190 protein-coding genes and 3 pseudogenes are annotated in these 229,705 nt (G+C 62.1%); 109 read left to right on the top strand and 84 right to left on the bottom strand.

All coding sequences use genetic code 11. The features are described 5' to 3' along the window. Positions 1-198: 198 nt before the first annotated feature. The 6 genes from tal to GCM43_RS16955 all read right to left on the bottom strand — a co-directional run bounded on the left by tal (position 199) and on the right by GCM43_RS16955 (position 5,961). Positions 199-1,134, bottom strand: coding sequence for a transaldolase (gene tal / locus GCM43_RS16980; protein ID WP_152246375.1), 936 nt, complete (start codon positions 1,132-1,134; stop codon positions 199-201). An 85-nt stretch (positions 1,135-1,219) separates the two neighbouring features. Beyond that, positions 1,220-1,618, bottom strand: coding sequence for a response regulator (locus GCM43_RS16975; protein ID WP_152246373.1), 399 nt, complete (start codon positions 1,616-1,618; stop codon positions 1,220-1,222). Positions 1,619-1,627: 9 nt separating this feature from the next. Next, positions 1,628-3,064 (bottom strand): ATPase domain-containing protein, encoded by a 1,437-nt coding sequence (locus GCM43_RS16970; RefSeq protein ID WP_152246371.1) that lies wholly within the window; start codon positions 3,062-3,064, stop codon positions 1,628-1,630. Positions 3,065-3,126: 62 nt separating this feature from the next. Next, a complete protein-coding gene (locus GCM43_RS16965) occupies positions 3,127-3,981 on the bottom strand; it encodes an SIS domain-containing protein (RefSeq protein ID WP_152246369.1) in 855 nt (284 codons plus the stop codon). Positions 3,982-3,984: 3 nt separating this feature from the next. Then, the gene (zwf, locus tag GCM43_RS16960) at positions 3,985-5,454 is read right to left on the bottom strand and encodes a glucose-6-phosphate dehydrogenase (protein ID WP_152246367.1); all 1,470 of its coding nucleotides are present in this window, start codon (positions 5,452-5,454) and stop codon (positions 3,985-3,987) included. Between the two features lie 255 nt (positions 5,455-5,709). Beyond that, entirely contained in the window at positions 5,710-5,961 is a 252-nt protein-coding gene (locus tag GCM43_RS16955) for a hypothetical protein (protein ID WP_152246365.1), read from the bottom strand. A gap of 70 nt (positions 5,962-6,031) precedes the next feature. Between GCM43_RS16955 and GCM43_RS16950 the strand changes: the two genes are divergently transcribed. Continuing rightward, positions 6,032-6,985 (top strand): chemotaxis protein, encoded by a 954-nt coding sequence (locus GCM43_RS16950; protein ID WP_152246363.1) that lies wholly within the window; start codon positions 6,032-6,034, stop codon positions 6,983-6,985. 167 nt (positions 6,986-7,152) lie between these two features. On the opposite strand, the gene GCM43_RS16945 is transcribed toward GCM43_RS16950, so the two are convergent. Then, on the bottom strand, positions 7,153-8,043 hold the full coding sequence (locus GCM43_RS16945; protein ID WP_226929526.1) for an SMP-30/gluconolactonase/LRE family protein: 891 nt from the start codon (positions 8,041-8,043) through the stop codon (positions 7,153-7,155). Between the two features lie 8 nt (positions 8,044-8,051). After that, positions 8,052-9,728, bottom strand: coding sequence for a glucose-6-phosphate isomerase (pgi, locus tag GCM43_RS16940; RefSeq protein WP_152246361.1), 1,677 nt, complete (start codon positions 9,726-9,728; stop codon positions 8,052-8,054). Between the two features lie 335 nt (positions 9,729-10,063). Between pgi and edd the strand changes: the two genes are divergently transcribed. Both edd and GCM43_RS16930 read left to right on the top strand, forming a co-directional pair. Then, the gene (edd, locus tag GCM43_RS16935; RefSeq protein ID WP_152246359.1) at positions 10,064-11,977 is read left to right on the top strand and encodes a phosphogluconate dehydratase; all 1,914 of its coding nucleotides are present in this window, start codon (positions 10,064-10,066) and stop codon (positions 11,975-11,977) included. Positions 11,978-11,980: 3 nt separating this feature from the next. Continuing rightward, positions 11,981-12,607: a bifunctional 4-hydroxy-2-oxoglutarate aldolase/2-dehydro-3-deoxy-phosphogluconate aldolase gene (locus tag GCM43_RS16930; protein ID WP_152246357.1), complete on the top strand. Its 627-nt coding sequence runs from the start codon at positions 11,981-11,983 to the stop codon at positions 12,605-12,607. 62 nt (positions 12,608-12,669) lie between these two features. Here the strand turns inward: GCM43_RS16930 and GCM43_RS16925 are convergent, their stop codons facing one another. Next, the gene (locus GCM43_RS16925; protein WP_152246355.1) at positions 12,670-13,575 is read right to left on the bottom strand and encodes a LysR family transcriptional regulator; all 906 of its coding nucleotides are present in this window, start codon (positions 13,573-13,575) and stop codon (positions 12,670-12,672) included. 86 nt (positions 13,576-13,661) lie between these two features. Here GCM43_RS16925 and GCM43_RS16920 point away from each other — a divergent pair. Then, positions 13,662-14,441: pseudogene (locus GCM43_RS16920) on the top strand (NAD(P)H-dependent oxidoreductase). 133 nt (positions 14,442-14,574) lie between these two features. After that, positions 14,575-15,111: a type IV secretion protein Rhs gene (locus GCM43_RS16915; RefSeq protein WP_152246353.1), complete on the top strand. Its 537-nt coding sequence runs from the start codon at positions 14,575-14,577 to the stop codon at positions 15,109-15,111. Here the strand turns inward: GCM43_RS16915 and GCM43_RS16910 are convergent. The 4 genes from GCM43_RS16910 to GCM43_RS16895 form a co-directional block, all read right to left on the bottom strand. Next, a complete protein-coding gene (locus GCM43_RS16910; RefSeq protein WP_152246351.1) occupies positions 15,101-15,535 on the bottom strand; it encodes a pyridoxamine 5'-phosphate oxidase family protein in 435 nt (144 codons plus the stop codon). The genes GCM43_RS16915 and GCM43_RS16910 overlap by 11 nt on opposite strands. Before the next feature lie 129 nt (positions 15,536-15,664). Continuing rightward, positions 15,665-16,624 (bottom strand): diguanylate cyclase, encoded by a 960-nt coding sequence (locus GCM43_RS16905; RefSeq protein WP_152246349.1) that lies wholly within the window; start codon positions 16,622-16,624, stop codon positions 15,665-15,667. Between the two features lie 2 nt (positions 16,625-16,626). Then, positions 16,627-17,250: a chemotaxis protein CheC gene (locus GCM43_RS16900; RefSeq protein ID WP_152246347.1), complete on the bottom strand. Its 624-nt coding sequence runs from the start codon at positions 17,248-17,250 to the stop codon at positions 16,627-16,629. 2 nt (positions 17,251-17,252) lie between these two features. Next, complete coding sequence (locus GCM43_RS16895; protein ID WP_152246345.1) at positions 17,253-17,621, bottom strand: response regulator; 369 nt, start codon at positions 17,619-17,621, stop codon at positions 17,253-17,255. Between the two features lie 192 nt (positions 17,622-17,813). Between GCM43_RS16895 and rpiA the strand changes: the two genes are divergently transcribed. After that, positions 17,814-18,491 carry a ribose-5-phosphate isomerase RpiA gene (rpiA, locus tag GCM43_RS16890; RefSeq protein WP_152246343.1) on the top strand — a complete coding sequence of 226 codons (678 nt, stop codon included), beginning with the start codon at positions 17,814-17,816 and terminating at the stop codon, positions 18,489-18,491. A 1-nt stretch (position 18,492) separates the two neighbouring features. On the opposite strand, the gene GCM43_RS16885 is transcribed toward rpiA, so the two are convergent. Together GCM43_RS16885 and GCM43_RS16880 are read right to left on the bottom strand one after the other, a co-directional pair. Then, a complete protein-coding gene (locus tag GCM43_RS16885; RefSeq protein WP_226929525.1) occupies positions 18,493-19,014 on the bottom strand; it encodes a DUF6622 family protein in 522 nt (173 codons plus the stop codon). A gap of 199 nt (positions 19,015-19,213) precedes the next feature. Continuing rightward, entirely contained in the window at positions 19,214-19,486 is a 273-nt protein-coding gene (locus tag GCM43_RS16880) for an oxidative damage protection protein (RefSeq protein ID WP_152246341.1), read from the bottom strand. 216 nt (positions 19,487-19,702) lie between these two features. On the opposite strand from GCM43_RS16880, the gene kdsA reads away from it, so the two are divergent. Next, positions 19,703-20,548, top strand: a complete 846-nt coding sequence (gene kdsA, locus GCM43_RS16875) for a 3-deoxy-8-phosphooctulonate synthase (RefSeq protein ID WP_152246340.1) — start codon at positions 19,703-19,705, stop codon at positions 20,546-20,548. A 48-nt stretch (positions 20,549-20,596) separates the two neighbouring features. Here the strand turns inward: kdsA and argA are convergent, their stop codons facing one another. After that, positions 20,597-21,907 (bottom strand): amino-acid N-acetyltransferase, encoded by a 1,311-nt coding sequence (argA, locus tag GCM43_RS16870; RefSeq protein ID WP_152246338.1) that lies wholly within the window; start codon positions 21,905-21,907, stop codon positions 20,597-20,599. Between the two features lie 56 nt (positions 21,908-21,963). On the opposite strand from argA, the gene hrpA reads away from it, so the two are divergent. After that, positions 21,964-26,094: an ATP-dependent RNA helicase HrpA gene (gene hrpA / locus GCM43_RS16865; RefSeq protein WP_152246336.1), complete on the top strand. Its 4,131-nt coding sequence runs from the start codon at positions 21,964-21,966 to the stop codon at positions 26,092-26,094. Positions 26,095-26,188: 94 nt separating this feature from the next. Here the strand turns inward: hrpA and GCM43_RS16860 are convergent, their stop codons facing one another. Continuing rightward, positions 26,189-26,641: a PRC-barrel domain-containing protein gene (locus tag GCM43_RS16860; RefSeq protein WP_152246334.1), complete on the bottom strand. Its 453-nt coding sequence runs from the start codon at positions 26,639-26,641 to the stop codon at positions 26,189-26,191. A 211-nt stretch (positions 26,642-26,852) separates the two neighbouring features. On the opposite strand from GCM43_RS16860, the gene GCM43_RS16855 reads away from it, so the two are divergent. Beyond that, the gene (locus tag GCM43_RS16855) at positions 26,853-27,971 is read left to right on the top strand and encodes an extracellular catalytic domain type 1 short-chain-length polyhydroxyalkanoate depolymerase (protein ID WP_152246332.1); all 1,119 of its coding nucleotides are present in this window, start codon (positions 26,853-26,855) and stop codon (positions 27,969-27,971) included. A 3-nt stretch (positions 27,972-27,974) separates the two neighbouring features. On the opposite strand, the gene GCM43_RS16850 is transcribed toward GCM43_RS16855, so the two are convergent. After that, the gene (locus GCM43_RS16850) at positions 27,975-29,240 is read right to left on the bottom strand and encodes a putative Na+/H+ antiporter (protein ID WP_152246330.1); all 1,266 of its coding nucleotides are present in this window, start codon (positions 29,238-29,240) and stop codon (positions 27,975-27,977) included. A 211-nt stretch (positions 29,241-29,451) separates the two neighbouring features. Between GCM43_RS16850 and imuA the strand changes: the two genes are divergently transcribed. From imuA to GCM43_RS16835, 3 genes are all read left to right on the top strand, one after another. After that, a complete protein-coding gene (imuA, locus tag GCM43_RS16845) occupies positions 29,452-30,177 on the top strand; it encodes a translesion DNA synthesis-associated protein ImuA (protein ID WP_152246328.1) in 726 nt (241 codons plus the stop codon). Next, the gene (locus tag GCM43_RS16840) at positions 30,107-31,591 is read left to right on the top strand and encodes a Y-family DNA polymerase (protein ID WP_152246326.1); all 1,485 of its coding nucleotides are present in this window, start codon (positions 30,107-30,109) and stop codon (positions 31,589-31,591) included. Before imuA ends, GCM43_RS16840 begins: the two co-directional genes overlap by 71 nt. Before the next feature lie 443 nt (positions 31,592-32,034). Beyond that, a complete protein-coding gene (locus tag GCM43_RS16835) occupies positions 32,035-32,802 on the top strand; it encodes an alpha/beta hydrolase family protein (RefSeq protein ID WP_152246323.1) in 768 nt (255 codons plus the stop codon). A 51-nt stretch (positions 32,803-32,853) separates the two neighbouring features. On the opposite strand, the gene GCM43_RS16830 is transcribed toward GCM43_RS16835, so the two are convergent. The 7 genes from GCM43_RS16830 to GCM43_RS16805 all read right to left on the bottom strand — a co-directional run bounded on the left by GCM43_RS16830 (position 32,854) and on the right by GCM43_RS16805 (position 41,924). After that, complete coding sequence (locus GCM43_RS16830) at positions 32,854-33,204, bottom strand: hypothetical protein (protein WP_152246321.1); 351 nt, start codon at positions 33,202-33,204, stop codon at positions 32,854-32,856. 31 nt (positions 33,205-33,235) lie between these two features. Then, the gene (locus tag GCM43_RS16825; RefSeq protein WP_152246319.1) at positions 33,236-33,871 is read right to left on the bottom strand and encodes a glutathione S-transferase family protein; all 636 of its coding nucleotides are present in this window, start codon (positions 33,869-33,871) and stop codon (positions 33,236-33,238) included. A gap of 18 nt (positions 33,872-33,889) precedes the next feature. Next, positions 33,890-35,794 (bottom strand): M61 family metallopeptidase, encoded by a 1,905-nt coding sequence (locus tag GCM43_RS16820; RefSeq protein WP_193315652.1) that lies wholly within the window; start codon positions 35,792-35,794, stop codon positions 33,890-33,892. A 71-nt stretch (positions 35,795-35,865) separates the two neighbouring features. After that, positions 35,866-39,075 (bottom strand): CHAT domain-containing tetratricopeptide repeat protein, encoded by a 3,210-nt coding sequence (locus GCM43_RS16815; RefSeq protein ID WP_193315651.1) that lies wholly within the window; start codon positions 39,073-39,075, stop codon positions 35,866-35,868. Between the two features lie 20 nt (positions 39,076-39,095). After that, positions 39,096-40,757, bottom strand: a complete 1,662-nt coding sequence (locus tag GCM43_RS16810) for a caspase family protein (protein WP_193315650.1) — start codon at positions 40,755-40,757, stop codon at positions 39,096-39,098. Beyond that, entirely contained in the window at positions 40,754-41,305 is a 552-nt protein-coding gene (locus tag GCM43_RS25850; protein WP_193315649.1) for a hypothetical protein, read from the bottom strand. The genes GCM43_RS16810 and GCM43_RS25850 overlap by 4 nt, the downstream gene beginning before the upstream one ends. After that, positions 41,298-41,924: an RNA polymerase sigma factor gene (locus GCM43_RS16805; RefSeq protein WP_152246313.1), complete on the bottom strand. Its 627-nt coding sequence runs from the start codon at positions 41,922-41,924 to the stop codon at positions 41,298-41,300. The genes GCM43_RS25850 and GCM43_RS16805 overlap by 8 nt, the downstream gene beginning before the upstream one ends. Before the next feature lie 189 nt (positions 41,925-42,113). On the opposite strand from GCM43_RS16805, the gene GCM43_RS16800 reads away from it, so the two are divergent. From GCM43_RS16800 to coaD, 7 genes are all read left to right on the top strand, one after another. After that, positions 42,114-42,419 (top strand): hypothetical protein, encoded by a 306-nt coding sequence (locus GCM43_RS16800; protein ID WP_152246311.1) that lies wholly within the window; start codon positions 42,114-42,116, stop codon positions 42,417-42,419. Positions 42,420-42,484: 65 nt separating this feature from the next. Then, positions 42,485-42,700 carry a helix-turn-helix domain-containing protein gene (locus tag GCM43_RS16795; RefSeq protein ID WP_152246309.1) on the top strand — a complete coding sequence of 72 codons (216 nt, stop codon included), beginning with the start codon at positions 42,485-42,487 and terminating at the stop codon, positions 42,698-42,700. 156 nt (positions 42,701-42,856) lie between these two features. Further along, positions 42,857-43,333 (top strand): Hsp20 family protein, encoded by a 477-nt coding sequence (locus tag GCM43_RS16790; RefSeq protein ID WP_152246307.1) that lies wholly within the window; start codon positions 42,857-42,859, stop codon positions 43,331-43,333. 247 nt (positions 43,334-43,580) lie between these two features. Further along, entirely contained in the window at positions 43,581-45,101 is a 1,521-nt protein-coding gene (locus GCM43_RS16785; RefSeq protein ID WP_152246305.1) for a Do family serine endopeptidase, read from the top strand. 159 nt (positions 45,102-45,260) lie between these two features. Next, the gene (locus GCM43_RS16780; RefSeq protein ID WP_152246303.1) at positions 45,261-45,920 is read left to right on the top strand and encodes a response regulator; all 660 of its coding nucleotides are present in this window, start codon (positions 45,261-45,263) and stop codon (positions 45,918-45,920) included. 2 nt (positions 45,921-45,922) lie between these two features. Next, entirely contained in the window at positions 45,923-47,263 is a 1,341-nt protein-coding gene (locus GCM43_RS16775; protein ID WP_152246301.1) for an ATP-binding protein, read from the top strand. Between the two features lie 111 nt (positions 47,264-47,374). Beyond that, a complete protein-coding gene (coaD, locus tag GCM43_RS16770; RefSeq protein WP_152246299.1) occupies positions 47,375-48,523 on the top strand; it encodes a pantetheine-phosphate adenylyltransferase in 1,149 nt (382 codons plus the stop codon). A gap of 13 nt (positions 48,524-48,536) precedes the next feature. On the opposite strand, the gene GCM43_RS16765 is transcribed toward coaD, so the two are convergent. Further along, entirely contained in the window at positions 48,537-50,285 is a 1,749-nt protein-coding gene (locus GCM43_RS16765) for a methyl-accepting chemotaxis protein (RefSeq protein ID WP_152246297.1), read from the bottom strand. A 79-nt stretch (positions 50,286-50,364) separates the two neighbouring features. Between GCM43_RS16765 and GCM43_RS25845 the strand changes: the two genes are divergently transcribed. After that, entirely contained in the window at positions 50,365-50,517 is a 153-nt protein-coding gene (locus GCM43_RS25845; RefSeq protein ID WP_193315648.1) for a hypothetical protein, read from the top strand. A gap of 388 nt (positions 50,518-50,905) precedes the next feature. Here GCM43_RS25845 and GCM43_RS16760 read toward each other — a convergent pair whose 3' ends face one another. Together GCM43_RS16760 and GCM43_RS16755 are read right to left on the bottom strand one after the other, a co-directional pair. Next, complete coding sequence (locus GCM43_RS16760; protein WP_152246295.1) at positions 50,906-53,311, bottom strand: TonB-dependent receptor plug domain-containing protein; 2,406 nt, start codon at positions 53,309-53,311, stop codon at positions 50,906-50,908. A 161-nt stretch (positions 53,312-53,472) separates the two neighbouring features. After that, on the bottom strand, positions 53,473-54,270 hold the full coding sequence (locus tag GCM43_RS16755) for a PhzF family phenazine biosynthesis protein (RefSeq protein WP_152246293.1): 798 nt from the start codon (positions 54,268-54,270) through the stop codon (positions 53,473-53,475). 107 nt (positions 54,271-54,377) lie between these two features. Between GCM43_RS16755 and GCM43_RS16750 the strand changes: the two genes are divergently transcribed. Together GCM43_RS16750 and GCM43_RS16745 are read left to right on the top strand one after the other, a co-directional pair. Further along, positions 54,378-57,515, top strand: a complete 3,138-nt coding sequence (locus tag GCM43_RS16750; protein ID WP_152246291.1) for an error-prone DNA polymerase — start codon at positions 54,378-54,380, stop codon at positions 57,513-57,515. A 51-nt stretch (positions 57,516-57,566) separates the two neighbouring features. Further along, positions 57,567-58,070, top strand: a complete 504-nt coding sequence (locus GCM43_RS16745; protein WP_226929523.1) for a GNAT family N-acetyltransferase — start codon at positions 57,567-57,569, stop codon at positions 58,068-58,070. Between the two features lie 77 nt (positions 58,071-58,147). Here GCM43_RS16745 and GCM43_RS16740 read toward each other — a convergent pair whose 3' ends face one another. After that, positions 58,148-59,551, bottom strand: a complete 1,404-nt coding sequence (locus GCM43_RS16740; RefSeq protein ID WP_152246289.1) for an FAD-binding oxidoreductase — start codon at positions 59,549-59,551, stop codon at positions 58,148-58,150. Between the two features lie 95 nt (positions 59,552-59,646). Continuing rightward, positions 59,647-60,054, bottom strand: a complete 408-nt coding sequence (locus GCM43_RS16735; RefSeq protein ID WP_152246287.1) for a PRC-barrel domain-containing protein — start codon at positions 60,052-60,054, stop codon at positions 59,647-59,649. Positions 60,055-60,300: 246 nt separating this feature from the next. Here GCM43_RS16735 and GCM43_RS16730 point away from each other — a divergent pair, with 246 nt between their 5' ends. The 3 genes from GCM43_RS16730 (at position 60,301) to ftsB (ending at position 63,768) form a co-directional block, all read left to right on the top strand. Beyond that, complete coding sequence (locus tag GCM43_RS16730; protein WP_152246285.1) at positions 60,301-61,959, top strand: CTP synthase; 1,659 nt, start codon at positions 60,301-60,303, stop codon at positions 61,957-61,959. A 143-nt stretch (positions 61,960-62,102) separates the two neighbouring features. Continuing rightward, positions 62,103-63,386, top strand: coding sequence for a phosphopyruvate hydratase (gene eno, locus GCM43_RS16725; protein ID WP_152246283.1), 1,284 nt, complete (start codon positions 62,103-62,105; stop codon positions 63,384-63,386). Positions 63,387-63,444: 58 nt separating this feature from the next. Then, positions 63,445-63,768, top strand: a complete 324-nt coding sequence (ftsB, locus tag GCM43_RS16720) for a cell division protein FtsB (RefSeq protein WP_152246281.1) — start codon at positions 63,445-63,447, stop codon at positions 63,766-63,768. Positions 63,769-63,981: 213 nt separating this feature from the next. Here the strand turns inward: ftsB and GCM43_RS16715 are convergent, their stop codons facing one another. From GCM43_RS16715 to GCM43_RS16705, 3 genes are all read right to left on the bottom strand, one after another. Continuing rightward, positions 63,982-64,254 (bottom strand): hypothetical protein, encoded by a 273-nt coding sequence (locus tag GCM43_RS16715; RefSeq protein ID WP_193315647.1) that lies wholly within the window; start codon positions 64,252-64,254, stop codon positions 63,982-63,984. Between the two features lie 358 nt (positions 64,255-64,612). Continuing rightward, complete coding sequence (gene hslO / locus GCM43_RS16710) at positions 64,613-65,593, bottom strand: Hsp33 family molecular chaperone HslO (RefSeq protein WP_152246277.1); 981 nt, start codon at positions 65,591-65,593, stop codon at positions 64,613-64,615. A 3-nt stretch (positions 65,594-65,596) separates the two neighbouring features. Further along, complete coding sequence (locus GCM43_RS16705) at positions 65,597-66,121, bottom strand: gamma carbonic anhydrase family protein (protein WP_152246275.1); 525 nt, start codon at positions 66,119-66,121, stop codon at positions 65,597-65,599. Positions 66,122-66,328: 207 nt separating this feature from the next. On the opposite strand from GCM43_RS16705, the gene GCM43_RS16700 reads away from it, so the two are divergent. The 8 genes from GCM43_RS16700 (at position 66,329) to bamC (ending at position 73,346) form a co-directional block, all read left to right on the top strand. After that, positions 66,329-67,204 carry an alpha/beta fold hydrolase gene (locus GCM43_RS16700; protein WP_152246273.1) on the top strand — a complete coding sequence of 292 codons (876 nt, stop codon included), beginning with the start codon at positions 66,329-66,331 and terminating at the stop codon, positions 67,202-67,204. Between the two features lie 87 nt (positions 67,205-67,291). Further along, positions 67,292-68,125 carry a 3',5'-nucleoside bisphosphate phosphatase gene (locus GCM43_RS16695; RefSeq protein WP_152246271.1) on the top strand — a complete coding sequence of 278 codons (834 nt, stop codon included), beginning with the start codon at positions 67,292-67,294 and terminating at the stop codon, positions 68,123-68,125. Positions 68,126-68,218: 93 nt separating this feature from the next. Then, positions 68,219-69,106: a protease HtpX gene (htpX, locus tag GCM43_RS16690; RefSeq protein WP_152246269.1), complete on the top strand. Its 888-nt coding sequence runs from the start codon at positions 68,219-68,221 to the stop codon at positions 69,104-69,106. Positions 69,107-69,143: 37 nt separating this feature from the next. Continuing rightward, entirely contained in the window at positions 69,144-69,767 is a 624-nt protein-coding gene (locus tag GCM43_RS16685; protein WP_152246267.1) for an L-threonylcarbamoyladenylate synthase, read from the top strand. A 75-nt stretch (positions 69,768-69,842) separates the two neighbouring features. After that, positions 69,843-70,520, top strand: a complete 678-nt coding sequence (locus GCM43_RS16680; protein WP_152246265.1) for a site-2 protease family protein — start codon at positions 69,843-69,845, stop codon at positions 70,518-70,520. 13 nt (positions 70,521-70,533) lie between these two features. After that, positions 70,534-71,121 carry a class I SAM-dependent methyltransferase gene (locus GCM43_RS16675; protein ID WP_152246263.1) on the top strand — a complete coding sequence of 196 codons (588 nt, stop codon included), beginning with the start codon at positions 70,534-70,536 and terminating at the stop codon, positions 71,119-71,121. Between the two features lie 84 nt (positions 71,122-71,205). Beyond that, positions 71,206-72,084, top strand: a complete 879-nt coding sequence (gene dapA, locus GCM43_RS16670; RefSeq protein ID WP_152246261.1) for a 4-hydroxy-tetrahydrodipicolinate synthase — start codon at positions 71,206-71,208, stop codon at positions 72,082-72,084. Positions 72,085-72,152: 68 nt separating this feature from the next. Beyond that, complete coding sequence (gene bamC, locus GCM43_RS16665) at positions 72,153-73,346, top strand: outer membrane protein assembly factor BamC (protein WP_152246259.1); 1,194 nt, start codon at positions 72,153-72,155, stop codon at positions 73,344-73,346. A gap of 182 nt (positions 73,347-73,528) precedes the next feature. On the opposite strand, the gene GCM43_RS16660 is transcribed toward bamC, so the two are convergent. Together GCM43_RS16660 and GCM43_RS16655 are read right to left on the bottom strand one after the other, a co-directional pair. Then, the gene (locus tag GCM43_RS16660) at positions 73,529-73,783 is read right to left on the bottom strand and encodes a hypothetical protein (protein ID WP_152246257.1); all 255 of its coding nucleotides are present in this window, start codon (positions 73,781-73,783) and stop codon (positions 73,529-73,531) included. Between the two features lie 349 nt (positions 73,784-74,132). Next, on the bottom strand, positions 74,133-75,257 hold the full coding sequence (locus GCM43_RS16655) for a cupin domain-containing protein (RefSeq protein ID WP_152246255.1): 1,125 nt from the start codon (positions 75,255-75,257) through the stop codon (positions 74,133-74,135). 93 nt (positions 75,258-75,350) lie between these two features. Between GCM43_RS16655 and GCM43_RS16650 the strand changes: the two genes are divergently transcribed. Further along, on the top strand, positions 75,351-75,899 hold the full coding sequence (locus GCM43_RS16650) for an FKBP-type peptidyl-prolyl cis-trans isomerase (protein WP_152246253.1): 549 nt from the start codon (positions 75,351-75,353) through the stop codon (positions 75,897-75,899). A 429-nt stretch (positions 75,900-76,328) separates the two neighbouring features. Here GCM43_RS16650 and GCM43_RS16645 read toward each other — a convergent pair whose 3' ends face one another. Continuing rightward, positions 76,329-77,309, bottom strand: a complete 981-nt coding sequence (locus GCM43_RS16645) for a hypothetical protein (RefSeq protein WP_152246251.1) — start codon at positions 77,307-77,309, stop codon at positions 76,329-76,331. Continuing rightward, a complete protein-coding gene (gene mutS / locus GCM43_RS16640) occupies positions 77,306-79,969 on the bottom strand; it encodes a DNA mismatch repair protein MutS (protein ID WP_152246403.1) in 2,664 nt (887 codons plus the stop codon). Before mutS ends, GCM43_RS16645 begins: the two co-directional genes overlap by 4 nt. 234 nt (positions 79,970-80,203) lie before the next feature. On the opposite strand from mutS, the pseudogene GCM43_RS16635 reads away from it, so the two are divergent. Beyond that, positions 80,204-80,658, top strand: a pseudogene (locus GCM43_RS16635) (aldo/keto reductase). Between the two features lie 13 nt (positions 80,659-80,671). On the opposite strand, the gene GCM43_RS16630 reads toward GCM43_RS16635, so the two are convergent. Beyond that, on the bottom strand, positions 80,672-81,829 hold the full coding sequence (locus GCM43_RS16630; RefSeq protein WP_226929522.1) for a YbfB/YjiJ family MFS transporter: 1,158 nt from the start codon (positions 81,827-81,829) through the stop codon (positions 80,672-80,674). A 324-nt stretch (positions 81,830-82,153) separates the two neighbouring features. On the opposite strand from GCM43_RS16630, the gene GCM43_RS16625 reads away from it, so the two are divergent. After that, the gene (locus GCM43_RS16625; RefSeq protein ID WP_152246249.1) at positions 82,154-83,986 is read left to right on the top strand and encodes a sensor domain-containing phosphodiesterase; all 1,833 of its coding nucleotides are present in this window, start codon (positions 82,154-82,156) and stop codon (positions 83,984-83,986) included. 67 nt (positions 83,987-84,053) lie between these two features. Here the strand turns inward: GCM43_RS16625 and GCM43_RS16620 are convergent, their stop codons facing one another. Together GCM43_RS16620 and GCM43_RS16615 are read right to left on the bottom strand one after the other, a co-directional pair. Next, the gene (locus tag GCM43_RS16620; protein WP_152246247.1) at positions 84,054-84,611 is read right to left on the bottom strand and encodes a hypothetical protein; all 558 of its coding nucleotides are present in this window, start codon (positions 84,609-84,611) and stop codon (positions 84,054-84,056) included. A gap of 5 nt (positions 84,612-84,616) precedes the next feature. Then, the gene (locus tag GCM43_RS16615) at positions 84,617-86,851 is read right to left on the bottom strand and encodes a serine/threonine-protein kinase (protein WP_152246245.1); all 2,235 of its coding nucleotides are present in this window, start codon (positions 86,849-86,851) and stop codon (positions 84,617-84,619) included. A 231-nt stretch (positions 86,852-87,082) separates the two neighbouring features. Between GCM43_RS16615 and tssF the strand changes: the two genes are divergently transcribed. The 7 genes from tssF to GCM43_RS16580 all read left to right on the top strand — a co-directional run bounded on the left by tssF (position 87,083) and on the right by GCM43_RS16580 (position 97,929). Continuing rightward, the gene (tssF, locus tag GCM43_RS16610; protein ID WP_152246243.1) at positions 87,083-88,915 is read left to right on the top strand and encodes a type VI secretion system baseplate subunit TssF; all 1,833 of its coding nucleotides are present in this window, start codon (positions 87,083-87,085) and stop codon (positions 88,913-88,915) included. Beyond that, positions 88,876-89,931 carry a type VI secretion system baseplate subunit TssG gene (tssG, locus tag GCM43_RS16605; protein ID WP_193315646.1) on the top strand — a complete coding sequence of 352 codons (1,056 nt, stop codon included), beginning with the start codon at positions 88,876-88,878 and terminating at the stop codon, positions 89,929-89,931. The genes tssF and tssG overlap by 40 nt, the downstream gene beginning before the upstream one ends. A gap of 37 nt (positions 89,932-89,968) precedes the next feature. Further along, positions 89,969-92,710 carry a type VI secretion system Vgr family protein gene (locus GCM43_RS16600; RefSeq protein ID WP_152246239.1) on the top strand — a complete coding sequence of 914 codons (2,742 nt, stop codon included), beginning with the start codon at positions 89,969-89,971 and terminating at the stop codon, positions 92,708-92,710. A gap of 21 nt (positions 92,711-92,731) precedes the next feature. Continuing rightward, a complete protein-coding gene (locus tag GCM43_RS16595; RefSeq protein ID WP_152246237.1) occupies positions 92,732-94,948 on the top strand; it encodes a T6SS effector phospholipase Tle3 domain-containing protein in 2,217 nt (738 codons plus the stop codon). 65 nt (positions 94,949-95,013) lie between these two features. Next, positions 95,014-96,357, top strand: coding sequence for a hypothetical protein (locus tag GCM43_RS16590; protein WP_226929521.1), 1,344 nt, complete (start codon positions 95,014-95,016; stop codon positions 96,355-96,357). Then, positions 96,354-97,652, top strand: a complete 1,299-nt coding sequence (locus GCM43_RS16585; protein WP_226929520.1) for a hypothetical protein — start codon at positions 96,354-96,356, stop codon at positions 97,650-97,652. Before GCM43_RS16590 ends, GCM43_RS16585 begins: the two co-directional genes overlap by 4 nt. A 13-nt stretch (positions 97,653-97,665) precedes the next feature. Further along, positions 97,666-97,929 (top strand): PAAR domain-containing protein, encoded by a 264-nt coding sequence (locus GCM43_RS16580; RefSeq protein ID WP_152246235.1) that lies wholly within the window; start codon positions 97,666-97,668, stop codon positions 97,927-97,929. 6 nt (positions 97,930-97,935) lie between these two features. Here the strand turns inward: GCM43_RS16580 and GCM43_RS16575 are convergent, their stop codons facing one another. Further along, complete coding sequence (locus GCM43_RS16575) at positions 97,936-99,258, bottom strand: aspartate aminotransferase family protein (RefSeq protein ID WP_152246233.1); 1,323 nt, start codon at positions 99,256-99,258, stop codon at positions 97,936-97,938. Positions 99,259-99,442: 184 nt separating this feature from the next. On the opposite strand from GCM43_RS16575, the gene GCM43_RS16570 reads away from it, so the two are divergent. The 3 genes from GCM43_RS16570 (at position 99,443) to GCM43_RS16560 (ending at position 101,937) form a co-directional block, all read left to right on the top strand. After that, positions 99,443-100,117 carry a response regulator gene (locus GCM43_RS16570; RefSeq protein ID WP_152246231.1) on the top strand — a complete coding sequence of 225 codons (675 nt, stop codon included), beginning with the start codon at positions 99,443-99,445 and terminating at the stop codon, positions 100,115-100,117. Beyond that, positions 100,101-101,459, top strand: coding sequence for an ATP-binding protein (locus GCM43_RS16565; protein ID WP_152246229.1), 1,359 nt, complete (start codon positions 100,101-100,103; stop codon positions 101,457-101,459). Before GCM43_RS16570 ends, GCM43_RS16565 begins: the two co-directional genes overlap by 17 nt. Positions 101,460-101,529: 70 nt before the next feature. Next, positions 101,530-101,937: a YgiW/YdeI family stress tolerance OB fold protein gene (locus GCM43_RS16560; protein WP_152246227.1), complete on the top strand. Its 408-nt coding sequence runs from the start codon at positions 101,530-101,532 to the stop codon at positions 101,935-101,937. Between the two features lie 151 nt (positions 101,938-102,088). On the opposite strand, the gene GCM43_RS16555 is transcribed toward GCM43_RS16560, so the two are convergent. From GCM43_RS16555 to GCM43_RS16535, 5 genes are all read right to left on the bottom strand, one after another. Continuing rightward, positions 102,089-102,955: a MurR/RpiR family transcriptional regulator gene (locus GCM43_RS16555; protein WP_152246225.1), complete on the bottom strand. Its 867-nt coding sequence runs from the start codon at positions 102,953-102,955 to the stop codon at positions 102,089-102,091. A gap of 46 nt (positions 102,956-103,001) precedes the next feature. Beyond that, positions 103,002-103,304: a hypothetical protein gene (locus tag GCM43_RS16550; protein ID WP_152246223.1), complete on the bottom strand. Its 303-nt coding sequence runs from the start codon at positions 103,302-103,304 to the stop codon at positions 103,002-103,004. Positions 103,305-103,386: 82 nt separating this feature from the next. After that, complete coding sequence (locus tag GCM43_RS16545; protein ID WP_152246221.1) at positions 103,387-106,560, bottom strand: bifunctional diguanylate cyclase/phosphodiesterase; 3,174 nt, start codon at positions 106,558-106,560, stop codon at positions 103,387-103,389. A gap of 212 nt (positions 106,561-106,772) precedes the next feature. After that, positions 106,773-109,343: a cyanophycin synthetase gene (gene cphA, locus GCM43_RS16540; protein ID WP_152246219.1), complete on the bottom strand. Its 2,571-nt coding sequence runs from the start codon at positions 109,341-109,343 to the stop codon at positions 106,773-106,775. Between the two features lie 65 nt (positions 109,344-109,408). Then, positions 109,409-111,586, bottom strand: a complete 2,178-nt coding sequence (locus GCM43_RS16535) for a cyanophycin synthetase (protein ID WP_152246217.1) — start codon at positions 111,584-111,586, stop codon at positions 109,409-109,411. A 473-nt stretch (positions 111,587-112,059) separates the two neighbouring features. Here GCM43_RS16535 and GCM43_RS16530 point away from each other — a divergent pair, with 473 nt between their 5' ends. Genes GCM43_RS16530 through GCM43_RS16520 form a run of 3 tightly spaced genes read left to right on the top strand, consistent with a single transcriptional unit; the run spans position 112,060 to position 115,496 of the window. Continuing rightward, positions 112,060-114,327, top strand: a complete 2,268-nt coding sequence (locus tag GCM43_RS16530; RefSeq protein WP_152246215.1) for a cyanophycin metabolism-associated ABC transporter — start codon at positions 112,060-112,062, stop codon at positions 114,325-114,327. Between the two features lie 3 nt (positions 114,328-114,330). Further along, on the top strand, positions 114,331-114,801 hold the full coding sequence (locus GCM43_RS16525; protein ID WP_152246213.1) for a cyanophycin metabolism-associated DUF1854 family protein: 471 nt from the start codon (positions 114,331-114,333) through the stop codon (positions 114,799-114,801). After that, positions 114,801-115,496, top strand: coding sequence for a 4'-phosphopantetheinyl transferase family protein (locus GCM43_RS16520; protein ID WP_152246211.1), 696 nt, complete (start codon positions 114,801-114,803; stop codon positions 115,494-115,496). Before GCM43_RS16525 ends, GCM43_RS16520 begins: the two co-directional genes overlap by 1 nt. Here the strand turns inward: GCM43_RS16520 and GCM43_RS16515 are convergent. The 5 genes from GCM43_RS16515 to GCM43_RS16495 all read right to left on the bottom strand — a co-directional run bounded on the left by GCM43_RS16515 (position 115,465) and on the right by GCM43_RS16495 (position 121,326). Further along, entirely contained in the window at positions 115,465-116,979 is a 1,515-nt protein-coding gene (locus tag GCM43_RS16515) for an AMP nucleosidase (protein WP_461653581.1), read from the bottom strand. The two genes, GCM43_RS16520 and GCM43_RS16515, sit on opposite strands and share 32 nt — an antisense overlap. 484 nt (positions 116,980-117,463) lie before the next feature. After that, positions 117,464-117,853: a bleomycin resistance protein gene (locus tag GCM43_RS16510; protein ID WP_152246207.1), complete on the bottom strand. Its 390-nt coding sequence runs from the start codon at positions 117,851-117,853 to the stop codon at positions 117,464-117,466. A gap of 538 nt (positions 117,854-118,391) precedes the next feature. After that, positions 118,392-119,033 (bottom strand): class I SAM-dependent methyltransferase, encoded by a 642-nt coding sequence (locus tag GCM43_RS16505; protein ID WP_193315645.1) that lies wholly within the window; start codon positions 119,031-119,033, stop codon positions 118,392-118,394. A 107-nt stretch (positions 119,034-119,140) separates the two neighbouring features. Next, on the bottom strand, positions 119,141-120,901 hold the full coding sequence (locus GCM43_RS16500) for a chloride channel protein (RefSeq protein WP_152246203.1): 1,761 nt from the start codon (positions 120,899-120,901) through the stop codon (positions 119,141-119,143). After that, positions 120,898-121,326 carry a MarR family winged helix-turn-helix transcriptional regulator gene (locus tag GCM43_RS16495; protein WP_152246201.1) on the bottom strand — a complete coding sequence of 143 codons (429 nt, stop codon included), beginning with the start codon at positions 121,324-121,326 and terminating at the stop codon, positions 120,898-120,900. The genes GCM43_RS16500 and GCM43_RS16495 overlap by 4 nt, the downstream gene beginning before the upstream one ends. A 133-nt stretch (positions 121,327-121,459) precedes the next feature. Between GCM43_RS16495 and GCM43_RS16490 the strand changes: the two genes are divergently transcribed. From GCM43_RS16490 to GCM43_RS16480, 3 genes are read left to right on the top strand one after another with little or no spacing between them, the layout of a single operon-like run. Then, positions 121,460-122,059, top strand: coding sequence for a TetR/AcrR family transcriptional regulator (locus GCM43_RS16490; protein ID WP_152246199.1), 600 nt, complete (start codon positions 121,460-121,462; stop codon positions 122,057-122,059). Between the two features lie 13 nt (positions 122,060-122,072). Continuing rightward, positions 122,073-122,876: a type I methionyl aminopeptidase gene (gene map / locus GCM43_RS16485; RefSeq protein ID WP_152246197.1), complete on the top strand. Its 804-nt coding sequence runs from the start codon at positions 122,073-122,075 to the stop codon at positions 122,874-122,876. Between the two features lie 8 nt (positions 122,877-122,884). Then, the gene (locus GCM43_RS16480) at positions 122,885-123,283 is read left to right on the top strand and encodes a hypothetical protein (RefSeq protein WP_152246195.1); all 399 of its coding nucleotides are present in this window, start codon (positions 122,885-122,887) and stop codon (positions 123,281-123,283) included. Between the two features lie 151 nt (positions 123,284-123,434). On the opposite strand, the gene GCM43_RS16475 is transcribed toward GCM43_RS16480, so the two are convergent. Beyond that, positions 123,435-125,897 (bottom strand): tetratricopeptide repeat protein, encoded by a 2,463-nt coding sequence (locus tag GCM43_RS16475; protein ID WP_152246193.1) that lies wholly within the window; start codon positions 125,895-125,897, stop codon positions 123,435-123,437. Positions 125,898-126,051: 154 nt separating this feature from the next. Here GCM43_RS16475 and GCM43_RS16470 point away from each other — a divergent pair, with 154 nt between their 5' ends. Further along, positions 126,052-126,942 carry a DMT family transporter gene (locus tag GCM43_RS16470; RefSeq protein ID WP_152246191.1) on the top strand — a complete coding sequence of 297 codons (891 nt, stop codon included), beginning with the start codon at positions 126,052-126,054 and terminating at the stop codon, positions 126,940-126,942. A gap of 9 nt (positions 126,943-126,951) precedes the next feature. On the opposite strand, the gene GCM43_RS16465 is transcribed toward GCM43_RS16470, so the two are convergent. After that, positions 126,952-127,461: a GAF domain-containing protein gene (locus GCM43_RS16465; protein ID WP_152246189.1), complete on the bottom strand. Its 510-nt coding sequence runs from the start codon at positions 127,459-127,461 to the stop codon at positions 126,952-126,954. 30 nt (positions 127,462-127,491) lie between these two features. After that, on the bottom strand, positions 127,492-128,412 hold the full coding sequence (locus GCM43_RS16460; protein ID WP_152246187.1) for a LysR family transcriptional regulator: 921 nt from the start codon (positions 128,410-128,412) through the stop codon (positions 127,492-127,494). 88 nt (positions 128,413-128,500) lie between these two features. On the opposite strand from GCM43_RS16460, the gene GCM43_RS16455 reads away from it, so the two are divergent. From GCM43_RS16455 to GCM43_RS16395, 13 genes are all read left to right on the top strand, one after another. Continuing rightward, on the top strand, positions 128,501-129,487 hold the full coding sequence (locus tag GCM43_RS16455) for an aldo/keto reductase (RefSeq protein ID WP_152246185.1): 987 nt from the start codon (positions 128,501-128,503) through the stop codon (positions 129,485-129,487). Between the two features lie 132 nt (positions 129,488-129,619). Then, entirely contained in the window at positions 129,620-130,453 is an 834-nt protein-coding gene (locus GCM43_RS16450; protein ID WP_226929519.1) for a CheR family methyltransferase, read from the top strand. A gap of 4 nt (positions 130,454-130,457) precedes the next feature. Next, the gene (locus GCM43_RS16445; protein WP_152246183.1) at positions 130,458-131,087 is read left to right on the top strand and encodes a chemotaxis protein CheB; all 630 of its coding nucleotides are present in this window, start codon (positions 130,458-130,460) and stop codon (positions 131,085-131,087) included. Positions 131,088-131,235: 148 nt separating this feature from the next. After that, positions 131,236-132,372, top strand: a complete 1,137-nt coding sequence (locus GCM43_RS16440) for a hybrid sensor histidine kinase/response regulator (protein WP_152246181.1) — start codon at positions 131,236-131,238, stop codon at positions 132,370-132,372. Beyond that, a complete protein-coding gene (locus GCM43_RS16435) occupies positions 132,369-135,734 on the top strand; it encodes a hybrid sensor histidine kinase/response regulator (protein WP_152246179.1) in 3,366 nt (1,121 codons plus the stop codon). The genes GCM43_RS16440 and GCM43_RS16435 overlap by 4 nt, the downstream gene beginning before the upstream one ends. 94 nt (positions 135,735-135,828) lie before the next feature. Further along, positions 135,829-136,227 carry an MAPEG family protein gene (locus GCM43_RS16430; protein ID WP_152246177.1) on the top strand — a complete coding sequence of 133 codons (399 nt, stop codon included), beginning with the start codon at positions 135,829-135,831 and terminating at the stop codon, positions 136,225-136,227. Between the two features lie 133 nt (positions 136,228-136,360). Continuing rightward, complete coding sequence (locus GCM43_RS16425; RefSeq protein WP_152246175.1) at positions 136,361-138,088, top strand: RecQ family ATP-dependent DNA helicase; 1,728 nt, start codon at positions 136,361-136,363, stop codon at positions 138,086-138,088. A 75-nt stretch (positions 138,089-138,163) separates the two neighbouring features. Beyond that, entirely contained in the window at positions 138,164-139,225 is a 1,062-nt protein-coding gene (locus GCM43_RS16420) for a ligase-associated DNA damage response exonuclease (protein ID WP_152246173.1), read from the top strand. Continuing rightward, positions 139,218-140,852 (top strand): ATP-dependent DNA ligase, encoded by a 1,635-nt coding sequence (locus tag GCM43_RS16415; RefSeq protein WP_152246171.1) that lies wholly within the window; start codon positions 139,218-139,220, stop codon positions 140,850-140,852. Before GCM43_RS16420 ends, GCM43_RS16415 begins: the two co-directional genes overlap by 8 nt. Then, positions 140,849-143,314, top strand: coding sequence for a ligase-associated DNA damage response DEXH box helicase (locus GCM43_RS16410; protein ID WP_152246169.1), 2,466 nt, complete (start codon positions 140,849-140,851; stop codon positions 143,312-143,314). The genes GCM43_RS16415 and GCM43_RS16410 overlap by 4 nt, the downstream gene beginning before the upstream one ends. Further along, complete coding sequence (gene pdeM / locus GCM43_RS16405; RefSeq protein WP_152246167.1) at positions 143,311-143,985, top strand: ligase-associated DNA damage response endonuclease PdeM; 675 nt, start codon at positions 143,311-143,313, stop codon at positions 143,983-143,985. The genes GCM43_RS16410 and pdeM overlap by 4 nt, the downstream gene beginning before the upstream one ends. A gap of 162 nt (positions 143,986-144,147) precedes the next feature. Continuing rightward, positions 144,148-144,435 carry a KGG domain-containing protein gene (locus tag GCM43_RS16400; protein WP_152246165.1) on the top strand — a complete coding sequence of 96 codons (288 nt, stop codon included), beginning with the start codon at positions 144,148-144,150 and terminating at the stop codon, positions 144,433-144,435. A gap of 128 nt (positions 144,436-144,563) precedes the next feature. Then, on the top strand, positions 144,564-144,836 hold the full coding sequence (locus GCM43_RS16395; protein ID WP_152246163.1) for a hypothetical protein: 273 nt from the start codon (positions 144,564-144,566) through the stop codon (positions 144,834-144,836). 12 nt (positions 144,837-144,848) lie between these two features. Here the strand turns inward: GCM43_RS16395 and GCM43_RS16390 are convergent, their stop codons facing one another. Both GCM43_RS16390 and GCM43_RS16385 read right to left on the bottom strand, forming a co-directional pair. Further along, on the bottom strand, positions 144,849-145,445 hold the full coding sequence (locus GCM43_RS16390; RefSeq protein ID WP_152246161.1) for a DUF2239 family protein: 597 nt from the start codon (positions 145,443-145,445) through the stop codon (positions 144,849-144,851). Between the two features lie 77 nt (positions 145,446-145,522). Continuing rightward, on the bottom strand, positions 145,523-146,020 hold the full coding sequence (locus GCM43_RS16385; protein WP_152246159.1) for a pyridoxamine 5'-phosphate oxidase family protein: 498 nt from the start codon (positions 146,018-146,020) through the stop codon (positions 145,523-145,525). A 262-nt stretch (positions 146,021-146,282) separates the two neighbouring features. Here GCM43_RS16385 and GCM43_RS16380 point away from each other — a divergent pair, with 262 nt between their 5' ends. The 6 genes from GCM43_RS16380 (at position 146,283) to GCM43_RS16355 (ending at position 151,390) form a co-directional block, all read left to right on the top strand. Further along, the gene (locus GCM43_RS16380) at positions 146,283-146,933 is read left to right on the top strand and encodes a PepSY-associated TM helix domain-containing protein (protein WP_152246157.1); all 651 of its coding nucleotides are present in this window, start codon (positions 146,283-146,285) and stop codon (positions 146,931-146,933) included. A 38-nt stretch (positions 146,934-146,971) separates the two neighbouring features. Beyond that, on the top strand, positions 146,972-147,487 hold the full coding sequence (locus GCM43_RS16375) for a DUF2271 domain-containing protein (RefSeq protein WP_152246155.1): 516 nt from the start codon (positions 146,972-146,974) through the stop codon (positions 147,485-147,487). Positions 147,488-147,499: 12 nt separating this feature from the next. Further along, a complete protein-coding gene (locus GCM43_RS16370) occupies positions 147,500-148,324 on the top strand; it encodes a DUF4198 domain-containing protein (RefSeq protein WP_152246153.1) in 825 nt (274 codons plus the stop codon). Next, positions 148,324-149,376 carry an FAD:protein FMN transferase gene (locus tag GCM43_RS16365; RefSeq protein WP_226929518.1) on the top strand — a complete coding sequence of 351 codons (1,053 nt, stop codon included), beginning with the start codon at positions 148,324-148,326 and terminating at the stop codon, positions 149,374-149,376. Before GCM43_RS16370 ends, GCM43_RS16365 begins: the two co-directional genes overlap by 1 nt. An 8-nt stretch (positions 149,377-149,384) precedes the next feature. Beyond that, on the top strand, positions 149,385-150,758 hold the full coding sequence (locus GCM43_RS16360) for a sulfite reductase subunit alpha (protein WP_152246151.1): 1,374 nt from the start codon (positions 149,385-149,387) through the stop codon (positions 150,756-150,758). Between the two features lie 80 nt (positions 150,759-150,838). Beyond that, positions 150,839-151,390 (top strand): glutathione peroxidase, encoded by a 552-nt coding sequence (locus tag GCM43_RS16355; RefSeq protein WP_152246149.1) that lies wholly within the window; start codon positions 150,839-150,841, stop codon positions 151,388-151,390. Between the two features lie 101 nt (positions 151,391-151,491). Here GCM43_RS16355 and GCM43_RS16350 read toward each other — a convergent pair whose 3' ends face one another. The 6 genes from GCM43_RS16350 to GCM43_RS16325 all read right to left on the bottom strand — a co-directional run bounded on the left by GCM43_RS16350 (position 151,492) and on the right by GCM43_RS16325 (position 155,946). After that, a complete protein-coding gene (locus tag GCM43_RS16350) occupies positions 151,492-152,721 on the bottom strand; it encodes a DUF2325 domain-containing protein (RefSeq protein WP_152246147.1) in 1,230 nt (409 codons plus the stop codon). Between the two features lie 34 nt (positions 152,722-152,755). Next, on the bottom strand, positions 152,756-153,091 hold the full coding sequence (locus GCM43_RS16345; protein WP_226929517.1) for a hypothetical protein: 336 nt from the start codon (positions 153,089-153,091) through the stop codon (positions 152,756-152,758). A gap of 77 nt (positions 153,092-153,168) precedes the next feature. Continuing rightward, entirely contained in the window at positions 153,169-153,342 is a 174-nt protein-coding gene (gene hemP / locus GCM43_RS16340; RefSeq protein WP_152246391.1) for a hemin uptake protein HemP, read from the bottom strand. A gap of 206 nt (positions 153,343-153,548) precedes the next feature. After that, entirely contained in the window at positions 153,549-154,358 is an 810-nt protein-coding gene (locus GCM43_RS16335; RefSeq protein WP_152246389.1) for a Crp/Fnr family transcriptional regulator, read from the bottom strand. A gap of 340 nt (positions 154,359-154,698) precedes the next feature. Beyond that, positions 154,699-155,343 (bottom strand): response regulator, encoded by a 645-nt coding sequence (locus GCM43_RS16330; RefSeq protein WP_152246145.1) that lies wholly within the window; start codon positions 155,341-155,343, stop codon positions 154,699-154,701. Between the two features lie 135 nt (positions 155,344-155,478). Continuing rightward, positions 155,479-155,946, bottom strand: coding sequence for a universal stress protein (locus GCM43_RS16325; protein WP_152246143.1), 468 nt, complete (start codon positions 155,944-155,946; stop codon positions 155,479-155,481). Between the two features lie 455 nt (positions 155,947-156,401). Here GCM43_RS16325 and GCM43_RS16320 point away from each other — a divergent pair, with 455 nt between their 5' ends. From GCM43_RS16320 to GCM43_RS16235, 18 genes are all read left to right on the top strand, one after another. After that, entirely contained in the window at positions 156,402-157,247 is an 846-nt protein-coding gene (locus GCM43_RS16320; protein WP_152246141.1) for a protein phosphatase CheZ, read from the top strand. Next, positions 157,247-159,136 (top strand): chemotaxis protein CheA, encoded by a 1,890-nt coding sequence (locus tag GCM43_RS16315; RefSeq protein ID WP_152246139.1) that lies wholly within the window; start codon positions 157,247-157,249, stop codon positions 159,134-159,136. Before GCM43_RS16320 ends, GCM43_RS16315 begins: the two co-directional genes overlap by 1 nt. Positions 159,137-159,412: 276 nt before the next feature. Further along, positions 159,413-160,816 carry a 3-isopropylmalate dehydratase large subunit gene (gene leuC, locus GCM43_RS16310; protein ID WP_152246137.1) on the top strand — a complete coding sequence of 468 codons (1,404 nt, stop codon included), beginning with the start codon at positions 159,413-159,415 and terminating at the stop codon, positions 160,814-160,816. A gap of 83 nt (positions 160,817-160,899) precedes the next feature. Beyond that, the gene (locus tag GCM43_RS16305; RefSeq protein ID WP_152246135.1) at positions 160,900-161,022 is read left to right on the top strand and encodes a lipoprotein; all 123 of its coding nucleotides are present in this window, start codon (positions 160,900-160,902) and stop codon (positions 161,020-161,022) included. A 40-nt stretch (positions 161,023-161,062) separates the two neighbouring features. Next, positions 161,063-161,710, top strand: a complete 648-nt coding sequence (gene leuD, locus GCM43_RS16300; RefSeq protein ID WP_152246133.1) for a 3-isopropylmalate dehydratase small subunit — start codon at positions 161,063-161,065, stop codon at positions 161,708-161,710. A 75-nt stretch (positions 161,711-161,785) separates the two neighbouring features. After that, positions 161,786-162,856, top strand: a complete 1,071-nt coding sequence (gene leuB, locus GCM43_RS16295) for a 3-isopropylmalate dehydrogenase (RefSeq protein ID WP_152246131.1) — start codon at positions 161,786-161,788, stop codon at positions 162,854-162,856. 45 nt (positions 162,857-162,901) lie between these two features. Then, positions 162,902-164,029, top strand: a complete 1,128-nt coding sequence (gene asd / locus GCM43_RS16290) for an aspartate-semialdehyde dehydrogenase (protein ID WP_152246129.1) — start codon at positions 162,902-162,904, stop codon at positions 164,027-164,029. A 172-nt stretch (positions 164,030-164,201) separates the two neighbouring features. Continuing rightward, on the top strand, positions 164,202-166,739 hold the full coding sequence (locus tag GCM43_RS16285) for a FimV/HubP family polar landmark protein (protein WP_152246127.1): 2,538 nt from the start codon (positions 164,202-164,204) through the stop codon (positions 166,737-166,739). A 214-nt stretch (positions 166,740-166,953) separates the two neighbouring features. Continuing rightward, a complete protein-coding gene (gene truA, locus GCM43_RS16280) occupies positions 166,954-167,784 on the top strand; it encodes a tRNA pseudouridine(38-40) synthase TruA (RefSeq protein ID WP_193315643.1) in 831 nt (276 codons plus the stop codon). 26 nt (positions 167,785-167,810) lie between these two features. Next, positions 167,811-168,494, top strand: coding sequence for a phosphoribosylanthranilate isomerase (locus GCM43_RS16275; RefSeq protein ID WP_152246125.1), 684 nt, complete (start codon positions 167,811-167,813; stop codon positions 168,492-168,494). After that, the gene (trpB, locus tag GCM43_RS16270) at positions 168,487-169,734 is read left to right on the top strand and encodes a tryptophan synthase subunit beta (RefSeq protein WP_152246123.1); all 1,248 of its coding nucleotides are present in this window, start codon (positions 168,487-168,489) and stop codon (positions 169,732-169,734) included. The genes GCM43_RS16275 and trpB overlap by 8 nt, the downstream gene beginning before the upstream one ends. Before the next feature lie 55 nt (positions 169,735-169,789). Next, positions 169,790-170,587, top strand: coding sequence for a tryptophan synthase subunit alpha (gene trpA, locus GCM43_RS16265; RefSeq protein ID WP_152246121.1), 798 nt, complete (start codon positions 169,790-169,792; stop codon positions 170,585-170,587). A gap of 185 nt (positions 170,588-170,772) precedes the next feature. Then, the gene (accD, locus tag GCM43_RS16260; RefSeq protein ID WP_152246119.1) at positions 170,773-171,645 is read left to right on the top strand and encodes an acetyl-CoA carboxylase, carboxyltransferase subunit beta; all 873 of its coding nucleotides are present in this window, start codon (positions 170,773-170,775) and stop codon (positions 171,643-171,645) included. A gap of 179 nt (positions 171,646-171,824) precedes the next feature. After that, positions 171,825-173,123 (top strand): bifunctional tetrahydrofolate synthase/dihydrofolate synthase, encoded by a 1,299-nt coding sequence (folC, locus tag GCM43_RS16255; protein ID WP_152246117.1) that lies wholly within the window; start codon positions 171,825-171,827, stop codon positions 173,121-173,123. A gap of 23 nt (positions 173,124-173,146) precedes the next feature. Beyond that, on the top strand, positions 173,147-174,142 hold the full coding sequence (locus GCM43_RS16250; protein WP_152246115.1) for an SPOR domain-containing protein: 996 nt from the start codon (positions 173,147-173,149) through the stop codon (positions 174,140-174,142). Between the two features lie 20 nt (positions 174,143-174,162). Continuing rightward, positions 174,163-174,651, top strand: coding sequence for a CvpA family protein (locus tag GCM43_RS16245; RefSeq protein WP_152246113.1), 489 nt, complete (start codon positions 174,163-174,165; stop codon positions 174,649-174,651). 40 nt (positions 174,652-174,691) lie between these two features. Further along, positions 174,692-176,215, top strand: coding sequence for an amidophosphoribosyltransferase (gene purF / locus GCM43_RS16240; RefSeq protein ID WP_152246111.1), 1,524 nt, complete (start codon positions 174,692-174,694; stop codon positions 176,213-176,215). A gap of 79 nt (positions 176,216-176,294) precedes the next feature. Continuing rightward, complete coding sequence (locus GCM43_RS16235; RefSeq protein WP_152246109.1) at positions 176,295-177,536, top strand: cystathionine gamma-synthase family protein; 1,242 nt, start codon at positions 176,295-176,297, stop codon at positions 177,534-177,536. A 211-nt stretch (positions 177,537-177,747) separates the two neighbouring features. Here the strand turns inward: GCM43_RS16235 and lexA are convergent, their stop codons facing one another. After that, on the bottom strand, positions 177,748-178,380 hold the full coding sequence (gene lexA / locus GCM43_RS16230; protein ID WP_152246107.1) for a transcriptional repressor LexA: 633 nt from the start codon (positions 178,378-178,380) through the stop codon (positions 177,748-177,750). A gap of 275 nt (positions 178,381-178,655) precedes the next feature. Between lexA and rpsF the strand changes: the two genes are divergently transcribed. The 7 genes from rpsF (at position 178,656) to GCM43_RS16195 (ending at position 183,464) form a co-directional block, all read left to right on the top strand. Further along, on the top strand, positions 178,656-179,042 hold the full coding sequence (gene rpsF, locus GCM43_RS16225; protein ID WP_010400028.1) for a 30S ribosomal protein S6: 387 nt from the start codon (positions 178,656-178,658) through the stop codon (positions 179,040-179,042). Positions 179,043-179,060: 18 nt separating this feature from the next. After that, positions 179,061-179,354 (top strand): primosomal replication protein N, encoded by a 294-nt coding sequence (priB, locus tag GCM43_RS16220; protein ID WP_152246385.1) that lies wholly within the window; start codon positions 179,061-179,063, stop codon positions 179,352-179,354. A gap of 30 nt (positions 179,355-179,384) precedes the next feature. After that, positions 179,385-179,675, top strand: a complete 291-nt coding sequence (rpsR, locus tag GCM43_RS16215; RefSeq protein ID WP_010400024.1) for a 30S ribosomal protein S18 — start codon at positions 179,385-179,387, stop codon at positions 179,673-179,675. Between the two features lie 27 nt (positions 179,676-179,702). Then, positions 179,703-180,158: a 50S ribosomal protein L9 gene (gene rplI / locus GCM43_RS16210; protein ID WP_152246105.1), complete on the top strand. Its 456-nt coding sequence runs from the start codon at positions 179,703-179,705 to the stop codon at positions 180,156-180,158. 137 nt (positions 180,159-180,295) lie between these two features. Then, on the top strand, positions 180,296-181,681 hold the full coding sequence (locus tag GCM43_RS16205; protein WP_152246103.1) for a replicative DNA helicase: 1,386 nt from the start codon (positions 180,296-180,298) through the stop codon (positions 181,679-181,681). Positions 181,682-181,784: 103 nt separating this feature from the next. Then, entirely contained in the window at positions 181,785-182,411 is a 627-nt protein-coding gene (locus GCM43_RS16200; protein WP_152246101.1) for a DUF47 domain-containing protein, read from the top strand. A 42-nt stretch (positions 182,412-182,453) separates the two neighbouring features. Next, on the top strand, positions 182,454-183,464 hold the full coding sequence (locus GCM43_RS16195; RefSeq protein WP_152246099.1) for an inorganic phosphate transporter: 1,011 nt from the start codon (positions 182,454-182,456) through the stop codon (positions 183,462-183,464). Between the two features lie 65 nt (positions 183,465-183,529). Here the strand turns inward: GCM43_RS16195 and GCM43_RS25840 are convergent, their stop codons facing one another. Both GCM43_RS25840 and GCM43_RS16190 read right to left on the bottom strand, forming a co-directional pair. Beyond that, positions 183,530-183,706 carry a hypothetical protein gene (locus tag GCM43_RS25840; RefSeq protein ID WP_193315642.1) on the bottom strand — a complete coding sequence of 59 codons (177 nt, stop codon included), beginning with the start codon at positions 183,704-183,706 and terminating at the stop codon, positions 183,530-183,532. A 90-nt stretch (positions 183,707-183,796) separates the two neighbouring features. After that, positions 183,797-184,681, bottom strand: coding sequence for an MBL fold metallo-hydrolase (locus tag GCM43_RS16190; RefSeq protein WP_152246097.1), 885 nt, complete (start codon positions 184,679-184,681; stop codon positions 183,797-183,799). Positions 184,682-184,857: 176 nt separating this feature from the next. On the opposite strand from GCM43_RS16190, the gene GCM43_RS16185 reads away from it, so the two are divergent. The 7 genes from GCM43_RS16185 to cueR all read left to right on the top strand — a co-directional run bounded on the left by GCM43_RS16185 (position 184,858) and on the right by cueR (position 205,240). Beyond that, positions 184,858-186,498, top strand: coding sequence for an HD domain-containing phosphohydrolase (locus GCM43_RS16185; RefSeq protein ID WP_152246095.1), 1,641 nt, complete (start codon positions 184,858-184,860; stop codon positions 186,496-186,498). Next, on the top strand, positions 186,498-188,747 hold the full coding sequence (locus GCM43_RS16180) for a CHASE2 domain-containing protein (protein WP_152246093.1): 2,250 nt from the start codon (positions 186,498-186,500) through the stop codon (positions 188,745-188,747). Before GCM43_RS16185 ends, GCM43_RS16180 begins: the two co-directional genes overlap by 1 nt. Before the next feature lie 114 nt (positions 188,748-188,861). Then, positions 188,862-190,478, top strand: coding sequence for a ShlB/FhaC/HecB family hemolysin secretion/activation protein (locus tag GCM43_RS16175; protein WP_193315641.1), 1,617 nt, complete (start codon positions 188,862-188,864; stop codon positions 190,476-190,478). 20 nt (positions 190,479-190,498) lie between these two features. Next, positions 190,499-201,607: a YDG domain-containing protein gene (locus tag GCM43_RS16170; RefSeq protein ID WP_152246089.1), complete on the top strand. Its 11,109-nt coding sequence runs from the start codon at positions 190,499-190,501 to the stop codon at positions 201,605-201,607. Further along, positions 201,579-202,334: a FecR family protein gene (locus GCM43_RS16165; RefSeq protein ID WP_226929516.1), complete on the top strand. Its 756-nt coding sequence runs from the start codon at positions 201,579-201,581 to the stop codon at positions 202,332-202,334. Before GCM43_RS16170 ends, GCM43_RS16165 begins: the two co-directional genes overlap by 29 nt. Positions 202,335-202,406: 72 nt before the next feature. Next, complete coding sequence (locus GCM43_RS16160; RefSeq protein ID WP_152246087.1) at positions 202,407-204,818, top strand: heavy metal translocating P-type ATPase; 2,412 nt, start codon at positions 202,407-202,409, stop codon at positions 204,816-204,818. Then, positions 204,815-205,240 (top strand): Cu(I)-responsive transcriptional regulator, encoded by a 426-nt coding sequence (gene cueR, locus GCM43_RS16155; protein WP_152246085.1) that lies wholly within the window; start codon positions 204,815-204,817, stop codon positions 205,238-205,240. The genes GCM43_RS16160 and cueR overlap by 4 nt, the downstream gene beginning before the upstream one ends. Positions 205,241-205,246: 6 nt before the next feature. Here cueR and GCM43_RS16150 read toward each other — a convergent pair whose 3' ends face one another. The 4 genes from GCM43_RS16150 to GCM43_RS16135 are packed head-to-tail and all read right to left on the bottom strand — an operon-like array spanning position 205,247 to position 209,426. After that, a complete protein-coding gene (locus GCM43_RS16150) occupies positions 205,247-205,561 on the bottom strand; it encodes a hypothetical protein (protein ID WP_152246083.1) in 315 nt (104 codons plus the stop codon). A gap of 9 nt (positions 205,562-205,570) precedes the next feature. After that, a complete protein-coding gene (locus GCM43_RS16145; RefSeq protein ID WP_152246081.1) occupies positions 205,571-208,084 on the bottom strand; it encodes a cbb3-type cytochrome c oxidase subunit I in 2,514 nt (837 codons plus the stop codon). Further along, positions 208,081-209,013, bottom strand: a complete 933-nt coding sequence (gene coxB, locus GCM43_RS16140; RefSeq protein WP_226929515.1) for a cytochrome c oxidase subunit II — start codon at positions 209,011-209,013, stop codon at positions 208,081-208,083. The genes GCM43_RS16145 and coxB overlap by 4 nt, the downstream gene beginning before the upstream one ends. 14 nt (positions 209,014-209,027) lie before the next feature. Further along, positions 209,028-209,426: a c-type cytochrome gene (locus tag GCM43_RS16135; protein WP_152246079.1), complete on the bottom strand. Its 399-nt coding sequence runs from the start codon at positions 209,424-209,426 to the stop codon at positions 209,028-209,030. Between the two features lie 121 nt (positions 209,427-209,547). On the opposite strand from GCM43_RS16135, the gene GCM43_RS16130 reads away from it, so the two are divergent. Together GCM43_RS16130 and GCM43_RS16125 are read left to right on the top strand one after the other, a co-directional pair. After that, entirely contained in the window at positions 209,548-210,420 is an 873-nt protein-coding gene (locus tag GCM43_RS16130; protein ID WP_152246077.1) for a c-type cytochrome, read from the top strand. A gap of 20 nt (positions 210,421-210,440) precedes the next feature. Then, a complete protein-coding gene (locus GCM43_RS16125; RefSeq protein ID WP_152246075.1) occupies positions 210,441-211,166 on the top strand; it encodes a glutathione S-transferase in 726 nt (241 codons plus the stop codon). A 14-nt stretch (positions 211,167-211,180) separates the two neighbouring features. On the opposite strand, the gene GCM43_RS16120 is transcribed toward GCM43_RS16125, so the two are convergent. The 3 genes from GCM43_RS16120 to yidD all read right to left on the bottom strand — a co-directional run bounded on the left by GCM43_RS16120 (position 211,181) and on the right by yidD (position 213,024). Further along, positions 211,181-211,387, bottom strand: coding sequence for a heavy-metal-associated domain-containing protein (locus tag GCM43_RS16120; protein WP_152246073.1), 207 nt, complete (start codon positions 211,385-211,387; stop codon positions 211,181-211,183). Positions 211,388-211,479: 92 nt separating this feature from the next. Continuing rightward, positions 211,480-212,421, bottom strand: coding sequence for a bestrophin family protein (locus tag GCM43_RS16115; protein ID WP_152246071.1), 942 nt, complete (start codon positions 212,419-212,421; stop codon positions 211,480-211,482). A gap of 213 nt (positions 212,422-212,634) precedes the next feature. Then, positions 212,635-213,024 carry a membrane protein insertion efficiency factor YidD gene (gene yidD / locus GCM43_RS16110; RefSeq protein WP_152246069.1) on the bottom strand — a complete coding sequence of 130 codons (390 nt, stop codon included), beginning with the start codon at positions 213,022-213,024 and terminating at the stop codon, positions 212,635-212,637. 242 nt (positions 213,025-213,266) lie between these two features. Between yidD and GCM43_RS16105 the strand changes: the two genes are divergently transcribed. Continuing rightward, a complete protein-coding gene (locus GCM43_RS16105; RefSeq protein ID WP_152246067.1) occupies positions 213,267-214,634 on the top strand; it encodes an NAD-dependent succinate-semialdehyde dehydrogenase in 1,368 nt (455 codons plus the stop codon). A 64-nt stretch (positions 214,635-214,698) separates the two neighbouring features. Here GCM43_RS16105 and GCM43_RS16100 read toward each other — a convergent pair whose 3' ends face one another. The 11 genes from GCM43_RS16100 to GCM43_RS16050 form a co-directional block, all read right to left on the bottom strand. Continuing rightward, on the bottom strand, positions 214,699-215,595 hold the full coding sequence (locus GCM43_RS16100; protein WP_193315640.1) for a TPM domain-containing protein: 897 nt from the start codon (positions 215,593-215,595) through the stop codon (positions 214,699-214,701). Positions 215,596-215,714: 119 nt separating this feature from the next. Next, the gene (locus GCM43_RS16095) at positions 215,715-216,404 is read right to left on the bottom strand and encodes a site-2 protease family protein (RefSeq protein ID WP_152246063.1); all 690 of its coding nucleotides are present in this window, start codon (positions 216,402-216,404) and stop codon (positions 215,715-215,717) included. Between the two features lie 146 nt (positions 216,405-216,550). Beyond that, positions 216,551-218,350, bottom strand: coding sequence for a PhoH family protein (locus GCM43_RS16090; RefSeq protein WP_152246061.1), 1,800 nt, complete (start codon positions 218,348-218,350; stop codon positions 216,551-216,553). A 269-nt stretch (positions 218,351-218,619) separates the two neighbouring features. Continuing rightward, on the bottom strand, positions 218,620-219,090 hold the full coding sequence (locus GCM43_RS16085; RefSeq protein WP_152246059.1) for a peroxiredoxin: 471 nt from the start codon (positions 219,088-219,090) through the stop codon (positions 218,620-218,622). Positions 219,091-219,163: 73 nt separating this feature from the next. After that, complete coding sequence (locus GCM43_RS16080; protein ID WP_152246379.1) at positions 219,164-220,057, bottom strand: polysaccharide deacetylase family protein; 894 nt, start codon at positions 220,055-220,057, stop codon at positions 219,164-219,166. Positions 220,058-220,121: 64 nt separating this feature from the next. Then, a complete protein-coding gene (locus GCM43_RS16075) occupies positions 220,122-221,174 on the bottom strand; it encodes a bifunctional UDP-4-keto-pentose/UDP-xylose synthase (RefSeq protein ID WP_152246057.1) in 1,053 nt (350 codons plus the stop codon). 22 nt (positions 221,175-221,196) lie between these two features. Further along, positions 221,197-222,105, bottom strand: coding sequence for a formyltransferase (locus GCM43_RS16070; RefSeq protein WP_152246055.1), 909 nt, complete (start codon positions 222,103-222,105; stop codon positions 221,197-221,199). After that, positions 222,105-223,100 (bottom strand): glycosyltransferase, encoded by a 996-nt coding sequence (locus tag GCM43_RS16065; protein WP_152246053.1) that lies wholly within the window; start codon positions 223,098-223,100, stop codon positions 222,105-222,107. The genes GCM43_RS16070 and GCM43_RS16065 overlap by 1 nt, the downstream gene beginning before the upstream one ends. A gap of 10 nt (positions 223,101-223,110) precedes the next feature. Then, complete coding sequence (locus GCM43_RS16060) at positions 223,111-224,247, bottom strand: DegT/DnrJ/EryC1/StrS family aminotransferase (protein ID WP_152246051.1); 1,137 nt, start codon at positions 224,245-224,247, stop codon at positions 223,111-223,113. A gap of 230 nt (positions 224,248-224,477) precedes the next feature. After that, complete coding sequence (locus tag GCM43_RS16055) at positions 224,478-226,151, bottom strand: glycosyltransferase family 39 protein (RefSeq protein ID WP_226929514.1); 1,674 nt, start codon at positions 226,149-226,151, stop codon at positions 224,478-224,480. Next, the gene (locus GCM43_RS16050) at positions 226,148-226,540 is read right to left on the bottom strand and encodes an Mth938-like domain-containing protein (RefSeq protein ID WP_152246049.1); all 393 of its coding nucleotides are present in this window, start codon (positions 226,538-226,540) and stop codon (positions 226,148-226,150) included. The genes GCM43_RS16055 and GCM43_RS16050 overlap by 4 nt, the downstream gene beginning before the upstream one ends. A 394-nt stretch (positions 226,541-226,934) precedes the next feature. On the opposite strand from GCM43_RS16050, the gene GCM43_RS16045 reads away from it, so the two are divergent. Both GCM43_RS16045 and GCM43_RS16040 read left to right on the top strand, forming a co-directional pair. Continuing rightward, positions 226,935-228,170, top strand: a complete 1,236-nt coding sequence (locus tag GCM43_RS16045; RefSeq protein ID WP_152246047.1) for a pyridoxal phosphate-dependent aminotransferase — start codon at positions 226,935-226,937, stop codon at positions 228,168-228,170. 76 nt (positions 228,171-228,246) lie between these two features. Next, on the top strand, positions 228,247-229,569 hold the full coding sequence (locus tag GCM43_RS16040; RefSeq protein WP_152246045.1) for a homoserine dehydrogenase: 1,323 nt from the start codon (positions 228,247-228,249) through the stop codon (positions 229,567-229,569). A gap of 30 nt (positions 229,570-229,599) precedes the next feature. Here GCM43_RS16040 and GCM43_RS26185 read toward each other — a convergent pair. Then, positions 229,600-229,705: pseudogene (locus GCM43_RS26185) on the bottom strand (IS110 family transposase); the annotation flags it as partial.

Here is a 229,705-nt window from a genome sequence, read left to right as displayed (position 1 = left end):
AGCCTAAGGGCGGATACAGCATCCAGTTACCCGGTCTTGATATGCCTACCAAGAATTTTGACAGCGGTTAATGTTGTTCGCAACACCATCAACCGCATGAGAGGAATAATACAAGGTCGGATTAGCCCGCAGGGCGTAATCCGACACCACCCACGGCGTCAAACCAGCGCCAAAGCCGCGTAATCGCACGCGAACCTATCAGCGCAGCGCAGAAATCATCTGCTTGAGCTTGCCCGAATCGACGCAGAAGGCGCGGATGCCTTCGGCCAGCTTTTCGGTGGCCATCGCGTCTTCGTTCATCATGAAGCGGAAGGCTTTTTCATCGAGCGTCATCTGCACGATATTGCTGCCGGGGGCGGCGTCGGCGCTCAGCTTGCGTTCCAGCGGTGCATCGGTGTCGGCCAGCTTTTGCAACAGGTCCGGGCTGATGGTGAGCAGGTCGCAGCCGGCCAGTTCGATGATCTGCGAGGTATTGCGGAAGCTTGCGCCCATCACCTCGGTCTTGTAGCCGAACTTGCGGTAGTAGTTGTAGATGCGCTTGACCGACTGCACGCCCGGGTCTTCCGCGCCGACGTAGTCGATGCCGGTCGATTTTTTGTACCAGTCATAGATGCGGCCGACAAACGGCGAAATGAGCTGCGCACCGGCTTCGGCGCAGGCAATCGCCTGGGCCAACGAAAACAGCAGCGTCATGTTGCAGCGGATGCCTTCTTTTTCCAGGATCTGCGCGGCGCGGATGCCTTCCCAGGTCGAGGCGATCTTGATCAGCACGCGTTCGCGGCTAATGCCGGCGTTCGAGTACAGCGCGATCAGGTCGCGGCCCTTGGCTACCGTGCCTTCGGTATCGAACGACAGGCGTGCATCGACTTCGGTCGACACGCGCCCGGGGATGGTTTCCAGGATTTTCTCGCCAAAGGCGATCAGGAGGCGGTCGATGATTTCGCCATTGTTGGCGTTCGGATGGTCGCGCACGGCCTTTTCCAGCAGCGGCTTGTATTCGGCCTTCTGCACCGCTTTCAAGATCAGCGAAGGATTGGTGGTGGCGTCGCGCGGGGTGTACTGTTCGATGGCCTGGAAGTCGCCGGTATCGGCTACGACGGTGGTGTATTGCTTGAGTTGTTCGAGCTGGTTCATGTGCGCTGCCAATCTGATAAGGGTTTGTTTGCGGGTTTATTTTACCCTCAACCCGCCGTGGTCAGCATGACAATTATGGCCAGCTCTATGGCTGGCGTGCCAGCAGCTTGTCGATTTCAGCCAGCAGCACATCGAACGACACCGGCTTGCGAAAGAAGCTGTCGTATACCGGCTGCACTTCGCCCGGGATAATGCCTGCGCTCGACAGGATGAACGGAATTGCCTGCAGCGCCGGATCGGCACGCCATGCCAGGCACAGCTCGCCGCCGTTCATCACCGGCATCATGAAGTCGGACACCACCAGGTCAGGCGGCTCGCGCCGTGCCGCCGCCAGCGCCTCGGCGCCGTTGCCGGCGGTACGCACACGAAAGCCTTTGAGCTCGAACAGCATGGTATAGGCCGACAGCAGGTCGAACTCATCGTCAACTACCAAGATGAGCTTGCCATCGGGATTGCCGTCGACAGGGACTGAGTGGTCGATCATGCCCGCCCACTATCCGTTAAAGGCCGGCAGCACGGTCGGCGGCGCCGGGCCGTCGATGCTCATGCCCTGACTGGAGATCAGCAGCACATGATTGGCTGCGTTATAGCCGTTTTCACGCAGTTTGAGCACGCCGATCTGGCGCAGGTTGATGCCATCGACGTTGACGTAGCGCAGCAGAATGATATTTTCAAACAGCACCGACGCCGCCGTTTCGTTCTGCACGTGAGCGTTGCCGAAGTAAGGCAGCTCCTGCGTCAGGAAGGTGGTCACGTTGAGCACGCGCAATCGGTTGACAAAGGCCGACAGGAAGGCGCGCGAACGCCCTTCGTGCAGCACGATGTCGCTCAGCCCGTCGAGACCATCGAGCAGCATGCGCGTGACCTTGCGTGCCGCAATGTTTTCCAGCACGTCGCGCGCCAGGCTGTCGACCAGCACTTCGAGCGGCGGATGCCAGATAATTTGCAGCGCGCCGCTGTCAAAGTACGATTGCAGTTCCAGGCCGACATTGCGCGCCTTTTCCAGCATCTGCTGCGGCGACTCGTGAAAGCCGACGATCAGCGCCGTTTCACCGCGCTGCAAACCCTCGTGGATAAAATGCAGCCCCATCAGGGTCTTGCCCACGCCCGGGTTGCCCAGCAGCGCGGTGGTCGAGCCCTTGGCTACGCCGCCATTGGTCAGGTGGTCCCAGCCGGCAATGCCAAAACCGAGGCGCTCGCGCGATACCGGCGGCATGGCGGCCGAGGTGCTGCTGACCGCTTCCAGGCGCGGATAGACGGCAATGCCGTCTTCGCCCACTTCAAACACGTGGCGGCCCAGCAGATGCTTGCTGCCGCGCAGCTTGAAAACCTTGATTTCACGGATCAGCTGCAGACCGCGTTCATACTGGCCCAGCTCGATCAGACCGTCGACCAGCGTGTTTTCCGAATCGGCCACATTGCCCTCGGTAGGCGAGAGCAGGAAGGTGGTACAGGCCATGGTCGAGACCAGCGAATTCAAGGACAGCATGAATTCGGACAAGGCCAGGTCCGACGGCTTGGCTTCGCGCACGGTGCGAAAGCCGTCGATGATCATGATGTCCGGTCGTTGCTCGGCCAGCGTGGCGGCAATCGATTTGAGCAGTTCGCGCAACCCGCCCTTGAGCAGGTCGCTGTAGGCGCCGATAAAGCTGATGCGCTCGCCCACCAGGCTTTCGTCGAAAAACGAGAAGTTGCTCAGATGATTGAGCATCTTGCCGTGGGTTTCGGCGATCAGCGTCAGGATCAGCACCTTTTTGCCCTGGTGCGCATGCTCGAAAGCAATCTGGCAGGCCAGCGTGGTCTTGCCGCTGCCGGCCAGGCCCTGGATCAGATAGAGACTATGCGCAGGAAAGCCGCCACCGAGTATTTCATCGAGGCCGGGTACATGGGTGTTGAGCAGTTGAATGCGCTGGGCAGAACGGTTGGGCATGGCGCAAAGTTGTGAATGCGGCAAATAATGCCCGCACTGTAGCACATGCGCCGTTTGCCTGCTTAGCCGATGAATGAATCGAATTGCATGTCGAATTCCTGTAGCGCCTTCTGCGCGTTCTGCATTTTCTTGCGAAATTCGGGGCCGCGCTGCAGCGCCAGGCCGACCGCCAGCACATCGATCACCACCAGATAGGCCAGGCGCGCCGAGATCGGCGTGTACGGGTCGGTGTTGAAGATCAGGTCGATCGGGATCAGCACCGTGGCCAGTTCGGCCAGCGGCGTGCCCGATGGCGCCAGCACGATCACATCGGCGCCGCCACGGCGCGCCAGTTTGACCGAGCGCACCAGCGCCGGGCTGTTGCCGCGCTGCGAGATGGCCACCAGCGCGTCGCCGCCGCGCAGCAGGGCGGCGGCAATGCTGTGGATATTCGGGTCGCTGTAGGCGACCGTGGGCACACCCGAGCGGAAGAATTTATGCTGCGCATCGGCCGCCACGATGCCCGAGGTGCCCTGGCCGTAGAACTCGATCTTGCTGGCGCGCGACAGGATATCGAGCGCGCGCTGGATCGCTTCCGGGTTCAGGTTGTTGCGCAGGTCGAGCAGGGTATTGATCGAGCGGCTGCAGATCTTGTTGACCAGGTCGGCCGCCAGGTCGTCCTGCGCCGGCTGCTCGTTGGCGCCCGGCATGGCCAGCGCCAGACCTTGCGCCAGGCGCAGCTTGAACTCGTGCCAGCCGTCGTAGCCCAGCGTGCGGCAAAACCGCACCACGGTCGGCTCGGACACCTGCGCCGCCTTGGCCAGCGCCGTGATGTTACCGCTGACCGTCTGGTTCGGCTGGTCAAGCACCGCCAGCGCGACTTTTTTCTCGGACTTCGAGAGCGAGTCGAGCTGGGTGCGGATCGAGTCTAGCAGCATTGCTTAGTCTTCAGGCAAAGCTTCTTCGCGCCACTGCAAGCCGTCGCGGCCGATCAGTGCGCTCGCTGCCGCAGGGCCCCAGGTGCCGGCCGTGTACGGAATCGGCGCGTTGTCGTTCTGTTCCCAGTTTTCCAGGATCGGCTCGACCCATTCCCACGCCGCTTCCAATTCGTCGCCGCGCATGAACAGCGTCAGCTGGCCGCGCAGTACGTCGAGCAGCAAGCGCTCGTAGGCGTCCATGCGCGGCGTCTTGAACGATTCGCGGAAGTCCAGTTCCAGTTCGGCCGGTTTCAAACGCATGCCTTCGCCCGGCGTCTTGGCCATCAGGTTCAGGCTCAGGCCTTCGTCCGGCTGCAAACGGATCACCAGGCAGTTCGGCTGGAAGCTCGAGGTCGGCTGGTTGAAGATCGAATGCGGAATCTGCTTGAAGCGCACCACGATCTCGGCCAGGCTGTCGGCCATGCGCTTGCCGGTACGCAGGTAGAACGGCACGCCGGCCCAGCGCCAGGTATCGATCTCGGCTTTCATGGCAACAAACGTTTCGGTGCGCGAATGCTGCGGCGCATCGGGTTCGTCGCGGTAGCTCGGCACGGTGGCGCCGTCGACATGGCCGGCGCGGTACTGGCCGCGCACGATGTTTTGCGCCAGCGTGGTCGGCGTGAATTTTTTCAGCGAGCGCAGCACCTGCAGCTTTTCATCGCGCACGGCGTCCGGTGCGATCGACGTTGGCGGCTCCATGGCCACGATACACAGCAGTTGCAGCAGATGGTTCTGCAGCATGTCGCGCAGCGCGCCCGAGGTGTCGTAGTAACCCATGCGGTTGCCCACGCCCAGCTTTTCGGCAATCGTGATCTGCACATCGGAAATCCATTCACGGCGCCACAGCGGCTCGAACAGGATATTGCCGAAGCGCAAGGCCATCAGGTTCTGCACGGTTTCCTTGCCCAGGTAATGGTCGATGCGGTAGATCTGCGATTCCTGGAAGACCTTGCCCACTTCGGCATTGATCTGCTTGGCGCTGGCCAGGTCGCGGCCCAGCGGCTTTTCCAGCACCACGCGCGAATTGGGCGTGACCAGGCCGTTTTCTTCGAGGTTGTCGCAGATCAGCGCAAACAGGTGCGGCGGCGTGGCCAGGTAGTACACGCGCGTCAGTTCAGGGTCGCGCAGTGCCTCGACCAGCGGCGCATAGGTGTTGGCATCGCTGGCGTTGAGCGACACATAGACGATGCGCGCGCAAAACTTGCTCCAGGTGGCCGCGTTCATGGTGCTGGCCTTGATATGCGGGCGGGAATTGGTTTCCACCATTTTCAGGAAGGCGTCCTGGCCGCTGTCCTGGCGGCCTACGCAGATGATGCGCGCCGTCGGCGGCAAGTCGTTTGCCACATCGCGCGCATACATCGCAGGCAGCAATTTACGCATTGCCAAATCGCCGCTGCCGCCAAACAGGACCAGATCAAAATCGGTAAGAGCCATAATATGAGTGTCGTCGCAAAAGTAAAGGAGCCGGAGCCGGGAAGGTGCTGAACGGCGCTCGCGCGGTGGCGCGCCGCCTGTCGTTTATCGCCGCGTGGTGCCGCAGTGTGACGCTACCGTAAATTCGTGGTGTAAATTTACTACGTAGAACAGCCAATTGCAAGAAATTTTACTACATGATGTCTGGCCGTGCCACTGTCTTCATTATATGCGCGCCAGAGCGTTTGGCGCAGTCCGGATACGTTTGATTATTTTTCAATAAGGTTGACCGCCAGCCATGATTTTCATTGCCAAAAAAATCATTGAAACCCGTCTGATTTGCGCTGTAGCAACAAGGTTGGCAAGAAAACTGCACGCCGGTCGCTTCGGCGATTGAAAGTAACTTTCAGGAAATAAATTGACCGTATAATCCGCCGTATGCGCCAGCCATAAACTGGCCAGCATTTTTCTGCGCAGCTGCGTCGGCCCAGCCCCGAATCCGCCTCCCGACGTCACCGCGCCTGGCATCAGCCATCAGTCATCAATTGGTGGCGCGCGGTATGGCGGACTCACATATAAGATGGTTCAAGGGGAAATAATGAATTCAATGCAGCAAGACGTCGATGAACGCACGAGCCTGACGGGCAATAATAAATTCGAACTGTTTCTGTTCAAGCTCGGCACCAGCGACCATTCGACCAGCCGCGAGCTGTTCGGCATCAATGTGTTCAAGGTGCGTGAAATCATGGAAATGCCGGCCATCACGGCAGTGGCCGGCTCGCATCCGCATATGCTGGGCGTGGTCAATATCCGTGGCCAGATCGTGCCGGTGATCGACCTGCCGATGGCGGTCGGCTGCAAGAGCAATGGCTTGAAAATTCTGATGGTGACCGAATTTGCCCGTTCGACGCAGGCGTTTGCGGTGGAAGAGGTCGATGAGATCGTGCGCCTGGAATGGAATCAGGTCTTGTCGGCCGAATCGAGCGTCGGCGGCGGCCTGGTCACCAGTATTGCCCGCCTCGACGGCGACACCGACAAGACGCGTCTGGCACAGGTGCTCGACGTCGAGCAGATCCTGCGCAATGTGCTGCCCTCGGGCGACGCAGACGTGGACAAGACCACCATCGGCGACCAGGTACGCCTGCCTGCCGGTTCGGTCATCCTGGCCGCCGACGATTCGTCGCTGGCCCGTTCGCTGATCGAAAAAGGCCTGGAAGCGATGGGCGTGCCGTTCATTATGACCAAGACCGGCAAGGAAGCCTGGGATCGCCTGCAGGCCATCTCCAGCCAGGCCGCCAGCGAAGGCAAGACCGCCAAAGACAAGGTTGCACTGGTGCTGACCGACCTGGAAATGCCGGAAATGGACGGTTTTACGCTGACGCGCAATATCAAGAACGACGGCCGCTTCGCGACCATTCCGGTAGTGATCCACTCCTCGCTGACCGGCTCGACCAACGAAGACCACGTCAAGGGCGTGGGCGCCGATGGCTATGTGGCCAAATTCGTGGCCGCCGAGCTGGCTGATACCATTCGCAAGGTGCTGGCGAGGTAATGGCGGCGGCGCCGGTCGACGCTGATCGTCGTGGGTCGGCGTAGGTCGGATTAGGCCCTTCGGGCCGTAATCCGACAACACCGATGACGCCAGCAATGTTGGGCCGCGGGCCGTAATCATTGCCAACACAGTTGTCGGATTACGGCCCCTTTGGGGCCTAATCCGACCTACGCCTGATAAACGTTTTCTTTTTGTCCCGCCACATCCACCTGCACCGCCAGCACATGGCCGGTCAGCGGGTAGGCGGCGATTTCTTCTGGCGAGCGGTTATGGCTGGCGGTGGTGATATAGAGCGTGCGCAGGTCCGGGCCGCCGAAGGTCACCATGGTCGGGCAGCGCGCTGGCACCGCAATTTCTCCCAATAAAGTCCCATCGGGCGCAAAGCGCAGGATTTTGCCGCCTTCGAACATTGCCGACCAGTAGTTGCCTTCGCTGTCGACGGCGGCGCCGTCGGGACGGCCACCGTAATCGGCGGCTTTCTTGTCGGTGGAAAAGCGCTGGAATGCATGCGGCTCGGAAATGGCGCCGCTGGCCACATCGAAATCAAAGCGGTCGATGCGGTGGCTGGTGGTGTCCGAGTGGTACATGCTGCGCCCGTCAGGCGAAAAGCCCAGGCCGTTCGAGACTGTCATGCCGCCCGACCAGGCTTTGCGCACCTGGCCTTTTTCCAGCACGAACATTTCCGCCGACGGCGTGGTGCGCGGCTCGTAGATGGTGCCGACCCAGAAGCGCCCGGCAGGGTCAACCTTGCCGTCGTTAAAGCGGGTGGTGGCCATGTCGAATGGCGCCGGCGCCACTTCGGCCAGGCTGCCGGTGTTGGTGTCGAGGTGCGCAAAGCCGCTGCGCAGCGCCACGATCAGGCCGCCGCCGGCATTGATCGCCAGCGCCGACGGTTCGGTCGGCATGCTCCATTGCTGGCGTGCGCCACTCTCCGGATGGTAGCGGTGCACGGCGCGTCCGTCGATATCGACCCAGTACAGGGCCGCTTCCTCGCTGTGCCACAGCGGGCATTCGCCCACCTGCATGGCTTGCTGGCTGATATCCTTGATTTCGCTCATGACGTTCCTTACTGATAGGCCGACTTGGCGGCGCGCGCCAGCGCGATCAGGCCGTTGGTCGAGCTGTCGTGTTTTTCCGGTTCCGGCTGGCCGCTCAGTTCGCCCTGGATTTTCTTGGCCAGCACCTTGCCCAGTTCCACCCCCCACTGATCGAAACTGTTGACGTTCCACAGCACGCCTTGCACAAAGGTCTTGTGCTCGTACAGCGCGATCAGCGCGCCCAGCGTGGCTGGCGTCAGCTGATCCATCACGATGGTGTTGCTCGGACGGTTGCCGGGGAAGGTCTTGTGCGGCACCAAAGCTTCGATTTCGTCGCTTGGCAAGCCTTGCGCCTGCAGATCAAGACGCACTTCGTCACCGGTCTTGCCGGTCATAAATGCTTCCGACTGCGCAAAGCAGTTGGCCAGCAGGGCGTCATGGTGGCCCGGCAGGTCGTGCGTGGCGCGCAGCGCGGCGATAAAATCGATCGGCGTCACGTCCGTGCCTTGATGCAGCAGCTGGAAGTAGGCGTGCTGGGCATTGGTGCCGCATTCGCCCCAGATGACCGGGCCGGTAGGTACATCGACGGCCTTGCCGTCCTTGGTCACGCGCTTGCCGTTACTTTCCATATCGAGCTGCTGCAGGTAGGCCGGGAAGCGGCTCAGGTCCTGGTGATACGGTGCAATCGACACCGAGCTGCAGTCGAGGAACTGGCGGTTCCAGAAGCCGAGCATGGCCAGCACCACCGGCATGTTCTGCTCCAGCGGTGCGCTGCGGAAATGCTGGTCCATCGCGTGCGCGCCGGCCAGGAAGTCGCTGAAGTATTCAAAGCCGACCGCCAGCGCGACCGACAGGCCGATCGACGACCAGACCGAATAGCGCCCACCGACCCAGTCCCAGAATGGGAACATGTTTTCCGGATCGATACCGAAGTCGACGATGGCGGCGGCATTGGTCGAGACGGCCACAAAATGCTTGGCCAGGTCTTTTTCTTCGCCTTCAAGCAGGAACCAGGCGCGCGCCGTATTGGCGTTAAGCATGGTTTCGGCGGTGACGAAAGTTTTCGAGGCCACGATAAACAGCGTGGTTTCCGGATCGACCTTCGACAGCGTCGCTTCCATGTCGTGACCGTCCACGTTAGAGACGAAATGCATTTCCAGGTTCGGGTTGGCGTAGGAGCGCAGCGCCAGGCAGGCCATTTTCGGGCCCAGGTCCGAGCCGCCGATACCGATATTGACCACGTCGCTGATCGGCTTGCCGGTGTAGCCTACCCAGCTGCCATTGCGTACCTTGTCGGTAAATGCCTTCACGCGCTGCAGGACATCCTGCACGTCGGCATCGATATCCTGGCCGTCGACCACCAGCTTGCTGCCGCGCGGTGCGCGTAAGGCAGTATGCAGAACGGCGCGATGTTCGGTAAGATTGATTTTCTCGCCAGTGAACATCGCTTCGCGCTGGGCTTCCACGCCGCGTTCGCGCGCAAGATCCATCAGCAGCGACATGGTGGTGGCGTCGAGCCGGTTTTTCGAATAGTCGAGCAGCAGGCCGGCCGCGTCGACCGTCATCTGTGCAAAGCGTTGCGGGTTGGCGGCAAACAGCTGGCGCAGCTGCGCCTCGCGCATGGCGGTACTATGCGCTTGCAGTTGCTGGAAGCTGGCGGTGGCAGTAATGGCAGGGACTGGTGTGAGTTCGGCGGGCTGGCGCATGGCGTTCGGCTGGAATGAAGGTCTCGGTTATGTGGGAGCGCGGTTCGCCGCGGGGCTGCAGCGATGGCCGTGCGTTGTGCGAATATCATACATCAGAAAAAAGTAAATTCACTACAGGTATTGAGGAAGGCCTGGGTAAAAGTGAGGATTTCATGACGCTTTTAGCGTATTAAAAGGCACTTGAGGCAGAACAGCTGAGGTGGCGACAAACAGATTTTTTCCTTGAAATACGCAAAAAACAAGGCGATATTTCAGCCACTGGCGCTGGCAAGAGTGCTTCCGCTCCACCATTTTGTAGTAAAATTTCACGAAATACTTTTTTAAGGAATCTCATTATGGCGCTGCACCCAGTAGTCGAATCCGTAACAGCGCGCATTATCGCGCGCAGCCGGCCCTCGCGCGGCGCCTATCTGACGCACCTTGATGCAGCGCGCATCAAGGGCGTGCAGCGCGGCGCGCTGTCGTGTACCAACCTGGCGCACGGTTTTGCCGCCTTTCCTGCCAATGACAAGCTGGTATTGAAGGAATACAAGAAACCATCGGTGGCCATTGTCTCGTCGTATAACGACATGCTGTCGGCGCACCAGCCGTTCGAAGGCTATCCGGCCATTATCAAGGATGCCGTGCGCGAAGTTGACGCGGTGGCCCAGTTTGCCGGCGGCGTGCCGGCCATGTGTGATGGCGTGACGCAAGGCCAGCCGGGCATGGAGCTGTCGCTGTTTTCGCGCGACGCGATTGCCATGGCCACTGCCGTCGGCCTGTCGCACAATATGTTCGACTCGGCGCTGTACCTGGGCGTGTGCGACAAGATCGTGCCGGGCCTGCTGATCGGCGCGCTGCATTTCGGCCATCTGCCAGCCGTGTTCGTGCCGGCCGGTCCGATGACGTCGGGCCTGTCGAACAAGGACAAAGCCAAGGTGCGCCAGCTGTATGCGCAAGGCAAGGCTACCCGCGAAGACCTGCTCGAAGGCGAATCGAAGGCCTATCACGGCGCCGGTACCTGTACCTTCTACGGCACGGCCAACAGCAACCAGATGCTGATGGAAGTGATGGGCCTGCATCTGCCGGGCGCTGCCTTCATTACGCCCAACACGCCGCTGCGCGATGCATTGACGCGCGCCGCCGCCCAGCGCGCTGCCGTGATCACCGCGCAAAGCGACAGCTATCTGCCGGTCGGCCATATCGTCGATGAGAAAAGCATCGTCAACGCCGTGGTAGGTCTGCTCGCTACCGGTGGCTCGACCAACCATACACTGCACCTGGTGGCCATTGCCAAGGCGGCCGGTATCGTGATCGACTGGAACGATTTCAATGAGCTGTCGGCCATCGTGCCGTTGCTCACGCGCATCTATCCGAACGGCGACGCCGACGTCAACCATTTCCACGCTGCAGGCGGTACTGGTTACCTGATCCGCGAACTGCTCGACGCCGGCCTGCTGCACGAAGACGTCAACACCATTCTCGGCCACGGCCTGCGCGCGCACTGCAAGGAGCCGTTCCTGGGCGAAGACGGCAAGGTCTTCTGGAAAGACGCACCGAGCGCCAGCGCCGATGAAAGCGTGCTGCGCCCGGCCAGCAATCCATTCGCGCCGGATGGCGGCATGGTGCTGGTGGCCGGCAATCTGGGTCGCGCCGTGATGAAGGTGTCGGCCGTCAAGCCTGAGCACCGCACGGTGGAAGCGCCGGCGATTGTCTTCAATTCGCAGGAAGACTTCATGGCCGCCTACAAGGCCGGCCAGCTGGACCGCGATTTCGTGGCCGTGCTGCGCTTCCAGGGCCCGCGCGCCAACGGCATGCCGGAACTGCATGCGCTGACGCCGGCGCTGGCCAACCTGCAGGACGCCGGGCGCCATGTGGCGCTGGTGACCGATGGCCGCATGTCGGGCGCGTCGGGCAAGGTGCCGTCGGCGATCCACGTGTCGCCTGAAATCCTGGCCGGCGGTCCGCTGGGCCTGGTGCGCGATGGCGATATCATCCGTCTCGACGCCTTTACCGGCGTGCTCGAAGCGCTGGTGCCGCTTGACGTCTGGCAGGCGCGGTCGCTGGTCACGGCCGACCTGTCGCCGAACCATATCGGCATGGGCCGCGAGCTGTTTTCCATGTTCCGTTCCACCGTCAGCGCAGCAGAAGAGGGCGCGACCACTTTCGGCCTGCCGTCGCCGATTCCCACCACCGTTGCCTTGCACGAAGGTGAGAATGTCGGCGATACTGTGCCCGGTTCCGATGAAGACTTTTTGGCAAGGAAATAAGAGATGACCATGACACTACTGGAAATTATGCGCACATCGAGCGTGATCCCCGTGATTGCAATCGACGAGCCTGAACATGCAGTCCCGCTGGCGCGCGCGCTGGTGGCCGGCGGTATCCGCGTGCTGGAAGTAACGCTGCGCACCAAACACGGCCTGGAAGCGATCCGCGCCATGTCCGAAGTGCCGGGTGCCATCGTTGGCGTGGGCACCCTGACGCGTCCTGAAGAATTCGTTGCCGCGCGCGACGCCGGCGCCGTGTTCGGCGTCTCGCCTGGCCTGACGTCGGCACTGGTGGCGGCCGCCAAGAGCAGCGGCCTGCCGTTGCTGCCAGGCGTGATGACGCCCGGTGAAGTGATGGCAGCGCGTGAAAACGGCTTCCAGCAACTGAAACTGTTCCCGGCCGTGCCGGCTGGCGGCGTCGGTATGCTGAGCGCCATCTACGGCCCGCTGCCGGACGTGACGTTCTGCCCGACCGGCGGCATTTCGCAGGAAACCGCGTCGCAATTCCTGGCGCTGAAAAACGTGGCCTGCGTGGGCGGCTCGTGGCTGACGCCGAAAGACGCGATTGCGGCCGGCAACTGGGACCGCATTACCGAGCTCGCCAAGGCGGCCAGCGGCTTGCGAAGCTGATAAGTGGAAAAAACGACGCTGCGGCGTCGTTTTTTTTTGTTACGCGTCAAGGCTATGCAAAGTCAGCCAGCTGGCGCCACGGCGTTCTGGATATGCGTGCGCAGCCATTGGTGGGCGCCATCGCGGTGCACGCGTTCGTGCCACAGCATCGCCATGTCATAGCCCTGGACCTCGATCGGCGGTGCAACGGCAGTCAAGGCGCGATTACCGCGTACCAGGCGTTCGGGCACCATGGCAACCAGGTCTGTGGAGGCCAGCGCCGCCAGCATGAACAGAAAGTGTGGCACAGACAGCGCCACGCGGCGCGCCAGGCCGGCCTGCGCCAGCGCCTCGTCGGTCACGCCATAAAAGCCGCCGCCATTGTTGGACACGAGCACATGCTCCAGTGCGCAAAATTGCCTGATCGTCGGTTTGCGCTGCAGGTGTGGATGATCCACCCGGCCCGCCAGCACATAGCGCTCGGCAAACAGCACGCGCCGGCGCATGCCCGGTGGTGCGCCAGCGCTGGTGTGGAAGGCAAGGTCGATATCGCCCTGTTCGGCCTGTTGAGTGATGCGCGCTGGCGCCAGCTCCAACACTGCCAGCCGTGTGCCGGGAGCGAGCTGGCGCAGTCCTGCCAGTGCGGGCAGTACAATGGTCGATTCGCCATAATCGGTCGCGGCCACGCGCCAGGTAGTCGTGGCGCTGGAGGGATCGAAAGCACTGGCCGGCGCTACGGCATGACCTAGCGCTTCAAGCGCCAGGCGCAGCGGCTCGCGTAGCGCTTCGCCGCGCGCAGTCGGTTTCATGCCGCGCGGCCCGGGCAGCAGCAGCGGGTCGTCAAAGATGTCGCGCAGCCTGGCCAGATGCACGCTGACCGATGGCTGGGACAGGTTCAGCCGCAGTGCTGCACGCGTCACGTTGTGCTCGGCCAGCAGCACATCAAGCGTGACGAGCAGGTTCAGGTCGAGTCGCCGAAGATTAATCATATTAATACCTGCTATGTTGGGAATTCATTTCCAATATACCTGAGCGCGGCTTACGCTGTGTGCTTCTCACCTGACGGAGCATCAACATGAACATACTGATCGTCCACGCCCATCCCGAACCACTGTCGCTCAACGGCGCACTGAAGGATTTCGCGGTACGTCATTTAAAGGCAGCTGGCCATGCAGTGCAGGTTTCCGACCTCTACGCCATGCAATGGAAAGCCGCGCTCGATGCAGGTGATAGTCTCGATGGCGCGGCGGACGAGCGTTACGACGCAGCGCGCGATTCGCGCCGGGCCTACGACGGCGGCCGGCAAAGTGCCGATATCGTGCTCGAACAGGAAAAGCTGCGCTGGGCCGATACCGTGATCCTGCAGTTCCCGCTATGGTGGTTTTCAATGCCGGCCATTCTCAAGGGCTGGGTGGACCGCGTGTATGCCAACGGCTTTGCCTATGGCGTGGGCTAGCATTCCGACCGCCACTGGGGCGACCGCTACGGCGAAGGCAGCCTGGCCGGCAAGCGCGCCATGCTGATGGTAAGCACCGGCGGCTGGGAGTCGCACTACAGCGCGCGCGGCATCAATGGCCCCATCGACGATCTGCTGTTCCCGATACAGCATGGCATCCTGTTTTATCCGGGGTTTGATGTATTGCCACCGTTTGTGGTGTACCGTAGCGGCAAGGTGGACGAAGCTATATTTGCGTCGCTGTGCGCGCAACTGGGGCAGCGTCTCGATACGCTGTCGAGTACTGCGCCGATTGCGTTCCGTGCCCAGAACGCGGGCGACTACGATATTCCTGCGCTCACCTTGCGTGAGGATCTGGCACCGGGCCTTGCCGGTTTTGCGGCGCACCGAGTGTCCTGATGCCAGGCTGTCCGGCTGGCCATGCGCTCTTGCATGAACGCTGCCATGTCGGCGATACTGCTCCGTTTTACGGTCGGCAGGCATGACCCGACTTCACCGCGCGCCTTGCGCTGGCCATACAAAAGGATGACTGATGCAAAAGCTGCGCCGCCCGCTCACCGCCGGTGAAATCGCCATGGCGCGCAGCGTCTTCCAGGACGCCGTCGACTACGCACGCGTGCGCGTGGTGCGCGGCTCCTTTCTCCCCTTCAATCTGCAGGACCGCAACACGGCCATGACGCCGCGCGGCAGCATGTACTTCATGCAGGCCCAGTACCGCGACGACTTTTCACGCGAGGGCGCTGGCGGCAAGCTGTTCTTCATCCACGAGATGGTGCATGTGTGGCAGTGGCAGCTCGGTTACAGCTGCATGCTGCATGGCCTGCTGCTGGCGCTGACTGGCGGCTACTTGCGCCAGCGCGCCTATCGCTATGACAGCAGTGCGCCTGGCCGCCCCTTGAGCAGCTACAACATGGAGCAGCAGGGCGAGCTGATTGCGCATTACTTTGGCGCCACGCAGCTGGGCTTGCCGGCCATGATGGCCAGCCTGCCGTTTTTGCGCGATGCGCTGGCCGGCTTCCTGCGTCGGCCGGGCGACCCTGCACTGCTGCCGCGCTGGCTTACAGCGTAAGCTCGCCTTCGTCTTCGCCATCCCAGTAGTGGATGCGGCTGGCCTGTACCTTGATCAGGATAATGCCCGGCGTGGCAGGGCCTTGCTTGAACCAGCGGTTCATGCTGTCGTCCCAATGCTGCTCAAACTGCGACTGGTCGGTGATCAGTTCGGCATTGCCTTCAACGGCGATAAACAGCGGCGGCGCGCCAAACAGGCCGCCCTTGCCCTGGTAAGCCAGGCCGACTGCCGCGTCGCGCCGGATTTCCTCGACCATATGCGCATCGGCCCAGGTAAAGAACCACGAGCTGCCGTCGTAGTCGACATCTTCATTGTTGCTCATCGGGCGTGCGGCCACCTGGCCGTTGGCGGCGCGCGTGGTAAACATCAGAAAGTCGATATCGGCCATTTTTTTGGCCAGCTCCTGCAGTGTCCATGTGCTCATGCTGAAACTCCTTGAGGTGGGATGGCGCAAGCGGCCACATAGCTGCCAGTTGATCATGACGGCGTGCGCGCACGCGTGCGCCATCTCACGCTGGGCTGCATCTGGTGTGGAAAAACTGCTGAAGAAGCCTCAGACTGGCTGCGCCGTCACGCGGTTGCGGCCGGTGCGTTTGGACAGGTACAGGGCGCGGTCGGCCGCGCCGATCAGGGCGGCAATTTCCAGTGGCTGGCCCGGATTCTGGGTCGCTGCACCGATGCTCACGGTAATGTGCTTGAGCAGGTCGCCGGTTTTTTCATGCGGGATGCGCAAGCCCGCTGCATGCCGGCGTATGGCTTCGCCCATCTGCAGCGCCTGCGCTTGACTGGTGTCGGGCAGGATGGCGGCAAACTCTTCGCCGCCATAGCGCGCCAGCAGGTCGGTGGGGCGCTTGAGCATGGCCGCCAGTTCCGCGGTGACCTGTATCAGGCAGGCGTCTCCCTGCTGGTGGCCGTAGTGATCGTTGTAGTCCTTGAAATGATCGATATCGATCATCAGCAGCGACAGCGGGTTGCCGGTGCGCATGGCGCGCCGCATTTCCTTTTCGATCGTGACATCGAACTGGCGGCGGTTGGCCACGCCAGTGAGACCGTCGGAGAAGGTTTGCGAACGCAACACCAGGGTCTGCTCGCGCAGCAGCTTTTCACGCCCGACGGCGATGGTCACGTCATTGATCTGGATCAGGCAATGGCGCGGCACGCCCGGCAGGTTGATCGGCGTCACGGCAACGGCCTGCTGCATGCGCTCTTCGCTCTCGGTTGCACCGGGTGAATAGAGCGGGAACGGCGACTTGTGCAGCGTTTGCGACAGCAGCGACTGGAAATTGTCGCGCAGCGCCTGGGTGATGGCCGATTCGATGCGTTTGTGCTGCAGTTCCGGAAAGACTTCAAAGAAGTCGCGCCCCAGTACGGTGGCGGCCGGCCAGTCCGAGTGGCGCGCCATCCAGCCGTTCCACAGCACGATGCTGCGGTTTTCATCAAGCACGATGGCGCCCAGGTTGATGGCGCCGATGATGCTTTCAAGCAGACTGAGACGGTGCAGGACTTCTGGCATGGTCAAGCCTGTCCCAGGACCCTGGCCAGATAGCGGTCGACCTGTTCCTTCAGGTCGTGCAGGGCGGACAGATCGAGTACAAACGCCACATAGCCGTGGATCTGGTGCCTGGCCAGCACGAAGTCAATATGCAGCATCAGCACCACATCCTCGCCCTGCTCGCCGAAGACCGACAGGATTTCGGTGCTGGTGCCCACGTGGTAGACGGGCAGCGAGCCGTGCAGTTCGCTGCCGAACAGATTGGCCAGCGTGCCGACGCAGGCGTTGAGGATGATATTGCCGATCTCGCTCATCGCCTCCTGTTCCATTTCCGTCAGTTCCTGCAGCGGCATGCTGTCGCCAACCATCAGGCGCACGATCTCCAGGCTTTTATCTTCGGGAAACATCAGGATGGCTTCGGTGGCAAACGCGCCATCGTAGTGCTGGCTGACACCGCAGATGCGTTCGCCATCTTTCTTGCTGCCCAGTAGTTCTGCAGCGTCGGTGCGGTTCAGGAAGCTGATCGATGGCACCGACATGACGACTTCTTCATTGACGATCTCGCTCATGGCCGCGGCCGCATGGCCGACGCCGATATTGAAGATCTCGACCAGCGCGTCGTTTTCCAGTTCGGTGAGATTGACCATGTCTAGGCTGCCAGCGAGTCGATCAACTGATGAATACGGGTTTCCGTAATCGGCTTTTCCATGAAACCCACACCGAGCTCGACGGCGCGGTTGCGGATGGCGTTCTGCACATTGGCCGTCACCAGGAAGATATGGGTTTGTGGGCACTGGGCGCGCAGCTGCTCGGCGGCGGCCAGGCCGCCCATGCCGGGCATATTGACATCAAGCAGTATCAGGTAAGGCTGGAAGGTCGCCACTTTTTGCAGTGCCTCTTCGCCCGTTGCCGCTTCAGTCACCTGCCAGTCGGCGTGTTTGCTGAGGATAAATTGATGCGCCATCAAACGCGAGACCCGGCTGTCATCGACAACCAGTACCTGTTTACTGTGAGTCATGGTGTTCCTGAAGCGTAATAACTGTCAATTGTGTATTCTCGCATAAATTAAGTCTACATCTTGAAAATTGACCTGTGAAAAATTGCTTTAAGACAAATTGTTTTGGCAGCAAGCGAATTGCTGCACAGGCCATAGGCCGCGGCGATCCGTTAAAATAGCGCCATTTCCACTCCCACCATACTGTCTTTCACCATGACCCAAGACGAACTGAAGCAAGCAGTAGCGCGCGCCGCCATCGATTATGTTGTAGCCGGCGAGATCATCGGCGTCGGTACCGGCTCGACCGCCAATTTTTTTATCGATGAGCTGGCCAAGATCAAGCACACCATCAAGGGCACTGTGGCCTCGTCCGAAGCGACGGCGGCGCGCCTGGCCGGCCACGGCATTGCCGTATTCGATCTGAACGATGTGGAGTCGATTGCTGTCTATATCGATGGCGCCGATGAGATCAACGCCGGCGGCGCCATGATCAAGGGTGGCGGCGCGGCGTTGACGCGCGAGAAGATCGTGGCGTCGGTGTCGAAGCAGTTTGTCTGCATCGCCGACGGCTCCAAGCTGGTTGACACGCTGGGCGCCTTCCCGCTGCCGGTGGAAGTGGTGCCGATGGCCCGCGCTGCCGTATCGCGCCAGCTCGCTGCGCTGGGCGGCACGCCGCGCCTGCGCCTGAAGGCCGGCACCGACCAGCCTTTTATGACCGACAACGGCGGCGAGATTATCGACGTGCTGGGCCTGCAGATTGCCGACCCGGTAGCGCTCGAGCAGCAGATCAACCAGATCGTCGGCGTGATTGCGGTGGGCCTGTTTGCCGCACGCGGCGCCAATGTCTGCCTGCTGGGTACGGCTGACGGCGTTAAGAAACTGGCGTACTGAATCAGTGGCTGGCCGCTGCCTGCAGCGGCTGGCCCATCGCCTGGCGGTACACCTGCACGGTGCGCAGCAGGCCACCGAAAAAGATACCGCTAAATACGCCATACAGGCTGCAGACCGTCAGCACGAAGCCGGCCGCATGGACTTGCGCTGGCGCCACCGCCAGCGTGACGGCCACCGCATATTTCATGCAAAAAATAGCCAGCATCAGGATCAAAGGCAGCCAGCTGCCGGCGCGCTGCACCGTGCCGCGCCCGGGAAACGCGGTGATGCTGCGCGGGTTGCCCAGCTTCCAGGCCAGTGCCGTGCCAGCCAGCATGCCCACCGCCCATGCGTAGGGCGCCACGCCATGCAGGCCGAAACTGCCGACCACGCCTGTCAGCGACAACACCAGCATCACCAGCGGAATCACGCACAGCTTGCGCAAGCTCAATTCACGCGTGCGGCTGGCCAGTACGCCGCGATAAACCAGAAAACCCAGAATCGCCCAGACGTAGAGGGGAGTGTGGCTGAAGAGCTGTGTCATGATGTTCGCCTTGAAATGTGTTGTCGATGGACACACTATGCGCGCCGGCCTGGCAAAGGGCGACTGGTCTGCGACGAAACAAGGTGAACGTGCCGTGAAACGGCTGAAGGGAGCGCGAAAGTTGGTGCTGAAGTTGGCGCGAAAGCTGGAGGGTGCGCCCGCGGCGCTGTGGCCACGGGCACTGGGGCAGGCTGAAACCTTAGTCGGCCGGCGGGACGTAGCCCATGGCCGCATCGGCGCCGTCGCCGAAGAAATGTTTTTCCATCTGCGTGGCCAGGTATTTGCGCGCGCGCACATCGGCCAGGTTCAAACGGTTTTCATTGACCAGCATGGTCTGATGCTTGAGCCAGGCAGCCCATGCTTCTTTCGAGACCGATTCATAGATTTTCTTGCCCAGTTCGCCCGGGTACGGCGGGAAGTCCAGTCCTTCGGCTTCCTTGTTGAGTTTGACGCAATGGATAGTGCGGGCCATCTGTGCTCCTGAATCGAGATGAAGATAAAGCGTGATTATAAGGCAGTTTGCGCACGGCCTTTGGCCGGCGGTCGCGGCAGCGCGTGCGCCGTCTGCGCGGCGCTTGCGCCAGATCAAATTTGATTCGCGCTGCCCCAGCTAGTAAGATGGCTTGTCGCGCAAGTGTTCACTTGCCCTTTTCTGCAACAGTAGTCATTAACCCATATGGAAGCTCCCATGGTCTCAGTCAAAGTCAACGACATCAATGTCAGTAATGAAGGCAGCTTTACCCTGTTTGGCGGCATCAACGTGCTTGAATCGCGCGATCTGGCCCTGCGTAGCTGCGAAGAATATGTGCGCGTGACGCAAAAGCTGGGCATCCCGTATGTCTTCAAGGCCAGCTTTGACAAGGCCAACCGCTCGTCCATCCATTCCTATCGCGGCCCTGGCCTGGAAGAGGGCATGCGCATTTTCCAGGACGTGAAAGCGGCGTTTGGCGTGCCGGTGATTACCGACGTGCATGAGCCGTGGCAGGCGCAGCAGGTGGCCGAGGTGGTGGACGTATTGCAATTGCCGGCCTTCCTGGCGCGCCAGACCGACCTGGTGGTAGCGCTGGCCAAGACCGGCAAGGTCATCAACATCAAGAAGCCGCAGTTCCTGAGTCCGGGCCAGATGGCCAATATCGTGGAAAAATTCAATGAGGCCGGCAACGACCAGCTGATCCTGTGCGATCGCGGCACCTGCCTCGGCTACGACAACCTGGTGGTCGACATGCTGGGCTTTGGCGTGATGAAAAAAACCTGCAACGATTTGCCGATCATCTTTGACGTCACGCACGCCCTGCAGCAGCGCGACCCCGGTGGCGCCGCTTCCGGCGGCCGCCGCCAGCAGGTAGCCGATCTGGCCCGCGCCGGCCTGGCCGTCGGCATTGCCGGCCTGTTCCTGGAATCGCACCCGGACCCCGACAACGCCCGTTGCGACGGCCCAAGCGCCTTGCCGCTGGACCAGCTTGAGCCGTTCCTGGCGCAGTTGAAAGCGCTGGACGACCTGGTGAAGTCGTTTGCGCCGCTGGATATTCGCTGATTGATCCGATAACACCGCTTACAATATTGTTGGCGTTGCAGATGGTGTTTACAGGGTCTTGATCAGCACCTGCGACTTGCGCTGCCAGTTGTACATATGCTGGCGGTCTTTCGGCAGGTCGTCGACGGTGGCCGGCATGAAGCCACGCTTCTGGAACCAGTGCGAGGTGCGCGTGGTCAGCACGAACAGCTTGTTCAGGCCGGCGGCGCGCGCGCGGTTTTCCATGTGTTTCAGGATGCGCTCGCCATCGCCTTGCGCCTGCACGTCCGGGTTGACGGTCAGGCAGGCCATTTCGGCCATTTTCTGCGCCGGGAACGGGTACAGCGCGGCGCAGCCGAAGATCACGCCGTCATGCTCGATCACCGAGAAGTAATCGATCTCGCGCTCGATCAGTTCGCGCCCGCGCTTGACCAGCGTGCCGTCCGCTTCCAGCGGTTCGATCAGCTTGATGATGCCGCCGACGTCTTCGATGGTGGCCTGGCGCAGGCTTTCCAGGTTTTCATGGCTGATCATGGTACCCACGCCATCGTGGGTAAACAGTTCCAGCAGGGCCGAGCCGTCCATCGTGAAGGGCACGATATGCGAACGCTCCACGCCGTTATGGCAGGCCTTGACGCAGTGTTTCAGGTAGAACGCGGTGGCGTCGGGCAGGAAGCCGGCCATCAGCACGGCTTCGGCCTGGTGCGACGACAGCTCGCGAATTTCCACCCCGGCAGCATCGCTCATCATCGGCGTTTCGGTAATGAAGATCAGCTTGTCGGCGTGCAAGGCAATGGCGGCGCTGCAGGCCACGTCTTCCATGGTCAGGTTGAACGCTTCGCCGGTCGGCGAAAAACCGAGCGGCGAGAGCAGCACCAGGCCATCCGAACCGAGGATCGAATGGATGGTTTCCGCGTCGACCTTGCGCGTAATGCCGGTTAGTTCCAGGTCCACGCCATCGATCACGCCCAGCGGGCGCGCGGTAATGAAGTTGCCTGAAATAATGCGGATGGCCGCATGCGACATCGGCGTATTGGGCAGGCCCTGGCTGAAGGCCGCTTCGATATCGAGCCGCAATTCGCCAGCCGCTTCTTTCGCGCATTCCAACGCAGCAATGTCGGTAATGCGCACGCCGTTGTGAAAACGGCCTTCGACGTTACGCAAGGCCAATTGCTCGGCCACTTGCGGGCGCGAACCATAGACTACGGTGACGTTGATATCGAGCGCATGCAGCAGCGACAGATCATGGGCCAGCACCTGCAGCGCCCCGGCACTGACGAGTTCACCGGGGAAAGCGACCACGAAGGTCTTGCCGCGAAAGGCGTGGATGTAGGGCGCGACGGAGCGCAGCCATTGGACGAATTGGGTAGGGTTTTCCATCAGGCGCATTATAATTGCCTGCGCGATGTGCGCGCTCAAAATACCTGTAAAAAACAATGTCTTCAGCCAGCAATAAGTCTTCTTCTCCTTCTAATGTTGCGAATTTGCATGATTCGCCCCGTGATACACGGCGCGATGCAGCGTCCAGCCCGGGCAAGCCGCCTGGCGGCCAGCGCGGCGGCCAGCGTGGCCGTCAGCCGGAAAGCGCGGAAAGCCGCGCCCAGCGCGAGGCGGCGCGCGCCGTGCGCGAGACCGAGCGCGCCTTCCGCAACCCGTTGCCGCCGATTACGTATCCGGAAGATTTGCCGGTCTCGGGCCGGCGCGAGGAAATCGCCAGGGCATTGACGGAAAATCAGGTCATTATCGTTTCCGGCGAGACCGGCTCGGGCAAGACCACCCAATTGCCGAAAATCTGCCTGGAACTGGGCCGTGGCCAGAAAGGCTTGATCGGCCACACCCAGCCGCGCCGTATCGCAGCGTCCTCAACGGCCAAGCGCATTGCGCAGGAACTGGGCACGCCGCTGGGCGTGACGGTCGGCTTCAAGGTGCGCTTTGCCGACACCCTGACGCGCGGCGCCTCGGTCAAGCTGATGACGGACGGCATCTTGTTGACCGAAACGCAGAGCGATCCGCTGCTCAAAAACTACGACACCATCATTATCGACGAGGCGCACGAACGCAGCCTCAATATCGATTTCCTGCTCGGCTACCTGAAGCAGTTGCTGCCGCGCCGGCCCGATCTGAAGGTGATTATTACCTCGGCCACCATCGATGCCGAGCGCTTTGCGCGCCATTTTGGCACGCCTGAAAAACCGGCGCCGGTGATCGAAGTGTCGGGCCGCCTGTACCAGGTGGAGGTGCGCTATCGCCCGGTCGAGCGCGAGCAGGTGGCCATGCCCGGTGCGGCTTCAGCCGACAAGCCCGGCCAGCGCACGGCAGCGGCGCGTGAAAAGCGCGACCTGATGGATGCGGTGGTCGACGGCGTGGAAGAGCTGTGCCGACTCGGGTCGGGCGATGTGCTGGTGTTCCTGCCGGGCGAGCGCGAGATTCGCGACTGCGCCGAGGCGCTGCGCAAGCACCATCCGCCGCATGTGGAAATTTTGCCGCTGTTTGCGCGCCTGTCGGCCGAAGAGCAGGAGCGCGTATTTAAAGTCAGCAATGCACGCCGCATCGTGCTGGCCACCAACGTGGCCGAAACCTCGCTGACCGTGCCCGGTATCCGTTACGTGGTCGATGCTGGCCTGGCGCGCGTCAAGCGCTACAGCTACCGCAACAAGGTGGAGCAATTGCAGGTCGAGCCGATTGCGCAGTCGGCCGCCAACCAGCGCGCCGGGCGTTGCGGTCGCGTGGCCGACGGCGTCTGCATCCGCCTGTATGAAGAGCAGGACTTCCTGCAGCGGCCGAAATTTACCGAGCCGGAAATCCTGCGCTCGTCGCTGGCAGCCGTTATTTTGCGCATGAAGTCGCTGCACCTGACGGATGTGGAAACGTTCCCGTTTATCGAGCCGCCGCTGGCGCGCGCGATTGCCGACGGTTACCAGCTGCTGCAGGAACTGGGTGCGGTAGACGATTTCAACAAGCTCACACCCTTGGGCAACAAGCTGGCCAAGCTGCCGCTCGACCCGCGCGTGGGCCGCATGATCCTCGCGGCGCTCGACAACGCCAGCCTGACCGAAGTGCTGATCGTGGCCTCGGCCTTGTCGGTGCAGGACCCGCGCGACCGGCCGATGGAGCACCAGCAGGCCGCCGACGAGGCGCACAAGAAGTTTGCCGATGAAAAGTCGGAGTTCCTCAGCTACCTGAAAATCTGGCGCTGGTTTGAAAACGCCATCGAGCACAAGAAAACCAACCGCCAGCTGCAGGACAACTGCCGCAGCAATTTCCTGTCGCAACTGCGCCTGCGCGAATGGCGCGATGTGCATTCGCAACTGCTGACCATCGTCAAGGAGCAGGGCTGGCGCCTGAACGACGCGCCGGCCACCTACGACAATCTGCATATGGCCTTGCTGACCGGCTTGCTGGGCAATATCGGCTTCAAGGGCGAGGACGAACCGGGCGCCGGCTACCTGGGCGCACGCGGCATCAAATTCCATATCTGGCCCGGTTCTTCGCTGCTGAAAAAGCCTGGCAAGTGGATTATGGCGGCCGAGCTGGTCGACACCACGCGTCTGTATGCGCGCTGCGTGGCCCGGATCGAGCCGGAGTGGCTGGAAAAAATCGGCGGCCATCTGCTGAAAAAATCGTGGGGCGAGCCGCGCTGGGAAAAGCGCTCGGCGCAGGTCACCGCCTCCGAGCGCGCCACGCTGTACGGGCTGGTGGTGTACAGCCAGCGCCGCATCAATTACGGCAATTTCAACCTGCCCGAAGCGCGTGAAATTTTTATCCGCGATGCGCTGGTGGGCGGCGACTTCGATACGCGCGCGCCGTTCTTTGCGCACAACCACAAGCTGATCAAGGAGATTGAAAACCTCGAACACAAGTCGCGCCGGCTGGACGTGCTGGTCGACGATGAACTGATTGCCGCCTTTTACGACCAACTGCTGCCGGCCGATGTGTGCAATGGCGCCGGGTTTGAAAAGTGGCACAAGGATGCGGTACGCGACAATCCCAAGCTGCTGTACCTGAACCGCGACGAGTTGATGCGCCATGAAGCGGCTGGGGTGACGACCGAGCTGTTCCCTAAAACCATGTCGGTGACCGGCCTGGAAATGGGCCTGACCTATCATTTCGAGCCTGGCAGCGTGCGCGACGGTGTCACGTTGGCCGTGCCGCTGTATGCCCTCAACCAGCTGCCGCGCGAACGCTGCGAATGGCTGGTGCCGGGCATGCTCAAGGAAAAAGTGCATCTACTGCTCAAATCCTTGCCGCAAAAGCTGCGCCGCCACTGCGTGCCGCTGCCCGACTATGCGGCCAGATTCTGCGAGCGCGTGCATGAGGCGGGCGTGTTTGGCCGGGGTGACCTGATCGACGCCATCATTCTCGATATCCGCACGCAGATCACCATCAACGTGCTGACCACCGACTTCAAGCCGGAAACCCTGCCTGCCCATCACTTCATGAATTTCAAGGTGATCGACGAGCATGGCCGTCAGCTCGATATGGGCCGCAACCTGGCCACCCTGCAGGCCGAATTCGGCGGCCAGGCGCGCCAGAGCTTCCAGAAGCTGGCCGAAGTATCAGGCGCCTCGGGCGGCACGCCGGGCGCCAGGGTGGCCGGCAGCCAGGTGGCGGCACGCTTGCAAACACCGGGGGGGCAAGCCGCGCCAGCCGCTGGCGCGCACGCCAAGGGAGCTGCTGCACCGGCAGCCAAGACTGCCAACAACAATACCGTGGCCCAGCATATGGGCCTGACCGGCTGGACCTTTGGCGAATTGCCCGAACTGCTGGAAATTGTGCAGGGCAAGCTGACCTTGATTGGTTTCCCGGCGCTGGTCGACAAGGGCACGCATTGCGACCTGGAGGTATTTGACGATCCGACCGTGGCGGCGCGTACCCACAAAGTGGGCCTGCGCCGCCTGTTTGCGCTGCAAATGAAAGAGCAGATCAAGTTTGTCGAGAAAAGCATCCCCGGCCTGCAGCAGATGGGCATGCAGTTCATGGCGCTGGGCTCGCAGGAAGAGCTGCGCGAGCAGATCATCAACAAGGCCATCGATATCGCCTGCCTGCAAGACCCGCTGCCGCACGACGCTGCCTCGTTTGCCAAGCGCCAGGCCGAAGGCAAGTCGCGCCTGGTACTGTTGGTCAACGAAATTGCCCGTCTGCTGTCGCAGGTGCTGACCGAATTTCACGGCCTGCCCAAGCGCTTGCAGAATATTCCAGGCCCCGCTGCCGCCGATATCCAGGCCCAGCTGCAAGGACTGGTGCACAAGCGTTTCCTGACCGAAAACGAGTATACCCAGCTGTCGCATTTCCCGCGCTACCTCAAAGCCATCAATGTACGGCTGGAAAAAATGCGCGCCGACCCTGCACGCGACGTCAAGCTGATGGCCGAATGGCAAAGCGCCGCTGCACCGTACTTGCGCCAGGCCAGGGACCGCCAGGCCGGCAAGAATACCGACCCGAAACTGGTCGATTTCCGCTGGATGCTTGAAGAGCTGCGCGTGTCGCTGTTTGCCCAGGAGCTGCGTACGCCGATGCCGGTGTCGGCCAAGCGCTTGCAGAAAGTATGGGAGTCCATGTTGCGGTGATAGTGTGGGTAGGTCGGATTAGCGGGGCGAGGCCCCGCGTAATCCGACAACACCGCCGACGCCAACAATATTGTCGGATTACGGCCCGAAGGGCCTAATCCGACCTACGCCGATCCATATCATCATCTGTCAGCGATGAACGCTCCATGCCATAGCGCGAAGTGGTGCCGTAGAACTGGTTGATCTGGTCGTTCCAGGCGTCGCTGGCCATGTCGGGCCAACTGTCCTGGTCGAAGCCGGGGGCGGTTTTCAGCTGGTCCTTGTCGGCGTCGAGCAGGAAGCGCTTGTTGATGACGTCGAGTGTCAGCTTTTCCCACGGTACGGCAAACAGCTTTTCACCCATGCCCAGCATGCCGCCAAAGGACAGCACGGCGTAGGCGATCTTGCCACTGCGCATGTCGAGCATGATTTCCTTGATATCGCCCAGCGACTCATCGTTATGGTTGTAGACATCGTCGCCGATCAAGGTGTCGGCGCCCATCAGCGCCGGCCCAGGCCCGCTATCGTTGCGGTACATGCCCAGAATGTCGCGGTCCAGATAGCTCATGGTGTGGTCTCCTTTGATGGGGATGCGCAGATGAAGTCTTCAGATTAGACATCTCGCCGATCACACGTTTGATCTGCCTCAATTGTGCCCGGGGCACTTTTTTAAATTGTGGGATGTGCGATTCGATGCTGCAATGCGGTAATCTATAGGCACGACCGAGGAGGCTGCCCATGCTGATCTTGCAACCCCAGTATCTGATGCAACACTTGCCATGGTAAAGCCGGCCAGCAAATGGCTGCGTGGCCTGTTGCGTGCTGGCAAGGCGCAGCAGCGCACTGCCAGCAAGCTGGCCAGGGTGCTGTTCGAGCCGATGACGACCAAGCCTTTGGAAAAGCCACGCGTGCGCATGCCGGCTGCTCCTGCCACATCCGCGTCACCGCCGGCGCCGGGCAAATGGCTCACTGCCCACTATGCGCCGTTGCCCGAGCTGGGCCAGGTGCCCAGGCGCCTGCCGTATTTCCTGTATTTACCAGATAAAGCGCCCAGCCAGGCCATGCGCAGCCGCGGCCGGCCTCTGCTGGTGATGCTGCATGGCTGCGAACAGAGCGCCACCCAGTTTGCCGATGGCACGCGCATGAACCGGCTGGCCGAGCGCAAGGGCTATGCGGTGCTCTATCCGCAGCAGTCGTTGCGCGCGCATGCGCGGCGCTGCTGGAAATGGTATGACCGCCAGACCCAGGACGGTGGCGGTGATGTCGGCCTGATCGTCGGCGCCATCGGCCAGGTGGCGGCGCGCTATGCGATTGATCCGGCGCGCATCTATATCTGCGGTCTGTCGGCCGGCGCCGGCATGGCGCATCTGGTGGCGCTCAATCATCCGCAGCTGTTTGCCGCCGTGGGCCTGCATTCGGGCCCGGTGTTTGGCGCCGGCCACAGCGTGCTGGGGGCCATGAACGTGATGCAGCATGGCGCGCCGGCGCGAGTGGACAGCGCCATCGAGGAAGTGCTGGCGCGCCAGCTGCTGTTTCCACGTCTGCCGATGATTTTGCTGCAAGGCCAGGCCGACAGCGTGGTGCGTCCCGTCAACCAGCAGCAGCTGGTGCGCCAGGCAATTCATGTCAACCGCATGCCCCCAGAGACCGTGATCACGGTGGAAAACGTGCCGGCCAGCGCGGCGGCCAGCGCGGCAGGCAGCCGCAAGCGCAGTCACGCCTATGCGGTGCATGATTATCAGGCAGGTGGCGAGGTGTTGCTGCGGGTGATACAGATCGAGCAGCTGGAACATGCCTGGAGCGGCGGCGACGCCAGCTTGCCGTTCAACGACCGGGCTGGCCCCGACGCCAGCCGGTTGCTGCTCGATTTCTTTGCGCGCCACCAGCGGCGGCGCTGAACGTTACAGCAGCAGGAAAGCGGCTGCCGCAACGGCCGTGGGCAGGGCAGCGCCAGCCAGCAGGCCCAGCGCGCCGATCGACTCATCTTTGAAGCCGCGGCGCAGCAGCGCCACGCCGGCCGGGTTGGGCGCGTTGGCAATTACCGTCAGGCCGCCGCCGGCCACAGCGCCGGCCATCAGCATGTATTTGGCCTCGTCCGTCATGCCGGCAATCAGCGAACCCAGATAGGTGAGGGCGGCATTGTCGGTAATGGCCGTCAGGCCCAGCGCGCCAAAGAACAGCGCCAGCGGCTTCAAACTGGAAACGATCGGTTGCAGCCACCATTGCTGCATGCCGCCCAGTACCACCAGTCCGGCCAGGAAAAAGCCCACCAGCAAGCCTTCCTTGAGGATCAGCGGATTTTGATGGCGCTCATACGCTTGCACAAAGCCGAGGAAAAACAGGCACAGGCCGAGGAACAGCACCGGATGATGGGCCAGCAGCACCACGCTGGCCAGCACCGCCAGGTGCACCAGGCTGATGGCCAGCGGTACCGGCGCCGGTTCGGCCACGCCGGGCTTGGGTTTGATATCGGCCGTATTGCTGTGCAGATACGGGCGCAGCAACAGGCTGGCGCCGGTGGCGTTGACCAGCACGGCAATGGCAGCTTTCCAGCCGAAGTGGCTGGCCATAAAGGCGCTGTCCCATTGCCAGGCGGACGCCACCATCAATACCGGCGGCGCAGCGTAGGAAGTAAGCGTGCCGCCAATCGAGATATTGACGAACAGCACGCCTGCAGCACCATATTTTAGCCATTCCGGTATACCGCTGCGAAAGATTTGCGGCGCCAGCATCAGCGCAGCGAGCGTCATGGCGGCCGGCTCGGTAATGAGCGAGCCGGTCAGCGGCACCAGCGCCAGTCCCAACCATACCAGCGCCAGCTCGGTACGCAGCGGCATCAGCCGCGCCACCGCTTTCAACAGGCGCTGCACGGCGTCAAGCACAGGCCGCGAAGCGGCCACCACCATCACCACGAACACGAACAGCGGTTCGGTGTAGTGGCGCGATTCAGCGTAGGCAATCGCGCTGTCGCCACCCGCCACCAGCGCCATGCAGATAATCAGTATAAAGGCCCAGAAGCCAAATACCACCTCCACTTCACCGAGCAGATGCAGCAGGCCGGCATGACGCGGATGGCGGTGCGCCAGCTTTTCAAACAGCTTGGCAGTAAAAGTATGGATCAGGGCCAGCGCGAAAATAATGGCGCTGATGAGTTGCAAAGTAGTCAAATGTATCTTCCTTGTTCGAGAGCGCCGGTCAGCCTGGCGACATACCGATGGTACCGCAATCCGTGTGCCTGACGGTGTTTTCCGGCGTTCCTGACGGCTCTTGCCCGGTATCAATGCCATGGAATAGATGGCGAGTTTGATAAATAAACCTTGCAAAAGCGGAGAGTAAATAGTACTGTATATTTATACAGTATATTGAACTTATTCTTTTATGCAACACTCCGAAATGATGGCCTCGCCGGCCGCCTTGAATCCTGCTGCCTTGCACCCCTCTTTATGGCGTGCATCGCAGCTGGCCCATGGCACCATGCCCTGCCTTGAAACCGGCTTTGCTGCCTTGTCGCAGCAACTGCCTGGCGGCGGCTGGCCGACCGGCAGCCTGGTCGAGCTGCTGGTGCAGCAGCCGGGCAGCGGCGAACTGCGGCTGCTGGCACCGGCCCTGGCGCAACTACAGGGCTTGCCGGTGGTGCTGCTGCAGCCGCCGCATCCGCCGCAGGCACTGGCACTGGCGGCGCAGGGGCTGTCGCCGTCGCAACTGTTGTGGCTCAAGACCGATAGCAGCAAGGATGCGCTGTGGGCCGCTGAAAATATCCTGCGCAGCGGCAGTTGCGGCGCGCTGCTGTTCTGGCAGGGCCAGGTGCGCGCCGACAGCCTGCGCCGGCTGCATCTGGCTGCGCAAGGCGGCAACACCCTGTTCTGCCTGCTGCGGCCCTTGCGTGGCGCACACGATGCGTCGCCGGCGCCGCTGCGCCTGTCGCTGCGCCCGGCTGCCGGCGGGATTCACATCGGCTTTGTCAAACGCCGGGGACCGCAGCGCGATGCGCCGCTGTTCCTGCCCCTGCAACCTCCTTCTTTACTGCTGCGCCATGCGACTCTGGATCGGCCTGTGCCTGCCCCGGCTCCCGCTCGAAGTGTACTGCCCGAACTGGTCGGCTGACACGCCAACGGTGGTGCTTGAGCATGAACGCGTGCTGGCTGCCTCGCAGCTGGCGCAGTTGGCTGGCGTGCGGCCGGGCATGCGACGCGCCGGCGCCCTGATGCTGGCGCCGCAGTTGCGCTTTCAGCTGCGCTCGCCCGAACTGGAAGCGCAGGCCTTGCAGGAGGTGGCGCTGGCGCTGCTGCAATATTCGCCGCAGGTGGCCAGCGCGCAAGAGGCCACGCTGCTGGTCGATGTGGGCGCCAGCCTGCGCCTGTTTGGTGGCGTACGTGCGCTGTGCCGGCGCATGCAGGCCAGCTTGCGCGCCCTGGGCTATACGGCCATGCTGTCGTGCGCGCCGACGGCGCGCGGTGCGTGGCTGCTGGCGCGCGCCGGTATGCGGCGTCGCAGGGTGCTGCGCATCGATAGCCTGGCGCCTTGCCTCGATCGCCTGCCGTGCGCCTTGCTGCCGCCGGCCCAGCCTTACCTGGACTGGTTCGAGGGCATCGGCTGCCGCACACTGGGCCAGCTACGCCAGTTGCCGCGCCCGGGTCTGCAGCGCCGCTGCGGGCGCGCCTTGCTCGACCTGCTTGACCAGGCGCATGGCCATGTCACTGAACTGTTTGCCTGGATCGAAGCACCGCCGGCTTTTCGCGCCAGCCTGGAACTGTTCGACCGCGTGGAACACGCCGAGGCGCTGCTGTTCGGCGCCCAGCGCTTGCTGCAGCAGATGGTGGGCTGGCTGTGCGCGCGTCAGTTGGCGGTCGAGCGCATCGCCTTGCAACTGATCCATGAACGCGGCCGTCTAGCGCGCGCGCCGACCGTCATCACACTGGCCTTGGGCGAGGCGGTGTGGCGCGATGAACACCTGCTGCGCCTGCTCAAGGAAAAACTGGCGCAACTGGTGCTCGACGCCCCCGTGATCGGCTTGCACCTCGAAGCGCTGCAAGTGCTGCCAATGGCGCCGCCCAGCGACAGCCTGTTTCCCGAGCCGGGCGGCACGGCGCAGGACCGCCGGCGGCTGCTCGAATTGCTGGTGGCGCGCCTGGGGCCTGATAATGTGTTGCAGGCTGCGCCGCAAGCGGACTATCGGCCGGAAGCGGCCAACCGCTGGCTGCCGGTGCCATCGAAGCCGGTCAGCCAGCCAGCTTGTACGGCGCTGCCGCCAGGCTTGATCGCACTGCCGCGCCCCGGCTGGCTGCTGGCCGAACCGATTGCCCTGCTGATGCGCGGGCACCGGCCGTTTTATGGCTCTCCCCTGAGTATGGTATCGGTGGCCGAACGCATCGAAGCGGGCTGGTGGGGCCAGTCGCAGGCGCGCGATTATTTTATTGCCGAGGGCACTGACCACGCCCATTACTGGGTCTATCGCGAACGTGTGGCCGGCAGCGCAGACGCGGCGCCGCGGTGGTATTTGCATGGCTTGTTCAGCTGAGCGAGTTTTTAACCCGAACGACGAAGTGCGGGGGTCGACGTTAATGCCGCTAAGTTAGCGGCCCGGCGCCACAAGCACATCAATAAAGTCAACAACACTCCAGACGCCGGCACAGGAGCACCGGGCCAAGCGGGGCTGAAAAATGTCGAGGGTAAGGCGTAGGTCGGGTTAGCCCGCAGGGCGTAACCCGACAACACCACCGCCATCGGCATCGGCATCGGCATCGGCATCGGCATCGGCATTTTCTCAGTCTCGCGTCTTTGGCCCGCCATTTTTCGCCTTGCGACATCAATACCGAAAAAAGCTTAACTTAGCGGCATTAGGGTCAGACGGGGTGCTTTGGGGTGAAAATAACCAAGCGCCACGTCAAAACGCACTTCCTTCCCCCGGCGTTACAATACCCGATTCGCCGCCATGACGCGGCAGCTTCGATTGCCGAACCCATGAAATCCACCCGCCAAGACTTCCCCGGCGCCCATGGCCATACGCTGGCGGCGCGGCTCGATGCGCCCGATGGGCCGATCCGCGCGTATGCGCTGTTTGCGCACTGTTTTACCTGCGGCAAGGACGTGCTGGCGGCGCGGCGCATTGCACAGGGGCTGACCGAGCATGACATCGCGGTGCTGCGCTTTGACTTTACCGGCATTGGCGCCAGCGAAGGCGAATTTGCCGACACCAATTTTTCCTCGAATGTCGATGACCTGGTGGCGGCCGCTGCCTTTATGCGCGCGCGCCATGCGGCGCCGCAATTGCTGATCGGCCATAGCCTGGGCGGCTCGGCCGTGCTGGCGGCGGCCGGGCAGATACCGGAAGCGACTGCTGTGGTCACGCTGGCCGCGCCGAGCACGCCCGTGTATGTGACGCGCATGTTCGGCCGGCACCTCGAGCAGATCGCCGCCGAAGGCGAAGCCATCGTGCAACTGGTGGGGCGGCCGTTTCGCATACGCCAGCAGTTTGTCGACGATGCCGGCACGCACAGCCTGAAGGAGCAGATTGCCGGCCTGCGTCGCGCGCTGCTGGTCATGCATGCGCCGCATGACGATACGGTCAGCCTGTCCAATGCAATGGAAATCTTTACGGCGGCCAAGCATCCGAAAAGCTTTGTGTCGCTCGATGACGCCAATCATCTGCTGACCGGGCGCGACGATGCGGCCTATGTCGCCAATCTGATTGCAGCCTGGAGCGCGCGTTATCTAAGCGTGCCGGAATGAAAAACGCCGCACCGGCCTGTAGCGGGTGCGGCGCAGTGAGGCTGCCGGAAATTATTCGTCGTCGAATTCGGCCGACAGATCCTTCCAGCCCTTGCTGGCGGCAAAGGTGGAAAATTCTTCCGTGGCTTCCAGTACGATCAGTTTCTTGTCCTGCAGGCCCAGGTCGCCATGGCCGAAGTCGGGGCCGACGTAGCCGAGACTGCGCAGGCGCGCCAGGATCTGACCGACCAGGGTCTTGTCCTTGTAGGCACCCGCTTCGAGCGGGGCGGAAAAATCGATATACACATCGATAATACCGTAGCCTTCGTCGAAAATGCGGATGGCTTTGATGTCGTGGGCGCGGCCGGAGCCGTCGGTGGCCTTGAAGGGGCCGCTGAGCTGGATGTCGGTGTCATTGTTCATGGCGCCAGCATACACCAAAGCAGCCTGCGCGTCAGACTTTCGGCAGCGCCATGCCACGCTGCACGGCCGGGCGTTCGCCCACGCGCGTGAGCCAGGCTTGCAGCGCAGGGCTGGCCGCCAGCTTGTCGCCCAGCACCGCTTTCAGGCGGTCGCCGGCCGCCACCACCCAAGGGTAGGCGGCGATATCGGCAATCGAGTACGCGTCGCCGGCCAGGTAGGGCGAGCTGCTCAGCTGTTTTTCCATGACGTTCAGCAGGCGCTCGCTTTCTTCGCGGTAGCGCTTGCTGGCCAGCGCCGATTTTTCCTTCGAGCTCACTTCAAAAAAGCCCAGCTGGCCCAGCATCGGGCCGAGCCCGCCAATCTGCCAGCTCAGCCATTCAAGCGCCTTGTAGCGCTGCGGGCCCGATGGTGCCAGGAAGCGCTGGTGTTTTTCTGCCAGGTAGATCAGGATGGCGGCGCTTTCAAACAGCGACATCGGGCCGCCCTCGGCTTCATCGTCGACGATGGCCGGAATCTTGTTGTTGGGCGAGATGGCCAGGAACTCCGGCGCAAACTGCTCGTCTTTCTGAATATTGACAGTCTTGATGGTATACGCGATGCCCAGCTCTTCGAGCATGATGGTGGGCTTGCGGCCGTTCGGCGTGGTCCAGGTGTAGAGGGTGATCATGGTATTGCTCCTTGTCAGTTATTTCAGGGGCTGGAAAATGGTGCTCAGCCGGTCGCGCGTGCCTTCGATGCGTTCGAGTCGTGGATATTTCAGGCCATCGTGGTAGTCGAGCGTCACAGTCTGGAATTGCTTGTTCTTGCGTACCAGTAAATTGATCGGCTGCTGGCTGTCTTTGGCGGCCTGGATGGCGGCCTTGAGCAGCTTGGGCGTATAGGCCGTGCCATTGACCGCCAGCAAGGTGGTATTGCCCGACAGGCCGGCCTTGAAGGCCGGGCCATCCCACAGCAGACGGCCCAGCTTGCCGTCCTTGTCGACCACCATGCCCAGCGAATAGCTCAGGTCGGTGCTTTTGCTGCGCTCTTCATCGGCTTTCAGGAACGGCGTGGGTTTGTCGCGGTACACCAGTTTCCAGCCGGCGCGCGCCAAGCCGTCGAGCGGGGCGCCGGGGCCGTGGCCTTCCAGGCGGCTCGTCAGGAAGCTGCGCCAGTCATGCGGCTGCACCGCATTCAACGCCGCCACCACGTCGTCGAAGCTATAGGGCAGGGCGGTGGTGCTGCCGTCGTTGACGCCAAAGAAGGCGCGCGCGAAGTCGTCGAGCGAACGGCGTTCGCCCGACAGTTCGCGGATGGTGGTGTCGACATCGAGCCAGACCAGCGCGCCTTCCATGTAGTAGTCTTCGTCGCGCTGCCAGCTGCTCCAGCCTTGCGGCCGGCGGGCATTGATAATCGGATCGTTGGTGGTGTCCTGCATGGCGCGCCAGCTGCGTCCCGGCGCCACATCGTAGCGCGCGGCGGTGGACGCAAACAGGTCGCGCATATGCACCGGATCGACCAGGCCCGAACGCGCCGCCAGCACATTGCCCCAGTATTGCGTCTGGCCTTCATAGACCCACAGCAGGCTGTTTTGCAGCGGCGTGTTGAAGTCCGGTGTAGCCTGGCCGGCCGGGCGGCGGAACTTGCCGTTCCAGGAATGCGTGAGTTCATGCGGCAGCAGCACCCGCACCGCGCCGTTCTTGTCCCACTCGCTGAAGTAGCCGGGTTTGACGCCGTTCTCGCTCGACTGCTGGTGTTCGCGGCCGATGCCGCCAAATTCGCTGCTCAAGGCCAGCAGGAAATCGTAGTGCTTGTAGTGGCGCGAGGCAAACAGTTTGTAGGCCTGCTGCATCAGCGCGCGGTGCGGCGCGATCTGTTGCGGCGTTGCATCGAGTTCGTCGGCGCTGTCGGCCACCAGGTTCAGGTGCACGGGCACGCTGGCGCCAGGGTCGAGGTCGATGCGCTTGAAATAACGGCCCGCAAACAGGGGCGAGTCGACCAGCGTTTCCAGGTCCAGTTGCTTGAACTGAACTTGCTTGCCGCTGTTGCTGTCGGTTTGCGACTGCACTTCCAGCGCGCTGCCGAACTGCCAGCCGGCCGGCAGCGTCAGGCTGGGCAGCATGGCGATATCGCGCGTGGCGCGCCCGGCCGGATACAGCGTCATCGCATGCCACTGCACGCCCAGCATCTCGCTGGTCATGGTGATGCGGCCCTGGTTCGCTTCCACCGGCGAGAGAAACTGGTAGCTCGCTTCCAGCGTGGATGCGCCTGCCGGCACTTCGACATGAAAGGCAAACATATTGACCGGATCGCGCTGCCATTCGAGCGGCTGGCCGTTGGCCGACAGGCGCAGGCCGGCCAGCTGGTTCAGCGGGCCGCTGGGGCCATGGTTGCCCGGCACCCACTGCGGATAGAGCAGCGTCAGCTTGCCGGGCGAGACCGGAATGGTTTCATGGATGCGGAAAATCTGCTGCGCCACATTGCTGGCGTCGACATGCAGCACGATGGGGGCGGCGTTCTGTTGGGCCTGGGCGTGGGCGCCGCCAGCGGCGCACAGCAGGGACAGGATCAGGGACGTGCGCAGGGGACGCAAAAACGGTTTCAGGGACATGAAAAGACAGAGACGAAGTGAGCTTGCCAGCAACTCTAGCATGGCTGCCCAAACGGCGTCACCAGCGTGTTTTACCTGGCCGTGGCAGAGCCCAGCAGAATGAAACCGGCCCAGTAGAAAGGGTGGTCGTGCGCGCCATCGGCAGCTTGCCGTGACGGGCCGTCAAGCGCTGTCAGGCCACGGGTGGCGGCAGGCATGTGGCGTGCAGCGCGCAATTGCTGCAATTGCGCCTGGCGCAGCGCTTGCGGCTTGCTTCGGCCGGCTGCCAGCGCGCGGTAGAAGTCACCCATCAAACTGGCCGTCGATTGGTCCGAGACGCGCCACAGGCTGGCCAGTACGTTGTTTGCGCCGCGCTGGCGCGCCAGCCAGGCCAGGCCTTCGAGCTCGCGCCCGGTAGCGTCGGTCCCGGCCGGCACGGCCGTCTCGCAGGCCGACAGGGTCAGCAGATCGAGGCCGGCAAACTGGTATCGTTGCTGGGCCAGTTCGGCCAGGCTCAGTTTCTCGCCATTGCCCAGCAGCAGATAGGATTCGTCACCAGCGCCCGAGCGCAACACGAAATGGCTGGCAATATGCACGTTGCGATGTGCCGGCAAAGCCTGCGCAAGTGCGCTGGCCGTGAAGTCGGCGTCGATCTTGCGCGTAACTGGCACGCTCGCTGCCTGTTCGATGGCCGCGACGGCCTGCAGTTCATGCTGCACGAAAGGCAGGGCAGGCAGCTCGCCGCTCGCTTGCGTCTGGCCAAACAGGGCCATCGATGGTGCGCGCTGTTGGTCCGGTACGCCAGCATTGCCGCCTTGCGCCTGCAACGCAATGGGCAGGCGTTCGATCAGCCAGCGGTGACCGTCATGCAGCATGGCAAAGGGCAGATAGCGCAGCACGCCGTCGAGCGACAGCGACAGCGACGTGGCACCGGCCAGTTGCGATGCCACCGGCGCGATCAGCAGCCGGTACAGCGCCTGTGCTTCGGCGCGCGCATCCTGTCCCGGGTCCTGTGCGCTGCGCCGCAAACTGGCAATGTGCTGTGCCAGCACACGCTCGTCGACATCGACTTCCACGATGCTGCTGTCACGCCGCCCACCACGCTGGGCCACGATGCGCAAGCGACGGTCCGTGACCAGATAGGTCAGTTGCAAAACACCGCGCGCCAGCGGCGCCCCCTGCACGCTGGCGTTCGGTGGCTGGATCGGTGCAGTGAGGCCCGGCGCCGTTGCAGGCAGCGCCGACAGTGATCGCGTAGCCTCGTCCAGCAGCGCCGATATGGCCGAGCTGGCCAGGCGCCAGGCCTGGTCGGCATTGTCCACACCCTGAGCCTGGCCTTCGCGCGCCTGCGCCAGTGTTTGCGCGCCGGCACGCAGCTTTGCGCTACGCTGTTCAAACTGCTGCTGCCAGCGCTGTTCGGCAGCGGTAAAGTCAAGCCGCGTGGTGCGCGGATCGGGGCCGCTGCGCACCAGCGTGTGAAACTCGTCTTCGCGCACCATGGCCAGCACGGTTTCAGCTTCATGGATGCGGTGCTGGTCGAGCAGATGGTCTGCCAGGCGGCTGTAGGCGCTGCGCTGCTGGCGTACAAACCCCTGGCGCAGCGGCGCCGGCAGGCCAGCCGTGCCGGCGCGCGTATCCTGCAGCGCATTGATGGCCTGTTTTCCCAGGAAGATGGCGTTCGCGCCAGTCTCCAGCGCACCGAGCTGCGCTGCCGCCCGCGCTTCAGGCAGGCGCTGTCCGTTGGCCAGTGCAATGGCCAGCGCGCGTGCTGCCTGCTGGCGTGCGCTGTCGAGATTGCTCGCTGAGACATTGATTTCTGCAGCATCAAGCAAAGCCTGTGCATGCAGCGGATGCGACGGCCCGCGTGTGGCAGCCAGTTGCGTGGCCAGTGCGGCAGCATCCCGGGCCAGCGCCTGCCAAGCGGCTGGCGCCATGTCAGGCTGCTCCTTGCGCACCGCAATGCGCGCCAGGTGAATCGTATCGAGCAGGTCTGTGGCGCTCGCCGGGGTCTGCTGCAAGGCAGCTTCCAGCGCATCCAGGGTCGCCAGCGCGGCGCCGTGCTGTCCGAGCGCGGCCTGCGCGCGCGCAGCCAGCAGGTGCGCCCGGGCCTGGTCGTCCGGCAGCCGCCCGGTGCTGGACATGGACAGTTGTGCCGCTGTCTGCGCTGTATCGAGCGCTGCCTGATACTGGCCCAGCGCCATCAGTGTGCTGCCTTGCAAGATCTGGGCGCCGGCGCAGGTGGCGGCCTGTCCATATACCTTGCGACAGTGCGCCAGCGCCGCATCGGCGGCGATCTGGGCGCGTCCGAGCTGGTTATCGGCCAGCGCGGTTTGCGCCACATCCTGCCAGGCGTTGACGCTGAAGGCATGATCGTCGCCATAGATTGCACGGCGAATGCGCAAGCCATCTTCAGCTTCCTGCCAGGCCTTGCCGCTTTCGCCCAGACGCAGATGGATGCCGCTCAGACGGTTCAGGGCCACGCTGGCCTGCATCGGTCCGGCGCCATGACGCTGTATCGCCCCTGCCAGCGCACGCTGCGCGAACGACAGCGCCTGGCGGTCGTTGCCGGTCAGGGTGTACCACGCAGCCATGTCGGCAATACTGGTCTGGGTTTCGGTGCGGTTTTCACCAAACGCCGCCATGCGGATGCGGTAGGCATGGTCGAGATAGCCAAAAGCCTCTGCGGTGCGGCCCATATACATCAGCAGCGCGCCCACGTCGCGCATGCCCCATGCGTGATCGGTGCTGTTTTCCCCCGATGTGGCAGCCCAGGTGTCCATCGCCTGGCGGGCATAGACCAGACCGCGCGCGTACTCTTTGGTCTGCAAGGCAATGCCCGAGATATTTGACAGGCTGGTGCCATACGACACCGTATTTTTGCCGATCAGGCGCGCCTTGGCAGCCAGTGCCACTTCACCCCATTGCCAGGCTTGCTCAAAGTGGCTCCACTGGCGATACAGATACATCAGTTCGCTCGGGTAATACATGACTTCCTGGTCCGGGTCGCCATCGTCCAGCGTCTGGCGAATGGCCCAGCCTTCAAGCAGCCGTGATTCGCTTTCGGCGTAGCGGTTGAGCATCTGCAGGCTTTGGCCCACGCCCATCAGGCTGCTGGCCAGGCCGGCGCGATCATTGCGCTCGCGGCACAGCTGCGCACTGCGTTCGAACAGCGCCAGTGCCAGCGCCGGTTGCTCCTGCGCGGCGGCGCGATTGCCTTCTTCGAGCCATGGTGTGATGGTGCTGCGGCACGATGCCTCAGGCGCCGCCTGCAGCCATAGTGGCGTGGCCAGCAACAGCGACAATACGCCTGTCCTGAATCGCTTCATTTGACGGACGTCCACGACAGGCGCGCCACTTGCGCCAGCTCAGGTGCCGCGATAGCGCCAGCGTCGCTGCCGCGCGTGGGCGTAGCGGCATGGAGCTGCTCAAGCAGCGCAAAGCGGCGCGGCAACGAGCCATTGACAGCCGGAGCGGCGACCAGTGCCAGCCACTCGACGCCGAAATCTGGGCCGGTGATGACAAAATTGCGCTCGAAGCGGCTGATGCCGGCGCCGATGGCCGGCGGCATGCGGTTGCTGTCGCCATCGAGTGCCGGATAGATGCGCATCGCCGTACCGTGCTGAGGCAGATAGGCCAGCGCCAGGTCCACCGATCCGCTGCCGCGGTTTTCCACGCTCAGGCGTATGCGCGTGCCCGCTGGCAGCGCGCCGAGACTGGCATCGGCCAACGGCAACTGGCGCACGGGCTGGCCTGGCACGCTCACTTCGACACGTGCATCGAGCAGTGCCGCGCCATGCGAGGCGGGCAATGCCAGCAGTTCTGCCAGACGCCGCTGGTCAACGTTGCCAGCCTGGACGCTGAGCGGCTTGCGCACGGCCCAGCTGGTTGTTTTCAAGAGTGTTGCATCACCTGCGAGCAAGGTCAGGCCGGTGCTGTTCCAGCCAGTGCCGCCAGCGCGCCAGCGCACGCCGGCCAGTTCAAACAGGTCGCCATTGTGTACGCCGTCGAGCAGGCCATAAGGCAATTGCCAGCCTTGTGCAAGGCGACGCACGGGCCACAGCAGTGCGCTGCCGCTTTGCCATAGCGGTGTGTCCAGTGCACCAGCATAAACAGGTGAAGGCCAGGCGGAACGCGGCAGTTGGAAGCTGCCCAGAGCGGCCTGATACTGTTCGGTGATGCCGGCCGCCCAGCTGGCATAGCTGGTTGGCTGCTTTTGCAGCGCGGCGATCACGGCCTGTGTAAACAAGCCCGCCGCCTGGCCTGGCTGGGTGCTGCGTGCTTCGGGCGTGCGCTGTTGTGCTTCGGCTGCAAAAAAGCCCACAAAACGTGGCCGCATGCCGGCAACCGGAGCGCCAGCGCCGTTGGCGCGCTGGCCCGGTGCAGACCAGCCGATATCGGCTGGTGCCAGGCCGCGCCACAGCAATTGATCGCCAGCGCGCGTTCCCGCTGCTGCGTGGCAGGTGTCGAACACCGCCAACACCTGCACCTGACGCGCCGACATGGCGTCAATTGCCCGGCCTATTTCAACGCTGCTGATACTGTTCTCAAGCCGCTGCCGGCCCGACACGCCCGCCACGCGACTATCGCGCGTGAGCAGCATGCTGCGTCGTGCCATCGGTGCTGGCGCCTGGCCCGGATAAACCGGCGCCAGCACGCTGTGGCCAGACCAGTACAGCAGCAGCACGTCGTCGGGCGCCAGGGTTTTTTCAAGTTGCGCCAGGCGGGCCAGGATGGCGTTGCGCACAGGCAGCTGGCCCTGGTCGCTGAAGGTATCGATCTGATCCGCTTCAAAGCCTTGCTGCAGCAGCGCCGCGCGCATGGCCGCCACATCGCTGGCGGGGCCAGGCAGCCAGTGGCTGCGCGCCATGGCTGGCAGCTCTGACACCCCGATCAGCAGCGCGTGGCGCTGCGCCCCCTGTGCCAGCAGCGGGCAAAGCAGCGTAGCGAGCAGGGCCGGCAGCAGCGCGCGCAATGAGGCGCTCATGGCTTGGCCGGGCCAGCCATCATCGTGACCTCGCTCACCGCGCTGTTCGATTGCAGACTGGATCGGGCTGTCTGCGCATCGGCGGCATCGAGCAGATAGCTGCCATCGCTCAAGGGGCCGGCCATCATGGCGGCCTGCGCTACTTCCAGCGCTGCACTGACCTGCGCCACGGTGGCGCCAGGCTTGAAATGTATCCGCAGATTGGCTGTAGCGGGCGCGCCGCCATTGACGCTGCGCCAGGCCAGCGGTTCGTCGGCAAGTTCCGGCGAGTACGCCTGCCGCAGCAGCCACGACTGCGCGATGCAAACACTTGCCAGCGCCGTGATGGTCAGTGGCGCCAGTGCAGGCCATGCCAGGCGATCGAGCACCCGGCGCCACAGGCTGGCTTTTTCAGTTTTGCCTTGCAGGCGCTGGTGCAGTTGCGCCAGGCCGTGTTCAGGATCCATCTGCGCCGCCTGCTCTGCAATTGCACTGCGCAATGTGGTCATCAACGTATCGTCGAGTGCTTCCTGTAGCCGCTGGTCATCCGGATGGCGTGGATCAGTCATGGCGTCCGCCTCCCTGTGCAAACCAGCGTTCCATGCACTGGCGCAAATTGCTGCGCCCATGGAACAGTCTGGTCTTGATGGTGCCTTGCGGCGCTTGCTGGATTTGTGCGATATCGGCCACCGACAAGTCGTCGAGCGCCCACAGCGTCAGGCTTTCACGCTGCAGCGGGTTGCGCAGCCGTTGCAGGCAGCGCAACACGGCATGACGCTGCTGCAGTGTTTCCTGCAAGGCCATGGGCCCAGGATCGTACTGTGCTGCTGCCAGCGCAGCTGCATCTGCTGCGTCGCTGTCGGTATCGTCGATGGTGGTCTCGCGCGCCACGCGCTGGCCATGGCGGCGCAGCTGACTGATCGCTTTGTTGCGCGCCAGTGTCAGCAGCCAGGTGCCGAAGGCCACACGGCCATCATAGCGCATCGGTGCGCGCCAGACGTCATGGAACACGTCGACCGTCACTTCGTCGGCGATGGCATGCGCATCAAGGCAACTGCCAGCGAGCTGCAGCCGCACAAATACGCGTACGCGCGACGACCAGGCCCGGTACAGGCTGTCGAGTGCGCGCTGATCCCCGGCGGCCATGGCGGCCAGCAGTTCAGCGGGATTAACGGGCAGGGAGCTCATGGTGAATGGCTAGGCTGGCAAAGGAAATAGATGAGCTCGGTAAATTATAGCATTGTGGAAACTTTTTAAATGCGCAAAAAAGATTGAACCGGGCAGCGGCGCTTTGCGAACAAGTCCAGGCAGGGCCAGTTGCGCCGGTAGTTCCGGTGACTCCTCCCCACTTTTAACACTTTTGGAAAGTAAAAATTCATGTTGATACGTCTGTCGCAATGGGCCATCCCGGCCGCCATGCTGGTGCTGGCCGGCTGCACTACTGTTGCTCCCAATAGCATCCGTGAAGTCAATGAGCAAAACGTCAAGGGCTGTCGCTTCCTTGGCAACGTCAATGGCTCGGACGCGATTTTTGTTGGCCTCAGTTCCTCCATTGGCAGCAAGAACGCCAAGGCCAAGGCCATGAACGCAGCGGTTGATCTGAAGGCCAGCGATATCGTCTGGGGGCAGCAGGGCACGAGCGCCACCAATGAATGGGTGGGCAAGGCCTACGCTTGCCGCTAAGGCTGGTTTTTCCACGCCGCGCCATGACTGGCGCGGCCATGTGCCCTTGTGAAGGTCGGTAGCCCATGAATATATCCTTGCTCAATAATCGAGGTTTGCAGCAACTGACTCCGGCTGAGCGCCTGGTTGCGTCTATGGCCACGCAGGGCCAGCCATACAAGGTCATCGCACGCAAGCTGTGCAAGTCACCAGCGACGGTACGCAACCAGCTTCATGCTGTCTATCAGAAGCTCGGGGTCGGCAACCGCACGGCGCTGAAGCACGTCTGGCAGGAGGATTAGCATAGTAACGCCTGCAAAAATATTTTCGCCACTGGGGCAAAAAAAGTGTTTTTCAAGGCCTTGAAGGGCGCAATTGCACCCCTAGATTGGGTAGCAAGCGGATGCTCATTGTGAGGTCCGCGTCCCATATCGCTTAACTTGAAAAGGATATTCATCATGCGTACATTTGACCTCGCCCCCCTGTATCGTTCCGCCATCGGCTTTGACCGCCTGGCCCAGTTGCTTAACGATCAGCGCGCCGACGCCCAGCCGAGCTACCCACCGTACAACATCGAGCTGGTCTCGGAAGACAAATACCGCATCGTGATGGCGCTGGCAGGTTTTTCCCGCGCTGAAATCGACATCATGACCGAGCGCGACTCGCTGCAGGTGACCGGCCGCAAGCAGAAAGACGGCGTCGAACGCACCTTCCTGCACCGCGGCATCGCGGCCCGTGATTTCGAACAGCGCTTCCAGCTGGCCAACCACGTCAAGGTGACCGGCGCCACGTTTGAAAACGGCATGCTGACCATCGAACTGGTGCGGGAAGTGCCCGAAGCGCACAAGCCACGCAAGATCGATATCGGCAGCGGCAGCGACACCATCAGCGCCGACACCAATGTCGAGGCACTGGAGCAGCGCCAGGCCGCCTGATAACGCAAGCTTGATCTGACAGGCAGGGTTAGCTCCCTGCCTTGCAGTAAAATACTGGCCGGTTTATCCGGCCAGTGTCACGTCCGGACCGCCTTTTTTATCGGGCATTGATGATGCAGGAGCTGCTTGATTAAGCCATGCTTAAAGGCGCAACGCCTATTTCTTGAGAGAAAAAAGTTAAGTACGGCCTAAGACTCGTAGCCCAATATTGCATACATCAGTATCTCATCGAATGAGGAGCAATAACATGGACAAGCAATCCCCCAGCACATCGTTGAAAATCAAACGTACCGTAGCCGCGCTGGCCGCGATCGGTGTGCTTGGCGCCGGTGGCGCCATGGTGGTGCATCAGAGCAACGCCGGCGCCAATGGCGCCCCGGCAGCACCGGTGGCCGCCGCCAGCGCGCCAGCGGCAGCCATGCCGGCCAGCGGCCCGCAGGTCGCGCTGCCCGACTTCAGCCAGATCGCCGCGCGCAACAGCCCGGCGGTGGTCAATATCAGCGTGACCGGCAGCACCAAGGTCAGCTACGACGGCGCCGGCCAGGCTGGCGACGACTTCGGCAACGACCCCTTCTTTGAATTTTTCCGCCGCTTCCAGGGGCAGGGACCGCAAGGCGGCCAGCGCGGCGGACGCGATGTGCCCACGCATGGCCTCGGTTCCGGCTTTATCGTCAGCCCGGACGGCATCATCATGACCAATGCGCACGTGGTGCGCGATGCGCGTGAAGTGACCGTCAAGCTCAACGACCGCCGCGAGTTCCGCGCCAAGGTGCTGGGCAGCGATCCGAAGACCGATATTGCGGTGCTGAAAATCGACGCGAACAAGCTGCCGGTGGTGCCGCTGGGCGAATCGAACGACCTGAAAGTGGGCGAGTGGGTGCTGGCTATCGGCTCGCCCTATGGCTTTGACAGCACGGTTACGGCCGGCGTGGTCAGCGCCAAGGGCAGGTCCTTGCCTGACGACAGCAACGTGCCGTTTATCCAGACCGACGTGGCGGTCAACCCCGGCAACTCGGGCGGCCCGCTGTTCAATACGCGCGGCGAAGTGGTCGGCATCAATTCGCAGATCTATAGCCAGACCGGCGGCTTCCAGGGCCTGTCGTTTGCCATTCCGATCGACCTGGCCAGCCGTATCAAGGACCAGATCGTTGCCACCGGCAAAGCCAGCCATGCCAAGCTGGGCGTGACGGTGCAGGAAGTGAACCAGGGTTTTGCCGATTCGTTCAAGCTGGCTACGCCGGAAGGCGCGCTGGTGGCCAACGTCGAGCGCGGCAGCCCGGCCGACAAGGCCGGCCTCAAGTCAGGCGACGTGATCCGCAAGATGAACGGCCAGCGCATTATCGCTTCGGGCGACCTGCCGGCCATGGTGGGCATCGCGCTGCCGGGCGACAAGATCAATATGGACGTCTGGCGCGACGGCAAGATCGTCACGCTGTCGGCCACGCTGGGCAATGCCGCCGACAAGGTGGCCGACGCCACGCCGGTCAGCGGCGAGGCCGGCAAGGTAAAACTGGGCCTGGCGCTGCGTCCGTTACAATCGGATGAAAAACGCGAGTCCGGCATCAGCGCCGGCCTGCTGGTGGAAGACGCCGGCGGCGCCGCCGCCAATGCCGGGGTGCAGCCGGGCGACGTGTTATTGTCGGTCAACGGCCGCCCCGTCAACAGCGTCGAGCAGGTGCGCGACGTGGTCGACAAGTCGGCCAAGTCGGTGGCCCTGCTGATACAGCGCGGTGCGGACAAAATCTTTATTCCGGTGCGGCTGGGTTAGTGCGGAGGCAAATACGTAGGTCGGATTAGGCCGCAGGCCGTAATCCGACAATCGCCTCTTGCGCCAACAATGTTGTCGGATTACGGCCCGAAGGGCCTAATCCGACCTACGCCCCCTGGGATTGGCGTTTCGGGTTAAAAATAATAAAAGGAACAGGGCATGCGTTTATTACTGGTAGAAGACGACATCATGATCGGCGAGGTGGTGCTTGACCTGCTGCGCGCCGAGCATTACGCGGTTGACTGGGTCAAGGACGGCGATATGGCCGATACCGCCCTGCAGACGCAAACCTATGACCTGGTGCTGCTCGACCTGGGCCTGCCGCGCAAGGATGGCCTGGAAGTGCTGCGCTCGATGCGCCTGCGCAAGCTCGACACCCCGGTACTGGTCGCTACCGCGCGCGACGCCGTCGAGCAGCGCATTGCCGGCCTGGACGCTGGCGCCGACGATTATGTGCTCAAACCCTATGACCTCGACGAATTGCTGGCGCGCATCCGCGCCTTGCTGCGGCGCGCTTCGGGCCGCCCCGAGCCGGTGTTCGAGCACCAGGGCGTGTCGATCAATCCGCTCACGCGCGAAGTCATTGCCGACGGCCATCCGGTCAATCTGTCGGCACGCGAATGGGCGGTGCTTGAAGCGCTGATCGCGCGCCCGGGCATCGTGCTGTCGCGCGCGCAGCTGGAAGAAAAGCTGTACAGCTGGAAAGACGAAGTCAACAGCAATGCGGTGGAAGTGTATATCCACGGCCTGCGCAAGAAGCTTGGTAGCGAGCTGATCCAGAACGTGCGCGGCCTGGGCTACATGGTGCCCAAGGCGTGAAGATGAACGTCAAGGTCATGGTGACCCACTCGCTGCGGGGGCGCCTGCTGTGGTTCCTGCTGGCCGCCATCATCATGGCGGCGCTGGCGCAGGCCTCGATCGCCTACCGCAGCGCGCTGTACGACGCCGACCAGATTTTCGACTATCACATGCAGCAGATGGCGCTGTCGCTGCGCTCGGGCGCGCCGCTGGCCAACCATGCCGAGGCGCTGCCGGCCGATCCGGCCAACAACGACATGGTGGTGCAGGTATGGACGCCGGACGGGGTGCAGGTGTTCCGTTCGATCACGCGCGCCGAACTGCCGCAGCGCGCGGTGCTGGGCTTTTCCAACGTCAAGGCCAATGGCACCACCTACCGCATTTTTTCGGTGCAGACCAGTTCCCAGACAGTACAAATTGCGCAGGATATGGCCGTGCGCAAACGCATGGCCGGCAGCCTGGCGCTGCGCACGGTCGGCCCGATTGCGCTGATGGCGCCGATTCTGATGCTGGTGGTGTGGTGGGTGGTCAGCGGTTCGCTGGCGCCGGTCTCGCGCGTACGCAAGCAGGTGGCGGCGCGCCAGGCCGACGATCTGTCGCCGGTCTCCGAAGCGGGCCTGCCCGACGAAGTGCGCCCGCTGGTGCATGAGCTTAATCTGCTGTTCGACCGCGTGAAAACCGCGTTTGACGCCCAGCAGCATTTCGTCGCCGATGCCGCGCATGAACTGCGCACGCCGCTGGCGGCGCTGAAACTGCAGGTGCTGAGCCTGGAGCGCGCCGAGACCCAGGAAAAACGCAGCCTGGCCGTCAGCCGCGTCAGCGCCGGCATCGAGCGCGCCACGCGTCTGGTCGAGCAGCTGCTGGTGCTGGCGCGCCAGGAAGCAAGCGCCGCCAGCGGCGACCAGCTGCAGACGGTGGACCTGAACGAAGTGGTCAAGCGCGCTTTGGGCGACATGACCGGCGTGGCGCAGGCGCGCCAGATCGACCTGGGCCTGCACCATATGGACCCGGCCAGCACCAGCGGCCAGGCCGATGCGCTCAATATCCTGCTGCGCAACCTGATCGACAACGCCATCAAATACACGCCGCAGGGCGGCACGGTCGATATCGATCTGCGCGCCAGCCCGGTGGGCGTGACGCTGTCGGTGGAAGACAGCGGTCCCGGCATCCCGCCCGAGGAGCGCGAGCGCGTGTTCAGCCGCTTTTACCGCGTGCCCGGCACCGAAGCCAATGGCAGCGGCCTGGGCCTGGCCATTATCAAGGCCATTGCCGAGCGCCATGGCGCCAGGCTGGTGCTCGATCAGTCCGAACGCCTGGGCGGGTTATGCGTGCGGGTGGAGTTTCCGTCGCCACTCAAGAAATAAAGCGTTCTTTACACCGATTTGCTGTTGCTGGCCGGCGCGCGCATTGACGCGCGCGCGCGCTGCCTATATTGTCTGGCAATCAATATCGCCCCAGACCAGGAGCCATGCAGCATGAAGAAAATCGGATTTTCAGGAACCCTCGACCCTATTACCAACGGCCACATGTGGGTGATCGGCGAAGCACGCTCGCTGGCCGACGAGGTGATCGTGTTCCTGTCGCAAAACCCGGCCAAGAAGCCGCAGTTTCCGGCTGAAGAGCGCAAGCAGATCATCGAACAAAGCGCGCGCGAATGCGGCTGGGACAATGTGCAGGTGGTGATCGTCAAGGGCGACTACACGGCGCGCGCGGCCAAGAAGCACGGCTGCGACTACCTGATTCGCGGTATCCGCACCACCGCCGATTTCGACTATGAAAACCTGATCCAGCAGACCAACGTCGATGTGCTGCAAGGCGCCAAGACCATTTTCGTGATGCCGCCGCGCGACCTCGGTTCGGTCAGTTCCAGCTTCGTCAAGGCGCTCGAAGGCCCGGTCGGCTGGCACTGGACCATGAAAAAGTTCGTGCCCGCGCCCGCCTATCACGCATGGATACTCGACTCGCTGCGCAAGGAGTGGCAAGCGCTGTGGAACTATGCGCAGGCGTCTGACGCGCAGCTGGCGCTGTTCGAGCAGTGGTTCGCCCACCTGACGGGGCCGCAGGCCTACGGCGGCGCGGATCGCCATTATCACAACCTCGAACACCTGGTGCACGGCCTGACCGAGATCCGCGTCTGGGCCGACAATACCGGCGCAGGAAAACGCGAGCGCCAGCTGCTGAAAAAGGCCTTCTGGTTCCACGACGCCGTCTACAGTCACGACGACGAAGCGCTGTATTCGAGCGAAGAAGCCAGCGCCCAGCTATGGCTCTCCAGCGGCCTTGATGCCGGTGATAACGATGAAGTGGCGCAGCTGATCCGCGCCACCGATCATTTCCAAGGCCCCGCGATTACGCATCGGCTGAAAGACGCCATGCTGAGCGCCGACCTGGCCATCCTGGGCCAGGACGATGACGTCTACAACGCCTACACGGCAGCCATCGGGCGCGAATACGCACATGTCGAACCGACGCATTTCCGGCAGCAGCGCCGCCTGGCCATGCAACACCTGGCCACCAAGGCCGAGGCCGGGCAGCTGTTTGGCGACGCATTCTTTGCCGACCAGTACAACGCCCGGGCGATTGAAAACATGCAGCGCGAGACCGGCATGCTGGCCGCGGCATGAGTCGCTGGCGCGCCTAGAATTCTTCCCAGTCGCCGCTGTCAGTTGTTGCTGCGGCCGCTGTCTTGCGTGCCTTCGCTGCCGGCAGGGAGGTGACGTTCGATACCTTCACTGGCCTGGCCGCTGCGGCGCGCGCCGGTGTGCGAACTGCAGCGCGCACCTGCACGGCACTGGCCTGCGCTGGCGCGGCAGCTTGGCTGCGCTCGGCACGGATCTGAAAGATGCTCACGGACTGAACCAGGTTGTCGGCCTGGGCTGTCAGCGATTCAGCCGCTGCCGCCGCTTCTTCGACCAGCGACGCATTTTGCTGCGTGACATTGTCCATGGCGCTGATGGCGTCATTGATCTGTTCGATTCCGGTCGACTGCTCCTGGCTTGCGCTGACGATCTCGGCAATCACATCGGTGACTCGCGTGACGCTGCTGACAACCTCCGACATGGTGGCGCCGGCTTCATTGGCAAACTTGGTGCCCAGGTCAACCCGTTCCACCGAGTTGTCGATCAATACCTTGATTTCCTTGGCGGCGCTGGCGCTGCGCTGCGCCAGGTTGCGCACTTCGGACGCGACCACGGCAAATCCACGCCCTTGCTCACCGGCCCTGGCCGCTTCCACCGCCGCGTTCAGTGCCAGGATATTAGTTTGAAACGCAATGCCGTCGATCACACTGATGATATCGACGATCTTGCGCGAAGCTTCGCTGATCGACTCCATCGTGCCCACGACTTGCGAAACGACAGCACCGCCTTTGGTCGCGACATCGGACGCCGTAATGGCCAGCACGTTGGCCTGGCGCGCATTTTCAGCATTCTGTTTGACGGTCGATGTCAGTTCCTCCATTGACGAAGCGGTTTTTTCCAGCGAGCTGGCTTGTTCCTCGGTCCGGTTCGACAAGTCGTTATTGCCTGAGGAAATTTCCGCCGCGGCCGTTGATACCAGTTCCGAATCCTGGCGCACCGAGGAAACGACCTGGACCAGCGAAAACTGCATGCGCTGCACCGCAGCCAGAACGCTGTTGCTGTCACCGGGCCTGACATGCAGTTCGCCGGTCAGGTCTCCGCTGGCGACCTTGGTTACGGCTTCGCATAATGTCACCGGTTCGGCGCCCAGTGCGCCCAGCAGGCGCCGCGAAATCATGATGCCGGCGGCAATGGCCAGTGCGGTGGCGAGCAGGCCCAGCACAATGAGCTGGTTTCTCGCTGTCGTGAATTTATCTTCGGCTGCCTTGATCAGTTCCAGCGAGTGCTGCGTGGTGTACTGCGCATACTCCCTGGAGGCAGCAACCAGTTGCGCCAGCAGCGGGCGGCATTCCTGGTTGATTTTGACGATGGCTTCGTCTTTTTTGTCATGCAGGGCAAGATCGACAATGGCCAGCGCCACAGGTGAATATTGCTGTTCGATGCTGTCGATCTTGTCGATCATGCGCCGCGCTTCATCCGATACGGATGGGTCTTTTGCCAGCTCCTTCAGGGTGCGCAGATTGGCCACCACCTCTTCCTGCGCCTGGAAGACCAGTTTCTTCTCCACTTCGCGCTCTGCCGGCGAGGTGACAAACACCAGGTTTCTTGCTGCCACCGCGCGCATCCCTACCGATTCGCGCACGATATGGGAAGCTTCCGAACGCGCGCGTACACCATGGACATAATTTTCGAACGTCGCTGCCTGATAAGACATTCTCACGATGGCAATCACGGCAATTGCAGCGAGCAACAGGGTAATGCCGCCAAAGGCAATCGCAAGCTGGGTACGTACAGTTAAATTTTTCACGACAGTTCCTTGCAATATGTATTGATATGATCTTCAGGCGTCGCAAGAGTGACGTCATGGATGCGGAACAGGAAAGTCGATGGGCATCGTGGACTATCGATCAGGCCAGGGTAATGCAATGTTGAAAACAGCAGGTATAGCCGTGCTGGGGTGGCGCCAGGCGTCAAATCAGGCTGCAGCGCAATACTGCTCGTTCATGCGCACGGGGCTGGGTGCTGCGATGAAGAAATAAACGAACTGCCTATTTCGGTATTGATGAATTGAAGTTTCCCACGGAAAATTCTAAAAGGCAATTTAACGATGGATTTGTTGTGGAGGTGCAACTATATTACATATTTGTAATGTTTATTATTTGCTTGTTCAGCTAGTTCAATTACCAGCCAGCCAGCGCAAAGCGCAGCGGCTGTCCTTGCCTGGGACAGCCGCTGCTGTTTGTCATGCCAGGGGCATTAGGGGGCATTAGGGTCAGTTCCGCCATTTGGGGGCATTAGGGTCAGTTCCGCCATTTGGACACGCACTGAGCTGTAGCAACCGTAGCTTTATCATCGCGGCGTGTATTTATCATCATACAGATCAGGCTGTGTCGGATTGGCGGAACTGACCCCGGGTTGCCGGTTTTTTTAGAACTTCACCCACAAACGTCCAAAGTATGAGGCGCCATTCAGGCCGAACTGCACGCTCTCGTATTTGAAGCCGTTGTCGGTTTCATCGGCGTTTTGCGTGGTGGGCTTGACGTTGAAGATGTTGTTGCCGCCAAAGGTCAGCTTGGTGTTTTTGTTGATGCTGTAGGTAAAGCTCAGGTCGGCCGAGGTCTTGGCGGCGTAGCGCGCGTTGGGGACGCCTTCGGCGGTGCCGCTGAAGGTGCCCAGCGTTTGCGGGCCGAAGTAGATCACGCGCAGGTTCGATTCGAGCTTGCCGGTCAGGTAGTCGAAGCCCAGTGTGGCTTTCGAGCGTGGTGCGCCCTGTTCGATAAACAGGCGCTCGCGTTCGGACAGCAGCACGTCTTCAAAGCCGGCCAGCGACGCCGGCGTCTTTACTTTCGTCACTTCGGTCTTGCTCAGGTTCAGTGCCAGGAAGGTATTGAGGCGGTTGCTGAACAATTCACCCTTGTGGCCGGCGGTGATGTCCAGGCCGCGCGTGCGCGTGTCGATCGAGTTGACGAAGAACTGCGCTTCACCTACGCCGAGAAGGGCCAGGCGCGAGGCCAGGTCCGGATAGTTGTCGGCATTGAAGCGGCCCGACAGCACGATGCGGTCCTTGATCTTGATGTTGTACAGGTCGGCTGTAACGGAAATGGCCTGGGTCGGGGTCCAGGTGGCGCCCAGGGTAAAGCTGGTCGACTTTTCTTCCTTCAGTTTCGGGATGCCGGCCGCGTTGGCGACTGCACCACCGTTCGGCGCCAGCACCACATCGGTTGGCACGCCGCCGATAAAGTCGGTAAAGGTCGACGAGAAATAGACCTGCTGCAAGGACGGCGCGCGGAAACCCGTGCTGGCCGAGCCGCGCAGCAGTACGTCATTGCTGACTTTGTAGCTGCCGGCCAGTTTGCCAGTGACGGTTGAGCCGAAGTCGCTGAATTTTTCATAGCGCACGGCGGCCTGGCTTTTCAGGCGTTCGGTGATTTCCAGCTCCACGTCGGTATAGGCGGCAATGCTGTGACGCTTGGCCTTGGTGGCGTCGCTGGGCTGAAAACCGGGGAAGCCCTGGCTGCCGGCGTTGCCGCCGAAACCCACGCCGTCGGCGTCGATATAGGAATTGGCTTCGCCAGCAAAAATCTTGTATTCCTCGCTGCGGTATTCGGCGCCAAAAGCCACGTTCATGCCGCGCAGGACGGTGTCGTAGTAGCGGCTGAAGTCGGCATTGGTGGTCAGTTGCTGGAACGAGAAGCCGCCGGCGTCAAAGCGGCTGGCGCTGACGCCTTTGCCGCCGTTGAGCAGGTCGAGATTGGCAATCGATGCGTTCAGCGTATTGCTGATGTCGTAGCGCATCTTGTTGTAGCCGTAGGTCTGCGAGAAGTCGGCATTCCATTCACCGATCTGGCTGCGGTGCCCCAGGGTGGCATAGCGGTCGTCGATCTTGCCGTTGATAAAGGGTACAAAACCATTGGGGTACATGGCAGCCGAATTGCGCGATGGAATATCGTCGCTGCCGATGCCGCCGCGGCCAAACGCCGCGCTCGAGGCGTCGCGCGTCTGGGCGCCGGCCGTGAAATACAGCTTGTCGGTGCTGCTGGTGGCATAGTCGCCGTTCAGGTACAGCGTCTTGTTTTCCGACTTGGTGTCGCCGATGATGCGCAGGCTGTCGGCGTCGGCGCGGTTGGAGCGGCCACGGTCCAGGTATTCGCCGGTAATGGCCAGCGTGCCCTTGTCGCCCAGCGCAATGCCGCAGTAGGCCGAGGTCATGTAGTTCTTGCCGTCGCCTTCCGAATACTGGCTATAGCCGGCCACCGCTTCGCAGCCCAGGCTTTTCTTCAATTCGATGTCGATCACGCCGGCAATCGCATCCGAGCCGTATTGGGCGGCGGCGCCGTCACGCAGCACCTGCACATTCTTGATGGCCAGCAGTGGAATGGCATTCATGTCGGTGCCGGTATTGCCGCGGTTGCGCGCGCCAAACAGGTTGACCAGCGCTGTCGTGTGGCGGCGCTTGCCATTGACCAGCACCAGCGTCTGGTCCGAGCCCAGGCCGCGCAGGGCGGCCGAATCGATCAGGTCGGCACCGTCGGCGCCGGTCTGGCGGGTCGAGTTGAACGATGGGGAAATATACTGCAGCGACTGTGCCAGGTCGAACTGGCCGCCCTGTTCGGCCACTTTGGTCATCGGGATGATATCGACCGGTACCATGGTGTCGGTGGAGGAACTGGCGGTAACGCGGCGCGAACCGACTACGCTCACTGTCTGCACGGCGGCGTCGGCCGTTGGGGCGTCGCTGCTCTGGGCCATGGCGGCCGGGCTGAAAACGGCCAGCGCGGCGCTGCCATACAAGCTGATAAGGACGGCTTTACGCAACAGGGTAATGGTCGGCACGCAGGTTCTCCGGTGGTTTGATTGCTTGAAAGGTCACTTGATTCTAGTGCCAACATTTCATCATTCACCAGCGTTACTTTGCTTTGCTCGTGGAAAAAACACCGGACTGTTGTTTCTTGAGCGTGCTATTTTTTTGCTGCATTTTCATGGTGCGTCAAATATCAATCAGGCACTATTGCAGTGCTCGTTTGCACCATTCCGCCCACCCACACCAGGCCGTTTTGCAGCTGGACTTCGATCAGGCACGGCTGCTGCGTGACATGGCCTTGCTGCACGCTCAAGGACTGCTGCAGATGCCATGCCAGCGCGCCGGCGGCCACGCCGGTGGCGCAATCTTCGCGCGCCGGATCGAGGTGGTTGAAGTTGCGCCCTTCATACTGGCCGTCTTCCAGCCGGCAATAGGCATAGCAGCCGTTGATTGCGTGCAGGCGGCCCCAGTCGGCGATCAGTTCCAGGTTGGGCCGCAGCGCGCGCAGGGTAGTGCGGTCAGCCACTTCGAGCAGCAGCTTGGAGCTGCCGACCGAGGCGATGACCGGTGGCGAGGCCAGTGTGAGCTGCTCGGCCAGCAGTTCCGATGGCAGATAGCTTTCCAATGCCACTGCGGGCGGCGTTTGCGGCGCCACGCCGACCAGAAAGCCGTGCGCGCGGCGGCGCAGCTGCAAAGGCTGGCCATGCATGGCAGTGGTGACGTGCAGACTGTCCGGTGCGCCTTCGGTCATCAGCACATAACTGGCCGCCAGCGTGGCGTGCAGGCATAGCGGACTGCGCGTATGCGGATAAAAATAATCAAGCACGACGGCGCCGTCGGCCTGGCGGTCGATAAAGACGCAGGCGCTCACGCCGCTCGCCTGTGCGATCAGCTGGCGCTGCGCTTCATCGTCATGGTTGTGTTCGATCACCAGCGCCGGGTTGCCGCCACCCGATGCAAGGCCAAAACAGGTGAGCAGGTGAGTGGTCATGGCAGGACAGGAAAATAAAACGCCAGCATAGCGTGCTTCGTGTTTTCGGGAGAAGAATTTGCAGGTGAGTATAATTACTGTGTTTTTATACAGTATTGAGGTGCATCATGTCGGCTGCAGTCTTGCCCGAGTATGCGGAGTTGTTTTGCCTGACCAATTTCAGTTTCCTGCAGGGCGCCTCGCACGCAGAGGAGCTGGCGGCGCGCGCCATGCAGCTCGGCTATGCGGCGCTGGCCATTACCGATGAGTGTTCGCTGGCCGGCGTAGTGCGCGCCCATGCGGTGGCCAAGAGGGGGGGGCTGCCCTTGATTATCGGCGCGCATTTTCATCTGCGTCATGCCGATGGCAGCGCCGCCGGGACGCTCGTGGCGCTGGCGCAAAACATGGAAGGCTATGGCAATCTGTCCGAGCTGATCACCATGGCGCGCACGCGCGCAGCCAAGGGTAGTTATCTGCTGACGCCGGAGGACTTTACCGACCCTACGCCTGAATTTGCGCACCTGAAAGGCTTGCCCGATTGCTTGATGATCTTGCTGCCCAGCTACCCGGCGCAAGCATCGAGCCTGCAGCAGCAGGGCGCTTGGTTGCGCAGCACCTTTGGTAGCGAGCGCAGCTGGATTGGCCTGAATCTGCTGCAGCGGGCGCAGGACGACGCCCACCGCATGGCCGTGCTGCAGGCGGGGCAAGCGCTGGGCCTGCCGGTGGTGGCTGTGGGCCATGTCTGCATGCATGTGCGCTCGCGCAAGATACTGCTCGACACCCTGTGTGCGATCCGCATCGGCAAGCCGCTGGCCGAATGCGGCTATGCATTGTCGCAAAATGCCGAGCAGCATCTGCGCGCGCGTTTGCGCCTGGCCAATCTCTACCCGCCGCAGGTGCTGGCCGAAACGCTCCATATCGCCGGCAAGTGTAGCTTCAATCTCGATGAATTGCGCTATGCGTATCCCGACGAGCTGGTGCCTGCCGGCCACACGCCGGCCAGCTATTTGCGTGAAGAAACCTACATCGGCGCGCGCGGGCGTTTTCCGCTGGGCATACCAGCCCAGGTGCAGCAGCAGATCGAGCAGGAGCTCGAGCTGATTGCCGAGCTGAAGTATGAGCCTTATTTCTTGACCGTTTATGACATCGTGCGCCATGCGCGCTCGCAGGGCATCCTGTGCCAGGGCCGGGGTTCGGCCGCCAACTCGGCCGTCTGCTACTGCCTGCGCATTACCGAGGTGGACCCGGCGCGCGGCAATTGCCTGGTCGGGCGTTTCATGTCGCGCGAGCGCGATGAGCCGCCCGATATCGATGTCGACTTCGAGCACCAGCGGCGCGAAGAGGTGATGCAGTATATCTACCGCAAATATGGCCGGCGCCGCGCTGCGCTGGCCGCCGTGGTGATCTGCTACCGGCCCAAAAGCGCGCTGCGCGACAGCGGCCGTGCGCTCGGTATCGACCTCGACATGATCGACAAGGTGTCGAAAGCGCATCGCTGGTTCGACAGCAAGCATGACCTCCTGAACCGGCTGGCCGAATCGGGCCTCGATCCCGAGGCCGAACTGTCGCAGCAGTGGGCCACGCTGGCGCAATCGCTGCTGGGCTTTCCGCGCCATCTGTCGCAGCATCCGGGCGGCTTCGTGATTGCGCAGCACAAGCTGTCGCGCCTGGTGCCGATTGAAAACGCCGCCATGGCCGAACGCAGCGTGATCGAGTGGGACAAGGACGACCTGGAAGAGCTGGGCCTGATGAAGGTCGATGTGCTGGCGCTGGGCATGCTGTCGGCCTTGCGCCGCGCGTTTGAACTGGTCGGCCTGCGCCGCGGCGCGCCGTTCGAGATGCAGGATATTCCACAGGAAGACCGCGCCACCTACGACATGATGTGCGAGGCCGATACCATCGGCGTGTTCCAGATCGAGTCGCGCGCGCAGATGAGCATGCTGCCGCGTTTGCGTCCGCGCGAGTTCTACGACCTGGTGATCGAGGTGGCGCTGGTGCGCCCCGGCCCGATCCAGGGCGGCATGGTGCATCCTTACCTGCAGCGGCGTCAGAAGCTCGAACCGGTAGACTATCCGAAAGGCCTGGAAAAGGCACTGGGACGCACGCTGGGCGTGCCGATCTTCCAGGAGCAGGTGATGCAGGTGGCCATGATTGCCGCTGACTTTACGCCGGGCGAAGCGGATCAACTGCGGCGCGCCATGGCGGCCTGGAAGCGCAAGGGCGGCCTGACTGATTACAAGGAGCGCATTGTCGAGAAAATGGTAGCCAATGACTATAAGCGGGAATTTGCGGAGGCGATTTTCAGCCAGATCCAGGGTTTTGGCGAATACGGTTTTCCCGAGTCGCATGCGGCCAGTTTTGCCTTGCTCACTTACGCCAGTTCCTGGCTCAAATGCCATGAGCCGGCCGCCTTTCTGTGCGCCTTGCTCAACAGCCAGCCGATGGGTTTTTACAGCCCCTCGCAACTGGTGCAGGATGCGCGCCGCCATGGCGTGCGGGTGCTGCCGGTCGATGTTGCCGTCAGTAGCTGGGAAGCGTCGCTGGAAGGCGAAATGGCCGCGCCGCAGGTGCGCCTGGGCCTGAACCAGCTGCGCGGCATGCGCCTGGAAGCGGCCCAGCGCATCGAGGACGCACGCGCAATGCTCCCGTTTGCCAGCGTGGCTGACCTGGCGCGGCGCGCCGGCCTGGACCGTCACGACCTGCAGGTGCTTGCTGGCGGCAATGCGCTGCTGGCGCTGGCCGGGCACCGCCACGACGCGCTATGGCAGGCGGCCGGTGCCGTGCCCGACAAGGACTTGCTGCGCGCCACCACGCCGCAGGAAGCGCTGCCGCAGCTCGATGCGCCCACCGAAGGGCAGGACATCGTCAGCGACTACCGCGCGCAGGGACTGACGCTGGGACGCCATCCGCTGGCGCTGTTGCGCAAGCAATTGCTGGCGCAGCGCTTTATGCCGGCCTCGACATTATCGTGCTACCGCAATGGCCAGCAGGCGCGCGCCTGCGGCATCGTCACCGTGCGCCAGCGTCCGGGCACGGCCAAGGGCGTGCTGTTTCTGACGCTGGAAGACGAGACCGGCAACGTCAATGTGATCGTCTGGCCGTCGCTGGTGGAAGAACAGCGGCGCGAGGTATTGAGTGCGCCCCTCTTGGGCGTGTACGGCATCTGGCAGCAGGAAGGCATCGTGCGCAATCTGGTGGCCAAGCGGTTGTTTGATATGTCGCATCTGCTGGGCAGATTGCAGACCAGCAGCCGTGATTTTTGCTGACTGATTTTTTCGGCGTTTGCCGGCCGGCCAGGCGCATGGCATGATGCATCCATGACCACACTGACCCTGCGCCCTGCGCTCGTTTCCGACGCGCCCGTGATTGCCGCCCTGATCACCGACCTGATGCCGTTCCTGACGCTGCACCCGGATGGCCGTGGCGCGGAAAAGTTTATTGAAAACTGCAGCTTGGCAGCGATCGAGCGCTATCTGTCGCAACCGAAGTTTGTCTACCAGATTGCGTACCTCGACGGCGAACTGGCTGGCGTGGTGGCCATGCGCGACAACAGCCATCTGTTTCACCTGTTCGTGCCACGCGCGCTGCACCGGCGCGGCATTGCGCGCCAGTTGTGGCAGGCCGCCAGCAGCGCATCGCTGGCGCGCGCCGAAGTGCTCGCCTTTACCGTCAATTCCTCGCTGCGGGCACTGCCGTTTTATGAGCAGCTGGGCTTTGTGGCCACGGGCCCGAAAGTCGAGGCCGACGGGATTGCGTATATACCGATGCATAAACTCGGGGTCAGTTCCGCCATTCGGACACGGCCTCATCCTTTATCGTAAAGCTGGAGCATGATGGCTCCTTTGCAAGGCTATACAGCCGAGTTCGTGTACAAATGGCGGAACTGACCCCGCGTTTGTTACCAGGCGATCACTTTGCCGGGATTCATGATGTTATGCGGATCGAGCGCATGCTTGAGCGTGCGCATGGTGGTGATGGCGTCTTCGCCATGCTCCTCGACCAGGAAGTCCATCTTGTGCATGCCCACGCCGTGCTCGCCGGTGCAGGTGCCGTCCATGGCGATGGCGCGCGAGACCATGGCGCGGTTGACCTGTTCGGCGCGTGCGATATCGTCGGGGTTGTCGGGGTCGACCAGCATCTGCACATGGAAGTTGCCATCGCCCACGTGGCCGATCATGGCGTAGACCAGGCCCTGCCGTTCGCAATCGTCGCGGGTGGCCAGCATGCATTCGGCCAGGCGCGAGATCGGCACGCAGCAGTCGGTGGAGATGGCGCGGCAGCCGGGGCGCAACTGCAACAGCGCAAAATAGGCATTGTGGCGCGCCGCCCACAGCCGTGAGCGTTCTTCGGGCTTGCTGGCCCACTCGAAACCGCTGGCGCCATGTTCGGCGGCGATGGTCTGTACCAGTTGCGCCTGCTCTTCCACGCTGGCGGGACTGCCGTGAAATTCAAACAGCAGCAGCGGCTTTTGCGGCAGCGCCAGCTTGTCGTAGGCGTTGATGGCCTTGACGCCATTCTCATCGAGAAACTCGACGCGCGCCACCGGCACGCCCATCTGGATGGTCTGGATCACGGCGTTGACGGCGTCACCGGTCGAGCCGAACGAGCAAACTGCCGCCGAGATGGCTTCGGGCAGCGGATACAGTTTCACGGTCACTTCCGTGATAATGCCCAGCGTGCCCTCGCTGCCGACAAACAGGCGCGTGAGGTCGTAGCCGGCCGACGATTTTTTGGCGCGCGTGCCGGTCTTGATAATGCGCCCGTCGGCGGTGACCACCGTCAGCGCCAGCACGTTTTCACGCATGGTGCCGTAGCGCACGGCATTGGTGCCCGAGGCGCGGGTGGCGGCCATGCCGCCCAGCGACGCATTGGCGCCCGGGTCGATGGGGAAGAACAGGCCGGTATCGCGCAGCTCGGCATTGAGCTGCTTGCGCGTGACGCCAGCCTGCACGGTGGCAGTCAGGTCTTCGGCATGCACCGCCACCATTTGCTGCATCTGCGACAGGTCGATGGTAATGCCGCCATGGCGCGCCAGCACATGGCCTTCGAGCGAAGTGCCGCTGCCATAGGCGATCACGGGAACGCGATGGGTATGGCACAGCTTGACGATGGCCGCGACCTCTTCGGTACTGTGCGCAAACACCACGGCGTCGGGCAGCATCGGATCGTAGCTCGACTCGTCGCGGCCATGGTGGGCACGCATCGCCTCGCTGGTGCTGTAGCGGTCGGCAAAGATCAGCGACAGGGCAGTTGCCAGGGCAGGCGGCAAAGGTTTTTTCAATACGTGTTCAGGGCGATCCATGCAAAGTCCTCCATTTTTTTTATTCTACCTTGCAGAGGGTCAGGCGTAAAAAAGCCGGGCGTGCCCGGCTTTCAATGCATGCTGCCAGCGGCGATTTAGTAATCGCGCGCGGTGGTGCCGTAATAGCTGTGGATTTCGTTCGACCAGGTGGTGTCGGCCATGTCGGGCCAGTTTTCCGTGTCGAAACCGGGGGCGTTTTCAATGCGCTCCTTGTCGACATTGAGCGTGAAGCGCTTGTTGACGGTGTCGAGCAGCAGCGCTTCCCAAGGCACGGCAAACAGTTTTTCGCCGATGGTAAACACGCCGCCATGCGACATCACGGCGTAGGCAATTTTGCCGCTGCGCATGTCGATCATGATTTCCTTGATTTCACCCAGATGTTCATCCTTGGCGTTGTGCACATGGTCGCCGATCAGGGTGTTGGCGCCCATCAGTTCAGGGCCCGGGCCCTTGCGGCCACGGTTGACATACATGCCATAGGCGTCGCGATCTTCGTAGCTCATGATTACCTCCATTGGAAAAATGCCAGTGTCGCGTACGGTCGCGCCGGGGTCTGTTAGCTCACCCACATAGCATATAAGACTATAAATATTTCAAATATTGCCAATGCATAATCTTGTTGTAGATGCACGGCAGGAGCGGTGACTTAGCCGGCAGTTGACGCATTTTCCCGCGCTGGCAGGCGAGCATCGCGCACTTTTTAGTGTATAATTTCAATTTCCCGCACGTGCCGTTCGGCACCATCTGCAATGACCAAATTTGTCTTCGTCACCGGCGGCGTTGTGTCTTCCCTTGGAAAAGGGATTGCCGCCGCCTCTCTCGCTGCGATCCTCGAATCGCGCGGCCTCAAAGTCACCATGCTCAAGCTCGACCCGTATATCAACGTCGATCCTGGCACGATGAGCCCTATGCAGCACGGTGAAGTATTCGTGACCGACGACGGGGCCGAAACCGACCTCGACCTCGGCCACTACGAGCGCTTCATCTCCACCCGCATGAAAAAGGTGAACAACTTCACCACCGGCCAGATTTACGAATCGGTGATCCGCAAGGAACGCCGCGGCGAATACCTGGGCAAGACCGTACAGGTGATTCCGCATATCACCAATGAAATCCAGGATTACGTGCGTCGCGGCGCCGAAGGCTACGATGTGGCGCTGTGCGAAATCGGCGGCACCGTCGGCGATATCGAATCGCTGCCATTCCTGGAAGCGGCACGCCAGCTGGCGCTGCGCGTGGGCCGCAAGAATACCGCGTTTGTGCATCTGACGCTGGTGCCGTATATCGCTTCTGCCGGCGAACTGAAAACCAAGCCGACCCAGCACTCGGTACAGAAACTGCGCGAAATCGGTATTTTCCCGAACGCACTGCTGTGCCGCGCCGACCGCGCCATTCCGGAAGACGAACGCGCCAAGATTTCGCTGTTCTCGAACATCGAAGAAAAAGCCGTGATCTCGGTATGGGACGTCGACACCATCTACAAAGTACCGCAGATGCTGCATGACCAGGGTCTGGACGCGATTATCTGCGAAGCGCTCGACATCAATCCTGCACCGGCCGACCTGTCGGTCTGGAGCAAGCTGATCTACACACTCGAGCATCCGAAAGCGGAAGTCACCATCGGTATGGTCGGCAAGTATGTCGAACTGACCGAGTCGTACAAATCGCTGACCGAAGCGCTGCGTCACGCCGGCATCCATACCGAGTCGAAGGTCAATATCGAGTACATCGACTCGGAAGAGATCGAAACGACCGGTTGCGCCGAACTGGCCAAGTACGACGCCATCCTGGTACCGGGCGGCTTCGGCAAGCGCGGCGTGGAAGGCAAGATCATGGCTGCCCAGTTTGCCCGTGAGAACAAGATCCCTTACCTGGGCATCTGCCTGGGTATGCAGGTCGCGCTGATCGAGTACGCACGCCATAAAGCCGGTTTGACGACCGCCAACTCGACCGAATTCGACCTGGAAACGGCGCAGCCGGTGGTGGCCCTGATCGACCAGTGGCAAGGCCAGGACGGCAAGGTTGAAAAGCGCGATGAAAATTCCGACCTGGGCGGCACCATGCGCCTGGGCGCGCAGACCTGCGAGATCAAGCCGGGCACGCTGGCTGCGGAAATCTACGGCAACGTCGTGACCGAGCGTCACCGTCACCGCTACGAAGCAAACAACCATTACCTGCCACGCGTGGAAGCGGCTGGCCTGGTGGTGGCTGCCCGTACGCCGACCGAAGACCTGTGCGAAATCATGGAATTGCCGCGCACCGGTGATAACGCCCACCCATGGTATATGGGCGTGCAGTATCATCCCGAGTTCAAATCGACCCCGCGTGACGGCCACCCGCTGTTTACGTCGTATATCAAGGCAGCGCTGGCCCATAAAGGCAATGGCGCTGTGACTGAGCAAGCCTGACGTGACCACGTATAGTGCTTGAAGCACCGATCCCGGCAGGCCAGTGTTGACTGGAGTTCCTGCCGGGAATTTTTTTGCCCCTTGTGCAATTGCGCATCAGAACGCAGTGTGCAGCTTGTTACGTTTAACTTTGGAGAAATGACATGAGTGCTATTGTTGACATTATCGGCCGTGAAATCCTCGACTCGCGCGGCAATCCAACCGTCGAATGCGACGTCCTGCTGGAGTCCGGTGTGATGGGCCGTGCCGCCGTACCGTCGGGCGCTTCGACCGGTTCGCGCGAAGCGGTGGAACTGCGCGACGGCGACGCCAAGCGCTACTTCGGCAAAGGCGTGCTGCAAGCATGCGAAAACATCAACACCGAAATCTCCGAAGCCATCATGGGCCTGGACGCCAATGAGCAGGCATTTTTGGACCGTACCCTGATCGACCTGGACGGCACCGAAAACAAATCGCGCCTGGGCGCCAACGCCATCCTGGCCGTGTCGATGGCTGTTGCCAAGGCTGCCGCCGAAGAAGCCGGCCTGCCGCTGTACCGCTATTTCGGCGGTTCGGGCGCCATGCAACTGCCAGTGCCGATGATGAACGTGATCAACGGCGGCGCACACGCCGACAACAACCTGGACATCCAGGAATTCATGATCATTCCAGTGGGCGCACCGTCGTTCAAGGAAGCCGTCCGTTATGGCGCCGAAGTGTTCCACACGCTGAAAAAGATCCTGCACAAGAAGGGCCTGAACACCAACGTCGGCGATGAAGGCGGTTTCGCACCATCGCTGGCCAACCATGAAGAAGCCATCAAGCTGATCATCCAGGCGATTGAAGAAGCCGGCTACGAGCCAGGCACCCAGATCGCCATCGGCCTGGACTGCGCCGCTTCCGAGTTCTACAAGGACGGCAAATATGAAATGGCGGGCGAAGGCCTGAGCCTGACGGCAACCGAGTTCACCAACCTGCTGGCGACCTGGTGCGACAAGTACCCGATCATCTCGATCGAAGACGCGATGCATGAAGGCGACTGGGAAGGCTGGGCGATCCTGACGGCCGAACTGGGCAAGAAGGTACAACTGGTTGGCGACGATCTGTATGTGACCAATACCAAGATCCTGAAAGAAGGCATCTCGAAAGGCATCGCCAACTCGATCCTGATCAAGATCAACCAGATCGGCACCCTGACCGAGACGTTTGCCGCGATTGAAATGGCCAAGCGCGCCGGCTATACCGCCGTCATCTCGCACCGCTCGGGCGAAACCGAAGATTCGACCATCGCCGATATCGCTGTCGGTACCAACGCCCTGCAGATCAAGACCGGCTCGATGTCGCGTTCGGACCGCATGGCCAAGTACAACCAGTTGCTGCGTATCGAAGAAGACCTGGGCGATATCGCCAGCTACCCTGGCCGTGACGCGTTCTATAATCTGAAGTAATTGCTGTAAAACCACAGGCCGGCCGGATTAATCCGGCCGGTTTTTTCACCGATATCCCATGCGCATCATTACCCTTGCCCTTGCAGCGTTGCTGCTGATCATACAATTTCCCCTCTGGCTGGGTAAAGGCGGCTGGCTGCGCGTTGCCGACATGGAAGCCCAGGTGGCGGTGGCCAATAAAAAGAATATGGAATTGAAGGCGCGTAACGCCAAGCTCGATTCCGAAGTGCGCGACCTGAAGGATGGTACCGGTGCGGTGGAAGAGCGGGCCCGCTTCGAGCTGGGCATGGTCAAGCAGAACGAGATTTTCGTGCAGATCGTGCGCAAGGGCCAGACCCCGCCGCCGCCGCAGGCGCCAGCCGATACCGGCGCGACACATTAAGTCAACTCGCCCAGCCTGCAATCAGGCTGGCGCGTCAATACAAACTATTCAAACATGCTGCTTTGCTGCGGCGATTAACGCTCGCCCTTGCCGGTGGTGATCAGGTAAAAGCGGATCGCGGTGACGGCAACGGCCAGGGTAATCAGGGTGGTTTCGAGTAACATCATGGTAGGTCAGTCCTAGGCTAAATAATTAAATGGTGTGTGATTCGACTCAACCGCGCGAAGCGAGGAAGCGCAGCTCGGCGGCCAGGTTCGGCATCAGCTTGTCGTAATGGGTCGCTTCCGCGTTGAGCAGCGCGATATCGCGACGGCTGGGGCGCATATAGCGCTGGTCTTCGGCTGCAACGGCAGCATCTTGCTGCGCTGCAGCGTCGACTGGTTTGGCGGCCACCAGGGCGCCGATAAAAGCGCGCGCGGCGCGGCCCAGGTTGCTGAAATAGCCGTCGGCGTGGTTATTGCTGTAAGTTGTGGTCAGTGTGGACATCATGCCCTCCGATAAGTGAAAGTGCTGTCTTGTTGCATTGCACAATAGCGAATCGGCGGTTATTCGTCCAATTTCAAATTTCAATCTCAGAAATTCATGCGATGAATATGAGGGGCGTCAAGCACTGAAATCATGCTTTAAATAAATTGTGAGGATTTGTATCTTTGCGGCACATTGCTGGCGCGTTGGAAATATGGAGGAAAACTTGCCGGGTCGAAACGGAGCGTAGGTCGGATTAGCGGGGCAAAGCCCCGCGTAATCCGACAACACCTCAGGCGTCAACAATGTTGTCGGATTACGGCCCGAAGGGCCTCGGCGGCCCCGCCTAATCCGACCTACGATTTTTTAAATGGTGTGCTTAGTTGATACTGCTCGCCGGCGGTATCAGCACCTCGGCCGGCGCGTCGGTAATAAACAGCTGGGCGCAATCGACCTTGTCAAAATCATAGCGCTGGCCGCAGAAGTCGCAGTTCACGCCCACATGGCCGATTTCGTCGAGCGTGCTGTTGACTTCTTCCTCGCCCAGCATCTTGAGCATATTGCCGACTTTTTCACGCGTGCAGGTGCAGTGGAAGCTCGGGTGCAGCGGGTCGAACACGCGGATCGTTTCTTCCCAGAACAGGCGCTGCATCAGGGTGTCGATATCGGTGGCCAGGATTTCCTCTTCTTTCAGGGTCGAAGCCAGCATCACGGCGCGGTTCCAGGTTTCCAGCGCGTCTTCTTCCGACACAGGCGTCGCTTCGGCCTTGCCGCCGTGGTGCGGCAGCTTTTGCAGCAGCAGGCCGCGCGAGGTGCTGTCGTCGGTGGCCAGCCACAGGCGCGTATCGAGCTGTTCCGAACGCAGCATGTAGTTTTCAATCACGGTGGCCATGTCGTCGCCGTCGAGCGGCACGATGCCCTGATACGGCTGCTGGCCCGGCACCTTGTCGGCCGGGTCGAGCGTGATGATAAAGCGGCCCTTGCCGCTGGCGTTGAGCAACTGCGGCACGGTGGCGCCATCGCCAATGACGGCGTCCGGGTCGAGCTTGGCGGTGGCGCGCAGGCGCAGTTCCGAGTCGCATTCGACCACCATCAGGCGCACCGGACCGTCGCCATGGATCTGCATGATGATCGAGCCGTTGAATTTCAGGTTGGCCGACAGCAGGGCGGCGGCCGCCACCATTTCGCCCAGCACCTTCTTGACGGCGAGCGGATAGTCGTGGCGCGTGACCACTTCCTGCCAGGTGCTGGACACATCGATAAACTGGCCGCGCACGGCGGCGTTATCGAAAATAAATTTTTGCAGCCGGTCCGGGCCAGTAGTCGGGGCGCTGACGCTGCCAGTGGTTTCGTTGCTCATGGTTTATCCGATCTTTTTAAGTTGCGTATTGAACAGTTGGCCGCGCTGCACATAGTTCAGCGCGTTACCTTGTAGTTTGATAAGGTCTTCCGGCGTCAGCGCGCGCACCGCCTTGGCAGGCGTGCCGAGTATCAGCATATTGTCGGGGAACTGCTTGCCTTCGGTCACCAGGGCGCCGGCGCCGACCAGGCAGTTTTTGCCGATTTGCGCGCCGTTCAGGATCACCGCCTGGATGCCGATCAGCGAGCCGTCGCCAATGGTGCAGCCGTGCAGCATGGCCTGGTGGCCGATGGTCACATTTTCGCCCACGTCGAGCGGGTAGCCTGGGTCGGTATGCAGCACCGCGCCTTCCTGCACATTGCTGTTGGCGCCCACCGTAATACGCTCGTTATCGCCGCGCAGGGTGGCGCCGAACCATACCGAGGTGTTTTCATGCAGCGTGACCTTGCCGATCACATTGGCCGTATCGGCAACAAACGCCGAAGCATCAATCTGTGGCGCATCAGCGCCCAATTGGTAGAGTGTCATGTCAGTCCGTGGCAGGTGAAGGGGAGGCCGGGGCAGCCGGATCAGCGCTATTTTACGCTGTTGCATGGCAAGTCCGGACTGCGGCGACCGATACGCTATAATTATCGAACGGTCGTACTTTTAATGCCGCTGGCCTTGCTAGCCGGCTTACGATATTTTCAAGCAGACTATGTGGCGACAACTGCGTCACTTTCAAGGTAGCCATCGATGAAAACTTCCCGTTCCGAATTCATTTCCATCCGTGGCGCGCGCACCCATGTGCGCCACTGGGGCCGCGAAGGCGCGCCGATCCTGTTCATGGTGCATGGCTGGATGGACGTGGCCGCTTCTTTCCAGTTCGTAGTCGATGAACTTGCCGGCGACTGGCATGTGATCGCACCCGACTGGCGCGGCTTCGGCCTGTCCGACTATACCCAGTCCGATACCTACTGGTTCCCCGACTATCTGGCTGATCTGGACGCCATGCTGCTCCATTATTCGCCCGACGCACCGGTCGATCTGCTCGGCCACAGCATGGGCGCCAATATTGCCGGCCTGTATGCCGGCGTGCGCCCCGAGCGTATTGCGCGCTTTATCAACCTCGAAGGCTTCGGCATGATGGCCACCCGCCCCGAGCAGGCCCCTGGCCGCTACGCCAGATGGCTGGACGAATTGCGCCAGCCGCCGCAGATGCGCAGCTATCCCGATCTGCAGGCGGTGGCGGCCCGCCTGCAGAAAACCAATCCGCGCCTGCCAGATGAGCGCGCCGCTTTCCTGGCCCAGCACTGGGCGACGCAGAACGAGGCCGGTGAGTGGGACATCATGGGCGACCCGCAGCACAAGCGCGTCAATCCGATCCTGTACCAGGTCGAGGAAGTCATGGCCTGCTGGCAGCGTATTACGGCGCCGGTGCTGTGGGTGGAAGCCGATGACATCAATATGTGGGACTGGCTGGGACCTAAAGAAACCGCGCGCCCCGAGATCGAGCGCCGCCTGGGTTTCCTCAAGGATGTGCGCTGCGAGCTGTTGCGCGACGCCGGCCATATGCTGCATCACGACCAGCCCGCCGCACTGGCGCGGCTGATCGAGGCATTTTTGCGTTGATCTGCCCGCGCGCACCTGCAAGGCCGGCCAGGCAGCGTACAATAAAAACTTGTCCATGTTTTTGCCCGCGCCGGGCCTGGTGTTCGTATGCTTAAAGTCGATCTGCATTGCCATTCAACCATCTCCGACGGTGTGCTCAAGCCTGCCGAGGTGGCGGCGCACGCGCACCGCGCCGGCGTCGATGTATGGGCGCTGACCGACCACGATGAAATCTCGGGCGTGGCAACAGCGCGCCAGGCCGCATTGGCGCTGGGCATGCAGTTTGTTGCAGGCGTGGAAATTTCGATTACCTGGGCCGGCCAGACGGTGCATATCGTCGGCCTGCAGATCGATGAAACCCACCCGGCGCTGGTGCAGGGCTTGCAGCAGACACGCTCGGGTCGCGATGCGCGCGCGCGTGAAATTTCGCGCCAGCTGGCCCTGGCCGGCATCCCCGATGCGTATGAGGGCGCGCTGAAATATGTCGCCAATCCCGACCTGATGTCGCGCACCCATTTTGCACGCTATATCGTCGAAACGGGCAGGTGCGCCAATATTCCCGAAGTGTTCAAAAAATATCTGTCCGAAGGCAAACCGGGCTATGTCGAGCACCGCTGGGGCACGCTGGCCGAGGCCGTGGGCTGGATACGCGCCGCCGGCGGCCTGGCCGTGATTGCCCATCCGGGGCGCTACCGTTTCAGCGATACGGCGCAGGGCGTGCTGTTCGATGAATTCAAGCAGTTGGGTGGCGTGGCCATCGAGGTGGTGACCGGCAGCCATACGCCGGACCAGTATGCCGAATATGCACGGCTGGCCAACGACTATGGTTTCCTGGCCTCGCGCGGCACCGACTTTCATGCGCCGGGCGAGGCGCGGGTCGACTTTGCCCTGCTGCCGCCGCTGCCAGCCAACGTCAAGCCGATCTGGCACGATTGGTTTTAAGCAACAACTAAGTTCGGCCTGACAAACTTGCAAGCAATTGCAGGAGTTTCCACGCCTTGACTTGTTTAATTTTTTCCTCTGGAGCCATCGCCCATGAAACGTATCGTCCTTTTTATCGTCACCAATCTGGCCGTGATGCTGGTGTTGTCTGTCGTGCTCAGTTTGCTGGGCGTCGGCAATCCCGCGCGCGGCAGCACGCTCAACCTCGGCAGCCTGATGGTGTTTTCGCTGGTGGTCGGCTTTACCGGCTCGATTTTTTCCTTGTTGATCAGCAAACCGATGGCCAAATGGAGCACCGGCGCGCGCGTGATCGACAACCCCAGTTCATCGACCGAACTGTGGTTGGTCAATACCGTGCGTGCGCTGTCCGAACGCGCCGGCATCGGCATGCCGGAAGTGGCCGTGTATGACGGCGAGCCGAACGCCTTTGCTACCGGCGCGTTCAAGAATTCGGCGCTGGTGGCCGTGTCGACCGGTTTGCTTGAAAGCATGAACCGCGATGAAGTCGAAGCCGTGCTCGGCCACGAAGTGGCGCACGTGGCCAATGGCGACATGGTCACGCTGACGCTGATCCAGGGCGTGGTCAATACTTTCGTGGTGTTCATGGCGCGCGTGGTTGGCTTCTTTGTCGACAATGTGCTGCTGAAAAATAACAACCGCGAAGGCGGCGGGCGCGGCATCGGCTATTTCGTCACCGTAATGGTGTGTGAAGTCATCTTCGGCCTGCTCGCCTCGATCATCGTGGCCTGGTTCTCGCGCCAGCGCGAATTTCGCGCCGATGCCGGTGCGGCCAAGCTCTTGGGCAGCCCGACGCCGATGATCCATGCGCTGGCGCGCCTCGGCGGTGTGGCGCCCGGCGAGCTGCCGCAATCGATGCAGGCGCTCGGCATCAGCGGCGGCAAGGGCGGCTTTGGCGCGCTGTTCGCCACCCACCCGCCGCTGGAGGAACGCATCGCTGCGCTGCGCGGCGTACAATCATGACATGTTGAACAAGCTGGCATGCTAGCCAGGAACCACCATGAGTCAATTTTTCCAGATCCACCCTGACAATCCGCAGTTGCGCCTGGTCAAGCAGGCGGCGCAGATCATCCGTTCCGGCGGCGTGGCAGCGATTCCCACCGATTCCTGCTACGCGCTGGTGTGCCAGCTCGACGACAAGGCGGCCGTCGAGCGTCTGCGCCGTATCCGCGGCATCGACGAGAAACATCACCTGACGCTGCTGTGCCGCGATTTGAGCGAGCTGGGCGTATACGCGCGCGTCGACAACCGCCAGTTCCGCCTGCTGAAAGCTGCCACGCCAGGCTCCTACACCTTTATCCTGGAAGCGACCAAGGAAGTGCCGCGCCGCCTCAGTCATCCGTCGCGCAAGACCATTGGCCTGCGCGTGCCCGAGCACCGCATCGTGCAATGCCTGCTGGAAGAACTGGGTCAGCCGCTGCTGGGTACCACGCTGACCCTGCCTGGCGACGAAGACAGCCTGACCGACGCCGACACCATCCGCGAGCGGCTTGAAAAGCTGGTCGACCTGATCATCGATGGCGGTGTCTGCGCGCATGGCCCGAGTACCGTGATCGATTTCAGCGGCAGCGAACCGGAAGTGATCAGGGTCGGGCGCGGCGATCCGGCCGTGCTGGGCCTGTAGCTCGGGCGCCGGCTTTACCTGCCTTTAATGAAGGCATAAGAGAGGGGTCATGGCGGCTCTGGTAAAATCGCCGCCATGAGCGATTTCAACACGATAGTCCAGACCGTTGCGGTCTACCTGATTCCGGTGCTGTTTGCCATCTCCCTGCACGAGGCGGCGCACGGTTATGCCGCCCGTTATTTTGGCGACCCGACCGCTTCCGAGGCCGGCCGGCTGAGCCTCAATCCGATCCGCCATATCGATCCTTTCGGTACGGTCATTCTGCCGCTGCTGCTGTATTTCACCATCCAGGTGCCGTTTGGCTATGCCAAGCCGGTGCCGGTCGATTTTGGCCGCCTGCGCAATCCGAAGAAGCAGATGGCCTGGGTGGCCTTTGCCGGCCCCGGCTCGAATTTTGCGATGGGCCTGGCCTGGATGATCGTGTATGTGCTGCTGATGGTGTTGCCGCCAAGTGAAATCGGCATGTTCATCCGCAAGATGGCTGGCGCCGGTGTCAGCGTCAACGCCGCCATGTTTGTCTTCAACATGATTCCGGTGCCGCCGCTCGACGGCGGACGCATCGTGACCGGCATCCTGCCGATGCACCTGGCGCGTCCGTACGCCAATATCGAACGCTACGGCATGTATGTGTTTGGCGCGCTGGTGCTGCTGATGTACCTGGGCGTACTGAACCGCCCGCTGATCGTCGCCATTGAATTTGTTATCGGCCTTTTCGTCAAGCTGGTTACCCCGCTGACGTATCTGCTGAGTTGAGCTTGAGAAAACCATGAAAATAGCCTCGCATGTGACTGACGAACCGAGTGCGCCGGCCGAGCCGATATCGGGCTGGGTGCGCCGATGGGCGCCGATTATTCCCAGCGGCGAAGTGCTGGACCTGGCTTGCGGCAACGGCCGCCATGCGCGCCATCTGGCCAGCCTCGGCCATCCGGTGCTGGCGCTCGACCACGACCCGGAAATGCTGGAAAAAGCCACCGGCACCAATATCACCACCTCGCTGGTCGACCTGGAGGCCGAAGGCGCCGTCTGGCCGTTTGCCGCCGGCCGTTTTGCCGCCGTGGTGGTGACCAATTACCTGCACCGTCCGCTGGTCGATGCGGTGGTGGCCAGTCTGGCGTCTGATGGCGTGCTGATCTACGAAACCTTTGCCGAAGGCAACGAGCAATTCGGCAGGCCGTCCAATCCCGACTTCCTGCTGCGCGAAGGCGAGACACTGGCCTGGGCGCTGCAGCACGGCCTGCGCGTGGTGGCATATGAAGAGGGGCGGGTGGAGCAGCCCAAGGCCGCGCTGGTGCAAAGAATTTGCGCCGTGCGGCCGGATTTTCCACGGCTGGCGGCGCTGTTGCCAGCGTTTTGAGCGGTCACTCTGCAGTAGAATGCACCACAGGCGCGGGCTATCCGCTACAATCGTTGTTTTATTTATCGGCGCTATAAACTTACTATGATCAAGGGCAGCATTGTAGCAATCGTCACCCCGATGCACGCGGACGGCAGTCTGGACATTCCAGGTCTGCGCAAGCTGATCGACTGGCATATTGCCGAGGGGACGGACAGCATCGTTATCGTGGGCACCACGGGCGAATCGGCAACGGTCAGCGTGGAAGAGCACTGCGAGCTGATCAAGTTGACCGTCGAGCACGCCAACGGCCGCATTCCCGTGATCGCCGGCGCCGGCGGCAACTCTACCGCTGAAGCGATCAAGCTGACGCGCTATGCCAAAGACGCGGGCGCCGATGCAGTCCTGCAAGTGGTGCCTTACTACAACCGTCCTACCCAGGAAGGCATGTACCAGCATTTCAAGGCGATTGCCGAAGCCGTTGATATCCCTGTGATCCTCTACAACGTGCCGGGCCGTACCGTGGCCGACATGAGCAACGAGACCATTGTGCGCCTGGCGTCGGTTCCCAATATCGTGGGCGTGAAAGACGCCACCGGCAACCTCGGTCGCGGTATCGACCTGCTGCGCCTGGTGCCAAGCGACTTTGCCGTTTATTCGGGCGACGATCCGACCGCCATGGCGCTGATGCTGTGCGGCGGTCACGGCAATATTTCGGTCACCGCCAACGTCGCGCCGCGCGCCATGCATGAACTGTGCGTGGCCGCCATGGCCGGCGACCGCGCTACCGCCATTGCCATCAATAACAAGGTCTTTCCGCTGCATCAAAAACTGTTTGTCGAGCCCAATCCGGTGCCCGTCAAATGGGCGCTGGCGGAGATGGGCCTGATGCCCGGCGGCATACGCCTGCCGCTGGTGCCGCTGGCCGACAATTTCCACGCAACCGTACGCGACGCCCTGCGCGAAGCGGGCGTACTGTCCTGAGCCCCGACCAGTCCGGTTGGGACTTTCCCTGATTTCAGCTGCCACTTAGCTTCTTATCCAGTATCGACATGACTAATAGCAAGAAAACTACCCCGGCGCCAGCCACCATCGCCGTGCGCGGCATCGTTATCGGCGCCGTTGCGGCCAGCCTGGCTGGCTGTGGCATGATCAGCTCGGTGGTCGGTGGCGACAAGGTCGACTACAAGTCGGTCAAGAAAGCCTCCGCCCTGGACGTACCGCCGGACCTCACGCAATTGCAGCAGGACAATCGCTACAGCCTGCCTGACGCCAAGAATGGCATTGCCACCGCCTCGGGCTATAACGCGCAGCGCCAGGCAGCGAACGGTGCACAGACCGTCGTCACCGCCGATGGCGTCGTCGGCGTGGTGCCGATCACGGTCGGCTCGATCAAGGTCGAGCGCGCCGGCAACCAGCGCTGGCTGGTGGTCAAGCAGCCGCCTGAAGTGCTGTGGCCGCAGATCAAGCAGTTCTGGGAAGATGCCGGCTTTACGCTGGCAATCGACCAGCCAACGGCTGGCATCATGGAAACGGAGTGGAATGAAAACCGCTCGAAGGTGCCGCAGGACTTCATCCGCAATACCATCGGCAAAGTGTTCGATTCGCTCTATTCGACCGGTGAAAAAGATAAATTCCGCACCCGCGTCGAGCGCGTGGCCGATGGTTCGACTGAAATCTATATCAGTCACCGTGGCGTGGAAGAGGTGGTAACGGGCCGCGACAAGGAAACGACGACCTGGACCGCGCGCCCTAACGATCCTGGTCTGGAAGCGCAATTGCTGGCCAGGCTGATGACGCGCCTGGGCGCTGCCAAGGATGAGGCGCAAGCCAAGACGGCCGTCGACGCCGCCATTGTGCAGCCGCAGCATGCGCAACTCGTTGGTACTGTGGCCACCGCTGGCCGCGGTATCGAAGTGGACGAAGGGTTCGACCGCGCCTGGCGCCGTGTCGGCCTGGCGCTGGACCGCGTTGGCTTCACGGTGGAAGACCGCGATCGTACCCAGGGCACCTATTTCGTGCGCTATGTCGATCCGGACGCGACCAAGCAGGACGGCTTCTTCTCGAAACTGTTCAGCTGGGGTTCTTCGTCCGACAAGGACAAGGAAGCGCAGCGCTATCGCGTGCTGGTCAAGGGCGGCGACGGCAGCACCAGCCTGGTCACCGTGCTCAGCAACGAAGGCCAGCCTGCAACCTCGCCAGTGGCCGAGAAAATCCTGGGTCTGCTCAACGACCAGCTCAAGTAAGCGTTGCATGCAAGGCGCCAGGTTGGCGCCTGCGTCGCAAAAAAAGCCGGCTCTTTTCGAGACCGGCTTTTTTTCGCCTGCCGGCTTTGTATTGCCAGCCTTGTATTGCCGGCTTGCCTGACAAAACGCCAGGCGAAAAAAAACCGGCCCGAAGGCCGGCTCTTATCCTGCGGGGTTGCTAATTACTTAGCAGCCGATGCAGCGTCCGAAGCGGCAGCAGCAGCGTCGGTAGCAGCCGAAGCGGCAGCCGAAGCAGCAGCAGCAGCGTCGGTAGCGGCCGAAGCAGCAGCGTCAGCAGCAGGAGCTGCTGGGGCTTCAGCTGCTGGAGCTGGTGCTGGGGTTTCAACTACTGGTGCTGGAGCAACTGGCTCTTCTTTTTTGCCGCAAGCAGCCAGAGCAACAACCATCAGGGAGGCGATCAGCAGGGATTTTTTCATTTGTTTTTCCTTAATTATTTCAAAAATAAATCAACATTGTTGCGATGAATAATTACCGGTAATTATCGCTCGTTAGGTCGTCTTCGAAGGCTTTTCGTACCAGGTGGTGCCTGCCAGACAACGGAAACTTCCTAACCGAATATTATAGCGATTTTTGGTGCGTCGCAATAGGAGTACAAGCCAAACACGCAACTATTTTGTGATATCGCAATATTTGCCAAAGCAAATTGCAAGCAAGTGTAAGTGTTCTGCGCAAGCGCGTCAAAGCGATATTAAAAACACACTTTTCTTTGCGCTGGCGCAGAACATTCATTTATAGTTTTTATCTAAATACATTTGCTGCAATGCGTTATTTAGGCAATTCGATCCAGCCATCCTGATACCAGGTGTACAACGCTTCCATCACGTCTTCCGAGGCCTGCGCCACGCCTTCGCCGTCGAGCGCGCGCTCATCGGCCAGCGTTTCCAGTGCGGCTTTGTCGGCGCGGCCGACAGCAAACGATTCACCATTGATAAACACGTTCTTGCCGCGGTAGAGCATCAGCGTCTTGCGCGACAGCACGACACCTTTTTTCTGCGCAGCATCGGTAAAGCGGCCTACCGTCAGCGGCTTGGCCAGCGGTGCAAAGAAGACATTGTGCTTGGGTTCGGACAGGTGCTCACCGAGGAAGATAGTGACGTCTTCTTCCGTAAAGCGCACCTTGTTCATTTCTTCAGTAATCACGGAGAGCATCTCGCGTGGAATTTCCGCCGGGCGGTTCGATGCCTTCAGGTCGGGGTCGCTGTACATGCCAGGCAGGTCGATCGAATCGGCCATGAACTGCAGGAACGCTTCGCCCAGTTCCTGGAACGACGGCGAACGGAAACCGATCGAATAGGTCTGGCAGTCGCCGATGGCCACGCCGTCGTGCGCGTAGTGGGGCGGCAGGTACAGCATGTCGCCCGGCTCGAGCGTGAACTCTTCGTCCGGCACGAAGTTGCTGAGGATTTTCAGCGGCAGGCCGTCGATCAGGCTCAGGTCTTTCTGCGCGCCGATGCGCCAGTGGCGCTTGCCCTGGCCTTGCAGCAGGAACACGTCATAGGAGTCGAAATGCGGTCCGACGCCGCCGCCATCGGTGGCAAAGCTGACCATCAGGTCGTCCAGCCGCGCGTCGGGCAGGAAACGGAACTGGCGCAGCAGCGCATCGGCCTCGGCGCTGTGCAGATTGGCGCCTTGCACCAGCAGGCTCCAGTTTTTTTGTTTCAGCGAGGGCAAGTTGTCCAGCGGACCTTGCTGCATCGCCCAGTGGCCGTCGATCTGGCTGACCAGACGCGATTCAACATGGTCGAGCTTGGCCAGTTCGGCCAGTTGCTTGAAGTCCAGCAGCGCCTTGAAGCCAGGCACGGCCTGACGGATCAGCAGGGGTTTTTTATGCCAGTAGTCGCGCAGGAATTGCGCCGGCGTGATGTCGCCCAGGAGAGTTAATTTTTTCATGCGCCCATTATAACAACCGGCAACGCAGGAATGCGCATGCCGCAGGCGGCGTAAAGGTATAATTTAGCAGCTTATACATTGAAAGGAAGCATAATGAAGATTGCCAAAAATACCGTCGTAACCGTCAACTACAAGCTGTCGGACGCGCAGGACAATCTGATCGAAGACGGCCGCCAGCCGATGGTCTACCTGCACGGTGATTATGAAAACACCCTGCCGAAGATCGAAGAAGAACTCGACGGCAAGGAAGTCGGCTACTCGAATACGATCCAGATCGAACCGGACGATGCTTTCGGCGAATACGATCCTGCCCTGGTCAAGGTCGAGCCGCGCAACCGCTTGCCAGAGCCGCTGGAAGTGGGCATGCAGTTCGAAGGCATGCCGGAAAGCGATTCGGGCGACGAAGAAGCCATGATCTTTACCGTCACCGATATCGCTGACGACAAAGTGGTACTGGACGGCAATCATCCGCTGGCCGGCATCGCACTGCGCTTCGAACTGACGGTGGCCGACGTGCGCGCCGCCACCGAAGAAGAAATCGCCCACGGCCACGTGCACGGCGCCCATGGCCACCACCACGGCGACGATGAAGGTGACGAAGGCGACGAAGGCGATCACTTCCGCACCCACCCAATCCATTAATGGATAATGACGCCTGACCCGGTCCTCTGCGGCTGGTTCAGGTGTCGTAACAAAGCGGGGTCAGGTCTTAATGCCGCTAAGTTAAGGAAAACTCCTGGCAAACCAAGTAGGTCGGATTAGCCGCGTAGCGGCGTAATCCGACAATATTAGCTGCCAATTGTCGGATTACGCTACGCTAATCCGACCTACCATCCTCTTAACTTAGCGGCATTAGGGTCAGTTCTGCCATTGCGACACGACCTCATCCGTGGTCGGCATATCGCATTGGTCAATGTCGCTCTGGCTTCTTGTTTATCTTTTCCGTCATTCGGCCAGGTAGGTCGGAGCGTAGTCAGGTGTTCCCCGCGCATGCGGGATGAACCGCTGTGCGCCAGCTCATGCGCAGGCCCCCCCGGCAAAAATAAAACTGGATATCTGTCAAGCCGCGCCTTATTTGCCCTGCAATGCGCCGCGACCATCGCGCGGTTTGACTTCAAACAGCGGGGCTTTGCTGTGGCTAACGCCAATCACGGCCCAGTCATTGCCGATGCTGACATGGCCCAGGTTGGCCTTCCAGCTGATCTGCGCATCGGTGGCCGTGGCTGGCTTGCCTTTGCGGGGTTCCGGCTTGCCGCCCGTGTCGGTGTCGACCAGCAGCACTTTGCCGCCGAATTTCTTGGCCAGCAGCCGGATCTGCTTGCGCGGGCTGGCAAAGCCGTCCTGCTTCGAGCTGAAGCTGGGCAGCAGTGAGCTTTCTTCTTCGTGTTCGATGCCGATGTCGCCATCGGAAAACAGCACGATGCCGTCGAGCTTTTTGCTGTGGGCCATCGCGAACAGGCGCTGTAGCCAGGCGCGGTTGGCTACCAGCCGGTCCTCGAACTCGCTGTTGCGGCCCGCTTCGGGCAGGAAGTGGTTGTTATTGGCGGGCAGGTTGACGGTGGCAAACAGCACGCCGCCGTATTCCCAGTGGGCGTTTTCCGCATAGCTGCGAAACTTGGCCGTCGACGACAGTCGCGTGACGGCCAGCTTGCGCTGGCCCAGGCTCTGGTTGTCGCCAAAATACACGTCGCGCAGGCGGTTCAGGCGCTCGATGGCGTTGACGCGCCCGCGCGAATTGCGGCAGTTCGACCAGTCGCTGGCCGACAGCGAGACGATCAGCGGCGCGCCGGACGCTTCAAACATGTCCTTGCGCTGGCCATACAGCTTGTCGCTGCACGCTTCGCTGGAGGCCTTGATGCCGGTCGCTACCACGAAGGCCGCATGCTGGCCGTTGGCGCCAGCCAGCGCTTTTTTTAGCGGCGCATCATCGGGTCCGGCCTTGAACGAGTGTGCCAGTACGGCAAACTCGAAGCTGGCCGCCGCGACTGCCGCGGGCGCGTGCAGGCAGGCCGCCAGCAGCGACAGGCGCGCGATGCGGCGCAGTAGCGTCATGCGTTGGCCAGCTTCTTCAACTGATACAACTGTTCGAGCGCCTCGCGCGGCGACAGCGCGTCGGGATCCAGTTCGGCCACCGCGTCGAGCAGCGCCTGCTGCGCGTCGCTTAACGCCGGCGGCGCCTGCTCTTCCTCCTGCGCATAGGGATCGGCCACCTGCTGGGCAAACAGGTCGCGCTGCGGCGTAGCGTCGAGTGCCTGCGATTCCAGGCGCGCCAGATGCTTGCGCGCCGCCTTGATCACCGGTTGCGGCACGCCGGCCAGCTGCGCTACCTGCAAGCCGTAGCTTTGCGAAGCCGGGCCGGCCTGTACCGCATGCAGGAACACGATGCTGTCCTTGTGTTCGACCGCCGACAGGTGCACGTTGGCGGCGCTCGGGAAGCTGTCGGGCAGCTGCGTGAGCTCGAAGTAGTGGGTGGCAAACAGCGTGAAGCTGCGGCTTTGCTCGATCAGGTGGCGCGCAATCGCCCATGCCAGCGCCAGGCCGTCGAAGGTCGATGTGCCGCGGCCCACTTCGTCCATCAGCACCAGTGAATGCTCGGTGGCGCCATTCAAAATGGTGGCCGACTCGGTCATCTCCACCATGAAGGTCGAGCGTCCGCCGGCCAGGTCGTCGGTGGCGCCGATACGCGTGAAGATGCGGTCGATCGGGCCAATGGTGGCGCTGGTGGCCGGCACGTAGCTGCCCACGTAGGCCAGCAGGGTAATCAGTGCAACCTGGCGCATGAAGGTCGACTTACCGCCCATGTTCGGACCGGTAATTAACAGCAGGCGGCGTTCGTTGACGAAGCGGCAGTCGTTGGCGATAAAGCGCTCGATCTGCTTTTCCACCACCGGATGGCGGCCTTCGACGATATTGATGCACGGCTCGGCCACCAGCTGCGGCGCGACCCAGTTGTGCTGCTGCGCGTGTTCGGTCAGCGCATTGAGCGTGTCGAGTTGCGCCATGCCTTGCGCGATGGTCTGCAGCGTGCCGATATGCGGTGCCAGGTCGGCCAGCAACAGGTCGTACAGCAGCTTTTCGCGCACCAGCGCTTTATCCTGCGCCGACAGCGCCTTGTCTTCGAACACCTTCAGTTCCGGCGTGATGTAGCGCTCGGCGTTTTTCAGCGTCTGGCGGCGGCGGTAGTCTTCCGGCACCTTGTCGGTCTGGCCGTGCGTGACTTCAATATAGAAGCCGTGCACGCGGTTGTACTCGACGCGCAGGTTGGCAATGCCGGTGCGGGCGCGTTCGCGCGTTTCCAGGTCGACCAGGAACTGGCCGGCGTTTTCCGACAGCGCGCGCAGCTCATCGAGTTCAGCGTCAAAGCCGCGTGCAAACACGCCGCCGTCGCGCACCATCGCGGCCGGCTCCTGCGCCACGGCGCGCACCAGCAGATCCAGGCAGGCTTCGGGCGTCGCCAGTGCGGTATGGATGGCCGCCAGCAGGCCGTCCTCGCCACCGAGGCCCTGGCCGTAGCAGCGGTTCAATTGTTCGCGCAGCAGCGGCAGTTGCAGCAGGCCGTCGCGCAGGGCGGCCAGGTCGCGCGGACGCGCCGACAGCAGCGCGATGCGGGTGGTAATGCGCTCGATATCTGGCACCTGTGCCAGCGTGGCCGCCAGCGGGCCGGATGCTTCCTTGCGCGCCAGCAGGGCAATGGCTTCGTGACGCGCACGCGCCACGTCCTGGTCGCGCCGCGCATGGTGCAGCCAGTGGCGCAGCATGCGCGAACCCATGGCGGTGCGGCAATGGTCGAGCAGCGAAAACAGCGTGGGCGACTCCTGGCCGCGGATGGTTTCGGTCAGTTCCAGGTTGCGCCGGGTAGCCGCATCCAGACCGACGAATTCGGTTTCACTTTCGGTGCTGAGCGAGCGCACGTGCTGCAGCCCGCGTCCCTGGGTCGACTGCGCATAGCGCAGCAGCGCGCCGGCCGCGCCAAAGGCCGCACCCAGGCCGTCGGCGCCAAAGCCGGTCAGCGTGACTACGCCCAGTTGGTCGAGCAGCGCCTTGTGGCCGCTGACGGCATCAAAATGCCAGTCCGGTACGCGGTTAACGTGGCACGGTGCATGTTCATCAAACAGGTCGCCGGTGTCGCCACTGAGAATCTCGGCCGGCACGATGCGTTCGAGTTCCTGCTGCAGGCGCGCGTCGGCGGTGCTGCTGTCGCTGGAAAACTCCATCAGCTTCAACGCGCCGCTGGCCAGCGACAGCCACGCCAGGCCGGTCGTAACCGTCTTGCGCTGCGTGACGCGGCACAGCGCAAGAAGAGGGCGCTCGGCTTTTTCCGGCAGCAGGTCGGCGTCCGTCAGCGTGCCGGGCGTGACCACCCGCATCACCTTGCGCTCGACCGGCCCCTTGCTGGTCGCCGGGTCGCCGATCTGCTCGCAGATGGCCACCGACTCGCCCAGCTTGACCAGCTTGGCCAGGTAGCCGTCGAGCGAATGGAAGGGCACGCCGCACATCTTGATCGGATTGCCATTGCTGGCGCCGCGCGCCGTCAGCGTAATGCCCAAGAGGCGCGCGGCTTTTTCGGCATCGTCAAAAAACAGTTCGTAAAAGTCGCCCATGCGGTAGAAAACCAGCATCGTCGGATGGTTGTCCTTGATGCTCATATATTGTTGCATCATGGGCGTGAGCTTGCTTCGGGTGATACTGGCAAGCTCTTGATTTGACTGCATATTCATGGGTAAGTCTTTGTATTGTCCGGTTGTTCTTGCGCGCGATCGCTGGTGCTTTCCGGATGAGCGGGCACACGACTCGCAGTTGGCCCACACTTTACCATTACCGACTGTTCAGGTCTGCCAATTGCTGCGGCAAACTGGGCGTTAGCATGAATTTATTGTCATAAAAACCCTTTTTCGCGCCGTTCGCATTACAGTACAGCCCATTGGTCTACGCTTGAAGGAGTTTTCATGGAATATGTCACACTGAATAACGGCGTGCAGATGCCTTTGCTGGGCTTTGGCGTCTACCAGATTACCGATGCAGCCGAATGCGAGCGCAGCGTGATCGACGCCATCGACCGGCTATACCCTGTTTGACACGGCCGCCGTCTACCTGACCTGATCGCCTTAACGAGGTGCCGCCCGATTTGTTCCAGAACGCGGTGCTGGCAGGCATTGCTGCGCGCCATAACAAATCGGTTGCGCAAGTAGTGCTGCGCTGGCTGGTGCAGCGCCAGGTGGTGTCGCTGGCCAAGACCACGCGGCGCGAGCGCATGGCTGAAAATATCGCGGTGCTCGACTTCAGCCTCGAGACGGCAGACATGGCCGCCATCGCTGCTCTGGAAACGGGCGCCAGCAGTTTCTTCTCGCACCGCGATCCGGCTGCCGTGCGCCAGATCAGCCAGTACCGCGTCGATATCTGAGCGCCGACGCTGGTCAGCCCAGCGCTTTTTGCCGCGCCGCCAGCGCCGCGCCGATAAACAGCGCGATGGCCGATGCAATCAGGCCGCGCTCAAGCCCGGCCGGGCCGTCCGAAATCCAGCCGACGATGGTCGGCCCGACAATCTGGCCCAGCGCAAAGACGGTGGTAAAGGCCGTGATGCCGGCGGTCCAGGCGCTGGGCGGCAGGTTGTGCCGCACCATGGCGGTGGTCGAGGCCACTGCCGACAGGAACACGGCGCCAAACACCAGGCCGGAGATAAACGCCAGCGGCGCCGACGCGCTCAAAGCCGGCACAATGGTCGCTGCGCCCAGCAGCGCATTCAATATCGCCAGCGCCTGGCCGCCCTTGTACTTGTCGAGCAGGCGCGCCCAGATGCGCGAAGAGGCCACCACCGCCAGTCCCAGCAGCGTATAGAACACGGTCACCATGGCGCCGCTCATGCCCTGCTGGCGCAGCAGGGCGATCACGAAAGTCATGTAGCCGATATAGCCGACGCCGAACATGAAGTAGCCGGCCAGGCCAAATGCAAAATCCTTGAGCGCAAAGCGCTGCGGCGCCCCGGCATGGGGCGCGGCCTCGCCGATGGCGCGCGCCGGCCGGGCCATGACCAGGGCCGCCAGCAGGCAGGCTGCGCCCAGTACGGCCCAGGCCCACTGCCAGGCATGCGCCGCGCCATACGCCTGCGCCCAGGCCAGCGTGGCTGGCACCAGCAGCGCCGACAGCGCGATGCCAAAGCCGGTGCCGCCGTAATACAGGCCGATAAAGAGGCCGGCGCGCGTGCCTTGCTGCGAGCCCAGACGCGCCGCCAGCACGCCGCCGGCGATAAACAGCAGCGCACTGGCCATGCCGGCACACACGCGCTGGGCGTACAGGGCAGTGGTGGCGGTCAGCACGCTGGCGGCCAGCATAAGCAGGCCCGACAGCACGGCGGCCAAAACCAGCATGCGCCACACGCCAAAGCGGCGCATCAGCAGCGGCGTGGCCAGCGCGCCGAGAAAATAGCCGAAGGCATTCCAGGTATTCATGGCGCCGGCCAGCAGGTAGGACCAGCCCAGGTCGGCGCGCATGGTCGGCAGCAGCAGGCCGTAGGAAAAGCGCGACAGGCCCAGCGCGATGGCCGCGCCCAGTGACAAAGCCAGGGCGATGGCCACGGGATGCCTCAGGGTAGGGACTTGAGAAGTGGCGATAGGGCCTCCGCTATCTGGCGCTGGTTGACATTGTGTGTGCTGATTGTCGCAGCTTTGCCGCGTGGCGGCCAAGCAGTTACAGCGTTCGCCAGTGCTGAGAAATAGACGGATAACAACAGTTTTTGATTGCTTTTAAATAAGGAAAATTACCTTGGGATAATTTTGGGGTAAGATGAACCTCAGCGCATCCCCGCGTTGTCAACGCCAACACAGTAACTTGTTTTGGTTGAAATGTTGTACATGCCAGCGGCAACATCGCGCTGGTTTCGCCGGAAACGCACGCCTATCATGACTATCTCCTGCCAACTCACCGAATCGCGCCGCCTGCAGGCGCTGCGCAAGCTCAAGCTGCTCGACACCCCGCCCAGTGCCGCGTTCGACCGCATCACGCGCATGGCCGCGCATTTTTTCCAGCTGCCGATTGCCGCCGTCTCGCTCACTGACGCGGATCGCCAGTGGTTCAAGTCGCGCGTGGGCATCGAGCACGATTCGATCCCGCGCATGCAGGCGCCCTGTGGCGAAGTGGCCGATACGCGCGAGGTGCTGGTGATAGCCGACTTGCAGCAGGACTCAGACTATCGCGACAGTCCGCTCGCTGCCAGCGGCATCCGCTACTATGCCGGCGCGCCATTGGTCAGCCTGGACGGCCACTGCCTGGGCGCCCTGTGCGTGCTGGGCACCGAACCGCGCGAAACCACGGCAGAGGAACTGGCCTGCCTGACCGACCTGGCCGGCATGGTGATGGCGCAGATCGAGATGATGCATGCAATCGGACGCGTCGATCCGGTCAGCGGCCTGCCCAACCGTACCCAGTTTATCGAAGACTTCCAGGACATGCAGCAGGAGCGGCCCGACGGCGAATGGGGCCTGGCGATCCTGATCAACCTGGCCACGCCGCAGCAGCTGGCGCACGCGGCGCGCGCCATGGAGCCGGTATATCTCGATGAACTGGTCAATGACACGGCCGCGTGGATCCAGGCGGAACTGGGCCAGGGTCGCAAAGTCTATCAGGTGGCCACCACCCAGTTCGCCCTGCTGGCCGCGCCGTCGATGACGCTCGACGTCTGCGTGCCGCTGATCGAGGCAAAGATCGCCAGGGCGATCAACACCATCACGACCAGCTTCGTGGCCACGCCAGCGGTGGGCGTGGCGCCGTTCGAGGTTGGTTCGGCCGACTGCCTGAGCGTGCTGCGCCGCGCGCAAAGCGCGGTACAGGACGCCATCGAGCGCGCCGCCCACGTGGCTGTCTATTCGGCGCATGAAGACCGTCTGTACCGGCGCCGCTTTACCTTGCTGGGCGACTTCAGCGCTGCGCTGGCCAGCGGCGACCAGTTGCGCCTGGTGTACCAGCCGCGCATCGATATTGCCAGCGGCCTGTGTACGGGCGCCGAAGCGCTGCTGCGCTGGAACCACCCGACGCTGGGCGCCATTGGTCCGGCCGAATTCATCCCGTTTATCGAGCGCTCGCGCCTGGCGCAGGCCACCACCGCCTGGGTTATCGACACCGCGCTCGACCAGCAGCAGACCTGGCGCCAGCAGGGACTGACGCTGCAGCTGTCGCTCAATGTGTCGGCCACCAACCTGCTCGAGGCGGACCTGGCCGAGCGCATCGTCGCCGCGCTGGACGCGCGCGGCCTGCCGCACGACTGTCTGGAGCTGGAAATTACCGAAAGCGCGATCATGGAGCAGCCAGCCAAGGCCAACGCCATGCTTGAAACGATTGCCGCCGCCGGCGTGCACCTGGCGATCGACGACTTCGGCACCGGCTACAGCAGCCTGGCCTACCTGCAGCGCATGCCGGCCGACGTGGTCAAGATCGACCAGTCCTTCGTGCGTGAACTGGAGCATGACGAGCGCCAGCAATGCCTGGTCAGGGCCATGATCGCGCTGTCACAGGACATGGGCCACCGGGTGGTGGCCGAAGGCGTGGAAAACGACGCCGTGCTGGCGTTTTTGCGCCAGGCCGGCTGCGACGAGGCACAAGGGTACTTCTTTGCGCGCCCGCTCGAGGTGGTGGATTTTGCCGGCTGGTATGTCAGCCGGCTGGTGGGGCAGGCGCAGTTGCTGGCGGGAGGGCAGATACTGCCGCCTGAGGCTGGGATGCTGGCTACCGCCATTTAATCTTGGTTGCCAGCTTGTATAAGCACGTAATTAAGTGTTTTATGCCTTTAGATATTTCATGTGTATATTACATCTCAACTTTTCCGCCTACTGATGCTTCAGGGTCAAAGCTGAATACCCGCAATTCTGGCAGATCCTGTTCTCCCCGAGTGATGCGGACTGTCATAAAAAATGCAAGTTCCCATCGGCCTTTGCTTTGTCCAACATCGAGATTATGTTTCCACTCTTGGCGGATACGACGCAATCCAGGCAGTTCAGGATCGTCTGGCAATAAGTGCGATTCAAAATCCAGTGGCAGCTGGTATGTTGCACCTACTGATTGCAGAAATGGTGATGGCATGGAGTAGCGCGTGGGTAGATCTGGGCCAATTTGTGTCAACTGCGGCACGCTGACGATACAACAATCGATGATCTGAAAACCGGAAAAGTCACTTTCTTTTGAGCCGCAGCAATTAACATCAAGATAAACATGCTGACCTTGCTTAAATCGTACTCCGCCCATATAGGGGCCATGGCGCGGATCAGCGCTGCCATCACAAGATGTAAACGAGTAATCCAGTTGATTGGTAATTTGATCTGCATCAAAGTGAACAGATAATTTCATCCAAGGTTTTTCGTAGTTCATGTATTTTATTTTCTTTCCATTTTTAAAATTAATTTTTGGTAGCGAGCATCTCGTCTCAAATTCAATAGATCCGGTGCCGTTTCGATGAAATTTATAGGGTAGCCATATTTGAGAGCATTTTCCAGAGCGGCGATTGCTTCGTTGCGCTTTCCTAATAATTCATAAGTTAGTGTTGCGCGGAAATTAATGTCTGGAAAATTAGGCGCCAGATTTAGAGAATTTTTTACATGCTTTAGCGCATCTTCATGCAAACCTACATAAGCTGAATAAAGGGCGAAGCGGGAATGGATCTGGGCGTCATCAGGAATGTTTGGAAATGATGATTTTATAAGATTAATGGCGCGCAAGTAAGAATTATGTGAATTTTCTATTTCGCTAGGAACCCAGCGCTGAGCATCAGCAAGATTTGCCCAAAGCAAATAGTTATTTGGGCTTCCTTTTTTATCTGATACTGCATTTTTGAAGGCTTGAGTTGCTCCTATATAATCGCCGCGATTAAAAAGGGAATTTCCCAGGTTGGTGTAAAGCTCCCAGTCTGGATTTATCAGCAAGCCTTTTTGCAGGACTTGCAGAGCCTCATCGCTGCGATTGAGGCGATCAAGTGTTGCGCTAAGGTGTGCATAAACATCGGGAATCTCTGGATTTAGCAGCATTACTGTTCTAAATAATCTTTCGGCCTCGATGTAATTTCCTTGATTGTAGTTTATACGTGCAAGCATTGATAAAAAAAATCGATTATTGGGATATATTTTTATGGATTTATTGAGTACATCTTTTGCCAAATCTATTTTTTGTGTGCGATTAAATAACCTTGCTTTTGCATACAAGGCAAAAAAATTGTTTGGTTCTAAATTCAAGGAAATTGTAACCTCCTGCATTGCCTGAGTGAGTTGGCCTTGATGTTCCATTACCCAAGCTAATGCAACATGGGTCATTGCTAACTGATCATCTGTTATTAGTGCCTGCTTAGCCGCAATATCGGCGCGTTGTAACCAAGTCTGATCTCTGCCACTGCCAAGGTAACGTAGTGTATATACCAGCGAGATGCCAGCATTTGCACCAGCGTGTTCAGGGTTGCGCTTGAGAATAGTGCTAAAATATTCTGATGCTTGGTTTTGAAAAACTGCCTGATCAAATGTGCTTAATGCTTTCATCCCCGCCGCCATACTCTCTACCTCGGAGTATGGTGCTGGCGCTTTTTCCCCAGTGACCAAAGCTGTTACTGCAGGTGTTATATTGGACCATTGCCAAGTGAGTAACAACATCAACGCCATAATCCCTGCGCCAATTTGCAAACTGCGCTTGCTCGGTACTGGAACGCGAATTGAAACAGCTGTGGGTGGCACGGGCGGTAATGTGGTTTCAGGTGCCGGGGTCACGGCAGGTGCCAATATCAGTCCATTGCGGTGTGCTGCGATCGCTTCGCGTATGACTCCCATAGTGCTTGGCCTATCCACCGGCTCATGCGCCGTCATCGACCGCACCAGTGCAGCGATGGCAGGCGGCACGGTGTCCGGCAGCGCCGGCCAGGCGGCGTTCGGCTGCATATGCGCGGCGGCCAGGGCCAGGCCGTTCAAGTGAGAGAAAGGACGCTGGCCGGCCAGCATTTCATACAGCATGGTGCCCAGCGCATAGATGTCGCCGCGCATGTCGGGCGGGCGGCCCATCAGGCGTTCGGGCGCCATGTAGGCAATGGTGCCCTGCAGGTCGCCCAGCGCGGTGGTCTGGGTTGCCTGCGGGTCGAGCTGGCGGGCCAGGCCGAAGTCGAGGATGCGTACCTTGCCGTCGGCTTCGATCATCAGGTTCGACGGTTTCAAGTCGCCATGCACCAGGTCCATGGCGTGCGCTTCATCCATGGCGTCGGCAATCTGGCTGGCGATATCGAGCGCGGTGTCGAGCGCTACCGGTGCACCCTGCATGAACTGCCCCAGCGTCTGGCCTTCCACCAGTTCCATCACGATGGACTGGCCATGGCCGTTGCCGTCAATGGAAAAGATGCGCACAAAGGCGCTATGGCGCAGCGAGGCGGCCAGGCGCGCTTCCTTGATCAGTTTTTCAGGATGCTGCAGGTCGGCCTGCGGTTTCAGGCGCTTGAGCGCCACGCTGCGGCACAGCTTGGCATCCCAAGCTTCGAACACATGGCCAAAGCCCCCTTCGCCCAGCAGGCGGCGAACCTCATAGTGCTCGCTGATGGTCTCGTCTTGCAAAAATGGCTGGCGCGGGGCGTCGAGCAGTTCCATGGCTGGGCATCCTGCCAGGCATCAAGAACGTTAGGCTTGATGAACAGCAAGATTGATAGAAAGTAACATGCTGATTTAAAACGATAGTTTGAAATAAGTCAATTCTTATTAGCAAAAAATGAAGTAGAAAACGGCAAGCTGGCATGCCGTAATGCACTAACTTGTTTAAACGCAACTTTGTTGGTCTTCCCTCACGCAATAATAAAACTCGTACGCTGCACCGGAGCCGGCATGGACGATTTATTGCGATATTACGAACACGAACTGGCTACGCTGGGCGAGCATAACCAGGAGTTTGCCCGTCGTTATCCGGCCATCGCTGCTGCGCTGGGCGCGTCCGACGGCGCCGATCCGCAACTGGCGCGTTTGCTGCAAGCGACGGCCATGTTCAATGCGCGCACGGCGAAGCGCCTCGATGATGCCTTCGGCCAGTTCAGCGACACGCTGCTGGAGGTGAATTTCCCACACTATCTGCGTCCGTTTCCGTCCTGCGCGATTGCCCGTATCGATACCGATGGCCATGCCGGCGGGCCGGATCCATCGATTATTCCCCGTGGCACGGTCATGCATGCGCCCGAGCAGCAGGGCGTGGTGTGCAAATTTACAACTGCGTATGGCGTGACAGTGTCGCCGCTGCGGCTTGCGCAGGCGGGTTACCAAGCTGTGCTTGATGCACCAGCATCGCTGCAGCTGCCAGACCATGCTGGCGCCATCAGCATGACGCTGGAAGCGGGCAATGCGGCGTCGCTTGAGGCGGTAAAGCAGCCTGCGCTGCGCCTGTTTCTCGACGGCGAGGCGGCGTTTTGCGCGATCTTGCGCGATGCGTTGCTGTTGCATGCACGTGGCAGTTGCGTGGAAATCGCGCTGGCCGATGGCACGCGCCAGTGGCGCCTGCTTGGTGCGTTGCCGCTGCGGCCGGTTGGTTTTGCCGACGATGAGGCGTTGCTGCCGTTCAAAGCCAGCTCGCATGCAGCCTGTCGATTATTGCTTGAATACTTTGCTTTTCCCGATAAGTTCAATTTTGTCGATCTCGATATTGCCGCTTTGCAGGCCGTGTTGCCGCCAGGCGCACAGCGCTGCACCGTGCATCTGCTATTGGCCGATGCCGGCAGGGCAGTGGCGCAGGGCTTGCGGCACTTGTCGCGCCAGCATCTGCGAACTGGATGTACGCCGGTGGTCAATCTGTTCAGCCAGGCGGCCAGCCCTATCCGGCTGACCCACACCAGCGCCGATTATCCGCTGCTACCGTCGGTGCGCCAGGCGCACTGTTATGATATTTACAGCGTTGACAGCGTGTGCGTGCTCAATGAAAGCGGGCAGGGCGGTGCGCTGCAAAACTACTACCCGCTCTATTCGATGCGCCATGGCGAGGCTGGCGGGCGCCTTGGCCGCTACTGGGTGGTGCGCCGCGACGAGGCCATGGCGCTCAGCCATCCTGGCTATGAAATGCGCATGGCCTTTGTCGACAGCAACATGCAGTCATTGCAGGACAGCACGCAAACCGTTTCGATCAACTTGACCTGCAGCAACCGCGACCTGCCGTGCAGCCTGGCCCGAGGCGCCACCGGTGGCGACCTGCACCATGAAGGGGCGGCCAGCGCCTTGCCGGTACGGCTGCTGCGCAAGCCGTGCAAACCCATGCGCTTTGCCGGTGGTGCGCCCGCCAACTGGCGCCTGATCGCGCAGCTGTCGCTCAACCATCAATCGCTCAATGAACAGGGCTTGCCTTTGTTTAAGCAGATACTGGAATTGCACAACCTGCCGGGTTCTGGCAGCGCAGCGCGCCAGATTGCCGGCATGGTGGGCTTGCGCCAGCGTCCGGCCAGTACCTGGTTGCCGGACGAAACGGGCGGCGCGCTGGTGTTTGGCATCGACGTGTTGCTGACAGTTGATGAAACCGCTTATGTAGGCGCCGGCCTGCATGTCTTTGCGCAAGTCATCGAGCATTTTCTCGCCCTGCATGTGCATCTGTGCAGCTTTACCCGCCTGATTGTGTTGTCGCACCAAACCGGAAAGGAGCTGCTGTGCTGCCAGCCTCGCAACGGCCAGCAGACACTGGCGTAATCGCCGGTTTGCTGGCCCAGCCATCGCGCTTTGATTTTTTCCAGGCGCTGCGCCTGCTGCTGGCCTGGCTGCGCGAGCACAATATTGATGAAGCACAGGCATTTGCGCATTGCCTGCGCCTGCACGGCAGTACAGCGCTGGCGTTTGCGCCGGCGCAGATCGAACAGCTGTGGCTTGAGCACAATGATGAGCTGGTCGTGCATCTGCGCGCCGCCATGGTCGGTTACCTGGGCGTGCATGGCGCCTTGCCGCTGCATGACACGGTGACCTTGCTGCGCCATGCGCGCGAGACCGGCAACGAAAGCGTGCTGGCCTGGCTCGATTGCCTGTCACAGCGGGGGCTGGCACAGTTTTACCAGTGCTGGGCGCGCTACCGTATCGAGTGCCATGGCGTGCACGGCGGCGAATATCTGCAACTGCAACTGGCGCTTGCTGGCGGCAGCGCGCTGGTGCCGGAGCAAAAGCCGGAGCAAGAGCCGGAGCAAAAGCGAGAGCAAGATCGCGGCGGCCTGCCGGCGCATGCGGTGGCCCACTATGCGGCTGTGCTGCGCCATCGACCGGTAACAGCCAGCGCCATGCAGGCGGTACTGGCCGAGTACTTTGGCGTGCAGACAACGCTGCAACCGTTTGTCGGCGCCTGGATTACGCGCCCCGTGCGTGAGCGAACCTGCCTGGTTTTCGATGCAGCGCCGCTCGGCGGTGGCGCCATGCTGGGCCGGCGATGCCGGCGCGCTGACCTGCGCCTGCGCCTGGTGCTCGGACCATTGACGCGCGCGCAATACAACGACTTTTTACCGGGTCATCCTGGCGCGCTGGCGCTGCGGCAGATGCTGGGCTTGTTCGGCCTGCCATCGGTCAGCATTGAAGTGCGTCTGATGTTGCGCCGCGAGGATATCGCCGGTTGCACGCTGGGCGCCAGCACCAGCCTTGGGCGCGAGGCTTTTTTGCTGGCAGGCCAGTCGTCGCAAGATCGGGACGACCAGCATTATCTGGTGCGTTTCGATGGTTCGGCCTGAGCGGTCGACGCAATAGTTCTATGCACAAGGAGAAACCATGGACGGCGATCAGGACTTCATGCACTGGCTGGCGCTGGAAAAAGAGCTGACTACGGCCAGCCGGCCATTGCGCCTGCGCCTGGCCTATGCCGATGGCCTTAATGACGACTTGCTGCTGCCGCAGCGCGCCAGTGGCAGCGAAGCCGTTTGTGGCGGCGTCGAATACCGCATCTTGTGCGTGGCGGGCGAGGTGCAATTGCCGCTCAAGCAATTTATTGCCGTGCCAGCGCAGCTGCAGATCGTCACTGATTGCGGCCAGTTGCACAGCGTCTGCGGCATCGTGGCCGAAGCGTGCGCGGGACAAAGCGATGGCGGCCTGGCCACCTATCAGCTGGTACTGCGCGATGCGCTGGCGCTGATGGAAAAGCGCATCAATACACGCGTGTTTCGCCAGTGCAGCGAATTGCAAGTGGTGCAGTTGCTGGTGGAGGAGTGGCGCCAGGGCAATGGCGTGCTCGCTGCCAGCCTGGCGCTGCAGGTCGACCCCGCGCTGACCGCACGCCAGCAGCCGCTGCGCGACTTTATCATGCAGCACAATGAGTCGGACGCTGCCTTTATCCGCCGCCTGCTGCGCCGGCGCGGCATTGCCTGGTATTTTTCCGCTGGCAAGGAGGCATCGGACGGCGTGCCGCCGCAGGTGCTGCATTTGTTTGACGACGCTAGCCGCCTGCCGCAGAACGCTGCCGGCGCGGTGCGTTACCACCGCGATCATGCAACAGAAGAGCGCGATACGATTACTGCCTGGAATGCCATACGGCGCTTGCAGCCGGGCAAGCTGGAGCGCTATAGCTGGGATGACGCGCATCCGCGCAGCGCCCATTTCATGGCCACCCGCACTGTCAGCTCGGTAAATCAGGGCGAGTTGGGCAACCGGCTGGCAGCCAGCCTGGACGACTATATCGTCGAGATGCCGCAAGCCGGCGCCGGCAACGACGACCATCGCCAGCTGGGTCAGGCGGCCATGGCGCGTCATGACTTCGACAGCAAGCAGTTCCAGGGCGAAGGCTGCGTGCGCGACTTCTGCGCCGGGCAGTGGTTCAGCTTGCAGGGGCACGCCGAGATCGACACCCATGCGGCTGACGAGCGCTGCTTTGTCATTACTGCGCTGGAATGGTGGGCCAGTAACAACCTGCCCAAGTCGCTCGATGCCCGTATCGAACGCCTGTTTGCGCAGAGTCAATGGCACATGCATGCCAGCGCGGTGCCGCCCGATGATGGCCAGCCTTTGCGTTACCGCAACCGTTTTACGTGCGTGCGGCGCGGCATCGATATCGTGCCAGATTACGACCCGCGCAGCGATCTGCCGATGGTGCGGCTGCAAAGCGCGCTGGTGGTCGGGCCGGAGAATGAAGAAGTGCATTGCGATGCGCAGGGCCGCGTCAAGGTGCGCTTTGTTGCCACCCGCGCATCCGACCATGCACATGCCTATGGCTCCGGTGCGTCCGACAGCGAGCGTGATTCGGCCTGGGTGCGGGTAGCGTCGAGCTGGGCCGGCAATGGCCCGGACATGAGCGCCGGTGGGCAATGCGGCAGCGTGACGTTGCCACGCATCGGCAGCGAAGTGCTGGTCGACTTTCTTGGTGGCGACCCGGACCGGCCGATCATCATCGGCCAGCTGTATAACGCACCGGCTGCGCCGCCCGGTCTGAGCCGCCTTGGCGGCCTGCCCGGCAACCGCTATCTGGCCGGCCTGCGTAGCCGCGAGGTCAGGGGCGCGCGCGGCAACCAGTTGTGCCTGGATGACACGCCAGGCCAGATCAGCGCGCAACTGGCCAGCGACCATGCGGCCAGTCAGCTCAATCTTGGCTATCTGGTGACGCCGCGCGTGGACGGCGCCGGCCGCCAGCGCGGTGACGGCTTCGAGTTGCGCAGCGACGCCAGCGGCAGCGTACGCACGGCGCGCTCCTTGTTGATTTCTGCCTGGAAGCGGGTGGGGGCCAGCGGCACCCAGCTCGATAGCAGCGAGCATCGCGCACTGGCCAAAGAATGCCTGGATTTATCGAGGTCGCTGGGCGACTATGCTGCGCAGCATCAGGCGCTGGCCCACGACGCCGATGCCAGCGCCAGGCTGGCCGAAGCGCTGGCCGCCGACCAGCCCGTGATCGTCATCACCGCGCCCGATGGCCTGGCGCTGGGCACGCCCAACACCATCGCCGCGCATGCCGGTGAAAATATCGACCTGGTGGCCCAGCAGCATCTGCAGCTGACTGCCGCCCGGCGCTGCAACGTCAATGCCGGCAAGGGCATCTCGCTGTTTGCGCACGAGGACGGCATCGTGCAGATCGCCCACCATGGCAAGTTTTTGCTGCAAAGCCAGCATGACCTGCTGCAGGCCGATGCTGCCAAGGAAATCCGCTTGTCTGCCGGCACGCGCCTGGTCGGCATGGCGCAGGACGACATCACTTTGATGACTACCGGCGGCGCCTATCTGAAGTTGTCCGGCGGTAGTGTCGAGTTGGGCGGCCCGGGGGCGCTGACGATCCGGACCGCCGCCCATCACTGGAACGGTCCGGCCAGCCAGAAGGCCGAACTGCCCACCTTTGATGCTGGCGACCTGGGCCGCGTGCCGCGCCTGTTGCGCGCCAGCGATGGCATGCCGGTCGAGGGCGTGGACGTGCATATCGAGCGCGAAGGCGACAGCCCCGTTGCGGGCAAAAGCGATGCCGATGGCCGTGGTCCGCAACTGATGGCGGACCATTTGCAACGGTTGAAAGGGTTTTTCTTCCGCCGCCGTTCCTGAGGCATTTTTATGGAGGCTAGCATGGTGTTTGATCCACGCCCACCGCTTTGCGACGATCCGGCTATCGATATCGTCGGCGTTTTTTCCTGCAGCAATAATTATCTGCACAGCCAGATCGATACGTTTGAACAGCTGCCCTTGCCGGGCGTAATTATCTTCGTGCATGGCGTCAATTCCGATGGTGAATGGTATGGCGCGGCCGAAGAGGGCTTGTGCCGAGGACTCAATCATCGCCTCGGGCGCGGCAATGATTTTGTACCGGTAGCCTACGGCGCCGAAATTACCGCCGACGGCTTTGTTAATCCGGACATGTCGGCCGATACCCTGATCCAGGACGAAAACACGTTCTCCCCGGTGATCCGCTTTCGCTGGGGTTACAAGGCATCGGGCGAGGAGTTGCAGAAGTATGGCAAGGGCATCTATCTGAACGAAGAAAATTACTGGGGCGGTGGCCCGTTCGCCAACGGCTGCAGCGCGCTGGCCGATTTGTGGCAGGACGGCTTGTCCGACGGCTTGTTCCTGTGGAACACCATCCAGCACATGAACCCGTTTCCCGAACGCCAGGTATTCAGTTGTCCGCCACGTGCCTATTTTGTGCTGGCTGCCTACCGGCTGGCCAGACTGGTCGAAGCGATCCGGCAGCAGCAGGCCGACGTGCCGGTAACGATCGTCTGCCATAGCCAGGGCACGATGGTATCGATGGCCGCCGCTTTCCTCGGCCAGCGCTTGCCGGCGGTGGACGGCGTGCCCTGCGTGGCCGACAACTATGTCATCTGCAATTCGCCGTACAGCCTGGCCGATAGCAATTTCTCTGAGAACTGGATATCGGGCAATTTGCGTGCGGCCGATGGCAGCAGCGGCAGGCTGACGCTGGCCGCGCGTATCGCCACGCTGAAAAACTTTTTCGATATCCTGCGCCAGCGCGCCAGTTTGGCTGCCTCGCAGACCGATGAACGGATCGACCAGGCGATGGGCAACGCCAGGCATGGCTTTTCGGCGGCTCGCGACCGCGAACAATACGGCATCGCCGGCAGTGCGCGCAGCGGCAAAAAGTCCTCCTACGGGCGCGTCACCATCTACTGCAATCCGCACGATATCGTGGTGTCGTCGATTGCCATTCAGGGCATCGGCTGGCGTGGCCTGTCCGGCACGCTTTCGCCCGATGCGACCAGCGCAGCAGGCGGTGAACTGCAGGCTACTCATGCCGACGGCGTTTGCGTGCAGCGCGTGTTTGCGCAAGGTTTCGAGGTCGGCAAACAGGGCCGCTACCACTACTGGAACGACCATTGGCGGCGTCCCAGGGCCGGCGGCAACGATTTCTGGTTTCCTGCGCAAAAATATGCGTCGTATTCGATCAGGCAGGGCAATGAGGCCAACCCGAACAATTGTGCGGTAATCCTGACCATAGGTTTTGCGCCGATCTTCTTTTTTATTACCACCCTGTTCAAGCAGCCAACCAACGCCTCGCCACACAAGGATTGGACGGTCGAGATCAACGCGCCTGCCTTGCCCTTGTTCCTGCCTTGCTCAAGACGCCTGGACCGCGATAGCGAAACATTTGACGAAGGCTACGATCCACCCGGCGAATCGCGCCAGGCCGGCAAGCAGCGGGCTGCCGGCGACGATTTTCTCGCCGACCGCGAAATCCCGCGCGGCGGCCTGCAAGGTCAATTGGGCAAGCAAGAGGCTGCCAGATACGACAGCGCCAAAGGCACCGCCGCCGACGAAGCGCGCCTGCGCTACGAACAGCGCGCCGCCATCCGCGCCAAAGCCGTGCGCGATGGCGTCAGCCCCGCCGGCCAGACAGTACATCAGGAAACCCGCAACGCCACCCCGGACGCCGCTTACATGCACTGGCGCAGCGCACGCATCGAGGAAATGATGAAAAACCAGGTCGGCACCTTTGCCACCGACCATTCCACCATTATGACCAACCCCATGCATGCTGAAAAAGTACTGGCTTATGACGTGGCGGTGGGGGTGTGCCGTATCAAGCCGGCTGCGCTCAGGAGGTTGCGGGTGGCGGGGGATTGGAGGTTGTTGGAGTGGGCGTATGACACAGAAACTGCGAAAAAATTTAACGAGTACTTTGCCAATGCCACGCTCAACGCGTTGTACCTGACTGCATGGCTTGATAGCGATAACTGTGCTGCAAAAATGCCCGACTCCATCATTGATCAGCGTCAAAACCTGCCAAGAAGCATCGAGCCTACGTCGGGAGAAATGGCTCATGGATAAAGTAGCGTGTTTTCAATCGTACGATTACTGCTTCATTCAAATGCCGTTAACCAGGAGAGCATTCAATGTTCAAAACCATTTTTTTGTATGCTTCACTCTTGACCCTGATCGTGGCGTGTATAGCTGGCTGCGCGCGACTTCGCTCTCCATCGGCGCAGGCAGCTCTTGTCATTACTGAGGCAGAAAGTACGGTTGGAAAGCCATATATGGCTCAGGTAGTTGGTGTGCAGTGGCTGAATCCTTTGCAACGCCGCGATTACCCGACGCAGTGGCAGTTACTTTGGACCTTGGGTTTGGTTCAGCCGAATGTTGATGACGATATGGTCAAAGCCAAGCCTGAAAAATATACCAAATTACAGGCCGTTTCACCGGTTGCTGGCGGTAACGAAGGAAGTGAAACATTTCGCGGTTACTATCATAAATACATTCGAAAAGTGATCACTTTATTTCACGATATTTACTATATGGATCCCGGGTATTTTTATAATGTCCACTCGGATAAAGATCGCTCACGCTGGCGTGAACTGGCAGGTATTCATATTGAATGTGCACTGCCGGAAGGGAAACTTGATCCGGTGGAGTCGGCAGTGTTTCTGCAAGACTACGTGCAAAATACTTTTTCGATCGGCAGAAAGGGTTCTCCTTCGCTCTGGACTCGCGACACGCCGCCAGACGTACACGTGACCATGGGCGGACCCAATGCCGGCTTTACTTCCTTGTCCGCTGCCCTCGACTACCTGCAAAGTCATCCAAATGAAACTGTCTGGGCCATGAACTGGGATGCGCCGAGTCGGCCCAAGGACCGGCAGATCAATGAGAACCTGGTGCTGCTGGTGCTGGCCGGGCCTGGCTATAAAACCGAGCGCGCACCGCTGGCCTGGCTGGGTTATCCGAGCAGCAAGTCCATCACTGACTTCCAACTGAAAAAAAGTGAGCCGCCACGCCTGGTGCAGGCATGGACGGCAGCGATTGCGGAAGCGGCGGCCAATGTCGGCAAGGCCGATACCGATATTGGCTATGTCATCCACGATGCCGGCAATGTGGATAAAGACTCATCCGAGCGGATTGGTGCGCTGGCGCAAACCGTAACGATGCAGCTGCCGGAATTCGACTTTCTAAAGCAGAGCTTTAACCTGACTGCGCTGCTGGGCGAAACCGGTGCCGGCACGGCCCTGACCAATGTCGCGCTGGGCATTGCGTACGCGCATCACTTCGGCAAGCCGGTGCTGGTGGCCGGCACCAGCGAGCTGGACAAGCCGGTAGCGCTGGTGGTGGCGCCGCCTGCCGTGGTACGGCCGATCCGGCACGACCAGCCATGGTTTCGCGCACGCGGCGGCAACCATGTCTATCTGCCGTGGTGGGGCTTGCGGCACGATGCTCCCGAGTATTACCAGGGGTTTTCACAATGACGGCGCGCTTATTTTTTCTTATTGCGCTACTGAGCATTGTTTCCCTTAATACGCCTGCAAAGGCAAGTGAGGAGCTACAAGCTACGCCTTTTATGGCGCAGGTCGTCGGACTGCAGTGGCTGAATCCTTTGCAACGCCGCGATTACCCGGCGCAGTGGCAGTTGCTTTGGACCTTGGGTTTGGTTCAGCCCAATGCTGATGACGATATGGTCAAAGCCAAACCTGACAAATACACCAAATTGCAGGCCGTTTCGCCGGTTGTTGGCGGTAACGAAGGAAGTGAAACATTTCGCGGCTACTACCGCAAATACATCCGGGAAGTGATCACTTTGTTTCACGATATTTACTATATGGATCCCGGGTATTTTTATAACGTCCACTCGGATAAAGATCGCTCACGCTGGCGTGAACTGGCAGGTATTCATATTGAATGTGCACTACCGGAAGGGAAACTTGATCCAGAGGAGTCGGCAGTGTTTCTGCAAGACTACGTGCAAAATACTTTTTCGATCGGCAGAAAGGGTTCTCCTTCCCTCTGGACTCGCGCCACGCCGCCAGACGTACGCGTAACCATGGGTGGCCCCAATGCCGGCTTTACTTCCTTGTCCGCTGCACTCGACTACCTGCAAAAGCATCCGAACGAAACTGTCTGGGCCATGAACTGGGATGCGCCGAGCCGGCCCAAGGACCGGCAGATCAATGAGAACCTGGTGCTGCTGGTGCTGGCCGGGCCTGGCTATAAAACCGAGCGCGCACCGCTGGCCTGGCTGGGTTATCCGAGCAGCAAGTCCATCACTGACTTCCAACTGAAAAAAAGTGAGCCGCCACGCCTGGTGCAGGCATGGACGGCAGCGATTGCGGAAGCGGCGGCCAATGTCGGCAAGGCTGATACCGATATCGGCTTTGTGATTCACGATGCCGGCAATGTGGATAAAGACTCATCCGAGCGCATCGGCTCACTGGCGCAAACGCTGACCATGCAGCTACCGGAATTCGACTTTCTAAAGCAGAGCTTTAATCTGACTGCGCTGCTGGGCGAAACCGGTGCTGGCACGGCGCTGACCAATGTCGCACTGGGCATCGCGTACGCGCACCACTTCGGCAAACCGGTGCTGGTGGCCGGCACCAGTGAGCTGGACAAGCCGGTGGCGCTGGTGGTGGCGCCGCCCGCCGTGGTGCGGCCGATCCGGCACGACCAGCCATGGTTTCGCGCGCGCGGCGGCAACCATGTTTATCTGCCGTGGTGGGGCTTGCGGCACGATGCACCCGAGTATTACCAGGGGTTTTCTCAATAGCAGGGGAGGCAGTATGCGCGGCGTCATCCGTTTGAATGATCCGACCAGCCATGGCGGCAAAGTGGTGGCGGCGTCGCCTGCCAGTACGGTGCTGGGGGTAGCCGTGGCGCGCAAGGGCGACGCCTGCGTATGCCCACTACGTGGGCATGAGCGCTGCGTGATTGTCGAAGGCGATCCGCAGGTGCTGATCGATGGCGTGCCGGTGGCCTTTGAAGGCCACAAGACCAGCTGCGGCGCCAGCCTGATTTCCACCGTCGGCAGCAGCGGGCGCGGCTGATGCTCGCTACTGCAGGCAGGCATCGATCGCCATGCCCAACTTGTCGACGATTTCATCGACGTGGCGGCTGTCGATAATATATGGCGGCGCCAGCAGCACATGGTCGCCGTGCTGGCCGTCGATGGTGCCGCCCATCGGGTAGCACATCAGGCCGGCCTGCATGGCGCGCGATTTAATGCGCGCGTGCAGGCGTAGCGCAGGGTCGAAAGGCTGTTTGCTGGCGCGGTCCTGCACCAGTTCGATGCCGACAAACAGGCCGCGGCCACGAATATCGCCCACATGCGCGTGCGTGTCGAAGCGCTGGCGCAGCCGCTGCTGCAGCAGATCGCCCATGGCGCGCACATTGGCCAGCAGGTCGCGCTGTTCGATCTGCTGCTGCACGGCCAGTGCGGCGGCGCAGGCGGTGGCGTGGCCGATATAGGTGTGGCCATGCTGGAAAAAGCCGCTGCCATCACGGATGGTGTCGCGGATCGCTGCCGACACCATCACCGCGCCGATAGCCTGGTAGCCGGCGCCCAGGCCCTTGGCAATGCAGATCAGGTCGGCCGTCACGCCATCGTGTTCGCAGGCGAACAGGGTGCCGGTACGGCCCATGCCGCACATGACTTCGTCGAGGATCAGCAGGATGCCGTGGCGCTGGCAGATATCGCGCATCTGGCGCAGGTAGCCGCTTACTGCCGGCACGGCGCCGGACGTGGCGCCCACCACCGGTTCGGCGATAAAGGCCATCACATTCTCGGCCCCCAGTTCGTTGATCTGCTGTTCCAGTTCCCGTCCGAGGCGTGCCACGTAATGCGCATCGGTTTCACCGGGCTGCTGGTTGCGGTAGGCGTAGCAGGGCGACACACGGCTGACATCAATCAGCAGCGGCGCGAACTGCTGGCGGCGCCAGGCGTTGCCGCCGGTGGCCAGCGCGCCCAGCGTATTGCCGTGATAGCTCTGGCGGCGCGCGATGATATGGCGGCGCTGCGGCTGGCCGCGTTCGACAAAATACTGGCGCGCCAGTTTGAGTGCGCTTTCCACCGCTTCCGAGCCGCCGGAGACGAAATACACGCTGTCGATGCCTTCAGGTGCACGTGCCACCAGGAAGTCGGCCAGCGCCTCCATCGGTTCGGTCGTGAAAAACGAACTGTGGGCATATGCCAGCTGGCCCACCTGCTGCTGCACGGCGGCAATCACGGCTGCGTCGGAGTGACCCAGGCATGATACGGCGGCGCCGCCGCAGGCGTCCAGGTAGCGCTTGCCGCTGGCGTCGATCAGGTAGGGGCCGTCGCCGCCGACGGCGACAGGGTAGGCAGCAGTCAGGCTGCGGTGGAAGACATGGCTCATGGTGGCTCTCGCGGGTGGGGAGTGGCCAGTATAGGGAAAGATATTACCTAAAACAACAAATGTTGTATTTTAAAATTAAATACATCAAACGAATTTTCTCTTAAGATACGCTTCATGCTGGCGCTGCAGACTCATCTTCGGCAATTTCCGCCATACTGACGGCTCCCTACAAAAACATAAACTCATGCGCATACTGCTGGCTGAAGACGATCACTCCCTGGGCGAAACCATCCTGGCCTGGCTGCGGCTGGACCAGCACGCGGTCGACTGGGTCGAGCGCGGCGACTCTGCGCAGACGGCGCTGATGACGCATCACTATGATTGCGTGCTGCTCGACCGCGGCCTGCCCGGCTTGAGCGGCGACGCGCTGCTGGCGCAACTGCGCGCGGCTGGCAACGCAGTGCCAGTGATTATCATCACCGCCTATAACGCGCTGGCCGACCGCGTCGAAGGACTCGACCTGGGTGCCGACGATTACCTGGTCAAGCCGTTCGAGCTGGAAGAAATGTCGGCGCGCATCCGCGCTGCCGTGCGGCGCGGCGCCAGTGCGCCCAGCAATGCGCTGGTGCATGGCGCGATCAGCCTGAACAGCGAAAGCCGCCAGGCCAGCCTGCATGGGCAGAGCGTGGCGCTGACGGCGCGCGAATACCATGTGCTGCATGCGCTGCTGCTGCGCAAAAACAGCATCGTGTCGCGCGCGCAGATCGAGGAAGCGCTGTATGGCTGGGGCGAGGAGGTCGAGAGCAACGCCATCGAAGTGCATATCCATCATCTGCGCAAGAAGTTCGGTGCCGAACGCATCGTGACCGTGCGCGGCCTGGGTTACCGCCTGGCGGTTGAAGATGGCAGCGAAGAGTAGCGGCCACTGGTCGCTGCGGCGGCGCCTGCTGGCCACCATCGTGGCGGCCAGCGTGGTGCTGTGGCTGGCCTGCCTGTCGGTCATCACGGTGATCGCCTGGCATGAAACGGCCGAAGTGTTTGACGACGCGCTGGAGGAATCGGGCTACATGATCCTGGCCGCCACCACCGACTGGGATGAGCGCGGCCTGCTGGCGCAAGCGCACCCTGGCGACGGGCCCGAGCGCAAGGTCGACATGCAGTACCAGATTGTCGTCAAGGGACGCGTGCTGCAGCGCACGCGCGGTGCGCCGCGCGTGCCGTTTGTCAGCGACTTTGAGAAGCAGGACGGCTTTGCCGATACCACAGTCGATCAGCGCCGCTGGCGCGTATTCGTGGTGCGCGACGAAGCGCGCCAGTTCGAAGTGCAGGTGGGCCAGCGCCACAGCAAGCGCCTCGATATCCTCGAAGAATTGGCCGAGCATCTGTGGCTGCCGGTACTGGTGTTTCTCGGCGTGCTGGCGCTGGCGTGCTGGTTGCTGATCGGGCGCGTGCTGCGGCCGCTGCGCCAGACGGCCGGTGCGATTGCCGGCAAGACGCCGCAGGACCTGGCACTGGTCGACATCGCCGGCCAGCCGCGCGAACTGCTGCCCATCGTGCAGTCGCTGAACGGCGTGCTGACGCGCCTGGACGATGCGCTGCAGGCCGAGCGCCGCTTTACAGCAGACGCCGCGCACGAACTGCGCACGCCGCTCGCTGGCCTGCATATGCATGTGCAGCTGCTGCAGCGCCAGCATCCCGAACTGGCCGCACCGTTTGGCAAGCTGCGCACCGATATCGCACGCGTTACGGCACTGGTCGACAGCCTGCTGACGCTGGCGCGGCTCGACCCGCTGGCGCGCGGCCAGCTGGCCACCGAAGCGGTGCCGTTGGCGCCATTGTTAGAGCGGCTGTTGGCCGCACATGCGGCCGAAGCGGCGCAGCGCGGCGTGACCTTGACGGTCGACTGCCGGCTTGAGAGCATCGAGGCCGAGCCGGCCATGCTGGGTATTATGCTGCGCAACCTGGTTGACAATGCGCTGCGCTACTGCCCGGCCGGCAGCCGCGTGCAGGTGGCCGCGTATCGCGAGGGCAGACGCAGCCGCATCGTGGTGCGCGACGATGGTCCCGGGGTCGATGCGGCCAGCCGCCAGCGCCTGAGCGAGCGATTTTTTCGCGTGCTGGGTCAGCCAAGTGGCGGCAGCGGGCTGGGGCTGTCGATCGTGCGGCGCATCGCAGAGCTGCATGGCGTAACGCTGGCCTTTGGCGTCGGACTCGATGGGCGCGGGCTGGGCGTGTCGCTAGACTGGCCTGGTGCACCTTAGGTCCGCTCCTTAAGATACAGTTAATGTCGGCCCGGTGTAATGGCCTCACACCACCACTTGAGGACTGACCATGAAAAAGCTGCTCACCATCTCCACCGCGACCCTGTTGCTGGCCGGCTCGGCGTATGCATTTGCGCAGGCCGGCGGCTACAGCGGCCCATCGAACGCCGCCACGGCGGCGCCCGCCGGCTATGCCGGTCCATCAAGCGTGCCGTTGATGACGGCCAAGGACTTGCTCGCCAAAGGCAAGGACGATCAATACGTGAAATTGAAAGGCAAGCTGCTCAATCACAAAGGCGGCGAGGAATACGAATTTGCCGACGCCAGCGGCAAGATCACCGTGGAAATCGACGCCAAGCGTTTTCCTGCGGGCGTCAAGATCGACCACACCACGCTGGTCGAACTGACCGGTGAATTCGACAAGGAGACGTTTGGCGAATCGACGCTGGACGTCAAGCAGATCGTGATCGCGCCGTAGGTCGGATTAGCGCGCAAGCGCGTAATCCGACAATCGGCAGCAGATATTGTCGGCTTACGCCGCTATGCGGCCTGCGCGGCCCGGCTAATCCGACCTACCTGGTTTGCCAGGAGTTTTCCTTGTAGACAGGGGCTCCGTAATGTCGCATAAATCAGGCATACGCGCCACTGGCCCGCAACTGCGTCTCTGCCTGATCAAGCGCCTGCACACCGGCTTCCCCGGCGCGTGCCACCAGCAGTTCGGCCAGGCTTTCAGCAGCTGCCACGCCGGCCACGATGGACGGAAAAAACGAGGGGCTGTCGACCGCAATGACGATGCTGGCGTCGGCCTGCAGCGCCAGTGGCGAGACCGTGCTGTCGCTGATGGCCACCAGCGTGCAGCCGGCCTGGCGCGCTGCCTGCGCCACCTTCAGCGCTTCGCTGGAGTAGGGCGCAAAGCTGGCCACTACTACCGCTTCACCGGGCAGCAGGGCGCGCAGGTCCATCTCCAGCGTGCCGCCCTGGCCCGTTATCAGCTGCACGCCGGGGCGCAGCAGCCGGTACAGATAATGCAGCGTATAGGCAATCGGATGGGCGGCGCGAAAGCCGGCCACGTGCACGCGGCTGGCTGCCTCCAGCAGTATCGCCGCCGCCTGCAGCGCGGTGCCGCTCGCATGCCCGGTGGCGGCCAGGTTGCGCTGCTGGACCGCAAACACTTCCTCGACCAGCTGCGGTGCCTTGCCCGCCAGCGCACCGGCCTTGTCGGCATAGCGCGCCGGAGCGCCATGCAGGCGCTCGACAAAAATCGTCTTCAATGCCGGCCAGCCGTCAAAGCCCAATTGCTGCGCCAGCCGCACCAGCGCGGCCGACTGCACCTGCGCGCGCATGGCAATCGTGCGCATCGAGGAGGTGGCGATTTCGTCGGGATGGTCGACCAGGTAGCGTGCGCCCGTCTGGAACTGCGGGCTCCATTGCGCATAATGGGTTTTGATCTGCGCCAGTAGCGCCGCATGCCGGTCGCTGGGGTGGTCTGCCTGCATCGCCTTGGTCCTTGCTTGATGGTGTGCGGCGATGGTACAGCAATCGTCAGCGCGCCGATATCGGTATCGGTATCGGCATGCCTTGCGCCGCGCCGCTCTTGCCGCTGCGCGGGCGCAGGCGCGCATACAGATGCGGCGCGCAGTCGTGGCGGCGCGGGCCTGCGCCCAGCACGCGCAGCGCGGTGGCCAGCGGCACGTCATGGCAATGCAGGAACAGCGCCGCGGCGCCGGTACCGGCCATTTCCTGCAGCGCCAGCGCATGCTCGACCAGTGCGGCGGTGCGCATGTCGAGCCGGGCCGGAATATCGGGCCGGAATAACTGTGGATCGACCTGCCTGCCATCGCACATGCTGCGCCGCCTTTCTCGTTATTGCCACGGAGAACTGTCAGCATAGGCGCAGCACGGGTGCATTTCTTTGAGGCAGATCAATTTATGTTGTAACCGCGTGCCTTGACGTCATGGTGTTATCTGCTGCTGCCTGCGCCAGCCACGCGATGAACTGCGCCGGCGGCATCGGCCTTGCATGGTAATAGCCCTGCAGCTCGTCGCAGCCGGCGCGGCGCAACGCTTCGACGTCCAGCGCGCTTTCCACCCCTTCGGCGGTGACCGTCAGACCCAGCGTATGACCGAGGCCGATAATCGCCTTGATCACGGCCAGGTCCTGCGGCGAGTCGTGCAGGTGCTGCACGAAGCCCATGTCGATCTTGAGCTTGTCGAGCGGGAAGCGGCACAGGTAGTTGAGGCTCGAGTAGCCGGTGCCGAAGTCGTCGATGGCCAGTGCAAAGCCCAGCTGCTTGATGGCGTGCAGGGTGGCGATGGTGTGTTCGGCATTGTCCATCAGGGTCGATTCGGTCAGTTCGAATTCGATCAGTCCCGGCGTCACCGGATACGTCTGCAGCACCTCGCGCAGGGTGGCCAGCAGGTCGCCGGCTTTCAGCTGCACCGCCGACAGATTGATCGACACGGCAATGTCGCCGATGCCGGCAGCGCGCCAGGCAAGTTGCTGGCGGCACGCTTCGCGTATCACCCAGGCGCCGATCGGCACGATCAGCCCCGACTCCTCAGCGAGCGCGATAAAGCTGTCGGGCATGATCAGGCCGCGCTGCGGATGCTGCCAGCGCAGCAGGCATTCCACGCCGTTCAGGCAGCCGCTCCTGGCGTCGATGCGCGGCTGGTAGTGCAGCTGCAACTGGCCGGCGTCGATGGCCTGGCGCAGATCGCTTTCCAGGTGCAGATGCTGAAACTGCTCTTCATGCAGCTGCGGCGTAAATATGCGTGCATGATCGCGTCCGCCGCTCTTGGCCTGGTACATGGCGGCGTCGGCGTGGCGCATCAGCGTATCGAGGTCGGCGCCGTGGTCCGGGTAGATGGCCACCCCCACGCTGCACGACACATACAGCTCGCTGCCGGCTACCTGGTGCGGCGCGCGCATGGCCGGTATCAAACGCGTTTCAAGCAGCGTTTCGATGGCTTCGATCTGCTCGAGGCCATTGACGATCACCACGAATTCGTCGCCGCCCAGGCGGCTGACGGTGTCGCCTTCGCGCACCAACTGCAGCAAGCGCGTCGAGACCGACTGCAGCAGCGCGTCGCCGACATGGTGGCCCAGCGCGTCGTTGACGTTCTTGAAGCGGTCGAGGTCAATGAACAGCACGCCGACCTTCTCGCCGCTGCGGCGCGCCTGCGCAATCGCGGCGGCCAGGCGCAGGTTCGACACATGGCGGTTGGCCAGGCCGGTCAGCGCATCGTGGTGCGCCATGTGCTCGATCTGGCGCTCGCTGGCCTTGCGTTCGCTGATATCGAGCGAACTGGCGATAAAGTGAGTGGTCACGCCATCGAGGTCGCGTACCGCGTTCATCACCAGCCAGGCCGGATAGGCTTCCTGCGACTTGCGCTGTATCCAGATTTCGCCCTGCCAGTAGCCGCGCCGCGCCAGCGTCTGGCGCAGGCTGTCGAGCTGCTCGGGGCTGTTTTTTGGCGACAGCAAAAACGACGGACGCTTGCCGATCAGTTCCACCATATCGTACAGCGCGTGGCGCCGGAAGGCCTGGTTGACGGTCATGATGCGCATGTCGGCGTCCATCACGATCAGGCTTTCAGCCGACGCCTCGAATACCTTGGCCCACAGTTCCAGGCGCGACTCCATCAGCTTGATGCGGCTGATTGGCGTGAAGGTCGACAGCACGGCGCGCTGGCCCTGGTAGCTGATCAGGCGCGCCGAAATCAAGGCCCAGGTGGGCGCGCCGCCGCCTTGCCACAGCACCTCGAATTCATCGACCGCTTCGAGGTCGCTGAGGCGCTGGAAAAAGCGCGAGCGGGCTTCGGCCGGCATGCCGCGCACCCACGGATCGCGTTCGAGCCCCTGCTGCCAGGCGTGCGCGGCCTGGTTGGCGTGCAGAACCTGGTGATCCGGTATCGAGGTGACCATCAGCGGAATCGGGATGGCATCGACCAGCTGGCGCTGCGCGTCGAACGAGCTGGCGCGCGCCACCAGTTCCTGCTGCGCCACGCGCTGGAAATCGAGCTGCTGCAGCATGCTGTTAAAGGCGCTGACCAGACGGCCGATTTCATCAGCACTGTGCCACTGCGCGCGCAGGCTATGGTCGCCCGTTTCGCGCACCTCCTGCGCCACGCGCGCCAGGCGGCGGATCGGCAGGGCGATCTGGCGCGCCACGAAAAACACCAGCCCCAGTATCAGCACCAGCAGCAGCACGGCGGTACCCAGGTGCAGCCACATGCGCGTGAAAAAGCCGTCGATGCGCAGGCCGATCAGGCGATCGAGCTGCTGCTGCGCGCTCTGCCATGCCTGCTGCAATGCGCGCACCGATTGGGCGTGCTGGCGTTCGATGCGCACCACGGTGTCGCCTTGCGCGGCGTGGCGGAACTGCGCCACCGCCTGCTGCAGCGCCTGCTGCGAAGCCTGCAGGTGCGCCTTGAGCAGCGGCGGGCTGGCCTGGTAGGCTTCGGTGTAGTCGCTGCGCACGCCGGCCATGATGGCGTCCATGCGGCCTTCCAGGATCAGGAACTGGGTCTGCATGCGCTGGCGCTGCGCACCGTCGGCATGCACCATGGCGCGTGACAGCGCACGCGTGGCGTCGAGCACTTCGAGCAGTTCCGGAAAGCGCAAGATCACCAGCGACATGGTGTAGTAGGTATCGAGATCGGGGTCGAGGATCAGGTTGGACTGGTTGCCCACGCGCGTGAGCAGTTCGCGTCCCGCTTCAAAGCGCGGCGGCGTGGTCGGGGCATCCGAGCTCGATAGCGCTGGCAGCGCGGCATCGGCGCGCAACTGCGCGGCAAAGACGGCGCTCGGCTCGCCGCTGCCCATGTCCTTGCCGAAGCGCGCCTGCGCCGCATCGATGCGCTGCGCACCGGCTGCATGTTCGCCGGCGGGCGCCAGCGACAGCTGCAGCAGGGTGTCGCGAATGGTGGCGATATAGCTGCTGCCGGCCAGTTCCTTGCGCGAAAAATCGATGGCGATATATTTTTCGTTGATCAGGATGCCGGAGATAAAAATCACCGCCGACAGATCGAGAAAATAAATCAGCGCCAGCTTGCGCCCCACCGTCAGCTTGCCGATCAACTGCGAAATTGCGCCTATCATGCCTGCACCTTAGCGAACTGGATGTTTGCATAGATGCAATTTTCATGCCTGGCATTTTGCACTGCGACGGTGCGAAAGTCATTGGCGTGGCGTAGGTCGGATTAGGCCGCAGGCCGTAATCCGACAACACCGCCGACGCCAACAAAGTTGTCGGATTACGGCCCGCAGGGCCTAATCCGACCTACCGCCCTCCCAGGAAGGGCATGGCGGATTTAGCCCTCCGCCACGCGCTTGGCAATATGCGCCAGCGCTTCCTCGACCTGGTCGATCAGGATCAGGCTCAAATCGCCCGGTTGCAGGCGCGCCAGGGCTTTGTCGATGGCGACGAATTCGCCGTTGATTTCATCGATATGGCTGGTGCGCTTGGCGCCGGCCAGGCCCTGGCGCAGCAGCGCCACCACTTCGCCGTCGGCGCGGCCGCGCTGGCACTGGTCCTGGTACAGCAGCACGTCGTCAAAGGCGGCGCCGAGGATCTCGGTCTGCTGGCGGATGTCCTCGTCGCGGCGGTCGCCGGCGCCGCTGATCACCACCGAGCGGCGCTTGGCCGGCATGCTTTCAACGGCCTGCACCAGCGCCAGGATGGCGTCCGGATTGTGGCCGTAGTCGGCAATCAGGGTGGCGCCGCGGTACTCGAACACATTGAAGCGGCCGGGCGCATTGTCGTTCTCGTTGGCGAACGACTTGAGGCCCTTGGCAATCACGTCCCAGTCCAGGCCCACGGCCCAGGCGGCGGCCAGCGAAGCCATCACGTTTTCAACCTGGAAGCCGATGGCGCCATTGCGCGTGATCGGCACTTGCGACAGCGCGATCTCGTGGCGTTCGGCGCCTTGCGCGGCCACCAGCTTGCCGTTTTCCACGAACACCACGCGGTTGCCCTGGGCGCGGTGGGTGGCCATTACCGGGTGGCTGTTATCGGCCGCGAAGAAGGTCACGCTGCCGCTGCAGTTTTTCGCCATGCGCGCCACGGCCGGATCGGTGGCGTTCAGTACCGCCACGCCGCTGTCGGCCACGTTTTGCACGATCACGCGTTTCAGCACCGCCAGGTCTTCCACGGTGGTGATGTAATTGAGGCCCAGATGGTCGCCGGCGCCAATATTGGTCACCACTGCTACCTGGCAGCGGTCAAACGCCAGGCCTTCGCGCAGCATGCCGCCGCGCGCGGTTTCAAACACGGCTGCGTCCACATCCGGGTGCAGCAGCACATTGCGCGCGCTGCGCGGGCCGCTGCAGTCGCCGCTGTCGATCTGGCGTCCTTCGATATACACGCCGTCGGTGTTGGTCATGCCGGTACGCAGGCCCGAGGTGGTCAGGAGATGCGCGATCAGGCGCACGGTGGTGGTCTTGCCGTTGGTGCCGGTGACGGCCACCACCGGAATGCGGCCATCGTCGCCGTCGGCAAACATCGAGGCAATAATCGCTTCACCGACCGGGCGCGGCTTGCCGAACGACGGCGCCAGGTGCATGCGCAGGCCCGGTGCGGCGTTCACTTCGACGATGCCGGCGTTCTGTTCTTCGAGCGGCTTCAAAATGCTGTCGGACACCACATCGACGCCGCAGATGTCCAACCCGATCATGTGCGCGGCGGCGACGGCGCGCGCTGCCACTTCCGGATGCACGTCCACCGTCACATCGGTGGCCGAGCCGCCGGTCGACAGGTTGGCGTTATTGCGCAGGATCACGCGCTGGCCCACTGGCGGCACCGAGTCGGCCACATAGCCTTGCTTGGCCAGGCTGGCCAGGGCGATATCGTCAAAGCGGATCTTGGTCAGCGAGGTGGCGTGGCCGCTGCCGCGGCGCGGATCGAGGTTGACCTGGTCGACCAGTTCGCGCACCGTATGCATGCCGTCGCCGACCACCTGCGGCGGATCGCGGCGCGCTGCCGCTACCATCTTGTTGCCGATCACCAGCAGGCGGAAATCGTGGCCCGGCAGGTAGCGCTCGACCAGGATATCGTCGCGAAATTCCTGCGCGGCGATAAAGCCCGCCGTCAGCTGTTCGCGCGTGGTGACGTTGACCGTCACGCCCTTGCCCTGGTTGCCGTCCTTGGGTTTGACCACCACCGGCAGGCCGATTTCCATCGCCGCCGCCCAGGCGTCGTCGGCGTCGAGCACCACGCGCCCTTGCGGCACCGGCACGCCGGCCGAAGCGAGCAGCATCTTGGTCAGTTCCTTGTCCTGCGCGATGGCTTCGGCGATCGCGCTGGTGCCATCCATTTCGGCGGCCTGGATCTTGCGCTGTTTGCTGCCCCAGCCAAAGGTCACCAGACTGCCTTCGGTCAGGCGGCGAAACGGGATATTGCGTGCCACGGCGGCATTGACGATGGCGCCCGTCGATGGGCCCAGGCGCACGTCTTCATCGAGTTCCTGCAGCTGCAGCAGGGCGCCGGGCAGATCGAACGGCACGTCGTCGATGGCGGCCTGGCACAGTTGCTGCGCCAAATCCAGCGCCAGCCGGCCGACCGCTTCTTCCGAGTACTCCACCACCACCTGGAAAATCCCCGTTTCCAGCGTTGGCGTGGTGCGGCTGAACGTGACCGGGCAACCGGCCTGGGTCTGCAGACCCAGCGCCACCAGTTCGAGCGCCTGCGCCAGCGGTGCGGCGTTGTAATTGCCCAGCGGCTGCATCGGGCTCAGTTGCGGGAAGATGGCGCGCAGGCGCGCTTCAAAGCCGGGCAGCAGGCTGATGTCGAGTTCCTGCTCGGTGCAGGAAACAATGGCTTCCACGGCCGTGTCGTGGCTCCAGAGGTTGGGGCCACGCAGGGCCCGTACGCGAGATACTTCCATATTAAACCGTCATCCTGTAGTGATTTGGCAGTGCCGGCACGCGCCGCACTGCCCGTTGCTGGTTTTTAGTTGCCGATGGCGCCAGGCGCGGCGTCGAAGGTGCGCAGGCCGGCGCAGATCAGGTCGTTGGACAGATCGAGCGACCAGGCGGCAGCCACGGTGGCCAGCACCTGGTCGACCTTGCCGGCGGTGGCCGGTTTGAGCAGGTCCAGGCACAGCAGCTCGTTCTCGATGCTGCCTTCGGCCAGCACGATGTGGTTGGCGCGTACAAACGCTGCGCGGCCACCTTCGGCGCGGTGGGCGGCCAGGGCAGGGCTGGCGCCGTCGCGTGCATACAGCGTCACGGCGCCGTCGCACAGGCCGGCCAGTTCCAGCACCTGGGCGTCGTCGGCATTGAGCACCGCCACGCCGGTCGACAGCACCACGTCAACCTGGCTGCGCGCGACCTTGTACAGGCCATCGGCGTCGAGCACGTCGAAATCCTTGACGGCGTCCAGGCTGCCCATGTCGGTCACGATGCCGACCTGGCAGCGGTCATAGGCCAGGCCGTCCGACAGGATCAGGCGCGGCGTGCTCTCAAACAGCGCTGCCTGCACGGTGCGGTTCATCAGCAGGCGATGGCCGGCGTCCCAGCTCACGCAGTCGTGGCTGACCACGCGGCGCTGGTCGAGGAACATGCCTTCGCTGCAGACGGCGCCCGTATGCAGGCCCGACAGATTGAGCAGCTTGCACAGCATGCGCACGATCAGGCTGGCGCCTTGCGTGCCGGTCACGCCGATCACGGGAATGCGGCCGGTTTCCTCGGGCGCAAACAGATGGTCGACAATCGCTTCGCCCACGGCGCGCGGCTTGCCCACGCCAGGCTTGATATGGGCCAGCAGGCCCGGGCTCGCATTGACTTCGATAATGGCGCCACGCGTGGCCGACAGCGGGCGCGTGATGTCGCTCGACACCAGGTCGATGCCGGCAATATCGAGGCCCACCACGCGCGCGGCCAGCAGCACCGCCGCTGCCACCTCAGGGTGCACGTCGTCGGTCACATCGATGGCCACGTTGCCGTTCGGCTGGATCAGCACTTTCTGGCCCGCCTGCGGCACCGATTGCGAGGTCATGCCCTGGCGCTGCAGTTCGAGCACGATCTCGCCCGATTCATGCGGTTTGACTGTGCCGAGCGGGAAGTCTTCGCCTTCGCCGCGGCGCGGATCGATATTGATCTGGGTGTCGACCAGATGCGAGATGGTCGATACGCCGTCGCCATCGACCCACAGCGATTCGCCCTTGGCGGCAGCCACCAGCTTGTTGCCGACCACCAGCAGGCGGTGTTCGTCGCCGGCGATAAAGCTCTCGACCAGCACCGACGAACTGTCGCCTTCGCGCGCCGCCAGTTCATAGGCGGCCTTGACGTCGGCTTCGGTGACCAGGTTGAGCGAGACGCCGCGGCCATGGTTGCCGTCGTACGGTTTCAGGACCACCGGCAGGCCGATATCCTGCGCCTCTTCCCAGGCTGCCTCGGCGCTGCGCACCATGCTGCCTTCGGGTACCGGTACGCCGCACGATTTGAGCAGGTATTTGGTCAGGTCCTTGTCGCTGGCGATGCCTTCGGCAATCGCGCTGGTGCGGTCGGTTTCGGCGGTCCAGATGCGACGCTGTGCGGCGCCGTGGCCCAGTTGCACCAGGTTGCCGTCGTTCAGGCGCAGCGAAGGAATGCGCCGTTCGGTGGCGGCATTGACGATGCTGGCCGTGCTCGGGCCCAGACAGCGCGAATCGACCAGGTCGCGCAGCGGGGCGACTGCCAGTTCCAGGTCGAACGGTTCATCGTTGATGGCCGCCATCAGAAGTGCGCGCGCCGCTTCCAGCGCGGCGCGACCGACCTGTTCTTCGCGGGTGCGGAAAGCCATCTTGTAGACGCCGCGCTGGCTGGTCGAACGCGTCTGGCCAAAGCCGGTTTGCATGCCGGCCAGGTTTTGCAGTTCGATTACCACGTGTTCCAGGATATGCGCGGTCCAGGTACCTTCTTGCAGGCGCTCGAAAAAGCCGCCGCGCTCGCCCACGCCGCAGCGGTGCTCGATCATCCCTGGCAGCCAGGAAGTGAGCCGCTCGTACAGGCCGGGCAGGGTATTGGATGGATAGTCTTCCAGCTCGCCGATATCAACCCAGACCTCGATAACGGGACGGTAGGTCCAGATATTGGGGCCGCGCAGGTGGTTGATGCGGAGGAAATCGATGTTCTTCTTCTTGATCATAAGTGGTTTCTTGATAACAAGCCAGGCGTCTGGGCGCCAGATACTTTTTGGTGGCTCTACAGAGGCTTTCAGGCTCGTGCTTGGTTCTTTATCCCGGGTATGCGCAGTGTGCCATCTTTAAGGGGCACTTGTCGCGTTTGCTTCTCGTATTGTTGCTCTAGTTGTTACTAATTGTTGCGGCTCCCGCTATAAAATTGCCATAAAGATAGCGCCTGAAGTCATCCTGCCCCGCGCTTGCCCGTGCGCGCTAACAGCATTGTGTAACAACTTGCTGTTGTAACCTTGCAAAAGCGGCGCACCACCACGATATTTCTTGATCCTTTACCTCAGCAGCACAGTCTGGCACGCTTCCATTCGATACAATACATGAAATTGCCCCTGGCATATCCTGACGCCAGCGCCACCATGCCAGCGCGCCACCCCACCCAATTCGCCTTCATTGGCCAGGCCATGAGCCGGAGTATGCTTTAACGATGACAACTGAACTGACTGTTCCCGCCGCCCCCAACACCGCCCCCGCGCTGCCTGCACACTGGCAGGCTGAGGTGAAACTCAATCTTTCTCCAGGGGAGAACGTTTTAAGTAGCGTCGAGGTTGACCTCGATGCGCGATTACGTTTCACAAAGGGCATAATTGTTGTAACCGAGCAGCGTTTGCTGGCCCGCGCGCCGGGGGAGAAGTTCTGGAACAGCTGGTCGTACCGCCCCGGCTTGCGCCTGACGCACCACGACCATGCGGGCGTGGGCCACCTCGAGCTGTTCGACGACCACGGCCGCCTGGCCTCATGGCGCTTCACGCTGGGCCAGAACCTGCATGCGATCCGCGTGCTGGAACAGTTTGTCGAGCGCCTTGACAGCCATCTGACCGGCCAGCCCATCGTGCAGGCCGAACAGGAAGTGTGCCCGAGCTGCAAGGCGCCACTGGAACCGGATCAGGAGGAGTGTCCGATCTGCGCCAAGGTGCTGCATACGCCGCCATCGACCTGGACCTTGTTCCGGTTGTGGCGCTTTGCCCATCCTTACCGCGGCCAGCTGGCGCTCGGCTTTGCGCTGATGCTGCTCAGTACTGCCGCGCACATGATACCGCCGTACCTGACGGCGCCGCTGATGGACAATGTGCTGATTCCGTACCAGAACGGCAAGCATATCGACCCGTCGCTGGTGGTCTATTACATGTCCGGCCTGCTCGGCTCGGCCGTGCTGGCCTGGCTGCTGGGCTGGGGCAAGACCTACGTGCTGGCGCTGGTGTCCGAGCGCATCGGCGCCGACCTGCGTTCAGCTACCTACGAGCATCTGATGAAGCTGTCGCTGGAGTTCTTTGGCGGCAAGCGCACCGGCGACCTAATGGCGCGCATCGGCAGTGGCAGCGACCGCATCTGCGTGTTCCTGTCGCTGCACCTGCTTGACTTTGCCTCCGACGTGCTGATGATTATCATGACCGGCTGCATCCTGTGGTCGATGAATCCGTGGCTGGCCGTGATGACGCTGGCGCCGCTGCCCTTTATCGCGTGGATGATCCACCTGGTGCGCGACCGCCTGCGCACCGGCTTTGAAAAGATCGACCGCGTCTGGAGCGAAGTGACCAACGTGCTGGCCGATACCATCCCCGGCATCCGCGTGGTCAAGGCGTTTGCCCAGGAACAGCGCGAAGCGACGCGCTTCCGTGACGCCAACGCACACAACCTGGCCGTCAACGACAAGCTCAATAAAGTCTGGTCGCTGTTTTCGCCGACCGTGTCGTTCCTGACCGAGATGGGTCTGCTGGTGATCTGGTGCTTCGGCATCTGGCAGCTGTCGCGCGGCGAAATCACCGTCGGCGTGCTGACCGCCTTTATCGCCTACAGCACGCGCTTTTACAGCCGCCTCGATTCGATGAGCCGCATCGTGTCGGTGACGCAGAAATCGGCTTCGGCCGCCAAGCGTATCTTCGATATTCTCGACCATGTGTCGAGCGTGCCGGAACCGGCGCAACCGGTGAAACTCGATAAAGTCGAAGGCCGCATCGATTTGCGCGAAGTCGGTTTCCGCTATGGCAACCGGGCTGTCAACCGTGGCATCAACCTCAATATCAAGCCGGGCGAGATGATCGGCCTGGTCGGCCATAGCGGTTCGGGCAAGAGCACGCTGGTCAATCTGATCTGCCGCTTTTACGATGTGTCGGAAGGGGCGATTCTGCTTGACGGCGTCGATATCCGCTCGCTGGCCGTATCCGACTACCGCCGCCATATCGGCCTGGTGCTGCAGGAGCCGTTCCTGTTCTTCGGCACCATTGCTGAAAATATCGCTTACGGCAAGCCGCACGCCACGCGCCAGGAAATCATGGCAGCGGCGCGCGCAGCGCATGCGCATGAATTCATTTTGCGCCTGCCGCAGGGCTACGATTCGATGGTCGGTGAGCGCGGCCAAGGCTTGTCGGGTGGCGAGCGCCAGCGCATCTCGATTGCACGCGCGCTGCTGATCGACCCGCGCATCCTGATCATGGACGAAGCCACCTCGTCGGTGGACTCGGAAACCGAGAAGGAAATCCAGAAGGCGCTGGACAATCTGGTGCAGGGCCGCACCACGATCGCCATTGCGCACAGGCTGTCGACGCTGCACCGCGCCGACCGCCTGGTGGTGCTCGACCGCGGCCAGGTGGTCGAAGTGGGCAGCCATGACGAACTGATGGCCAAAGAGGGCGCTTACTACCGCCTGTACGAAGCACAGGCACGCAATGCCGCTGAAATGACGATGGAAGGATAAGCTATGGCCAGCATGACTTTGAACCTGGTGCGCGACCCCTATGGCAAGCTGGTGCTGACCGATGCCGATGGCGAGCAGCATGTCGGCGTCTCGCCGGTGCGCGCTTTTCCGATCCAGGCGCCCGAGGAAGGTATCTCGCTGATGAAAAGCGACGGCAAGGAAGTGGCGTGGATCGATCATCTTGACGAGGTGCCCGAGCCGGCCCGTTCGCTGCTGCGCGAAGAACTCGAAGGGCGCGAATTCATGCCCGAGATCGCGCGCGTAAAAAGCATTTCCAGCTTTGCCACGCCGTGTACCTGGTATGTCGATACCGACCGTGGCGAAACCGAATTCGTGCTCAAGGGCGAGGAAGATATCCGCCGCATCGGCGCGGCGTCCTTGCTGATCGCCGACAACCACGGCATCCAGTTCCTGATCCGCGACATGTTCAATGTCGACAAGCAGACCAAGAAGATCCTCGACCGCTTCCTGTAATGCCACCTTTGGCAATCGAAGTCGAGCTGCTCGACTTCTCCCGGCTGACACCAGCCGAGGTGGCTGCCGGACTGGTGCTGCTGCCGGCGCATGAACAGGCGCGGGCGCTGCGCTACCGGCAAGCGGCGGGGCGCGCTGCTTTTGTCAGTTGCCGTCTTTCCGTGCGCCGCCGCCTGGCAGCGTTGACGGGCCTTGCACCGGCTGAGGTGCCTCTGGTGCGCGACGAGCATGGCCGGCCGCATTGCCAGCTGGCCGGCCTGCCGCATTTTTCCATTTCACATAGTCACGCACTGGCTGCCATTGGCTGGTGCAGCGAGGTGCTGGGCGTCGATCTGGAACTGGCCGCACCACCGGGCAGCGACGATGCCGGCCTGGCGCCGCTGATTTTGTCGGCAGGCGAGCAGGCGCTGTACCTGGGGTTGCCGGCGCCGCAGCGCGCTGCTTATCTGATACGCGCGTTTAATGCCAAAGAAGCGGTATTGAAGGCGATGGGCTGCGGCATGCATGTCGAGCCGCACCGCCTGCAATCGGAAGGGCAGGGCTATCTGTCGCCGGCGTGGGGCAGTGCGCCGGCGCAGTGCTGGCAGGTACACCAGCAGCGACTGCAGGAAGAGTGGCTGCTGAGCGTGGCCGTGGCGGCGCCGGCGGTGGTTGAACTGACGTTTACTGGAACGCCACTTCGGCAAAGCTCCTGAGCTTGCGGCTGTGCAGCCGGTCCACGCCCTGGCGGCGCAGCAGTTCGACCGCGCGGATGCCGATGCGCAGGTGCTGGTCCACCCGCTCGCGGTAGAAGTGGTTGGCCATGCCGGGCAGCTTGATCTCGCCGTGCAGCGGCTTGTCGCTCACGCACAGCAAGGTGCCGTACGGCACGCGGAAGCGAAAGCCGTTGGCGGCAATGGTGGCGCTTTCCATATCGAGCGCAATCGCGCGGCTCTGGCTGAAACGGCGCTCGGGCGTACGTTGCGGCAGCAGTTCCCAGTTGCGGTTGTCGGTGCTGGCCACGGTGCCGGTGCGCATTATGTGCTTGAGATCGAGCCCCGTCAGCTGGGTGATTTCAGCGACCGCCGTTTGCAGCGCCTGCTGGATTTCCGCCAGCGGCGGAATCGGCACCCACAGCGGCAGATCTTCGTCCAGCACATGGTCTTCGCGCACATAGGCGTGCGCCAGCACATAGTCGCCCAGGCTTTGCGTGGTGCGCAGCCCGGCGCAGTGGCCCAGCATCAGCCAGGCGTGCGGACGCAGCACGGCGATATGGTCGGTAATGGTCTTGGCATTGGCTGGGCCGACGCCGATATTGACCATGGTGATGCCGCTGCCGTCGGCGCGCAGCAAGTGATAGGCCGGCATCTGCGGCAGGCGCGGCGGCGCAGCGCCCAGCGCGTCGTTGTGATGCGAGGCATGGCCGACACGGCGCGTGACCACATTGCCCGGCTCGACGAAGGCGATATAGCCATCGTCGTCCGACGGCGAGCCCGCATCGGGTTCGCGCGCCATCATGGCGTGGCCCAGGCGGATAAATTCGTCAATATAGAACTGGTAATTGGTAAACAACACGAAGTTCTGGAAATGGTGCGGCGAGGTGCCGCTGTAGTGGCGCAGGCGCTGCAGCGAATAGTCGACGCGCGGGCCGGTAAACAGCGCCAGCGGCTGCGCTTCGCCATGTTCGGTTTCATGCGTGCCGTTGGCAATGCCGTCATCCATCGCCGACAAATCGGGCAGGTCGAACAGGTCGCGCATGGCCAGGCGGCGCCCGGCGTCCATATTGCCTTCGATATGGTCATGCTCGGCAAACGAGAAATGCACGGGTATCGGCTGGGCGCTCACGCCCACTTCCAGCAGCACTTTCTGGCCGTTGTTATGGTTCTTCAGCAGCAGCGTGAACTGGTCGAGATAGTAATCGGCAAACAGGTCGGGGCGCGTCAGCGTGGTTTCAAACACGCCGGGACCGGCCACGAAACCGTAGGCCAGCGGCGAATCCGCACGCGCCACGGTTTCGGTCTGGATGCGCACGAACGGGTAGCAGGCGCGCACGCGTTCGTGCAGGGGTTCGCCGCCGACAAAGCGCTGCAGCGCATCGCGCAGGTGGGCGATGCTGGCCTGGTAGATGGCTTGCACCTGTTCCAAAGCCAGGCGGGGATCGTCGAAGCGTTCAGTAGCGATAAAAGAAGGCGTATGCACTTGATAGCTCCTGTAGATGTGGTGCATATCATTGTAAGCCAGTGTTCGTATTTGCGTGGTGAGGGGATAGTTTGAAACGGCGGGCCGGAGACGCGGGTTTGAGAAAATGCCGATGGCGGCGTTGCGGCTCCTTGCCCTCGACATTTTTCAGCCCCGCTTGGCCCGAGGCGCCTGTGCTGGAGTCGGGATGATTGATGCTTTGCTGGTGTGATTGCGTAGCAGACAAACGCTGTGGTGGATGGTTGTATTTGCGTGGTGGCGGGGTACGTCGACTATGAACGGCGGGCCGGAGACGCGGGTCTGAGAAAATGCCGATGGCGGCGTTGCAGCTCCTCGCCGTACATTCGTACTGTCTTCGTCGCTGCGCCTTGCCCTCGACATTTTTCAGGCCCGCTTGGCCCGAGGCGCCTTTGCTGGGGTCGGGGGTGATTGATGCTTTGTTGGTGTGCTTGCTATGGAAAAACTTGGTGGCTGGCTGATGCAGTTAAGGTGCTATTTCTGGCTGAATAACTTCGCCTATGCGAAGGAGATTACCATCAGGATCTACAATCGCAAATTCCCTGAGTCCCCAGGGTTTTTCTTCCAAGGGATGCATGCGCGGGATGCCTGAATCAGGCAGGCCGGCAGCCAGGCACGCTTGATACAGGTTCCGCACATCGCCCACGCGGATATAGCAGCCTGCCCACGACTGGGCAGGCACCAGCTCTGCATGAGTGAAGAAGTGCACTTCGATGGTGCCGCGGTTGAAAATTGCGTAGTCCTGGCTGAATTCGTGCGCCCCGCCTTCAAAACCCAGCTGCTTATAAAAACCGGTTGTTGCGCTGATGGAGCGGCATGGCAGGATCGGGATGGCGGAATCGGTATGGTGGCTCATTTCGGTGATTATGGGTTACTTTTTTAGTTCGGTCACTAAAGGCAGCTTGTGCCCCAAAGCAGACGGCCGCGCCTCATATCCGCTACCAAAGATGAACGGCTAAAAATCAGACCTTCACTTTGTCGCGGCGAAGCAGAAACCATATAGTTGCGCCGAGAAAGATGAGAAGAAATGGAAGACGGAAAACACAGAATATGAATAATTGAAACTGCCATTCTGACTCATACCCGACTAAGTCAGGAATGTCGAGACGGCTCTTCACATAATAGTACGCGTAGCCCCCCGAAACAGTCATCCAGCCTAGCAATGCAAGTGCTAGCGATTTTTTGAGTGATATTCGCTTGGTCATTTATGGTCAGTTCTACTCGATATACAGGACCCTGCTCTACAGCGTCTCACTAAATTCTGGCGCTCAGCGGAGGACGGATTTTGGCCGAACGCAGCCGTCGCTCCCTAGCATAGCAGCTTGCCCAGCGGCGAAACTCAGCAATTCTCACAGTCGATCGATGACGCGCAAAGAAAAGATAGGCCATGGGCTTCAGGTGGCGTCGCGCATGCCGCCAGGACCAGGTGTCGTGGATTCGAACAGGGAAATGGTCCAGGTTATATCGGGATATACGGAAGTGGCTTCTGTACCCAGGTCTATTTCAATAAAACCGCAAGACTTTAGCATAGAGCTGACAAGGTCAACGCGGTGATTTTCAAAAAAGCGATCATCTCGATCACGACGATCTTGAAGCAAACCAGGCTGCATTGAAGGTAATGAGAATAGCACCTTCGCGGTTGGCTTGAGCACCTGCAGAATGGATTTCCACGACTCGATAAAACAGTCCTCGGGAATATGCATTAACACTGCGCTGCACAGCACGCCATCGAAACCCCCGCCGAATGGCACGTGAGTAAGAGGTAGTCGATCAGGTTTCACGCGCCCGGCCAGTTCGGGATGTTTCGTCAGAGCGTATTTTCGCATCGCGTCATTGGGTTCGATGCCATAGGCGTCAACGCCGGTTTTTATTAAAACTGCCAGGTCCCGGCCGGAACCTGATCCGACATCGAGTACCTTGTCGCCTTCTTTAAAAGCAGCTTGAAAATATTTCGAGATGGCGCTGTGCGATGCCTCTGAATCGGCCGCGCCCTGTTGCACGTAGCTTTCATAAAACTTGGCCGTCATGTGATCCATGCTGAAGCGCTCCATTTCGTCTGCTTTTGGCCCAGGCTGGGACAAAACGTCAATCTCTATAAACGTTAAGCCAATGCATTTTACCGCGCCAATTGTTTACCAAACGCTCACGTAACTTTGCCCGGCCAGAACCGCCGCATGGTCTGGCGCTCCTGCTCTTCATCGTGCAGCGCCAGTGCCGGTTTGACCAGGTCACTGCGGCTGATAATGCCCACCAGCCGGCGCTCGCCATCGACCACCGGCAGGCGTTCGAGCTGATGGACGGCCAGGCGGGTGGCCAGGGTGCGGCAGGTTTCGGCCTCCAGCGCCATCAGTGGCGGGTTGACGCCATACAGCTCGCCCACCTTGCGCGTAGCTGGACGCGCTTCGATGGCGGTGCGGTCGAGCATGCCGACCAGGATGCCGTTGCGCGTGACCGGGTAGGCGCGGTGCTGCTGGTGCAGGCCGAAATGGCTGGCCAGCACGTCTTCTACCCGCGCTTCGGCGTCGATGCTGATCGGTTTGGTGCTCATCACTTCGGCCACGCTGTGGCGCTCGAGCGGGTCGATGCTGTATTCGCGGAAGATATGGTGGCCGCGGCGGGCGATTTTCTCGGTCAGGATCGAGCGGTGCATGGTCAGTACGGTAAAGCCGTAGGCGACGGTGGCGGCAGCGAGTACCGGCAGCAGGGCGTTGGCGTCCTGCGTTAGCTCGAATGCAAACACCACCGCCATCACCGGTGCGCGCATCATGCCACCCAGCGTGGCGGCCATAAAGACCAGCGGCCAGATGGCCGGGTCGCCACCGGGCAGGTAGGGGCCGAGCAGGGCGCCCAGGCCCGCGCCCAGCATTAGTAGCGGCGCCAGCACGCCGCCCGAGGTACCGGAACCGAGCGCGATCAGCCAGATCACGGCTTTCACCAGCAGCAGCGCGGCCAGTGCGCTCGCTGCCAGGTGATTGCTCAGCAGGTCGCCGATCACGTCGTAGCCCACGCCCAGCGCGCGCGGCTGGAAGTAGCCGCCGATGCCGACCGCAAGGCCGCCGATGGCCGGCCACCACATCCAGTGCACGGGCAGCTTGTGAAATGCGTCTTCCACGCGGTACAAGGCAGTTGACAGCAGCCAGGCCATGGCGCCGCACAGCAAGCCGGCGATCACGCACGAACCGAGCGCCAGCGGTGGCATGACGGCGGTTTGCATCGGGAACAGCGGGCCGCTGTCGATCAGCAGCGGGCGCAGAAAGCCGGCCACCGCGCAGGCCACGGCCACCGGCGCCAGGCTGCGCGGGCGCAGTTCAAACAGCAGCAGTTCAACCGCCAGCAGCAGCGCGGCTATCGGCGTGCCGAACACGGCCGTCATGCCGGCCACGGCGCCGGCTACCAGCAGCGCTTTGCGCTCGGCGCCGCTTAAATGGAAGTGCTGCGCGATCAGGGATCCGATGGCGCCGCCGGTCATAATGATCGGGCCTTCGGCGCCAAACGGGCCGCCGCTGCCAATCGCAATGCCCGATGCCACCGGCTTCAATACCGCCACCTTGGGCGACATGGTGCTTTTCTTGAACAGGATCGCTTCAATGGCTTCCGGTATGCCGTGGCCGCGGATCTGCTCCGAGCCATAGCGCGCGATCAGGCCGATCACCAGGCCGCCGATCACCGGCACCGCAATCACCCATGCGCCCAGCGTATTGTCGGCGGGCGAGGTGGCGGCGGTGGACAGGGTCTGGAAGAAAAACAGATTAGTAAAGAAGCGGATCGCGTGCAGCAGCAGATCGGCCGTGACGGTCGACAGCGCGCCGATGACGGCGGCAATCGCGGCGATCAGCAGCAGCCTGGCCTTGCCGTCGAAATCGCGCCGGCCGTCGTATTGCGGTTTGCTCTCGTGCTGGCTCATGCTGTTTCGTCCTGTGAAAGTTTCGGGATGGTAAAGACGCCGTCGAGCGACAGCAGCTCGGCGCGGTGGCGCTCGGCCAGGCGTGCCATCACCGCTTCGCCGGCCGGCAGCAGATGCACTTCGACGCGGCGCTTGTCGGCCAGGCTGGGCTGGCGCTCGACCAGGCCCATGGTTTCGCAGCGCGACACCAGCGCCACCACGCCGTGGTGCTTGGCCTGCAGGCGCTCGGCCAGTTCGCCCACACTGGCCCAGTCGCGGCCCGGGTAGCCCTTGATATGGAGCAGTAGCAGGTATTGCAGCGGCGTGATGCCTTCGGCCTGCACGGCGTCTTCGGAAAAGCGCTCGAAGCGGCGCATCTGGTAGCGAAATTCGGACAGGGCCGAGAAATCAGCCTTGCTCAGGGTAGGCGGTTTTGAAGTGGCCATGATTGCGTTGTCAATGACGGGGATGCAGAATATATCATAACGTGATGTATTTTTCTTGATCCGGATATTTTTTAAGGAGACTGGAAATACCTGGGCACTTGACTGCTTCAAATAGAATTGCTATTCTATTTGAATGGTCAGACTAGCCAAATTCAACGAAAACCACTTTATCGACAGCGCCATCGAGATTGCCGCCCAGTGTGGCTTTGCGGCCGTGTCGATGTCCGCCATTGCGCTCAAGGTGGGCGCGCCGATCGGTTCGGTGTATCACCGCTTCGACTCGCGCAGCGCCATCCTGGCGCGTGCCTGGCTGCGTGTGAAAGCTGACTTTCGCAGCGAAGTGGCCAGCCTGTGGGCGCGCGGCGACGGCGATACCTGGGCCGGCGTGCACGGCCTGCTCGACTGGTGCCGGCGCAAGCCGGTGTATGCGCGCTTCCTGCTGCAGTGCACGGACAATCCCGATTTCAACGGCGCCTTAAGCGCAGAACTGATGGCCGAACTGGAAGCGGAGCAGGCTGAACTGGACGCCTGTTTCGAGCGTTGCATGGCCGCCCTGCATGGCGATGGCAGCCATCTCGGCAGCACGTTGCGCTTCATGCTGATCGACGCGCCGGTGGCCATTGTCAAACCGTACCTGACCCAGAACCAGCCGATACCTGCCAGTGCCGACGCCATGCTGCGCGCCTCGCACGACGCCGTGCGCGGCTGGGCAGCCCTCTCAACACCTCACTGAAAAAGAAAAACACATGCGCTACTCCACCCAGCTCGAACACGGCAAGAAAATCCCGCTGCACGATGAAGAAGGCTTTGCCGGCATGCGCGCCGCAGGCCGCATCGCCGCCGACACGCTCGACTACATCACGCCCTTCGTCAAACCCGGCATTTCCACCGCCAAGCTCGACGCCATGTGCGAGGAATTCATGCGCGCCGCCGGCGCCATTCCGGCCACCATCGACTATCACGGCTACAAGCACGCCAGCTGCATCTCGGTCAACCACGTGGTTACGCACGGCATTCCGTCCGAAACCAAGATTCTGAAAGTGGGCGATATCCTCAATATCGACGTCACGCCCAAATTCAACGAATGGCATGGCGACACCAGCCGCACCTTCAAGGTTGGCGCCGTATCGATCCTGGCCAACCGCGTGGTCGATACCGCCTACGAGGCGATGATGGTCGGCATTAACACCGTCCGCCCTGGCGCCACGCTGGGCGACGTTGGCGCCGCCATCGAAGCGGTAGCGAAAGCCCAGGGCTTTTCCTCGGTGCGCGACTTCTGCGGTCATGGCGTAGGCAAGGTGTTCCACGACACGCCGCAAGTGCTGCACTATGGCCGCGCCGGCACCGGCATCGTGCTTGAACCGGGCATGATTTTTACCATTGAGCCGATGATCAACGTCGGCAGCTACCAGGTCAAAGTGCTGCCGGACAAATGGACCACCGTCACCAAAGACCGTTCACTGTCGGCCCAGTTCGAGCATTCGCTGGCCGTGACCGAAACCGGCTTTGAAATCTTTACCTTGTCCGCCTTGCCTGACGCGCGTGCCTGAGTCTGAGTATGGGCGGCCTGACGCATAAGCTGCTGCAACGCCGCAGCGAGGATGCGCAGGAGGTGCACGATACCTTGCAGCGCATTGCGCTGTATGTGCTGCAGCGCGAGCAGATATTCGATGACAGCGTGCTGCGCGACGCGCGCATCGCCGCGCTGGCGCCGCAGGTAGCCGCCCTGGTCATGATTGCCGAGTGGCTCGCGTATGTGGAGTGGGAAGGCTATGCCAGTGCGCGGCACATGAAGTTCGACAGCGTGCTGGCGCAGCTGTCAGCGGCCTTGCAGCTGCCTTTGCTGGCAGAGCAGCTGCAGCAGGCCGTCAATGTTCAGCAGTTCGAAGCGCTGCGGCCCGTGTTGTTGCAGGCGCTGTTGGCGCATGTGGAGCGGCATGTGGCTATGTTTCCCTGATGCCGCCGGTTCAGGAAAATCCGTAGGTCGGATTAGCCGCGCAGCGGCGTAATCCGACAACATTGTTGGCCTTGATCGTGGTGGTGTCGGATTACGGCCTGCGGCCTAATCCGACCTACGGCCTAATCCGACCTACGTGATATGGCAGCCATCAAGGCTGCCCCTGTTTCACCGCCTTGATCGCCCGCTCTTCTCCCATGCTCGCGGCAATCTTCCAGCGCTGCATGGCGCTGGTGCGGTCGGGGCGCTTCAGGCCGGCGCCTTCCCAGTCCATCAGGCCCAGATTGTAGATATCGGCGGCGCTGCCCTTGTCGGCGGCCATGGTGAACCATTTGCGCGCCTCCTTGTTGTTGACCGGGGTTTGATAGCCGCGCACGTGGTACAGGCCCAGTACGTGCATCGCTTCGGTATTGCCCTTTTGTGCCGACTGTTTCAGGAAGTCCAGCGCGCGCGGCATATTGCGCGGTTCCTGCCAGCCTTCGGCCAGCATCACGCCCTTGGCTGTCAGTGCATAGCTGTCGCCCCTGGCCAGCGCCTTGCTGATCCACGGCTTGGCGGCGACCTGGCGCGCCTGGCGCTGCTGTTCGGTAACGTTGCCCTGCGGACCAAGGCCGCGCCCCATCAGCTGCATCCAGCCGTACAGGCCGTAGGCGCGCGCATCGCCTTCCTTGACCAGGCTTTCCAGCATGGCCAGCGCGGCCGGCTGGTCGCCATTTTCATACAGTTTGATGGCTTTCGCTGCGCTGGCGTCGACTACCGGCGGTGCTGCATGCGGCGCCACGCTGGCCGACGGCAGCGCCGGCGCGGTATTGGGCAGCGGACGCACGCGCAGCGGCAGCATGTAGGCGCTGGCCAGCACCGCCAGCGTGGCCGGCGCCAGCACCAGGATCTGCGCCAGCCGGTTGCGGCGGCCCTTGCTGGCGATCTGCATGGCGCGTTCGGCCTGCGCCTTGCCGCCCAGGGCCGAACTCAACACGGTTTTCACCTGCTGGTTGAACAGCAGATAGCCCGCGCCGGTGGCCAGCAGGCCGGCCAGCGCGCCGAACCTGGCGCCAAAGAAAAACCAGACCGCTACCGTGGCCACCAGCGCGCCCAGCGCCGCCTTCCACCAGAACTGCTTGGCCAGGCGCGTATAGACCTGGCGCAGCGCGCCCAGCACGCCGGTGCGCACGCTGTTGGCGTAGTCGGGCGAGACCACGTCCACATGCGCATGGTCGTTCTCGCCGCTGAGCACTGATTCGATCACGTCGGCATTGAGTTCGGAGGCGGCCACGTCGCGCAGCGGCACCAGCAGGCTTTCCACATGCGATGAAAACAGGCCATCGTCGGCGCTGCCGGCCAGCGCATCGGTGAGCGTCTTGAGGTCGCCGCGCAGCAGTTTTTCAATAATGTCGTCGAGCGTCAGCCAGCGCAGGTCGTTGCCATACGCCACCACATGATGTTTCTCCTGGTTGCACACGGCGTCCAGGCGCACGATGCGCAGCTTGCCCGCATACAGCGCGTCGACTTCCTGCGGATGGTCGGGGTCGTACACGCTCACTTTGGCCAGCGACAGGCTGCCGGCCAGTTGCGCCAGTGCGTGCACGCCTTCCTTGTCGCGGATGCGCCGCGCATCGTCTGGCGCCTGCTTGGGCAGGTTGACGCTGTAGGCGGGCGCCACGTGGACGTCGAGCCAGGCGGCGTTGCCGGTTTTGCCCGAACCGTCGCAGGGATTGCAATGCAGGTCGCCCACGCCGTTGCAGGTGCGGCAGGTCACGACACCGCTGGCGCGGCAGGTGCCGCAATTGATATTGCCCAAGCCGTGGCAGGTCAGGCAATTGACCTTGCCGTAGCTGCAATGGTGGCAACTGCGCGACACGGTGCGGTAATGCGGCCGCGTTTCCGTGTGGTAGACGGTGCGCGAGCTGCCGTTCTCGTAAATGGTGGTCGGCACGCTTTCCTGCACATAGTCGGTCACTTGTTCGGACACACTGCCGGTGCCGCTGCAGTAAGTGCAGGACACCTTGCCGGTGCCAAAACAGCCGTAGCCATCACAGACGACCGTGCGCACACCGCTGCACTTCCAGCAGGTCTCCTCGGTGCTGCCGTAGCAGGTGTTGCAGTTGACGCGTCCCTTGCCATGGCAGTCCGTGCACTGGTCCAGATGCCAGTGGCGCACTGCATGGCCGAGATACAGCCCCGGCTCGATGGCGTTGTAGCGGTGGCCCGACTGTTGCAGTGCGGTTTCAAGCTTGCCGGCAGCGCGCCGCAGGCGTTCCTTGGCTTCGTCCCGGGCGCGTGGCTGGACCTGGTGTGCGGCGCAGCAATCGTCGCCGGCCACTGGTAAAAAATGGCCATTGATCAGGCGGCTTTCCAGCCGCGCTTCCAGCACATAGTTGGCCTGCAGCGCAAAGTCCTGCAGCAGTTCTTCTTCCGCCAGTGCGGTAATCTGGTGCGGCTCGAAGCGCGTCTTGTCTTCGACCAGCGTGCGCAATTTCTCCAGCACGCTGTCGCCGGCCGGGCTTTTGTCAAGGCGAATGGGCGCCTGATCGGGCGGCGTGACGGTTGACGCTGGCGCTATTGGCGTCTTGGCGTCGCCTGTTTCCATGCTGGCCGTCGGCTCGCTCGGGTTCATGCACACATCCTTTTGCTAAAAAGAAAGATTTTGGATTTTAGCATTGAACAGCCGGCGTTCCACTGCCTGGAGCGGCTTTTTCAGTGCATGCTGCAATGCAACTGATCGGCCGCCATGCGACAATGACGGCCAACTTTTCAGGAGCATTCCATTGATGCAGTCCAGGCATTATCTGTTTCCCGTGATCGCCGTGCTGATCTGGGCCGTCAATACCATCGTCAGCAAGCTGGCCGTCGGCGTGATCGATCCGGCCGCGATTTCGTTTTACCGTTGGCTGCTGGCAGGGGTGCTGCTGGCCTGCGCTTTCGGCCGTCCGGTGTGGCGCCAGCGCGCCGCCATCCGCCCGTACCTGGGCAAGCTGTTCGTGCTGGGCATGCTGGGCATGGTGATGTACCAGTGCCTGGCCTATGTGGCCGCGCAAACGACCAGCGCCACCAATATGGGCATCCTGGCGTCGATGATGCCGCTGATGGCAGTGGGCCTGTCGGTGCTGCTGCTGGGCGAGGCCGCAACAGTGGGCGCAGTAGCCGGCGGGCTGGTGTCGCTGGCCGGGCTGGCCTATCTGCTCAGCCATGGCGAGCCGGCCGCGCTGCTGGCCAAGGGGGTTGCGCTGGGCGACGGCATGATGCTGCTGGCCTGCCTGTCGTATGCGGCGTATGGGGTGCTGCTCAAGCGCTGGAAAATCCCGCTGACCAACTGGCACAGCCTGCTGATCCAGGTGTGGTGCGCAGTGCCGGTGCTGCTGGTGTATTACCTGCTGCGCTCGGCGCCGCCGGTGACCTTGGGCGGCCTGCCACTGGTGCTGTTTGCCGGCATTCCCGCTTCGATTGTCGCGCCGTTCCTGTGGATGCATGGCCTGGCGCGGCTCGGCCCCAGCCGCGCCACCACGCTGATGAATTTGCTGCCAGTGTTTACCGTGCTGATTGCCATCGTGTTCCTGGGCGAAACAGTGCACGGCTATGATCTGATCGGCGGCGCGGTAACGTTACTGGGCGTGATCATGGCGCAGACGCTGAAGCGTCCACTGCGCCGCACTATTGCCTGACGACGTCGTTCAGGCTGCTACGATTGTCGCTTCCAGCAGCTTGACCAGCGACTCCACGCCTTCGGCGTCAACTTCGTCGAAGCGGTTCGGCAGCGGGCTGTCGAGGTCGAATACGCCCATCACCTGGCCCTGGGCAAATACCGGCACCACCAGTTCCGAGCGCGAATTGACATCGCAGGCGATATGGCCGGGAAACGCATGTACGTCCGGCACCACGATCGACTTGCCTTCGACCACGGTGCTGCCGCAGACGCCGCGCCCCTTCTTGATACGGATGCAGGCCGGCTTGCCCTGGAAGGGGCCGAGCACCAGCTCGTCGCCCTGCAGGAAATAGAAGCCGGCCCAGTTCAGGCCCGGCATGGTATTGAAAACGAGCGAGCTGAAGTTGGCAGTATTGGCGATCAGGTCGCGCTCGCCGGCCAGGAGGCCCTGCAGTTGCGAGCGCAGGTCGGCGTACATGGCCTGCTTGGCGGCAGGGGTGTCGGTGCTGTAGGCAGCGTCGCTGATGGTAAAGGTCATGGTAGGAGCAGGATAAAAAACGTGAAGCCGCTATGGTAGCGCTTCTGGCGCATTGGCGTCCAACGGCGCTGCCAGGGTGGCGGCCGCCAGTTCGCGCAGCAGCGCCAGGCCAGGGTGCAGCGCCTGCGCCTGCCACACCAGGCCGATACCCACCGCCAGCTCGTCGCCTTCGAGCAGCGGGCGGTACACCACCCCATCCCGGCGCAGCGCGCGAAACGAGGCGGCCAGCAGCGCCACGCCCTTGCCGGCCGCCACCTCGCCCAGCAGCACATGATGGTCGTGCGGCTCGCGCAGCCAGCGCGGCGCAAAGCCGTGACGGTCGAACAGCTGCTGGCAGTAATCGAAAAACGCCGGCTGGCGTGCGCGCTCGAACCAGTAGACGGCTTCGCCGGCCAGGTCGGCCAGCGCCAGCTTGCGCTTGCGTGCCAGGCGATGGCCGGACGGCAGCGCCAGCAGCATCGGCTCGCGCCGCAGCGCCATCACGGCCAGCTCCGGCGTGGCGCTGGGCAGCGCGATCATGGCGGCGTCAAGCTGGCCCCGGCGCACCGCAGCGACCAGGCGCGGCGAGGGCGCAGCCGTCAGTTCCAGCCGGCATGCCAGCTGCGCTTCGAGAGCGCACAACAAAGGCTGGAACAGGCCCGCTTCCACCGAGCTGGTCAAACCCAGCCGCAGGCGCGCCGGCACCGCGTCGCGCTTGAGCGAAGCGGCTGCCGCATCGAGCAGCGCCAGGATCTGCTGCGCCTGCGGCAGCAGCGTGCGCCCGGCGTCGGTCAAGGCTACGCCATGCGTATCGCGCTCGAACAGGCGCGCGCCCAGCCGCTCTTCGAGCTGCCGGATGGCGCGCGAGAGTGGCGGCTGGGTCATGTGCAGCTGCTGCGCCGCCTGGCGAAAATTGAGGCAGCGCGCGACGCTGCAAAACAGCATCAGGGCATGCGTATCGAGAGGTCTCATACCTAAAAGGTATCACAAACTTGCCCATTCCACCGGCATGGGCCAGCACGGATACTGCCTGCACCTGATTACTGACTGGAGAAACTCTATGCAACAACGACGCATCGGCAACAGCGGCCTGAATAGTTCGGCGCTCGGCCTGGGCTGCATGGGCATGTCTGAATTTTACGGCGCCACCGACGAGGCGCAGTCGCTGGCCACGCTGGCGGCGGCGCTCGAGGCCGGCGTAACGCTGCTCGACACGGCCGACGCCTATGGCTTTGGCCACAATGAAGAACTGCTCGGCCGCTTCCTGCACGGCCGGCGCAGTGCCGCGCTGGTGGCCACCAAGTGCGGCCTGGCGCGCGAGCCGGGCAGCTATGCGCGCCGCGTCGACAATAGCGCCGCCTATATCCGCCAGGCTTGCGAGGCGTCGTTGAGGCGGCTTGGGGTCGACACCATCGACCTGTATTATCTGCACCGGCTGAACCTGGCCACGCCGCTCGAGGAATCGATGGGCGCACTGGCGCAGCTGGTGCAGAAGGGAAAGATTCGCGCTGTCGGGCTGTGTGAAGTCAGCGCGGCCACGCTGCGCCGCGCCGCCGCCATCCATCCGGTGGCCGCCGTGCAAAGCGAGTATTCGCTGTGGACGCGCGAGCCGGAAGAGGACGTACTGGCGGCCTGTCGCGCCATCGGCGCCAGCTTCTTTGCCTACAGTCCGCTGGGGCGCGGCTTTCTGACCGGCGCCATCAACGGCACGGCCGCGCTGGGCGCCGGCGACTTTCGCCAGTCCAATCCGCGCTTCGCGCCCGACAACCTGCCGCACAACCTGGCTATCGCGGCGCGGGTGCGGCAACTGGCGCAGGACAAGGGCTGCACGCCGGCCCAGCTGGCGCTGGCCTGGCTGCTGGCGCAGGGCGACGATATCATTGCGATACCCGGCACCAAGCGCATCGCTTATCTGCACGACAACCTGGGCGCGCTGCAGGTGGCGCTGAGCGCGGACGAGCTGGCCGCCATCGGCGCCGCCTTTCCGCCCGGCGTGGCCGCCGGCCAGCGCTATACGCAAGAAGGCATGAAAGGCATTGCGGTGTAAGTGGCCGGGAACCTAAGCGCTGGGCTGCGTGCGCCAGCTCACGCGGGCCATTTTTACCGCCCGGCAATATCGGCTTGATCTGCTAGCATTCCGGATAACGCGCCGCATCGTGGCGCAAGGTAGACAGGAAAGGTGGATCGCGCATTGCTGGAAGAAGATATTTTCGATATAGAACTAAAATTGTTGCTGGAAGGGATATTGTTACGCTACCAGCACGATTTCCGCGACTATTCGGTGGCGTCGCTGCGCCGGCGCATGCAGCAGGCCATGGAGCGCTACGGCTGCGCCACGGTGTCGGAGCTGCAGGGACGCATCCTGCACGAGCCGGCCATGTTTGCGCAGATGCTGCAGTTCTTTACGGTCCAGGTCAGCGAAATGTTTCGCGACCCGGCGTATTTCCGCGCACTGCGTGAAAAAGTCGTGCCGATACTGCAAACTTACCCGTCCATCAAGATCTGGGTGGCCGGCTGCAGCAGCGGCGAGGAAGTGTGGTCGCTGGCCATTATGCTGGAAGAAGAAGGCTTGCTTGAACGCGCCATGATTTATGCGACCGACATCAATGTCGAAGCGCTGGCGGCGGCCGAGGCGGGCATTTACGCCATCGAGCGCATTGCCCAGTTCAGCGAGAATTACAAATTGTCCGGCGGCAAGCGCAGTCTGTCGGACTATTACACGGCGGCCTATAACGGCGCCATCTTTGATCGCCGCCTGCGGCGCCACTTCGTGTTTGCCGACCATAGCCTGGCAACCGACAGTGTCTTTTCTGAGGTGCATATGGTGTCGTGCCGCAACGTGATGATTTACTTTAACAAGGATCTGCAGGACCGCGCCGTGGGCCTGTTCCATGAAACGCTGGTCAATCGCGGCTTCCTGGGCCTGGGCATGAAGGAAAACCTGCTGTTCAGCCGCCATGCGGACAGTTTCCGCGAATTGTCGGCGGCTGAAAAAATCTACCAGCGGGCCTGACGCCATGCCCGGCGGCCTTGCACCGTTCTTTGCAGCGTCCCCTGCACAGTCCGCTGCACCATCGGCGGCGTTACGCCTGGTCGCCATCGGCGCCTCGGCCGGCGGGGTCGAGGCGCTGGGCGTGCTGCTGCGCGCCTTGCCGGCGCGCTGCCCGGCCGCCGTGGTGGTGGTGCTGCACCTGGCGCCGGGCCATTCCAGTCGCTTGCCGCAGTTGTATGCGCAGCAATGCCTGCTGCCGCTGTCCGAAGCGCAGGACAAGGAGCCGCTGCTGCCGGGCCGCGTGTATTTTGCGCCGCCCGACTACCATTTGCAGATCGAACCCGATTTCAGTTTTTCGCTGTCGCTCGAAGCGCCGGTGTTTTTTTCGCGCCCGGCTATCGATGTGCTGCTGGAAACGGCGGCGCTGGCCTGCCGCAGCAGCATGCTGGCCATTATCCTGACAGGCGCCTCGGCCGATGGCGCGCGCGGCCTGGCGCGCGTGCGCCAGCTCGGCGGCGGCGCGTGGATACAGGATCCGGCCACGGCGGTATCTGGCGTCATGCCGGCGGCCGCACTGCGTCATGCCGGCGCCGACCAGGTGCTGGAACTGGGCGAACTGGCGGCGTGCCTGGCCCGCCTGGTCGATGCCGCGTAGCGATAAGCAGGCGCAGCGAGCGTACACAAGTGCAGTCGCGCGCATGAAAGCGGCGCAGTGCGTGTAAGATAGGCACACTCCAAAAGCAAGGTTAATGATTGCATATCAAACCGCCTTCGACTGTCCTAAGCTAGCTGATAACTGATCCGTGACTGCACCTATCCATATCCTCGTCGTAGACGATATTGCACAAAACCTGGTAGCGGCCGAAGCCGTGCTGGCGCGCCCCGGTATCGTGATCCTGAAAGCCGCTTCCGGCGCCGAGGCGCTCGAACTGCTGCTCACGCACGAGGTCGCGCTGGCCCTGGTCGATGTGCAGATGCCTGAAATGGACGGCTTCGAGCTGGCCGAACTGATCCGCGGCAGCGAGCGCACGCGTTCCATCCCGATTATTTTCCTGACGGCCGCCTCGCGCGAGACCGGCTACAGCTTCCGCGGCTACGAGGCCGGCGCCGTCGATTTCCTGTACAAGCCGATCGACGTCAAGGCCTTGCAAAGCAAGGTGCAGGTGCTGGTGCAGCTCTACGAGCAAAAGCGCGCATTGTCGGCCCAGCTGGACCAGCTCAAGCATGCGCTGCACCTCAATGAACTGTTTACCGCCGTGCTGGGGCACGATTTGCGCACGCCGCTGTCGGTGGTGATGAACGGCGCCATGCTGCTGCCGATGATGAGCGACCAGCCCAAGGTGGTGCAGACGGCGCAGCGCATCGAGACCAGCGCACGGCGCATGGCCAGCATGGTTGACCAGCTGCTCGACCTGGCGCGCATCCGCTCGGGCACCATGGAACTCAATTGCAGCATGCATGACTATGTGGCCCTGGCGCGCGCCATCATGGCCGAATTTGAAACGCCGGGCCAGCCTTCGCCGATCGAGCTGGTGCAGGTGGGCGAACTGCATGGCATGTGCGACGCGGGCCTGCTGTCGCAGGTGCTGTCCAATCTGCTGGCCAACGCCCTGACGCATGGCGAGCAGGGTGCGCCGGTGCAACTGGCGCTGGACGGGCGCGCGGCCGACATGATCGAGGTGCGCGTGGCCAATCGCGGCGTGATTGCACCGGCCATGCTGCCGACGCTGTTCGAACCGTTCCAGCAGTCGGGCGAGAAGCGCAGGACCGGCCAGGGCCTGGGGCTGGGCTTGTATACGGTTGACATGTTTGTGCGCGCCCATGGCGGCAGCGTGCAGGTGACTTCCACACAGAGCCAGGGCACGGTGTTCGTGCTGCGCATTCCGCGCCAGTGCCAGCAGGCCCAGCTCAAGCTGCCGCCGGGAGCGCCGCCAGCATGACGCAGGTCGCACGCACTTACCAGCCGCTGGGCGGCGGCGCCACGGGCGAACTGGTGCGCCGGTTCGACTGGGCCGCCACCAGCCTGGGGCCGATGGCAGGCTGGTCGGCCAGCCTGCGCACCAGCGTCGACATCGTGCTCAATTCGCCGATGGCGATGGTGCTGATGTGGGGGCCGCAGCATGTGATGATCTATAACGACGAGTACGTGAAGATTGCCGGCGCGCGCCATCCGGCTGCGCTGGGCGGCACCGTGCCGGCCATCTGGCCCGAGATCTGGGACTGGAATGCGCGCATCCTCGAAGCGGGCCTGCGCGGCGAAACCCAGGTGCACCGCGAATGCGTGCTGCCGCTGCTGTGCGACGGCGTGCCCACCGATATCTATTTCGACCTGTTCTACACGCCCGTGCATGGCGACGGCGGCGTGGTCGAAGGTGTGCTGTGCACGGCGCTGGACCTGACGGCGCGACTGGCCGAAGGGCGCGAGCTGAAACAGGCCAAGACCGAACTGGAGCAACTGAACCAGGACCTGCAACAGGAAGCCAAGGCGGCGCGCAACGCCAGCCGCCGCCTGGGCGAAGAACGTGCGCTGCTGCGTTCGCTATTCCAGCAGGCGCCCAGTTTTATGGCCATGCTGCGCGGACCACAGCATGTGTTCGAGCTGGCCAACGGGCACTATATCGACCTGGTCGGTGGGCGCCAGGTAGTGGGCTTGCCGATCGAGCAGGCTCTGCCGGAAGTCAAGGCGCAGGGCTTTGTCGACCTGCTCGATGAAGTCTACCGCACCGGCATTGCCTATGAGGGACGACAGGTACGGGTCGACTGGCAGATCGAGGGTGACACCTCGCCGCCGTCGTATGTTGACTTTGTCTACCAGCCGATCAAGAACGATGCCGGCGAGGTCAGCGGCATCCTGGTCGAAGGTATCGATGTGACCGAGAAGATGGAAGCCGAAGAGCGCCTGCGCCTGGCGCAGCAGGCCGGCGGCATCGGCACCTTCGAATGGTTTCCTGAAACAGGCGCAATGGTGGTGTCGCCGACCTTCCGCCACCAGTGGGGCATTGCCGATGATGCCGAGATTACCGATCAGCTGCTGGTGAGCCTGATCGACCAGCGCGACCGTGAAAAGGTCGGCACCAGCCGCATCGGCCAGTCGTCCAACCCGCTCGAATACGTGGAATACCGCGTGCGCCGCCCCAGCGACGGCCAGGTGCGCTGGATTGCGCGCCAGGGCGAAGTGGTGGACGGCAAGGCGCCCGGCCAGCGCCGCTATGTGGGGGTGTCTTTCGATGTGACCGAACGGCGCGAAATCGAGGAAGCGCTGCGCGCCAGCCAGGACCGCATGGCCGCCATCTTCGGCCAGGCTTCGGTGGGCTTGTCGGAGCTGAGCCTTGATGGCTGTTTCCAGCGCGTCAATGGCGCCCTGTGCACCATGCTGGGCCGGCCGGCCGAAGAATTGCTGAACCTGAACATGAGCGCCATCCTGCATCCCGACGATGTGGCCGGCAACAGCCTGATGTTCCAGCGCCTGGTGGAAACGGGCGAGTCTTTCACGCTGGAAAAGCGCTATATCAAGCCTGACGGCATGCAGGTATGGGTGTCGAGCAATGTCAGCCGACTGGTTGATGAGCAAGGTCAACCGCGCGCCTTGATCGCCGTCAAAACGGATATCACGGAGCGCCGGCGGGTTGAAAAAGCGCTGCATGAATTGAACGAAACGCTGGAACACCGGGTCGAACAAGAAGTCACGGAACGCACCAAGGCGGAAGACGCCTTGCGCCAGGCGCAGAAGATGGAGGCGGTGGGGCAATTAACGGGCGGCATTGCGCATGACTTCAACAATGTGCTGCAGATTATTTCGGGCAACCTGCATTTGCTGCAGCACTTGTCGTCGCCGGACGCGGCCACGCGCCAGCGGCTCGATACGGCGATTGCCGCCGTCGAGCGCGGCGCCAAGCTGTCGTCGCATCTGCTGGCGTTTGCGCGGCGCCAGCCGTTAAAGCCGGTGGTCACCGATCTTGCGCGCGTGGTACGCAATATGGATGCGCTGCTGCGGCGCGCGCTGGGCGAGGCCATCGAGATCGTGCTGATCGGCGGCGGCGGGCTGTGGAATACGCTGGTCGACCGCAGCCAGATAGAAAACGTGATCCTGAACCTGGCCATCAATGCGCGCGACGCGATGGACGGCGCCGGCAAGCTGACGATTGAACTGGGTAATGTGGTGCTCGATGAAAACTATGTGCGCAATCTGATGGATGTGCCGGCTGGCCAGTACGTGATGCTGTCGGTCACCGATACCGGCAAGGGCATGAGCGGCCCAGTGCTGCAGCGCGCGTTTGAACCGTTCTTTACCACCAAGCCGGAAGGGGCGGGCACCGGCCTGGGCTTGTCGATGGCGTATGGTTTCGTGACCCAGAGCCGCGGCCATATCCGCATCTACAGCGAGCCGGGGCATGGCACGGGCGTGAAGATTTACCTGCCACGCTCGCTGATGGCGGAAACGGAAGAAGAGACCGAATTGAGCGGCGTGGTCACCGGCGGCACCGAAACGGTGCTGGTGGTGGAAGACGACGTCGGCGTGCGTACCACCGTGGTCGATATGCTCGGTGCGCTGGGCTACAAGGTGCTCAAGGCGGAAGACGGCGAAAGTGCGCTGGCGGTGCTGCAAAGCGGGGCGCAGATCGATCTGTTGTTTACCGACGTGATCATGCCTGGCCCCGTCAGCAGCACCGAGATGGCGCGCCAGGCGCGCGAGCTGCAGCCCGATATGGCCGTGCTATTTACGTCGGGCTATGCGCAGGATGTGATCGTGCATGAAGGACGGCTCGACGCCGGTGTGGAATTGCTGAGCAAGCCATACCGGCGCGAAGAGCTGGCGCACAAGCTGCGCCAGGTGCTGGCCGTGCGCCAGCAGCAATTGCAGGCACGCCGGCAGGAGCTGCCTGGAATGGCGCTGGCCGGTACGCCGGGGCTGGACCTGACCGGCCACGCGCCTGAGCCAGCCGACGCTTCGCCTACCTCGCTGCGCATCCTGGTGGTGGAAGACAACCTCGATTCGCAACTGATGGTGTGCGAGCTGGTGGGCATGCTCGGGCATACGGTCAGCGGCGTATCCGATGGCGAGGCGGCCTGGCAACTGCTCAATGAGCAGGACTTCGATATCCTGTTTACCGACGTCAGCCTGCCCGGCATGTCAGGCATCGCCCTGGCGCGCATGGTCTTGCGCGACAAGCCCGGGATGCGCATTATCTTTTCCACCGGCTATGGCAAGGAATCGATGGACGAGCTGGGTTTTTCCGCCAGCGTGCTGCGCAAACCGTATGATTTGATGGAATTGCAGGCGGCGCTGGATCAGGCTGGGTAAGGGTTGATCAACTTCGACCCCAGCTTTTTTCGCCGTTCGGGTTAAATCGGACGACAGCCATGGCATACAAAAATAACATTAACGAAAGATAATCATGACCACTGAACTGACCATCCTCGGCTGGACGCTGGTATTGGCGCTGGTGCAAATCTTCCTGCCGTCGATAGCGCGCACGCGCGAGACCGGGCCGACCTACAATATGAGCGCGCGTGACGAGCCGGGCCCGCCGGTGGGCAAGATTACCGGCCGCCTGCAGCGGGCCCAGGCCAATCTGTTTGAAACGCTGCCGCTGTTTGCCGCTGCCGTATTGATTTTGCATGTGACGGCGCAGCAGAACACGCTGACGCTGTACGGCGCGGCCATGTATCTGGCGGGGCGCGTGCTGTATGTGCCGCTGTATGCAATGGGTATTCCGGTTGTGCGCACGCTGGTGTGGAGCGTGTCGCTGCTGGGACTGCTGATGCTGTTCTGGGTGATCCTGGCGCCGGCCTGATGTTGCATTGATTCAGCTTCCTTCAGTCCTACACGGGCTGGAGCGGCAGTCCTATGGTGCCCTTGTGGCCCTGACCGTAGAGTGTGAATAAGCTGGCGCAAGGGCGCCGGCATCTCTCCACCATGGGACCAGCATGCCTACGCGCACCTCCACCTCGACCTCCACCGCCAGCAGCGAAAAAGCTGCCGCCAAGGCCGGCAAACCTGCCAAGCCTGCCAAAAAAATCCAGCGCCTGCTGCGCAATGTGTTTGGCGTCGAGCGCCTGCGCGCCGGCCAGCAGGATGTGATCGACAGCGTGCTGGCCGGGCGCGACACGCTGGCCATTATGCCGACCGGCAGCGGCAAGTCGTTGTGCTACCAGATTCCCGCGTCGCTCTTGCCGGGCGCCACGCTGGTGATTTCTCCCCTGATTTCGCTGATGAAGGACCAGCTGGAAAGATTGTCCAGCCTGGGCATCACGGCCGTGCAGCTCAACAGCAGCCTCTCGCGTGCCGAAGAAGACGCGGCCATCGCCACCATCGCCGCTGGCGGCAAGGTGATTGTGTTCTGCACGCCCGAGCGGCTGGCCACGGCCGACTTTATCGACCTGTTTGCCGATGCACCGCCACAACTGGTGGTGATCGACGAGGCGCATTGCATTTCACAGTGGGGCCATGATTTCCGCCCCGCTTATCTCGATATCGGCGCCGCCGTGCGCGCGCTGGGCCGCCCGCCGGTGCTGGCGCTGACGGCCACCGCCACCGACGATGTGGTGCGTGATATCGGCGCCCAGCTCGATGCGCGCAAGATGCAGGTGATTAATACCGGCATCTACCGCCCCAATTTGCGCTACCGCGTGATCCAGGTCACCAATGCGGCAGAAAAAGAAGAGGAGGTGCTGCGCCTGGTACGCGAGACGCCGGGCGTGGGCATCGTTTATGCGGCCACCGTCAAGGCCGTCGAGGCGCTCACGGCGCGCTTGGCCGAGCTGGACGAGAGCGTGACCTGCTATCACGGCAAGCTGTCGGCGCGCGAACGGCGCGAGCACCAGGAATTGTTTATGCGCGGCGAACGGCGCGTGATGGTGGCCACCAATGCTTTCGGCATGGGCATCGACAAGCCCGACACGCGCTTCGTGATTCACCTGCAGGTGCCGGCCAACCTGGAAGCGTATTACCAGGAATCGGGCCGCGCCGGGCGCGACGGTTTGCCGGCCGACTGCACGCTGCTGTATTTCCAGGATGACAAGCGGGTGCAGCAGTTCTTCCTGGCGCGCCATTATCCGTGCGCCAGCGAACTGGCTGCCATCGTCGAAGCGGCGCAGGCGCTGCCGCCGCGCTTCAGCTTTGACGCGCTGGCCGAACGCCTGCCCGATTTTTCTGCCAGCCACCTGAAGGTCTGTGTGAAACTGCTGAAAGACGGCAAGCGCCTGCGCCAGGATCGCAAACTTGGCTATGGGCTCAAGCCGGCGCGCGTCAATATGCCGTCGTATGAAGTGCTCGAACAGATCTATGTGGAAAAGCAGGAGCGCGACAAACAAGCGCTTGAACAGATGGTCGGCTACGCGCAGAGCGGCTACTGCCGCTGGAAGCTGTTGCTCGACTACTTTGGCGACGAGGCCGACTTCGAGCACTGCTGCACTTGCGATAATTGCGTCTCGCCACCGGCGCTGTCGGCGCCGATTCAGCTTGACGATATCGTGTTGCCGCCACTTCCGTCAGCCACCGTTCCTGCCGCGCCGATGATTGCGGTCGGCAGCCGCGTGCGCGTGCCGCGTTTCGATATCGGCACGGTGCTATCGGTGGCCGGCGACAAGATCACCATCGAGTTTCCTGAAAATACCACCCGTACTTTCATGGCCGAGTTCGTTGCGCCGGCCTGAGTGTGCGCAAGGGAACAGTTCACCGTGCAACAGGCGGCTAGAATGAATTCCTGTTCTGGCTGACCGGGAGTGGGCATGGGTGACATGATCGTGGTGCGCAAGGAGGGCCTGTACTGTGTGCCGGGGCAGTTTTATATCGACCCGTGGCGCCCGGTCGAGCGCGCCATCATCACGCATGCGCACGCCGACCACGCACGCGTCGGCCATACGCATTACCTGGCCGCCGCGCCCGGCGTGCAGGTATTGAAAGCGCGCCTGGGCAATATCTCGGTCGAAGCGCTCGAATACGGCAAGTCGATTACCCAGAACGGCGTGAAGGTCTCGCTGCATCCTGCCGGCCACGTATTGGGTTCCAGCCAGGTGCGCATGGAAGTGGGGGGCGAAGTGTGGGTCGCTTCGGGGGACTACAAGCTGGCGCCCGACCCGACCTGCGCGCCGTTCGAGCCGGTGCGCTGCCATACCTTTATTACCGAATCGACCTTCGGCCTGCCGATCTATCGCTGGCAAAGCGGCGATGAAATCAACCAGGAAATCAATCAGTGGTGGCGCAAGAACGCCGCCGAGGGGCGCACCAGTGTGCTGTTCTGCTACGCTTTTGGCAAGGCGCAGCGTATCCTGGCCGGTATCGATGCCTCGATCGGCCCGATTATCTGCCATGGCGCGGCGCAATCGCTGACCGACGTCTACCGCGCCTCCGGCGTGGCGCTGCCGCCAACCGCGATGGTCAGCGACATCACCGACAAGGCCCTGCTGAAAACCGCGCTGGTGATCGCACCACCGTCGGCCGCCGGGTCGTCGTGGATGAAGCGCTTTGGCGACTACAGCGACGCCTTTGCCAGCGGCTGGATGCTGCTGCGTGGCGCGCGGCGGCGGCGCGGCGTCGACCGTGGTTTTGTGCTGTCGGACCACGCCGACTGGCCCGGTCTGATGACTGCGATCAAGGCGACGCAAGCCGAGCGCGTGATCGTCACGCACGGCTCGATTCCGATCATGGTGCGCTGGCTGAGCCAGAACGGCTGGCAGGCCGGCGGCTTTGAAACCGAATATGGCGACGACGAGGCGGCGCCGGAAGAAGTGCTGGCTAGCGAAGCGGCTGCGTCCGCTGTAACGCCTGAAGGCGAGGCGCCCCATGCGTGACTTTGCCCGCCTGTACGCCGAACTCGACGAGACCACCTCCACCACCCGCAAGCTGGCCGCCCTGCAGGCCTATTTTGCCAGCGCCACGCCGGCCAATGCGGCCTGGGCCGTGTATTTCCTGGCCGGCGGCAAGCCGCGCCAGGCGGTGCCGACCAAACTGCTGCGCCAGTACGCTACCGAATACGCGGTGCTCGACGAATGGCTGTTTGACGAGGCCTATCATGCGGTGGGCGACCTGGCCGAAACCATTGCCCTGATCCTGCCTGCCCCATCGACGCGCAGCGATATTGGCCTCGCTGAATGGGTCGAGCAGCGCATTGCACCGCTACGCGGCGCCGCGCCCGAGACCATCCGTGCAGCGCTGTATGGCTGGTGGGACGAACTGGAAACGCGCGAGCGCTTTTTGCTCATCAAGCTGATCGGCGGCGGCTTTCGCGTCGGCGTATCGAAATTGCTGGTCACGCGCGCCTTGTCTGCCATGGCCGGCATCGACAGCAAGCTGGTGGCGCAGCGTCTGATGGGCTGGACCGACGGCAAGCTCAGCCCGACCGGCGACGGCTATCTCAAATTGATCGGTGAAGCGTCCGAACAGGAACATGCGCTGCGCGGCGGCCAGCCCTATCCCTTCTTTCTGGCCCATCCGCTGCAGGCCGCTCCTGCCACGCTGGGCGAGCTGAAAGACTGGCTGGTCGAATGGAAGTACGATGGAATGCGCGCCCAGCTGGTGCGCCGCGATGGCGTCAACTGGCTGTGGTCGCGTGGCGAAGAGCTGATCAGTGACCGTTTTCCCGAGCTGACTGCCTTGCCGCTGCCCGAGGGCACGGTGATCGATGGCGAGATCGTGATCTGGTCGCCGAACGACACACCGGCGCCGTTTGCCGACCTGCAAAAGCGCATGGGCCGCAAAACAGTGTCCGCCAAACTGCTGGCCGAATTGCCAGCCGTGCTGATTGCCTACGATGTGCTGGAGTGGCAGGGCGAAGATATCCGCCAGCGTCCGCAGCACGAAAGGCGCGCGCTGCTTGAACAGATCGTGGCGCAGCTGGCGCAGCCGCTGCTACGCCTGTCGCCGCGGATTGTGGCCGGCAGCTGGGACGAACTGGCCGCCATTCGTAATGAATCGCGTGCGCGCGGCGTCGAAGGCATGATGGTCAAAGCCGTCTCGGCCGCCTACGGCGTGGGCCGCACCAAGGACGTGGGCACCTGGTGGAAGTGGAAGATCGATCCGTACAGCATCGACGCGGTGCTGATTTACGCCCAGGCTGGCCATGGCCGGCGCGCGTCGCTCTACACCGACTATACCTTTGCCGTCTGGGATGCGCCGGCAGGCGAGGGCGAACGCAAGCTGGTGCCGTTTGCCAAGGCCTATTCCGGCCTGACTGATGCCGAGATCAGCAAAGTGGACGCAGTGATCCGCAAGACCACGATAGAAAAATTCGGCCCGGTGCGTAGCGTCAAACCCAGCATGGTGTTTGAAATCGGCTTCGAGGGCATCGCGGCATCGAGCCGCCACAAGGCCGGCATTGCCGTGCGCTTTCCGCGCATCCTGCGCCAGCGCGACGATAAAAAAGTGGCCGAGGCCGACACGCTCGCCATGCTCAAGGCGCTGCTGGACACTGCGCCATGAGCAAAAGTGCGCTGGCCCAGCAGATCGACGACTGGTTTGCAGGCAAAGGCTGGACGGTGTTCCCGTTTCAGCGCGCCGTCTGGCGCGCCGCTGCGCAAGGGCAGAGTGGCCTGCTGCACGCCAGCACCGGTTCGGGCAAGACGTATGCCGTCTGGTTTGGCGCCTTGCTGCGGGCCCAGCGCGTGGAGCGCAAAACACGCAAGCAGGGTCTGCGCGTGCTGTGGATTACGCCGATGCGCGCGCTGGCGGCCGACACCGTGCGCGCGCTGCAGGCGTCCGGCACCGATCTGGCTCCCACCTGGCGCATCGAGGCGCGCACCGGCGACACCAGCGCGGCGCAGCGCGCACGCCAGTCCAAATCCTGGCCCGAGGTGCTGGTGACCACGCCCGAAAGCCTGTCGCTGATGCTGAGCCAGCTTGACGCGCGCGAGCGTTTCAGCCTGCTTGAAACGGTGATTGTCGACGAATGGCATGAACTGATGGGCAGCAAGCGCGGCGTGCAGGTGCAGCTGGCGCTGGCGCGCTTGCGGCGCTGGAATCCGGCGCTGCTGACTTGGGGTCTGTCGGCCACGCTGGGCAACTTGCAGCAGGCGCGCGATGTGCTGCTGGGTGAGGGTGCCGAGGGCGTGCTGGTCGAAGGCAAGGTGCGCAAGCGCATTGTGGTCGACAGCCTGATCCCGCTGAACCCCACCCGCTTCCCGTGGGGCGGCCACCTTGGGCTGCAGATGCTGCAGCCCCTGATTGCCGAGATCGAGGGCAGCACCACCACGCTGGTATTTACCAATACGCGTTCGCAGGCCGAGCTGTGGTATCAGAACCTGCTCGATGCGCGGCCCGACTGGGCCGGCCTGATCGCGCTGCATCACGGCTCGCTCGACCGCGAAGTGCGCGAGTGGGTTGAGCAGAGCCTGAAAACGGGCAGTCTCAAAGCGGTGGTGTGTACTTCCAGCCTGGATTTGGGGGTGGACTTCCTGCCGGTGGAACGGGTGCTGCAGATCGGCAGCGCCAAGGGCATCGCACGGCTGGTGCAGCGCGCCGGGCGCAGCGGCCATGCGCCCGGGCGCGAGTCGCGCGTAACGCTGGTGCCGACCAACAGCCTGGAGCTGCTGGAAGCGGCCGGCGCGCGTGCAGCGCTGGCGCGCGGCGAACTTGAAGCGCGCCCGGTGCCCGACAAGCCGCTCGACGTGCTGGTGCAGCATCTGGTCACGATAGCGCTTGGCGGCGGCTTTGTCTCGCCGGACTTGTACCAGGAAGTGCGCGGCGCCTGGTCGTACCGCCATCTTGGTGAAGAGGAGTGGCAGTGGGCGCTTGACTTCGTGGCGCGCGGCGGCCAGAGCCTGACCGTGTACCCTGAATACCGGCGCGTGCTGCCCGACGAGGAGGGCGTCTATCGCGTGCCAGACGCAGCGCTGGCGCGGCGCCACCGCATGAGTATCGGCACCATCGTCTCCGAATCGTCGATCCAGGTGAAGTTCATGAGCGGCGGGCGGATCGGCAGTATCGAGGAGTCGTTTATTTCACGCCTCAAACAGGGCGACCATTTCCTGTTTGGCGGGCGCATCCTGGAATTTGTACGCGTGCATGAAATGACCGCCTATGTGCGGCGCGCAACCGGCAGCCGCGGCGCCGTGCCGCGCTGGCAGGGTGGCAAGATGCCGCTGTCGTCCGAACTGGCGCACGCCGTGCTCGACCAGTTGCAGCTGGCCCAGGAAGGCCATGCCGCTGGGCCGGAAATGCAGGCGCTGGCGCCGCTGCTGGCGATCCAGGCGCAATGGTCGTCGCTGCCTACGCGCACCACCTTGCTGGTGGAAACACTGGCCAGCCGCGAGGGCCATCATCTGTTTGTGTATCCGTTTGCCGGACGTTCGGTGCACCTGGGGCTGGCCTCGCTGCTGGCCTACCGCATCGGGCGCATGCAGCCGGCTACGTTTTCCATCGCTGTCAACGACTATGGCTTCGAGCTGCTCGGCGGCGAGGAGATCGATTTTGCGCCGCTGTTTGCCGTTGCTGCCGATGGCGTGCTGCCGCTGTTGACTACCGAATCGCTGCTCGAAGACGTGCTGGCCAGCCTGAACGCGACCGAACTGTCGCAGCGGCGTTTTCGCGAGATTGCCCGTATTGCCGGGCTGGTGTTCCAGGGCTATCCGGGCCAGCCGAAAAGCACGCGCCAGTTGCAGGCCTCGTCGTCGCTGTTTTTCGAGGTGTTTCGCAAGCACGATATGCACAACCTGCTGCTGACCCAGGCGCAGCGCGAGGTGCTGGAGCAGGAACTGGAACTGACGCGTTTGCGCGCCACCTTGCAGGAGCTGCAGGCGCGCAGCCTGAGCTTGCAGGCCCTCAAGCGCGCTTCGCCGTTTGCGTTTGGCCTGATGGTCGAGCGCTTCCGTGAAAAGCTGACCACCGAAAAACTGTCGGACCGGGTAGCGCGCCTGGTGCGCGAGCTGGAAAAGGCGGCGGCATGAGCGTAGCCGATACCCGCTACTGTGCGGTCGAACTGGCTGGCGAGACGTTGTGGCTGCTGGCCGAGAAAGCCGTCTACTGGCCGGCGCGGCGCATGCTCATGATTGCCGATATCCACTTCGGCAAGGCCACCGCCTTTCGCGCGCTGGGCGTGCCAGTGCCGCGCGGCACCACCACCCAGAATCTGCAGGCGCTCGATGCGCTGCTGGCGCGTTACGCCTGCGACGAGATCGTCTTCCTGGGCGACTTCCTGCACGCCAAAGCGGCCCGTGCGCCGGCTACCCTGGGCGCCATGCAGGCCTGGCGCTTGCATCATCGACAGCTGCGCCTGACGCTGGTGCGCGGCAACCATGACCTGCATGCCGGCGATCCGCCGGTGGCGCTCGATATTGCCATGGTTGACGAGCCGCACCGGGTCGGGCCGTTTGCACTGTGCCATCATCCGGACCTGATCTGCGAGGCCTATGTGCTGGCCGGCCATGTACACCCGGTATTTCATCTGCGCACCGCGCGCGACACGCTGCGCCTGCCATGTTTCCTGTTGGGCGCCACGCGCGCCATCCTGCCGTCATTCGGCGCCTTTACCGGCGGTCATGCGCAGCAGCCGCAAGCGGGCGAGCAGGTGTTTGTGACAGCCGATGAGGCCGTGTTTCGCGTACCTGGCCACGGTTGAGCAGCAGCCCTGGTTACGATACCGGGCATCAAAATCCCGGCGTAACTGGATGACCGGCGGCGGGAATGCGCCTACACCGACGCTTGCCCTGCGCCTATAGGGAAGCTGGCGGCTGCGAACTAAGATGAGTATTCCCATCCACAGTATATCGAGGAGATCATCATGGCGACATCGGGCGGCAACAAGCAGGGGCAACAAAAATCGGGCAGCGGCAGCAGTAGTGGCAACAATAAGCAAAGCGATACCAGCAAGCGCGGCTTTGCTTCCATGGACCCGGCGCAGCAGCGCCAGATCGCCAGCGAAGGCGGCCGCGCCGCACATGAAAAAGGCACGGCGCATGAATTCACGTCGGAAGAAGCGCGCCGCGCCGGCAGCCAGAGCCACAAGAACGACGGCAACCGCCAGAGTACCGGCGGCAAGCAGGGCAGCGGCAGCAAGCAGGGCGGCTAGCGGGTGCTGTGGGACCAGTCCTACGCCATTGCCCTGCATTTTCCTCTGTCTGTTGTAGCTTGCGTGCACTATCCTGAAGTGGCTGCAATCTTGCAGCGGCTTACCGGGAAACCGACAGGGAGGCAGGTATGGCGCATACCGACAACGAGGCAAATGAACGGACCGGTCCCGGTGCGCACGACCCTGGCAAGGTGCAGGGCAACAAGCAGAGTCATTCCGGAGAAGGTGAAAGCTTTGTGCTGGTCGACAGCGGGCAGGGGCTAGATATCGGCGACGACCTGTACGCCATTGGCGAGGTGCGGCGTGCTGATCGCCTGCCGCATCATCAGGGCGGCAGCGCCGGGCAGAACCGGCAAAGCGCTGACGACGCCCCTGATACGACCGGCAGTACGGGCGTCTGATTTACTACCAACTCACGTGCTGGCGGGCCAGCTTTTGTCCGCCAGCCGCGAGACATGCTCGCGCACATCATCCGGCCAGGCCTGCACCTGCCGCAGAAAGTCATCGCGACGCCCCGCAAACAGCGCACGGCTGGCCTCCTCGAAACCAGCTTCGTCGCCTGCCAGCGCACTCATGAACTGGTAGGCTGCATCGCGCGCCTGGCGCTGCTGATCGATGTCCCGATTATCGCGCTGCGCCTGCTCCACCAGCTTGCGTAGCGCCACCGACGCGCCGCCCGGCTGGCCGGCCAGCCATTCCCAGTGGCGCGGCAGCAAGGTCACTTCACGCGCAGTGACGCCCAGTTTCGGCCGTCCCGCCGTGCGTGGCGTGCTGACAGTGTCGGCATCAACTGGCCGTGGCGCAGGCAGGCGCTGCAGCACTTCCGCCAGGCTGCCATGCAGGTTGAGGTCGACCTGCTTGCCGTTATCGTCATTGAAAATCAGGATTTGTGCTTCCGGTTCGCGCGTCACGCGTTCCTTCAGTAGCGGCGCCAGCGCATGCAGGGTGCCGGTGGCGATCTTTTGCTTGCCCGCAAAAGCGGTCAGCGATACGGCGTGGGTGTCAGACATGGTTCCTCCTTGGGTTGGAGGTAATTTTACCCGGGTTAAATTAAAAGTCAATAATACCCGGGTAAAAATAGCAGATCTTACAGTTCGACCTTGCCATGTTCGCCCAGGTCTTTTGGCTTGTCGCCGGTAAAGGCCGCCTTGGCCATTTCAAAGAACTGGCGCATCTTGCTGGCGTCGCTGTCCCAGTATTCAGCCGACTGGATGGTGACCTTGATCAGCGCCAGGTGCGGATCGTCGAGGCCGCCCGGGAACCAGGCCTTGACCATCGGATTCCACAACTCTTCGGCCTTGGCGCGGTCCTTGACCAGTTCGGCGCGCCCGCACACCGATACATACAGGCTGTCCGAAGGTTCGGCGAAGCTGACATTGACTTGCGGGTTGTTGAGCAGGTCGCGTGTATAGGCGGCCTCGTCGGAGACGATAAACCACATCTGGCCATTGGTATCGACCTGCTGCTGGGTCAATGGGCGGCTGGTCAGCGTGCGGGTGTCGTCGCTAGTGGTAAACATGCCGAAGCGCACGTGTTCGATCTTGCTGACGATGGTGTTCAGTTGTTCGCTGGTGTAGTAACTCATATCGTTCTCCTTGGAATCGTACTGAAAATGGTAGGCAGGGCGTTCGCTACCAGACCAGCATAGTGCGTGAGGCAACGGCACTCTGTACGACACCGTACCGTGAAGGCCAATCCGCCTGCCGGCTTGTCAGACGCGCATGTATCTGAGTTGTTACAAAACGTTGTTGCACTAGCGCACTCTGATATTGACTTAATAAATGATAATCATTATCATTTATTGGATAATCTTTACAATAAAGCCGAGCTAAGGGTAGAAACAGGAAATGAAGCAAGCCAACGCCGACAAGGCCCAGAGCAACGCCAGCCGCGCCGTATGGCTTAAACAGTTACACCAGTGGCACTGGATCAGTTCGGCGCTTTGCCTGCTGGGCATGTTTTTGTTTGCCATCACCGGCATTACCCTCAACCACGCCAGCCAGATCGAGGCCAAGCCTGCCATTACGCGCCAGAAAGCGGTGCTGCCGCCGCCGCTGCTGAGCGAATTGTCCGCGTATGCCGGCAAGCATGATGGCGCCAATGCGCCCATGCCCGACAGCGCCGAGCGCTGGCTCAAGCAGCAATGGTCGCTCAATGCGGGCGGCCGGCCGGCCGAATGGAGCCTCGACGAGGTCTATCTGCCGTTGCCCAAGGCCGGCGGCGACGCCTGGGTGCGCATCGGCCTGGAAGACGGCGCCGCCGAATATGAGCTGACCGACCGTGGCTGGATTTCCTGGCTGAACGACGTCCACAAGGGCCGCAATACCGGCACGGCCTGGATCTGGTTTATCGATATTTTTGCCGGCCTGTGCATCGTGTTCTGCGTGACGGGCCTGCTGATCCTGAAGTTCCACGCAACAAACCGTCCCTTGACCTGGCCGATGGTCGGCCTGGGCATCCTGATTCCCTGCGCCATTGCGCTGCTGTTTATCCACTGATTATCCACTGATTTTTTCTTCACTTTGACAGGCACACCATGAAATTACGCTACTCCCTTGCGCTCGGCCTTCCCCTGATCGGCACCTCGGCCATGGCGGCCGACCTGACCCTCAAGCTTGAAATCCCGCAACTGAACGTGGCCGAATATCATCGCCCGTACGTGGCGGCATGGCTGGAGTCGGCCGACCAGAAAGTGGTCGGCAACCTGGCGGTGCTGTATGACGTCAAGAAAAAAGACAAGGCGGGCGAGAAATGGCTCAAGGACATGCGCCAGTGGTGGCGCAAGAGCGGCCGCGACCTGGCCATGCCGGTCGATGGCGTCAGCGGCGCTACCCGCGCGCCGGGCGAGCATACCTTGACCTTCCCTGGTGCGAAAGCCATGCTCGACAAGCTGCCGGCTGGCGAATACCAGCTGGTGGTGGAAGCGGCGCGCGAAGCCGGCGGCCGTGAACTGGTGCGCGTGCCGTTCCAGTGGCCGTCCAAGTCGGCCCAGTCGGTGCCGGCCAAAGGCAAGGAAGAACTCGGTAACGTCCTCGTCCAACTCAAACCATAAGGCCAGCCTATCATGTTGAAGCAACTGAACAAGACCCTGATCGTGCTGACCCTGTCCGGCGTGGCCCTGAGCGCCCATGCGCATCGTCCGTGGATGGTGCCATCGAGCACCATGGTGGAAAGCAAGGACGCCTGGGTCACGGTCGACGCCGCCATTTCCGAGGGCCTGTTTGAAATCGATCACCAGCCGCTGCGCCTGGACCAGCTGCAGGTAATCGGCCCGGATGGCGCCAAAGTTGAACCGTCGAACGCGATTACCGGCCGTCTGCGCAGCGTGTTTGACGTCAAGATGGTCAAGCCTGGCACCTACAAGGCGGCCATCGTGTCGCAGACCGTGTTTGCCAACTACAAAGTGGGCGGCGAGCAGAAGCGCTTCCGTGGCAATGAAGAAACGTTCAAGAAAGACGTGCCGGCTGACGCGCAGGATCTGAAAGTCACGCGCACCGCAGGCCGCCTGGAAACCTTCTTCAGCAATGCGGAAACCAGCAATGAAGTGTTCAAGCCGACCGGCGTGGGCCTGGAGCTGGTGCCGGTCACCCATCCGAACGACCTGCGCGCCGGTGAAAAAGCCACCTGGCGTTTCCTGGTCGACGGTAAACCTGCTGCCAACCAGGCGTTCAGCCTGGTGCCCGGCGGCGTGCGCTACCGCGGCGTGCTCGGTGAAATCCGCCAGAGCACCGACGCCAAGGGCGAGATCACCTTTACGGTGCCGGCAGCCGGTATGTACTACGTCAGCAGCAGCTGGCCAGCGGCCGCACCGGCCGTGGCCGGCCAGCCGCCAGCCATGCCCGAGCGTCGCATGACCTATGCGGCCACGGTGGAAGTGCTGCCAGAGTAATGCACAGTACGCGCCGGGTTCTGCTGCCGCAGCACATTTCCGACCAGCTGGCGCCCGAAGGCGCCGCGATCCGCGATTTTCGCGGCTTGACGATGGGCACCAGCTGGTCGGTGCGCCTGCTCGATCCGGTCACGCCTGGGCGCGCCGGCAGCGTTGACCTGCAGCTGGGCCTGCAGCAGCAGCTCGACCTGGTGGTGGCGCAAATGAGCCACTGGAGCGAGACCTCGGACCTGGGCCGCTTCAACCGCGCTCAAGCTGGCAGCTGGCAGGTGCTGCCGGCCGCTTTTTGCGAAGTGCTGGGCTTTGCCCTGCAGGTCACCGAGGCCAGTGGCGGCGCCTACGATCCCTGCGCCGGTGCGCTGGTCAACCGCTGGGGTTTCGGTCCGCGCAACCGTTATGATGAAGAGGGCTTCGTGCCGCCGGTGCAGGCTGAGGTAAGCGACCTGCTGGCGCAGCACCAGCACCAGCGGCAGCACCTGCAGTGCGATCTGCCGGCGCGCCGCGTGCAGCAGCCGGGTGGACTGCAGCTCGATCTGTCGGCGGTGGCCAAGGGCTATGGCGTGGACCGCCTGGCGCGCTATCTCGACAGCCAGGGCGTGCAGCATTACCTGGTGGAAGTGGGGGGCGAGCTGCGCGGCGCCGGTAGCAAGCCCGACGGCCAGCCCTGGTGGGTCATGCTGGAGCAGGTCGCCGGCGAAAGCGGGCTTGATGCTGCCCTGCAGCCGCCGGAGATGATGCTGGCGCTGCATGGTTTGTCGGTCGCCACCTCGGGCGACTACCGGCGCTTTTTCCGTCACGGCGAGGCGCGCTTTGCCCACACCATCGATCCGCGCAGCGGCATGCCGATCAACAACCAGCTGGCCTCCGTCACGGTGGTGCATGCGCATTGCATGGCCGCTGACGCCTGGTCGACCGCGCTGACGGTGCTGGGCGCAGACGATGGCCTGGCATTGGCCGAGCGGCAGGGGCTGGCGGCGCGCTTCCTGCAGCGCGACGGCGACCGTTTCCGCGAAACCTTGAGCAGCCCGATGCAGGCCATGCTTGACGATTGAATGTTTCCATGATTTTTACGCACGATACGACGCGCCTGGTGCTGCTGGCCGGGTTGTCCCTCAGTTATGCCAGCGTCTGCCTGGCGCCGTGGCTGCGCGCGCGCAAGAAGCGCCGCGCTGCCGAGGCGGCCACGGCTGCACTGGCCGGCCAGCGCGCCTGGCTGGTCGCGTATGCCAGTCAGACCGGCAATGCCGAAGAGCTGGCCACGCAGACGGCGCACAGTTTGCAACTGGCCGGTGTGGCCGTGCGCCTGTGTGCGCTGGCCGAAGTGACGCTCGATGACCTGCAGCGCAGCGAGCGCGCGCTGTTTTTGATCAGCACTTACGGCGAGGGCGATGCGCCCGACAACGCCGCTGCCTTTGTGCAGCACCTGATGACGCGCGCGGCGGGCGACGTGCCGCTGCCACAGCTGCATTACGCGGTGCTGGCGCTGGGCGACAGCAGCTACGGCCAGTATTGCGGCTTTGGTCGGGCGCTCGACAACTGGCTGGCCTCGCAAAGTGCGGCGCGACTGTTCGAGCGCATCGAGGTCGACCGCAACTGTGCCGATACCATCGGCGCGTGGTTCCAGCACCTGAGCCATCTGGCCGGCACCAGCGATGCGCCGGACTGGAGCGCGCCGGCCTTTGACGACTGGCGCCTGCTGGCGCGCCGCGAACTCAATTGCGGCAGTGCCGGCGGCGCCGTGTTCCATCTCGAGCTGGCGCCAGCTGCCGGCGCCTTGCCCGACTGGCAGTCGGGCGACCTGGTGCAGGTGGCAGCGCCATCTGACCCGGCCCAGCCGCGCGAATACTCGATCGCCTCGATTCCGCATGACGGCAGCGTGCACCTGCTGGTGCGCCAGCACCGCCATCCCGATGGCAGCCTGGGCCTGGCGTCGGGCTGGCTGACGCAGCACAGCGCGCCGGGCGACCTGGTGCAGCTGCGCCTGCGTGCGCACCGGCGCTTCCGCCTGGAGCACAACGCGCAGCGCCCATTGATCCTGATCGGCAATGGCAGTGGCATAGCCGGCCTGCGCGGCCATCTGAAGAGCCGGATACTGGCTGGTCAGCGCCGCAACTGGCTGATCTTTGGCGAGCGCAACGCCGCGCACGACTACCATTACCGCGAAGAGCTGCAAGCCTGGCACGCCAGCGGCGACCTGCCGCGCCTGGACGTGGTGTTTTCACGCGACCAGCCGGAGCGCCTGTATGTGCAGGACAGCCTGCGCACGCACGCCGATGAGTTCAAGCGGTGGATCGGGCAGGGCGCGGCCATCTATATCTGCGGCAGCCTGGCCGGCATGGCCGGCGGCGTTGACCAGGCGCTGGAAGACCTGCTGGGGCGCCCGGCGCTCGATGGACTGGCGGCAGAAGGCCGCTATTGCCGCGACGTCTATTGAGCCTGGGCTGACTTTGTGCGCGCCAGCCTGCAGGCCGGCGCGCACAAGGCTATCATGGTGTTTTCGGCAAAGGAGGCAATATGAGCGACAGCATCTACGACATCCCCCTCAAACGTATCGATGGCAGTGACGCAACGCTGGGCGATTATCGCGGCAAGGTGATTCTGGTGGTCAATGTGGCCTCGGCCTGCGGCTTGACGCCGCAGTATGAAGCACTGGAAAAACTGTACCAGGAGCAACAGGCAGCCGGCCTGGTGGTGGCCGGTTTTCCCGCCAACGACTTTGGCGCCCAGGAGCCGGGCAGCAATGACGAGATCGCCGATTTTTGCACCAGCAAATTCGGCGTGCAGTTCCCCATGTTTGAAAAAATCACCGTCAAGGGGCCAGGCCAGCATGCGCTGTACCAGCAACTGGTGGCGGCCCAGCCGCAGGCACAGGACAAGCCCGACAGCGGCTTTCGCGCCAAGCTGGCCAGCTACGGCATCAGCCAGGAACAACCGAGCGATGTGCTGTGGAACTTCGAGAAGTTCCTGATCGGCAAGGACGGCCGCGTGGCGGGGCGTTTTGCACCTGACGTCACGCCGGACGACGCCTTGCTTCGCGAGGCGATTGAGCGGGAGTTGCAGCGCTGAGCGCGTAATCTGACAATTACTGTCAACAATGTTGTCGGATTACGGTCTTCGACCTAATCCGACCTACGCGGTATCGACCAGAACTTGCTGACGCAGCCGCTTCAGCTTGCTGTTCCAACCGCCCCCTGCCCGGCCAGCTCACCGCTCACTTCCTGCAGCCCGCGCGCCAGGCTCGAGATGCTGGGGTTGTCGATAAACACACAGCGCTTGCCGGTACGCTTGCAGTAGTCCTTTACGCGCCAGTAGGCGCTGTGGCTGATGCAGCCGGTCTGGCAGATCACCAGGTCGGCCGCGGCCAGGCTCGAGTCGAGCAGGTTGGCGTTGTCTTCCAGGCCGCCGTCGTGATGGGCGAACTGGGCGCCGACGCGTTCGATCAGGGCGCGGTAGGTGGCGACATTGCCGCTGCGTCCGCCCACGCACAGCACGCTTTGGTCGACCAGGCGGATCGGCATCTTGAGCTTGCCGCCGGTCTGTACTTCCAGCTTGGGCGCCGGTGGCGGCGCGCTGACGGCTGGGCGTGGCTGTGCCTGTTTCAGTTCGGTAATTTGCAGGCGCAATTCTTTTTCGCGCTCATCCATTTGCGCCAGGCGTTCGAGCAGCCTGGTGCGCGACTCCAGTTCCGGCACCGCCGCTTGCAGCTGCGCCAGTTCGGCGCGCAGCGCGTCGATCACGGCGTCCTTGCCGATGGCGTCGGCGCGCGCGCGCAGCAATTGCGCTTCCTGGCGCTCCAGTTCACCGGTTTTTTCCTGAGTCAAAGCCTGGTTGCGCTGCTGCAGCCTGGCCAGCTCATGCGTCAGGCGCGCATGGTCTTCCTGCAGAGCAGTAAATTTGCCCATGTCGGCGCGCACGCAGGCGCCAGCCTGATGCTGGATCATGTGCAGGTCGCGGCACATCTGCTCTTCCAGTTCCGCATCGCAGCGCGCATGCGTGAGGCCGGCCCAGAACGCGCCGGCCACATCGCCATTGGCCACCGCGCTGCGCCACAGGCTGGCCACCTGCTCGGTGCTCTTGGCGACGCGAAAGCGCAGGATCACGGGCGCATAGCGGCGTTCCAGTTCTTTTTGCAGCGCTTCGGACAGGCGGTTGCGCGCGCCGCATTCGGTCACGGCGCCCACATGCACTTCGTAATCGTCGGCCAGCACGCGGCCATTGGTCATCTTGCCGACCAGCTTGCGCAGGTAAGCGAGCGGCAGGCCGACCCCGACCAGCGGGCAGTGGCAGGTGTGCGACAGCTCCCACAGCCGGCGCCGGCGCGAGGCGAGCGCAGCGGAATCGGCGCTTGCGCTGTGACAGTTGCTGATGGCGGGCAGGGCTTGGTCTTTGTCACACATGGCAGTTCCTGTGGCGGAGTAGATGAAGGCGGTATCAGTGCGCCAGCGGCGTGGGGCGTTTGGGGGCAAGCAAGCGGCCCATGCGTTCCAGCAGCGATGGATTGGCAGATGCTGGCAGTGTCGGCTCGATCATCAGCGCCCATTGTTGCGACAGTTGCTGGCAGGTGGCGCGCAGCACGGGCGCCAGGTTGGGCAGCTCGGACAGCAGCTGCAGATGGCGTTCGATGCTCGACGCCAGTTTCGGGCAGGATCCGCTGCTGGCGTATTGCGCGTGGTAATGCGACATCAGGTGCAGTACGGCCGACAGCATCAGTTCGGGTTGCTGGCCGCTCGGCGGTGCGGCAGTCGGATCAATTTGCTGTGGCGCCATGCGTCGCTCCTGTGCGGTTCGATACGAAATGATACGGGGCCGGGGGAGGAACCAGGCCGGCCCGCAACGGGACTGTCTCAGGCAGTCAGGATCAGCTTGTTCAGCTGCGTGACGCGCAAGCGGTAAATTTTGCCGCTGTGCTCGATTTCGATCTCGCGACCCTGCTGCAGCAGCGTCTCGCTGGTGATGCGGCGGGCGGGCTGCACCATCACCGGTGGGCGGGCGTGCAGTTTGGGAGCATCCATTGCCATGGCGGGTTTTGAGCTGTGCATGTGCTTTCCTTTTTGTCTCAGTTGAGAATGATTCGTATTTGCATTATTGTTGAAGGTGGCAGGAAAAGCAAGCCTTATTTACGTGGGGACGCGCATTATTTGCAGGCGCTGGCGCAGCTGCCATCATGAAAAAAAGCCCCGCGTGCAGCAGCGCTGCGCGCGGGGCCGGTCTGGCAGACCAGGTGTTACATGGTGGCCAGCATGGGCGTGGCAGTGGCAGGGCTGGCGGCACCCGCGTCGGCCTTGAGCCGGGCGGCGGCCAGCTGCTTGGCGCGCGAGCGCGAAGGCGGCAGGCGGCGCAGGGTTTTCAGGGCGTCGGGGTCCTTGATGCCGATGGTGCGCTGGTCAACCGTGATCAGGCCGATTTCATTAAAGGCCGACAAGGTACGGCTGACGGTCTCGAGCGTCAGGCCCAGATAGCTGCCGATTTCATGACGCGTCATGCGCAGGTTGAACAGCTTGCTGGAGTAGCCCATCAGTGCAAAGCGCTCGGCCAGCGCAACCAGAAAGCGCGCCACGCGCGCCTCGGCGCTGAGCGCGCCCAGCATGCCGATCATCGCCTGTTCGCGCACCAGCTCGCGGCTCATCACGCCATACATGACGTTTTCCAGTTCCAGGTGCACGCGGCCCAGCGCCGTCAGCTTCTTGAACGGCAACAAGATCAGGTCGCAGTCGGACAGCGCCACCGCTTCCGATGAATAATGGCGGGTATGGATGCCGTCCACCCCCAGCATGTCGCCTTTCATGGGAAAGCTCAGCACCTGCTCGTTGCCGAATTCATCGATCAGCACGGTTTTCAGGAAGCCCGAGTTGACGATGTACAAGGTGTCAAACGGCTGGCCGATCGTGTGGATGCGCTGGCCGGTCTTGAACTGCACATGCTGGAACAGCAGTTCGTCGGCGGCAACGGTGCTGATGGTGGCGATACGCAGCAGGTCGCAGACTTCCTTGAGGTTGGACCACAGTCGCCCCTGGCGCTGGCGTCCCGCTTCCATCGGCATCGATGGCGCCAGCGACGAAGGTGCAGGGCGGTGTTCAGATGGTAGCGTGGACAACATGTTCATCTCCTGATGACAGCTTGGACAGTGGAATGGCGAGGCTCGGCGAGCGATTGCATCGGAATGCGGCTGCGCTGGCGCCCGGTGCTTTTCATGCACGGGTTTGAATGGTTTTGTTCTGCAGCAGAATTTTCAGCAACTTAGTTTCCAGCACTTAATTACTGGTTTCAGTATGCCAACAGGCGAACGGGATGCATATCAGCAGGGGCTGAATATGGCAGTAGGTGCAGAGCTAGCTTGTGTAGGATTGATCCTACAGAGAGATAGGCGGGCGGAATCAGGTCTTGAAGGGGGACAGCAGGCGGTGGGCCACGGCGTATTGCACCATTTCCGATAAAGAGCTCATGCCCATTTTTTGCATGATGCGGGTTTTATGGGTGCTGACCGTCTTGACGCTCAGGTGCAGATTGTTGGCGATCTCGGTAATGGATTTACCTGCCACGAGTAGGGAAAATACCTCGAACTCGCGGTCCGACAACTGCTTGTGCAGCAGGCTCTCGTTGGGCATCATAATGTTGAGCACCAGCTGTTCGGCCACCTCGGCGCTGATATAGGGGCGACCCGAAGCGACCTTGTGGATCGCGCCAACGAGCTGGGTGCCGGCGCTTTCCTTGGTCAGGCAGCCTTGTGCGCCGGCACGGATGGCGCGCACGGCGTATTGCTCCTCCTCGTGCATGGTGAGGATCAGGATGGCCAGCTTGGGCGCTTCGCTACGGATCTGGCGGATCAGGTCGACGCCGCTGCGTCCTGGCATCGACAGGTCAAGCAGCAGCAGGTCGAAACCGCCCTGGCGCACCCGGCTCAGCACTTCAAAGCCGTCGATGGCTTCGCCCACGATATCGATATCGGGGGCGCCGTCGAGTATGCGCTTGAGTCCCTCGCGCATGATGGTGTGGTCGTCGGCAATCACAATGCGTATCATAGGCCAGCTATCGGTAAGGGCGGTTTGCGCCAGGCAACTGTTAAGAAATAAGAAATCTTGTCATCTCAATCTTAACTGAAATTGGCGTGCCCGGGTCCATCACTTATTGGATGTTTTTTAAATGGCGTTGGCCGGTTATTGTGGCGCAGGTTCCTTGATCAGCCTGTGAACCAGCACCGGCAAGGTCGAGTGCGACAGCACCTTGTTGGTCACGCTGCCCAGCAGCAACTGGCCCCAACCGCTGCGGCCATGCGAGCCCATGAAGATCAGGTCGCAACCTTGCTGTTGCGCCACTTCAACGATCTTGCCTGCCGGTGTGTCGGAAAAAGCCGTGATGCCGGTCGCTTCCAGGTTGCGCCGCGCTGCGGCATCGAGCACCGGCTGCCAGTGGCTGACGCCGGCCTTGCGCATGGCGATCCGGTATTCCTCCTCGCTGGGATAGCTGGGCGGAATGATTTCGATATATACCGGATACTGATATTCGGGGGCCACATACAGTACCAGCACGTCGGCCTGCATCTGTTCGGCGAACGCGACGCCGGCGCAGGCGGTCAGGTTCGAGACGGCCGAACCGTCGGTGGCAATCAGGATTTTCTTGTACATGGTGCTTCCTTCCGAGGTGGACTGTCAGCCGCAAGGTGTCCAATTGTAGACGGCGCGGCGTGCATGGATGCATGTAAAGACTTGATAATTATCAACACTGGTGCAGCTTCAGTATAGACAACATTGTCATGGCGGGCCGTTTTTTGTGGTCGGGCGTGCAGTCGTGTCCGGCTGGGCGTATGATTCCAGCGCACATGCATAGTCTTGTATGCACACCAATGGTAGTATTTCAAAATACAACAGTGAAAATACTTATTTCCGCGTGGAAATGGTGTGGAAAGCCTGCTTTATGCCTGTCAGCGCTTTTTCAGATTGAACAACCCGGGCGCGCCCTGCTACACTCGCACCATCGCAGCGGTATTGCCTCAAATCATCTTAATCGAGAAATTGCGGGTATCAGTCTGTAAAACGCACAGTTCAGGCGGAATTTTGACAAATTATGGAGAAGCAGGGATATGACCAACGCCGCTGATGATTTCGACGCATTATTTGATGAAGTTTCTTCCCAGCGAGAGGCGCCAGCACCGGCTGCCGCGCCCGCTGCCCCCGCCGCCGTGGCGGATGACGATTTTGATGCACTGTTCGACGCCGTGTCGGCCAGCGCGCCAGCGGCCGCTGTTGCTGCGCCAGCCGCAGCTGCCGCCGCGCCAGCTGCCGAGCCAGCCAAGCCGGCCGAAAGCGTCGACCCTATCGATCCGGCCGACAAGCCGATGTTCGAGCGCCTGGGCGGCATCGTGCGCCTGCTGCACGATTCGCTGCGCGAGCTCGGCTACGACAAGGCGCTGACCGAAGCGTCGTCGCAGATCGTCGATGCGCAGGATCGCCTGGAATACGTGGCCACGCTGACCGAGCAGGCCGCCAACAAGGTCTTGAATACCCTGGACGAAGGCATGCCAGCGCAAGATGTGCTGTCGAAAAAGGCCAAGGACATGGACAGCCGCTGGACAGCGCTGTTCGATGGCAAGCTGAGCCTGGAAGAATTCAAGGCGCTGGCCGGCGACTCGCGCCAGTTTGCGCAAGCCGTGGCAGAAGCCACGGAAGCGGAAAAAGCACGCTTGCTGGAAATTATGATGGCCCAGGACTTCCAGGACATTACCGGCCAGTTGATCAAGAAAGTGGTCATTATCACCAAGACGGTGGAAAACGAGCTGGCCCAGCTGCTGCGCGACAACGCGCCGCCAGAGGTGCGCGAGAAGCTGGCGCAGAAACTGGAAGCGCCGCTGATGCAGGGACCATCGGTGCCGTCGGTGGCGCTCGATCAGGACAATGTCGACGACCTTCTTGCTGATTTGGGATTCTAATGGACGATATGCTCAAGGATTTCGTCGTCGAGGCGATGGATCTTGCAGTCAATGTTGAAGAGCACTTGTTGCATCTGGAGCGCGATCCCGATAGCAAGGAAACGCTCAACGCGGTGTTTCGTTCCTTCCACACCATCAAGGGCGGTGCCGGTTTCATGGGCCTGCCAGCGCTGGTGGCGGCCTGCCATCTGACCGAAAACCTGTTTGACGCGCTGCGCACGGGCGCCGCACCCGTCACGCCGCTGGCCATCGAGGCGGCGCTGCAGGCCTCCGGCTTCGTGGCCGACCAGCTGACCGAACTGGCCAACGGCGCCCCGCCGGAAAGCCTGCCGGCCATGCCGGAAGAACTCGAACATATACTGACCAACGCCATCGAAGGCAAGGATGCGCCGGCTGCCGCCCCTGCTGCACCGGTAGCTGCACCAGTAGCCGAGTCCGCCCCTGCTACTGCCCCTGTTGCGGTAGCAGCAGCGCCAGTATCGGGCGAAGGCGGCCTGGACTGGATTAGCCTGTACAACGCCGTGGTGCCGGCTGGCAGCCAGCTGGCAGCGGCACCAGCCGCACCGGTGGCTGTTGCCGCTGTTGCCAGCCCGGCAGCGTCCGCTGCACCGGCAGCTGTTGCAGCCAAGCCTGCTGCCGCCGGCAAGAACTGGGATGGCGTGGAGCGCCGCGACGAGCGTCCCGACGTGCGCCATGCCGCACCGGTCAAGGAAGACAGTATCCGTGTCGACGCCGTCAAGCTCGATGCGCTGCTGGAAGTGGCCGGCGAATCGGTGCAGGCGGCCAACCAGGCTGCCGTGCTGCTTGAACGCCTGCTGCAGTTCAAATTCGAAGGCCAGGCCGCGACCCTGATGGCCACGCTGGCCGAAACGCTGGAACGCGCATCGCGCTACTCGACCGAGTTGCAGCGCGCCACGCTGGCCACGCGCATGCAGCCGGTCGGCCGTCTGTTCCAGAAATTCCCGCGCCTGGTGCGCGAGCTGGCCAAGGATCTGGGCAAGGATGTTGAACTGACCATCGAAGGCGCGGAAACCGAAGTGGACCGCGTGGTGGTGGACAGTCTGTACGATCCGCTGGTGCACATGCTGCGCAACTCGCTCGACCATGGCGTCGAGTCGCCGGAAGACCGCGTGAAAGCGGGCAAGCCGGCCAAGTCGTATATCTCGCTCAAGGCCTGGCAGGAAGCCAATAGCGTGATGATCGTGTTGCAGGACGACGGCAAGGGCATGGACCCGGTCTTCCTGCGCAGCAAGGCGCAGCAGAAGGGCCTGATCAGCGAGAATGCCCAGCTGAGCAACGACGAATGCTTCCAGCTGGTGTTCCTGCCGGGCTTCTCGACCAAGGAAGTGGCCTCGAGCGTGTCGGGCCGCGGCGTCGGCATGGACGTGGTCAAGACGGCGGTCGAGAAAAACCGCGGCGCCATCCATATCGAGTCGGCGCTGGGCAAGGGCACCAAGTTTGCCATCCGCCTGCCGATCGAACTGTCGATCGTGCCGACCATGCTGGTATCGACCTCGGGCGCCGCACTGGCGCTGCCGATGGCGGTGGTACAGCGCGTGGTCGAGCTGCCGGAAACGTTCATGGAAGTGGGCGGTGCGCCGGTGCTGAAAGACCAGGGCCGTCCGCTGCCGGTACGTTCGCTGGCTGGCGCCCTTGGCTACGAGTCGTGCAGCGAGCGCGTCGGTATTGTTGTTGCCGCGCCACAGCCGTATATCCTGGCCGTGGCCGCCGTCGACGGCACTGCCGACCTGGTGATCAAGCCGATGACCGCCATTACCGTGGACGGCATTACCGGTACCGCGCGCTCGGCCGAAGGCGAACTGGTGCTGGTGGTAGGCCTATCGTTCCTGATGGATGGTTGCAGGGGAACTGTGCGCATGGCTGCCTAGTACGAAAAAAACAGACAGCATGACACCGAACCCGCTGCAGCGTGACTGCAGCGGGTTTTTTTTCGTGTTGATTGGCAGGCTGGTGTCGCCGGAGTCCGGCGGCTGTTTTTATGTGTCAGCAATTTTTTGTCGATACCGGCAATTGGAGCCGAATTTTGTATCGTCGGTCATGCGTAGCGCTGGCTTTTGGTTCTGCTTTGCGCAAAATATGGCATAATCATTGTTGATTTTCGACTGTTTACTTACTACAGGCAATGTAGCACTGCTGCATAACTCATGATGAAGACGCTTTACGACAAACTCTGGGAATCCCATGTTGTGCGTGCCGAAGACGATGGCACCACCATTTTGTATATCGACCGCCATCTGGTGCACGAAGTGACCAGTCCGCAGGCGTTTGACGGGCTACGCGAAGCGAACCGCCAGCCGTGGCGCGTCTCGGCCAATCTGGCCGTGGCCGACCATAACGTACCGACCACCAGCCGCGTTGACGGCATTGCCGACCCGGTCTCGCGCCTGCAGGTTGAAACGCTGGACAAGAACGCCAAGAATTACGGCCTGACGTATTTCAACATGAACGACAAGCGCCAGGGCATCGTGCACGTGATCGGCCCTGAGCAGGGCGCCACCTTGCCGGGCATGACGGTGGTGTGCGGCGACTCGCATACGTCCACCCACGGCGCTTTCGGCGCGCTGGCGCACGGCATCGGCACCTCGGAAGTCGAGCACGTGCTGGCCACGCAGACGCTGCTGCAGAAGAAATCGAAAGCCATGCTGGTGCAGGTTGACGGCGCGCTGCCGGTCGGCGTGACCGCCAAGGATGTGGTGCTGGCCATTATCGGCAAGATCGGCACGGCCGGCGGTACCGGCTACTGTATCGAGTTTGGCGGCTCGACCATCCGCGCGCTGTCGATGGAAGGGCGCATGACGGTCTGTAACATGGCCATCGAGGCCGGTGCGCGCGCCGGCATTATCGGCGTCGACGACACCACCATCAATTACGTCAAGGGCCGTCCGTTTTCGCCGGCCGGACCGCAGTGGGACAGCGCTGTTGCCTACTGGCGCACGCTGCATTCGGACCCGGGTGCGCGCTTTGACCTGGTCGTCACGTTGAACGCAGCCGACATCCGTCCGCAGGTGACCTGGGGTACTTCGCCCGAGATGGTGGTCGGCGTCGATGGCCGCGTGCCCGATCCGGACCAGGAAAAAGACAGCGTCAAGCGCGATGCGATGGAAAAAGCGCTGGTCTACATGAACCTGAAACCCAATACCGCCATCGAAGACATCCGTATCGATAAAGTGTTTATCGGTTCGTGCACCAATTCGCGCATCGAAGACCTGCGCGCCGCCGCCGCCGTGGTGCGCGGCAAGCAGCGCGCCTCGAACGTCAGGCTGGCGATGGTGGTGCCGGGCTCGGGCCTGGTCAAGGAACAGGCCGAGCGCGAAGGGCTGGACCGTATCTTCCGCGACGCCGGCTTCGAATGGCGCGAACCGGGCTGCTCGATGTGCCTGGCCATGAACGCAGACCGCCTCGATCCGGGCGAACGCTGCGCCTCGACCTCGAACCGCAACTTCGAAGGCCGTCAGGGGCAGGGCGGGCGTACCCACCTGGTGTCGCCAGCGATGGCGGCAGCGGCGGGGATTGCCGGGCATTTTGTGGATGTGCGCAGTTTTCGATGAGTGAGCGGGGGCTTCTGCCCCCTCTCCCTGCCGCTGCTGGTTTACACTGCTGCCATCATCCCTTGAAAACCTGTGAGCCCACCATGAAAAAAATCTTCGCCCTGCTGATCGCCACCGTCATCCTGTCCGGCTGCAATACCGTCTCCGGCATCGGCCGCGACGTGCAGAAAGTCGGCCAGGTCGTTACTGGCGCTGGCGGAAAATAAACCGTGACGGGCGCTGCCCGTCCTACCGAGTACAGATAGCATGGATAAATTTACGATACACGAAGGCCTGGTTGCGCCGCTCGACCGCGCCAATGTCGATACCGACGCGATCATTCCAAAGCAGTTCCTGAAATCGATCCACCGCAGCGGTTTCGGCCCCAACCTGTTCGATGAATGGCGCTACCTCGATCACGGCGAGCCGGGCCAGGACAACAGCCGCCGCCCGCTCAACCCGGATTTTGTGCTCAACGAGCCACGCTACCAGGGCGCCTCGATCCTGGTGACGCGCAAGAATTTCGGCTGCGGCTCCTCGCGCGAACACGCGCCGTGGGCACTCGCCCAGTATGGTTTCCGCGCCATTATTGCGCCGTCGTTTGCCGATATCTTCTTCAATAACTGCTACAAGAACGGCCTGCTGCCGATCGTGCTGTCGGAAAGCCAGGTCGATCACCTGATCAATGAAGTGAAAGCCTTCCCTGGCTACAAGCTGGTGGTCGACCTCGATCAGCAATGCGTGCGCACCAGTAATGGCAGCGTCTCGTATCCGTTCGAGATCGATGCTTTCCGCAAATACTGCCTGATCAACGGCCTGGACGATATCGGCCTGACGCTGCGCCATGCTGACGATATCCGCGCCTTCGAGGAACGTCATTTGCATAATCAGCCCTGGCTGGCCAACACTATCTGACATGCCTGAAAAAACGTCCATGGCGCCTTGCCCTGTACGTTTTTCAGACACGTCCACATCACTTCTAGGTAAAACATGAAAATTGCTATTTTGCCCGGCGACGGTATCGGTCCTGAAATCATTGCGCAAGCGGTCAAGGTATTGAATGTGCTGGGCGAATCGTTCGAGCTGGAAAGCGCGCCGGTCGGCGGCGCCGGCTATGCGGCGCACGGCCATCCGCTGCCTGAAGGTACGCTGGCGCTGGCCAAGGCCGCCGACGCGGTGCTGTTCGGCGCCGTGGGCGACTACCAGTACGACAATCTCGAGCGCCAGTTCCGTCCTGAACAGGCTATTTTGGGTCTGCGCAAGAACCTGGGCCTGTTTGCCAACCTGCGTCCGGCCATTCTGTATCCGGAACTGGCGGGCGCTTCCACACTCAAGCCTGAAGTGGTGTCGGGCCTGGATATCCTGATTATCCGCGAACTGACCGGCGATATTTACTTTGGCCAGCCGCGCGGCGTGCGCGAGTGCCCGGACGGTCCGTTCAAGGGCCAGCGCGAAGGCTTCGACACCATGCGCTATGCGGAAGGCGAAATCCGCCGCATCGCCCACGTGGCGTTCCAGGCTGCGCAAAAGCGCGACAAGCGCCTGACCAGCGTCGACAAGGCCAATGTGCTGGAAACATTCCAGTTCTGGAAAGACATCGTTACCGATGTGCACAAGGAGTACCCGGACGTCGCGCTCGACCATATGTATGTCGACAACGCCGCCATGCAGCTGGTGCGGGCGCCGAAGAAATTCGACGTGATGGTCACTGGCAATATGTTTGGCGACATCCTGTCGGACGCCGCCGCCATGCTGACCGGTTCGATCGGCATGCTGCCATCGGCTTCGCTCGACGCCAACAACAAGGGCCTGTACGAGCCTTCGCACGGCTCAGCCCCCGACATTGCCGGCAAGGGCATTGCCAATCCGCTGGCCACCATTTTGTCGGCGGCGATGATGCTGCGCTACTCGCTTAACCGCGCAGAGCAGGCCGACCGCGTCGAGACGGCAGTCAAGAAGGTCCTGGCGCAGGGCCTGCGCACGGCCGATATCCACGAAGCGGGCACCACCCTGGTGGGCACCGAGGCGATGGGCGATGCGGTTGTGAAAGCGTTGGGATAAAATTATTCAATGGCGGCAGCCGCCGCCACATTTTGAGGAATGGTAATGAAATTAGTAGGCTTGGTAGGTTGGCGCGGTATGGTCGGTTCGGTCCTGATGCATCGCATGCAGGAAGAGGGCGATTTCGCCCATATCGAACCGGTGTTTTTCACCACCTCGAACACGGGCGGCGCAGCGCCATCCATGGCGAAGAATGAAACCATCCTCAAGGATGCCAACAATATCGCCGAACTGTCCAAGTGCGACATTATCATTTCCTGCCAGGGCGGCGACTACACCAGCGCGGTGTTCCCGCAGCTGCGCGCCGCCGGCTGGGACGGCTACTGGATCGACGCTGCTTCAACCTTGCGCATGGAAAAAGACGCTGTAATCGTGCTCGATCCGGTCAACCTGCACGTGATCAAGGACGCGCTGGGCAAGGGCGTGAAGAACTATATCGGCGGCAACTGCACTGTATCGTGCATGATGATCGGCCTGGGCGGCCTGTTCCAGCACGACCTGATCGACTGGATGACGTCGATGACCTACCAGGCAGCCTCAGGTGGCGGCGCGCAGCATATGCGCGAACTGCTGACCCAGTTCGGCACCATCAACGGTTCTGTCAAGGCGCTGCTGGACAATCCTGCTTCCGCCATCCTGGAAATCGACCGCCAGGTGCTGGCCACCCAGCATGGCTACAGCCCTGATGAAATCAAGCAGTTCGGCGCGCCGCTGGCCGGCAACCTGATTCCATGGATCGACAAGGACCTGGGCAACGGCCAGTCGAAGGAAGAGTGGAAGGCCGGCGCCGAAACCAACAAGATCCTGGGCCGCGGCGCCGACTTCGGCAGCGCACCGATTGCTGTCGATGGCCTGTGCGTACGCATCGGCGCCATGCGCTGCCACTCGCAGGCGCTGACCATCAAGCTGAAAAAAGACGTGCCGCTCGACGAAATCAACGACATCATCGCGGGCGGCAATCAGTGGGCCAAGCTGGTGCCGAACACGCGCGAAGCGTCGGTGCATGAGCTCTCGCCAGCGGCCGTGACCGGCAGCCTGACCATTCCGGTAGGCCGCGTGCGCAAGATGAGCATGGGCGGCGAATACCTGTCGGCCTTTACCGTAGGCGACCAGCTGCTGTGGGGCGCTGCCGAGCCGCTGCGCCGCATGCTGCGCATCTTGCTTGATGCCTGAGTGCCGTAACGAATGAACTGATTGCTGGCCGGGAAGCTTTTCCCGGCCTTTTTTTCGCCTTTCGCCGGGCAAGCGGCAATGAAGCGGTGCTTGCATCACTGTGGGCGTAATGATATGTTGATACATCTGGAAAAGTAACAGTTTTCCCACGTCAACTAAAATACCTCCAACTATGTCCGCACACATCCGCCCCCGGGGCGCCTCCCTTGCCGTCAAAACCCTCAGCAGCGCGATCGCCTGTGCGGTCCTGTTGTCGCCCGCAGCCTACGCTGCCGAGCTTGGCAAGATTACGGTGCTCTCCGCCGTGGGCGAGCCACTGCGGGCTGAAGTGGAGTTGTCGGCCATTAAACCCGGCGAAACCTCGACGCTGCTGGCCAAACTGGCGCCGCCGGACGCCTATCGCCAAGCCGTGGTCGAACTCAATCCTGCCCTGAGCGCCCTGACGTTTGCCATCGAGACGCGTACCGGCAAGCCGTTTATCCGCATCAGCTCGGCCGAGCCACTGGCCGAGCCGCTGGTCAACCTGCTGATCGAACTCAGTGGCAAAAATGGCCGCCAGGTGCGCGAATACGCGTTCGTGCTCGATACGCCCGAAGCGCGTCGCACGCGTGGCGCCCAGGTTGCCGCGCCGGTTGCCGTCAAGGGCGCCAAGGATACGCCGCAGGCTGCGCCAGCCAAGGCTGCCGAGGCTGAAAAGCCGGCGGACAGCGGCAAGACCGACTACCGGGTGCGTCAGGGCGATACGCTGAGCCGCATCGCCAGCGAGCTCAAGCCGTCGGGCGTGTCGCTCGACATGATGCTGGTGGCCCTGTACCGCGCCAATCCCGATGCGTTTTCCGGGCAGAACATGAATCGCATGCAGGCCGGGCGCATCCTGGCCGTGCCGGCAGCGGACGCCGTGCGCGCCACCGACGCGGCCGAGGCCAAGCGCGTGGTCACGGCGCACGCGGTGGACTTCGAAGCCTATCGCAACCGGCTGGCCGGGCAAGTTGCACAAAGCAAGCCTGCGCGTGCTGCCGAAGCGGCGCAAAGCACGACCGGCAAGATCGGCGCCACCCGCGTGCAGGAAAAACCGACCGCCGTCAGCGAAGCACAAGACAAGCTCAAGCTGTCAAAAGCGGAGTCGGCCGCCAAGCCTGGCGGCAACAGCACCGCCGCCAGCGACGAAGACAAGATTGCCAAGACCAAACAGACCGAAGAAGCGGCGGCGCGCGTCAAGGAGCTGGAAAAGAACGTCAGCGACCTGGAAAACCTGATGGCGGTTAAGAACAAGGCGATGGCCGACAAGAGCGCGCCGTCGCCGGCCAAGCCGGAAGAGGTGCCTGCCAGTGCCAGCGCAGCGGTCAGCGAGCCTGCTGCGCAGCCGCCGGTGCCGAAAACCAAGCCGGTGCCGCTGGCGAAAAAACCGTCGCCGCTGGAGCCGTCGTTTGCCGACAAGATCAGCGACCATCTGGGCGCGGTAGGCCTGGGCCTGGCCGCCTTGCTGGCCGCGGTAGCGGCGCTGGTGATTGCACGGCGCAAGAAAGACGTGCCGCCACCGCCGCCGCTGGAAGAGCATATTGCGCCAACGCTGGGACCGGACGAGCCGGCAGCCCCGACACCGGCGCCGGGCGAGCATCCGTTTGCTGCCGCCGCAGCGGCCGCAGGCATGGGCGCCGCGGCGGGGGCAACGGCAGCTGCCGGCGCCGCTGCCCTGGGTAGCAACGAAGTCGACCCGGTCGCCGAAGCCGATGTGTATATCGCCTACGGACGCGACGGCCAGGCCGAAGAAATCCTCAAGGAAGCGCTGCGCGCCCATCCCGACAACCAGGCGGCCCGCCTGAAACTGCTGGAAATCTATTCGGCGCGCCACGATGCGGCCACGTTCGAGGCCCAGGCAGGCGAGCTGTACAGCCAGACGCGCGGTGTCGGCGACGAATGGGCACAGGCCGCCGCGATGGGCGTGGCGCTCGACCCGGACAATCCCCTGTATGGCGACGCCGATGCCGACGCGGTGGTCAGCCTGTCCAAACCGCTCGACGATGGCCTGCACGGACAAAGCGTGGACCTGCCGCTGGTCGACAGCACGCTGTCCGAACCGCTGCCGTCGGTCGCCCCGGTGGTGGCATCGGGCGCGTCGGCGCGCGATGCGCGCGAGCGGCTCGACTTCGACCTGGACAGTCTCGATTTTGAACCGGTATTGACCAATGACCCGATCGCGATGCCCGGGCCTGTCACACAGGCCGGCACCGAGGCCGACGAGGCAGCAAAATTTGACGCCAGCATGGATTTCGGCCTGGACCTGGAGCCGCCCGGCACGCCGGTCAACGGCGTCGGTCCTGGCCTGACGCCGCTGCCCGATCCATTGAAAGAAGTGGATCTGGCGCATTTCGATCTCGATACGCCTGAACCAGCCGCGCCGGCACCGGCGCCGTCCCTGGCGCAGTTCGACCAGCCGACGCCACCTGCCCAGCCGCCCGCGGCCCCGGCGCCTGAATTCGACCTGACCGGCATCGACCTGGACCTCGATGAAAACAAGGCCGCCCATGCAGGCGTGGACGATCCGCTGTCAGCCATCCATATGGAAATGGACACCAAGCTCGACCTGGCCATTGCCTACCAGGAAATCGGCGACCGCGAAGGCGCGCGCGAGCTGATCGATGAAGTCATCAAGGGCGGCAGCCCTGAGCAAGTGGCCAAGGCCAACACCATGCGCGCCTTGCTGGCGTAGGTCGGATTAGGCCCCGCAGGGGCCGTAATCCGACAACATTGTTGGCGCGGGCATCGGTGGAGTCAAGCCCCGCAGGGGCCGTAATCCGACAACAGTGTTGGCTCGGACGTTGGTGGGTATTGTTGGCTTCGGCGGTGTTGTCGGATTACGGCCCGAAGGGCCTAATCCGACCTACGCTCCAATCTCATCCACGGCACGCCGGTATAATGCTGCCATGCAAACTACTACTACCGCGCTGCCGCTGCAGCGCATTGCCCTGGGCCTGCAATATGACGGTACGGCCTGGCATGGTTATCAGAAACAGGAAAGCGGGCTGACGGTGCAGGACCAGCTGGAAAATGCGCTGGAGAAATTTGCCCGCGTGCGCCTGGCTACCACTTGTGCCGGGCGCACCGATACCGGTGTGCATGCGCTGGAGCAGGTGGTGCATTTCGATACCACCTTGCAGCGCGATATGCACTCGTGGGTGCGCGGCGTTAATGCCTTCCTGCCGCCGTCGATTGCCGTGCGCTGGGCCAGCGCGCTGGAAGGCGACCCCACCGTCAATGATTTCTTCCACGCCCGCTTCAGCGCGCGCGCACGCAGCTACCATTATGTGCTGTATAACAATCCGACCCGTTCGCCGCTGCTTGAAGGGCGTGCCGGTTTCTTTTTCCGTCCGCTCGATATCGCACTGATGCAGCAAGCCGTGCAGCCGCTGCTGGGCTGGCACGACTTTACGGCATTTCGCGCCGCGCAGTGCCAGGCCAAGTCGCCGGTCAAGCTGATGCACGATATCCGCATTGAACGCCGTGGCGAGCTGGTCGTCTTTACGATTACCGCCAATGCCTTCCTGCACCATATGGTGCGCAACCTGGTCGGCTCGCTCGTGTATGTGGGCAGCGGCCGTGAAAAGCCTGAATGGCTGGGTCAGCTGCTGGAAAGCCGCGACCGCCATGCGGCTGCGCCCACCTTTATGCCCGACGGCCTGTACCTGGCGAAGATCGACTACGATCCCAAATGGGGCTTGCCGCAGGATAGCTCCAGCCAGTTGCCTTGGTTTTAAGCGTCGCCATCGACCTGAGAGAGAACATGTCCCGTACCCGTATCAAGATCTGCGGCCTGACCCGGCCGGAAGACGTCGCCGCCGTGGTCGCGGCTGGTGCCGATGCCATCGGCTTTGTGTTTTACCCGAAAAGCCCGCGTTACGTGACGCCACAGCAGGCTGCCAGCCTGATGGCCGGCCTGCCGCCGTATGTCAGCACGGTCGGCCTGTTCGTCAACGCCAGCGTGGAGGAAGTGCAGCAGACGCTGGCAGCAGCGCCCTTGTCGCTGCTGCAGTTCCACGGCGACGAGACGCCCGAGCACAGCGCGGTGCTGGCCGCTGCCGTCAACCGGCCCTACAATCAGGTGTTTCGTGTAAGACCTGACACAAGCTTTGCCGATTTGCTAGAATACGAGCAGCGCTATCGCGCCGCCAGTCCACTGTTTTCCAGCCTGTTGCTCGATACTTACGTGGACGCCTATGGCGGTGCAGGAAAGGCATTCGATTGGTCCCTTATTCCAGAAGAACTCGCGCCTCGGGTCGTTTTGAGTGGTGGCTTGAGCGTACAAACCGCCACTGAGGCGGTGGTGCAGGTACGCCCTTACGCGGTCGACATCAGCAGTGGCGTCGAAGCGTCCAAGGGCATCAAGGACGCCTCCCGCATTCGCGCCTTCGTGGCCGCAGTGCTGCAGGCCGATGCCATTATTGCCAAAGGATTACATCATGACTGACCACGCCAACGCCGGCGCAGCCGCCGCATTGTTCCACGCCGCCAACTACCCATATCCTGACGCCCGCGGCCATTTCGGCCCCTATGGCGGCTCCTTCGTGGCCGAGACGCTGACCCACGCGCTGGCCGAACTGAAGGACGCCTATGCGCGCTACAGTACCGACCCCGAGTTTCTCGAAGAGTTCCGCTATGAGCTCAAGCATTTCGTCGGCCGCCCTTCGCCGATCTACCACGCCAAGCGCTGGTCGGAAATGGCCGGCGGCGCGCAGATCTACTTCAAGCGCGAAGACCTGAATCACACCGGCGCGCACAAGATCAACAACGTGATCGGCCAGGCGTTGCTGGCCAAGCGCATGGGCAAGCCGCGCATCATTGCCGAGACCGGCGCCGGCCAGCACGGCGTGGCCACAGCCACCATCTGCGCGCGCTTCGGCCTCGAATGCGTGGTCTATATGGGCAGCGAAGACGTCAAGCGCCAGGCGCAGAATGTGTACCGCATGCGTTTGCTGGGCGCCACCGTGGTCCCAGTCGAGTCCGGCTCCAAGACGCTCAAGGACGCGCTTAACGAAGCCATGCGCGACTGGGTCACCAATATTGAAAACACCTTCTACATTATCGGCACCGTGGCTGGCCCACACCCGTACCCGATGATGGTGCGCGACTTCCAGTCGGTGATCGGCGAAGAGTGCCTGGTGCAGATGCCGGAAATGACGGGCCGCCAGCCCGACTATGTGCTGGCCTGCATCGGCGGCGGCTCGAACGCCATGGGCATCTTCTACCCGTATGTGGACCAGCCGGGCGTCAAGCTGATCGGGGTGGAGGCCGCTGGCGAAGGGCTCGATACGGGCAAGCACTCGGCGTCATTGACGGCCGGCTATCCGGGCGTACTGCACGGCAACCGCACCTATCTGCTGCAGGACGACAATGGCCAGATTATCGAAACCCATTCGGTCTCGGCCGGCCTCGACTATCCGGGCGTGGGGCCGGAACATGCGTGGTTGAAGGACTCGGGCCGCGCGCAATATGTGTCGATTACCGACGATGAAGCGCTGCAGGCCTTCCACGACTGCTGCCATATCGAAGGCATTATCCCGGCGCTCGAATCGTCGCACGCGCTGGCCTACGCGGCCAAGCTGGCGGCAACGCTGCCGAAAGACCAGATCGTGCTGGCCAACCTGTCGGGCCGTGGCGACAAGGACATGCATACCGTGGCGGAGCGGATGGGGCTTGATTTCAGCTGATTTTGGCTGAAGAAAACTGCCTCCTATCTATTATTTCCTTCAGAGAGAAAACGCCATGTCCCGTATCGCCCCCACCTTTGCCCGTCTAAAAGAACAGAACAAGACCGCCCTGGTCACCTTTATTACCGCCGGCGACCCCGGCCCTGACGCCACCGTGCCGCTGATGCACGCGCTGGTCGAGGGCGGCGCCGATGTGCTGGAACTGGGCGTGCCGTTCTCCGATCCGATGGCCGAAGGCCCCGTGATCCAGCGCGCCTGCGAGCGTGCGCTGAAATTCAATATCGGCATCCACGATGTATTTGCCTATGTGCGCGAGTTTCGCCTGACCAACCCGACCACGCCGGTCGTGCTGATGGGCTACGCCAACCCGATCGAGCGCATCGGCGGCGCAGCCTTTATTGCAGCAGCCAGGGATGCCGGCGCCGATGGCGCCATCGTGGTCGACTATCCGCCCGAAGAGTGTGAAGAATTCTCCGCCGACATGCGTGCTGCCGGCCTCGATATGATTTTCCTGCTGTCGCCGACCTCGACCGAGGAACGCATCGCCCAGGTGGCCAAGGTTGGCGGCGGCTTCAGCTATTATGTTTCGCTCAAGGGCGTGACGGGCGCCGGCAATATCGATACGCAGCAAGTGGCCGAGCGCCTGGCCGCCATTCGCCAGCACGTGAGCCTGCCGGTCGGCGTCGGCTTCGGCATCCGCGACGGCGCCACCGCCCGAGCCGTCGCCGAAGTGGCCGACGCTGTGGTGATCGGCAGCCGCATTATCCAGGAGATTGAAAACGCGCCGCCGGGCGGTGCGGTCGAGGCCGTTCGCAGCTTTACGGCAGGCATCCGCGCCGCGCTCGATGCCTGAGTTTGCATAATATTTCATTAATCTTGTGTGGTTGCAAAGTTCGACAGGCAGGCGATAAACGGCTACACTTCGGCCACTGATAGAGTTCAGCTTTGGTTTGAACTGATGCACCAGATACCGTTGCAGGCGTCGACCGGCGCCGCAACAGCCCATTCCCGCCCGACAGGGGCGCAAGGAGAAAAATAATGAGTTGGTTGGAAAAACTGCTGCCACCGCGCATACAGCGCTCCGATGCTGGCGCGCGCAAGACCATGCCCGAAGGCCTGTGGGTCAAATGCCCATCGTGTGAATCGGTTCTGTACCGCACTGACCTGGAATCGAACCAGCATGTGTGTCCGAAGTGCGACCAGCATATGCGCATCCGCGCACGCGAACGCCTCGACAACCTGCTCGACGCCGGCGGCCGCTATGAAATCGGCCAGGAAATCCTGCCGGTCGATACGCTCAAGTTCAAGGACAGCAAGAAATACCCTGATCGCCTGAAGTCAGCCATGGAAAGCAGCGGCGAGACCGATGCCATGGTGGTGATGGGCGGCTCGATCATGAGCCTGCCGGTGGTGGTGGCGTGCTTCGAATTCGACTTCATGGCCGGTTCCATGGGTTCGGTGGTCGGCGAGCGCTTCGTGCGCGGCGCGCAGATCGCGCTGGAGCAGAAGGTGCCGTTCATTTGCTTTACCGCCACCGGTGGCGCGCGCATGCAGGAAGGCCTGCTGTCGCTGATGCAGATGGCAAAAACCACTTCCATGCTGACCAAACTGGCAGAGAAGAAACTGCCGTTCATCAGCGTGCTGACCGACCCGACCATGGGCGGCGTGTCGGCCTCGTTTGCCTTTATGGGCGACGTGGTGATTGCCGAACCGAAAGCGCTGATCGGCTTTGCCGGCCCGCGCGTGATTGAAAACACCGTGCGTGAAAAGCTGCCGGAAGGCTTCCAGCGCGCCGAGTTCCTGGTCACCAAGGGCGCCGTCGACATGATCGTCGACCGTCGCAAGATGCGCGAAGAAATCGCCCGTCTGCTGGCCTTGCTGCAAAACCAGGCGGTGGAAGTGCTGGCGTAAAGGCGTGGGTCGGATTGGGTTGTAGGTCGGATTAGGCCGCAGGCCGTAATCCGACAGCACCCTTAGCTTATGCGCCAACCATGTTGTCGGATTACGCGCTACGCGCTAATCCGACCTACGCATGACCGTTCGGACCCGGATGTTTTCCTGTTTTGCGCTCTCCTTTCAAGAATTCCCCCATGCAAACCCTCCCAAGCACCTTACCAGACTGGCTCGCCCTGCTGGAAAACCGCCATTCCGAAACGCAGATCAATATGGGCCTCGAGCGCGTGCTGGCCGTCAAGCAGCGCCTGCAGCTGGCGTTCAGCTGCCCAGTGATCATGGTGGCCGGCACCAACGGCAAGGGTTCGACCTGCGCCATGCTTGAGTCGGTGCTGTTGCGCGCCGGTTACAAGGTCGGCCTGTATATCAAGCCGCATTTTCTCGATTTCAACGAGCGCGCGCGCGTACTGGGCGAGATGGCCAGCGACGAGCAGATCGTGGCCAGTTTCCAGGCGGTCGAGGCGGTGCGCGGCGACACGCCGCTGACCTATTTTGAATTTACCACGCTGGCCATTCTGCACCTGCTGTCGCATGCGGGGCTCGATGTGGCGATCCTGGAAGTGGGCCTGGGCGGGCGCCTCGATGCCGTCAACGTGATCGACGCCGACGTGGCCATCGTCACCAGCGTCGATATCGACCATACCGACTACCTCGGCGATACGCGCGAGGCGATCGGCTTTGAAAAGGCCGGCATCTTCCGCCCAGGCAAGGCTGCCATCTGCAGCGACCCGGTACCGCCCCAGTCTCTCATCGCGCATGCCGAAGCGATCGGCGCCGACCTGTGGCTGATGGGCCGCGATTTCAACTATTCGGGTGACAAGCAGCAGTGGAACTACGGCGGCCGTGACCAGCGCCGCAATTCGCTGGCCTATCCGAGCCTGCGCGGCGCCAACCAGTTGCTCAATGCCTCGGCGGCGCTGGCAGCGCTGGAAGTACTGAAGTTGAAGCTGCCGGTCGGCGCGCAGGAAGTGCGCACCGGCCTGGTGACGGTCGAACTGCCGGGCCGCTTCCAAGTATTGCCTGGCCGCCCCAGCGTGATCCTCGATGTGGCACACAACCCGCATGCGGCTGCAGCGCTGAACCAGAACCTGGGCAATATGGGCTTTCACCCGTACACCTACGCCGTGTTCGGTTCCATGCTGGACAAGGATATCGACGGCGTCCTGGCGGCCATGGGCGAACATGTCGATCACTGGTGCCTGGCGACCTTGCCATCGCCGCGCAGTGCCAGCGCTTCGGAGCTGGCGGCCAAGGTACAAATCATGCTCGGTGGCAAGTCCGACAGCAGCGAACACACCATTTCCGTCTTCGACGATCCGGCACAAGCTTTTGCAAATGCAGTGAGCCGTGCCGGTGAGAATGATAGAATTGTGGTCTTTGGTTCTTTCCTCACCGTTGCCGGCGTGATGAAGGCCCGCAGATCCTCCCTACACTAATCGCATTCGACTGAAAATCACGCATGGGCTTGTTCTCGAAACTGTTTAAAAACAAGCAAGAATCCGCTGGCGAAGACAGCGGATTTTATGTCCCTGGCGAGGCGCAGGCGCCAGGGCGCAAGCGCGCCGCCAACACCTCCGGCGGCAGTTCGCGCCGCAGCCGCGACGCTGCCGACCCGGCCTTGCCGGAAAAGAAGCGCGCACGCCGCCGCCTGATCGGCGCCATTGCACTGGCGCTGGGCGTGGCCGTGGGGCTGCCGATGCTGCTCGATTCCGAGCCCAAGGCGCCGATCAACGATATCGGCATCGAGATTCCATCGAAAGACAAGGTGGCGGCCTCTGCTGCGCCGGCCCAGGCCAGCGTGCCGCCGGCAGCGTCGAACAATGGTCTTGACCAATCCGAGGAAATTGTCGATACGCCTATGCCGGCCAAGCCCAAACCGGCAGCAGCAGCGCCTGCACCGGTACTGGCGGCAGCCGAGCCTGCGCCTGCCAAGCCCTACACTGAGCCGCAACCCGAGCCCAAGCCTGTGCAGAAGCCCGAACCCAAGCCCGAACCCAAGCCTGTGCAGAAGCCTGAACCCAAGCCGAAGCCGGTCGAGGTCGTATCCAAACCGGAACACAAGCCTGAACCCAAGCCGGAACCGAAACACGAGTCCAAGCCTGAGTCCAAGCCTGCCAAGCCGGCGCAGTCGACCGATGATGCAGCGCGCGCGCTGGCGATTCTGGAAGGCAAACCTTCAGCCAAGCCTGCCGCAGAAAAAGCGCCGGAAAAAGCGGCCGACAGCGATGGCAGGTTCGTGGTGCAGGTGGCGGCGCTGGCTACCCAGGAGAAAGTCGACGAATTGCAGGCCAAGCTCAGTAGTGCGGGCATCCGTTCCTATACTCAGAAGGTATCGAGTGCCGGCGGCGAACGCATCCGCGTGCGCGTCGGCCCGTTCGGCAGCCGCGAAGAGGCGGAAAAAACCCGCGCCAAACTGCAAAAGCTGGGTCTGGGCGGCAGCCTGGTGCCGGCTTGAACTGAGCAAGGTTGGCAGGCGTGACGATTTTCGATTACCTGGTGCTGTTCGTGATGGCGACCTCGGTCCTGATCAGCGCCATGCGCGGCCTGGTCAAGGAGATACTGTCGCTGATCAGCTGGGTCGTGGCGTTCGTGGTCGCCAACGCTTATGGCGCCACGCTGGCCAAATTCATGCCGGAAGTGATACCGGGCGAGGTGATCCGCCTGCTGCTGGCTTTCGTGGCGCTGTTTATCGGCACGCGTATCCTGATGGGCTTGCTGGGCATGACGGTTGATGCCTTGGTCAAGGTCAGCGGCCTGAGCCTGACGGACCGCCTGCTGGGCAGCTTGTTCGGTGTGGCGCGTGGCCTTGTGATTGTGCTGACCGCCGTCATCTTGTGCGGCATGACCTCGCTGCCGCAGCAGCCGTTCTGGAAAAATGCCTTGCTCAGCCCGCTTGCCGAACAGGGCGTACGCACCATCAAGCCTTATCTTCCTGCCGCCTACGCGCAGCATGTGAAATTTTGAATTTTTTTTAAAATCAGTAGCACAGTTACAGGAGCACACCATGTGTGGCATCGTCGGCGTCGTTTCCCATCAACCTGTCAATCAATTGCTGTATGACGCATTGTTGCTGTTGCAACATCGCGGACAGGACGCGGCAGGGATTGCGACCAATCACAGCAGTATGTTTTCCATGCACAAGGCCAATGGCCTGGTGCGTGACGTCTTCCGTACGCGTAACATGCGTACGCTGCAAGGCGACTCGGGCATTGGCCACTGTCGTTATCCGACGGCCGGTTCGTCCAGCGAAGAAGAAGCGCAGCCGTTCTACGTCAATGCGCCATTCGGCATTACGCTGGCGCATAACGGCAACCTGACCAACTGGGAACAGCTGAAACAGGAGATGTTCAAGAACGACCGCCGCCACATCAATACCGACTCCGACTCGGAAGTGCTGCTCAATGTGCTGGCCCATGAGATCCAGCACGCCACCACCGGCCTGATGCTCGATCCTGAAGCCATTTTCAAGGCTGTTACCGTGCTCAACCGTCGCGTCAAGGGCGGGTATGCTGCCGTGGCGCAAATCGCCGGCGTGGGCCTGCTGGCCTTCCGCGATCCGCACGGCATCCGTCCGCTGTGCCTGGGCATTAACGAAACCGAGCAGGGCCCGGAATACCTGATCGCCTCCGAATCGGTGGCGCTCGAAGGCATGGGTTTCCGCTTCGTGCGCGATATCGCGCCGGGCGAGGCGATCTTTATCGACGCCGACAAGAAGCTGCACAGCGCCCAATGCGCCGACAACGCCAGCCTGAACCCTTGCGTGTTCGAGTTTGTCTATCTGGCCCGTCCCGATTCGGTGATCGACGGCGCCTCGGTGTACGCCACGCGTTTGAAAATGGGCGAATACCTGGCCGAGAAAATCCGCCGCGAACTGCCGGACGTGCAGATCGACGTGGTCATGCCGATTCCCGATTCGTCGCGCCCGGCCGCCATCCAGCTGGCGCTGGCGCTCAATATCGAATACCGCGAAGGCTTTATCAAGAACCGCTATATCGGCCGCACCTTCATTATGCCGGGTCAGGCTGCACGCAAGAAATCGGTGCGCCAGAAGCTCAATGCGATTCCGTCCGAATTCAAGGACAAGGTCGTGCTGCTGGTGGACGATTCCATCGTGCGCGGCACCACCAGCCGTGAAATCGTGCAGATGGCGCGCGAAGCCGGTGCCACCAAGGTCATTTTCGCGTCGGCTGCGCCACCGGTGATCTACCCGAACGTTTATGGTATCGACATGCCGACGCGCGACGAGCTGATCGCCTATGGCCGCAGCACCGAAGAAGTCTGCCGCGAAATCACGGCCGACTACCTGGTGTACCAGGATATCGACGACCTCAAGCAGGCCATTGCCGATATCAACCCGGCCCTGACCAGCTTTGAAGCATCGTGCTTCGACGGCGTCTACGTCACCGGCGATGTGTCCAAAGACTATCTGGACCGTCTGGAATACGCGCGCCACAACCCGAAGGCTTCCACTCCGGAAGACACGCCGCGTTCGCAGCTGAACCTGAACCTGGCCGCGACTGAAGGCTAGCGCGATTGCCTGTCGGATTACGGCCCCATGGGGCCTGATCCGACCTACGCCCGGGCTCACGTCCGCATCTGTTTTTATTATGACCACCAAAAAAACCTACGGCTTTACCACCACTATCCTGCATAACGACCGCCGCAAGGACGTCGAGCACGGTTCGCTGCACAAACCCATCCACACCTCGGTGGCCTTCGGCTACAGCGACGCGCGCCAGCTGGCGTCCGTGTTCCAGGGCAAGGAGCCAGGCTTTCGCTACGGCCGCCAGGGCAATCCGACCGTCTCGGCGCTGGAAGACAAGATCAACCAGATGGAAGGCGGCGTCGCTACCCTGTGTTTTGCCACCGGCATGGGCGCCATCGGCGCTGTCGTGCAGTCGCTGCTGCGCGCTGGCGACCATGTGGTGTCGTCAGCCTTTTTGTTCGGCAATACCAACAGCCTGTGGCAGACCGTGACAGGGCAGGGCATGGATGTCTCGTTTGTCGACGCCACCGAGGTGGCCTACGTGGCCGCAGCCATTACGCCAGCGACCCGCATCGTATTTGTGGAAACGATTGCCAACCCGCGCACGCAGATTGCCGACCTGAAAAAGATCGGTGAGCTGTGCCGTGAAAAAGGCATCCTGTATATCGTCGACAACACCATGACCACGCCTTACCTGTTCCGTCCGAAAGACGTCGGCGCCGGCCTGGTGGTCAATGCCCTGACCAAATCGATCGGCGGCCACGGCAATGCGCTGGGCGGCAGCGTGACCGATACCGGCGTGTTCGACTGGACGCAGTACCCGAATATTTTCGAGAACTACAAGAAGGCTGCGCCGAAGCAGTGGGGCATCGCGCAGATGCGCGCCAAGGCGCTGCGCGACTTCGGCGCCTCGCTGGGCCCGGAAGCGGCGCACCATATTGCCGTCGGCGCCGAAACCATGGCCCTGCGCATGGACCGCACCTGCTCGAACGCCCTGGCGCTGGCGACCATGCTGCAGGCCGATCCGCGCGTGGCCGCCGTGCATTACCCTGGCCTGGCGTCGCATCCGCAGCATGCGCTGGCTACCGACCTGTTCCGCAGCTATGGCTCGCTGCTGAGCTTTGAACTCAAGGATGGCATCGACTGCTTTGACTTCCTCAATCGTTTGAATCTGGCCATTCCAGCGAGCAATCTCGGCGACACGCGCACGCTGATTATCCCCGTTGCCCACACCATCTTCTACGAGATGGGTGCCGAGCGCCGCGCCAGTATGGGGATTGCCGAGTCGTTGATACGGGTCTCCGTGGGGATCGAAGACGAGGCGGACCTGCTCGAGGATTTCAGGAGTGCGCTGGAGGGGTAAAGCGGGGAAGGGGAGGGCGGAGATAAGCGTCGGTCGGATTAGCGCGCAAGCGCGTAATCCGACAACACCCGCGGCGTGAATCAGCTCCAATCAGCTTCAGTCAGCGCCAACCATGTTGTCGGATTACGGCCCGCAGGGCCTAATCCGACCTACGCGACCTACGCGAGATTCACGCGACCCATGCGAGATCCACGCGACGTCGGTTGGGCGTTCAATGCCAGCTGCGCATCAAGCCTACCGCAAGACCCTCTAAAGCAAACTCGTCTTCCGGCGACACGGTAATGACCTTGAACTCCGGGTTTTCCGGGAACAGTTCGATCAGCGTGCCGGTTTTCTTGTAGCGCTTGACGGTGACTTCGTCGCCGATGCGGGCCACCACGATCTGGCCGTTCTTGGCGCTGTCGATCTTTTTCACGGCCAGCAGGTCGCCGTCCATGATGCCGGCGTCGCGCATCGACCAGCCGCGCACCTTGAGCAGGAAGTCGGGCTTGCTTGAAAACAGCGCCGGGTCGACGTTGTAGCTCGCTTCCAGGTTTTCCTGCGCCAGGATCGGCGAGCCGGCAGCTACGCGGCCGATCAGCGGCAGCGACATCAAGAGGGCGGCCGGGACGGCTGGTGGCGCTTCGGCGGCAGTGCCGAGCAGGCGGATGCCGCGCGAGGTGCCAGGTGAAATTTCAATCGCACCCTTGCGGGCCAGCGCCTGCAAATGCTCTTCGGCCGCGTTGGCCGACTTGAAGCCCAATTCAGCGGCGATCTCGGCGCGCGTCGGGGGAAAACCGGTATTGCCGATCGCATCCTTGATCAGGTTCAGGATTTGTTCTTGTCGTGCTGTCAGCTTGATCATGGGAGTGGGGGCATCGTGAAATGCTGTCTATATGAACAGTCTGTATTTTTGTACAGTATGGGCCACTATGCAAGGGGATTTCAGGCTTTTCACGCGATTTTGCGCGAAATAGTCGCCGTCAGGCATGCCGTGAGCACAAGCGCGACGCTTTTGCGCGGCGCGTGCAAGCAAAGGTTGAATGCTTGTCAAAGACCGGTTATAATCTTCGGCTGACCTTCCCACACTCGTCTTGACGCCGAGGTGGGCGATTATCAATCCGACCTGAAGGAGTTTGCATGCGTCATTATGAAATAGTTTTTATCGTCCATCCGGACCAAAGCGAGCAAGTGCCCGCGATGATCGAACGCTACAAAGCCAGCGTAACCACCCGCGGCGGTTCGGTACACCGTGTTGAAGATTGGGGCCGTCGTCAAATGGCTTACTCGATCCAGAAACTGCCAAAAGCACACTACATCTGCCTGAACATCGAATGCGACAACGAGACCCTGGTCGAGCTGGAAACTGCATTCAAATTCAATGATGCCGTGTTGCGTCACCTGACCGTTAAAATGAAGAAAGCCGAAACGGCTCCTTCGCCGATGATGAAATCGGTACAACGTGAAGACGCGGCGAAAAGCCACCGCACCGAAGCACCAGCAGCCGCTCCAGCCGCCGCCGCTTAATTGTTGCAGGATCGTGCACTGAACCAGCTACAAGTTACCGCCATCATTGCCGAGCGCGAAACACTGCGCTATACCCCGGCAGGCTTGCCGATCGTGAATGCAGTATTGCAGCACAGTTCGCAGCAGATGGAAGCCGGTATTGCCCGCCTGACCGAGTTTGAACTTGCCGCAGTTGCTGCTGGCGAAATATCAGGCCGGTTCAGCCAGGCCAGCTTGAGCGGGATTTATCAGTTCACGGGATTCCTGGCAAAGAAGAGCCGCAACAGCAAGAGTTTGGTGTTTCACATCATTGATTTTAGTGCAGTCATCTGACTAGCGCATTTTTAGATACAGGAGCCTAAAATGGCATTCGGTAAAAAGTTCGACAAAAATAAGCTCAAGCTTAAAGAAAAACGCAAACAGCAAAACCCGCTGTTCAAACGTAAGAAGTTCTGCCGCTTCACCGCAGCTCACGTTGAACAAGTCGACTACAAAGACGTAGACACGCTGAAAGACTTCGTCCAAGAAAACGGCAAGATCATGCCAGCACGCCTGACCGGTACCAAAGCGCACTACCAGCGCCAAGTTGACACCGCAATCAAGCGCGCTCGCTTCCTCGCGCTGCTGCCATACACCGATCTGCACCACGCTTAATCGGTCAGATATTCCTGGAGAAGAACTATGCAAATCATTCTGTTAGAAAAAGTTGTGAACGTCGGTAACCTCGGCGACGTCGTTAAAGTCAAAGACGGTTACGCACGTAACTTCCTGATTCCACAACGCCTGGCCCGTCGTGCTACTGCTACCGCAGTGGCTGAATTCGAAGTCAAGCGCGCTGAACTGGAAAAAGCTGCTGCCGCCAAGCTGGCTGCATCGCAAGCCCAGGGCGAAAAACTGAGCGGCCTGACCGTTCAAGTTGCTCAAAAAGCTGGTGTTGATGGCCGTCTGTTCGGTTCCGTCACCAACTTCGACATCGCTGAAGCGCTGACCAAGCAAGGTTTTGCTGTTGAAAAAGCACAAATCCGTATGCCTACCGGCCCGCTGAAAGTTGTTGGCGAGCACAACGTTTCGGTTGCTCTGCACACCGACGTGGTCGTGGAAGTTGTGATCGCTGTCGTCGCTGACGCGAACGCGTAATCGTTTTGCGGGCTTAGGCCCGCAAGCGTTGCCGCATCAATAAAAGCCGGGTTCGCCCGGCTTTTTTGTGGCCTTTTTTTCGCTCATTTTGAGCCCTTTATTTTTGCCTTGACGCCGAAGCAGGTATAATTCGCGCCATGAATGACCCCCAAGATCCACAACTGGATTCCCTCCGTATTCCGCCGCACTCGATCGAAGCAGAACAATCCGTGATTGGCGGTTTGCTGCGTGACAATGCCGCCTATGACCGTATTGCAGACTTCATGCATGCGGACGATTTCTATCGCTACGACCATCGCATCATCTTCGAACAGATCGTCAAGATGGTCAATGCGTCCAAACCGGCCGACGTGATCACCGTGTTTGAAACCCTGACCCAGCTCGGCAAGGCCGACGATGTGGGCGGGCTCGCCTATCTGAACGCGATGGCGCAAAACACGCCGTCGGCCGCCAATATCCGCCGCTACGCCGAGATCGTGCGCGACCGCGGCGTGCTGCGCAAGCTCATCACCGTGGCCGACGATATCTCCGGCACCGCCTTCAGCCCGCAGGGCAAGGAAGTCAAGCAGATGCTTGACGAGGCCGAATCGAAGATTTTTGCGATTGCCGAAGAAGGCGCGCGCGGTGCCCAGGGCTGGACCGCGATCCAGCCGCTGCTGACGCAGGTGGTCGAGCGTATCGACGAGCTCTACAGCCGCGACAACCAGAGTGAAATCACCGGCGTGCCGACCGGCTTTATCGACCTTGACCGCATGACCTCGGGCCTGCAGCCGGGCGACCTGGTGATCGTGGCCGGCCGTCCATCGATGGGCAAGACCGCGTTTTCCGTCAATATCGGTGAGAACGTGGCGATCGACAGCGGCTTGCCGGTCGCCGTGTTCTCGATGGAGATGGGCGGCGCCCAGCTGGCCATGCGTATGCTGGGCTCGGTGGGCCAGCTCGACCAGCATCGCCTGCGCACCGGCCGCCTCAACGACGAGGACTGGCCGCGCCTGACCAATGCGATCCAGAAGATGAACGATGCGCAGCTGTTTATCGATGAAACGCCGGCGCTGAACTCGATCGAATTGCGGGCCCGTTCGCGGCGCCTGTCGCGCCAGTGCGGCAAGCTCGGCCTGATCATCGTCGACTACCTGCAGCTGATGTCGGCCAACTCCCCCGGCGACAACCGTGCGACCGAAATTTCCGAAATTTCGCGCGGTTTGAAGGGGCTGGCAAAAGAGCTCGGTTGTCCGGTCATTGCGCTGTCCCAGTTGAACCGCTCGCTTGAGCAGCGGCCCAATAAACGCCCGGTGATGTCGGACTTGCGCGAATCGGGCGCTATCGAGCAGGACGCCGACGTGATCCTGTTTATTTATCGCGACGAAGTCTATAACCCTGATTCGCCCGACAAGGGCACGGCCGAGATCATTATCGGCAAGCAACGTAACGGACCAATCGGCAGCATCCGCCTCACTTTCCTGGGGCAGTACACCAAGTTTGGCAATTACAGTGGTGGCCTGGCGCTGTACCAGGGCGACTAAAGCACGACGAACCACCAGTAATAACGATCCCCAACAGGCCGCCCCATGCGTGGGGTGGCTTTCTGCAGTAAATAACACGCTTCAATGCTTAACGGAGAATGACATGTTTGGACGCCTGATGCCCACCGAGGGCAAGTTTTTTGAATTGTTTAACCAGCACGCAGAACTGTGCGTCAAAGGTGCCAAGGAAATGCTGGGCCTGATGACCAATTTCGACGACCTGGAAAACCGCGTGCACGCGATTGAAAGCATCGAGAAGCAGGCCGATAAAGTCACCTACGCCACGGTCGAAATGCTGCACAAGACCTTTATCACGCCGATCGACCGCGACGATATCCACCAGCTGATCACGCGCCAGGACGATATCCTGGACCTGCTGGAAGATGCGGCCCAGACCGTCTCGCTGTACGACCTGAAAGCGGTCACGCCGGAAGCCAAGCGCTTGGCCGAGCTGGTACTGGCCTGTACCGAGAAAGTGCGCGACGCCGTGGCCATGCTGCACAATATGGACAATTCGCGCCAGATCGTGGCCATCTGCGAAGAGATCGACCGCCTGGAATCGGACGCCGACCATGTGATGCGCGCCGCCATGTCCAAACTGTTCCGCGACGAACCGGATGTGCGCAACCTGATCAAGATGAAGGCCATCTACGAGCTTCTGGAAACCGTGACCGACCGTTGCGAAGATGTCTCCAATATTATCGAAGGCATCATCGTTGAAAACGCGTAAGCGTTTGCCTGTCCCGTAACAGAATCAGAAAAGAACCTACCAATGACCATACAAATCAGCATCTACGTGCTAGGCCTGTTGATCTTCCTGGCGCTGCTGTTTGACTTCATGAATGGCTTCCACGATGCCGCCAACGCGATTGCCACGGTGGTCTCGACGGGCGTACTGAAGCCGCAGACGGCCGTGGCCATGGCCGCAACGTTCAACTTTGTCGCCATTTTCGTGTTCCACCAGCTGACCGTGGCCGCCACGGTGGGCAAGGGCACCATCGATCCGATGGTGATCGACCAGTACGTGATCTTCGGCGCACTGATGGGCGCCATCGTCTGGAACCTGTTTACCTGGTACTACGGCATTCCATCGTCGTCGTCGCATGCGCTGATTGGCGGCCTGGTGGGCGCAGCAGTGGCCAAGTCGGGCACCGGCGCGCTGATCTCGGCTGGCCTGTGGAAAACCGTGGCCTTTATCGTGATCGCACCGGTACTGGGCTTTGTGTTCGGCTCGATCATGATGCTGATCGTGTCGTGGATTTTCGTGCGCTCGACGCCGCGCAAGGTCGATAAATGGTTCCGCCGCCTGCAACTTGCGTCGGCCGCGGCCTACAGCCTGGGCCACGGCGGCAACGATGCGCAAAAAACCATCGGTATTATCTGGATGCTGCTGATCGCCGCTGGTTACTCTAGCGCCGCTGACGCCATGCCGCCGATGTGGGTGATTATTTCCTGCTATACGGCGATCAGCTTCGGCACGCTGTTTGGCGGCTGGCGCATTGTGAAAACCATGGGCCAGAAGATCACCAAGTTGAAACCGGTCGGCGGCTTCTGCGCTGAAACGGGCGGCGCCATTACGCTGTTCGTGTCGACCGCGCTGGGCATTCCGGTGTCGACCACGCACACGATTACCGGCGCCATCGTTGGCGTGGGTTCGTCGCAGAAAATGTCGGCCGTGCGTTGGGGCGTGGCGGGCAATATCGTCTGGGCCTGGATTTTCACGATTCCGGCGGCAGCCTTCGTGGCGGCGATTTCCTGGTGGGTCGGCCACCATATCATGTGATGAAGCCTTTACATGAATGAAAAGGGAGCCCTTGTGGCTCCCTTTTTTATTTCAGCGCGAGAACATTACTGGCCGCGCGGACCCTTGTCGCCGCCCTGGCGTGGCAGCAGGCCGTCGTTCTGGTGGGCGGCGCCCTTGTCCAGGTCGGCTTGCTGGCGGCTGTTGTGCAGTTCCTGCTGCGCTTGCTGATCTTCGCGCTGCTGCTGTTTCTGTTCCTGCGTTTGCTCGGTAGGTTTGTTCATGATGGCTCCTTCGCTCAATGCGGTCAGTGAGTGCTTATTGTCTGCCACCTTCAACGGCCGTACCGTTCGCTACGCAACACAAGCCAGCGATCAAGCCAATTCGACCGTCAGGCCTTCGGCCGCCAGGAATACCTGCAACTGACCGAGTTGACCCGCATGGCGCGCCATCACGTCGGCAAACACGGCTTCGAGCTGCTCGTCGTCGCGCGTCGGTTCATGGTGGGTGCAATAGAGCCGCTTGACGCCGCAGCGCAAGGCCAACGACAGTGCGCCGTCAAACGTGCCGTGGCCCCAGCCGCGCTTGCCTTCATACTCGTCGCGCGTGTACGAGCAATCCATGATCAGCGCATCGACGCCGGTAACAGCGCGCTCGATGGCCGCTTCGCGCTGCGCAATATCGCGCTGGCAGGCGGCATGGTCAAGCGTGCCGGGGGCATGCGGGTTGGCAAATGGTTCATGGTCGCCACTGAAAAACAGCGAGGCACCGCCCGAACTGATGCGGTAGCCAAGATTGATCACCGGATGATTCATTTCTACATTGGTCACAGTGGCGTCGGCCACGGCCAGCGTTTCGCCGACCGCCAGCGTGCGGTAATCGATCTCGGCGGCCATCGCTGCTTCACTGACGGGGAAGTAATTGTTTTGCAGCTGCACCGCCATCACATGCTCGATGCCGTTGCCGGCCGCATCGGCGGCGCCGTACAGGTGCACGCGGCTGCCGCGGATAAACAGCGGACCGAACATCGGCAGGCCATGGATATGGTCCCAATGGCTGTGCGTGATCAGAATATGCGCCTCGGCCGGGCCGGGCGGCAGCTTTTTGGCCAGCGCATAGATGCCGCTGCCGGCGTCGAGTATCAGCAGTGCACCGCTGGCCGTACGCACTTCGATGCAGGTGGTATTGCCGCCATAGCGCGCCGTTTGCGGGCCGGGCGAGGGGATGGATCCGCGCACGCCCCTGAACGTGAATTTCATCGACAGCCTTGTTATGATGGAATGATAGTTGAGTCTATTCTAATTATTACATGCGGCGTCAATTTTTATTGTGTTGTGCGACGGAAATCAATTTTTGCTAATTGCATTTTTGGAATGTACATGCAACAGGCTGCAACGGTACACTGCCAGCTGTTGCCACTCCATACACCGTTATCATGCTCCAGTTGCACCCTGAGCAAGTTGCCCAACGACTCGACCAACTTACCGAACTTAGCGTGGAATTGGGACGCGGCGCGGCGCTGGGCATGCAGCAGGGCGCCGATCTCAGCGCCTTGTTGGAGCGCATCGTGATGGTGGCGCGCGAGATGACCGGAGCCGACGGCGGCACGCTGTACCGGCCCAGCGCCGACGGCGCCAGCCTGGAGTTTCATATCAGTATCAACGCCAGCCTGGGCATCCACCAGACCAGCAGCGCCGGCACCAGGCTGGGCATACCCGGCGTGCCGCTATGGACGGCTGACGGCCAAGCCAATCTGGCGTCGGTGGCAGCCTACGCCGCCCATCGCCGCTGCTCGGTCAATATCGACGATGTCTACCAGGCGGCCGAATTCAACTTTTCCGGCATGCGCGCCTTCGACACGCACTACGGCTATCGCTCGACTTCGTTCCTGACGGTGCCGATGAGCGACCACGAAGGCGAGCTGATCGGTGTGCTGCAGCTGATCAATGCGCAGGACGCCAGTGGCGCCGTGCGCGCCTTTTCCGCCACCGACCAGCGTTTTATCGAGGCGCTGGCGGCGCAGGCTGCGGTGGCGCTGACCAACCAACTGCTGCTGCGCCAGCTCGAACAACTGCTCGAGTCGCTGGTCAACCTGATCAATATCGGCATCGATGAAAAGTCGCCTTACACCGGGCGCCACTGCCAGTTCGTGCCGGAACTGACCATGATGCTGGCCGACGCCGCGCATGCAACCGAGCACGGCCCGCTGGCCGGCTTTCGCCTCAGCGACAACGAACGCAAGCAGCTGTGGTTTGCCGGCCTGCTGCACGATTGCGGCAAGATCACCACCCCCGTGCACGTGGTCGACAAGGCCACCAAGCTGGAAACCATTTATGACCGCATCGGCCTGATCGACACGCGTTTTGAAGTGCTGCTGCGCGATGCTGAAATTGCGGCACTCAAGCAACAGTTGCAGGCGCCAGGCGAGGCGGCCGCCATCGCCGAAACGCTGCTGCAGCAGCAGGCGCAGCTGCGCGAAGAGCGCGATTTTCTGCGCCATGCCAATATCGGCGGCGAGGGCATGTCGCCGCAGGATCAGCAGCGCGTGCGCGAGATCGCCGCACGCCGCTGGGTCGGACCCGATGGCGCACCGCGCGATTTCCTGGACGCCGGCGAAGTCGAGAACCTGACCATCCGCTTCGGCACCCTGACCGACGCCGAGCGCAAGATCATCAACAACCATATCAGCGTGTCGATCCGCATGCTTGAATCCTTGCCCTGGCCCAAGCACCTGCAGAAGGTGCCGGAATATGCGGGCGGCCACCACGAGCGCATGGATGGCAAGGGCTATCCGCGCGGCCTGACGCGCGAGCAGATGTCGGTGCCGGCGCGGTTGATGGCGATTGCCGATATCTTCGAGGCGCTGACGGCGCGCGACCGGCCCTATAAAAAAGGCAAGTCGCTGTCGGAGTCGCTGCGCATATTGGGGCAGTTCAGCCTGAACGGGCATATCGACCCCGACCTGTTTGACGTCTTTATCCGCAGCAAGGTCTACCTGCGCTTTGCCCAGCTGCATATCGATCCGCAGCAGATCGATGCGGTCGACGAGGCGACCATCCCCGGTTACGTGCCCTGATGCGCCTGCTTTCCTTGCTGCGCCGCCATGGCGCCCGGTTGTTGCTGGGCGTACTGCTGACACTGCTGGCCGCCTGCGCCAGCGTCGGCCTGGTTGGCGCCGATGCGCTGGGCCGGCTCGACGCTATGCTGAGCGATATGCGGATGCGCGCCGAACCGGTCCGGCTCGACAAGCGCATCGTGATTGTCGATATCGATGAAAAAAGCCTGAACCAGATCGGCCGCTTTCCGTGGAGCCGCGATATCCAGGCGCGCCTGGTGCAGCAACTGACCGGTCACTATGGCGTGGCGGCAATGGGATACGATATTTCCTTTCCCGAGGCCGATACCAGCTCCGGCTACAGCGTGCTGGCGCAGCTGGCGCGAAGCGAGCTGGCCGGGGTGCCCGGCTTGGAGGCGCAACTGCAGCGGCTGCGCCCGCAAATGGACTACGACGCGCTATTTGCCGAGGCCATGCGCGACGCGCCGGTGGTGCTCGGCTACAGCGTCTCTGACCGGCAAAAGAAGGGCGCGCTGCCCAAGCCGGCCTTTACCGTGGCCGACCTGCACGGGCGCGAAGTGACCGCCTACACCGCCAGCGGCTACGAGGCCAACCTGGCCCAGCTGCAGCAGGCGGCGCGCGGCGCCGGCATCTTTACGGCGCTGACCGACAGCGACGGCGTGCTGCGCTCGTCGACCCTGTTGCAGCGCATCGGCGACGGCTACTATCCTTCGCTGTCGCTGGCCACCGCCAGCGTCTACCTGAACGCCAGCGCCATCATGCCGGCCTTCGATGCAGCAGCCACGCAGATGTCGCAGGCCGAGCGCGAACACGGCGGCCTGGACCAGGTGGTGCTGTGGACGCCGCAGGGTCCGCATCCGATACCGGTCGGCGAAGGCTTGACCACTACCATCGAGTTTCGCGGCGCCGGCGGGCCAAACGGCGGCGCATTTCGCTATGTATCGGCAGCCGATGTGCTGCTGGGCGCGGTACCGGCCGAGGTGTTGCGCGGCGCTATCGTACTGGTGGGAACCACGGCCGCCGGCCTGAACGATATTCGCGCCACGCCCGTCAATGCAGAGTTTCCCGGAGTGGAAGTACACGCCAACCTGATCAAGTCCATTCTCGACGGCCATTTCAAGGCCCGGCCCGATTACGCGCTGGCGATCGAGTTCCTGCAGGTGGTGGTGCTGGGTCTGTTGCTCGGCGTGGCGCTGGCCGTCGCTGCGCCGGCGGCCATGCTGCTGTTGTCCGCCCTGGCGATGGCCGCTGTATTGGCGCTCAACTGGTGGCTGTACCGCCAGTTCGACGCCGTGCTGGACGTGGCCTTGCCGCTACTGCTGGTGGGCGCGCTGTGCGTGCTGAACCTGGCCTGGGGTTACTTTTTCGAAGTGCGCAAGGGGCGTGCGCTGGTCTCTCGCTTTGGCCAGTACGTGGCGCCCGAGCTGGTGGCGCAGATGGCAGACAACCCGGACCGCTACAGCATGGATGGCGAAAGCCGCGAGCTGAGCGTGCTGTTCGCCGATGTGCGCGGCTTTACCACCATTTCCGAAAGCATGAGTCCGCAGGAGCTGCGTGAATATATCAATCTTTACCTGACTGCCATGTCGGAAGACATCCGCGACAGCCACGGCGGCACGCTCGACAAGTATATCGGCGACGCCGTGATGGCGTTCTGGGGCGCGCCGGTGGCCTTTGCCGACCATGCCAGCCGCGCCGTGGCCAGCGCCTTGCTGATGCAGCAGAGCGCGCGCCGCCTCAACCAGCAATTTCAGGCACGCGGCTGGCCGGCGCTGCATATCGGCATCGGTATCAATAGCGGCCTGATGCATGTGGGCGACATGGGCTCGCGCATCCGCCGCGCCTATACCGTGATGGGCGATGCCGTCAACCTGGGCGCGCGCCTGGAAGGCATTACCAAGACCTATGGCGTGGGTATCGCCGTCAGTGAATTTACGCGCGCGCAAGCGCCCGAGTTTGCCTACCGCGAACTGGACCGCGTGCGCGTCAAGGGCAAGACCGAGCCGGTCGCCATCTACGAGCCGCGCGGCCTGCTGGCCGAGGCCTCGCCGCAGGAACTGGCGCTGCTGGCGCAATGGGCGCAGGCGCTGCAGTTGTTGCGTGCACGCGACTGGGATGGTTGCGAAGCCGTGCTTACGGCCTTGCCAGCTGATGGCCTGACGGCGCTGTATGCGGCGCGCCTGCGCGCCTACCGCAGCGATCCGCCCGGCGCAGACTGGGACGGGGTCACCACGTTTGAAACCAAATGAGCAAAACTGATCCAAATAGTTCTGACTGGAAATCAAAAGCCGTCTAAACTTTGCTTTCAATCAAAGATGGCGACAACCCGCGTGTTGTTGCCATGCAACTACAAGAATTCACACATGAACACTCGTCTGGTGCACCTGCTTGCAGGTTCTGCGCTATCACTGGTGGTTGGCGCCGTCTGCGCCGCCGCCGTCCCGAACGACGCCGTTTCCACCCTGCCGGAGGCGCCAGCCGATGACGGCGTGCCGCGTTTTGCCATCAGCCGCTACGAGGTCACCGGCGACACCCTGCTGGGCCCGCAACTGCTGCAGGCGCTGAGCGCGCCCTACACCGGCCCGGCGCGCGACTTCGGCGACATCGAGCGCGCGCTCGAGGCAGTACAGAACGCCTACCGTGAGCGCGGCTACAGCATGGTGCTGGTGAGCCTGCCGGAGCAGGAACTGGAGCAGGGCGTGGTGCGCCTGGCGGTACGCGAACTGACGGTAGGCAAGGTCAATATCAGCGGCAATCGCCATGTCGATGAGGCCAATGTACGCCGCGCCCTGCCGACGCTGGTTGAAGGAGTCACGCCGAACCTGCCGGAACTGGGGCAAAGCCTGAAGCTGGCCAACGAGAATCCGGCGCGCAAGCTCGAGGTGCGCATGAGTAGTGGCGAAACCGGCGACAGCATCGACGCCGCCGTGCTGGTCAACGACGAGCGCGCCTGGAAAGTCAGCCTGAATGTGGACAACAGCGGCAGCGGCGAGTCGGGCAAGACGCATGCCGGCGTGGTGCTGCAGCATGCCAATCTGTGGGGCCGCGATCATGTGCTGAGCCTGCAGTACACCACGGCCGCTGAAAAGACCGACCAGATGGGCGTGTACGGCGTCGGCTACCACGTGCCGCTGTATGCGCTGGGCGACTCGCTGGACTTTTTTGCCAGCTATTCGAACGTCGACTCGGGCACGGTGTCGGCCGGCATATTCGACCTTGCCGTCAGCGGCCGCGGCGCCACCGCCGGCGCGCGCTACAACCAGAACTTCAGCCGCCAGGGTAATTATGAACCCAAGCTGGTGTACGGCCTCGACTACAAGGCTTACCGTAACAGCCTGCAGTTCTTCGGCGTGGAGCTGGGCACCGATGTGACCGTGCATCCGGTGAGCATCGCCTATATCGGCGCCTGGACGCTCGATCGCGGCGAGGCCAATCTGGGCCTGACGCTGGCGCGCAATATTTCCGGCGGCAAGCATGGCAGCCAGGCCGACTTCACGCTGGCGCGCCTGGGCGCCAAGGCCGGCTACAGCACCTTGCGCCTGAGCGCCAGCGTCAACCAGGTGCTGGGCCAGGACTGGCAGTGGCGCGCACTGGCCAATGGGCAATATACGCCGGACGCACTGGTGCCGGGCGAGCAGTTCGGCATCGGCGGCGCCTCTACCGTACGCGGTTTTGCCGAGCGCGAAGTGGCCAACGACAACGGCGCCAACCTGAATCTGGAGCTGTATACGCCGAGCTGGTGCGGTAACGGCTATCAGTGCCGCGCGCTGGCCTTTTATGACGCCGGCTGGGTGCGCCGCAATCATGCACTGCCGGGCGAGCTGACCAGTACCGCCATCGGCTCGGCCGGCCTGGGCCTGCGTATTTTGCTCAATCGCTACGCCAATGTGCAACTGGACTACGCCCATGTCGTCAATCCGGGCCAGACGGCGCGGCGCGACGGCGATCGCCTGCATTTCAGAGTTGCGCTGTCGTACTAGGCTGCGTCGAGGATACCATCATGAAAAAAACTGCTTCCCGTTCCACTTCGCCTGCGACAGCCCTGCCGCTGCGCCGCACCGCGCTGGCCGTGCTCGTTGCTGGCTGCTTCGGCGCTGCGCAAGCCAATCCGACGCTGCCGCAGCTGGTGCATGGCCAGGCCACGTTCAATCAGCAGGGTAATCTGTTTACGATTACCAATACACCCAACACCATTATCAACTGGCAGAGTTTCTCCATCAATCCCGGCGAAGTAACGCGCTTCGTGCAGCAAAATGCCGCCAGCAGCGTGCTTAACCGCATTACCGGCCAGGACCCGAGCCAGATTCTGGGTGCCCTGCAGTCGAACGGCAAGGTGTTGCTGATCAATCCGAACGGCGTGCTGTTCGGACGCGATGCGCGTGTCGATGTGGGCGGCCTGATCGCCTCGAGCCTGAACCTGAGCAACCAGGATTTCCTGGACGGCAAAATGCAGTTCAACGCCGGCGACACCGCCGGCGCCGTGCGCAATGCCGGCGCCATCACGACCGGGCGCGGCGGCCAGGTGCTGCTGATTGCGCCAGACGTGGAAAACAGCGGCATCATCACCACGCCCAACGGCGAAGTGATCCTGGCAGCGGGGCGCAGCGTGCAGCTGGCCGACCCGGCCAATCCCAGCCTGCAGGTGGTGTTGTCGGCACCAAGCGACCAGGCCGTCAATGTGGGCCAGGTGATTGCGCAAGGCGGCCAGATCGGCATGCTGGGCGCACTGGTCAGGCAGGGTGGCGCACTGAGCGCCAATAGCGCGGTGGTGGGCGAAAACGGCAGGATCGTGCTCAAGGCCAGTGGCAAGGCGCTGCTCGAAGCGGGCAGCGTTACCAGTGTCAACAGTGCGGCCGGCAAGGGAGGGGCGGTGACGGTGCAGGGCGCACAGGTCGGCATGCAGGGCGACGCCCGCATCGAGGCCAGCGGCGCTGCCGGCGGCGGCACGGTGCTGCTGGGCGGCGACTACCAGGGGCGCAACCCCGACATCGTCAATGCGCGTCAGGTAGCCGTGTCTGCCGGCGCCAGCATTGCCGCGGACGCCATCGGCCACGGCGACGGCGGCAAGGTGATTGTGTGGGGCGACGACACGGCGCGCGTGGCCGGCAGTATTTCGGCGCGCGGCGGCGCGCTTTCCGGCAATGGCGGACTGGTGGAAACCTCGGGCCACTACCTGGCGGTTGACGGCATCCGCGTCGATACCAGCGCCGCGAAGGGCAAGCGCGGCAACTGGCTGCTCGACCCGCGCGATATCAATGTCGTGGCCGGCAGCGGTAGCAGCGGCACCGGCGACGTTGATGAGTTTGCCGATGCGCCGGACGGCGGGACGGCGGTGATCGGCGCCGCAGTGATTTCCGCAGCGCAAAGCGATGTGACGCTGCAGGCGAAGCACCGCATCAATATCAACAGCGCCATCGATATGGTCAACGACAACGTTGGCCTGAAGGCGCAGGCTGGCGAGACGATCGCCGTCAACGCCGATATCACCACCAGGGGCGGCAAGATCGTGCTGTCGGCCAATGACGCCGCCAGCGGCGCGGCGGCAGGCCTGGGGGCGAACGTGATACTGAACGGCGCCTTGAGCAGCAACAATGGCACAATCGAACTCTCCGGCGCCACCATTACCGGCGCCGGCGTGGTCAATGTGGGCAACGGCAATCTCGGCATCAAGTCGAATTTTGCCGGCGGCAATATCCATCTGACCGGCACCGGCGACCAGCTGGTCGGCAGCGGCATCAATGACCAGCGCATCACGTTGCAGGCCGATGGCATGTCTTTTACCGGCGGCATCAACTTTGGCGGCGCGGCCGGCAATGCGGCGCTGGCCATTACGCCGTTGACCGACGGCCGTGCGATCCACCTGGGCGATGTGCCTGGCGGCATGCTGGGGCTCGATAATGGCGAACTCAATCGCATTGCCGTGGCGTCTGTGCATATCGGCAGCGCAACAGCTGGCGATATCACCGTCAGCGCACCGGTCGACCTGGCCGACCTGTCGCCCAAGGGCGGCATCCGGCAGTTGAGCCTGGAAACCGGCGGTCAGTTGGCGGTCGATAATATGTTGGTGCTGCGCCAGCCCGAGAGCATCCTGTCGGCGACTGCCGCAAGTGGCCTGAGCGTGGGCAGCAGCGGCGGCTTGTACGCCGCTGCTGCCATCAACCTGACGGCCGACAATATGAACCTGGGCGGCGCGGCGCAGTCGATCTCGACAGCCGAGGGCGGCAGCGTGAGCCTGAAACGCCAGGCGCGTGACGGCGTGATTGAAATCGGCAGCGGCGCTGCCGACAGCGCCGGCACGCTGGGCCTCAGTGATGCCGAACTGAAAACCATCAATGCATCCACGCTCACCATCGGCAGCGATATTTTTTCGGGCAAGCTCAAGCTCAAGGGCGCGCTTGACCTGAGCACGGCGGCCAGCCTGGATCGGCTGGAACTATCGAGCGGCGGCGAGATCGAGCTGGCGGGTCCGCTGATGGTGCCCCACAACCTGGATATCTCGGCCGGCGGCGATGGCGCCAACGGCGCGATCAGCGCCAGCGGTGCAGTCAATGTGGGCGGCAACTTCTCGTTGAACGCCGGCACCTGGCAGCAGAACAGCGCCACTTTGCCGGCGTTTTATGCGCGTGGTTTTACCATCAATGGCGGCAGCTTCCTGCGTGTTGCCGGCGGCAATGGCGATGCGGCGCAGCCCTACCTGATCGCCGATATCTATGGCCTGCAGGGCATCGGCGGCCTGTCCAGGACCAATCAGTACCAGCTCGCTGGCAATATCGACGCCAGCGGCACCCAATACTGGCGTGACGGCGCCGGCTTTGTTCCCTTGTTCAACAGCGATGAAGGCGGCTTTGGCGGCGTGCTTGATGGTGCCGGCCATGCCATCGCCAGTCTGCATATCGATACGACGCGCTACGGTTACTCGCCGATGGGCAGTGGCCTGTTTTCGCAGCTGCAAGGCGGCACCCTGCAGAACCTGGAACTGTCTGGCGGCAGCGTGACTGGCGCGCGCATGGTCGGCGCGCTGGTGGGCAACAATCGCGGCGGCATCATCGATAATGTGCAGAGCAGCATGGTGGTACGCGGCAGCGGACAGGTTGGCGGACTGGTGGGACGCAACAGCGGCAGCATCAGCAACGCCAGCACCAGCGGCGCCGTCTCCGGTGTGGCTGCAGCCATCGGCAGCGACGTCGTTGTCGGCGAAACGGTGTCCGGTTCGCAGATCGGCGGGCTGGTGGGCAGCAATGACAGCGGCGCCAGCATTAAGGTGGCGCGCGCGACCGGTTCGGTCAGCGGCGTGGGCGAGCAGGTGGGCGGCCTGGTGGGCAATAACGATGGCAGCATCACTGTCGCTTACGCCACCGGCAATGTGGCCGGCGGCGCCAGCACTGGCGGCTTGGTGGGCCGCAATGGCGACACCATTGCCGATGTCTACGCCACCGGCACCGTGAGCGGCGCGGAGAACAGCGATCCGTATCTGACGCGCGCGAATCTGGGCGGCGTGATCGGCTGGAGTGTCGCGGGCAGCAGCGCAACGCGCCTGTATTTTGACGGTACGGTGTCGGGCAACGGCTTTACGAGCGATACGGTAGGCGCCGTGGTGGGGCGCGCCGATCCTGGCGCTGTGGTCGGGTTTTCCTACTTCAACTATCAAAAATCCGGTACCTCTATTGACAAGGGCGGCTCCACCGGCCGCAGCACTGCCGACATGCAGCAGCAAGCCAGTTTCAACGGTTTTCAGTTCAGCGGCGCCGATGCGGCGTGGCGCATCTATGACGGCTACACCACGCCAATGCTCAAGGCGTTCCTGACGCCGCTGCAGGTGACGGCCGATGGCGTCGCCAGCCAGGTCTATAACGGCCAGCAAGCAGTCTTCAACGGCACCCTCAGTTATAGCGGCCTGGTCGGCAGCGACACGGGCGTCAACGGCAGCGCCGGCTACAAGGATGCACGCAATGTCGGCAGCTATGATCTCGGCGGCCTGTGGTCGACCAAATACGATATCAGCTATGCCGGCACAACCACGCTGAGCATTACAGCGCGCCAGCTGAGCGTGGTGGTAGGCGGCAGCAAGGTCTACGACGGCAAGCTCGATTTTGCCAACGCCTCTTTCACCCTCGATGGGGTAGTGGAAGGCGACACCTTGAGCGTCAGCGGCACGGCCAGATTCCTCGACAAGAATGCCGGCACCGACAAGCATGTCGATGCCAGCAGCCTTGCCCTGGCTGGCAAGGATATGGGTAATTACACGATCAATGCGACTGCCAGCGGCAAGGCCGATATCAGCCGCGCCGGGGTGGGCCTGGCTTCAGTCAGCGCCGGTAACAAGGTGTATGACGGCAAAACCAGCGCCAGCCTCAGCGGCGTTTTCAGCGGCGTGGTCGAAGGCGACCGCATCGATTTGTCCAACGCCACCGCAGATTTTGCCGACAAGAATGTAGCCAATAACAAGACCGTCAAATACGTGCTGGGCACTGCCAGCCTCGGCGGGCAGGATGCCGGCAACTATATGCTGGAAACAAACGGTGGCGAAGTGCAGGCCAGTATCACGCAGCGCGATCTGAACCTGAGCTTTGCTGGTGTCAATAAAGTCTACGATGGCAAGACTGCAGCAACGGTGGTGATTGGCGATGATCGTATCACTGACGACAAATTGACGTTGGCAGCCAGTGCTGCCTTTGCCGACAAGAATGCGGGCAGTGCCAAAGCGGTGAACGTGCAGAATGCGGTGTTGTCCGGTGATGATGCGGGCAACTACCGACTGGTCAATACCGGCGGCAGCACCACGGCTGATATTAGCCAGCGCGAGCTGAATCTAAGCTTTGCTGGCGTCAATAAAGTCTACGATGGCAAGACTGCTGCAACGGTGGCAATTGCCGACGACCGTATCGCTGACGACAAATTGACGTTGGCCGCCACGGCCGCCTTTGCTGACAAGAATGCGGGCAGTGCCAAAGCGGTAACGGTTAAAGAAGCCGTGCTGTCCGGCGAAGATGCAGCCAACTACAAGCTGGTCAATACCGGCGGCAGCACCACGGCCGATATTAGCCAGCGCGAGCTGACTCTAAGCTTTGCTGGCGTCAATAAAGTCTACGATGGCAAGACTGCGGCGACGGTGGTCATTGGCGATGACCGTATCGCTGACGACAAATTGACGTTTGCCGCCACGGCCGCCTTTGGCGACAAAAATGCGGGCAGCGCCAAAGCGGTAACGGTTAAAGAAGCCGTGCTGTCCGGCGAAGATGCAGCCAACTACAAGCTGGTCAATACCGGCGGCAGCACCACGGCCGATATTAGCCAGCGCGAGCTGAACCTGAACTTTGCTGGCGTCAATAAGGTTTATGACGGTACCACGGCAACCACCGTTGCCATCGGGGATAATCGCGTCGCAGGTGACGTATTGGCCGCTTCGGCCAATGCTGCGTTTGCCGATAAAAATGCCGGTAGCGACAAGACCATTAATGTGCAGAACGCTACGTTGTCCGGTACTGACGCAGCCAACTACACGCTGGCCAATACCGGCGGCAGCACCACGGCCGATATTACCCAGCGCGCATTGAATCTGAGCTTTGCGGGAGCCAATAAAGTGTATGACGGCACCACGGCAACCACCGTCGGCATTGTTGACAATCGCGTCTCAGGTGACGTACTGACCACCTCGGCCAGCGCTGCCTTTGCAGATAAAAACGCCGGCAGTGGCAAAACCATCAATGTGCAGAACGCCAGCCTGTCTGGTATCGATGCAGCCAACTACACCTTGGTCAATACGAGCGGAAGCACCCTGGCCGATATTACCCAGCGCGCATTGAATCTGAGCTTTACCGGCGCCAATAAAGTGTATGACGGCACCACGGCCACCACCGTGGGCATCGGGGACAATCGCGTTGCCGGCGATGTACTGACTGCCTCGGCCAATGCCGCCTTTGCCGATAAAAATGCCGGCAGCGGCAAAACCATCAATGTGCAGAACGCTACGCTTTCCGGTACTGATGCAGCTAACTACACCTTGGTTAATACCAGCGGCAGCGCCACGGCCGATATTACCCAGCGTGCCTTGAACCTGGGCTTTACTGGCAATAATAAAGTCTATGATGGCACCACCGCGACCACCGTGGACATTAGCGATAATCGCGTCGTTGGCGATATCTTGACGGCTGCGGCTAGCGCTGCCTTTACTGATAAAAACGCCGGCATTGGCAAAACCATCAATGTGCAAAACGCCAGTCTGTCCGGCGTCGATGCCGCCAACTACAGGCTGGTTAATACCGGCGGCAGCGCTACAGCCGATATCAGCCAGCGCGCATTGAATCTGATCTTTACCGGCGCCAATAAAGTGTATGACGGCACCACGACAACCACCGTGGGCATCGGAGACAATCGCGTTGCCGGCGATGTACTGACCGCTTCGGCCAATGCCTCCTTTACCGATAAAAACGCTGGCAGCGGCAAAACCATCAATGTGCAGAATGCTACCTTGTCCGGTACTGATGCTGCCAACTACACGCTGGTCAATACCGGCGGTAGCGCTACAGCCGATATCAGTCAGCGCGCCTTGAATCTCAGTTTTACGGGCACCAATAAAGTCTACGATGGCACCACGGCAACCACTGTTGGGATCGGGGATAATCGCGTTGCAGGTGACTTACTGACTGCCTCGGCCAATGCCGCGTTTGCCGATAAAAATGCCGGCAGTGGCAAAACCATCAATGTGCAGAACGCTACGCTTTCCGGTACTGATGCAGCTAACTACACCTTGGTTAATAGCAACGGCAGCACCACGGCCAATATTACCCAGCGCGCATTGAATCTGAGCTTTGCGGGAGCCAGTAAAGTCTACGATGGCACCACGGCAACCACCGTGGGCATCGGGGACAATCGCGTTGCCGGCGATATACTGACCGCCTCGGCCAGCGCTGCCTTTGCTGATAAAAATGCCGGCAGCGGCAAAACTATCAATGTGCAGAATGCTACGTTGTCCGGTACTGATGCAGCTAACTACATGCTGGTCAATACCGGCGGCAGCGCTACAGCCGATATTACCCAGCGCGCATTGAACTTGAGCTTTGCGGGAACCAATAAAGTGTATGACGGCACCACGGCGACCACCGTGGGCATCGGAGACAATCGCGTTGCCGGCGATGTACTGACCGCTTCAGCCAGCGCCGCCTTTGCCGATAAAAACGCCGGTAGCGGCAAAACCATCAATGTGCAGAATGCTACGTTGTCCGGTACTGATGCAGCTAACTACACGCTGGTCAATACCGGCGGCAGCACCACGGCCGATATTACCCAGCGTGCCTTGAATCTGAGCTTTACGGGCGCCAATAAAGTCTACGATGGCACCACGGCAACCACCGTGGGCATCGGGGACAATCGCGTCGCGGGTGACGTACTGACCGCTTCGGCCAATGCTGCCTTTGCCGATAAAAATGCCGGTAGCGACAAGACCATTAATGTGCAGAACGTTAGTCTATCCGGCGTCGATGCAGCCAACTACACCTTGGTTAATACCAGCGGCAGCACCACGGCCGATATTACCCAGCGCGCATTGAACCTGGGCTTTACTGGCAATAATAAAGTCTATGACGGCTCCACTGCGGCCACCGTGGGCATTAGCGATAATCGCGTCGCTGGCGATATCTTGACGGCTGCGGCCAGCGCCGCCTTTGCCGATAAAAATGCCGGCAGCGGCAAAACCATCAATGTGCAGAACGTCAGCCTATCCGGTACTGATGCAGCCAACTACATGCTGGTCAATACCGGCGGCAGCGCTACAGCCGATATCAGTCAGCGCGCCTTGAATCTCAGTTTTACGGGCGCCAATAAAGTCTACGATGGCACCACGGCAACCACCGTGGGCATCGGTGACAATCGCGTTGCGGGTGACGTATTGATCGCCTCGGCCAATGCCGCCTTTGCCGATAAAAATTCCGGCAGCGGCAAAACAGTCAATGTGCAAAACGCCAGTCTGTCCGGCGTCGATGCAGCTAACTACACCTTGGTTAATAACAGCGGCAGCACCACGGCCAATATTACCCAGCGCGCATTGAATCTGAGCTTTACGGGCGCCAATAAAGTGTATGACGGCACCACGGCCACCACCGTTGGCATCGGGGACAATCGCGTTGCCGGCGATGTACTGACCGCCTCGGCCAGCGCCGCCTTTGCCGATAAAAATGCTGGCAGCGGCAAAACCATTAATGTGCAAAACGTTACTTTGTCCGGTCTTGACGCAGCCAACTACACGCTGATCAATAGCAGCGGTAGGGCAACAGCAGATATTACCCAGCGCGCCTTGAACTTGAGCTTTGCGGGAACCAATAAAGTGTATGACGGCACCACGGCAACCACCGTGGCCATTGGGGACAACCGCGTTGCGGGTGATGTATTGACCGCCTCGGCCAATGCCGCCTTTGCCGATAAAAATGCCGGCAGCGGCAAGTCCATCAATGTGCAGAACGCTACGTTGTCCGGTACTGACGCAGCCAACTACACGCTGGCCAATACCGGCGGCAGCACCACGGCCGATATTACCCAGCGCGCATTGAATCTGAGCTTTGCGGGCGCCAATAAAGTGTATGACGGCACCACGGCAACCACCGTTGGCATTGTTGACAATCGCGTCGCAGGTGACGTACTGACCGCTTCGGCCAATGCTGCGTTTGCAGATAAAAATGCCGGTAGCGACAAGACCATTAACGTGCAGAACGCTAGTCTGTCCGGCGTCGATGCAGTCAACTACACCTTGGTTAATACCAGCGGCAGCACCACGGCCGATATTACCCAGCGCGCATTGAATCTGAGCTTTACGGGCGCCAATAAAGTGTATGACGGCACCACGGCTACCACCGTGGGCATCGGAGACAATCGCGTTGCTGGCGATGTATTGACCGCTTCAGCCAGCGCCGCCTTTGCCGATAAAAATGCCGGCAGCGGTAAGACCATCAATGTGCAGAACGCTACGCTTTCCGGTACTGATGCAGTCAACTACACGCTGGCCAATACCGGCGGCAGCGCTACAGCCGATATCAGTCAGCGCGCCTTGAATCTCAGTTTTACGGGCACCAATAAAGTCTACGATGGCACCACGGCAACCACTGTTGGGATCGGGGATAATCGCGTTGCAGGTGACTTACTGACTGCCTCGGCCAATGCCGCGTTTGCCGATAAAAATGCCGGCAGTGGCAAAACCATCAATGTGCAGAACGCTACGCTTTCCGGTACTGATGCAGCTAACTACACCTTGGTTAATAGCAACGGCAGCACCACGGCCAATATTACCCAGCGCGCATTGAATCTGAGCTTTGCGGGAGCCAGTAAAGTCTACGATGGCACCACGGCAACCACCGTGGGCATTAGCGATAATCGTGTCGCTGGCGATATCTTGACGGCTGCGGCCAGCGCTGCGTTTGCCGATAAAAACGCCGGCACTGGCAAAACCATCAATGTGCAGAACGCCAGCCTGTCCGGCGTTGACGCAAGCAACTACAGGCTGGACCAGTCAGGCGGTACGGCGACGGGCAATATTTCTCGGGCAACCTTGGTGCTGGGTAATCTGCAGGCCAGCGACAAGGTGTATGACGCCACGCTGGCGGCCAGTGTCAGCGGCAGCCTGGGCGGGATAATTGGGCAGGATACGGTCACCCTGGCTGGTGGCACGGGTGCGTTTGCCGACCGCAATGTGGGCAGCGGCAAGACGGTCACCGTCAGCGGCTTTGGACTGGCGGGGCAGGATGCCGGCAACTATGTGCTGAACGCCACCGGCGGCACGGCCCGGGCCAGCATAGCCCAGCGCGCCTTGTCGACCTGGATCGGCAACAGCGGCGGGCTGTGGAGCGACGCCGCCAACTGGGCCGATGGGATTGCGCCATCGGGCAGCAATGTACTGGCCGCCAACCTGGCCGGCAATGCCGGCAGCGTGGTTGTGTATAACGCTGCGGCCGGCGATACCGTGCTTGGCAGCTTGAGCACGCGCGGCGGCCTGCAGATCGGCGGCGGCAGCCTGACGCTGCAAAGCGGTCTCGACCTGACAGGCAATGGCTTGAATATCAGCGGCGGCAGCCTGTTGATGCAAGGAGCGCTGTCCGTTGGCAGCTATGTGCAAAGCGGCGGTCTGCTCGCTGGCAGCGGCAACTTGCTGGTGGCCAATAGTTTTAACCAGTTGGCGGGCGCCATCAATCTGAACGGCAACCTGGCCATCAACCAGGCCAGCGGCGACCTGCGCGTGGCTGGCTTGTCCGGCAACAGCATCAGCCTGAACGCCAGCGGCGGCCAGATCAGCCAGAGCGGCGCCATCGTGGCCAACGCCCTCACGACGCAGTCGCAAAGCGGCACGCTGCTGAGCAACACGGGCAACCAGGTGCGCAGCTTTACCGCCAGCAATAGCGGCGCCGGCGGCATTACGCTGATCAACAGCACGCGACCTGCGCAACTGGTGCTTGGCAGCCTGACGACGGGCGCCGGCAATATCGTGATCGACAACCAGGGCGGCATTGAAAGCCATGCGATCAATGCCAACGGCGGCAATGTCAGCCTGAGCGCGCACAGTCCCGTGCATGTGCAGGGCGTTATCAGCGGCAACGATATCGGCCTCGACGCCAGTACCGAGGTGGCGTTCGGCAGCGATGCGCGCGTCAATGCCGTACGCGATCTCAGCGTGACGGCCGGCACCGATATCACGCTCGACGGTGCGGCCGCCTTAAACGCCGGCAACAGGCTGACCATGACGGCCGCGCGCAGCGTGCTGATGAATGGCGCCTCGACCATGGATGTGCAGGCCGCCGGCGCCGTGGCGGTGCTGGCGCAAAATGGCGACCTGACGGCGCTGACCGATGTGCGCATCAATACCCGAGGCGCGTCCTTGTCGCTGCTGGCGCCGAACGGCAGGGTCAGCGTGCCCGATTCGGTGATCGTGCGCCAGAATGCGGTGGCCGACGTGCCGTCGTCCCTGCTCGATACAGCAAAGAACTACCTGGCGGCAGTGACGGAGCAATATTCGCCTGCCAATGCCGGCGGCAGCAGTTACAACAACGGCGACGCGCTGCTGGTTTCCGTCAAGCCGGAACAAAAATCAGATGGTAAAAAAAATGGCATACAAAAAACCTACTGCAATTAAGGCGATCCTGGCCCAGGCTTGCCTGTGGCTGGCGCTGATGGGCGTGAGCTGGCATGCGGCAGCGGCGCAACTGGCTGGCACGGTCATGCAGTTGAGCGGGCCGATGATGGCCAAGAAAGCCGACGGCAAGATCAAGGTGCTGGCAATCAAGTCCGAAGTCGAGGAAGGCGACACGCTGATGACCGAAAAGAGCACCTATGCGCTGGTGAAGTTTATCGATAACAGTGAAATGACGCTCAAGCCCGGCACCACGTTTGTCATCGAAAAGTTTGCCTACCAGGCCGAGCAGGCTGCTGGCGACCAGGCCAGCTTCAACCTCGTCAAGGGTGGCCTGCGCTCGATCAGTGGCCTGCTGGGCAAGCGCAGCAAGGAGAAGTTTTCACTGAAGACGCCGGCGGCAACCATCGGCATACGCGGTACGAATTTTGTGGCCGAGATGGTGCCCCCGCCGAACGCTGCCAATACTGCCAATGGACCCGATGTCAGGCCTGGCGGCTTGTATACGGCAGTGTCCGAAGGCGGCATCGAGATGGTCAATCCTGCGGGCAAAGCCACGGTAGATGCAGGCCAGTTCGGCTTTGCGCCGTCGTTTGTCCGGCCGCCAGTGAAGCTGCCGACCGATCCCGGCATGCAATTTACGCCGTCGCCGTCCTTCAACAGCATGACAGCCCCGCAGGGCACCGAGCCCACGAAAGACCTCAATACGGTCGACTGCGAAGTACGCTGACAGGCCGCTTGACCTTCCCATCATGGGATGGCTGATCCTGTAGACTGTTGCCTCGTCTACAGGATACGCGCCATGCAAGCTGCCACTCCCCAATCTGCCTTTACACTCTCGGTCGTGGTTGACGGCATGAGCTGCGCCTCGTGCGCGGCGCGTGTGGAAAAGGCGCTGGCCGGGCTGCCCGGCGTCACGCAGGCCAGCATCAACCTGGCAACCGATACCGCCAACATCAGCGCCGACCGGCCGATTGCCGCCGCTGCCGTGCAGGCGGCAGTGGAAAAAGCCGGCTATGCGCTGGCCAGCACCGACATCACGCTTAACGTTGCCGACATGACCTGCGCTTCTTGCGTGGGGCGGGTTGAAAAAGCCCTGCTCAAGGTGCCCGGCGTGCTGGCGGCCAGCGTCAACCTGGCCACCGAAAGCGCGCGTGTCACCGTCAGCAAGGTCGAGGTGGCAACCTTGCTGGCCGCCATCGACGCCGCCGGCTACCAGGCCAGCGTGCCGCAACAGGGCGCCGTAGCAGCGCCGGCCCCGCACCATGACGGCTGGAAAGTGGTGCTTGCCGCCGCCCTGTCGCTGCCGCTGATGCTGCCCATGCTGCTCGAATGGCTGGGTGTGCACTGGATGCTGCCTGGCGGCTGGCAGTGGTTGCTGGCCACGCCAGTGCAGTTCTACCTGGGCGCGCGGTTCTACCGGGCGGGCTGGAAAGCCGTGCGCGCCGGCAGCGGCAATATGGATGTGCTGGTGGCGCTGGGCACCAGCGCCGCCTATGGCTTGTCGCTGTATCAGCTGGCGCAGCACTGGCTGGCGCCTGGCAGCCTTTTGCCGCATCTGTATTTTGAAGCGTCGGCAGTAGTCATTACGCTAGTGCTGCTGGGCAAATGGCTGGAAGGCCGCGCCAAGCGCCAGACCGCCTCGGCCATCCGCGCACTGCAACAGCTGCGGCCGGAATCGGCGCGCGTGCGGCGCGATGGCGTCGAGCACGATGTGCCGGTCGGCCAGATCAAAGTTGGCGAGCTGGTGGTGGTGCGCCCGGGCGAGCGGGTGGCGGTCGACGGCGAAGTGGTGGAAGGCGCCAGCCAGGTCAACGAGTCGCTGATCACCGGTGAAAGCCTGCCGGTCGACAAGCATCCGGGCGACAAGGTGACCGGCGGCGCCATCAACGCCGATGGCCTGCTGCTGGTGCGCACGCTGGCCGTGGGCGGTGAAACCACGCTGGCGCGCATTATCCGTCTGGTGGAGGACGCGCAGGCCGCCAAGGCGCCGATCCAGCATCTGGTCGACCGTGTCAGCGCCATCTTCGTGCCGGTAGTGCTGCTGCTGGCGTTGCTGACCCTCCTGGGCTGGTGGATCGTCAATGGCCAGCTGGAAACGGCCATCATCAATGCGGTGGCCGTGCTCGTAATTGCCTGCCCGTGCGCGCTGGGGCTGGCTACGCCGACGGCGATCATGGCCGGCACCGGCGTGGCGGCGCGCTATGGCATCCTGATCAAGGACGCCCAGGCGCTCGAAGTGGCGCACGCCGTCACCACGGTGGTATTCGACAAGACCGGCACCTTGACGGCCGGCAAGCCCACGCTGTCGGCATTGCAAGCGCATGGCGTAACCGAGGTGCGCCTGCTGCAACTGGCGGCCAGCGTGCAGCACGGTAGCGAACACAGCCTGGCGCGCGCGGTGCTGGAAGCGGCCAGCGCACGCCAGTTGACCTTGCTGCCGACCAGCAAGCTGTCGGCCTTGCCCGGGCGTGGCCTGACAGCGCAGGTAGACGGTCTTGATCTCAAGCTGGGCAGCAGCCGCATGATGCAGGAAGCCGGCGTGGACCTGGCGCCGCTGGCCGCGCGCGCGCAGGCGCTGGAGGGCGAAGGCAACACCATTTCCTGGCTGGTCGACGGCACCCAGTTGCTGGGCCTGTTTGCTTTCAGCGACCAGCTCAAGCCGGGTGCACGCGACGCCATCACGCGTCTGCATGCGCTGGGCATGCAGACGGTCATGCTGACCGGCGACAACCAGGGCAGCGCCGATGCGGTAGGTAAGCTGCTGGGCATTGGCAAGGTGGCGGCCAAAATGCTGCCTGCCGATAAAACCGCTACTATTGCAGCCTTGAAGGCGGCGGGTGCGACAGTGGCCATGGTGGGCGACGGCATCAACGATGCGCCGGCGCTGGCGGCAGCCGATGTCGGCATGGCCATGGCGACCGGCACCGATGTGGCCATGCATGCGGCCGGCGTGACGCTGATGCGCGGCGACCCGGCGCTGGTGGCGGACGCCATCGATATCTCGCGCCGCACCTATCGCAAGATACGGCAGAATCTGTTCTGGGCATTTATCTACAACCTGATCGGCATTCCGCTGGCGGCGTTCGGCCTGCTGAACCCGATGGTGGCGGGCGCAGCCATGGCGTTCAGTTCGGTCAGCGTGATCAGCAATGCCCTGCTGCTGCGGCGCTGGACGGCGCGAAGCAGCCATACAAAGGATACGCAAACATGAATATCGGCCAGGCAGCAAGCGAGACGGGTGTCTCGGCAAAAATGATACGCTACTATGAAAGCATCAACCTGTTGAAGCCAAGTGCGCGCAGCGACGCCGGCTACCGCATCTACACGCCGCCGGACCTGCACGCACTGCACTTTATCAAGCGCTCGCGCACGCTCGGTTTTTCGCTCGAGCAGATCCGCGAGCTGCTGTCGCTGTGGCAGAACGACCAGCGCGCCAGCGCCGACGTAAAAAGTATCGCGCTGGCCCATGTGGCCGAGCTCAACGCGCGCATTGCCGAACTGACCGCCATGCGCGACACCCTCACTCAGCTGGCCGGCTCCTGCCACGGCGACGGCCAGCCCGATTGCCCGATCCTGCAGGATCTGGGACTGGCGACCGGCCAGCGCCCAGCGGGCAAAAGCTGCTGCAGCTGAGCCTGATCACCCCAGCAACAGCATCGGCAGGCACGTCAGCAGCACGCCCACAGCCGCCAGCAGCGCGCAGGCCGCGGTGGCCCAGTCGAGCAGGCTGATCTGGGCGCCCGCATGCAAACGGCGTAGCGCGCGCCAGCACAGCAGCGCCAGGATCGCCAGCGCCAGCAGCGAGGCCAGCGCCAGTATCCACGCCAGGGCTGGCTGGCCGAAACGATCCTCTTCGGCAGCAAAAAAATAACAGAAGAAAAAGTGCACGCCCCAGATCAGCAGCGGCAGCGATGGCTGCAGCATCAGTCGGAAGAAACGGTCTTGTGCGCGCATGGCTGTCCTTTAGCCCATCAGTGATGGCATCAGGTGCACGATGGCGATGCCGACCACGCCCTGCAGGGCCGTGGCGTGCCACAGCAGGCTGCAGTTGTCGAGTGTGACGCGGTGCTGCGGCAACAGGCGCCCGGTCCACGAGCGCGCGCACAGAAACAGCGCCACCAATACCAGTACCGCAACATGAAACCCCTGGTAGGCGAGCAGGGCGGCCACGGTGGCAGCCCAGGCGCTGGCCGTGGGCGATAATCCTGCCTGCGCCTGGCTGTACCAGGTCAGGCCAAAGCCGGCCAGCAGGCATAGCAGCGCCAAGACGATGGCTACGCGCAGCAGCGCCTGCCGGTGCTGCAGTTGCAGGCGGCGCGCCCACAGCATCAGCAAGGAGCCGCCCAGCATCAGCAGGCAGGCAGCCCACGGCCACAGCGGCGCCGGCAGGCGTGCGCCCGGCGGGGGACAGATCTGCAAGGCCATGGCGCTATGGATATGCGCAAACGCAAAGGCGGCAAAGATGCTGGCGTCCACCACCAGCATGATGATGGTGGCGCACCACGAATGCGAGGCCGGGCCGGTGATGCCGACCGGCAGGGTCAGCGTGTCCGATACCTGCGCCGTGGCCTGTGGCGGCGTGCTGTCGGACTGCCACATCCAGGCCACGATGGAGACGATGGCGGTAATGCCGCAAGCCCAAGCCAGCAGCGTCTGCTGTATCGTCAGCAGCAGGAAAAAGCCGGCCGTGCCCAGTGCGGCCAGCAGCGGCCAGACGCTGTCGCCAGGCAAAATCTGCAGGTACAGCGGGCGTGCCTGGACGGGGCTGGTGATAATTGTCTCGCGCAGGCCGGTCACGGTGCCGGGCAGCCAATGCCGGCCAGCGGCGACCTCTTCGGGCAGGTTGGGCTGCTCCCACAGTGGATGGCGGGAAGTGATGTCGGGTATGCTGCGTACCGCATAGTCTTCCATCGGCAGCCATTCCAGCGTGGCGGCGCGCCAGGGATTGCCGTGCGCCTGCGCTGGCCGGCGCAGGGTGCGCACCAGGTCGATAAAAAACAGCACGATGCCCAGCGCCAGGATCAGCGCGCCGATCGAGGACGCCAGGTTCAGGCCGTTCCAGCCCATATCAGCCGGGTAGGTGTAGACGCGGCGCGGCATGCCCATCAGCCCCGTGATATGCATCGGGAAAAACGCCAGGTTAAAGCCACCGAACATCAGGCCGAACACCCAGCGCGCGCAGCGCTCGGACAGGCGATGGCCGTTGACCAGCGGCAGCCAGTAATACAGGCCGGCAAACAGCGGAAACACCATGCCGCCGATCAGCACATAGTGCAAATGGGCCACGATGAAATAGGTATCGTGCGCCTGCCAGTCGAACGGCAGCACGGCCACCATCACACCGGTCAGCCCGCCCAGCACGAAGATAAACATAAAACCCAGCAGAAACAAAGTAGGTGCAGCCGCTGCCGACGCACGGCCGCGCCACAAGGTCGCAATCCAGGCAAAGACCTGCACCCCGGTTGGAATGGCCACCGCCATGCTGGCCGCCGACACCAGGCTCATTTCCAGCACCCCCAGGCCGGCCGTCAGCATATGGTGGGCCCACAGCGCAAAGCTGAAAAAGCCCACGCCCACCAGGGCGGCCACGATGGAGCGGTGCCCGACCAGAGGCGTGCCTGCCAGCGTGGGAATCATGGTCGAGACCATGCCGGCAGCGGGCAGGAAAATAATGTAGACCTCGGGGTGGCCGAAAAACCAGAACAGATGCTGCCACAGCAGCGGATCGCCGCCGCGCTCGACGATAAAGAACGGCCAGTCGAAGGCGCGCTCCATTTCCAGCAGCGTGGTGCCGGCAATCACGGCCGGAAAGGCAAACACGATCATCACGCCCACCACCAGCATGGCCCACGCATAGACCGGCATTTTCGACAGGCTCATGCCGGGCGCGCGCGTGTACAGGATGCCGACGATCAGTTCGATGGCGCCGGCAATGGCCGAAATTTCAATAAAGCCGATCCCGAGCAGCCAGAAGTCGGCATTCAGGCCGGGTGAATATTCCTTGCCCGTCAGCGGCGGATACATGAACCAGCCGCCGTCGGGCGCCAGTCCCCAGAACAGGCTGGTAAAAAAGCCCAGGCCGCCGACCGCATAGGCCCAGAACGCATAGGCCGACAGGCGTGGGAATGGCAGGTCGCGCGCGCCCAGCATGCCTGGCAGCAGATACACGGCCACCGCCTCGACCACCGGTATGGCAAACAGAAACATCATCACCGTGCCATGCATGGTAAAGATCTGGTTATAGGTGCCGGCGGAAATGGCGGTGTTTTCCGGCACGGCCAGTTGCCAGCGGATCAGCAGGCCCAAAATTCCTGCCAGCACGAAAAACAGCAGCGCCGTGCCGATATACAGCAGGCCGATATTGTTGTTATTGACGGTGGTGAAAAAGCGCCAGCCGGTCGGCGTGCGCCACACGCGTTCGAGCCGCGCCAGCTCGTCGGGCGGCCGTGGCAGCGAGCTGGGCAGGGCGTCGGTCATTGCAGTTGCTCCAGGTAGGCGGCAATATCGGCCAGGGTAGCGCCGTCGATATCACCGGCAGCGGGCATGCGCACGCCCGGTTTGCTGGCATGCGGATCGGCAATCCAGCCGGCCAGCGCGCCGCGCGTATTGCGCAGCGTACCGGCGCCCAGATACAGGCGGCTGCCGACATGGGTCAGGTCCGGGCCCAGTGTTTCCTGTGGGGCTGGTGTAGTCAGGCCGCGCACGGTGTGGCAGGCGGTGCAGCGATGGGCAACGAAGGCGTTGCGCCCGCGCAGCGCCTGGTTTGACGCAGGCGTGGCGCCAGGCTGCGCCTGCCGTGCCAGCCAGGCTTTGAATTCCTCAGGCGTTTGCACCACCACATGCAGCGCCATGCGTGCATGCTGCTGGCCGCAGTACTCGGCACACTGGCCGCGGTAGATGCCAGGGGTGTCGGCGCGTACCGTCAGGCCATGCAGGCGGCCCGGCAGCATGTCGACCTTGCCGGCCAGCGCCGGCACCCAGAAGCTGTGAATCACATCGGTACTGCTCAAGCCCAGGTAGGCGCTTTGTCCGGCCGGCAGGCGAATTTCATTGGCCAGCACGATATCGGGGCCGCCTGCCGGGTCGGTATAGCGTACTTCCCACCACCACATCTTGGCGGTCACGGCAATTTTCAGCGCATGCTGCGACGACGGGCGCGTCAGCCAGGCGCTTTGCAGCGTGCTCCACGCCAGCAGCGCCGACAGCACCACCAGCGGCAGCAGCACGCCGCCGCCAATCAGCCAGCGCAGCGGCCTGATCGGTTTGCCCTGGCTGCGTTGGCGCATGGCCAGCGCCAGCAGCAGCATCATGCCGGCCAGTATTACCGTGGCGCCGATGATCAGCAGCCACGTCAGGCTGTGGATTACGGCCGCGTCGGCACCGGCCGGATGCAGTGCCGATTGCATGAAGGCAGGCATGCTCATGGCAGCGAATAAAGATAGGCGGCCATATCATGCGCCTGTTGCTCGGACACCCCCATGGCCGGCATCAGCGTGGCGGGCTGCATGGCCGGCGGATCGACGATCCAGCGCACCAGCACCTCTGGCTGGTTGGGAAACTGCCCGGCAATATAGCTTTGCTGCGCCAGGTGCGCCAGCGACGGGCCGACCAGGCTGCGCGCGGCCGGCACGCCGGGAATCTGGTGGCAGGCCCCGCACTGGAACTGCGCCAGCAGGCGCAGGCCCTGCTGCGGGTTGCCGAGCGCGGCAGGGGCGGCGGGCGGCGTTGGTTCGTCGCGGCTGTCGCAGGCGCCCAGCAGCAGGCAGCCGAGCAAACAGCAGGCTTGCAGGGGCGGTGTCTGGCGAGGGAGTCTGGGCATGCGCACGATTGCTTCCTGCTCAAAACTGACGAATCTTTATAATACGGCAAAGGTTTTATTTCGCTATGTTCAATAGAACACCTTGCCGGCCAGATCATTGCCACGCATAAGGAATCGCCCGATGACAGCACGCCGCGCCCTGATCGTTCGCACCGTGATTGCCACATTGCTGGCCTGCGCGCTGGCAGGTGCCGGCGTGGGTGTACTGGTGCTGAAAAGCGGCTGGTACAACATCGGCGCCACGCGCCAGCACTGGCAACCCGTCTACAGCGTGCTGGAGCAGGGCATGCACGAGTCGGTACGCCACCATGCGCGCGAGGTGCGCGTGCCGCAGGCGCTGCCGGCCAGCGAAGCAAAGGCCCGGTTGCTGGCCGGCGCAGCGCTGTACCGCCAGCACTGCGTGCAATGCCACGGCGCGCCCGGCGTGGCGCAGGCGGCCATCGGCCAGAGCATGCAGCCGATTCCCGGGCCACTGGTTGATGCAGCCAAGCGCTGGCAGCCCAACGAGCTGTACTGGATTACGCGCCACGGCATCAAGATGAGCGGCATGCCGGCCTGGGGCCATCACCTCAGCGAAGCACAGCTATGGTCGCTGGTGGCGTTTCTCGGCCATTTGCCACAGCTGGGTGCGCAGGACTACGCGCAGTTGCAGGCGCAGGCGCCGCAGATTGCCCAGCTGCCACAGACTACAGCCGGCCGCGCGCCGTTCGATGGCAACAGCATTGCGCGCGGCAAGGTCGCATTGACGCAGTTTGCCTGCCAGGCCTGCCATCTGATACCGGGCATTACTGGCTCGCAAGTACTGGTCGGGCCGCCACTCGATCAGCTGGCAAAGCGGCGCTATCTGGCCGGGCGCTTGCCCAATACGCCTGAACATCTGCAGCAATGGATACGCGACCCGCAGTCGGTCAAGGTGCACACGGCCATGCCGAACCTGGGCGTGGACGCCGACGACGCGCGCGATATGGCGGCCTATCTGCTCAGCCTGGACTAGAACTATTCAAGGAGAGACGCATGGATGCACCGTATCTGCTGTACTACTGGCCCACCATCCAGGGCCGTGGCGAGTTCGTGCGGCTGGCGCTGGAAGAAGCGGGCGTTGCCTATCAGGACGTGGCGCGCCAGCCCAAAACGGGCATGCCGGCCATGCTGGCCACCATCGACGGGGCGCAGACGCCGCAGGCGGCCTATGCGCCGCCCGTACTGGGTCATGGCGACTTGCTGATCGGCCAGAGCACCAATATCCTGTTTTATCTGGGCAAGCAACTGGGCCTGGCGCCGCGCACGGAAAGCGGCCGGCTATGGCTCAACCAGTTGCAGCTGACCATCGCCGACTGGGTGGCGGAAGTGCATGACACGCATCATCCGCTGGCAATCGGCCAGTATTACGAACAGCAAAAAGCGGCAGCGGCCTTGCGCGCTGACGACTTTCGCACGCACCGCCTGCCCAAGTTTCTCGATTATTTTACCCAGGTCCTGCAGAACAACCGCGGTCGTGGCGGCTTTCTGGTGGGTAGCAAGTTGAGCTATGGCGACCTGTCGCTGTTCCAGATGATGGCGGGTCTGAACTATGCGTTTCCGCAGGCGATGGCGCGCCTGGCGCCACGCTATGGCGCCCTGAACGCGCTGCACGACAGCGTGGCGGCACGGCCCAATATTGCGCGCTACCTGCGCTCGAAACGGCGTCTGCCGTTCAGTGAAGAAGGCATCTTCCGGCACTATCCGGAACTCGATGGATAATGCCGGCGCCGCTCTTACTGCGGCTGGGCAGCCGAGACCGGGTAGCCTGCTTCCTCGATCGCATCGCGGATGGCGTCGAGCCCCTTGTCGGTGCCGACCTTGACGCTTTTGTCGGCCAGCTCGATTTGCACCTGCGCTTGCGGATCGACCGTTTGCACGGCTTGGGTAACGGCTTTGACGCAATGGCCGCAGGTCATGTTTTCAACTTGTAACTGGTACATGGCAAGTTCCTCCTGTTGACGATGGGATGACTGTAGTCCTTGCCATCATGGGAAGGTCAAGCAGCGATGCCGCGCAATGTGCGCGGCACCACTCAGGTTAGCAGATAGTCATGCGGCTTGATGGGCGCAGGCAAGTTTTCATCCTGCAGCGATTCGCGCAAGTTGATCTCAATCGCGCGGCACATGGCGCTGAGCGGCAGGTCGTTAGCGTCCTCGCCGAACGGTTCTTCGATTTCATCGCCCAGCGCATCGAGGCCAAAGAAGGTGTAGGCGACGATGGCTACCACGAACGGCGTCATGAAACCGATCGAATCGACCAGGCCGAACGGCAGCAAAAAGCAATACAGGTAGGCGGTGCGGTGCAGCAGCAGCGAGTACGAGAACGGAATCGGCGTATTGCGGATGCGCTCGCACGAGGCGCCAGCGCCGACCATGGCCGAGATCGAGTTGTCGAGCTGGACCGCCAGAATGGTGTCGATGCGGCCCTGCTTCACGCACTGGGCCAGGTCGTGGCCCATCTGCTGCATCAGATAGTCCGACGGATTCGATGCGTTGCAGGCCGCCGCCCATTCATCGGGACGCAGCAGCGATTGCAGGTCGGCCGGCTCGCGCTGGTCGCGCAGCTGCTGGCGCAGCGCATGGCAAAAGGCGATGGTGCGGCACACCATGCGCACGCGCACATCGGCCAGCCCCAGGCTGGCGCGGGCCGGCACATCGCTGCTGATCATGGTCTGGCACTGGCGCGACAGGTTGCGGCTGCGCAGCACCAGTTCGCCCCACAGCTTGCGCCCCTCCCAATAACGGTCGTAAGCGGCGGTATTGCGAAAGCCCAGGAAGATCGCCAGCGGCAGGCCGATCAGGGTAAATGGTATCGTGGTCAGGATCACCTTGTGATCGAACATGGTGCCGTGATACCAGGCCACGAGCGCGGCAAAGACGGTATTGGCGATCAGGGTCACGCGGATGCGCGGCAGGATGGAACCGCGCACGATCAAAAACAGCTTGAGCGCGGAGGGACGGTCACGCACGATCATGGCGCTCTCCAGTAGGTGACTCGATGGTGTTGCGGGAAGCCAGGGTGTTGCAAGCGCGGTGGGGTAGCGCGCCAGGGTGAATGGACATGACAGACCGTGGTGGGAAGAGGGCAGCAGTATAGGCGGCGCTGGTGCCGCCGGCCAATTCATATTGTCGATGCCCGTTATTCACTTTATGAATGTATATTTTATTTGTGATTTAAATTAGCGGTTTCAGCTTTGACCGTTTTTCTTCTTGCGTGCCGGCCAGTCGCAGCATTCCAGTACGTCGCTTGCATCGCAGGCGTTGCTGAGGCAGTCGGCGCCAGGCAAATCGCACGGCAGGTCGCAGGCACAGTCGCCAGCCTGGGCGCGGTGCCGGGCTGTCATGCGCCGTGGAGCCTGCTCTCGCGCCAGATGCAATTGATGCTGTTCGCCACAGGCCTGAAGGCGCCGCTGCAGCAGGCTGGTCCCGCGCCGCAGGCCATGGCGTGCAATCACGCGATAGCCGTAAGCCGAGCAGCTGTCGCGGCCGGTCAAGACGCGATACGCGCAGGAAAAGCCTTTTACCGGCGACAGGTAGCGCTGATACAGGACGATGGCGCCCAGCGCGAGACGGGCCATCAGTGAGCGTTGTTTGCCAGGACTCAATGCGTTCATCGATCTGCGGCAGCGTATCGCCGCCTTGTGTTCGGGACACCACTTTACCCCAACTCTTGCTCTTTGAAGAAAATCTCTGCCGGTGATGCCTGGGAGTATGTACGTCCCCGCACGGTTGCGTTCGCTGCCACGCAGCATACTGATTGCCCTACGCTGGCTTTCCCATGCCGGGAAAGGCTACCGTAGCACTTTGAAAAGGATCGTACATGAGCTACAAGACTACCAATCCCTACAACGAAGAAGTCGTCAAAACCTTTGATGCGCACAGCGATGCGCAGCTCGACAAAGTGCTCGATACCGCGCACAGGCTGTTCCAGCAGGACTGGCGCCAGCGCAGTTTTGCCGAGCGCCAGACCATCGTCAAAAAGGCAGCCGCCCTGCTCAAGGAGCAGCGCGATGATTTCGCCAGGCTGATTACGCTGGAAATGGGCAAGCTGTTCAAGGAAGCGCAGCAGGAAGTGTCGCTATGCGTCAAGATTCTCGACTACTACGCAGACCATGCCGAACAGTTCCTGGCACCGAAAAAACTCGACGTCAAACGCGGCGAGGCCAGTGTGGAAATCGCACCGCTGGGCGTGATCTTCTGCGTCGAGCCATGGAACTTTCCGTACTACCAGCTGGCGCGCGTGGCCGGCCCGAACCTGATGGCCGGCAATACGCTGGTGGTCAAGCACGCCTCGAACGTGCCGCAGTGCGCGCTGGCATTTGAAAAGCTGTTCCTGGACGCAGGCGCACCCGAAGGCGCGTACACCAATGTGTTTATTTCCAGTGAGCAAGTGGCTACCGCGATTGCCGACCCGCGCGTGCAGGGCGTGGCGCTGACCGGCAGCGAGCGCGCCGGCGCTTCCGTGGCTGCTTCAGCGGGCAAGTCCCTCAAGAAAACCACCATGGAGCTGGGCGGCAGCGACGCCTTTATCGTGCTGGACGACGCCGATATGGACCTGGCCGTAAAGCTGGCCGTGATTGGCCGTATCCAGAATTCGGGCCAGGTATGCGATGGTTCCAAACGCTTTATTTTGCAGGAAAGCATCGCCGACACGTTTGTCGAACGCTTCCAGGCCGAGCTGGCCAAACTGGTGCCGGGCGACCCGATGCAGGAGTCGACCACGCTGGCGCCGCTGTCTAGCCTGTCGGCGCTGGAACTGGCCGTCAAGCAAGTGGGCCAGGCGGTCGAAGGCGGCGCCAGGGTGCTGCTCGGTGGCAAGCGGGCCGAGCGCAAGGGCTACTTCATGGAGCCGACCATCCTGGCCGACGTCAAGCCGGACAATCCTGTCTACTACCAGGAGTTCTTTGCGCCCGTGGCGATGATTTTCCGCGTCAAGGACGAGAACGAAGCCATCACGCTGGCCAATGATTCGCCATTCGGCCTGGGCGGCACCATCATCACCGCAGACGTCGCGCGCGGCAAGAAGCTGGCCAGCCAGATTGAGACCGGCATGGTGTTTATCAACTCGCCAGCGGTGACCGCACCGGACCTGCCATTTGGCGGCGTGAAAAACTCTGGCTATGGCCGTGAGCTGTCAGACCTCGGCATTATGGAGTTCGTCAACCGCAAGCTGGTGCTGGTGGGCTGACCTGCATGAAGTGCGGCCTGGCCTGGACTGCTCAACAGCGGTTCAGGCCAGGCAAAACCCCGGCTTACCAGGAGCCAGAGGCGCCACCTCCGCCCGAACGGCCACCACCGCTGGTGCTGCTATTGGAATCGCTGCTGTCGCTGCTTCCATTGTTGCTGCCGCTGCTGCTGTCATCGCGGTCACGGTTGCCGCCTTTGCGCTTGCGCTGCGGCCCGCCGCGCGCAAATCCGATCGAAAACAGCAGCACCTTGAGCCAGGCCAGCGTTTTGCTGCGCGCCTTGGGCAAATGGTATTTGCGTACGTTGGCGGCCACCAGGCGCCAGCGCAGCCACAGCCAGACCAGCACCAGAGCAACCGCACCCAACCACCCGCGCCAGTCGCCCGATGTGGCCATCACCACGCCAGCGGCCACGGCCACGCTGGCCAGCAGGCCAAACACTCCGGCAAACAGCAGCATGCCCAAGCCAAACAGCAGGAAAAAGCCCGCCAGGCCCAGCACCACCCATTTTGCGCCGGGGTTTTCCGGCTTGCCGGCAGAACCCTGGCTGGCGCTGGCCGGCTCGCTGGCGGGCGCCTTGCCTGCAATCACCGTCAGCATGGCATTGACGCCATCGGCGACACCGCCTTCCATATCGCCCTGCTGGAAGCGCGGCGCCATCACCTCTCGTATGATGCGCGCGCTTTCCAGGTCGGTCAGCCTGTCTTCGAGCCCATAGCCGCTTTCAATGCGCATCTTGCGCTCGCCGGTGGCAACGACCAGCAGGGCGCCGTCATCGCGGCCCTTGCGGCCAGGTTGCCAGTGTTCGAATACTGCCAGCGCGTACGCTTCGATTGACGGCTCGTCGCCGAGGCTGTCGACAGTCAGCACATACACCTGATGCCCGGTCTGTGCCTCGAACGCTTTGAGCTGGGCTTCGATGGCCGTGCCGCGCGCAGGCAGCACATGGGCATAGTCGTTCATATGCGCTTGCAGGACTGGCAGCGCTGGCGCTGCCTTTGCGACAGCCGCGTCCGGACAGAACAGGCACAGCAGGCAATACAGTGTGCAGAGCCACAGGCTGCGGCGCAAAGTTGTCTGCCTCATGATTGTGCGCCGATGGTGCTCCAGCAGTACCAGCCCAGTGCAAGCAGCCACGACAGCACAATGGCGAGGCCGGGCAGCAGCAGCCATTGCGCCGCCTTTTCTTCCCATGCTGCGTAGGGCTTGCCGCCACGCGCCAGCGCCAGCATGATCTGGCCGCCATTCATGCCGCCAAAAGGCAGCAGGTTCAGCGCGCACAGCTTGAGCGCCACCAGCGCAAACACGGCGACGAAATCGTGCGAACGGGCAAACACCTCACCGTCGGCCAGCAGTTGCTGGGCGGTGCCGAGCGGCGCCAGTGCGCCTTGAAAAATCTGAGCAAAAGCCGAGGTGAACGCCTGCCATCCTGGTACCCCTTGTGTGCCCAGTACGCCGGGCGTCAGTGCCAGCAATACCGCTACGCCGCTGGCGGGGACGGCAATCTGCTTCCACAGCGGCTGCTCGTTGTAGAAGTCGCGCCCCGGATCGTCCTCGAACACCTGCTGTTCGCGCGTATCTTTCAGCACTACATTGCCGGCAAACGGCAGCAAACCGATGTCGACCTTGCCGATGGTGAGTAAAGTCGGGCCGATGCCGTAGCGCAGGCTGCGTATGCCAATGCCCAGCATGGTGGCGCACAGCGCCATAATGGAAACATGCAGCAGCATGAACAGTGCAGTGGCCAGCAGCCAGTAAATGATGGTCGGCATCAACAATATCAGTAAGGAAAAATGTCATTAAAGCATATGGCATCGCAACCCCATCTCACAGTTGGCTGCGCAAGAAAAAAGCCCCGCCTGCATGACTGCAGACGGGGCTTTCGATATCGGGGCAGCTCGGTGCTGCCCGCTAAAACTTACAGTACGTCGCTGGCGTGGTCTGCCAGGCGCGAACGCTCGCCGCGCGCCAGGGTGACGTGGCCGCTGTGGGCCCAGCCCTTGAAGCGGTCGACCACGTAGGTCAGGCCGCTGGAGCCTTCGGTCAGGTACGGCGTGTCGATCTGTGCGATATTGCCCAGGCACAGGATCTTGGTGCCGGGGCCGGCGCGCGTGACCAGCGTCTTGACCTGTTTCGGCGTCAGATTCTGCGCTTCGTCGATGATCAGGAACTTGTTGACAAACGTGCGTCCGCGCATGAAGTTGAGCGACTTGATCTTGATGCGCGAACGGATCAGGTCCTGGGTTGCCGCACGGCCCCATTCGCCTCCGTCCGAATCGGACTTGTTGAGCACTTCGAGGTTGTCGTCAAAGGCACCCATCCATGGCGACATTTTTTCTTCTTCCGTACCCGGCAGGAAACCGATGTCTTCGCCCACTGGCACGGTGACGCGGGTAACGATGATTTCGTTGTACAGCTTGGTTTCCAGCACCTGCGCCAGGCCGGCGGCCAGCGCCAGCAGGGTCTTGCCGGTACCGGCCTGGCCCAGCAGGGTGACGAAGTCGCACTCCGGATTCATCAAGAGGTTCAGCGCAAAGTTCTGCTCGCGGTTGCGCGCCGTCACGCCCCACACATTGTTCTTGTTGTGGCTGAAGTCGCGCAGCGTTTGCAGCACGGCCGTCTTGCCGTTGATCTGCTTGACCTGGCCGTAGAACGACGCTTCGCCGTTGTTCGGCTCCAGGTAGACGAACTGGTTGACCAGCAGCGACGGGATGAACGGGCCGGTCACGCGGTAGAAGGTAGCGCTGGTGCCGTTCTTGTTTTCCTGCCACGACTCCATGTCCTTGCCGTGTTTGGTCCAAAAGTCGTCTGGCAGTTGCACGATGCCCGAATAGAGCAGGTCGGTGTCTTCCAGCACATGGTCGTTGAAATAGTCTTCGGCCGGCAGGCCCAAAGCGCGCGCCTTGATGCGCATATTGATGTCTTTCGACACCAGCACCACGGCGCGGCCCGCCTGTTCCGCTTCCAGCGAGCGCACCACGGCCAGGATCTGGTTGTCGGCCTTGCCCACTGGCAGGCCGGCCGGCAGGTCGGCGTTTTGCAAGCGGGTCTGGAAGAACAGGCGACCCTTGGCGTCCTTGTTGCCCAGTTTGGACAGCGCAATGCCTTGCTCGATAGCGTCGTCGTCGGTATTGCTGATCAGGGCGTCAAGCGTGCGCGAGACCTGGCGTGCATTGCGCGCCACTTCGGTCATGCCCTTCTTGTGGTTGTCGAGTTCTTCCAATGTCATCATCGGCAGATACACATCGTGCTCTTCAAAGCGGAACAGCGACGATGGATCGTGCATCAGCACGTTGGTGTCGAGCACGAACAGCTTGGTGACGCCACGCTGGTCGGCGGCGCGGCTTGTCGACGATTTGAGCTGGACTTCAACCGGCTTGTGCTTGGCTGGATGCGGCGCTTCGGCCTGTTTTGCCTTGGCCTTGGCGGCCGGCTTGGCTTTTGCCACCGGTGCTGCCGGGGCGGTGCTTGCTACCGGCGCTACCGGCGCCGGTTCCAGCACTTCGGCTGCTTTGGCCACCATCTGGGCGGCAACTTGCTTGATTTTGGTGGCGGCATTGCGTACCGGATTGCTCACTTCGGCGATCGCCGCTTCAATAATCGGTGCTGCTACCGGCTTGGGCGGCGCGTTTTTCGCGACCAGCGGCGTGGCGCCGGTAGGGTAATCTTGGGTAGCCAGAATAGTTGCTGGCTTGCTGGGCATTTTTGGCAGTGGCATCAGGATCTCAATCAAAAAATTTCTGGAATGAATCGCCCACGGGCGGCCGGCATTCGGCAGCGCAACATGGGGTCGATGCGGGAATAACGCTAAGACAGAATAACAAAACTGCCGTTTGGCCGGCTGCGAAGCCGGGTAAGTGTGCCGTTGACGGGCGGTAAGCCCGTCTGGCGGAGGAGGTGGGTGTGCTGCGTAGACTCAAAATGGCACTGTGCACTATGAACTGGACAACGGGTTGAACGACGCCTGCTGGAGCCTGGCTACGCGCATCAGTTCAGACGCGCTACAAATTCCAGCACTTCTTCCACGTGAGTTGCGACCTTCACGCCACGCCATTCTTTCACCAATTTGCCATCAGCGTCAATCACAAACGTACTGCGCTCAACCCCGCGCACGGTCTTGCCATACATCTGTTTCATCTTCATGACATTAAACAGCAGGCAGACTTTTTCTTCCGGATCGGAAATGAGCTCGAACGGCAGCTCGAGCTTGGCCTTGAAGCTTTCATGCGAGCGCAGCGAATCGCGGCTGATGCCGTAGATTTCCACGCCGGCTGCCTGGAATTTTTCATAGGCGTCACGAAACGCCATGTTTTCAGTGGTGCAGCCTGGGGTATTGTCTTTCGGGTAGAAAAACAGCACCGTGGCCTTGGCCGGGCGGCCCAGCAGCTGGAAGGTTTTGCCGCTGGTCATGGCGGCCTGGAAGTCGGCTATGCTAACGAGGGATGGGCTATCAGCCACAGGTGCTCTCCTGAACGGTCATCATCAGCGCTGTTTTAAACTGGCAACGCATCCAGTTACCACAATACAGGGTTCAGGCAGCTTTGCCCTGCACGATCAGGCGTCCCGACCGGCCTGGCAGTTCGTCCCAGGTAATCGGGCAGACGGGCAGATCAAGCTCCTTGATCTTGTCGTAATACTCGGCCATCGAAGCAAGCTGGTAGCCTTGGGCTTGCCAGCCTTTCAATAACTGCTCGAAGATGGGGGCAAGTTTCTGTCCTTCAAGTTCTGCGTGCAAAGTATAAACATGGTCGCGCCGGTTTTCCGCCGTCAGGGACAGGATATGCTCGGCAATGTTTTCGGTTGTGAGCATTTTGCCATCGATCTCGCAGCCGAGCAATTCGTCCAATGTGGGCAGGGTGGTGGGCAGTTGCACGCATTGCAGGATGGTGTTTCCATTACGCACACGGTGCGGACCGTTGGACGCCGTGACCATGGCGCCGCGCTCATCGAGCATGGCGCGCCCGTCCGAAGCGTAGCGGTAGCCGACTTCATCGTGCTCGACAAACGCGCTGACATTCATCTGCCAGCCGGCCGCGCCGTGCGTGTGGGGCGCCGCGCCGAAAATCTGCGTATAGCGCGCTGCCGCCTTGCGCATCATCTTGATGGTCCAGGCGGTATTGCGGCGGGCAACGTTGTCTTGCCAGAGGGTATGGTCCCAGGTGTGGATGCCGCATTCGAAGCCGGCGTCGCGTACAGCGCGCAGCTCTGGCGCGCAGCGCTGGCCGATGTCCGGCCCCGGCAGCAGGGTGCCGTACATCAGCGTTTTCAGGCCGTAATGCTCCACTACCGACGTGCGCGAAACCTTGCTGAAAAAACCGGGACGCAAGGCGCGCCGTAATGCCCAGCCCGTATGATCGGGGCCCAGCGAGAACAGAAAGGTGGCGTTGGCCTGGTGCGCCGTCAGGATGCGCACCAGGTTGCCCATACCTTCGCGAGTGCCGCGATAGGTATCGACGTCGATTTTCAGTGTCAGTAGTGGCTTGCTCAATTTAATCCATCAAAGCTTGGGCTTGTGCCACCTGGCTGCGGTAGGCATCAAAGATATTGCGCAGGGAGTCGGCCATGGTGGTGGTCGGCGCCCATTCCAGTTCTTCGCAGGTATTGGTGATTTTTGGTACACGGTTCTGCACGTCCTGGTAACCGGCGCCATAATAAGCGCCCGAGCTCGTTTCGACAATGCTCACACGCTTGGCGCCATCGGCGTATTCCGGATATTCGGCAGCCAGTTCCAGCATCATGCCAGCCAGGTCGCGGATCGAGTAGTTATTGACCGGGTTGCCGATATTGTAGATCTTGCCGCTGGCGACACCGTTCTTGTTGGCGATAATGCGCATCAGCGCGTCGATGCCGTCGTCGATATACGTGAACGCGCGTTTCTGTGCGCCGCCGTCGACCAGCGAAATGTTCTCGCCGCGCACGATATGGCCGAAGAACTGCGTGACCACGCGCGAGGAACCTTCTTTTGGCGTATGGATCGAATCGAGGCCGGCGCCGATCCAGTTGAACGGGCGGAACAGCGTGAAGTTCAGGCCTTCCATGCCGTAGCCCCAGATCACGCGGTCCATCAGTTGCTTGGCGTTCGAATAGATCCAGCGCGGCTTGTTGATCGGGCCGCAGATCAGTTCCGAGTTTTCCGGATCGAATTCGGCGTCGTGGCACATGCCATACACTTCCGAGGTCGACGGGAACACCAGATGCTTGCCGTACTTGGCGGCCGAGCGCACGATCGGCAGGTTGGCTTCGAAGTCCAGTTCGAACACGCGCAGCGGCTGCTTGACGTAGGTCGACGGCGTGGCGATGGCCACCAGCGGCAGGATCACGTCGCACTTCTTGACGTGGTATTCGACCCATTCCTTGTTAATGGTGATGTCGCCTTCAAAGAAGTGCATGCGCGACTTGTAGTCGGGATTGTCCAGCAGATCGGTGATGCGATCCGTATTCATATCCATGCCGTAGACGTGCCAGTCGGTGGTCTCGAGGATGCGCTTGGACAGGTGGTGGCCGATAAAACCGTTAACGCCAAGGATAAGGACTTTTTTCATGTGAAATTCTCGTGGGTAAAAATCAGTGGGTGCTGAAGGAGGTGGTAAGTTGTTGTTGCAGCTGCGTGGCAGAAACCTGGGTGTCGCCGGCCAGCAGTTCGCTGATGGCCAGCAGGCGCCCGTCGCCGCAGACGCCGACAATGTTGCCATCGATAACCGCCAGGCCTGGCGGCAGATTGGCCGGCGCATGGCCGGACAAGCGCGCCTTGCCGATTACATAGCGCGCAGCGCCGATATCGGTAAAAGCGCCCGGATACGGCGGCGCCACGGCGCGGTGCAGGTTGTAGACCTGCTGCGCCGGCAGCGTCCAGTCGATACGGCCGTCTTCGGGCTTGCGTCCGCCAAAGTAGCCGCCCTGGCGCAAATCGTTCGGCAGCATGGCGGCAGTGCCGTCCTGCAGCGCCGGCAGGATGCGCCACAGCGTCTGCTCGGCGGCCACCGTCACCTTGCCGAACACCTCGAACGCGGTGTCGTCAGGCAGGATCGGCACGGCCGTTTGCGCCACGATGGCGCCGGCGTCGGGCTTGACGGTCATGGCATGCAAGGTCGCACCCGTCTCGCTGGCGCCATGCAGCACGGCCCAGTTGACGGGCGCGCGGCCGCGAAACTGCGGCAACAGCGAGCCGTGCATATTGTAGGCAGGGGCGACACCGAGCAGGTCGGCCGGCAGCATATGGCGGTAATAAAAGCTGAACAGCACATCGGGCTGCGCTGCCTGTACCTGGGCCAGCAGTTCGGGCGAACGCGCGTCCGGCGGCGTGACATAGGCGATGCCTTCAGCCTGGCACAGCTGCACCACCGATTCAAACCAGATCGCTTCCTGCGGGTTGTCTTCGTGCGTGACCACCAGCGCAATATCGACGCCGCCGGCGAGCAGCACCTTGAGGCAGCGCACGCCCACGTTATGGTAGGCAAAAACAACGGCGCGCATCAGCGGGCCACCTGGCGTTTTTCCAGGCGCACATAGGGCTGCGCTTCCGCTTCAGCCTGGGCCATGCCGTCCTGCAAAATGGTCTGCACCACATAGCGCGGCCGTGCGCGTACCTGCTGGAAGATGCGCCCGATATATTCGCCAACCAGCCCGATGCCAAACAAGATCACGCCCATAAAGAAGAACGCAATGGCAAACAGCGTGAAGACGCCTTGCGCCTCGGCGCCGAACAGGAAGCGGCGCGCCAGCAGATAGATCACCAGAATGGCCGAACTGGCCGACAGCATCATGCCCAGCATGGAAAAAATCTGCAGCGGGATCAGCGAAAAGCCGGTCACCAGGTCGAAATTGAGGCGGATCAGGCTGTACAGCGAGTATTTTGACTCGCCGGCTGCGCGCTCTTCATGCTCGACCGTGATTTCGGTCGGCTTGCGTGCAAACGTGTAGGCCAGCGCCGGCACGAAGGTATTGACTTCGCCGCACTGGTTGACCAGGTCGATCACGTTGCGGCCGTAGGCGCGCAGCATATTGCCCTGGTCGGTGATCTTGATATTGGTAATGCGCTCGCGCAGGCGGTTCATCATTTTTGAGGCGACCGTGCGCCAGGCCGAATCCTGACGCTTGCGGCGGATCGAGCCGACATAGTCGTAGCCTTCGCGCATCTTGGCCACCAGGTTGCCGATTTCTTCGGGCGGGTTCTGCAGGTCGGCGTCGAGCGTGACCATGATCTGTCCGCGCGACGCTTCAAAGCCGGCCAGGATGGCCATATGCTGGCCGTAGTTGCCGTTGAACAGGATCACGCGGGTCACATCGGGACGCTGGCGGAACTGCTCGGCCAGCATGCTGACGGAATTGTCGCGGCTGCCGTCGTTGACAAAGATGATTTCATAGCTGCTCTGCAGCGCATCGAGCGCCGGGTACAGCCGCGCGAACAGGCTGGCCAGGCCTTCCTGTTCGTTGTAGATCGGAATAATGACGGAGATTTCAGGTTTCATCTGGCGCTCCTCACTTGACGAGGATGGATTTGACGGCCGCCACGGCGCGTTCGACATCGGCCAGCGTCATGGCGTAGAACATCGGCAGGGTCACGGTCAGGCGGCCGATCTTTTCGGCTGCCGGGAACATGCCTTCGGTAAAGCCGCGCTCGCGGTACAGCGTAAACAGGTGGATCGGCGCATAGTGAAAGCCGGTGCCCACGTTCAGTTCGGCCATCTGGCGCATAAAGTTGGCGCGCGTATCGGGCCCCAGATCGGGCAGAATGATCTGGAATAAATGCCAGTTGCTGTTGTCAAAGTCGGCCACCGGCAGCTGTGCGCCGCTGGCCGCTTCAAAGTCGCTGCCGAACTGGTCAAAATAATGGCGTGCCAGTGCGCGGCGGTGCGCGGTAATAGCCTCGATATTGGCGAACTGCCCCAGGCCGATAGCGGCCATGATGTCGCTCATATTGTATTTGCCGCCCACCAGGTCGACATCGATGCCGTCGACGCCGCTGCGGGTGACGCCCTGCAGCCGGTATTTTTCGGCCAGCTTCGCTTCGGCTTCGCTGTTGAGCACCAGCGCGCCGCCTTCGCCGGTGGTGATGTTCTTGTTGGCCTGGAAGCTGAACGAGACAAAGTCGCCAAACGCTCCGATGCGCTTGCCGTTCCAGGACGAACCGAGCGCCTGCGCCGCGTCTTCGATCACGCGCAGCTGATGTTTGTCAGCGATCGCATACAGGCGGTCCATATCGACCGGCAGGCCGGCCAGGTAGACCGGGATAATGGCGCGCGTTTTAGGCGTGATGGCCGCTTCAAGCTTGTCCAGGTCGATATTGCGCGTAACCGGATCGATATCGGCAAACACGGGCGTGGCGCCCACTTCGATAATCACATTCGACGTCGCCACCCACGAGATCGGGGTGGTGATGACTTCGTCGCCAGGGCCTATGCCGGCGATGCGCAGGGCGATTTCCATGGTGCAGGTGCCGGAATTGAAGGTGCGCACCGGGCGGCCGCCGCAATACTCGGACAGCAGCGCTTCAAACGCCTGCACTTTCGGGCCGCTGGTAATCCAGCCCGAGCGCAGCACGTCGCCGACGGCCGCGATGGTGGCTTCGTCGATGGTCGGTTTGGAAAACGGCAAAAAGGGCAGGGTAGAGGTCATGGTCTTTACTGTGTTAAACGCCTCTCGGCGCGGTCGCAAAAGCTGCCGCACAGACCGCGTCTGCCGGCTTTTTCATTGTATAGCGTATCAATTTTCTGGCACGATTGTCTGCAGCGGGGGCGGGGCTGCCAAACATGCCAGGGAAGAGTGTCATGCACCGCGCAAACGCTGATGTTTGCTGGGCTGATCCATTTTTTGTGACGGCGCGCGTAAATACCGTCACTCCTGTATTACAAGTTGGCAATGATCATGCGGCGGGCATCTTCTGCCACCACGCGCATGGGCACACCACGCTGCTTCAAATGCTGATACAAATCCAGGCTGATAACGGCCACGCTATGCTTGCCGTTGACTGCATCCTGTGTCCACTGAGTAATAAAATCATCGACTTTGGGGATCGACAGTTCGGGCTGCTGTTTCAGGCCAAACGTAAATTCATCCCAATAGTCCACCAGTATCATCGGCCGCTGCAGATAATAGGTCAGCGACTGCTCGTAAATGCCAACCGAATAGAGCTTGGTGTCGGGCTTGAGTTCGGCCTGAATTTTTGGCAGCAGATCAGTGCCGGCGCGGTTCTGGCCGTACAGTTCGGAGCCGGCCAGGATGCAGTGCGTGGCCAAAAAGCCGGCGCAGGCAATGGTCAGCACGCCCATGTCGCGGCGCATTTGCCGGATATGCAGCAGCGCCAGCGCACCGCCCGACAGCATCAGGAAACCGGCAGCGAGCACCCACGGCAGGTAGCCACGCAGGGCGATCAGGTTCGCTTCATCGCGCTTGGTCGGCAGGTTGAGCGCCAGCGGCATGCCGATCAGAAGTGCGGCACCGAGCAGCGCCATGATGCTGGCGGCCCATGCACGCTGCTGGCGCGAGGTGTTTTCCAGATGCAGCGCGACCAGCAGCGCCAGCGCCGGGAAGACCGGCACGATATAGCCAGGCAGCTTGGAGGTTGAATAGCTGAAAAAACAGAAAATAAAGACGGCCCAGGTCAGCAGCATCACGCGCGGCTGGAAGGCGCCGCTCTGGCGCCGTGCCGCAGCGGCCAGGCTTTGCGGCAGAATGCCGATCCACGGCATGATGCCGGGAATAAGCAGCACCAGGAAGTAGTACCAGGCGCCTTCGCGCTTGTGGCCCTTCATCAGGAAACGCTGGAAATGCTCGTGGACAAAAAAGAAATACGGTTGCTCGGGATTGCGCAGCGCGACCAGCACGAACCACGGCGTAGCAATGGCAAAAAATACCAGCACGCCCTTGAGCAGATGCAGGCGGGCCCAGATGCGCCAGTCGCGTGCGAACAGGCTGTACAGGATCAGGGTTGCGCCCGGCAATACCAGCCCGATCAGACCCTTGGCCAGCACCGCCAGCGCCATGCTGCCCCAGCACACCAGCATCCAGTTGCGCCGTTCGGCAGCGGTGGCTTCGTCGCGCTGGGCAATCAGCAGGCTCATCAAGGTGAGCGTCATCATGCCCGACAGGCCCATGTCGAGCGAATTGATCTGGCCAGAAGCCAGCCAGAACAGGCTTGACGCCAGTACCATGCCCGCATACAGGCCTACGCGCGGACCGAATACTTTCCTGCCTGCCAGTGCCGTCATGCACACGCCCAGAATGCCGCACAGGCCGGTCCACAGCCGCGCCTGCCATTCGCCGAGGCCAAAGGCGGCAAACGTCAGCGCGTTCATCCAGGTTTGCAGTGGCGGCTTTTCAAAATACTTGATGCCGTTCAGACGCGTGGTGATCCAGTCGCCGCTGGTAAACATTTCACGCGCCATTTCGGCATAGCGGCCTTCATCGGGCGGCACCAGTGTACGAATGCCCAGCGCATAGAGCGTGACGATGACAAACACCGCCAGCAAAGACCACATGAACCAGCGCGAGCCATGCAGTTCGTTGATATTGAGCTTCATGCGGCGCTGCTGGCGCCGGGATTGAGGATCAGGGCCAGCGCCGCCTTGCGGCCTTCGCCCATCAGGATATTGTAGGTGCGGCAGGCAGCCTGGTTGTCCATGCATTCGACGCCGATGCGCAGCATGGTCAGGGCCGCCGACAATTTCGGATGCACGAAGCGCTGGCGATCACCGGTGCCCAGGATCACTACATCGGGTTGCTGCGCCAGGATCTGCGCAAAATGCGCTTCCGTCAGTGCTTCAAACGTTGCCGGTCCCCACGCTTGCGGTTCCACTTCAGGCATCACCAGCAGACTATGGCCATAATGCTGGGCGTTGATTTCCACGCCGCTACTGTCATAGCCGGTAACGGTCTGGTATTGTTGGGTGCTGGAGGCGTGCAGTTTCATCTGATTCGGCAAAAACGGGTCGGTTGAAGAAGGGCTTGGCAGTGAAATACACGGTACAACCGCCTTCGCCACAATGCCATAAAAGACAACAAAATGCGACTGGAAAAGCGCTTCCTTTCCAAATTGCAATCTAGCTGTTGTCTCAGTGTTTCATGTTAGTCAGGGCAGATTAAGGGAACATGAAGAAATGCAATGCTTGCTCCTGGTGCTGGCTGATACATAAACAGGCAGGCGTGGCAGAATCAGCTGCTAAATGCTGGGTTGGGCCATGTTTAATTTGATAAAATGGCCTGCTTTCGGCGAAAATGCTGGTCTCGCCTGGCAAGTACAAAGATGAATAGTTCAGGCGAAAATAACTCAGGTTTGAAGCGCCGTATCACACAGGGATTTTATTTTGCGACCGATTCAGAAATCGAACAAATTGGCGGATGTCTGCTACGACATCCGTGGCCCGGTACTGGAAAAGTCCAGGCAAATGGAAGAAGAAGGCCACAAGATCACCAAGCTCAATATCGGCAACCTGGCCGTATTCGGTTTTGATCCGCCCGACGAGATCGTGCGCGACATGATGATGAACTTGCAGAACGCGGCTGGCTACACCGACTCGAAAGGCATGTTTGCGCCGCGCAAGGCCGTCATGCACTACACGCAGAGCAAGAACATTGCCGGCGTCACCATCGACGATATCTACCTGGGCAACGGCGCCTCCGAACTGATCGTGATGTCGATGAATGCGCTGCTCAACAGCGGCGACGAAGTGCTGGTGCCGGCGCCCGACTATCCGCTGTGGACGGCGGCAGTCAGCCTGTCGGGCGGCAATCCGGTCCATTATGTATGCGACGAGCAGAACCAGTGGTATCCCGATATCGAGGACATGCGCCGCAAGATCACCTCCAACACGCGCGCCATCGTGGTGATCAACCCCAACAATCCGACCGGCGCGCTGTACCCGGTCGAAGTGCTGCAGCAGATCGTCGAACTGGCGCGCCAGCACCAGCTGATCATTTTTGCCGACGAAATCTACGACAAGGTGCTGTACGACGACGCCGAGCACGTGTCGATTGCCTCGCTGGCCGACGACGTGCTGTTCATTACCCTGAACGGCCTGTCGAAGAACTACCGCTCGTGCGGCTACCGTTCGGGCTGGATGGTGGTGTCGGGCGAGAAGCGCCATGCGAAAGACTATATCGAAGGTCTCAATATGCTGGCCTCGATGCGCCTGTGCGCCAATGCGCCAGGGCAGTTTGCGATCCAGACCGCGCTGGGCGGCTACCAGAGCATCGACGACCTGGTCAAGCCGGGCGGACGCCTGCTCAAGCAGCGCGACCTGGCCTACAAGCTGCTCACCGAGATACCAGGCGTGACCTGCGTCAAGCCCAAAGCGGCGCTGTATATGTTCCCGCGGCTGGACCCGGCGATCTATCCGATCGTCGACGACCAGCAGTTTGCTTATGAACTGCTGGCCGAAGCGAAGGTGCTGATCGTGCAGGGCACCGGTTTCAACTGGATCGCGCCCGACCACTTCCGCGTGGTGTTCCTGCCCAATTCGGACGATATGACCGAAGCGATGGGTCGCATCGCGCGCTTCCTGGAAGGCTACCGCAAGCGTCACAGCCGCGCCGTGGCGTAAGCGGGCGGTCAGCAGCAATACCGATCAACCTGGCGCACGCACAGCCGTGCGCCATTAATGAGCAATCGAGCACCTTATGAAATCCATCAAGATCGGCCTGTTGGGCCTCGGTAATGTCGGCTACGGTACGTTCAGCGTCCTGCAGCGCAACCAGGAAGAAATCAAGCGCCGCGCAGGTCGCGGCATCGAAGTGGTGGCCGTCGCCGTGCGCGACGTGGCGCGCGCCGAAGCGCTGGTCGCCGGCGCCTGCAAGGTCGTCAATGATCCGGCCGTACTCGTCAACGATCCCGAGATCGATATCGTGGTCGAGCTGATCGGCGGCTACGACCTGTCGAAAACGCTGGTGCTGCAGGCGATTGCCAACGGCAAGCATGTGGTCACCGCCAACAAGGCCCTGCTGGCCGTGCATGGCAACGAAATCTTTGCCGCTGCGCAGGAAAAAGGCGTGATGGTGGCGTTTGAAGCGGCCGTGGCCGGCGGCATTCCGATCATCAAGGCGCTGCGCGAAGGGCTGACCGCCAACCGCATCGAATGGGTGGCCGGCATTATCAACGGCACCACCAACTTCATTTTGTCCGAAATGCGCGACAAGGGCCTGGACTTTGCTACCGTACTGAAACAAGCGCAGGAACTCGGTTACGCCGAAGCCGACCCAACCTTCGATATCGAAGGCGTGGACGCGGCGCACAAGGCCACCATCATGTCGGCGATTGCCTTTGGCATCCCGGTGCAGTTCGACAAGGCCTATGTGGAAGGCATCAGCAACCTCAACGCCATCGATATCCGCTACGCCGAGCAACTGGGCTACCGCATCAAGCTGCTGGGTATCACACGCCGCGCCACTGTCGATGGCCAGGAAGGCATCGAACTGCGCGTGCATCCGACACTGATTCCGGCCAAGCGCCTGATCGCCAACGTCGAAGGCGCGATGAATGCCGTGCTGGTGCATGGCGACGCCGTTGGCGCCAGCCTGTATTCAGGTCGCGGCGCCGGCGCCGAGCCGACCGCCTCGTCGGTGATTGCCGACCTGGTCGACATCACCCGCCTGGCCACGGCCGACCCCGAGCACCGCGTGCCGCATCTGGCCTTCCAGCCGAACGCGATGGCCAATATCGCGATTTTGCCGATGTCGGAAATCACCACCAGCTACTACCTGCGCATGCACGTGGCCGACCAGCCCGGCGTGCTGGCCGACCTCACGCGCATCCTGGCCGACCGCGGCATCTCGATCGACGCCATGCTGCAAAAGGAACCAGCCGAAGGCGAAACGCATACCGACATCATTATGCTGACGCATCAGACCCAGGAAAAGAATGTGACGGCCGCAATTGAAAAAATGCAGTCGCTCGACAGCGTGCAGGGTGTGGTGACCAAGATCCGGTTGGAAAACCTGAGCTGAGCTATTGTTGCGTAGATACTGTTATCCCCGTCAAGCGGCGTGCAAGGTTGGATCAAATATTTTTCCTGACCTGAGCACGCCGAATGCCACGTGTACCAGTTTGCGCATCATGGCACCGATGATCAATTTCGGCGCC

This window comes from Janthinobacterium aquaticum (genome assembly GCF_009208565.1).
Taxonomy (GTDB): domain Bacteria; phylum Pseudomonadota; class Gammaproteobacteria; order Burkholderiales; family Burkholderiaceae_D; genus Janthinobacterium.
The sequence above is the reverse complement of the archived record's forward strand: the minus strand, read 5'-3'. Positions and strand labels throughout refer to the sequence as shown.

What these genes read in the sequence shown, in the direction of transcription:
- GCM43_RS16055 (WP_226929514.1), bottom strand. Translation starts at nt 226,151, where the DNA reads ATGAAGCTCAATATCAACGAACTGCATGGCTCGCGCTGGTTCATGTGG.
- GCM43_RS16315 (WP_152246139.1), top strand. Translation starts at nt 157,247, where the DNA reads ATGGACGATATGCTCAAGGATTTCGTCGTCGAGGCGATGGATCTTGCA.
- rpiA (WP_152246343.1), top strand. Translation starts at nt 17,814, where the DNA reads ATGACCCAAGACGAACTGAAGCAAGCAGTAGCGCGCGCCGCCATCGAT.
- GCM43_RS16595 (WP_152246237.1), top strand. Translation starts at nt 92,732, where the DNA reads ATGGTGTTTGATCCACGCCCACCGCTTTGCGACGATCCGGCTATCGAT.
- GCM43_RS16365 (WP_226929518.1), top strand. Translation starts at nt 148,324, where the DNA reads ATGCACAGTACGCGCCGGGTTCTGCTGCCGCAGCACATTTCCGACCAG.
- GCM43_RS16100 (WP_193315640.1), bottom strand. Translation starts at nt 215,595, where the DNA reads ATGAACGACTATGCCCATGTGCTGCCTGCGCGCGGCACGGCCATCGAA.
- yidD (WP_152246069.1), bottom strand. Translation starts at nt 213,024, where the DNA reads ATGGCCCGTCTCGCGCTGGGCGCCATCGTCCTGTATCAGCGCTACCTG.
- hemP (WP_152246391.1), bottom strand. Translation starts at nt 153,342, where the DNA reads ATGGCAATGGATGCTCCCAAACTGCACGCCCGCCCACCGGTGATGGTG.
- GCM43_RS16695 (WP_152246271.1), top strand. Translation starts at nt 67,292, where the DNA reads ATGCTTAAAGTCGATCTGCATTGCCATTCAACCATCTCCGACGGTGTG.
- GCM43_RS16555 (WP_152246225.1), bottom strand. Translation starts at nt 102,955, where the DNA reads ATGCAGGCAGACCACCCCAGCGACCGGCATGCGGCGCTACTGGCGCAG.
- GCM43_RS16350 (WP_152246147.1), bottom strand. Translation starts at nt 152,721, where the DNA reads ATGTGTGACAAAGACCAAGCCCTGCCCGCCATCAGCAACTGTCACAGC.
- coxB (WP_226929515.1), bottom strand. Translation starts at nt 209,013, where the DNA reads ATGCAATCGGCACTGCATCCGGCCGGTGCCGACGCGGCCGTAATCCAC.
- GCM43_RS16790 (WP_152246307.1), top strand. Translation starts at nt 42,857, where the DNA reads ATGCGTACATTTGACCTCGCCCCCCTGTATCGTTCCGCCATCGGCTTT.
- GCM43_RS25845 (WP_193315648.1), top strand. Translation starts at nt 50,365, where the DNA reads ATGGGCATCGTGGACTATCGATCAGGCCAGGGTAATGCAATGTTGAAA.
- GCM43_RS16345 (WP_226929517.1), bottom strand. Translation starts at nt 153,091, where the DNA reads ATGGCGCCACAGCAAATTGATCCGACTGCCGCACCGCCGAGCGGCCAG.
- GCM43_RS16580 (WP_152246235.1), top strand. Translation starts at nt 97,666, where the DNA reads ATGCGCGGCGTCATCCGTTTGAATGATCCGACCAGCCATGGCGGCAAA.
- GCM43_RS16585 (WP_226929520.1), top strand. Translation starts at nt 96,354, where the DNA reads ATGACGGCGCGCTTATTTTTTCTTATTGCGCTACTGAGCATTGTTTCC.
- GCM43_RS16805 (WP_152246313.1), bottom strand. Translation starts at nt 41,924, where the DNA reads ATGAGCTCCCTGCCCGTTAATCCCGCTGAACTGCTGGCCGCCATGGCC.
- leuB (WP_152246131.1), top strand. Translation starts at nt 161,786, where the DNA reads ATGAAAATTGCTATTTTGCCCGGCGACGGTATCGGTCCTGAAATCATT.
- hslO (WP_152246277.1), bottom strand. Translation starts at nt 65,593, where the DNA reads ATGAGCAACGAAACCACTGGCAGCGTCAGCGCCCCGACTACTGGCCCG.
- GCM43_RS16375 (WP_152246155.1), top strand. Translation starts at nt 146,972, where the DNA reads ATGAAATTACGCTACTCCCTTGCGCTCGGCCTTCCCCTGATCGGCACC.
- GCM43_RS25840 (WP_193315642.1), bottom strand. Translation starts at nt 183,706, where the DNA reads ATGAACAAACCTACCGAGCAAACGCAGGAACAGAAACAGCAGCAGCGC.
- GCM43_RS16060 (WP_152246051.1), bottom strand. Translation starts at nt 224,247, where the DNA reads ATGACCTCTACCCTGCCCTTTTTGCCGTTTTCCAAACCGACCATCGAC.
- GCM43_RS16650 (WP_152246253.1), top strand. Translation starts at nt 75,351, where the DNA reads ATGAAGATTGCCAAAAATACCGTCGTAACCGTCAACTACAAGCTGTCG.
- GCM43_RS16620 (WP_152246247.1), bottom strand. Translation starts at nt 84,611, where the DNA reads ATGAACTACGAAAAACCTTGGATGAAATTATCTGTTCACTTTGATGCA.
- GCM43_RS16355 (WP_152246149.1), top strand. Translation starts at nt 150,839, where the DNA reads ATGAGCGACAGCATCTACGACATCCCCCTCAAACGTATCGATGGCAGT.
- GCM43_RS16395 (WP_152246163.1), top strand. Translation starts at nt 144,564, where the DNA reads ATGGCGCATACCGACAACGAGGCAAATGAACGGACCGGTCCCGGTGCG.
- GCM43_RS16895 (WP_152246345.1), bottom strand. Translation starts at nt 17,621, where the DNA reads ATGACTCACAGTAAACAGGTACTGGTTGTCGATGACAGCCGGGTCTCG.
- GCM43_RS16685 (WP_152246267.1), top strand. Translation starts at nt 69,144, where the DNA reads ATGAGTCAATTTTTCCAGATCCACCCTGACAATCCGCAGTTGCGCCTG.
- GCM43_RS16810 (WP_193315650.1), bottom strand. Translation starts at nt 40,757, where the DNA reads ATGAGCGCCTCATTGCGCGCGCTGCTGCCGGCCCTGCTCGCTACGCTG.
- GCM43_RS16835 (WP_152246323.1), top strand. Translation starts at nt 32,035, where the DNA reads ATGAAATCCACCCGCCAAGACTTCCCCGGCGCCCATGGCCATACGCTG.
- GCM43_RS16545 (WP_152246221.1), bottom strand. Translation starts at nt 106,560, where the DNA reads ATGATAGGCGCAATTTCGCAGTTGATCGGCAAGCTGACGGTGGGGCGC.
- GCM43_RS16800 (WP_152246311.1), top strand. Translation starts at nt 42,114, where the DNA reads ATGTTGATACGTCTGTCGCAATGGGCCATCCCGGCCGCCATGCTGGTG.
- GCM43_RS16040 (WP_152246045.1), top strand. Translation starts at nt 228,247, where the DNA reads ATGAAATCCATCAAGATCGGCCTGTTGGGCCTCGGTAATGTCGGCTAC.
- GCM43_RS16510 (WP_152246207.1), bottom strand. Translation starts at nt 117,853, where the DNA reads ATGAGCCACCATACCGATTCCGCCATCCCGATCCTGCCATGCCGCTCC.
- zwf (WP_152246367.1), bottom strand. Translation starts at nt 5,454, where the DNA reads ATGGCTCTTACCGATTTTGATCTGGTCCTGTTTGGCGGCAGCGGCGAT.
- GCM43_RS16135 (WP_152246079.1), bottom strand. Translation starts at nt 209,426, where the DNA reads ATGCCCAGACTCCCTCGCCAGACACCGCCCCTGCAAGCCTGCTGTTTG.
- GCM43_RS16325 (WP_152246143.1), bottom strand. Translation starts at nt 155,946, where the DNA reads ATGTACAAGAAAATCCTGATTGCCACCGACGGTTCGGCCGTCTCGAAC.
- GCM43_RS16740 (WP_152246289.1), bottom strand. Translation starts at nt 59,551, where the DNA reads ATGGATCGCCCTGAACACGTATTGAAAAAACCTTTGCCGCCTGCCCTG.
- GCM43_RS16565 (WP_152246229.1), top strand. Translation starts at nt 100,101, where the DNA reads ATGGCAGCGAAGAGTAGCGGCCACTGGTCGCTGCGGCGGCGCCTGCTG.
- GCM43_RS16285 (WP_152246127.1), top strand. Translation starts at nt 164,202, where the DNA reads ATGTCCGCACACATCCGCCCCCGGGGCGCCTCCCTTGCCGTCAAAACC.
- GCM43_RS16150 (WP_152246083.1), bottom strand. Translation starts at nt 205,561, where the DNA reads ATGCGCGCACAAGACCGTTTCTTCCGACTGATGCTGCAGCCATCGCTG.
- GCM43_RS16065 (WP_152246053.1), bottom strand. Translation starts at nt 223,100, where the DNA reads ATGAAACCTGAAATCTCCGTCATTATTCCGATCTACAACGAACAGGAA.
- trpB (WP_152246123.1), top strand. Translation starts at nt 168,487, where the DNA reads ATGACTGACCACGCCAACGCCGGCGCAGCCGCCGCATTGTTCCACGCC.
- GCM43_RS16675 (WP_152246263.1), top strand. Translation starts at nt 70,534, where the DNA reads ATGAAAATAGCCTCGCATGTGACTGACGAACCGAGTGCGCCGGCCGAG.
- pgi (WP_152246361.1), bottom strand. Translation starts at nt 9,728, where the DNA reads ATGCGCCAGCCCGCCGAACTCACACCAGTCCCTGCCATTACTGCCACC.
- GCM43_RS16955 (WP_152246365.1), bottom strand. Translation starts at nt 5,961, where the DNA reads ATGCCAGGCGCGGTGACGTCGGGAGGCGGATTCGGGGCTGGGCCGACG.
- map (WP_152246197.1), top strand. Translation starts at nt 122,073, where the DNA reads ATGCGCTACTCCACCCAGCTCGAACACGGCAAGAAAATCCCGCTGCAC.
- leuD (WP_152246133.1), top strand. Translation starts at nt 161,063, where the DNA reads ATGGATAAATTTACGATACACGAAGGCCTGGTTGCGCCGCTCGACCGC.
- GCM43_RS16415 (WP_152246171.1), top strand. Translation starts at nt 139,218, where the DNA reads ATGCGTGACTTTGCCCGCCTGTACGCCGAACTCGACGAGACCACCTCC.
- GCM43_RS16855 (WP_152246332.1), top strand. Translation starts at nt 26,853, where the DNA reads ATGGTAAAGCCGGCCAGCAAATGGCTGCGTGGCCTGTTGCGTGCTGGC.
- GCM43_RS16475 (WP_152246193.1), bottom strand. Translation starts at nt 125,897, where the DNA reads ATGAACCCGAGCGAGCCGACGGCCAGCATGGAAACAGGCGACGCCAAG.
- GCM43_RS16600 (WP_152246239.1), top strand. Translation starts at nt 89,969, where the DNA reads ATGGACGGCGATCAGGACTTCATGCACTGGCTGGCGCTGGAAAAAGAG.
- GCM43_RS16380 (WP_152246157.1), top strand. Translation starts at nt 146,283, where the DNA reads ATGAAGCAAGCCAACGCCGACAAGGCCCAGAGCAACGCCAGCCGCGCC.
- ftsB (WP_152246281.1), top strand. Translation starts at nt 63,445, where the DNA reads ATGCGCATCATTACCCTTGCCCTTGCAGCGTTGCTGCTGATCATACAA.
- GCM43_RS16970 (WP_152246371.1), bottom strand. Translation starts at nt 3,064, where the DNA reads ATGCCCAACCGTTCTGCCCAGCGCATTCAACTGCTCAACACCCATGTA.
- GCM43_RS16370 (WP_152246153.1), top strand. Translation starts at nt 147,500, where the DNA reads ATGTTGAAGCAACTGAACAAGACCCTGATCGTGCTGACCCTGTCCGGC.
- GCM43_RS16505 (WP_193315645.1), bottom strand. Translation starts at nt 119,033, where the DNA reads ATGGATCACATGACGGCCAAGTTTTATGAAAGCTACGTGCAACAGGGC.
- cphA (WP_152246219.1), bottom strand. Translation starts at nt 109,343, where the DNA reads ATGGAAGTATCTCGCGTACGGGCCCTGCGTGGCCCCAACCTCTGGAGC.
- purF (WP_152246111.1), top strand. Translation starts at nt 174,692, where the DNA reads ATGTGTGGCATCGTCGGCGTCGTTTCCCATCAACCTGTCAATCAATTG.
- GCM43_RS16190 (WP_152246097.1), bottom strand. Translation starts at nt 184,681, where the DNA reads ATGAAATTCACGTTCAGGGGCGTGCGCGGATCCATCCCCTCGCCCGGC.
- GCM43_RS16900 (WP_152246347.1), bottom strand. Translation starts at nt 17,250, where the DNA reads ATGGTCAATCTCACCGAACTGGAAAACGACGCGCTGGTCGAGATCTTC.
- GCM43_RS16460 (WP_152246187.1), bottom strand. Translation starts at nt 128,412, where the DNA reads ATGAGACCTCTCGATACGCATGCCCTGATGCTGTTTTGCAGCGTCGCG.
- GCM43_RS16795 (WP_152246309.1), top strand. Translation starts at nt 42,485, where the DNA reads ATGAATATATCCTTGCTCAATAATCGAGGTTTGCAGCAACTGACTCCG.
- GCM43_RS16930 (WP_152246357.1), top strand. Translation starts at nt 11,981, where the DNA reads ATGACCATGACACTACTGGAAATTATGCGCACATCGAGCGTGATCCCC.
- GCM43_RS16950 (WP_152246363.1), top strand. Translation starts at nt 6,032, where the DNA reads ATGAATTCAATGCAGCAAGACGTCGATGAACGCACGAGCCTGACGGGC.
- GCM43_RS16435 (WP_152246179.1), top strand. Translation starts at nt 132,369, where the DNA reads ATGACGCAGGTCGCACGCACTTACCAGCCGCTGGGCGGCGGCGCCACG.
- GCM43_RS16730 (WP_152246285.1), top strand. Translation starts at nt 60,301, where the DNA reads ATGACCAAATTTGTCTTCGTCACCGGCGGCGTTGTGTCTTCCCTTGGA.
- GCM43_RS16745 (WP_226929523.1), top strand. Translation starts at nt 57,567, where the DNA reads ATGACCACACTGACCCTGCGCCCTGCGCTCGTTTCCGACGCGCCCGTG.
- GCM43_RS16575 (WP_152246233.1), bottom strand. Translation starts at nt 99,258, where the DNA reads ATGAGCCATGTCTTCCACCGCAGCCTGACTGCTGCCTACCCTGTCGCC.
- GCM43_RS16185 (WP_152246095.1), top strand. Translation starts at nt 184,858, where the DNA reads ATGCTCCAGTTGCACCCTGAGCAAGTTGCCCAACGACTCGACCAACTT.
- GCM43_RS16830 (WP_152246321.1), bottom strand. Translation starts at nt 33,204, where the DNA reads ATGAACAATGACACCGACATCCAGCTCAGCGGCCCCTTCAAGGCCACC.
- GCM43_RS16420 (WP_152246173.1), top strand. Translation starts at nt 138,164, where the DNA reads ATGGGTGACATGATCGTGGTGCGCAAGGAGGGCCTGTACTGTGTGCCG.
- GCM43_RS16615 (WP_152246245.1), bottom strand. Translation starts at nt 86,851, where the DNA reads ATGGAACTGCTCGACGCCCCGCGCCAGCCATTTTTGCAAGACGAGACC.
- GCM43_RS16410 (WP_152246169.1), top strand. Translation starts at nt 140,849, where the DNA reads ATGAGCAAAAGTGCGCTGGCCCAGCAGATCGACGACTGGTTTGCAGGC.
- GCM43_RS16755 (WP_152246293.1), bottom strand. Translation starts at nt 54,270, where the DNA reads ATGACCACTCACCTGCTCACCTGTTTTGGCCTTGCATCGGGTGGCGGC.
- GCM43_RS16910 (WP_152246351.1), bottom strand. Translation starts at nt 15,535, where the DNA reads ATGAGCACATGGACACTGCAGGAGCTGGCCAAAAAAATGGCCGATATC.
- GCM43_RS16400 (WP_152246165.1), top strand. Translation starts at nt 144,148, where the DNA reads ATGGCGACATCGGGCGGCAACAAGCAGGGGCAACAAAAATCGGGCAGC.
- GCM43_RS16125 (WP_152246075.1), top strand. Translation starts at nt 210,441, where the DNA reads ATGGATGCACCGTATCTGCTGTACTACTGGCCCACCATCCAGGGCCGT.
- GCM43_RS16625 (WP_152246249.1), top strand. Translation starts at nt 82,154, where the DNA reads ATGACTATCTCCTGCCAACTCACCGAATCGCGCCGCCTGCAGGCGCTG.
- GCM43_RS16385 (WP_152246159.1), bottom strand. Translation starts at nt 146,020, where the DNA reads ATGAGTTACTACACCAGCGAACAACTGAACACCATCGTCAGCAAGATC.
- GCM43_RS16860 (WP_152246334.1), bottom strand. Translation starts at nt 26,641, where the DNA reads ATGAGCTATCTGGACCGCGACATTCTGGGCATGTACCGCAACGATAGC.
- lexA (WP_152246107.1), bottom strand. Translation starts at nt 178,380, where the DNA reads ATGATCAAGCTGACAGCACGACAAGAACAAATCCTGAACCTGATCAAG.
- GCM43_RS16095 (WP_152246063.1), bottom strand. Translation starts at nt 216,404, where the DNA reads ATGCCGACCATCATTTACTGGCTGCTGGCCACTGCACTGTTCATGCTG.
- GCM43_RS16520 (WP_152246211.1), top strand. Translation starts at nt 114,801, where the DNA reads ATGCCACCTTTGGCAATCGAAGTCGAGCTGCTCGACTTCTCCCGGCTG.
- GCM43_RS16080 (WP_152246379.1), bottom strand. Translation starts at nt 220,057, where the DNA reads ATGGGCAACCTGGTGCGCATCCTGACGGCGCACCAGGCCAACGCCACC.
- GCM43_RS16165 (WP_226929516.1), top strand. Translation starts at nt 201,579, where the DNA reads ATGGCATACAAAAAACCTACTGCAATTAAGGCGATCCTGGCCCAGGCT.
- folC (WP_152246117.1), top strand. Translation starts at nt 171,825, where the DNA reads ATGCAAACCCTCCCAAGCACCTTACCAGACTGGCTCGCCCTGCTGGAA.
- GCM43_RS16250 (WP_152246115.1), top strand. Translation starts at nt 173,147, where the DNA reads ATGGGCTTGTTCTCGAAACTGTTTAAAAACAAGCAAGAATCCGCTGGC.
- GCM43_RS16530 (WP_152246215.1), top strand. Translation starts at nt 112,060, where the DNA reads ATGACAACTGAACTGACTGTTCCCGCCGCCCCCAACACCGCCCCCGCG.
- GCM43_RS16305 (WP_152246135.1), top strand. Translation starts at nt 160,900, where the DNA reads ATGAAAAAAATCTTCGCCCTGCTGATCGCCACCGTCATCCTGTCCGGC.
- GCM43_RS16570 (WP_152246231.1), top strand. Translation starts at nt 99,443, where the DNA reads ATGCGCATACTGCTGGCTGAAGACGATCACTCCCTGGGCGAAACCATC.
- pdeM (WP_152246167.1), top strand. Translation starts at nt 143,311, where the DNA reads ATGAGCGTAGCCGATACCCGCTACTGTGCGGTCGAACTGGCTGGCGAG.
- GCM43_RS25850 (WP_193315649.1), bottom strand. Translation starts at nt 41,305, where the DNA reads ATGACTGATCCACGCCATCCGGATGACCAGCGGCTACAGGAAGCACTC.
- tal (WP_152246375.1), bottom strand. Translation starts at nt 1,134, where the DNA reads ATGAACCAGCTCGAACAACTCAAGCAATACACCACCGTCGTAGCCGAT.
- GCM43_RS16750 (WP_152246291.1), top strand. Translation starts at nt 54,378, where the DNA reads ATGTCGGCTGCAGTCTTGCCCGAGTATGCGGAGTTGTTTTGCCTGACC.
- GCM43_RS16715 (WP_193315647.1), bottom strand. Translation starts at nt 64,254, where the DNA reads ATGTCCACACTGACCACAACTTACAGCAATAACCACGCCGACGGCTAT.
- GCM43_RS16335 (WP_152246389.1), bottom strand. Translation starts at nt 154,358, where the DNA reads ATGGAAGCGGGACGCCAGCGCCAGGGGCGACTGTGGTCCAACCTCAAG.
- accD (WP_152246119.1), top strand. Translation starts at nt 170,773, where the DNA reads ATGAGTTGGTTGGAAAAACTGCTGCCACCGCGCATACAGCGCTCCGAT.
- GCM43_RS16925 (WP_152246355.1), bottom strand. Translation starts at nt 13,575, where the DNA reads ATGATTAATCTTCGGCGACTCGACCTGAACCTGCTCGTCACGCTTGAT.
- GCM43_RS16840 (WP_152246326.1), top strand. Translation starts at nt 30,107, where the DNA reads ATGCGACTCTGGATCGGCCTGTGCCTGCCCCGGCTCCCGCTCGAAGTG.
- GCM43_RS16825 (WP_152246319.1), bottom strand. Translation starts at nt 33,871, where the DNA reads ATGATCACCCTCTACACCTGGACCACGCCGAACGGCCGCAAGCCCACC.
- GCM43_RS16880 (WP_152246341.1), bottom strand. Translation starts at nt 19,486, where the DNA reads ATGGCCCGCACTATCCATTGCGTCAAACTCAACAAGGAAGCCGAAGGA.
- GCM43_RS16050 (WP_152246049.1), bottom strand. Translation starts at nt 226,540, where the DNA reads ATGAAACTGCACGCCTCCAGCACCCAACAATACCAGACCGTTACCGGC.
- GCM43_RS16775 (WP_152246301.1), top strand. Translation starts at nt 45,923, where the DNA reads ATGAACGTCAAGGTCATGGTGACCCACTCGCTGCGGGGGCGCCTGCTG.
- GCM43_RS16180 (WP_152246093.1), top strand. Translation starts at nt 186,498, where the DNA reads ATGCGCCTGCTTTCCTTGCTGCGCCGCCATGGCGCCCGGTTGTTGCTG.
- GCM43_RS16680 (WP_152246265.1), top strand. Translation starts at nt 69,843, where the DNA reads ATGAGCGATTTCAACACGATAGTCCAGACCGTTGCGGTCTACCTGATT.
- GCM43_RS16445 (WP_152246183.1), top strand. Translation starts at nt 130,458, where the DNA reads ATGCCCGGCGGCCTTGCACCGTTCTTTGCAGCGTCCCCTGCACAGTCC.
- rplI (WP_152246105.1), top strand. Translation starts at nt 179,703, where the DNA reads ATGCAAATCATTCTGTTAGAAAAAGTTGTGAACGTCGGTAACCTCGGC.
- GCM43_RS16320 (WP_152246141.1), top strand. Translation starts at nt 156,402, where the DNA reads ATGACCAACGCCGCTGATGATTTCGACGCATTATTTGATGAAGTTTCT.
- GCM43_RS16200 (WP_152246101.1), top strand. Translation starts at nt 181,785, where the DNA reads ATGTTTGGACGCCTGATGCCCACCGAGGGCAAGTTTTTTGAATTGTTT.
- GCM43_RS16780 (WP_152246303.1), top strand. Translation starts at nt 45,261, where the DNA reads ATGCGTTTATTACTGGTAGAAGACGACATCATGATCGGCGAGGTGGTG.
- bamC (WP_152246259.1), top strand. Translation starts at nt 72,153, where the DNA reads ATGACTAATAGCAAGAAAACTACCCCGGCGCCAGCCACCATCGCCGTG.
- GCM43_RS16560 (WP_152246227.1), top strand. Translation starts at nt 101,530, where the DNA reads ATGAAAAAGCTGCTCACCATCTCCACCGCGACCCTGTTGCTGGCCGGC.
- GCM43_RS16175 (WP_193315641.1), top strand. Translation starts at nt 188,862, where the DNA reads ATGAACACTCGTCTGGTGCACCTGCTTGCAGGTTCTGCGCTATCACTG.
- GCM43_RS16590 (WP_226929521.1), top strand. Translation starts at nt 95,014, where the DNA reads ATGTTCAAAACCATTTTTTTGTATGCTTCACTCTTGACCCTGATCGTG.
- GCM43_RS16965 (WP_152246369.1), bottom strand. Translation starts at nt 3,981, where the DNA reads ATGCTGCTAGACTCGATCCGCACCCAGCTCGACTCGCTCTCGAAGTCC.
- GCM43_RS16120 (WP_152246073.1), bottom strand. Translation starts at nt 211,387, where the DNA reads ATGTACCAGTTACAAGTTGAAAACATGACCTGCGGCCATTGCGTCAAA.
- GCM43_RS16470 (WP_152246191.1), top strand. Translation starts at nt 126,052, where the DNA reads ATGCAGTCCAGGCATTATCTGTTTCCCGTGATCGCCGTGCTGATCTGG.
- GCM43_RS16160 (WP_152246087.1), top strand. Translation starts at nt 202,407, where the DNA reads ATGCAAGCTGCCACTCCCCAATCTGCCTTTACACTCTCGGTCGTGGTT.
- GCM43_RS16535 (WP_152246217.1), bottom strand. Translation starts at nt 111,586, where the DNA reads ATGATCAAGAAGAAGAACATCGATTTCCTCCGCATCAACCACCTGCGC.
- imuA (WP_152246328.1), top strand. Translation starts at nt 29,452, where the DNA reads ATGCAACACTCCGAAATGATGGCCTCGCCGGCCGCCTTGAATCCTGCT.
- GCM43_RS16905 (WP_152246349.1), bottom strand. Translation starts at nt 16,624, where the DNA reads ATGCCAGAAGTCCTGCACCGTCTCAGTCTGCTTGAAAGCATCATCGGC.
- GCM43_RS16105 (WP_152246067.1), top strand. Translation starts at nt 213,267, where the DNA reads ATGAGCTACAAGACTACCAATCCCTACAACGAAGAAGTCGTCAAAACC.
- GCM43_RS16070 (WP_152246055.1), bottom strand. Translation starts at nt 222,105, where the DNA reads ATGCGCGCCGTTGTTTTTGCCTACCATAACGTGGGCGTGCGCTGCCTC.
- GCM43_RS16235 (WP_152246109.1), top strand. Translation starts at nt 176,295, where the DNA reads ATGACCACCAAAAAAACCTACGGCTTTACCACCACTATCCTGCATAAC.
- GCM43_RS16705 (WP_152246275.1), bottom strand. Translation starts at nt 66,121, where the DNA reads ATGACACTCTACCAATTGGGCGCTGATGCGCCACAGATTGATGCTTCG.
- rpsR (WP_010400024.1), top strand. Translation starts at nt 179,385, where the DNA reads ATGGCATTCGGTAAAAAGTTCGACAAAAATAAGCTCAAGCTTAAAGAA.
- GCM43_RS16975 (WP_152246373.1), bottom strand. Translation starts at nt 1,618, where the DNA reads ATGATCGACCACTCAGTCCCTGTCGACGGCAATCCCGATGGCAAGCTC.
- GCM43_RS16490 (WP_152246199.1), top strand. Translation starts at nt 121,460, where the DNA reads ATGGTCAGACTAGCCAAATTCAACGAAAACCACTTTATCGACAGCGCC.
- GCM43_RS16465 (WP_152246189.1), bottom strand. Translation starts at nt 127,461, where the DNA reads ATGACCTTTACCATCAGCGACGCTGCCTACAGCACCGACACCCCTGCC.
- GCM43_RS16170 (WP_152246089.1), top strand. Translation starts at nt 190,499, where the DNA reads ATGAAAAAAACTGCTTCCCGTTCCACTTCGCCTGCGACAGCCCTGCCG.
- GCM43_RS16885 (WP_226929525.1), bottom strand. Translation starts at nt 19,014, where the DNA reads ATGACACAGCTCTTCAGCCACACTCCCCTCTACGTCTGGGCGATTCTG.
- GCM43_RS16430 (WP_152246177.1), top strand. Translation starts at nt 135,829, where the DNA reads ATGACCACTGAACTGACCATCCTCGGCTGGACGCTGGTATTGGCGCTG.
- GCM43_RS16525 (WP_152246213.1), top strand. Translation starts at nt 114,331, where the DNA reads ATGGCCAGCATGACTTTGAACCTGGTGCGCGACCCCTATGGCAAGCTG.
- GCM43_RS16785 (WP_152246305.1), top strand. Translation starts at nt 43,581, where the DNA reads ATGGACAAGCAATCCCCCAGCACATCGTTGAAAATCAAACGTACCGTA.
- mutS (WP_152246403.1), bottom strand. Translation starts at nt 79,969, where the DNA reads ATGCAGTCAAATCAAGAGCTTGCCAGTATCACCCGAAGCAAGCTCACG.
- tssF (WP_152246243.1), top strand. Translation starts at nt 87,083, where the DNA reads ATGGACGATTTATTGCGATATTACGAACACGAACTGGCTACGCTGGGC.
- GCM43_RS16500 (WP_152246203.1), bottom strand. Translation starts at nt 120,901, where the DNA reads ATGAGCCAGCACGAGAGCAAACCGCAATACGACGGCCGGCGCGATTTC.
- asd (WP_152246129.1), top strand. Translation starts at nt 162,902, where the DNA reads ATGAAATTAGTAGGCTTGGTAGGTTGGCGCGGTATGGTCGGTTCGGTC.
- GCM43_RS16495 (WP_152246201.1), bottom strand. Translation starts at nt 121,326, where the DNA reads ATGGCCACTTCAAAACCGCCTACCCTGAGCAAGGCTGATTTCTCGGCC.
- GCM43_RS16090 (WP_152246061.1), bottom strand. Translation starts at nt 218,350, where the DNA reads ATGCCACTGCCAAAAATGCCCAGCAAGCCAGCAACTATTCTGGCTACC.
- GCM43_RS16390 (WP_152246161.1), bottom strand. Translation starts at nt 145,445, where the DNA reads ATGTCTGACACCCACGCCGTATCGCTGACCGCTTTTGCGGGCAAGCAA.
- GCM43_RS16915 (WP_152246353.1), top strand. Translation starts at nt 14,575, where the DNA reads ATGCAAAAGCTGCGCCGCCCGCTCACCGCCGGTGAAATCGCCATGGCG.
- GCM43_RS16660 (WP_152246257.1), bottom strand. Translation starts at nt 73,783, where the DNA reads ATGAAAAAATCCCTGCTGATCGCCTCCCTGATGGTTGTTGCTCTGGCT.
- dapA (WP_152246261.1), top strand. Translation starts at nt 71,206, where the DNA reads ATGATCAAGGGCAGCATTGTAGCAATCGTCACCCCGATGCACGCGGAC.
- GCM43_RS16360 (WP_152246151.1), top strand. Translation starts at nt 149,385, where the DNA reads ATGATTTTTACGCACGATACGACGCGCCTGGTGCTGCTGGCCGGGTTG.
- GCM43_RS16735 (WP_152246287.1), bottom strand. Translation starts at nt 60,054, where the DNA reads ATGAGCTACGAAGATCGCGACGCCTATGGCATGTATGTCAACCGTGGC.
- GCM43_RS16145 (WP_152246081.1), bottom strand. Translation starts at nt 208,084, where the DNA reads ATGACCGACGCCCTGCCCAGCTCGCTGCCACGGCCGCCCGACGAGCTG.
- GCM43_RS16425 (WP_152246175.1), top strand. Translation starts at nt 136,361, where the DNA reads ATGCCTACGCGCACCTCCACCTCGACCTCCACCGCCAGCAGCGAAAAA.
- GCM43_RS16550 (WP_152246223.1), bottom strand. Translation starts at nt 103,304, where the DNA reads ATGTGCGATGGCAGGCAGGTCGATCCACAGTTATTCCGGCCCGATATT.
- edd (WP_152246359.1), top strand. Translation starts at nt 10,064, where the DNA reads ATGGCGCTGCACCCAGTAGTCGAATCCGTAACAGCGCGCATTATCGCG.
- GCM43_RS16205 (WP_152246103.1), top strand. Translation starts at nt 180,296, where the DNA reads ATGAATGACCCCCAAGATCCACAACTGGATTCCCTCCGTATTCCGCCG.
- hrpA (WP_152246336.1), top strand. Translation starts at nt 21,964, where the DNA reads ATGTCTTCAGCCAGCAATAAGTCTTCTTCTCCTTCTAATGTTGCGAAT.
- GCM43_RS16480 (WP_152246195.1), top strand. Translation starts at nt 122,885, where the DNA reads ATGGGCGGCCTGACGCATAAGCTGCTGCAACGCCGCAGCGAGGATGCG.
- GCM43_RS16075 (WP_152246057.1), bottom strand. Translation starts at nt 221,174, where the DNA reads ATGAAAAAAGTCCTTATCCTTGGCGTTAACGGTTTTATCGGCCACCAC.
- GCM43_RS16130 (WP_152246077.1), top strand. Translation starts at nt 209,548, where the DNA reads ATGACAGCACGCCGCGCCCTGATCGTTCGCACCGTGATTGCCACATTG.
- GCM43_RS16195 (WP_152246099.1), top strand. Translation starts at nt 182,454, where the DNA reads ATGACCATACAAATCAGCATCTACGTGCTAGGCCTGTTGATCTTCCTG.
- cueR (WP_152246085.1), top strand. Translation starts at nt 204,815, where the DNA reads ATGAATATCGGCCAGGCAGCAAGCGAGACGGGTGTCTCGGCAAAAATG.
- GCM43_RS16655 (WP_152246255.1), bottom strand. Translation starts at nt 75,257, where the DNA reads ATGAAAAAATTAACTCTCCTGGGCGACATCACGCCGGCGCAATTCCTG.
- truA (WP_193315643.1), top strand. Translation starts at nt 166,954, where the DNA reads ATGCAAACTACTACTACCGCGCTGCCGCTGCAGCGCATTGCCCTGGGC.
- eno (WP_152246283.1), top strand. Translation starts at nt 62,103, where the DNA reads ATGAGTGCTATTGTTGACATTATCGGCCGTGAAATCCTCGACTCGCGC.
- GCM43_RS16330 (WP_152246145.1), bottom strand. Translation starts at nt 155,343, where the DNA reads ATGATACGCATTGTGATTGCCGACGACCACACCATCATGCGCGAGGGA.
- coaD (WP_152246299.1), top strand. Translation starts at nt 47,375, where the DNA reads ATGAAGAAAATCGGATTTTCAGGAACCCTCGACCCTATTACCAACGGC.
- GCM43_RS16115 (WP_152246071.1), bottom strand. Translation starts at nt 212,421, where the DNA reads ATGATCGTGCGTGACCGTCCCTCCGCGCTCAAGCTGTTTTTGATCGTG.
- leuC (WP_152246137.1), top strand. Translation starts at nt 159,413, where the DNA reads ATGATGAAGACGCTTTACGACAAACTCTGGGAATCCCATGTTGTGCGT.
- kdsA (WP_152246340.1), top strand. Translation starts at nt 19,703, where the DNA reads ATGGTCTCAGTCAAAGTCAACGACATCAATGTCAGTAATGAAGGCAGC.
- htpX (WP_152246269.1), top strand. Translation starts at nt 68,219, where the DNA reads ATGAAACGTATCGTCCTTTTTATCGTCACCAATCTGGCCGTGATGCTG.
- GCM43_RS16820 (WP_193315652.1), bottom strand. Translation starts at nt 35,794, where the DNA reads ATGTCCCTGAAACCGTTTTTGCGTCCCCTGCGCACGTCCCTGATCCTG.
- argA (WP_152246338.1), bottom strand. Translation starts at nt 21,907, where the DNA reads ATGGAAAACCCTACCCAATTCGTCCAATGGCTGCGCTCCGTCGCGCCC.
- GCM43_RS16945 (WP_226929526.1), bottom strand. Translation starts at nt 8,043, where the DNA reads ATGAGCGAAATCAAGGATATCAGCCAGCAAGCCATGCAGGTGGGCGAA.
- GCM43_RS16275 (WP_152246125.1), top strand. Translation starts at nt 167,811, where the DNA reads ATGTCCCGTACCCGTATCAAGATCTGCGGCCTGACCCGGCCGGAAGAC.
- trpA (WP_152246121.1), top strand. Translation starts at nt 169,790, where the DNA reads ATGTCCCGTATCGCCCCCACCTTTGCCCGTCTAAAAGAACAGAACAAG.
- rpsF (WP_010400028.1), top strand. Translation starts at nt 178,656, where the DNA reads ATGCGTCATTATGAAATAGTTTTTATCGTCCATCCGGACCAAAGCGAG.
- GCM43_RS16700 (WP_152246273.1), top strand. Translation starts at nt 66,329, where the DNA reads ATGAAAACTTCCCGTTCCGAATTCATTTCCATCCGTGGCGCGCGCACC.
- GCM43_RS16455 (WP_152246185.1), top strand. Translation starts at nt 128,501, where the DNA reads ATGCAACAACGACGCATCGGCAACAGCGGCCTGAATAGTTCGGCGCTC.
- GCM43_RS16645 (WP_152246251.1), bottom strand. Translation starts at nt 77,309, where the DNA reads ATGACGCTACTGCGCCGCATCGCGCGCCTGTCGCTGCTGGCGGCCTGC.